The following is a 230,686-nucleotide window of genomic DNA, read 5'->3' as shown; positions in this document are numbered from 1 at the left end:
CACTTCATTCCTTTGTTCTTTTTCTGTCGAAGCGCCAAGCGGCCATGTCGTTCCATACCTATGACATTTTCCCGGAACCTGCTTCGATAATCCACTATTTATCCCCCCGCACACCCTTGAACGCCGGATGCCGAAGGCGCTGGTCTGCCGTGGTCACCCCACGATACTCCACCTCGACCACCACCTTCGGCTCGGTCCAGATGATCCCCTTCTCCCGCAGACCCTTGATCACCGGCTTGCGATCGCGATCTTGTCCAGGCGCGCCTTCAGGCCCTTCGATAGACGTTCCGACAAACCGCTGCCGACACCGCCGGCATAGTGCATTGGATCGCATCAGGGACCATGGGTGTTCCGGTCGCCGACGCTACTGAATGGTTAAAAAGCATCCGCGGCTGAGATGTGACGGTGAGGTTTATCGTGAGGATAAACTGATGACTGGAGACTGGACGGGAACTTATGAGTCCTTGACCGTTGGGGACTGGGAATCCAGTAGCTAGGTCATTGACGGGGAGTCAATCGACGCCTTTGCCCACGCCATCCAAAGTTTCAATCCGCTCCATTTGGACGGGGACTGGGCGCGGGCCAACACCCATTATCCGGATCGGATCGCGCATGGTGTCATGACGTCAGCGTTGATGTCGAAGCCCATCGTGCAATTCTGCGAGCGGTTTAGGGTACGCACTGCCTTACTGTCGACATCGGCCAAATACCTGAGGGCTGTTGTCATCGGCGATACAGTGACGACAGTGGTTCGTCTCGCAGCGAAGGACGACGAAAAGCGGCGAATTCGTTTCGAGGTGCAAGCCAGGAACCAGCGCGGCGAGCTAGTGCAGACGGGGGAAGCCATCGAAAGGGCGCTGTGATGACAGCGCTGCGCAGATAAGCTTCGTGGATATGCACTAGTTGGAGCTGCCGTTCTGCCTCCCCAGACGCGAACTCAAGATTTTGCTGCTTCCCTAAGGAGCAATCCCCCTACAGGCCCACGCGACGCTGGCAAAAGAACGGGGGCCATCAGGTCGGCCAGCTTCATAGGCATCTCGCACGGCAGCCTCGATACGAGGCCTTTCTTGAGCGTCAAACGCGGCAACACACTTGCCAAGTGGACCTTCGCCAGCTGCGACAGGCGCCCAATAATCATCAAAGCTTTGGAAGTCCATTCGGATCATCGGCTGTCTCTCTGAGACATCCAGTAGACCCTGATCAATAAAGGCTCGTTTCATCTCGCCCGGCTGCATCATCGGCTGGAAGAAATATCTGGTGCGCAACTCGCGACCCTGAGGGGTTAGCGCTGCTATTGTATCAACGGCCATCCGGGTGCTTGGCATAGCACCGAGATGGTCCCATACGGCCGCAGCGACCACGCCCCCTGTCCGAACGACGCGTCGCATCTCAGCAATTGCCCTCTTGGCTTCTGGCACGAAGTGCAGCACGAGCAGAGCCAAAGCACGATCAAATGTCCCGGATTCGAATGGCAAAGCGCAGGCATCCGCCTGCTGGACCGTGATATTTGAGTTTGTCTTGGCTCGCCGGGTCAATTCTTCGACAAAGACAGGTGAATAGTCGATGGCTTTGATTTCGCGAAGTTCAGCTGAGTTTGCGAGCGCGAAGGTCAGGCTTCCAGTTCCGCACCCGACATCGAGAATCTTCTCTCCATTCGCGATACCCGCAAATTCAATGAACAGAGGAGCGAGTCTTTTGCTCCATCGCCCCATAAGCTGTTCGTATCCCGCCGCATCGTGAACATTGAAGCTTGAGGCCATCGGGTTCTCCGTACTCTAGCCGCTCGCCGAATGGTTTTGGCGCCGGCGGAGTTGCGGTAAGCTTAGGCCCACCCGGACTCCGCCGGCCTGATGCCAGAACCTCCCTAGCATCAGTGCAAGGCTAATCCCATTTCGGATGGCCCACAATTTCGGATGGCCCACAATAATGAGAACGGTTGCGCTCGGCCGCCGGAGACGAAGGTCATGGCCTCATCCATCAACCGGAGATTAGGACGATGAATATAGCCCAAATTGCCAAGGAGGGGATGAGTGCGTTTATAAGGATGCTCCTGCTCAGGACCGCACCCAATTTCTGGATAGGCTGAACGCTCTCCGGTCTGGAGATGGCGCGTTCGGCTGGGGACTGTAGAAGGTTACGATGCGGCATCTGCACAACTGATTCGAACTTTGGAGTCAGAAACGTAGTTGCGGGCGAAAAGTTCGATGCTGCAATAAGGCTTTACCTGACGCACCCGATCTTCGTGATCAGATGCAAGATTTACTTGTTTGTTCCAAAATTTACGTAGAATAAAAGGCTTAATTTGACGACCTAACCCTCCTGCTTTCCTGCGTGAGAGAAAATGTAAATGGAGCTTATGACTTTCTAAAGAGAGCCTTGTGAACAGAGATTACTCTTTTGAAGGCTCGAAATCATATGTGGCTTGCGCAGAGGGGCGCGTGTTGATGCTCTCAGAGAGGACGCATATCCTTCTTAGATGGATTAATGGCTGGCACTTCTCCCGTTCTTGAGCGCCAAAGATGAATCCGCTCAGTTTGTGTGAACTGAATCCGCGGGTTTATCTGGACAGCCATTAGATGCACCTCGATTTGGTGGCGCATTTAAACGCAATTGAAGATCCGTATCGCTTCGGATTTACCTGACAGACCTGCGCAAAAGCGCACTGGCTCTTAATAAAAATGTTGCGGATTGATATTCTTGCAGCTCAATCGTGAAGCCTGAGCCAATACTAAAGCCACTGCGAGTCATCATGAAGCTAAAAATTTTAAACGCCTCAAGGAGGTGTTGAACGTCTGTTTCATTTTGCCGGCTTCCAGGATCACGCCGCTCCCGTGAAATAGGTTCCGATAAGCAGTCTTCGGAATGTACTAGGCCGGAGTGTCTTGAAAGCGCAGACGCCGTAGAGTTGCGGCAGCGACCGCATTCCTGCTGATGGGCGTCTCCGGATCAGCCCTTTGTGATCATGCTCCATAAGGCAAATGTCGGCCAGCTCTGTGCGTGCATGGACCCTCGCATCGGGTACCTGCAGCCCACAATTGACGCCTAGATCTGAAAAGCCAGTTGCGGACTTCTGGGGCTTTCTTGCCACGCAGGCAATACCGATTTGTCTGGAACATTGGAGACCCAGATTCCACAGGCTTTTCTGATCAACCTGACGAGACACACTCAACTGAGTGGCCTATTCCTAAATCAGGCGCATGCTTGAAACTGAACGGACATTCCGAACAACAGTGGAAAAAAGAAGTTCAAAATTCTGGATCACGCGATCCTATTTAGCTGATCTACTTTTTTCTTCGCATCCGGAGCGGTTGATCGCCTTTGGGCGCCTTGTTTTTGCCAGCATCGCTATTGTCGCTGTCTATCTCGACCCAACCCACCCTTCTCGAAACATAGAGGTGACTTTTCTTATTCTCGCGGCTTACCTAGCTTTCGCGCTTGGGTCGGCGGGCTCATCTCTTATTCGTCCCCCAGGTGAGACCAGCCAAATCGTCACCCATGCCCTTGACATCAGCACCCTGTGCATCCTGGTCCACTTCACCGACGGGCTGCAGAGTCCATTTTTTGCATTTCTTACATTTGCATTGTTGACCGGCACGATGCGTTGGAGCTGGCGCGGCGGGCTTGCGACAGTGATCGTCCTGGAAGTATCCCTCATCGGTTTGAGTTGGCCTGATCTGGACATGTCGATGAGCAGAGATTCAGATCTAAATGTATTGATTATGCGCAGTGCAAACCTGCTGGTTACGGCGGCTATGCTAGGATACTTCTGCGCCTATCGAGAACGCAGCCAATATCGTTTGGCGAAGCTTGCATCTTGGCCGACGACGACAGCCGCTCAGCTAGATCACCCTCCCCTGGCAAGCTCCTTGAGCCATGCTGGCGAAGTTCTTGGGGCTTCTCGAGTGGTCGTGATCTGGCAGGACAAAGATGAGCCCAAAGTTCGTATCGCAGATTGGAATGGCTTGAATTGTAGCTTTTCCATTTTGCTGCACCCGCTGTCGTCCTCGTTCGACCTGGCAAGCATCCCGGATCTAAAGAATTCCTCTGAACATCAGCGATCTGTAATTTGTCTCTCCCAGTTCAGCAGTTTGCATTTCCAGGGTGCCGTCTTCGTCTTTGGTGCTCGGGACCAAAGTGTGGATAGCCGTTTGCTTACAGAGATCATTGCCGCCCACATAGCCGCGGAGCTGGAGCGCTTTGCTCTCGCAAACGAAATCGCTTCTACGGCGCGGGCGACAGAACGAATTCGCCTAGCACGAGACATGCACGACACCGTCCTGCAAAATTTAACCGCCGCCAATTTGCAGATAAAGAATCTGGCATCCCTTGTGCCTCATGAAGTTCGAGCAAAGCTTGACGATGTCTCTTACCTTCTTTTGAGCCAGCAGCAAAGAATCCGTCACTTCGTCGAAGGTGCAGAGCGACTAAAGGAGCCGTCCGAGCCAATTATGATTGCTGATCAGGTTCGAAGATTTTCTTCGATATTGGCAAAGCAGTGGGAATGTCAGATTGAAACAACGATTAAACCTGAAGACTTCATCGTTGATCAGATTTTTTGTTCACAGATCCTCCTTCTCATTTCGGAAGCTACCGCAAATGCAGTCCGTCACGGACGAGCGAAGTTCGTTGATTTGCGCATAGAGAAGGATGGCACGAACCTTCATCTCTGCGTGCGCGATAATGGCCGAGGTTTGATAGACACACCGAGCAAACCGATTGAGTTTGAGCCACAATCTCTAAAATCGCGGGTTCGTGACCTCGGCGGCCGTCTCACATTTTCACCGCGCGATTATGGCATCGAGCTTACAATTGCGTTGCCGCTATGATTTCACCAGCAGGAAGACCTGTTTCCGTCGTGATAGCAGACGATCATCCTCTGGTTTTGACGGCGCTTCGCGACCTCATCGCCGTTCAATCAGCCTTTGAAGTTTCTGGCGTAGCTTCAACCGGAACCGAGGCGTTGGACCTCATCCTGAGGACGGAAGCGAACCTCGCCATACTCGATATTACGATGCCGGGGATGAGTGGCATTGAGGTGCTGCAAGCTCTCAATCGCTCGCCATCACCAGCCCGCATTATCTTCCTTACCGCGACGATTACGGACGCGCAGATCGTCGACGCAATCGTCGCTGGCGTATGGGGTATTCTCCGAAAGGAGAGTGCGCCAGACACTTTGTTGGACTGCCTTCACACCGTTTCGGAAATGCGGAAGTGGCTACCGCCTGATCTAATACAGCCCGCTTTAGCCCGGCGAGCGGAGCGGGATCGGGTCCAAGGCTCTCTAACTTCCCGAGAGATTCAAATCGCGGAGCTGATTGCAGAGGGGCATCCCAACAAAGTCATTGCACGAAAACTTCAGGTTTCCGAAGGAACCGTGAAGATCCACCTGCACAATATCTATCAGAAGCTTCATATGGACAATCGCACAACCCTTGCGGCCAAGGCGCTGAGTTGGCGCGATCGCTAACTGGCTTAGGGCATATCCGGTATATCTTCTGATATATAGATTCCCTCTTAAAGCTAAAGTATCTTTTTTATTGAAGTGATCGGACCCGTCTTTGGGTCTTCGCTAATAATCCCCGCGTTATTTTTATTGGGAGCTGGACATTGGCGAATACGATTTACGATTTTACGCCATTTGAATCTGGTCGGTTGTCTACGTCTTACGCAACCGCTTCTCTTGGGAGACGCATCAAACGAATCTCCAACGCGATTGCGGCTGACAGCTTTCTCGTTTCTTACCCAAAGTCAGGCCGAACATGGCTGCGCTTCATTCTAGCCAACTATTTTGCCTTGGGATCCGCCTTCCAAGAGAGGGTTGATCTCAGCAACATGTTCTCCTTTGTCCCAAACTTCGATTTCGACCCTATCAGAGGCGTGCAGGCATTCCGGACCAGGGCGCATAGCGCTAGAATTCCGCTAATCCTTGCAACGCATCAACCCTATGCAACGGCCATCTTCCTCAGGAAGCCCGTAATTTTCCTGGTTCGCGATCCGCGTGATCTTATGGTGTCGGCCTACTTTCATGCGCAGCGGCAGAAGCACAGGTTTGCGGGCTCACTTGAGGAATTTCTAACCCATAGAGATCTCGGGCTGCCAGCCTTCATCAAATATCTTAACGGATGGGCAGAGCGCCTGAAATATCACCGGCACATCATTGTCAGCTATGAGCAACTGTCATCCAATTCAGAATTCTCCATAGCGAGAATACTTGAGTTTCTTGAATGCCCGTACAACGCGCGCCGGCTCGTTGCTGCGCTCGATTGTTCCAGTTTCGACAGGATGCAGGCCCAGGAGCGCCGCGAAGGCATTCCAGGCCATCATTACGACCGCGGCGACACTGAAGCCTTGCGTATGCGGAAGGGAAAAGTGGGTGGATTTTCCGACTATCTAAGCCCTTCACTCATCGACTTTGTGGAAAGCACTTGTCACCGCGACCTGAACATCCAAGCTCAGGAGCTCTTGGTATGCACGGGCTGGCAAGCCAACCGGTTGCGATAGGCCTTCCAGTCGCGGTGCCCCCTCCGGATAATCTCGAAGGAGGTCCTCACCCGGGCCGTGTACTACATTGCATCACCGACCTTGATATTGGGGGTGCGGAATGCATGTTAACTCAACTCCTCACGAGCGGCTCTTCTGCGGTCCGCGACAGCACGGTGCTTTCGCTAATGAAGCCAGGCCGGCTGAAGGCGGCGATTACCCAAGCTGGAATTTCAGTGCACAGTTTGGATGTTCCACGCGGACGTTTGCAGCTGGGAAAGTTGGCGCCCCTGACGCGACTCATCCAAAGGACCCATCCTCGTCTTATTCACGGGTGGATGTATCATGGGAACGTTGCCGGTACTTTAGGGGCGATGGTGGGATCCTGCTCTGCCCCCGTCATCTGGAGCATCCATCACTCACTGTATGATCTTCGTACTGAAAAATCACTGACGAGGCGGACTGTCCAGCTGTCTGCCCTTTTGTCGAGCCGAACCTCAGCCATAGTCTACTGCTCGCGAGTTGCCGCCAAACAGCATGAAGCGGCCGGCTTCGATCCTGCCCGCAGCGTGATCATCTACAATGGTGTCGACTGCTCTAACTTCAGGCCGGATTGGGAAGCGAAAGGCCGGCTAGCGCAAAGCTTAAACATACCTCCAGAGCGGATGATCATCGGAAGCGTGGGCCGATGTCATCCTATGAAAAGCCAGTGCGATCTTGTTCGATCACTCGCCATTCTTCTCAAGCAAGGTTACGACGTTCACGGCTTATTTGTTGGACCCGGTCAACCGAACGGGGCAGCCATGAAAATGGCATGCAGCATTGGCCTCGAAAGCAGGGTCAGTTTTAGAGGTGAAGACGCTATCATCGCTGACATTATGCCGGGCCTTGATATCCACGCTATCAGTTCGACGTGGGGAGAGGCTTTCTCGTGTGCCACGGCTGAAGCGATGGCCAGTGGGGTCGCCTCCGTTGTTACCAACATTGGAGACTGTCCACATGTTGTCGGGCTCACCGGAATAATAACATCTCCAGGACAGCCAGAGGCCTTAGCCAGTGCATTGGCCTCGTTGCTTGACCTTAGCAATGATGATCGCCGCCAGCTTGGTTTAAAAGCACGTGAGCGCGTCGTCGATAATTTCTCACTCGCGCAATATATCAACCAACATACTGCTCTTTATAAAAGAATTTTTCAGGACGAGCTTTCCACAAAGCACCGGTGAAGCTAACGGCAGCAGCAGCCAGTACTATGACCGGCAGGAGAGAGCGGGCAAGGTCCCAAAAATCATGTTCTTCTGGGCACAGCATCTCGACCGTTTGTGCCCCTTCATTGGCAGTAAGCCGTACAAACGGCACCTCTTTATCACCTAGGGTAAACTGCAGTCTAACTAACTTTCTGCGCAACAACGCTGGTTTTCACGATCGACTTTGGTCAAAAGCGACCATGCTACGGTGGCGCGTAAAGCCGACAGGCAGCCGCCTCCCTAAGCAGATTACCATGTACGGCAAAGGGACCCGTAGGAGTCCCATGGATGTTTGCCGGGTGCCCCCGCGTGGGGGGTTCATCGGCCTCAGCTGACCAATAGGGACGCTCACAGCTGACGATAGTTCTAGAAACCACCGCCAGGTTGTCGTGTCACTCTCGCTTTTAAGGCTGCTTTAGGGCCTCTTTGCTGGCGACAGATCCAGGTCGTTCCCTCCATAGATTTCTTTTAGCAGAAATTTTGGAAACGCGATGTGCGGGATGTACATTGAACGGGTCTCGTTCATGTGCATAAGGAAGTCGATGTCGATCAATAGGGGGCGTCGGGAATGCGCAAAACCCCCTCCAGCGAAAAATGAGCGAATTACTAGCGTCAAGTGGCCGGTCATGTACCAATGTCTGTCACGCGGAATTCTTTAAGCCGAGTACTTAATGAGCTTCAGATGGTCCGCGCTTGCTTTGGGTTTGACTGGATTGATGATCAACAAAATTGCCAAGGGAGTTCTTGTCTGAGAAAGCTGACTGGAACCTGAAGTGACTGTCTCGTAACCGACAAGCCCCTGGCCGCAGATTACATGGGAAATAATATCCTTTCATCTGACAGGCAGAACGGGCAGATGCTGCTTCCACACCGGCCGAAATAGTTGCAAGCCATTAACTGCTCGACGAGCGGAGACTAATTATACTGTTGCGTCTAGCAGCAAGGGGTACCGGTAAGATATTCTGAAGAAGGGAATCAATAGTGAAATCAGTCATCGTAACTCTCCTTTAATTGAGCTACGGTTACTTTACCAGATGAATTTTCCCCTCTTTTGGACTGCTTTTAGCCTCTAATATCGTCTGTTTTGGTCTCACAAGGCTGGTTTAATCTGCCTTCCTCGTCCGCTTGGCCGCCCTCCTTCATAAGGTAGATATCCACGACCTTCTGCGGCCTTAATGGCGGCCTTCAAGATCCGTAAGCCTCCGTTTGACCCAAAGCATAATTCCGGCTTTGTGTAATCAGACTGAAAGGCAAGCATCATAAGCCGGTGCTTTTTCGTCAACGGCTCCCGGTAGTGCCATCTTTGAAGGCCCCCAACCTTGTTCGCTTTAATGTTTGTGGCATATCTGCATGGGGTATCCTTCGCCATATAGGCCAAAGCACCATTAAGGTCGTAGACCAGTTTCGCCTTACCACCAGGAGCATCACCAAAGCCCGGGAACAATCCCTCTAATCGCGAAGCTATCTCTGCCTTATGCCCCCAAACGATTCCAGTGGTAGGGGGGACTAAAGAACGCGTCCCGAGCCGTGGGCATACGGTGTATCGCAAAGTCTAACTGAATGAGGTAGTCGAGTTTTCGGAAATGGCGCCGGATGTCATTCAACCACTGCGGATGAAAAACCGAATAGGCCGGCCAAGGGCAACGAGGCTTGGTAGACTGAGCTCAGCCGATCCGGTAGACAAATTTAGTGGTTCCAGCGAGAGGTGGGCCTTAGACCACCGGCTCAAGACCACCCGTTCGCTGCTGCACGCCAAGTTCCCCCTCGCGCCAAGCCTAGTCAGGTGGATAGAGCCCTATTTAATCAGTGCGTACCAGCCTGAAGCAGGGAATGCTGACCCCGTCGGGCCGGTCGTCCCACACCACCTCCACCGGGCATCCGATCTCCAGCGCATCCAGCGGCGCGCCGACGATGTTCGTGATCAGCCGCACCCCGCCGGCATCGGGCAGCTCGACCAGCGCCGGCACATAGGGCAGATGGGCCGCCATCTCCGGGATGATGGCACGGGCCACGATCGTATAGCTGTAGAGGACACCATGTCCCGACAGCTCCGGCCACTCCAGCGCCTGCGACAGGCAGTTCGGGCAGAACGGCGTCGGCGGCATGCGGAAGGTGCTGCAACATCCGCATTTCGGCGCCACCAGGCGATGGGCGGCGGCAGCCTCCCAGAACGGCTTGGTCCACTGGTCCGTGGTCAAAGTGAACAGCTCGGGGGGCGGTGCTTTGGAAATCTCGCTCATGTCGGTCACTTCGCCAGGATGAGGCCGGAGACCGGCAGCGAGGAGGGCCCGCCGGTGACCAGCACCAGCTCCGCGTCGGCCACCTGGCTGACCGCCGTGCCGCGCAACTGCTCGACGCCTTCGCGGACATGGGACATGCCCCAGATATATCCCGCCGAGAGCTGGCCCCCATCCGTGTTCACCGGCAGTGAGCCGCCATCGTAGCGAATGGCTCCGCTGGCCACGAAGGGACCACCCTCGCCCTTTCCGCAGAAGCCGTAATCCTCCAGCTGGGTGATCACCATCGGGCTGAAATGGTCGTAGATCTGCGCGCAGTCGATGTCGCCGGGCGTGACGCCGGCCTGCGCATACAGGCCTCGCGCCACCGGCGCGTGCCCCCCCGAGGCGAAGGCCTCGTCCGGCATGTTCATCCAGTACAGGGCCCGGCCCCAGTCGCGGCCGCCGCCATGGGTGCTGGCCAGGATCCGCACCGGATCGCGCCTGAGATCGCGGGCCCGCTCCGTGCTCGTCACCACCACCGCGATCGCCCCATCCGTCTCCAGGCAGAAATCGAACAGGCAGCACGGATCCGCGATCATCGGCGCGTTGAAGTAGTCGTCCCGGCTCATGGGCTTGCGCATCACGGCGCCCGGGTTGCGCATGGCGTTGAGGCGTGTCGAGATCGCGACCTCGGCAAAATGCTCCCGCGTCGTGCCATAGAGATGCATGTGCCGGCGCGCCAGCAGAGCGAACATATGCCCCGGCCCGACCAATCCGGCCGATGAGAAGAACGCGTTTTCCGGTGTCTGCGGATAGGCCGACATGAGTGAGCCGAAACGCTGTTCGGCCATCTGCGTGCCTCCCACCACGACCACCGTCTCCGCCATGCCGCTGACGATCGCCGAGGCCGCCAGTCCCACGGCCCCCGCCGACCCGCCGCCGCTCCCCGTCAGCGTTGCCGTATAGCGGATCTCGGGAATGCCCAGGGTCTCCATGAGATAGGGCGTATCGAAGCCTTCCGAATAATAGGCGAACCCGTCGATGTCCTTGACGGTCAGTCCGGCATCGTCCACCGCGGCGATGATCGCTTTGCAGACAAGCTCGGGCAGCGTCTGCGGCAGGGACGTGCCGCGCTTGTAATAGGGCGTTGATCCCAGCCCGGCGATGGCGGTCTTGTCGCGGATGGTCATGGCCGCTCGCTCAGCAGCGAGCGCCCGATCACCAGCTTCTGCACCTCGCTCGCACCCTCATAGATCCGGCTCGCCCTCACCTCGCGATACAATTGCTCGACGATGGAGCCGCGCGTGACGCCGAGGCCGCCGAAGATCTGGACCGCACCGTCGATGACCCGGCTCGCGGCCTCCGTTCCCACATATTTGGCCATCGAGGCCTCCCGCGTGCAGCGGCCGCCGATCGTGTCCTTGGCCCAGGCCGCTCGATAGACGCTGAGCGCCGCCAGCTCCAGGTCGATGGACATGTCCGCAAGCTTCATCTGCACGCCGGCGATGTCGGCCATGGGGCTGCCGAACAGATGCCGCTCCTTCACCCGCGCCAGCGTTTCGTCCATGGCCCGCCGTGCCATCCCGAGCGTCGCTGCCCCCACCGATGTCCGGAAGATGTCGAACGTCTCCATGGCGATCTTGAAGCCGCGGCCGGCCTCTCCGATCAGCCGCGAAGCCGGCACCCGGCAATCGCTGAATGTCAGGCTCGACAGGGGATGGGCCGCCATCAGTTCCATGGGCGGACCGTAGCTCAGCCCGGGCGCATCCTTGTCCACCAGGAAGGCGGAGAGACCGCGCGCGCCCGGCGCCTCGCCGGTCCGCGCCACCACCACGTAATGGTCGGCGAAGCCGCCATTGGAGATGAACGCCTTCTCTCCATTGATCACGTAATCGCCGCCCGATGCCTCGGCCCTGGTCGTGATATTGGCGACGTCCGAACCCGAGCCCGGCTCCGTCAGGGCAAAGCCGGTGATCGCCTCGCCCGACCGGGCGCGATCCAGCACCAGCGCCTGCTGCTCCTCGGACCCGTGCATCCACAGCGCCGCGGTGCCGATCCCCTGCATGGCCAGGACGGCATCTGCCAGTCCGCTCTCATAGGCGACCGCCTCGCGCGCGATGCACAGCGCCCGCACATCGATCTTTCGGCCTCCTTGGGCGTCGCGCCGGGGCACCAGGATCTCGAGAATGTCCTTCTCGGCCAGGGACAGTGCCAGGGCCCGGCACGCATCGGCCAGCTCCTCGGCCCGCGGCTCGTCATGCGACGGAGCCCGCCAGCTCGCCACACGCTCGGCCAGTTTTTGGTGATGCGCCTCGAAGAAAGGCAGGGTCCAGAGTTGCCACCCGCTCAAAGATCGTCTCCTCCATGCCGGCGACTGAAGCGCCCGAGATGACCCGGCCAGGCCGTCGATCACCCATTTTGATCAAGTCTATCTCATCTGCGAATAGCATTCTACATAAAGAATTTCACTTGAAAGCCGTTTCGTCGCTTGCTACGGATAGGGCCAATGAAGATCCGCCATCCCCAACGGATGAGCGGTCACCAGCCGGACACCGGCCAAGGATAAGCAATTCGAGGGCCTTTGGCGGCCCGCCCAGGAGGACGCTGACATGCACGCTCGCGCACAGATGTCGCTGCACGCGGCCCCCCTTCCGGTCCCCGGCTTGGTCCGCTGAGCCGTCTCGTCGAACCCAGGGCGCCCATGCTGACATATCCTCACTTCGAGCCGCATTTCCCCAAGGACATGTGGGCGCTTCCAAAGATCCTTGAGCATCAGGCTGAGGTTCGGGCCGATCGGCCCTGTCTGTCCTGGACCGATGCCGGAACGCCGCTGAGCTTTGCCGAAGCCAATGCCGAGGTGAACCGTCTTGCTCACGGCTTGCTCGCCCAAGGCCTGAAGAAGGGCGACAGGGTTGTCCTGTATCTGCCCAACAGCCTGGAATTCGTGCTCACCTGGTGGGCTCTTCAGAAGATCGGCGCCGTTGAGGTGCCCGTGGGCGACCTGCAGAAGGGCGCCTTCCTCCAGCATCAAGTCAATCTGAGCCGGGCGCGCATCATCGTCACCACCCCGGAGCTCACCGAGCGCCTGGCCGAAGTCGAGGATGGCCTCGTCGATGTCGAGCGCTGCTTCCTGATTGGCGCCGGCGCGGCGCATCCGCTGAAGCGCATCAAATCCGCCCCCTGGACCGACCTCAAGACCGACAACAGGGAGAATCCGGGGATCGAAGTCGGACCCCGTGATGTGGCCGCCGTTCTCTATACCTCCGGCACCACCGGCCTCTCCAAGGGCGTGGTCATGTCCCACTCCCATTTTTACTTCTTTGCCGAAGAAGATGTGCAGCTGGTCGGGCTGACGGATCAGGACGTCTACATGACGGCCTTCCCCTTCTTTCATGGCAACGCCCAGTTTCTGACGATCTATCCCTGCCTGATCGCCGGCGCTCATTGCGTGCTCTACCAGAAGTTCAGCGCCTCCGATTACTTCGGCCGCGCCAAGCGGTCCGGCGCCACGGTTGCCAACCTGCTCGGCGCCACCATGTCGTTCATCTGCGCCACGCCGCCGTCGGCAAATGATCGCGGCCATAGGCTCCGCACCATTTACGCAGCCCCCCTCGCTCTCGGTCTTGCGAAGACCTTCACCGACCGTTTCGGGGACATCGAGTTCGTCGACGGCTTCGGCCAGACCGAGATTTCCAATGTCTTCATGACCCCGCGCGGCGCCAAGCGTCCCGATGGCGCATCCGGGGTGCTGGTGGACCAATGGTTCGAGATCCGTCTCGCCGATCCCGAGACCGACGAGGAGGTCCCGGAGGGCGAGATCGGCGAGCTGCTCGTGCGCCACAAGGCGCCCGGCATCATGTGCAGCGAATATTTGGGCATGCCCGAGAAGACGGTCGAAACCTGGCGGAATCTTTGGTTCCACACCGGTGACGCCCTGCGGCGGGACGCGGAAGGCTGGTATTACTTCGTCGACCGCGTGAAGGACGCCCTGCGCCGGCGCGGCGAGAACATCTCCTCCTTCGAGGTCGAATCCGTCGTCCGCACCCATCCCGCCATCGCCGAATGCGCCGTCATCGGCGTCAAGGCCGACGAGCAGGCCGGCGAGGATGAGGTGAAGGCCTGCGTCGTGCTGAAAGAGGGCCAGGCGGGCCTGGACTATGCCGATGTCATCGCCTGGTGCGATGCCCGCATGCCCGGCTTCATGGTGCCTCGTTATATCGAGGTCATGGCCAGCCTGCCGCAGACCCCCTCCGAGAAGGTCAAGAAAAAGGAGCTGCGCGAGGCGGGAGTGACACCTGCCACCTGGGACCGGATCCGCGAGAAGGTGATGCTGAAGACCGAGAGGACACCGCCCAAACCGGCGGTTGCGTGAGGCGGCGGCGGGGGACCCGCCGTCTGAGAGCTTGGACGCCGGCAGAGACTGGCAAGGGAGGAATAAGATGAAGACGATGAAGAAACTGGGCGTCGCCATGGCCGCCATGGTTGCGGTGGCGAGCAGTGCACTATCCGCATCCGCCGAGACGACCCTCCGGGTGGCGGATTATCTCCCCCTCACTCACTACCTGACCGTCGTCGGCTTGGCCCCCTTGATGGAGGCCGTCACGAAGGACACCAATGGTGAAGTTAAGTTTCAGCACTTCCCCGCTCAGCAGCTGGGCAAATCCACGGACTTCCTGCGCCTGGTGAATTCCAACGTGGCCCAGATCGCCGTCGTCGGCGTGTCCTTTCTCGGCGACAAGATGGAACTGTCCAACGTCGCGCAGATGCCGGGCGCCTTCGACAAGGCCTGTAACGGCCTCGTCGCCTATGACAAGCTGGCAGAAGGCGGAGCCCTGGGCGAGCGCGATTTCACCGCCAATGGCGTGACGCTGCTCTATCCGATCGTTTTGCCGCCCTTCGAGCTGGTCACGAGCAATACGCCGATCAATACGGTCGACGACATGAAGGGCAAGAAGATCATGGTGGCGACCCGCGCCACCGAGTCGCTGATGAACAAGATCGGCGCTGCTCCGATGATGACCGGATCCGGCGCCGCCGCTTATGAGGCGGTCACGCGCGGCACCATCGACGGGCTCATTTTCGCCCCCGACAGCATCCTGACCTACAAGCTCGACACGGTCACGAAATACGGCACCCAGAATGCCAATCTCGGCGGCCAGGTCGTTGCCGTCATCATGAACACGAAGGCGTTCGAGGCGCTCGATCCCAAGGCTCAGGAGGCCATCAAGGCTGAGTCCAAGAAGGCGGCTCAGCGGGTCTGTGAATATGTCGACCGGAAGAAGTCGGAAGCCATCACCAAGATCCTCGCCAACGGCGTCGATCTCAAGAAGTTCTCCGACGCGGATCTCGAGAAGCTGGATGGCTACGCGCAGGCAGTTCAGACCGATTGGGCCAAGGAGCTGGACTCCCGCAACCTGCCCGGCACTGAAACCTTGAAGGCATTCAAGGCCGCGCTGCCGGCCAACTGAGCCTCGATCGGAGACCATGATGATGGCTGCAAAGGCCGACGGGGTTCTCACGGCTGTGGAGGGTGTCACTGACACGCTCGCAGCCTTGGCGATGTTCACCGTGATGATCGTGGTCTCCATCGACGTATTCTGCCGCTACGCCCTGAATTCGCCTCTGCCCTGGTCCCTGGACCTCCTCGTCCTCTACATCCTCCCGGCCCTGTTCTTCTTTGGCCTGCCAGGCTCCTATGCCAAGGGCGCCCATGTGGCGGTCGACATCATCTGCAACTATATCGGCGCTCGTCCCCGCCTTGTTCTCGTCGTTCTCGGCCGCATGGCCGCCATCGCGGTGTTCTTCGCCTTGTTCTACTATGGAATGCTTCGCTTCCTGGATGCGGTCGAGACCGGCGAGGTCCTCCCGAGCCCGGTGGTCAACTGGCCGATCTGGCCCTCGGCAGTGCTCGTGCCGCTGGGATGCGGTCTGGCCCTCGTGCGTTCAGTCGAGCGCTTCGTCGTCGAAGCCTTGACCCTCTCGGCCCCGAAGGACGAGGTCGAGCAGCTCCTGGCCCTCGAACCCAAGCAGGAAGGGCTCGCGGAATGATCACCACATTTCCCATTGTCGCCCTGTTCATCCTTCTCGGACTGGCCATCCCCGTCGGCTTGGTCATGGCCCTTGTCGGCATGGCGGGCCTCCACTCCATTGGCGGCTGGGACATGGTGAGTGGGATCGTGCAGAGCACACCGCTCAGCACGGCTGGCTCCTATGAACTCCTCACTTTGCCGATGTTCCTGCTCATGGCGGAATTCGTCCTGATCAGCGGCGTCGCCGATGATCTCTTCCGGGCGGGCGCGGCCTGGACGGGCCGGGTGCGGGGCGGCCTCGGCATGGCGACGGCCCTGGCGGGCGCGGGCTTCGGCGCGATCTGCGGCACCAGCACCGCCGCCGCCGCGACCTTGTCGGCGACCACCCTTCCCGCCATGATCAAGCAGGGCTACAGGCCCGACGTGGCCGCCGGCGTGGTGGCGATCTCCGGCACGCTGTCCATGCTCATTCCGCCGTCCGTGGCCCTGATCATCTACGGCCTCATCGCCGAAGTGAACATCGGCAAGCTTCTCGTCGCCGGCATCGTCCCGGCGATGATCGTCACCTTCACCATCATCGCCACGATCTACGTCCTGGTCTTGCGTGACCCGAGCGTGGCACCGGCGGGACCGGCAGTTCCCTGGGCGGAGAAGTTCCGCCTGCTCAAGGTCACCGGTCCGGTCCTCCTTCTCTTTGCCTTCGTGACCGGCACCATCTATTCCGGCATCGCAACGCCCACGGAGGCCTCCGCCCTCGGTGCGCTCGCCGGCTTCGGTCTCGCTCTGTCGAGCGGCAAGTTGAACCTCGGCACCTTCCGCAAGGCCTTGGTCAGGGCCACCTACGGCACCTGCATGATCATGCTGATCATCCTCGGCGCCACCATCTTCGGCTATTACTTTGCGCTCACCCAGATCACGCAGGACCTGATCATCTGGGTTCAGGGTCTCGGCATCTCGCCGTGGATCGTCATGGTCATGATCGTGGCATTCTATCTGGTCCTGGGCTGCTTCATGGATCAGACCGCAATCCTCATTCTCACCGTTCCCGTGATCGTGCCCCTGGTCGTCGCGCTCGGCTTCGACCCGATCTGGTTCGGCGTAGTGATGATCGTCACCGCCGAGGTGGGCCTCCTGACACCGCCCGTCGGCCTCAATTGCTTCGTCGTCTCCCGCTATTCCGGCATTCCTCTGAGCGAGGTGTTCAAGGGCGTCTTGCCCCACATTCTGGCGCATCTCCTCGCTTTGGCGCTGATTGTCGGCATTCCCGAAATCACCCTCTGGCTGCCGAGCCATATGAACTGATGAACCATTTGCACAAGGATAGTGCCGGGATGAGCATTGACCCCCAGCCCGCCCTTCTCGTCGAGACCCGGGGCGCGGTGGCCGTCATCACGCTCAACCGCCCCGACAGCATCAACGCCATCAATGACGCGATCCGCAATGGCTTGCCCGCAGCCCTCAGGCAGGCTGATGAGGACCCGGACATCCGCGTCATCCTCATCCATGGGGCCGGCCCCCGTGGCTTCTGCGCCGGGGCCGACATTAAGGAAAAACGCGACGCCGAAACGCCGGTCGCCGCCCGGCGCCGGCTCACCCGCGATCCCTGGATCCAGGCTTTCGACCGCACCACCAAGCCGATCATCGCCGCGATTCACGGCGCCTGCATGGGCGGCGGCCTCGAAATGGCCCTGGCCTGCGACATCCGCATCGCCGCCCCCGACGCGAAATTCAGCCTGCCGGAAACCGGCCTCGGCCTCATTCCCGGCGCCGGCGGAACCCAGCGTCTGCCCCGGGTCATCGGCTTGGGTCCGGCCCTGGACATGCTCCTCACCGGCGATCGGATCGATGCTGCCGAAGCCCTGCGCCTCGGCCTCGTGTCGCGCCTCGTTGAGAATGTCGAATCTCTCCTTCCCGAAGCGCTGGCGCTGGCGCTGAAGATTGCCGCCCGCGCGCCCTTGGCCACGCTCTACGTGAAGGAGGCGACCGTGAAGGGCGCCGGCATGGCTCTGGCAGACGGCATGGCACTGGAGGCCAACCTCTTCAGCCTGCTTCTGTCCACGCAGGACAAGATCGAAGCCGCGCGCGCCTTCGTCGAGAAGCGCGCGCCTCAATTCACCGGCGAGTGACGCCGCTCACCATCATCGAGACAGGACACAGGACGTGCCAGAGAAACAGAAAGTTGTCGTCATTGGAGCGGGCCAGATGGGGCTCGGCATCGCCCACGCTTTCGCTCTGGCCGGACCGGAAGTCGTCATGGTCGATGTCAGCCAGCCCGTGCTCGACAAGGCGGTCGCTGCGATCGAAGCCATCATCCAGGGCGGCGTGAAGCTGGGCAAGGTCCCTGCCGATAAGGCCGCTGCCGCCATAGCGGCGCTCGCGACCTCGACCAGCGCCGCCGAGGCGGCCAAGGGAGCCACTCTCGTCATCGAAACGGCGACCGAGAAGCTCGACGTCAAGCTGAAGATCATGCGCGAGATCGATGCAGTCGTCGGCACCGACACTGTACTCGCCACCAACACCTCGGCCCTCAGCATCACCGAGATCGCGGCCGCCTCGGCGCATCCCGAGCGGGTCGTCGGCATGCATTTCTTCAATCCCGTCCACAAGATGAAGCTCGTCGAGATCATCCGTGGGCTCCAGACCAGCGAGGCGACCGTCGAGCGCCTGAAGGAATGGTCCACCGCCATCGGCAAGACCTTCATCGTCGTCAACGAGGCCCCCGGCTTCACCACCAGCCGCATGTCGGCCATGCTCGGCAATGAGGCCATGTGGATGCTGTCCGAGGGCGTGGCGACCGCAGAGGACATCGACACCGCGTTGCGCCTGGCCTTCAATCACCCCATGGGTCCCCTCGAGCTCGGCGACCTCACGGGCTGGGACACGCGCTACGCCGTGCTTCAGCATCTTCATCAGACCCTGGGCGAGAAGTTCCGCCCCTGCCCGCTCATCGGCAAGATGGTCAAGGCCGGCCGCTACGGCCGCAAGGTGGGCCACGGCGTCTACAAATATGAGAATGGCGAGAAGGTGCCGGGCTCCGGCTTGAGGGCCCATCTATGAACGACCCGGTCATCATCGATGCCGTCCGCACCCCCATCGGGCGCTTCCGTGGCGCTCTGAGCCAGGTCCGCGGCGACCATCTCGGCGCTTTGGTCCTGAATGCGCTCCTCGAGCGCAACGGCCTCCAGCCCTCCGCCATTGATGACGTGATCTTCGGCTGCGTCACCCAGATCGGCGAGCAGAGCGCCAACGTGGCACGCACCTCTCTATTGGGCGCCGGCTGGCCCGAAACCATCCCCGGCGTGACCATCGACCGCAAATGCGGCTCCTCCGAGGCCGCCCTTCACATGGCCGCAGGCGAGATCGCCTCTGGCATGGTCGACATGGTCGTGGCCGGCGGCGTCGAATCCATGAGCCGCGTTCCCATGGGCAGCAACCGGGAAATCCATGGCGAGCCTTTCGGCCACAAGCTCCTGGACCGCTTCGAGATGACCTCTCAAGGCGAGGCGGCCGAGCGCATCGCCGACCAGTGGACCATGACCCGCGACGACCTCGACGCCTATGCCATGGAGAGCCATAGACGTGCGGCCCAGGCGGACGATGAAGGTCGCTTCGAGGGCCAGAAGATCCCCGTCGAAGTGAACGCCTGGCAGGAACCCGGCGCCGAACCGGCGAACATTGTCCTGACCGCCGACGAGACCATCCGCCGTGGCACGACCCTGGAGAAGCTCGCGACCCTGAAGACGAGCTTCCGCCCCGACGGCCGCGTCACGGCGGGCAATGCCTCCCAGATCTCGGATGGTGCAGCTGCCCTGCTGGTCGCATCCCGTGAAGCGGCGGAGAAGCACGGCCTGAAGCCCCGCGCCCGCATCGCCGCCATGACCACGGTGGGCTCCGACCCGACCCTCATGCTCACCGGACCCCTCGCCGCCACGCGCCGGGTGCTGGACCGCGCCGGCCTGTCCATCGACGAGATCGACCTCTTCGAGGTGAACGAGGCCTTCGCCCCGGTGCCGCTCATGTGGATGAAGGAATTCGGCGTCGGCCACGACCGGTTGAACGTCAATGGCGGCGCCATCGCCCTGGGCCACCCCCTCGGCGCGAGCGGCGCCCGCTTGCTGACCACCCTGCTTCACGAAATGGATCGTCGCGGCGCCCGCTACGGCCTTCAGACCATGTGCTGCGCCGGCGGTCTCGGCACCGCCACCATCATCGAACGTCTGGATTGACGCCGGCTCCATCGTCGGCAGGAGGAAGAACATGCGCCAGGTACGGCTTGGAAAATCGGGACTGCTCAGCTCGGCCCTGGGGCTCGGCTGCATGGGCATGTCCGAATTCTACGGTCCCCAGGACGACGCCCAGTCGCTCAAGACCCTCGACCGCACCATCGAACTCGGCATCACCATGCTCGACACCTCTGACATCTATGGCCGCGGCCATAACGAGGAGCTCGTCGGCAAGGCCATCGCGGGCCGCCGCGAACGGGTGCTGGTAGCCTCGAAATTCGGGATCGTGCGGGATCCGACCGGCCCCTCCGGCAGTCTCTACGACCGCGACCTGAACAACCGCCCCGACTATATGCGCGCCTGTTGCGAAGCCTCCCTCAAGCGCCTCGGCACCGATTACATCGATCTTTATTACGTCCACCGCATGGACCCGAACATCCCCATCGAAGACACCGTGGGCGCACTCGGCCAGCTGATGAACGAAGGCAAGATCCGTGGCATCGGTCTCTCCGAGGTCGGCGCCGACATCCTGAAGCGCGCCAGCGCGGTCCATCCCATTGCCGCCCTGCAGTCGGAATATTCCCTCTGGGAACGCGCCGTCGAGGCCGAGACCCTGCCGGCCTGCCGTGCCCTCGACATCGCCTTCGTGCCGTACAGTCCCCTCGGCCGCGGCTTCCTGACCGGCGCCATCACCTCCACGTCCGTCTTGAACGACAACGACATCCGCCAGAACTCGCCGCGCTTCCAGGAAGGCAACATCGATCGCAATCTCGAGCTCCTGCAGAATGTGAAGGCCCTGGCGGCCAAGCGTGGCTGCACCCTGGGCCAGATCGCGCTCGCCTGGCTGTTCGGCCAGGGCAACGACATCGTGCCCATCCCGGGGACGAAGCGGATCAAATATCTCGAGGAGAATGCCGGCGCCGTCGATATTCTGCTGACGAAGGAGGAGCTGGCCTCCATCGACCTCTCCTCCACGGAATTCGCAGGCTCGCGCCACTGGGTGCCGACGCCGGCGGTCTCCTGACGATCAGCCGGCGAGATGCTTGCACCGCAGGGCGAACTCCTGCAGGTCGGCGACGACCGAGGCGGCCCGCTCCTTGTCGTATTGCCCGGCGAACATCGTGGCCGTGACCGCCATGGTCGCGGTTCCCGCATCATTCAGGATCGGCACGGCGACGGAGACGGTTCCGGCGGCGAAATTTCCATCGTCGATCGACCATCCCTGCTCGGCGGTCTCCCGCACCTGCTGCAGGAAATCTTCGAAGCTGATCGGCCGATCCCAGCGGATCTCGTCGAAACGCTTGCGGATGTCCGCCCTGGAAAGGGTCGAGAAGGCGGCCATGACCCGTCCGGTGGCACCGATGAGGATGGGCAGCCTTTGCCCGACCGACATCTGGATCCGCATCGCATTGCGCGTATGCGCGCTCAGGATCAGGACCTTGCGGTTCTGCGAGATGGGCTGCCACAGGGTCACCGTCACCCCGTGATCGAGAGCGATGCGCTCCATCACCGGCTGCACCGAACTGATGTCCCCGCGCAAGGCTGTCGCGCCTCGGGCCAGATCCATGACGCCCCAGCTGATCACATAGGTTTTTGCCGCCGGATCGAAGGCGACGAAATCGTCCCCGGCCAGCGTCCGCAGGATGTTGAAGCAGGTCGACGGGTTGAGTTTGAGGTCCTTGGCGATGCGGGTGACGCCGACCGGGTCCGGGCTGCGGCTGAGATAGCGCAGGATCTTCACCGCGCTCGAAACGGCGCCGACGACCTTTGCGGCTGGCGAGGCCTCGCCGTCGACCCGAGCGGCCGGTCTTTCGGTCCCCGCAGATTGTGCATCTTTGGAGCGTTTCGCCATGAGGACGGCATCGGCCATGAAGGTTCCCGGTTGGTCGCTATTCGCTATCGAGAATTATAACAGAGTGCTGCACTGCGATAAATTATATTCTTCCAGAAGAAAATCATTCGTGATGGAGAAGGCACTATTCCAAAGAACTGCAGAGACTTTTTCGGCGACCGTCTGACCCGGGGAGCAGGAGCATGAATCGTTTCAAGGACAAGATCGTAGTGGTGGTCGGCGCCGGCTCCATCGGGCCCGGCTGGGGCAATGGCAAGGCGGCCGCCGTGCTCTATGCGCGCGAAGGGGCCCGCGTCTTCGCCGCCGATGTCAATCTCGAAGCCGCACGCGAGACTCAGGAGATCATCCGCGGCGAAGGCGGCGCCTGCGAGGTCGGGACCGTCGACGTGACCTCCGAGGACAGCATCCTGGCACTGTTCGATCAGGTCTTCGCCGCCACCGACCGCATCGATGTCCTCCACAACAATGTCGGTCTCACCCGCCCCGGCGCCACGGTGGATGTCTCGGCCAAGGACTGGGACGACATCTTCGCCATCAACCTGCGCAGCATGTTCCTGACCTGCCGCACCGTGCTTCCCGCCATGATCGAAGCCGGCAGCGGCGCCATCGTCAACATTTCCTCCATATCCTCCATGCGCTGGCTCGGCTCGCCCATGGCCAGCTACGAAGCGTCGAAGGCGGGTGTCACCCAATTCACCCGGGCGATCGCCCTCGAGCATGCCTCCCGCGGCATCCGCGCCAATGTGGTCACCCCGGGCCTCATGGACACGCCGACCATCGTCGCCCCCTACAGCGCCATCGCGGGCGCCGCGCAGATGGATGAGGTCCGGCGTCGCCGGGCCGAGGCGGTCCCCATGGGCCGCATGGGCGATGCCTGGGATATCGCCCACGCCGCCCTGTTCCTCGCTTCCGACCATGCCCGCTACATCACCGGCCAGGAGTTGATCGTCGATGGCGGCATCACCCGCATGGTCGGCTTCAAGCCACGGTGATCCCATGAGCCATCTCTTCACACCTCTCACTCTCGACGGCCTGACGCTCGCCAACCGCATCGCCGTCTCGCCCATGTGCATGTACAGCGCCGCGGCCGACGGCCTGCTCACCTCCTGGCATAGATTCCATCTGGGCGGGCTCAGCCTGTCCGGCGCCGGCCTGATGATCGTCGAATGCACCGCCGTCGAGGCCCGGGGCCGCATTTCGCTGCGGGACCTCGGCCTCTACAACGACCAGCAGGAGGAAGCCTTCGCCCGGCTCATCGAGGACATCCGGCAGAATTCGGACATCGCGATCGGCATCCAGCTCGGCCATGCCGGCCGCAAGGGCGCACGCACCGTGCCCGGCGATGGCGAGCGCGCGCGCCCCTTGCTGGCCGAGGAAGGCGGCTGGCCCGGCATCGCGCCCTCGGCCGTGTCCTATAGCGACGGCTGGGCCGAACCCGAGGCCCTTGATGCCCGCGGCCTGGTGGAGGTGCGCGAAGCCTTCGCCGACGCCGCCCGCCGCGCCGACCGCTGCGGCTTCGACCTGGTCGAGATCCACGGCGCCCACGGCTATCTGCTCCACGCCTTTCGCGCACCGAACTCGAACCACCGCCAGGACGATTATGGCGGCTCGCGGGAGAACCGGCACCGTTTCCCCCTGGAGGTGATCGCCGGCGTGCGCGCGGCTCTGTCCCCCACAAAGCCCCTCGGCGTCCGCGCCAATGGCGAGGATTGGCACGATGACGGCGTTACCCTGGACGACACCATCGCCTATGCGAAGGCCCTCAAGGACCTGGGCGTCGCCTACATGACCACCTCGGGCGGGGCCGGCTCGCCCCACATCAAGCCACCGCCGGTGACGCCGGGCTACATGGTGCCCTTCGCCCGTGCGGTGCGTCGCGAGGCCGGGATCCAGGCCATGGCGGTCGGGATGATCGTGACGGCGCAGCAGGCCGACCAGGTGATCGCTTCGGGCGATGCCGACCTCGTGGCCGTGGGACGCGGCTTCCTCGATGATCCCCGTTGGGCCTGGCACGCGGCCGCCGCCTTGGGCGAGACGGTCCCCTATCCCGTCCCCTACCGCAAAGCTTTGCCCGGTGCCTGGAAGGGCTATCCGCTCGCCCACGCCCTGCCGCCGGCCTAGAGCGTCCGGGCGATGATCTCCTTCATCACTTCCGAGCTGCCGCCATAGATGCGCATCACCCGCGCATCGACCCAGGCGCGGCCAATGCCATACTCGCTCATATAGCCATAGCCGCCATGGAGCTGCAGGAACTCGTCCAGCAAGCGGTTCTGCATTTCGGTGGCGACCAGTTTCACCTGGGCGGCATCGACCGACTCCAGCATCCCCTCCAGATGCAGCCCGAGGCACTGGTCTACATAGGCCCGCAGCATCGCCGCCTGTGCCTTCGCCTCCGCCAGCTTGAACCGTGTGTTCTGGAACTCCGCCACCGCTTTCCCGAAGATCTTCCGGTCGCGCGTATAGGCGATTGTTACGTCCAGCAGGCTCTCGATCGACGCCGCTGCCCGTAGCGCGATGATGAGACGTTCCTGCGGCAGGTTGTGCATCAGATAGGGAAAACCTGAATTCTCCTCCCCCAGGCGGCAGGCGGCCGACACCCGGACCTCGTCGAAGAACAGCTCCGAAGTGTCCTGCGCCAGCAACCCGATCTTCTTGAGCTTGCGACCCTTTGCGAAGCCCGGTGTCCCCTCCTCGACCCCGAACAGCGAGATCCCCTTGGCCCCCAGCGCCGGATCGGTTTTGGCGACGACGATCACCAGCCCCGCATTCTGCCCATTGGTGATGAACGTCTTCTGCCCGTTCAGGACGTAGTCGTCTCCGTCGCGCCGCGCCGAGGTCCGCACCGCCTTCAGGTCGCTGCCCGCTCCGGGCTCGGTCATGGCGATGGCACCGATCATCTCGCCCTTCGCCATGCGCGGCAGCCAGCGCGCCTTCATCTCCTCCGAGGCATAGGCCTGCAGATAGGGCGCGACGATGTCCGAATGCAGCGGGAAGCCGATGCCGCTCGCATTCACCCGGGCCAGTTCCTCGATGACCACCGCCGAATGACCGAAATCGCCGCCCCCGCCGCCATACTCCTCGGGGATCGCACAGAGCAGCAGGCCCGCCTCGCCGGCCGCCAGCCACACATCCCGGGGGACGATCCCTTCCTCCTCCCAGCGCGCATGATGCGGAGCGATTTCGCTCTCGACGAAATGCCGGACGGTCTGTCGGAAAATCTCGTGTTCGCTGCTCAGCACCCTACGCATTCGATCTCCGGGATTACCTGTGAATCTCGGGACATTTCCTATCATGGATTTCGGGCTGAGCTGAAGAACTGGTGTGGCGGGCGCCGGTTGTCCTTTACTCCGCCCGTCGCAGACTGCTGACCAGGAGGAACGCCGCCAGCCCCACCATGGAGATGATCGTGGACGCGGCCATGACCGAGGGATCGCTGGACAGCGCCAGGGAGTCCAGCATGGTCTTCGGCACCGTGGCGACGGTCGCCCCACCGAGGAAGATCGGCATGATCACGTCGTCGAAGGAGGTCATGAAGGCCAGCACCGCTCCCGCGAGAATGCCCGGGGTGAGCAGGGGCAGCACCACATAGCGAAACGCTTTCAAGGGCGTGGCCCCCAGGGTGCGCGCGGCCGCCTCCAGGGTCTGGTCCCGGCGACGGATGGTGGAGATCACGGTGATGACCACGAAGGGGATGGAAATCACCGCTTGGGCAAGAGCGACGCCGGGATAGGTCCCGATCAGCCGATACCACGCGAAGACGGGGTAGACGGCCATCCCGAAGGACACATAGGGCACGACCAGCGGAGCCAGGAAGACGACCAGCACAGCGTTGCGGATGAAAGGCTGCCGGATGCGGCTGATGCCATAGGCCGAAAGGGTCCCCACCGTGGTCGCGATCAAGGTGCAGAGCGCGCCGATCACCACGGTGTCGAACAGCGACCCGCGCCACTTCGAATCGCTCATGATCACGCCATACCAGCGCCAGGAGAACCCTTCGGGCGGAAAGGTCATGAAGCGGCTTGCCGTGAAGGACACGCTCGCCGAGACGAAGATCGGAGCGACCAGGAAAAAGAGCACCAGGATGAGGAAGGCTGGTAGGATGATCTGTGCAGGCTTTGCCATGGATCTCCTCAATCTCGCCGGGTGACGTCGCTCAGGCCGGTCACCCGCACATAGAGCGAGGCGCCCAGCATGGAGACGATGATGACGACGGCTGACAAGGCCGCGCCCATGCCCCAGATCCCCGATTTCATGGCGAGGCTCTCGATCTGCATGACGACGGTGGTCTGGGATGCGCCGCCGAGAACCGCCGGGACGAGGTAGAATCCCAGGGAATAGACGAAGACGAGCATGCCGCCGGCAATGACGCCCGGAGCCGTCAGCGGCAGGAAGATCCGATAGAAGGCCCGGGTCGGGCTTGCCCCCAATGTGCGCGCCGCCGGCACGAGGCGCGGGCCGACCCGCATCATCGAACCGAGCAGGATGAGCACCATATAGGGCAGCATGACATGGATCATGCCCACGATGACGCCGATCTGGTTGTACAGGAGCTGGATCGGCACGGTGGCGCCCGTGAGCCAGAAATAGGATTTGTTGATCAGGCCCTGGTCACCCAGGATGACGAGCCACGAAAAGGTCCGTGGCACGGTTCCCACGGCGAAGGCGAAGAGCAGGATCCCGAGCGCCATCCGGCGTCGTCGTGGCGAGGCCTGGAAGATGGCATAGGCGGCCGGATAGCCGATCAGGATGCAGCCGATCGTGGTCTGCAGGCTCGATCGCACCGAGTTCCAGAACACCCGTATGTAGAGCGGCTCGTTGAACAAGGCGCGGAAATTGCCGAGCGTCGGGCCTGGATCGTAGATCGCATCGCGAAAGATCAGGATGATGGGGACGATGAACAACGCGATCATCATGGCAATGCCCGGCACGAGCCAGACATAGGCCGCGAGTTCCCCCCGCAGGGCTCTGAGCGCAGGCTTCGAGGCGCCCTGCCCGCTGGGCGGGCTTCCTCGGCCGCCCGACACATGGCCTTTCACGCCGTGGAATTCGACGGGCGCCACATTCATCAGCGCAGGCTTTCGCCGTCGTCCAGAACGATGACGGAGCGTTCGATCCTCAGCCCGACATCGACCTGGTCGCCGGGAGCGAAGGCGCCCATCTGATGCTGGCCGCAGCGCGCCGCCAGGACCAGGGGCGCCTCGACGCCGGACAGGCTGTAGATCGTATTGGCGCCATTATAGAGCATCTCGTCGATCCGGCAGCGCAGCCTGATGAGGCCCGTCATGGTGTCGGGCGGCCCGACCACGATGTTCTCCGGCCGCACCACCAGCCTGATCTTGTCATGCGGCATTGCCGCCTCGAGGCGCACTTGCGACCGGGGCAGTTCGACGGAGCCGATGGGACAGTCGATCACCGCCGTCTCCGCGTCGATCGAACGGATCCTGCCGTCGATGAGATTGGCATCGCCGATGAAGCTGGCGAGGTAGGATGAGGAGGGCACGCTGTACAGGCGGTTGGGTTCGTCGATATCGAGGATGCTGCCGTCTCGCATCACGATGATCCGGTCGGAGAGGGCGAGCGCCTCGGACTGGTCGTGGGTCACATACATCACCGTGACGCCCGTGCGCCGATGCAGCGATTTGATCTCCGCCTTCATGTGCTCGCGCAAATTCTTATCGAGCGCGGACAAGGGCTCGTCCAGCAGCAGCAGCTTCGGCTTGAACACCAATGCCCGCGCCAGCGCGACACGTTGCTGCTGGCCGCCCGAGAGCTGGCTCGGCTTGCGGTCGGCAAGCTGCGATGCTCCCACCAAGGCGAGGATGGTCTCCACCTCCGCGGCGATGTCCGACTTCCTGCGCCCCCGCATTTGCAGCGGAAAGCCGATATTCTCCCGCACACTCATATGCGGGAACAGCGCATAGTCCTGAAACACCAGGCCGATGTCGCGCGCCTCCGGCGGCAATTCGGTCGCGTCCTTCCCGTCGATCAGGATATGCCCGCCACTGGGATCCTCGAGCCCTGCTATCATCCGCAGCACGGTGGTCTTGCCGCTGCCCGAAGCGCCGAGCACGGAGATGAATTCACCGCGTGAGATGTCGACGCTGAAATTACGGACGGCATTGACGTGACCGAACCTCTTTTCGAGGTTGCTGATCTGAATGGAAGCGCCGGCCATTGCGGTGGCCTCCGGCACGGGAGCCGCTTCAGGCATCACTATGCTCCGAGATCATTTCGGGACGGGGCAGATGCACTGTGCACCCTGCCCCGATCCGGATCGAGCCCTAAAGAATACGCCAGCTGTCGTATTTCTGCTGTAGCCGAGCACGATGCTCGGAATAGTACGCGACGTTGAAATTGATCATCTTGTCGAGATGCCCCGTCGCCACGGCCTGCTTCTGCTCCGGCGTCATCAACTCCAGCACGGCGGTATTGGCCGGCGATGTGGGCCAGGCATTGATGAAGGCGAGTTCCTTTTTCGGATCGAAGAAGCTGTCCAGGTATTGGTGACACTCCTTCACATATTTCGAGCCTTTGGCGATGCCTACCAGCGGACTGAAATAGAAGCCCTCATCATAGACGACGTCGATCGGCCGGCCGTCCATATGCGCCATGACGGTGTCGCTGCCCCAGGTCAGGACCATCACCACTTCGCCCTGCTCCAGCATCTGCTGCACGGCGTCATTGGCCTGGGTGTCGTGGAAGACGCGGATATGCGGCTTGATCTTGTCCAGCATCTTGAACGCCCGGTCCTCATCGAGCGGATAGAGCTTGTCCGGGGCGACCCCGTCGGCCATGAGCGCGGCTTCCAGCACGCCACAGACCCAGGTCCCCAGCGAGCGCGGGCCCTTAAAGCCCTCGATGTCCCAGAAGTCTTTCCATCCCGTCGGCGCCTTGCCGCCGAACGCCTTCGTATTGTAGCTCATGGGGTAGATCGTCACATAGGGCGCCGCGCCGAATTTCTGGCGCGCGCCGGCGATGGCGTTCTTGGCATTGGGCATCTGGCTGTAGTCGAGTTCCTCGAGCATGCCCTGGGCGCCCATCAGGGCGGGGTCCACTTCGTCGTTGAACCAGGCGAGGTCATAGCCTTCCGGATTGCCGTGGCGCATCGCCGTCTGGAATTTCCCCAGGTTGAACGGCGTGATGTCCTTGATCTCGAAGCCGGTCTCCTTCTGGAAGGGCTCGGAGAAGGCGACGCGGATGCCTTTACCGAAATTTCCGCCCCAGGTCATGAAGTTGATGGGTCCTTTCGCCTCCTGCGCCAGGACCGGCAGCGCACCGAACGCGCTCCCCAATGCCATGGCCGGAATCGAGGCGCCAATTCCCTGCAGCGCCGCCCGCCGTGACAGTAAAAACTCGGTTTTCCCCTTATCCTTTGTCATATGACCACCCCATCTTTGTTTGTTCAGGAATGAACCCGTTTGTTGAAGTTTATGGCTCCACGCGCTTCTTGTTTCCTCCACTTCCCGAGGTGCGGTGTTTTAGTGAAGCGCATGGAGAAAACGCCTTTTCCACTTGGCGTTACAGCCTCCGGAACACAGTCTAGGAACCCATCCCCTCCATTGAAAACGATGAATTTTTATCGTCATGATGGAAGAATTCGATCCATGCCTCTGCTGATTTCTCGGCCGGGCGTAATTGGAGCGCCTCGAGCTCAGGCGCGACGCCGGCGGCGGCACACCGTTCCTCGGAAGCCGTGCCGTAGAGAGTGGTGCGTTGCCAGGCGCGGCGCCCGAGACTGGCGGCGATGTGCTGGAGGGCTGCGGGGGTCATTTCCTGGCCGTGGGAGGCGCCGGCGGCGCGCGATATGGTCTCGTTCATAAGCGTTCCGCCGAGGTCGTTGGCGCCGGCCTGGAGGCAGGCTCGGGCACCCTCTACGCCCATCTTGACCCAGGACACCTGGATGTTGGCGATCGACCGGTGCAGGGCGAGCCGGGCCACGGCATGCATGAGGATGGCTTCGCGCAGCGTGGCCCCGCGCCGCGAGCGCCCCTTCAGGTAGATCGGCGTTTCCATGGGCACGAAGGGCAGCGGCACGAACTCCGTGAAGCCGCCGGTCTCGTCCTGCAAACTCCGCAGCCTCAGCAGATGCCGAGCCCAGTGCTCGTGGCGGTCCACATGGCCGAACATGATGGTGGAGGTCGAACGCAGGCCCAGGGCATGGGCCTCCCTCATCACCGCGAGCCATTCCTCCGTTGTGATCTTGTCCGGGCAGATGACGGCGCGCACCGAATCGTCCAGGATTTCCGCAGCGGTTCCGGGCAGGCTGCCGAGGCCCTCATCTTTCAACCGCTTCAGGAACTCCCGGACCGGAACTCCCAGCGTGGCGGCGCCCTGGAAGACCTCCAGCGGCGAGAAGGCATGGACATGCATGTCCGGTGCGGCGTCCTTCACCGCCCGCAAGATCGCCAGATAGGTCTCGCCCGTATAGGCCGGATGGATGCCGCCTTGGAGACAGACCTCGGTGGCGCCTCGGCTCCAGGCCTCCACGACCCGCCGCTGGATCTCGTCGAGCCCCAGATCATAGGGACGTCCGCGCAGGTTCTCGCTGAGCTTGCCCTTCGAGAAGGCGCAGAACTGGCATTTGAAGGAGCAGATGTTCGTGTAGTTGATGTTGCGGGTGACGACATAGGTGACGTCGTCGCCGCAGGCCGCACGCCTCAGGCCGTCCGCCGCGGCGCAGACGCGATGGAAGTCCTCCCCGCGCGCGCCGAACAAGGCGACGAGTTCGGGCTCATCGAGAACGGCCCCCTGTTCGGCGCGCGAGATCGCGCGATCGATCTGCCGCCTGGCTGGCGTGGCGACATGGCGGACAGCCCAGTCCGGTTCCATGCCGTCATGTTCGGTCAGGCTCCCGGGCGTCCACTGCCCGAGCCGGGCGAAGCCTTGAGCATCCGAATGCTCGAGAAGCGGCCGCCTGAGCCTCCCATCGACCCAGGCCTCGGCCTCATGGACGTAAGCCGGATAGAGCGCGAGCCGCTCCGTCAGGACCTTGCCGGCCTCGGCGGTCTGCCGCGCCAGCGCGTCGAGATGGGGCCAGGGCGCTTCCGGATTGACATGATCGATGGTCACCGGCGAAACGCCGCCCCAGTCGTTGATGCCGGCATCGATCAGGTCGGCCAGGCTGCCCGTGCTGAGGTTCGGCGGCGCCTGGATGGTCATGGCGGGCTCGAAGATCATCCGCGCCGCGGCCACGGTCCACAGATGCTCCTCGGCGCTCGGCTCCGGCGCATCGGCCATTCGGGTCCCGGGCTTGGCCCGGAAGTTCTGGATGATGATCTCCTGGAGATGGCCATGGGCCTCGTGGCTCGCCCGCAGCGCCAGCAGCGCCTCGATCCGCTCCGCTCGCGTCTCGCCGATGCCTATGAGGATCCCCGAGGTGAAGGGAATCCGTGCCCGGCCCGCATCGTCGATCGTCCGCAGGCGCACCAGGGGCTGCTTGTCCGGGGACCCGTGATGCGGCCCGCCGCGCCGGCCCAGGCGCTCCGCGCTGGCCTCCAGCATGAGTCCCATGGAGATCGACACCGGCCTCAGCCGGGCGAGATCCGTCGGCGTCATGATGCCGGGATTGAGATGCGGCAGCAGCCCGGTCTCCTGCAGAACCAGCTCCGCCATTGCGGCGAGATAGGACAGCGTATCGGCATGCCCGAGCCGGGCGAGTTCGTCGCGGGCGAGGCGATAGCGGAGTTCCGGCTTGTCGCCCAGCGTGAACAGGGCCTCCTTGCAGCCGGCCGCCGCGCCGGCCCGGGCGATCGCAAGCACTTGCTCCGGTGTAAGGAAGGCCTCCTGCCCCTTCTGCGGCGGTTGTGCGAAGGTGCAGTAATGGCAGACATCCCGGCAGAGATGGGTGAGCGGGATGAAGACCTTACGCGAGTAGGAGACGATGTCTCCATGGCCGGCATCGCGCCGCTCGGCAGCCGCACGCATCATCGCCCGCAAGTCGCCATGATCCGCCAGAGAGCGCGCCTCGGCATCGGACAGTCGCGGGAAGCAGGTGCGCGTCATGATGCGGTCCGCTGGGCTCGTGCGCCCAGATCGAGGCGCGACTGCTGAAGCAGATCGAGCGTGCGGCCGGGCGGCAGCATCGCCAGCAAAGCGTGGCAGTCCTCCGCTGTGTCCAGGTCGCGGCCGATGCCGGACAGGATCGCGATCCGGGGGTCCAGGCCCGCCTGCCGCGCCAGGGCGAGATGGCGGAGGAAGCTGTCGGGGCCGAAACTGAAGGGCACGCCAGCAGGGGGCGTCACCAGGATCGCGTTCGTTCCCCGCCTGTCATGGGCGGGCACGATGGAATATCCCGGCCCCTCCGGATGGCCCGCCAGCAGGCGCGTCACCTCGGCGGCGGTGGCCGCCGGCACGTCGGCGGGGAGGCAGAGGAGGCCGTCGCTGTTCTGTGTCGCCAGATGCTGTGCCGCTTCGGTCACGGCACCGGCATAGTCTTGGCCGGGACTGTCCTCGATCACGGCGGCACCATGACCATGGGCGATGTCGGCCGCCGCCCGGTCCGGCGTGGCCACCATCACCCCGGCCAGTCCAGGCACCCCGCGCAGCATCGTCAGGACATCCTCCAGCATGGCGCGGGACAGCGCCTCCCGGAAGCGGCTTGAGAAGACGGGAGACAGCCGCTGCTTGGCGGTAGCGAAGCCCTTGAAGGCGACAACGGCCCAGATCGTGCGGTTCGAGACCATGGCGGTGCCCGCTCCTCGGCTATCCGAAGGCTTTCCGGAGCTTGGGGAACACCTGCTCCGAATAGAGCTTGATGAATCGGGCCTGGTCCGGTCCGGGTGCATGGAACACGAGATGCCGGAAGCCGAGTTCCACATAGGGGCGGATCTTCTCGACATGCTCGTCGGGATCGTTCGAGACGATCCAGCGGCGTGCAGCTCTTTCCACGGGCAGCGCGTCGGCCAGCCGCTCCATCTCGAGGGGATCTTCCACCGACATCTTCTCTTCCTGCGACAGCGCCAGGGCCGCCCAGAACTTCGTGTCCTCCATGGCCTTCTGGCGATCGGTGTCGAAGGAGACCTTCATCTCGATCATGCGGTCGATCGCGTCATGGGGACGTCCTGCAGCATCGAGGCCGGCCTCCACATTGGGCAGGAGCGTATCGCGATAGAGCTCCATCGCCTTGCCGCTGGTGCAGATGAAGCCATCCGCCACCCGGCCGGAATATTTGGCGATCATCGGCCCGGCCCCGGCGATGTAGATCGGCACCAGACGGTCCGGGCGGTCGTAGATCGTCGCCTTCTCGGTCTTGTAGTATTCGCCTTCGAAGGTGAGCCGATCCTCGGTCCAGAGCCGGCGGATGAGGTCGATCGACTCTCGCAGGCGGGCGAAGCGCTCCTTCAGCTCGGGCCACTCCATGCGAGTCGCCGGCACCTCGTTGAGGGATTCACCCGTCCCGACCCCGAGGATGACCCGCCCCGGAAACATCGCCCCCAATGTGCCGAAGCAATGGGCGACGATGGAGGGATGATAGCGGAAGGTGGGCGTCATGACGCTGGTGCCCATGACGATCCGCGAGGTCTTCGCCCCAAGAGCCCCCAGCCAGGCAAAGGAGAAGGGGGCATGTCCGCCTGTATGGCGCCAGGGCTGGAAATGGTCGCTGATGAACACCGACTCAAATCCCGCTTGTTCCGCCAGCACTGCATAATCCAGCAGCTCCGTCGGTCCGAACTGTTCGGCCGACGCCTTGTATCCGAGTTTGATCGACACGCCTCTGTCTCCCGGCCTGTTCAGTCCAATCTCACTTCAGCGCGGAATAGGCCGCCGGCTTCAGGAACACGCTGTTGCTCTTGGCCACGATCGGCCCGCCGAACTTGGCGGCGAGCTCGGCCCGTCCCTTCGTCCATTCCGGATCGACCCAGAAGCTGTCCCAGGCCTTCTGGCGAGCCCCCATGTCGGGATAGGCGAGAAGATACATGAGCGCGTTCTCGTCATCGCCCACCGCCGGGTTCCAACAGCCGACCACGGTCATGCCGAGACGTTTGAACACCGGGATCGCCAGGGTCTCCATCAGCTCGTGCAAGTTTGCCATCTTGCCCGGAAAGGCATCGTAGCGGCGCATTTCATAGATCATCGCGAAAGTCCTTCATCAGGTTGGGAATGGGGGCCTCATGCCATTTTCGGCATGATCTCTTCGGAGAATGTCTGCAGCAGCTCCTTGCGCGCCGCGATGGTATCGCCGGGGACATGCAGAATGTTGAAATGCTCGATCCCGGCCTCCTTCACCCGCATCATCCCCTCCAGCACGTCGTCCACCGTGCCGACGAAATTGTGGGCGAGGAAGGCCTCCAGCGGCTGCCGCTTGAGGCGGAACTGCCCGTGGCGGGTGGTCTGGTAGCGGGCGATGGCGTCTTCCCGGGTCTTGCCGAAGAAGACCTCGGCCTCCGCGATGGCATCGACGTCGGCGCGGCTGCGGCCGTATTTCTCCAGATGCGGCTCGAGGGCCTTGAGCCGATCCGGCAGGATGGCGAAGGGGGCGGTCACGCCCAGGCCGAAGCGGGCGATGCGGTCGAGCGCGCCCTCCGCCCGCAACGGGACGTAGATCGGCATCGGCTTCTGTACGGGTTTCGGATAGAGGCTCACGCCCTTGACGGCATAATACTCGCCCTCATGCGTGACGCTCGGCTCGTCGCTGAAGAAGCGCTGAAGGAGCTCGATGGACTCCTCCATCATGTTGCCTCGATGCGCCTTGGGCCGCCGCGGGTTCAGCGCCTCGAATTCGTCCCGGCACATGCCGAGCCCGAGTCCCAGCAGCATCCGCCCCTTGCTGAATTGATCGATGGCGGCCACCTGCTTGGCCAGGATCACCGGCTCGCGGAAGGGCGCCAGGATGAGGCCCGTTCCGAGCTTGATCCGGGAGGTATGCGCCGCGCAGAAGGCGATGGAGATCAGCGGTTCGTACCAGTCGGGCTTCTCGCCCTCGGGGATCCCGTACATGGGTGTCGGGGTGATGAAATCCGTGCCCCACAGGGCGTTGTATCCCATGTCTTCGCAGAACTTGACGATGTCGATCATCTCGTCCGGTGTCGCAAAGCCCGGCGGCACGAAGACGCCCTCCCGGGCATTGGGAAATTCTGTGTCAATCAGCATCGACTCACCTCGATCGACTGCGTATTTCTGCTGCGAGCCGGCAAGCCTCTCCCGTCGGCCGCGGTCCATGCTCCGCAACCCTATTCGGCTGGCCGGCTCTGGCTGTGTCTGAAGTCCTCAGGAAAGGACGATGCAGGACGCCTTCAGTGCGGTATATTTCTCCATCGCATGCAGCGACTTGTCGCGACCCTGGCCCGACTGCTTGAAGCCGCCGAAGGGCGTGGTGATGTCGCCGCCGGAATAGGTGTTCACGTTCACGGCCCCCGCCCTGACGCCGCGCACCACCTTGAAGGCCTTGTTGATGTCCTTGGTCCAGACCGCCGCATAGAGCCCGTAGACCGTGTCATTGGCGATCCGGATGGCCTCGTCCGTATCCTTGAACGAGATCGTCGACATGACCGGGCCGAAGATCTCTTCCTGGGCGATGCGCATGCCATTGTCGACGCCGTCGAAGACGGTGGGCGCGATGTAGAAGCCGCCCGACTCCTCCCGCCGCCTCTCGCCGCCAAGCACGATCTTGGCGCCCGCGGCCTTGCCGTCATCGATATAGCCGAGGATGCGGTTCATCTGCGTGTCGTCCACGACCGCGCCCATCTGGCTGGCCGGATCGAGCGGATCGCCGACGGTGATCGACTGGCCGATCGAGACGATCTTTTCGAGCACCTGGTCCTTGACCGAGGCCTCCACCAGCAACCTCGTGCCGGCATTGCAGGCCTGGCCCTGGTTGAAGAACACGGCCCATGCCGCTGCCGTCGCTGCGGCGTTCACATCCGGCGCGTCACTCATGATGATATGCGGGCTCTTGCCGCCACATTCGAGATTGACGGCCTTCATGTTGGACTCGGCCGAATACTTCATGAACAGCTTGCCGACTTCGGTCGAACCCGTGAAGGCGATGCAGTCGACGTCCGGGTGGCGTCCCAGCGCTTGCCCGGTCGTGGGGCCGTAGCCGGGCAGGACGTTGAACACACCCTCTGGAATGCCCGCCTCCGCGGCAAGCTCCGCGATGCGGATCGCGCTCAACGGCGACTGCTCGGCGGGCTTCAGGATGATGGAGTTGCCGGTGATCAGGGCCGGCGCGACCTTCCAGGACGTCATCATCATGGGAAAGTTCCACGGCACGACGCAGGCGACGACGCCCAGCGGCTCCCGCATCACCAGCACCATGCGGCCCGGATCGCTCGGACAGATCTCGTCATAGATCTTGTCGATGGCTTCCGCATACCAGCGGTAGCAGTTGACGGAACCGGGCAGGTCGATGGTCAGCGCGTCCTTGATCGGTTTTCCCATGTCGAGCACATCGAGCAGGGCGAGCTCACGGGCATTTTTCTCCATGAGATCGGCCCATTTCAACATGATGGCCTTGCGTCGGGCCGGGGCCATGTTGCGCCACACCCCCGTGTCGAAGGCCTTGCGCGCAGCCGCGACCGCGAGATCGACATCCTCTTTGTCGGTCTCCGCTACGCTGGCGATCACCTTGCCGGAAATAGGAGAAACCGTCTCGAATGTCTTGCCCGAGAGCGAATTGACGAACTTGCCGCCGATAAAAGCTTGGGTCCCAAAGCGCAGTGACTTTGAATACGCAAGATTGTCTTCGTATGTTGTCAATGAATTCATCAATCTTGCCCGTCCTAAGGGTTAGAGACAAGAAGATCACCAGATCAGGCGACCGATATTGTGTCCAATTCCTTGCACGGGCCGAACGCGTGCGTACAATGAAAAGATGTCATCAACGCGATCGGAAAAGCCAATAAGTCGCGAACTCAGGCGTGGATCGCCTGTCGGAAGCTGTCATGCTGCAGCTGGATGCCGTCCCGGTGGCGCAAGAGGCTGTCCATGGCTTCCGCGAACCAGTCCTGCTGATGCAGCGCCTCCGTATGGGCGATATAGATCCGGCGGGTCATGAAGCCTGCGTCCTCGACGACGAAGAGCTTTTCCTCATCCAGCAATTCGCGGATCTGTCGCAGCGGGAAATATCCCGACCCACCCCGGGCGAGAATGAAGTCGAGGGCGATCCTGCCATCGGTGAAGCTCACCGGCGGGGTGATTTCATTCGGCATGATGGCTCTGTGTTGATGCTGGAAGTCCTCCCCCCACTGCACATAGACATAATGGGGGTTCCAGCGCTCGGCCCGCCGCGGATAGGTGGACACGAGAATGAAATCCTCATCCATCAGCTCGTGGATGACGATGTCCTTGCGGGGATTGGGTTCATAGAGCAGGGCGGCATCGAGGAAACCCTGCGCGAGCTTTTCCAGCAGCCCCGATGAGGCGCCCACATCCACGTTCAGCGCCACATTGGGCTGCGCCTTCTGCAACTCCAGGAGCCACGGTCCGGCAAAGCCCTCCCACAAGGCGCTGTTGATCCCCACTGAGAACATCACCGACTGGCTGTCGGAAAGCGCCAACTCCTGGCGGGCATGCTGCCAGGTCTGCAACAGGAGCTCCGCGTAAGGCTGGAACTTTCGCCCCGCGACCGTCAGCTCGACGCCCGATTTGTCACGCGTGAAGAGCTGCTGTCCGAGTTGCTCCTCCAGGGCGGCGATCCTGACGGTTACCGTGGATTGCGTGACGCAAAGTCGGTCCGCCGCCTTGTTGAAGTTGCGGGCGTTCAGCAGTTCGAGGAACGTCTTGGCAAGGACGATGTTCATGAGGGCTCCTCCCCGCGGCCCCATCAGACTAGACCCAGCGGCACGATCTTGGAAAGATATCGAAATCCGATCCTCTGGCTCCCTCCAGACTTGTACCCTTGGAATGCCGGGCCCCTTCGCAACGGCGAGATGGATCGCAATAGATCTCCTGAAACAGCTCCCCTGCCCCTCCGTTCCCTTTGCCTTTCAGCGCCGTCCTCGACGATTCACCATCGCCTTTACTTGCGGGGCACCGCACGATGGCAGACATGACTTGGTTGACAAGCAGAGCGGCGCCGTTGCTCTCTTGGCTCTTGCCTCACCCCACGATGCGAAGCACGGACCTGACTGCGGGAGCCTCAATGACGGATACGCTCTTTATTGTTTCCCTGGGTGAACTCAGCACCCATGTTCTTGAAGCGACGGGCCGCAGCGGGATCTTCGATCGGATCGTCGTCGGCAGCCGGTCGCCGGAGAAGGCTCTTGCGAAGATCAACAATGCCTTGGTGGGGTGTGGCATTGACGGCTTCTTCCCCCGTTTCGAAGCCATCGCCTTCGATCTGAACGATCCTGGCAGTGCCCGACAGCTGCGGGCGCTCGATCCGGACATCATCTTCTCCGCCCCCTCCTTGCTGCCGTGGTGGAAACTCGCCGATTGCGGTCCGGTCGCAACGGACGTCCCCTTCGCAGGCTTTGCCAGCATGCATCTGGCCCCGACGGCACAATTGCGCGATCGCATCGGCGAAGCCGGGATCGGAGCGGTCTGGGTGGCGGCCTCGTTTCCCGACGTCGTGAATCCCTGTCTTGCCCGCACAGGCCTGGGCCCCACCTGCGGCATAGGCAACATCCAGGAGCCGATCGCGAAGATCCAGGCCCTGGTTGCCCGGAAGCTTGCCCAACCGCCCAGTGCTCTTGAGATCCGCCTCGTCGCCCAGCACGCCTTTGAATATTGGGTGTTCTCGGAGGCACCTCCCGACGAGCTGCCCCCCTACCTCCTCGATGTCCGGGCGGGCGGTCAGGACCACACAGCCCTCGGCCATTCAGCCCTTCGCGAGCCGTTCCCCTTTCCCTATGATCTTCACTTCAACAGGGTGACGGCGTCTGCGGCGGTGGCCGGATTTCGCGCCCTCACCGCGTCGAGCCCCACGAAGATCCATCTGCCTGGCATTTTCGATCTCGTGGGCGGCTATCCCGTGATCGTCGACAAGGGGCGGATCACGCTCGATCCCCATCCCTGGACTCGAGAACAGGCCGTGGCCACCAACGAGGCGTCGCTGCCTTGGGACGGTATCGAGGGGATGGATGCCGACGGCACGATCTGGTTTACGGAGTGCACCATCGCGGCACTTCGGGCGCTGACGCATGCGACCATCGAGAATGTCGGTGCCGCCTCTGCGCAAGCCCAGGCCGAACGGATCCTCTCGGCACTCAGCTAGTGCTTACAGCGCATGGCGGAATGCAGCAGGCGATGCTACATCGGAATACACTGCCCGAGTTTGCGGCTGCACACACTGAGGATCTCCATGGAAGGCAATTGGGACAGCACCGTCGATCGGACCTACGGCCTGCTCAAATCCATGGCCATAGGCTTTGAGTTCAAGCCGGGCGAGCGGTTGAACGAGGTGACGATCGCGCGCAAGCTCGGGGTCAGCCGTACCCCCTTGCGTGAGGCGCTGAACCGGCTGGCCACCGAAGGCTTTCTTCGTTTCAACCCCGGCAAGGGCTTTTTCTGCCGCGAGCTCGATGCCCGCGAGATCTTTGATCTCTACGAGTTCCGCAAGGCGATCGAGGTGGCGGCAATCAAGCTCGCTCTGCATCGCGCCTCTAAGGCCGACATCACCGACCTCATCGCCTTCCTCGACGAGACGGGCCCCGATGCCGGCGGCCGCTCGATCGTCGAATTGGTCGAGTTGGACGAGATCTTCCACGAGCGCCTGATGGCCATGTCCGAGAACGTCGAAATGCTCCGTGTTCTGCAGAATATCAATGCGCGCATTCGCTTCGTCCGGTGGATCGACATGGACCGCGGCGACCGGCGAAAGACCCAGGCGGAGCATCGCAAGATCCTCACCGCCCTCCTGGCGCGTAAGGAGACGGTCTGCGTCGCCACCCTCGAAAAGCATATCGATCGCCGCCTCGACGAGATCACCTCTGCCATCAAAGAGGGCTATGCCCAGATCTATATGGCCTCCGCCCCCGAAAGGCCCAGCACGGCGGATCTGCTGGGCTCGACCCGCTAGCATCCTCAATCCGGCCCTTTTCAGAGCAGCGTTCCACCGAGCTTTCCGGCGCCACCTGGGACTCGTTGTCGCGGCGTGCACCACCGTCCCGGCCCTTTTCACCCGGATTCCAGCTCCTTTGCATTCGGATGCATCACGACGATGCGGAACGCGGCATGCCGTGCATAAATTGTATGCAGATCGGTACCCAGGGCGATCTTCAGGATTGTTGCACCCTCTCCGAGGCTCCGCTACGAATCGAGCGATGCTGTTCCTGCTGCTCTGGAGGAAGTAATGAACAAGTTCTCGCGTCGAGAGATCATGAAGTTGTTCGGAATGACATCAGCAACCATTGCGCTGATGGAAGCGGGAAGATTGACCCCGGCTCATGCCGCGAGGGACTTTGTCTGGGCAACGACTGGTGGCTCCTGGGGCGAGCATCAGGAAGAGATCTTCGTCAAGGGCGGTGACTTCGCCAAGCTGGCGAATGTGACCCCGACCCATGCGTTTCAGCTGGAGACGATCACCGCCTCCAAGATCATCGCAGCCAATGGCAACACCCCCTATGACGTGAGCAATCACGGCGAGGCGGAAGTGGTCATGCTCAAAGAGGCGGGGCTCGTTCTTCCCTACAACCCGTCTCTCATGCCGAACTATGCGGATGTCTACGACAACGCGAAGATGGGCAATGAGTATGCGTCTACGAATTTCCTTCTGTTCGGACTGGTCTGGAACTCCAAGGAGATCGCCGCGGAGCCGGGCAGCTTCGAAGATCTGATGAAGCCCGAATACAGCGGCCGGGTCGGCATTCCCGCCTATGGCTGGTACGGGATGTACTGGTTGCACGGGGTGAACAAGGCTCTCGGCGGCAACGAGGACAATATCGACCCGGGCATGAAGTTCGTGGCCGACGTCGTCAAGAAGAACAAGGCCATCATCGTCGAGAATGCCGATCACGGTAGAAAGCTGTTCAGCCAGGGTGAGATTGTGATCAATCCCTTCTGGAACGGCATCTCGGCGCAGCTCGCTAAGTCCGGCGTGCCCACGAAATTTGCCACCGTGCCCGGCACCTTGGCACTCGGCACGGGCTTCCTGATCCTCAAGGGCACGCCCTATGAAGAGGCCGCCAACCGCTTCGTCAACCTCTCCCTCGATCCAAAGCTCCAAGTCGAGTTCTCGACCTGGAACCTGTATCCGCCAACCAACAGCAAGGCTGTGCTGCCCCCTGAGCTCGACAGCATCAAGGTGACCGAGGCCCAGCTTGCCAAGACGGTCAAGCTGGACTGGCCCAAGGTCGTGCAGCACAAGGCTGAATATCTGAAGCGGTGGAACGAGGAGGTCCTCGGCTGATCAGATCAATCTCTCCGAGGCCGGGATGGGCAGAACCGGAGGCCGGGCCGCTCACGCCAGGGCCCGTGATGTGAGGAGCGCGCCGATGCTCACCCAGCAGGCGGCCTCGCACAGCGAGCCTGGTGTGGCGCCGGGGACGCCACGGCTCGAAGTCACTGGTCTGGTCCGCCAATACACCAAGGACGTGGCGGTTGGGCCTCTGTCCTTCTCCATCATGGACGGTGAGTTCCTGTCCTTTCTCGGTCCCAGCGGCTGTGGCAAGACCACGGCCCTGAGATGCATCGCCGGTTTTGAGACTGTGGACGCCGGATCGATCGTCCTCGGCGGACGCAGGATCGAGCGCGTGCCGCCGCATAAGCGCGGTGTTGGCCTGGTCTTCCAGACACCGGCCCTGTTTCCCCATTTGACCGTGGCCGAGAACGTGGCCTTCGGCCTTGAGCTGCAGCGGGTCGCGAAACTGGAAATCAAGCGGCGGACCAAGGCGGCGCTGGATCTCGTGGGCCTGACGAGTTTCGGCGACCGGATGCCGAACCAGCTGTCCGGGGGCCAGCAGCAGCGGATCGCGCTGGCACGGTCTCTGATCATGGAGCCGCCGCTCCTACTGCTCGATGAGCCGCTTTCCGCCCTCGATCTGAAGCTCAGGGTTCAGATGCGCGAGGAGCTGCGCAGCCTGCAAAGGCGTCTGAAGAAGACCACGCTCTTCGTCACCCACGACCAGACCGAGGCCCTGGCTTTGTCCGACCGCATCGCGGTTCTGTCGCAGGGCCGCATCGAGCAGGTGGGCACGCCGGAAGAGATCTATCTGAAGCCCGCCTCTCGCTTCGTCGCCGAATTCATCGGCGCTTCCAATCTCATTGAGGCTCGCGTCACGGGCTTCGCCGACGGCATGGCGGAGCTGACGACGCGGACCGGTCTGATCGTCCAGGCTGCGGCCCCGGTCGCACCCGCGAGGGAGAGCGTCACCCTGCTGATCCGACCGGAACGGATCAAGCTGGCTCCGCGGACCGCGAGCGAGCCCCGCCAGGAAAATCTGTTTCCAGCGGAAGTCCGCGACCTGACCTATCTGGGCGAGGATATTCAGCTGCGCGTTCTGATCGGCGGCAACGAATCTCTTTTGGTGGTCCGGAAGTCCGGTGATGAATTCAGCCCCCTGTTGGGCCAGTCCATCAACGTGAGCATAGAGCCCGCGAATGTCTATCTCCTCGCAAGCTGATGCGCCCGGCGCTCTCGCGCGTGTGCCCGCTTGGCTGTGGCTCATCGGCCCCTATGCGCTGTTGCTGATGGTCTTCGTGGCGGCGCCTTTGGCGAACGTGGTGCTGCTGAGCGTCTACACCTATTCGCCGGTGCGGATCTGGACCCCCGACTTCACTTTGGACAACTACCGGCAGATCTTCACGCCCTATTTCGGCGGCATCGCCATCCGCACCCTGCGCATCGGTGCGACCGCGACCTTGGGCTGCGTCCTGCTCGGCTATCCGATCGCCTATTACCTGGCCCGCTGTTCGCGGCGTGCACTGGCCGTCGGCATGTTCATCCTCATCATGCCGCTGATGGTCAGCGCGGTCGTCGGCTCCTTCGGCTGGATCGTCATTCTCGGCCGCAACGGATTGCTCAACGGCGCCCTCGCCGCACTCGGCATCGAGAGTAATGTCACAATCCTCTACACCGAAGCCGCAGTCGTCATTGCCTTGGTGCACTTTCTTCTGCCGTTGATGGTGCTGCCCCTGATGGCCTCCATCGAGAAGATCTCGGTCCGCCTCGAAGAGGCCTCGATCAATCTCGGAGCCTCGCCCGTCTCGACCTTCTTCCGTGTCATCGTTCCCTTAAGTCGCACAGGCCTGACATCCGGCCTGATCCTCTGCTTTTCCATCGCCATCAGCGTCGTAGTGACCGCGGCACTGGTCGGAGGCCGCGCCGGCCGCATGATCGGCAACGAGATCTACGATCAGGTCATCACCGCCTACAACTGGCCCTTCGCCTCCAGCCTCTCCATCGCCCTCATCATCCTCATCGTGATCTCCATGTCGCTTCTGCTGACGATCATGCGCGGGAGGCGAACGGTCCAATGATGGCGCGCAGCTGGCTGCTCAAATCCTTCGTCTACCTGATCTTCCTTCTCATCGTCCTGCCCCTGCTGGTGGTCATCGGCGTCTCGTTCAATCCGACCAGCCGCTTCATCATCACGCCGCTCACCCCGTCCCTGACCTGGTATCGCGAATTCTTCTCGCGGGCGGAATATGTGAACGCCCTGTTCCTGGTGACCTTGCCCCTCGCCACCATCTCGGCCGTGCTGGCGACCGTGATCGGCACGCTGACGGCGATTGCCCTGTCGCGCCTGACCCTCATGGGCAAGTCCCTTCTGGAATCGATCTTCATGATCCCGGTGCTGATCCCGGGGATCCTGCTGGGCGCCGCCCTCTATCTCTTCTTCGCCCGGCTGGAGTCGAACGGCTCCCTGTTTCCCCTGATCATCGGTCACACGCTCATCGGCATCCCCTTCGTCATCAGGATCGTGGTCGCGGGCCTTTCGGGCATCAATCCGTCGATCGAGGAGGCAGCGGTCAATCTGGGCTGCAATCGCGTCCAGGCATTCTGGAAGGTGTCGCTTCCCCTCATCCGATCGAGCCTGGTCTCGGGAGGCGTGTTCGCCTTCATCCTGTCCTTCAGCGACATCAACGTGGCCCTGTTCCTCTCCGGCCCCAGCACGAACACCCTGCCCTTGCACATCTTCTCCGACATCCAGTGGCAGGGAGACCCGACGATCGCCGCCGCCTCGACCATTCAGATCGTCGTGGTGACCTCCCTGATCATCATCGCCAACCGCCTCTCGCGGTCGCGATTGGTGTTATAGGCCGCGGGGCCCCATGGATCTCGCGACAGCACCCTTGAGAGCCATCGCCGAAGCCTTGGAGACTGGCCGGCTCACAACCGCCGACCTCGCCGAGGCCGCCATTGCGGCGCGAGCCTCGTCCCGCTTGGAGGCTTATCTCTCCTGGGCTCCCGATCTCGCCCGTGAAATGGCGCGCGCAGCCGATGACGCCTTTTCGCGCGGAGACCGGCACGGGCTCCTGCAGGGCATTCCGGTCTCGATCAAGGACCTCTTCGGCGTCACCGGTCTGCCGACCTATGGCGGCTCGCCGAAACGGCTGCCGGCCAAGTTCGAGCAGGACGGCCCGATCATAGCCTCCCTGCGATCGCAAATTGCCCTGTTCATGGGTAAGACGCTCACCTCGGAGCTCGGCTTCGGTGTCTGCGGCCACAACATTCATTGGGGCACCCCGCGAAGTCCCTGGGACCCCCACGTGCCGCGTCCGGCCGGCGGATCATCCACGGGCGCCGCCATCAGCGTGATCGAAGGCTCCGCGATGCTGGGCCTCGGCAGCGACACCGGCGGCTCCGCACGCGAGCCGGCCAACATGACCGGCATCGTCGGAGTGAAGCTGACCCATGGCCGATGGTCGGGCGCGGGCCTCGTGCCCCCGGGCCCTCATCTCCATGGACCGGGACTTCTGGCGCGCACCGCCCAAGACGCGGCATTCGCCTTCGCAGCCCTTGATCCGCATCTCGAGGCCTCGCGCTTTGCAGCCCGTAGCGCCGACGCCGAACTCGCCGCCTTCCGCATCGGCGTCCTCGACGACTTTTTCTGGAACGACTGTGATCCGGGGATCGCGGAGGCGGCCGGGACGGCCCTGGATGAGTTGCGTGAAGCGGGCGCGCAGCTCGAAGCATGTTCGCTTCCGGAGGTGGCGGCGCTGCGGGACATCTCTCCGGATTGGGACTGGGGGATCTCCGGTGTGGAGTTCAGCGAATTCCTTCAATCGGAGCTGCCGGAATGGGTCGAGACCCTGCATCCCGGCGCCCGCGCGCAGCTGAGGCTGAGCGAGGACATGAGCGCGATCACCTATCTGAAACGATGCCGGCAGCTCGCTCAGTTGCGTCGGTCCGCCGACCATACGCTGGCTCCCTTCGATGTCGTCGTCTGTCCGACGTCGCCCATGAGCTCGCCTGCCATCGACGCCCTGCTCGATCCCGAGACCTACAAGCGCATCAACCGGATGGCGGTGCGTAACATGAGCCCCGCCAATCTTCTCGATCTGTGCGCCCTGACCATGCCCGTCGGCCTGGACGCAACGGGCATGCCTGTCGGCCTCCACCTCATGGCTCGCAACGGCGAAGATGAAACCTTGCTCATCGTCGCATGCGCCCTCGAGCGCGTGCTCGGCACGGGCCGTCAGAGGCTGGGCGTCCCCCCGCTCTGCGTCAAGCAGCGCCCGTCGCCATAGACCGCCGCTTTCTGCATGAGCAGGTGGCAGTCTTGGGTGGTTGCGGCGGCCTCCCGCAGGATCCAGCGCTGGAATTTCCGGATCGACACCTGCCCGGACCGCGATCGCGGATAGGTCAGGTAGTAATTGAAATCAGACTGGACGGTTCGCGACGAGGGGATGACCAGCCGGCCGGCCGCCAGATCGTCTGCGATCAGAAAGGGATGGACGAGCAGGATCCCCAGGCCGGCAATGGCGGACTGGATGCCGAGCGCGAAATACTCGTAGCGGGAGACGGGCGTACCGCTCAGCTCCGGTCGGCCCGCCGAGCTGAACAGCTTTCGCCAGGCATCCGGAATGGCGAGTTCGAGGAGCGGATAGGTCGCCAGCCTCGCAAGATCGTCGGACCCTGTCCCGGGTTCGATCAGTGTGGGGCTGCAGACCGGCACCAATTCGTCCCCGATCAGCAGGTCGAAGACGGTGTGGGGTGCCGTCGGCTGGCCGAAGAAGATCGCCGCATCGAAATCCGTCGCGGGAAGTCCGACCAGATCCGTCCTGACGCTCAGCCTGAGGTCGATCTCCGGATGATCGCGCGCAAATTCCGACAGGCGGGGCGCGAGCCATCGTGAGCCGAAGGTCGGGAGCGTGACCAATGTCAGGACGCCGTCCTTCTTCTCGCGCGCGCGGAGCCGTGCGGTCGAGGCTTCGATCGCGTCCAGGCTGCCGGTGATTCCGTCGAGATACTGGCGTCCGGCCTCCGTGAGCGAGACACGTTGCTTCGAGCGGTGGAAGAGCAGGCAACCCAGCTCCTCCTCCAAGGCCCGCACATGGCGGCTCACCGCGCTTTGCGTGAGGTTGAGCTCCCCCGATGCGCGGGTGAAGCTCGAGAGGCGGGCAGCACTCTCGAAGGCCTGCAGGGCGCTCAGCGACGGGATGTTTCGTCTCATAGGCTCACACAGGCACCCCTTCTAGAGAGGTCATGAGCATAACTCATGATGTCGGGAGAATATATCGCTATCCCATCCTCTGCTGCGCCGCAACAATCGGCGCACACGCTTGAGAGCCGGCCGACGCAACGCTTGAGGAAGGTCCATGACGGATTACAGGGTGGGAATCGATATCGGCGGAACCTTCACGGACTTCTACGTTCTGGATGATGCGACGGGCGAGATCAGCAATCTGAAGACGTCGTCGACGCCGGCAAAGCCCGAAGAGGCGATTTTCAACGGTATCCGCGAGGTCTCCGAGAAGTTCGGGGTCGACCCCGCCAATGTCAAATACTTCATCCACGGAACCACGCTTGCGGTGAACACCATCATCCAGCGCAATGGCTTGAAGACCGCGCTCCTCGTCACGGAGGGATTTCGCGACATCTTGAATATCGGCAGACATCGCATCCCGGATGTCTTCAACTTCTTCACCGATGTCTCCCCGCCCTTGGTGCCGCGGTCGGAGACCTACGAGATCCCGGAGCGTTCCTTGAGCGATGGGACGATCTTCAAGCCGGTGGATGAGGAGGCGGTGCGGGCTGCGGCGCGCGCGATCCTGGCCGGCGGCGTCGAGGCGGTCGCCATCTGCTTTCTTCACAGCTATCGAAACGGCGCCAACGAAGAGGTCGCCCGGGCCATTCTCGAGGCCGAGGCGCCCGGCGTCTACATCTCTGTCTCCTCCGACATCTGGCCTCAGATGCGCGAATATGAGCGCGCCCTTGCGGCCGTCATGAACGCCTATGTCGGACAGCGCATGCGGCGCTATTTTCGCGACCTTGAGACGGGTGTGCGCAGCCTGGGCATCGCCGCACCGGTTCTGTCCACCAAATCCAATGGCGGGATCATGCCCGCCTCGGAGGCGGGAGCGCGACCGGTTGAAACCCTTCTGTCGGGCCCCGCATCCGGCGTGATCGGCGCGGCCTTTGTCGGCGCCACCAGCGGCCACGACCACCTCATCACCTTCGACATGGGCGGCACCAGCGCCGATGTCGCCGTCATCGAGGGAACCCCCCGCTACTCGACCGAGAGCGAGGTGGGCGGGCTGCCGGTGATCCTGCCCGCCGTCGACGTGACCTCCATCGGTGCGGGCGGCGGATCGATCGCCTGGACGGATGCGAGCGGTGTCCTGAAGGTCGGCCCGCGCAGCGCAGGAGCAGCCCCCGGTCCCGTGTGCTACGGCCGCGGCGGCAAGGAGCCCACGGTCACCGACGCCTATGTCTGCCTCGGGCTCATCGATCCGAAAGCCTTTCTCGGCGGCACGGTGGCGCTGGAGCAGTCCTTGGCCGAAGCCGCGCTGACCGAGTTGGGCAAGCGCCTCGGCCTCGGCATGCGCGAAAGTGCCGAGGCGGTGCTTCGGGTGGCCACGTCGCAGATGTACTCGGCTCTGGTGCCCCTGCTGGCGCGCAAGGGCATCGACTATGAGGATTACACCCTCCTCGCCTTTGGCGGGGGCGGTCCCTGCCATGCCTTCATGCTGGCGCAGGATGTCGGCATCAGCCGGGTGATGATCCCCCTCTATCCCGGCACCCTATGCGCGGCCGGATCCCTGGCGGCCGACGTCCGCAAGGACCTGGTACAGACCATCCATCGGCAGCTCAAATCGCCCGAAAGCGTGCTCGCGCAGATCGAGGAGGCCATGGAGAGACTGTCGCACGAGGGCGGTTCCTGGCTCGATACGCTGGGCCTCGCATTCCTGGAGCGCCGGATCGAATGCACCGCCGAAATGCGCTATGTCGGCCAATCCTTCGAACTCGCCGTGACCATCACCCCCACGATCGTCGCCGACCGGAGCGGGGCCGCCTTGCGCGAGAAATTCCACGAGCTCTATCGGCAGGTCTACAGCTACACCGATGAGACCGCGGAGGTCGAGATTCTCGACATTCGCGTCACCGTGATCGGCGTCAATCCGAAGCCGCGCATGGCTCACTTCTCCGTCTCGACCGACACGCCGCCCTCCATGAGCGAGCGCGACATCTATTTCGATGGAACGACCTGGAAAGCGAAAGTCTACCAGCGCGGAGAGCTGCCTCCGGGCTTCGCCTTCGATGGTCCGGCCATCGTCGAGCAATATGACACGACCGTCTTCGTGACGCCCGGCTTCCGGGTGAATGTCGATCGTTACGGAAATCTCGTCGGGGAGGCCACCCATGTCGACTGACAAGGTCCAGCTGGAAATCTTCAACAATCATTTCAACGGCATCGTCGAAGAGATGGGCTATGTCATCCATCGCGCCGCCTATACTGTCTTCGTGAAGGAAACCTGGGATTTCGACACCTCTCTGATCACCAAGGAGGGCGAGATCTTCTGCCATCCCCGCAACATCGGGGTCGGCAACATGATCGGCATCGACATGGGGCCGGCGATCGCCTGTATCGACACCTATGAGCCCGGCGACATCATCGTCACCAACGACCCCAAGACGACCCAGGGCATGTGCACGCATATGCCCGACATCATGCTGTTCAAGCCGCTCTTCTACGAAGACAGGCTCCTCTGTTTCGCCTGGTGCTTCGTGCACTCCTCCGACGTGGGCGGCCTCGTCCCTGGCAGCATCTCGCCGGCGGCCTTCGACCGTTATCAGGAAGGGATCTGCATCCCGCCCACGAAGCTTTACAGCCGCGGCGTGCTCAACGAGGGCCTGCGCGACCTGATCCTCGCGAACTGCCGCATTCCGGAGCAGAACTGGGGCGACATGCGCGCCCTCCTCGCCTCCCTGACGATCTGCGAGCGCCGCATGGGCCATCTCGTCTCCCGTTACGGCTTCGATGCGGTGGATGACGGCATCTATTCGCTGCTCGATTACGGCGAGAGCCGCGCCCGCGAAATTCTCTCGAAGATCCCCGACGGCGAATACGACTTCCATGATTATGTCGAGGTCGACTACGTCTCGCCCTACCATGTGCGGCTCAACGTCAAGCTGATCGTCGCCGGCGACAGCGTCACTCTGGATTTCAGCGGCACAGATCCGCAAGTCCGGGCGGCTCTGAACATCCCGAGCTTCGGCAGGCCCAACCAGTGGCTGGTGCTCGCCATTGTGAACTTTCTGCGGACCACCGATCCGAGCCTGCCGCTGAACCGCGGCATCTTGCGGTCGACCTCCGTCAAGGCCCCGCCGGGCAGCGTCCTCAATCCGACCGCCACCGCGGCGACCGGCGTCCGCCACACCACGGGTTACCGGGTTGCCGACGCGGTGCTCGGCGCGCTCAGCCAGGCCGTGCCGGATGCCATACCGGCAGCCGGCGCCGGCCAGGTTGCGATCGTCTTGTTCTCCCATCTCGATCCGTCCACGGGCAATTACATGGTCAGCGTTCTGCAGCCCATGCAGGGCGGCTCGGGCGCCCGGCCGATCAAGGATGGAATCGACGGCGTGAACTTCTCGGCCGGCACGCTGCGCAATGTTCCGACCGAATCCATCGAGCTCGAGGCCCCGGTATTCGTCACCAAATACATGCTCATGGATGAGGCCGCCGCAGGCCAGTATCGTGGCGGAACCGGGGTCGTGCTGGAGTTCAAATGCCTGGCCTCGGAGGCCATCGTCACGGCCCGCGGCATGGATCGCTTCAAGCTGCGCCCCTATGGCCGCAAAGGGGCGGAGGCGGGGACGCTCGGCTCCTGCATCCTGGATCCCGGAACGCCGAAGGAGCGCCAGATCTCCAAGATCGAGGTCCTGAAGCTCGAACGCGGCGACGTTGTGCGCATCTATTCTCCCGGCGGCGGAGGCTATGGCGAGCCTCGCGATCGCGAACCCGCCAAGGTCCTCCACGACGTGGTCAACAGCTTCGTCACCCCCGCTGCCGCCGAGGAGATCTATGGCGTGGTCCTATCCGATGGGGCGGTTGACGACACCCGCACGGAAGCGGCCCGACACCGCCTGAATGAGGCGCCCCGGGGGGCGGAATTCTCCTTTGGCAAGGAACGGATCGCCTATGAGCAGGTGCTGACCCCAGCGTTCCAGGATCTGGTCGCAGCCCTTCTCGCGGATCGGCCTGCCTCGGTTCGTCAATATGCGCGGGGGAGGCTCTACGGCATGATCGAGCGTGACCCCGATATTCTCCGCTTGTCGGATGGCGACCTGAAGTCGCGGGTGCAGGGCGAACTGGAGCGTGTCTTGTCCACGGGCGCTGCGGCAGTGGCCTTCACCTGAAACTGGCAACGCGGGCTTTTCCTGTATACAGGTCGTAATTCTTCTTTGAACTTCGTATTGCGCCGCGATATCCTCAGCTCCGCTTCGAGGGGAAGTTGTCCGTCTGTTTGCGCGAGGTGATCTTGCTACGTGTAGTGTTTGTGGATGCCAATGAAACTCTCGCGGCGGTCGCCGAACGGGTCGTTCAGTTGGAGGGGCTTGAGTTCTCCATCAATCGCGATCCCGGAATAAAGCCCGATTCTCTGCCGGAGCTGCTGAAGGGTGCGTCGGTCGCGATCATCGATCACACCGCCCTCTCCCGGGAGATCGCGGAGAAATGCACCGACCTGCGCCATGTGGTGTTCCTCGGCACCGGCGCGCGCAGCTACATGAACCCCGAGGAACTGCAGGCGATCGGCATCACCGTTCACACCATCAAAGGCTACGGCGACACGGCCGTCGCCGAATTCGCCATCTCTCTGATGTGGGCGGCGGCCAAAGGTCTGGCCACTATGGATCGCGGGATCCGGGAAGGCCGGTGGCTGCGCACCAACGGCCTGCAATTGACCGGCAAGACCCTGGGCCTGGTCGGCTTCGGCGGCATTGCCACTGAGTGTTCTCGCTTGGCTTTGGGCATCGGCATGAAGGTCGTGGCCTGGAACCGCACCCCCAGGTCTCATCCCGGCGTGGACTTTCTGGACGTGCCGGACCTGCTTGCTCAGAGCGATGTCGTCTCGCTCCATCTGCTCCTCACCGACGAGACGCGGGGCTTCATGTCCCGCGAGCGCCTGAAGGCTATGAAGCCCGGCGCCATTCTCGTGAACACGGCGCGCGGCGCCTTGATCGACGATGAGGCCTTGATCGAGGCGCTGACGCACGGCCCCCTCGCTCATGCCGCCATGGATGTCTTCGACACCGAGCCTCTGCCGGCCGGCCATCCGTTCACGCGGCTTGAGAACGTGACCCTTTCGGCCCATTCTGCCTTCCGCACGCCGGAAGCCAGCGACAATCTTCTCGCGGCGGCGCGCGACCACTGTCGCCGCATCATGGCCGCGTCGTAATCGCAACCGAGCCTGCCTCAGATCCCGGAGCAAAATTGTGCCTGACATCCAACGATTCGATCAGAATACGCGCCGCAGCCGCGCCGTGGTCCATGGCGATACGATCTACCTTGCCGGCCAGGTCGCCGACGACAAGACAGCCGATATCGCAGAGCAGACCCGGCAGACGTTGGCCAAGGTGGACGCGTTGCTGGCATCGACCGGCTCCGACAAATCCCGCCTGCTGAGCGCCCAGATCTGGCTCAGCACCATGGACCATTTCGCCGCCATGAACGCGGTCTGGGATGCTTGGGTTGTGCCGGGCGCGACGCCCACCCGCTGCTGCGGCAAGGTCGAGCTCGCTGATCCCGACCTTCTGGTCGAGATCGTCGTGGTCGCGGCCCGCTGAGCTCGCACCAAGCCTCGACCGGATCCGAGTGTGACCGGTCTCAGCGATGAGGGGAGCAAGATGTCAGACCACCACGCCGGATCCTCGCTCACCTCCATGGCTCGGGGCGGCAAGGCCGTCTATGGAGCCCCGTTGGGCATTCTCATGCTGGATGCCCGCTTTCCGCGCATCCCCGGCGATATGGGCAACGCGCAGACCTGGCCGTTTCCCGTCTTGTACAGCGTGGTCCGCGGTGCCAGCCCTGAAAAAGTGGTTCTCCGCCAAGGCCATGGCCTCCTCCCGGACTTCTTGGAGGCCGCGGAGGGCCTGGTCGCCCTGGGCGCCGAGGCCATCACCACCAATTGCGGCTTCCTGTCTCTGTTCCAGCGGGAGATTTCCGCCCATGTCCGGGTCCCCGTGGCGACCTCCGCATTGATGCAGGTCCCCTGGATTCAGGCGACCCTCCCCCCGGGCCAGCGCGTGGGCATCATCACCATAAGCGCGGCGACCCTCACGCCCGATCATCTGGCAGCCGCGGGCGTACCGTCGGACACGCCGATCGCCGGCACCGAGCAGGGCCGCGAGTTCTTTCGCGTCCTCATCAAGGCCGAGAAGACGGATCTGGACATCGATCTGGCGCGCCAGGACATTCTCGACGCCGGCCGCGCGCTCGTGTCGCGGGACCCGACGATCGGTGCGATCGTGCTGGAATGCACCAACATGCCGCCTTATGCGGCTGCTCTTCGCGAAGATCTCGGGCTGCCGATTTACGACATCTATTCCATGATCACCTGGTTTCACGCCGGCCTGCGCCCCCGCGCCTGGCCGCGCGGGATCTGATCTCCTGCGTCACGGCGTCGGGCGCACGGGGATCTTCCTCGCCTCGAACGGCGGCTCCTGCGCGACGAACCACTCCGCCACCTCGGTCCCCTCGGCGAAGTGAACATCCGGAAACCTCCGGGCGTGCTGGATGAAGCGGCGCAGCAGCTCGAGCCGCGAGGGTCGTCCCGTGACCTGCGGATGCATCACCAGATTGACGATCCCGCCCCACCGGTAGATCGCATCGAACTCGTCGCTCCAGACCTTCAGGATATGATCATTGGTGAAGATCGGCCGCGGATTCTTGATGCTGAACAACGCATAGGGCGCATCGTCGAGCGACCAGCTCCACGGGATCTCCACGACACCCGGAATGCCGCCGCGCAGCGTCATCCGATAGGGAAAGACATCGTCCAGCATGGAGCTGTCATAGAGGAAGCCCTTCTCCTTCAGGAGTTCCGCCACGTGATAGCCGGTCTCGCCCGCCGGTGATCGGTATCCCTTGGGAACCACACCCACCATCCGCTTCAGTGCCTCGAGCCCCTTCTCGATCGCTTCCCGTTCCCGGTCGGGCTCCGAGGGATCGATCCACTCATGCAGATAGCCGTGATGTCCGACCTCATGGCCCGCGGCGACGATCGCCTCCACCTTCTCCTGGTGGAATTCCGCGACCCAGCCGGGAACGAAGAACGTGGCCGGCAGGTCCTCCTCCTTCAGCAGCTCGAGGATCCGCGGCACGCCCACCCTTGCCCCATAGGCACCTTGCGAGAGGACGCCCGGCCGATCCCAATTGGTGGCATCGCGGCCCAGCCAAAGCGTTTCGGCATCGAAATCGAAGGTCAGCATGACCACGCATTTCGCACCATTCATCCAGCTCATCTGCGTTATCCTTGCCTGCCCCGCGACCGGCGCTCCTGAAAGATCTGTTCATTCACGGAAATTGAAATACGCTACCATCGTCCTGGTGACCAGCGAGGTGTCCTGCGTTGACTGAGAAGCAATTAGCCATCGTGACGGGTGGGGCGGGGGGCATCGGGTTTGCCACGGCCGCAAGACTGACCGCCCGGAACGTGGATGTCCTCATTGTCGACCGCGACTCCGATGCTCTGGAAACCGCGGGCCGGAAGCTCGCCGGCGGGCCGGGCGAGATCATGACGCAGCTCGTGGATGTGACGCGGCCGGCCGATGTCACGGCCTGCGTCGACGCTGTGCTGGCGAAGTTCGGCCGCATCGACATCCTGGTGAATATTGCGGGCGGCGCGGGCCCCCGCAAAGCCTATCAGATCGACGACATCGACATCGATGTCTGGGATCATGTGATCGAGCTCAACCTCAAGAGCACCTTCCTGTTCTGCCGCGCCGTCATGCCGACCATGCGCGAGCGCAATTACGGTCGGATCGTCAACCTGTCCTCCGTCATCGCCTATGGTGAGAAGGGTGTGCCCACCACCGTCACCGCCCGCCTGCCCTATGCGACGGCCAAGGCCGCGCTCATCGGCTTCACGGCGCAGCTTGCCAAGGACGTGGCTGCCCATGGCATCACGGTGAACACCCTCTCCCCCGGACTGATCCTGGGCGATCCGGGCACCCGCATCCGCGATCGGTTCGATACCCTGCCCGAAACCGAGCGGGCCCGCATGCTCGCCGCCTATCCCATTGCCCGCCCGGGCTCTCCCGACGAGGTGGCGGCGGCCATCGAGTTCCTGGTCTCGGAAGCCGCCAGCTATGTGTCCGGCGTGGATCTCCCGATCGACGGAGCCTATTCCTGACCTCACCGCCCGTACCTCCATACGGTATCCTCGGTCAGCGCTGACCGGACTTCACCAGCGAGAAGGCAGCGCACAGGGCGGTGATGACGCCCATGGCGATGAACCCCGCCCGCTGCGTGTCTGCGGCCGCGGCGATGGCGGTGAACAGGAGCGGGCCCACCACCACTCCGGCATAATTGGCGCTCATCACGCCGCTTGTCAGCCGGCCGATTTGCCCCGGCGGAGCCAATCGCGCCACCTCGGCCAGGAGCACCCCGTTCCACCCCATGGCGGTGGCTCCATAGAGGAAGGCCACCGCGAGGACCGCGGCCATCGGCCAGTCCGCCGTAAAGCTCGCGACGCCCAGTGCGGTCGCCGCCATGGCGAAGCCGAGAAACGCCATGACGGCCCGCGGCGAGAAGAACCGGTCCGCCACATAGCCCCAGAACAATCGCCCGACGATGCTGGCGGCTTGGCTCACGCCGAAGATGAAACCGGCCGAGGCGAGATCGAGCTCGACCGCATGCACCAGATAGACCGTGAGGAAGGCGCCCAGGCACAGCTGCATCGCGCCATAGGAGGACGACATGATCACCAGGCGCCGGAGCGGGGGAAGCGCGGTGACCGCCTTGATGGGTCCCAGCATGCCGGCGGAGCGGATCGGCACGGCATCGCGGTCGAGCCACGGAACCGAAGACCCGAGCAAGAGCAGCAGGACGGCACAGCTGACTGAGACGATGCTGACCGTGCTCCACCACCCCCCGGTCAGCCCCACCAGAAGCGGAAGGGAGAGCCCGGCAAGGGCGCCCCCGAGCGGAGCCCCCGACTGCTTCAGGGAGAAGATCAGGTTCGCATAGCGGCTCGGCGTCCGCGCCGACAGGATCTGTGAGGTCGCCGGCACGACGGGACCATAGCCGACCCCGATCAGGACGGCCGCCACCATGAAGATGGGCAGGCTCGCCCCCAGCAGCAGGGCGAACCCCACGGTGCTGACGGCGACGCAGATCAGGCTGCGCAACATCGGCCGCGCCCGTGACAGCAGCGGATCGCCGATGATGCAGATCGCCAGGGCAGCGGAATACATGAGGGCGGGATAATAGCCGATGCTGTCTGGATCGATGGCCAGGTCTGCGGCGATCGCCGGAGCGAGCACCGGAACCCCGAGAGCGAGGAAGGAGCTCAACACCTGCACGGCCGTCGTCAGCCCCAGAGTGGTGAGAACGGCGGACCGCGCCATCATCTGCGGCTCCGCCGCCTTTGCCGTCATGCTGTACCGTGGAAAATCAAGCTCGAGTCCCGCAGCGTTAGTGGAAGCTTCGCCCTCCGTCGACGGCAAGCGCCGTGCCGGTGATATAGGACGACTCCGCACTGGAGAGAAACACCACCGCCGCGGCGATCTCGTCGGGTCGCGCCGCCCGTTTGATCACATAGCGGTCCTTGATCCGGGCCAGCTCGGCGTGTGGGTCGGCCGCCTGTTCGAACGAGGCGTGGAACAGGGGAGTATCGACGATCCCCGGGCAGATGACATTCGCGCGGATATCATCGCCGGCGAGGTCGGCCGCCAGGGTCTTGGTGAACATCACCAGGCCCGCCTTCGACGCGCAATAGGCCGTCCTGTGTTCGAGAGGACGCAATCCCGCCGCCGACGAGATGTTGACGATCGTCCCCGCTCCCGCCTGCTTCAGATGCGGCAGCGCGGCCTTGCACACATGAAACGGCCCGTTGAGGTTGACCGCCATGATCCGGTGCCAATCGGCCGACGCCATCTCGGAGAACTGCCGGATGAAATCGATGCCTGCCGAGTTGACGACGCCGTCCAGCCCGCCGAGACCCTTGGCGAGGATCTCGACCGCGTCCATGACGTCATCCTCTCGGCTCACATCGGCCACCGCGGCAATGCTTCCCGCCGTCATCTCCATGGGCTTCAGATCGATCGCGCCGACGCGCGCACCTTCCCGCTGCAGCATGTGCATCGCGGCGAGCCCGATCCCCGAACCGGCTCCCGTGATCAGGATACGTCGCCCTTCAAGTCTCACGCGGATCTCCTCAAGCTTGATCTCGGGCCATGGCTCACGCGCGGGTATTCGGCCAGGGATAGACGCGCCGCCCCAGAAAGGGGGTGATCTCCGACAAGGCCCCGGGAAGCTGCTGCGGCAGACGGTCGAACAGCGATGCCTCCGAGGACGGACGCTCCGGCCATTCCGCCATCAGCATGTAGTGGGGTCGGTGGGTGGTGTAGACCGGATGGTCTCGGCTGCGCTCGGCAAAGCGCACGCCCGTGGCGCCATCCGCGGCGAGCCGTGACGCCTCGGCTTGTAGGGCCGCCTGCATGTCCTCGGCATCGAGGCTCGAGTTGAAACGCAGCACGGACACCCAATCCGCATCGGCCAGCACCTCGGTGGTCGCGCCCTCGGGCGCCAGCTGCCGGTGCTGGTACAGCGTATGGGCCTTGTCGCGGCGCTTGGCCAGGACCTCGCCCGCATAGACGTCCTTCTCGGCCATGCGCGCATACGGCCTGCCGGTGAAGATCTCCCATTCGGGGATTTCATAGATGTCGAGAAAGGTCATGTCCCCGATCACGGCCTGGTAGCAGGTGCAGACCTGGAACCCGATGGGAAACAGATCCGGCGCATGCCGATAGGCATACCACTGCAGGAACGGTTCTCGGTCTTCCTGATCCAGGAGAAGCTCGGCGGTGTAAATCAGCGACGGCACGGGAATGCGCCCTCCTCGGAAGATGGTGTGAAGGGACGCATCCTGTTGGCCTGGATGCGTCCCGAGGTTCAAGAGCGGCCGTCTGCGCGGCCAAGCCTTGTGGGCTTCAAGAGCAGTCGGCTCTTTCCTGGATGTTGGCTTCGCCACGCTCGCTCGGAATGACGGTCACCACGGCATTGGCGTCATAAAGGAAATGCGAGGTCGCGGACGGGGTGTAGACACCGGTCACACCTTTGACGGAGCCGGCATTCTTCTCGATCCACGCGGCGATCGCCGGTCCTTCCCACTTGTTTCCTGTCCCCTCGACGGCAGCCTTCATCAGATAGGTCGCGTCATAGAACAGCGCCACGAAGGTCATGGAGGCCCGCGCCGCCCGATCGGGTGCGAATGTCTTGGCCTTCGCCACGAGATCGAGGAAGGCCGTCGGCTGCTCGCCGCCCTTGCAATAGGTGAACCCGCGGTAATTCGCGCCGGTCACGTTCTTCATCGCCTCTTTTCCGGCGATCTGCTCGACGATCTCCGCAAACGCACCGATGCTCCAATTGCCGGTCACATGGATGTCCCATCCCAGCTCGCTGAGGCTCTTGAGGGCGTGACCGCCATCCTCGCCGCTGGAGGTGAAGAACAGGAGCTCTTCGGGTTCGCTCCGGCGCAGCGCCAGAAACTGCGGGGTCATGTCCGTAGCCCGGTATTGATATTCTTGCGTACCCGTCAGTTCGACGCCGCGCGCCTCCAGTTCCTTTTTCACCGCGGCCACGAAATCCTTGGCCTGGGCACCGGTATCCGAGAGGATCGCGACCTTCTTGGCCTTGCGAACATCGACGGCCTGCGAGACCATCTTCTTTGCCTGGACCTCGGCATTGATGAGGGTGCTGAAATAATAGGGCGCGAAGGTCGGAGTGATGGCCATCGATCCCGTGGAGCCGATGGAACTGACCTTCGCCTCATTGACGACCGGGGCGGCGGCCATGAACACTTGGCTGATCACCGGCCCGAAGACGAAATCCACTTCGTCCTGGAGGACGAGCCGCTTCATTTCGCCGACGCCCACGGTTGCATCCGTCTGCGTGTCGGCGACCACCATTTGCAGCTTGCGGCCCCCGATCCCTCCCGCGGCGTTGATTTCCGAGATGGCGAGCTCGACGCCCAACTGGCTCGCTTCCGACGTCGTCGACGCCGATCCCCCCGTGAGTTCCAGGAACAGCCCGATCTTGGCGGGCGCCTCCTGTGCGATGGCCGGTGCCATTGGCAGGCTCGCCGCCAGGATTGCGGCGGCAAGCACCCGCCGCTGCGATGTGAATCGAATAGCGTTCATTGACCACTCCTCCTTCATTATTCCCACTCCAGATGGTTCGTTCTCGTCTTGGTAAGCTGTACGTGCACGCGCCATTCAGCGTGCTACGGACAAGGTGCAGCCCAAGAGCCGGCTGCTGATGCGAATGGCGGATCGATGGGCGCCCGTCCGTTCGGTGCGCCGTCGTGCTTGGGCTCCCGGATCGGATTCGATGGTCCTTTGAGCGGCTCCGGCCTGCTCGATGCTGGTCCAGTTCAAAATCAGGACCCGCGCCGGCAGGTCGTGGCCATGCACGATCTCGAAGCTGCCGATCACTGTGGCCCCGGCATCCTGCCAGGCGGCGAGATCTGCCGCGATGAGCGTTCGCGCCGCCGATCCGGCGCCATTGTTCACTCGGATGCGCTGGATCTCGAAACCCGCGCCGTCCGTGGCCTCCAGGCGCACCTCGCCATCGGCATAGGCCAGCACGCAGGGCATGTCGATCGGCCCCGGCCTTTCGGCATCGAAGGCCTCCCAGCTCGGCCACCGCCTGATGTGGATGGCCCTGCCCGCCACGCCGATGCGAAAGACCTCCCTCATGCGGCGATGCCCGGATCGATCAGCTCGCAGAACAGCCGCGACCCCGGATCGTCGCTGGGCGTCTCGACCGCCGCAACCAGCGAGGAATGGGCAATGATCCAGACATCCGAGATGTCGTTTCCGCAAAGCGGCGAGAACGACGCGACCACGCCCTCGGGTGCCCTCCCCGACGTCGCCCGCGCAAATTCATAGATCTGCCCCGCCGTCATCGGGCGAGGCTTTTCGCCGACGAGCAGCAGATCGTCCAAGCGGTCCACGATCTCCTGGCCGCCATTGCTCCGGGCACGCTCCTCCTGCCACGCCGGATCCACATAGAAGCTCTCGAACGCGGCGGCCCTGGCCGCCACGCTCGGCCATTCATACACGAACACCACGCAGGGCAGATTCGGCCCGCTGATTGCTCTCCACATGCCGACCGGAGCCGGGATGCCATAGCGCGCGAAAAGCCCCAGCCCCCCTTTTTCCGGCGGCAGGATGCAGGTCAGGGCGCGATCGATCTCCTCCTGCATCCGCCCGTCGGCGACCCTGTATTGCCGGAGCTCGAAGAGCGACTGCGCCACTATCGGAGCTCCATCAGCAGGCCCGCCAGCAGCTTGGCCCTCAGGGTGAGGCTGGAGATGGTGATATACTCCTCCAGCGTGTGGTAGCCGTCGCCCATGCAGCCGAGCCCGTCCAGGGTCGCGATCCCCATGGATCCCGTGAAGTTCCCGTCGGATCCGCCGCCGACGCTGCGGTCGCTCAGCTCCACCCCCAGGGATCGCCCGACCCCGCGCGCGATCTCCAAGAGCTCGACTGTATTGGGCGCTGGCTCCCACACCGGCCGGGTCACGCCTCGGGTCACGGTGAAATCCACCCCGTCATGCCGCCCCGAAAGACCCATGATCTTCGCCACGCCCGCATCGAGATGGCTCTGGCGCTTCGCCATGCTGAGCACCTCGCCTGTACAGACAGTCGGCACGCAATTGACCCATTTGCCACCATGCACGACGCCGACGCTGAAGGTGCAGTCTTCCGTCGTCATGTCGCCGATGGCCAGGATCTGCTTGGCCATCTCGCGAATGGCGGAACGTCCCTCCGCCAGCCGGGCGCCCGCATGGCTCGGCTTGCCGACCGCCTCGAGATTGTACCGGGCGATCGCATAGCGGCCCGAGACGACGCCGCCATCCGCCATGCCCGGTTCCGGCACCAGGACGAATTTGTGCTTGCTGGCCTCTTGTTCGATCAGCTCCCGGGTGCTGGGGCTGCCCACTTCCTCGTCGCTGGTGAGCAGGATCGTCACCGGGAGCGGCGTGTCCAGACCGGCCCGCCGCAGCTGGCGCACTGCCTCCAGAGCGATGAAGTTGCCGCCCTTCATGTCCAGGATCCCCGGACCGAAGCATTTCTCTTCCTCACGGCGCCACGGCAACTGCTGGAGCGTCCCGATGGGATGAACCGTATCCATGTGGCCCATGATGAGGACGCCGGGTGCATCGCTCCGGCTCGGAAACGCCGCCCGGACGCAATCCCCGAAGCCCTGGCGCCCCGGAAAGCGCGTGAGCTCGGCGCCCGCCTCGGCGAGGTCCTTCGATGCCAGGTCCATCATCCGGTTGACCGCCGACGCATCCCAGGTCGGGCTCTCGCACTCGATCCAGGGTCGCAGCCCCGCCAGCATCGTTTCCGTATCGAACGGCAGTGCCCTGAAATCCATTCTCTTCCTCGCTGATCGGCCGCTTATTGTGAGGCCTTGGCCTTGGGTTGGGGGGCGCTCGCCGACGGGTCGAGCCGCAATTGCTCGGCACGGCGTTCGAGCCACCATCCATAGCGTTTCGGCCAGGCTGCATAGCCCTCGGCCTCGCCCATCAGGTCGACCGCGGCGCGGAACGGCCAGAACGGGTCGTTCAGGCTCTCCCGGCCGATCGCGACGAAATCAGCCGATCCCTCCGCCACAACCGCCTCCGCGAAACTGGGGTTGCGGATCAGCCCCACGGCCATGGTGGCGATGTCCGCGCCATCGCGCACGGCGGCGGCGAGCGGCACCTGGTAGCCTTCCGGGCGGGGCACCGCCGCTGTCGTCGACCGCGCGGTGAGGCCGCCCGAAGAACAGTCCATCACATCGATCCCGCGCGTTTTCAGCGCGCGAGCGAGGGCGATGGAATCCTCAATCTCCCAGCCGCCCGGCAGACCGTCGATGGCCGAGATCCTGAAAAAGATCGGCAGCGTGCCCGGCCAATTCGCGCGGACGGCCTCTGCCACCTCCAGGGCAAACCGCATCCGCCCGGCCCGATCGCCGCCATAGGCATCGCTCCGTTGGTTGCTCAGCGGTGAGAGGAAGCTATGGATGAGATAGCCATGGGCGCCATGAATGTTGAGGGCCTGGAATCCGGCCGCCAATGCACGTCGCGTCGCGCTGGCGAACTGATCGACGAGCACCTTGATCTGGTCGAGCGTGAGTTCGGCGGGAACCGGCCATCCCGGATTCGACGCGATCGCCGACGGTCCGACCACCGGCCACGGCGCCTCCCCCCGCGCCGCATCCGCTTCCGTCAGCGGCCCGAACCCGTCCCAGGGACGTTGGATCGAAGCCTTGCGGCCGCAATGTCCGATCTGGATGCCCGGAATGCTCGTCGCTGCCATCTCCTCGGTCAGCCGCGACCAGCCGTCGATCTGGTCATCGGACCACAATCCCGTATCCGCATACGTGTTCCGCCCCTCGGGGCTGACCGCCGTTACCTCGGCGAAGACGAGGCCGGCGCCCCCCGCCGCCAGGCGGCCGAGATGCGCGCGATGCCAGGGCCCGACCTTGCCATCGACCGTCGCCGCATATTGTTGCATCGGCGAGATCACGATCCGGTTCTTGAACACCGTGTCGCGGATCTGCAGGGGGCTGAGCAGCGCGCTCTGGCGTTTACCGTGCATCGGACTGGATACCCATATAGATGTCTTGGACCCGGGGGTTGTTGCGGATTTCGTCCGCCGTCCCGGTCAGCTTGACCTCGCCGCGCTCGATGACGATGGCCCGGTCGGCCACATGCAGCGCCACCCCGATCTGCTGCTCCACGATGATGATCCCGGTGCCCGACCTCGCCCAATTGCTCAGGAATTCGAGGATCGGCGGCAGCAGCGCCTGCGCGAGGCCGAGCGAGGGCTCGTCGCACAACAGGACCTTCGGCTTTGCCGCAAACGCCTGGGCGAGCGCGACCATCTGCTGCTGCCCGCCGCTGAGTTCGCGCGCCGGCTGGTGCAGCTTCTCGCGCAGGATCGGGAACATCTCGAGCGCCGGTCCGGCCAGATCCTCGAAGGAATGCTTGCCGCCATGCATCACGGCACCGAGCCGGATATTGTCGGCAACCGAGATGTTCGGGAACACGCGGTGTCCGTCGAGCACGAGGCGAAGTCCCGCCCGCGCCGATTCTTCCGGTCGCCGACCGGTAATGTCGACGCCCTCATAGAGGACCGAGCCGGATGTGGGCTTGATGAAACCGGAAATGGTCCTGAGCAGCGTTGATTTTCCCGCACCATTCGCCCCCAGCACGAGCACGATCTCCCCGGCCTTCAGGCTGAGATTGATCCCATGCAGCACGGGGACGCGGCCATAGCCTGCGTGAAGGTCGCGCACCTCAAGCATCGGCACCGGCCTTCTGCACTGTCCCTGCGAAAAGGCTGCGGACTCGGGCCTCGTTGAGAATGTCCTTGGGCGCCCCGTCGGCCACGACCTCCCCGGCATCGAGCACCGTGATCTGATCGGCGACGTCCCAGACGAGATGCAGGTCGTGTTCGATGAGCACCACCGTCTTCCCCATCCTGTCCCGCACCAGGCGGAGCAGGGACGACAGCTTCAGCCGCTCCGCCGACGACAGGCCCGCCGCCGGTTCGTCCAGGAGGATGATTTCCGAATCCATGGCCAGCACCCGCAGGATCTCCAGCAGGCGCCGTTGCGCATGCGGCAGGATGTCGGGCATCTGCCCGCTCCACGCCTGTCGATGCGGCTCCAGGGAGTCCAGCAGCCAGGATTCCCCGGGGGTGGTCCTCGCATCGGCGCCGATCATGATGTTGTCCCAGATCGACATCTCTTCGAAGACTCTCGGCGTCTGGAACGTCCGGCCGAGCCCGAGGCGCGCGGTGCTGTAGCTCGCCTTGTGGGTCGTATCGACGCCGCCGATGAGGACATGGCCCTCATCGACCCGGGCCAGTCCGGAGATCACGTTGAGCAGCGTGGTCTTGCCCGAACCGTTGGGACCGACGATCGCGTGGATGGTGCCCGGCACGATGGTGACGTCGACCGCGTTGAGCGCGACCATCTTGCCATAGGCCTTGGTGGCGCCTTTGACCTCGATCCCCCGGGTGTTCTTCTGCACCCCGGCCGTCGGCGTCAGGCTGGTGCTGAGGACGGCATCGAAATCGATCTCGCCGGTCCTGCTGCGCAGCCGATGCCGCTGGATCGCCTTCTGCACCGTGCCCACGATCCCGTCGGGAAAGGCCAGCATGATCACCAGCGCGATGATGCCGTAGGCCAGCAGGCGATAGACGGCCAGGTCCGCCAGGATCACGTTTGGAATGAGATAGAGCACCCAGACGCCGATCACCGGCCCGATGAGCTTGCCCTGTCCGCCGACGATGACGGAGAAGAAGAAGAAGATCGAAAGCTCGACGCGGAAGGCATAGGGACTGACGAAGCCGATCACCGGCAGATAGAGCGCCCCGGCGATTCCCGTGCCGACGGCCGCGATCGTGAAGGCGATGAAGCGCAGCTGGCCCGGGCTCCAGCCCATGGTCACCGCGGCTTCTGGGCTGTGGGCCGCCACCCGCATCCGTCGCCCCAGCGCTGTGCGGCGGAACCAGGCATGCCCGATCAGGCTGGCACTGGCCAATCCCATGATGATGAAGGACAGCCAGCTCAAGCCGCCGACCAGCGGCGCCGTGAGATCCGGGACCGCGCGGGCGATGCCGTTGATGCCATTGGTCACGTCGCTGAACGCCACCAGCATTTCAGGAAAGACCAGGGCGGCGCTCAGCGTCACGAACCCCAGATAGAAACTCTGCACGCGCAGGGCGGGAGCGGCGAACAGCAGACCCATCACGGTTGCCGCAGCGACCCCGCCGAGAAAGCCCACGGGATAGCTGAAGCCCCACAGACCCGACACGATGCCGGTCATATAGGCACCGATGCCGAACACCGCGCCCTGGCCGAAGGACAGCTGGCCGGCATCCGACAAGAGCAGGTTCTGCAGCACGGCCACGGTGACAAACAGGTTCACCACGAGGAAATTATGCGCCCAATAGGCCTGCCCGGTCAGCGCCGGCACGGCGATGCTCGAGACGACGAGCACGATCCCGAGGACCACTTGCAGGGTGCTTCCCCCATGGGCGTCTCCGAACAGGGCGGACCATCCCGAGCGCTCGGTGACCGGCGGCTCACGCTGTTCGGTGATCGAAGAGGACTGTGTCATCTCAGACTTTCCGTGCCGCTGGAGTGCCGAAAAGCCCTTCTGGCCGAACCATCAGAACCAGGACGAGAAGCCCGAGGGTGACGACGTTCTGGAACTCGCCGCCATATTCGAAGGCGGCATACATCGAGATGACGCCGACCAGGGCCCCGCCCACCAGCGCGCCCGTGTCGCTGCCGATGCCGCCGACGACGGCGGCGACGAAGCCGTTGGTCACATAGGCAAGCCCGCTGTCATTGGCCAGCGCGACGATCGGCGCGGCGATGAAGCCAGCCGAACCGACGATGAGCCCGCTGATGCCGAAGGCCAGCACCTGCAGCCGGCGGACCCGCAACCCCGCGGCGCTGGCCGCATCGAGGTCCTGGGCGATGGCGCTGATCGACAGGCCGGTCAGGGTTTTGGTGTGGAACCAGCGCAAGGCGGCCCACCAGAGCAGGGCAGCCGCGATCGCCAGCACATAGGGCGCCGGCGTCCGCGTGCCGAAGACCGGAAAGCTGGGGAACTGGCTGGTGGTCAGGATCTGGTTGTTGCCCTGGATCAGCAGGATGATGGCCCCGATCAGGACCGACACGGCCAGCGTCGAAACGAGCCAGGAATGCTGCTCGACCGAGGAGCGGAGCGGCAGCAGGGTGATGTAGCCTTGCACGGCCATCGCAGCAGCCAGAGCCACGGCGGCCAAGGGAAGGAGCGCGAGCCAGAGATACGGATTGGGCGTCGAGGGCATGGTCAGCGCCGCCAGGATGCCGGCGACGACGAACAGCATTCCCTGGGCGAAATTGAAGATGCCGGTGGCGCGGTGGATGGCGTTCAGGCTGATCGCGATCAGCGCATAGATGGCACCGAGCCCCAATCCCCGGACCAGAATGATCGTCAGTTCTTCCATGCCGTCCCCGAGCGCAATGGCCGTCCGTTTCGTATCTCCTAGAGATACGATCGAACCGTTGGAATTCTAGGGCTCCTTCTTCCCGTGAGTCAAGCGCGTCCCGTAAGGCAAGCGCCTCGCGGGTTCGAACACCGCGTGTTGCTCAAGGAGCGCGCAGGCCATTCGCCGCTGCGGTGACCAGAGGCCCCACGCGCTGCACGAAATCTTGCGGAGCCCATTCGGCGAGAGAGCCGACCACATGCAGGGCGGCGATGGGAAACCCATTCGCGTCGAGAATCGCGGCCCCGACGGCGACCTCGCCCACGACGACCTCTTCCAGCGCCAGCGAATATCCGGTCTCGCGGATCTCTGCGATGCGCTGCAGGATGTCCTTTACCTCGGTGGTCGTGCGCGGCGTCAACTTGCTGCGGTCAGAGCGCTCGATGATGTCCATCGCATGCTCCGGCGTCAGGTGGCTGAGCACCGCTCTCCCGCCCGACGTGCAGTAGGTCGGAACGCGAGCCCCGATGAGATGGGCATAGAAAGTGTCGCGTTTGCTCTGCATCCTGACGATGTAGATCATGGAGGTGTCGTCGAAGAGGCTGAGATCCACGCGCTCGTTCACGGTCCTGCGCAGGTCGGCCAGGATCGGGACGGCACGGCTGACGAGAGGGTGCGCCCTTAGATAGTCGAAGGATCGCTCCAGGATCCGCCGCCCCGGTACGACCCCGCCCGCGGTCTTCTCCAGATAGCCCAGGCCCACCAAGGTCCGCGTCAGGCGCTGCGCCGCGCTCTTGTCGAATCCGGCCGCCTTTGCCAGTTCCGAGAGCGACATGGGCCTCGGCGTCGCGGAAAAGGCTTCGAGCAGGCGCATGCCGCGCACCACGGCGTCCACGAACTGCCCGTTCTCCCCCGATTTGGAGGACGTCACAGCCTCCTTCTTCGCCGACTTTGCAGACTGCTTGCCCATGAAAGATCCTGAATGTCCAACATCTGGAGCCGCCCGGGAAGACAGGCGCGCGCCCACCGGCAGGGGAAATATCCGGATGATGCGACTATATCGTAGCGCGATACGGGATCAAGGAGGCTCGTTGAACCCTCCTCAAATGGATCGCTTCTCTCCTTCGTCAGTTATGGGCTTCTGCGCAGTGCGATTTGCTACGAGGGCAACCCATGACGTCACGTCGCCTGAAGACCGACGCGGCCAGCTCCCATAACGGAGAGATGGCGCCGGAACCCGTCGCCTCCGTTGCCCTGCGGCTTCTGCTGCAGGGCGAGGCCACGCCAGGACTCCTCGTCCACATCCCGGAAGACAGCCGCTCCGCGCACCTCTTGCGGGAGGCTCTGCTGGCATTGGCGCCCGATCTTCGTCTGGCCTGGTTTCCCAGCTGGGATTGCGCCCCCGATGACCGTTCTCCCCCGTCTCGGGCGGTCATGGGAGCGCGAATGGCCGCGCTGCGCTGGCTGCGGGACGAGGCAAATCCTCCGCGACTGGTGCTGACCACGCCACCGGCGCTCATCCGGCGCGTGCCGCCGCGGTCCGTCATCGACGCGAACCATCTCGCCTTTCGTGTGGGAGAGGTGATCGACATCGAGACCCTCCCCTCCTCGCTGGGCGCCATCGGCTACATCCTGGACGATCGCGTCGATGAGCCCGGCGAGTTTGCGCTGCGTGGCCGGGTCATCGATCTCTTCCCGGCCGCAGCACCCCTCCCCTGCCGCATCGAGCACGAGAGCGGCCGCATCATCTCCATACGCTCCTATGATCCGATCTCGCAGAGATCGGAAGCGGAAACCGAACTCCTTCTCCTCGAACCGGCCTCGGAGATCGCCCTCACGCCGGCGGAATACAGCGAGCGCGGAACGTTTCCGCACGGTGAGATCCATGCCTTGGGAGCGTTCTATCCGCGGCTGGAGACCCTGTTCGACTATGCCCCCTCCGCCCGCGTGATCCTGAGCGCCGGAGCGCAGCGCCGGGCCGCGACCTTCTTCGAGGAGATCGCCGAGGCCCGGGAGGCCCGGGTCAAGCTGCGCGCCTTGGTCCGGCAACCGCACCCGACCGAATCTGCGCAGACCGCATTCATGAGCCCCGAGGCGTGGACACGGGCGATGGAAGACCATGCCCTCGTTGGATGCGAATGGCCTCCCGCCTCGCCCCTGACGCGCTTTTCGGAAACCGGGAATCCCGCAGCAGCGTTTGGCGCCGTCATCGCGGACCAGATCGAGCGCGCCTGCGTGATCCTGGCAAGCCCGGACGAGAAGGCGCTGCGTAAACTCGCCCGGCAGGCTGAACAGGCTGCAGGGTGCAGCCCCTCCCCTCTGAGATCCGGGTCTGCCTGGCGCGATGTGCAGCCCGGGACGCTGCTGACCCTCGTGGCGCCCCTCGATGCGGGCTTTTCCATGCGGGATCCGGCCATCGTTCTGGTCACGGCGCGAGATGTGCTCGGTGATCGCCTGTCGTCCCCTCGCGCCGAGCGGCGGCACTTCCCTGTGGGAGAGGTGACCCTGCGGATTGGCGATGTTGTGATTCACACCGATCACGGCCTCGGCCGCTTGGAGGGCATCGAGGAAATCGTGGTCGGCGAGGAACGAGTCAGCGAGATGCTTCGCCTGCGTTACGCCGACGATGCCATCCTGATGGTCCCGGTGGACGAGATCGGCGCAGTGCATCGCTATGGCGGAGATCCCGATGCCGTATCTTTGGATCGCCTGAAGGGCGAGGCCTGGATCAAGCGCCGCGATGAGGCGACGGTGGAGATTGCCCGCGCCGCGGACAAGATGGTCGCACTCGCCGATCGGCGACGCCGCTCGAGCGCCCCCAGGCTGAAGGCTCCGGCGAGCGATATGGCCCGGTTTCGTGCACGCTTTCCGCACCCGCTGACCAGGGACCAGGCCGCAGCCGTCGAGGCCGTGCTGGGTGACCTTGCGTCAGGCCGCCCCATGGATCGCCTGATCTGCGGCGATGTGGGATTCGGCAAGACCGAAATTGCCTTGCAGGCAGCGGCGGCAGTGGCCTTTGCCGGGCGGCAAGTGGCGATTTTCGCGCCCACCACCGTCTTGACGCAGCAGCATTACCGCAGCATCCACCGCCGTTTTGCCCCCTTTGGCATCGAGGTCGCCTACCTGTCGCGCCTCACGCCGGCAGCCGAAGCGAGACAGGTCAAGGTCGGCCTCGCCGACGGCAGGATCCGCGTCGTTGTGGGCACGCATATGCTGGCCGGGAAGGGTGTCGAATTCGCCGATCTGGCGCTCGTGGTGATCGACGAGGAGCAGCGCTTCGGCACGGCCCAGAAGCAGAAAATGCGGGCCCTCGCCGCGGATCTCCATGTCCTCACGCTGACGGCCACGCCCATTCCGCGCACCCTGCAGGCAAGCCTCGCCGGCCTCCAGGAGCTCAGCATCATCGCCACGCCCCCCACGACGCGTCGGCCCGTGCGGATGCTGCTCGCCCCCCTCGACGCCTCCGCCCTGCGCGACGTCCTGTTGCGCGAGCGCAGGCTGGACGGGCAGAGCTTCGTCGTCTGCCCCCGCATCGAGGACATGCCTTCCATGGCGGATCGTCTCGGCGATCTGGTGCCGGAACTGACCGTCCTGACCGCCCATGGCAAGATGGCGCCCGCGGAGATCGATGATGTGATGCTCGCCTTTGCGGAAGGCGAAGGCGATGTTCTGCTGGCCACCAACATCGTCGAAAGCGGTCTCGACGTGCCCCGCGCCAACACCATGCTGGTCTGGCGCCCGGAACAGTTTGGCCTCGCCCAATTGCATCAGTTGCGCGGCCGGGTCGGGCGCGGCAGCCGCCGCGGAACCGTATATCTGATGACGGATCCTGCACATCCGCCCGGCGCCGCCGCCCTCAAGCGTCTCCGCACCCTGGAGGCTCTCGATCGTCTCGGAGCCGGCTTCGAGGTCAGTGCCCGCGATCTCGACACCCGCGGCTCAGGCGATCTCTTCGGCGAGGCTCAGGCGGGCCATGTGAAGAAGATCGGCCTGAGCCTCTATCAGCGCTTGCTAGAGGATGCGTTGCGGGCCGTCCGCAATGAGCCGCGGCGCCTGCAGTCGGCACCCGACCTCCATCTCGAAGTCTCGGGCGTCATCCCGTCGGACTACGTGCCGGAGCCGGACATGCGGATCAGTCTCTATGCGCAAGCCGAGGAGATCGACGGCACGGCCGGTGTCGAGGCCTTTGCGGCTGAGCTGGCCGACCGTTTCGGCCCGCTGCCTGCCAGCGTCCATGACCTCCTGGCGGTCGCCGGAGTGCGGGCGCTCTGCCGCCGGTTGCAGATCACCCGTCTCGACGCTGGCCCCAAGGCCATTGCCGCAACCTTCACCGCCGAGGGTCGCGAGCGGGTCCCGCCGCGCCTGGCGGAGACGGGCTGGAGCGGGGACCGGGCCGTGCTGAAGCGAGCGGTCGCGGATCCGCGGGAGCGCCTGCAGGCGGTGATCCAATGGCTGGACGCCCTTGGCGATGCTTCCGACGTGTAGGGAGGCGGATCGTGAATCTTCCGCTTCGACCGAGAGCACAAAATCGGCAAAGACTATTGAACATTAGGATAGCATGCGCGACCATACCGCCTCACAGCCAGGGGCAGTGAGATGGCAAAGACTTTTTTCATCAAGGACGGAGACGGTTGGAAGTTTGAAGTGGACGGCCAGCCCTCCGAGAAATTCACCAGCTGGATCGAGGCCTGCGGGGCAGCGATCGAGGCGGCGAAGGCCGCCACGCGCGAGGGTGAAGACGCCCATGTGATGTCGCCGAATGATCGCGGCGGCTGGTACTCTCTCTGGGCCTCGCCCAGCTGACCGCTGCGACGCGCAAGGCCGAGCGGCTCGACGAACGCTGATCTCTGGAGACGGGCGGAGACCCTTGGTGCCGGCGACGATTCGCGTGGCGCCCCCTCTCGCACAGGTTTTAAATCTCATGTCCACAAGCGACGCTTTTGGCTATCGTCGGCGCGCGATCGGAGACATGCATGTCGGAACCTCACCACAATATTCCCGCCTCCTTCCGCGGTCATCTGTTTGGAATGATCCGGCAGGGTTCATGGGCCCTCATCCTCGCCAATGCGGGTGTCCTTCTCACCTCCGCCTATGTCCTCTCGGAAGTCTACGAGAAACCCAAGCTCTTCTCCTTGATCGGAAGAATGGTGGTCCTCGCCAATTATGGCCTGCTCTGCTCGACCATCGCCTATTTCTGCATCCTCTTCGTGGACTGGCATCATCGCTTGCACATGCATGAGGAAAAGGACCGTCAAACGGCCATGCCCTACAGTGTGGCGATCTCGATGTTCGGCGCTCTGCTCGGCCTGCTCATCAGCATCGTCTGCCTCGGCATCGGCCTGAACATCTATCACCGCTTCTGGGGAGCGGATCTGACCTGGTAAGCCCGAGCGGACGCCAGGCGCGCAGCCGACACAATCCTGCCCGCAGCACTGTATCCCCATATCTCGCGCCGGATCCCTGCCGAGGGATTGCGGTCACTGCAATTCACATGGATTGACCAAATAAAATTTATGTTGATAATAGGGTGTCTGAAAGTAAACGGACCTCCGGTATTGCGTTGCGTCATAACTTCTTCAAGTTCATGCGCCTTCCCATCAAGCATGCAATTCCATAAATTTTTCTAATCGTCTTGTGTCAAGAACATTCATCTCTGGAGAATGGACAATGGCTACAGATGTGAAGTTGAACAACGGCAGTCACCAGGACTGGGTCACTATAGAAGCCGTCGTTTTGGAGACCAAGGCATCTGATTTTATGCTGCACGCCGATGCCCGCCGCTCCAGTCACGGCGGTCGGTTTAGGAGAGCTCTCGTTCACGGAGAAGATGACAGCCTGATCGTCAACTTTGCCCATGATTATCCAGGCGGCACGAAGATCAATAGCGGAGTTGTCAATCTGAAGCTTGAGAAGCAGTCCTCGGGCGATGCGATGTTGCCAAAATCGGCACAGATCGGGGACCTCAAATTGATCCAGACGACCATATCGGGTCCGGTCCCCGGCACCACCTTCATGGACACCCGGCCGGGTCCGGTGAATCTCTGGCTGTGCGTAGGCCAGACGGAAATCGGCGGTGAAGCGCAATGGTCCCAGGTCATGTTGGGAGACCCCGTGGTAGGGACCCGCTGAAGCAGAAGTCGAGGTCGCAGGTAACGCTCGGAGCAGTAGAATGAGAAGCCTGTCCGAAGTTCTCGCCAAGGCCAGTCCCGGCAGCAAATCCCTTCACGCGCTGACTGCGAAATACAACACCGGATCGATGACCCGCTGTATTGCGGAATATGAGATTCGCGATCTCCATCGCAGGACCGGAGGGAAGTTCGGCCCTCTCGGTCCCCTGACGAACCCCATACAGCCTCACGGTGACGGCGGCTACATGGCGGACACGCAGCTCGGCACGATAACCCTGTCCGACGTGTCCAGCCCCTGTGCCGCCCTGCAGAATTACTCCACGACCGTCACTCTTTCAGGCATCAGATGCTTTGCTGCTCAGGACGTGGAAACGGACGAGTTGTTCGCAATTGTCTCCCTCACCTGCGTGAATCCCAATGCATCCGGCATTGACCAGACCGTCTGCACGATGAACACGCCCATCACCGACACGAAATCGGGGGACACGGTGTTCAGGAACATGACCATCGGCAATGTCCCGGTGGTGGGGAGCGGCATCTCGATCCATGTGTCCCTGTGGGACCATGAATCCGGCGATGTCGATGAGATCCGCCAGAAGGTGGCGGCCGCGATCGAACAGGCCACCAAGGCGGCGCAACAGGCGATCGCCGGCGGCGCCTTGGGCTCGGATCCCGCCGTCACCGCCGGCGCTGTCGGCGACGTCACGGAGTTCGAGATCGCCGGCGTGAAGCCGTTCCGGGTCGTCACCCTCGAATTGGCGGGTGTGATAGCGGAAGCGCTGGCGGATGACTTGCTGGGCAGCAAGTCCTTTTATGTTCCGGCCGCCAATCTGATCGAATTCGCCGATCAGGCCTTCTATGAAAACTCGATCCGCTCGGACCCTGCATTGCCTTTTGATGTGCAGATCAACTGGCCGCCCCGAGCCGGCCAGGAAGAGCCCTTCACCGGCAAGGGCGCCTTCTACAAAGCCTATTTCAAGATCAAGACGGAGTTGAGCCCGATCCCCTGCGACCCGGCACTGCGCTGAAACGCAAGTGCGCAAGGCCGCTGTGCCGCGTTCAGGCCGTCGACTTCCGCGTGCCGAGCTGCGGCAGGAAGTGCGCGCACCGGAGTTCGGTGAAGTCGCGGAACAGCTGAGCGGTGGGTGACAGCTCGCGATCCGTCCGGTGGACCACATACCATTGCCGGATGATCGGCAGGCCGACAATGTCGAGGCAGGCGAGACGGCCATCCGCGACCTCGGCGGCGATCGTGTGGGCCGAGATGAAGGCCACCCCCAGGCCCGCCATGACAGCCTGTTTGATGGTCTCGTTGGACCCCAGCTCGATGCCGAGCTGGGACCGTTGGACGGCGATGTCTCCGACGAAATAGTCGAACAGCGATCGCGAGCCGGACCCTTCCTCGCGGAACAGGAAGGTCTCACCCGCAAGCTCGGTCTTCTCGATCGCCCGCCTTTCCACCAGCGGATGCGCCGGCGCTGCGATCATCACATAGGGGTGCGGGCCGATGGCGATTTGCGACACGCGCAGATCCGCCGGTGGTCGTCCCATCAGCGCCACGTCGACATCGCTATTGCGCAGCGAAGCCATGGTCTCCGTTCGGTTGCCGATCAGGAAGCGCAGCTCGATCCCGGGATACTGCTGCACGAAGGCCGCGATCAGCCGAGGCGTGAAATATTTGGCGGTGGAGACGGCCGCCACGGCCAGGCGCCCCCCGCGGCCGGTGCGCACCGCCTCCATCGTATCGCCGAAGTCGCGCACGGCGCGCTCGATCTTCTCCGCTGCCGCCAGGGCGATTTCGCCGGCTGAACTGACGCGCAATCCATTCGAGGTCCGGTCGAACAGGAGCAGGCCGAGACTGTCCTCCAGCCCCTTGACCCGCGCCGTCATGGCCGCGGGCGTCATATTCAGGATCTGTGCAGCGCCCACGAGGCTTCCCGCTCGCGCGATCGCTTGCAGGGCCTCGATCTGTTTCAAGGAGAAAATGCGCGGCGCCATCGACCGTTTCAATTTTTTCTAATGATATCAAAAAATATGTCAGTTTTCTTTTTTTCGCAACCAGCCATGGTGAAGTTCGAAGAGCAGCGGATGCGAAGAAATCCCCGCTCCATGGGAGAACGCAATGACGTCCGGCGCCGGGCTTGGTCTATCTCTGCGGGACTACCTCGCTGACACGGCGGAGCCCGGCATCGCCGCCCTTGTCTCTGCCATCGCAGACGCCTCCCGCCCGCTCATCGCCATGATCCGCCGCGGTCCCATCCTCGGATCTCTGGGCGCCGGGAGTGGGGGCTCCAACAAGGACGGCGATGTTCAGAAGGCCCTGGACGTCCTGGCCGATCGCCAGTTTCTGCACGGGCTTCAGGTCGCCGGTGTGCGCGCCATCGCCTCCGAGGAAGCCGATGAGCCCCATTCGGTCTCCGCCGACGGCGAGTTTCTGGTGGCGATCGACCCTCTCGACGGGTCGTCGAATATCGAGACCAACGTCTCCATCGGCACGATCTTCTCGATCCTGCCTGCCGCACCCGGCCGGTCGGCTGAACCCGGCGACTTCCTGATCCAGGGACACCGGCAGAAGGCCGCCGGGTTCCTCATCTACGGGCCCCAGGCCTCCATCGTCTTCACGACCGGGACGGGGACCCACGCAGCCACCCACGATCCGGAATCTGATGACTTTGTGATGACGGCCCTGTCCTTGTCGATCCCCGAGGACGTGCCCGAATTCGCCATCAACGCCTCGAACTACCGCTTCTGGCATCCTCCGGTTCAGGCCTATGTCAACGACTGCGTGAGCGGCACCGACGGCCCCATGAGCCGCAATTTCAACATGCGCTGGATCGCCTCCCTCGTGGCCGACGCCTATCGGATCCTCATGCGCGGGGGAGCCTTCCTCTATCCGGCCGACAGCCGCCATGGCTATGAGCGTGGCCGTCTGCGTCATGTCTATGAGGCCAGCCCCATCGCCTTCCTGATCGAGCAGGCCGACGGCGCCGCCACCGACGGCGTGAACCGCATCCTCGACCATCAGCCCGCTTCGTTACATGCGCGTGTCCCCCTGGTGTTCGGCTCCATGCAGACCGTCGCCCGCATCAGGCGCTACCACCTCGAAACCGAGGACTCGGCCGATCTGTCGCCCTTGTTCGGCAGGCGCGGCCTGATGCGCCGCTGATGGATCAGATGAGGTCTCTCCGATGTCAGTGAAGCATCCCATCATCGCCATCACCGGCTCGTCCGGGGCGGGTACGACGTCGGTGCGGCGGATCTTCGAGCAGATCTTCCGGCGCGAGAAGGTCGATGCCGTCTATATCGAGGGCGATGCCTTCCATCGGTTCAACCGGGCCGAGATGCGCGAGAAGATGGCCTCCGCGGCCACGACCGGAAATCACCATTACAGCCATTTCGGCCCCTACTCCAACCTCTTCGAGGAACTGGAGAAGACCTTCGCCGACTATGCCGCCAATGGCGGCGGTCTGACCCGCCACTACGTCCATGACGACGTCGAAGCCGAGATGCATGGCGCCCCGCCCGGCACCTTTACGGACTGGTATGCCTTCCCGCCGGGCTCCGACGTTCTCTTCTACGAGGGTCTGCATGGCGCCGTCGTGACGGAGACCGTCAACATCGCCCAGCATGTCGATCTCAAGATCGGCGTCGTCCCGGTGATCAATCTGGAGTGGATCCAGAAGCTGCACCGCGACCGCTCCCTGCGCGGCTATTCCACCGAGGCGGTCACCGACACCGTTCTCAGGCGCATGCCCGATTACATCAACTATATCTGCCCGCAATTCAGCGAGACCGACATCAACTTCCAGCGGGTGCCCACGGTCGACACCTCGAACCCATTCATCGCCCGCTGGATCCCCACGCCCGACGAATCCATGGTGGTCATCCGCTTCCGCAACCCGCGCGGCCTGGATTTCCCCTACCTGCTCTCCATGATCCAGAACAGCTTCATGAGCCGCGCGAATTCCATCGTGATCCCTGGCGGCAAGCTGGACATCGCCATGCAGCTCATCCTGACGCCCATGATCCTCAAACTCGTCGAACGGCGGCGGCGCTCGCTGTGACCGCGCCAGAAAGGCTCTCCCCATGACCGAAACCGCGACCATCGAACGGCCTGACGCCGGCCCCGCAGTCACCGATCGCGACAGGGCCAATGCGATCCGTGCTTTGGCCATGGACAGCGTCGAAAAGGCCAAGTCCGGCCATCCCGGCATGCCCATGGGGATGGCCGACGTCGCTGCCATCCTCTTTACCGAGGTGATCAAGCTCGATCCGGCCGCCCCCCACTGGCCCGATCGCGACCGCTTCGTGCTCTCGGCCGGTCACGGGTCCATGCTGCAATACGCGCTTCATTATCTGCTCGGCTATCCGGACATGCCCATCGACGAGTTGATGCGCTTCCGGCAACTGGGGGCGCGCACGGCGGGCCATCCGGAATATGGTCACGCCCTGGGCATCGAGACCACCACCGGCCCGCTGGGTCAGGGCCTCGCCACCGCCGTCGGCATGGCGATCGCCGAGCGCGCCTTGGCCGCCCGTTTCGGATCTGAGCTCGTCGACCATTTCACCTATGTGATCGCCGGCGATGGCTGCCTGATGGAAGGCATCAGCCACGAGGCCATCGACCTTGCCGGCCATCTGGGACTCGGCCGCCTGGTCGTGCTCTGGGACGACAACCGCATCTCCATCGACGGTCCCACCTCCCTCTCGACCAGCATGGACCAGACGCTGCGCTTCGAGGCCGCCGGCTGGCACGTGATCGCCATTGACGGCCACGACCCCGCAGCCATCCGGCAGGCCCTCGCCGCAGCCAGGACGGATCCTCGCCCCTCCATGATCGCCTGCCGCACCATCATCGGCTACGGCGCCCCCAACAAGCAGGGCTCGGAATCGACCCATGGCGCCCCGCTCGGCGAAGCGGAGATCGCAGCGGCGCGCCAGACCCTCGGCTGGACCTCGCCACCCTTCGAAATCCCCGCCGCCTGTCTGTCCGCCTGGCGTGATGCGGGGCGCCGCTCTGCGCCACTGCGCCAGGACTGGGAGAGGCGGCTCGCCGCCAGCCCGCGCGCTGCATCCTTCAAGGCGGCCTTGTCCGGCCACCTGCCCCCGCAGCTCGGGACGCACATGGCCGCCTTCAAGCGAGACCTCATCGCGAAGGACATGAAGGTCGCCACCCGCAAGGCCTCCGAGATGGCCCTCGAAGTCATCAATGACCTGGTGCCGACGACCCTTGGCGGCTCGGCCGACCTCACTCATTCCAACCTGACCATTTCCAAGGGGATGGTCTCCCTCGCGAAAGGTGACTTCTCCGGCCGCTACATCCGCTACGGCATTCGCGAACATGGCATGGCCGCCGCCATGAACGGCATCGCCCTCCATGGTGGTTTCATCCCCTATGGCGGCACCTTCCTGGTCTTCGCCGACTATGCCCGCGGCGCCATGCGCCTCTCCGCCCTCATGGGCCAGCGCGTCATCTACGTCATGACCCACGATTCCATCGGGCTTGGCGAGGACGGCCCCACCCACCAGCCCATTGAGCATCTGGCCATGCTTCGGGCCACGCCGAACCTTCATGTCTACCGCCCCTGCGATGCCGTGGAGACGGCCGAATGCTGGGAACTCGCCCTTGCTGCCGAAGCCACGCCCTCGGTCCTCTGCCTGTCCCGGCAGAACCTGCCTCTGCTGCGCATCTCCGCCGATGAGAACCGCAGCGCTCTGGGGGCTTACCTGCTGCGGGACGCCGGCACCGGTCGCGATCTGACCCTTCTGGCCACCGGGTCCGAGGTCGAGATCGCCATTGCCGCAGCCGACGCCCTCCAGGAGCGGGGTGTGAAGGTTGCCGTCGTCTCCATGCCCTGCTGGGAACGCTTCGAGCAGCAGACGCCGGACTATCGTCGCGCCATCTTGGGCGCAGCACCGCGGATCGCCATCGAGGCGGCCGGCCGCCTTGGATGGGACCGCTGGATCGGTGAGAACGGTGTTTTCATCGGCATGACCGGCTTCGGTGCCAGCGCGCCGGCGAGCGACCTCTACCCTCATTTCGGGATCACCCGGGACGCGATCCTGACAGCGGCCAGCAGCCTGCTGGCCGGCAGCCCCCACGAAGGAGCCTGAGATGGCCCGCATCACCCTGCGCCAGCTTCTGGACCACGCCGCCGAGCGCCAATACGGCGTTCCCGCCTTCAACATCAACAATATGGAGCAGGTCCTGGCCATCATGGCGGCGGCGCGCGAGGTCGACGCCCCGGTGATCCTGCAGGCCTCCCGCGGCGCCCGCTCCTATGCCAATGACATCATGCTCGCCGCAATGGTCGATGCCGCCGAGCGGATCTATCCGGAGATCCCCATCTGCCTGCATCTCGACCATGGCAATGAGGAGGCCACCTGCGCCACCGCCCTCCAGCATGGCTTCACCTCCGTCATGATGGACGGTTCCCTCGAGGCCGACGGCAAGACGGCGGCGGACTATGATTACAATCTCGCCATCACCCGGCGTGTGGTCGACATGGCGCATTGGGTCGGCGCCTCCGTCGAGGGTGAGCTTGGCGTCCTGGGCAGCCTCGAGCATGGCGGCGGCGAACAGGAGGATGGTCACGGCGTCGAAGGCGCTCTCGATCAGGCCCAGCTCCTCACCGATCCCGACCAGGCGGTGGATTTCGTCAATCGCACCAAGGTGGATGCCCTGGCCATCGCCATGGGGACCAGCCACGGCGCCTATAAATTTTCCCGCCGGCCCGATGGGGCCATCCTGGCCATGAATATCGTCCGCGAGATCCACGCGCGCCTGCCGGACACCCATCTGGTGATGCATGGCTCCTCTTCGGTGCCGCAGGAGCTGCAGGAGATCTTCAATGAGTTCGGCGGCGCCATGCCCCAGACCTGGGGCGTGCCGGTGGAGGAGATCCAGGCCGGCATCCGCCACGGTGTTCGCAAAGTGAACATCGACACCGACTGCCGGCTCGCAATGGCGGCGCAATTCAGAAAAGTCGCCCAGCAGAACCGGTCCGAATTCGATCCGCGTAAATTCCTGAAACCCGCCATGGACGCCATGAAGGCCCTGTGCCGCGAGCGTTACGAAGCCTTCGGCACCGCGGGCAATGCCTCCCGCATCAAGGTCCTGCCCCTCGCCGAGATGGCCAGGCGCTACCGCAATGGCAGTCTTGACCCGCAGATTGGCGCCTCCGTCCAGGCGGCGCAATGACCCTCACCCCTCGGAATCCCGCAAAAGGAGTCTCGTCGTGAACGAACAAGCGACCAACCTGACCGCCAAGCAGCGCTATTCCGCCGGCGTGCTGAAATATGCCCAGATGGGCTATTGGGATCCCGATTACGAGCCGAAGGAAACCGACATCATCGCCCTGTTCCGGATCACCCCCCAGGATGGGGTCGATCCGATCGAGGCCGCCGCCGCCGTGGCGGGCGAAAGCTCCACCGCCACATGGACGGTGGTCTGGACCGACCGCTTGACCGCCTGCGACAAATACCGCGCCAAGGCCCACCGGGTGGACCCCGTGCCCGGCTCTGAGGGCCAGTTCTTCGCCTATATCGCCTATGATCTCGACCTCTTCGAGCCGGGCTCCATCGCCAACCTCACCGCCTCGATCATCGGCAATGTCTTCGGCTTCAAGCCGCTCAAGGCTCTGCGTCTTGAGGACATGCGCTTTCCCGTCGCCTATCTGAAGACCTTCCAGGGCCCCGCGACCGGCATCGTCGTCGAGCGCGAACGCCTGCAGTGCTGGGGCCGCCCTCTGCTCGGCGCCACGGTCAAGCCGAAGCTGGGCCTCTCGGGCCGCAATTACGGTCGCGTCGTCTACGAGGCGCTGAAGGGCGGCCTCGACTTCACCAAGGATGACGAGAACATCAACAGCCAGCCCTTCATGCATTGGCGCGACCGCTTCCTCTATTGCATGGAGGCGGTGAACCGGGCCTCGGCGGCGACCGGAGAGGTCAAGGGCACCTATCTCAACGTCACCGCCGGGACCATGGAGGACATGTATGAGCGCGCCGAATTCGCGCGCGATCTCGGCTCAGTGATCATCATGATCGACCTCGTGATCGGCTATACGGCCATCCAGTCCATGGCCAAATGGGCCCGCCGCAACGACATGATCCTGCATCTCCACCGCGCCGGCCACTCGACCTACACCCGCCGGCGCGAACATGGCGTCAGCTTCCGGGTCATCGCCAAATGGATGCGCATGGCGGGCGTCGACCACATCCACGCCGGCACCGTCGTCGGCAAGCTCGAAGGCGATCCCGCCACCACCCGCGGCTACTACGACATCTGCCGCGAGGAGCATAACCCCATGCAGCTCGAGCACGGCCTGTTCTTCGACCAGCCCTGGGCCTCCTTGAACAAGCTGATGCCGGTCGCCTCAGGCGGCATCCATGCCGGCCAGATGCACCAGCTGATCCACCACCTCGGCGAAGACGTCGTGCTTCAGTTCGGCGGCGGCACCATCGGCCATCCCATGGGCATCGAACAGGGCGCCACCGCCAACCGCGTGGCCCTCGAAGCCATGGTCTATGCCCGCAATGCCGGCCGCGACTATTTGGGCGAAGGCCCGGAAATTCTGGCTGAGGCCGCCCGCACCTGTACGCCTCTGCGTCAGGCCCTCGATTTGTGGAAGGACGTCACCTTCGACTACACCTCCACCGACGCGCCTGACTATGCCCCCACCGCCACCGTCTCCTGAGAGGAAAGATCATGCGCATCACCCATGGAGCCTTCTCCTTCCTGCCGGATTTCACCGACGACCAGATCGCCACCCAGGTGCAATACTGCATCGACAAGGGCTGGGCGGTGAGCCTCGAATGGACCGACGATCCCCATCCTCGCAACAGCTATTGGGAGATGTGGGGCCATCCCATGTTCGACAATCCCGACGCCGCCGCCCTGGTCTTCGAGCTCAATGAATGCCGCAAGGCCCATGGCAACACCTATATCCGCGTCATGGCCTTTGATGCGACGCCGGGCTGGGAATCCGTCCGGCTCGCCTTCATCGTCAACCGCCCCAGGGAAGAGCCTGGCTTCCGCCTCGTGCGGGCCGAGGGCAAGGGCCGCCAGGTCGGCTACACCATCCAGGCCTATGCGACGGACCGGCCGGAAGGCCACCGTTACTGATGCGCAGCCCGGCGTCGGCAGGTGAACATGAGCGAAGCGATAGAGTCCAAAGCGAAGCGGTAGTGGCCATGAGCGAAGCGATCGATCTGCACGCCGACTTCGTCAGCTCCGGCATCGCCGACGTCCTGGCGAAGCTCGACGATGAGCTCATCGGCCTGAAGCCGGTCAAGACCCGCATCCGCGAGACGGCAGCCCTTCTGCTCGTCGACCGGGCGCGCCAGCAGCTCGGTCTCGTCAGCGAGACCCCCACCCTGCATATGAGCTTCACCGGCAATCCCGGCACCGGCAAGACTACCGTCGCCCTGCGCATGGCCGAAATCCTCCACAAGCTCGGCTATATCAGGCGCGGTCATCTGGTCTCCGTCACCCGCGACGACCTCGTCGGCCAGTATATCGGCCACACGGCGCCCAAGACCAAGGAGGTGCTGAAGAAGTCCATGGGCGGCGTCCTGTTCATCGACGAGGCCTATTATCTCTACCGCCCTGAGAACGAGCGCGACTATGGCCAGGAGGCGATCGAGATCCTGCTCCAGGTCATGGAAAGCAATCGCGACGACCTGGTCGTCATCTTCGCGGGCTATGCCGACCGCATGGACAAGTTCTTCAGGGCCAATCCTGGCTTCCGCTCCCGCATCGCCCACCACATTGATTTCCCCGACTATGCCGACGCCGAGCTCCTGAAGATCGCGGATCTGATGCTGGAGAAGCAGGCCTACCGCTTCGACGCCGCCGCCCGCCAGGCCTTTGCGGACTATGTCGGCATCCGCCGGACTCAGCCGCATTTTGCCAATGCCCGCTCCATCCGCAACGCCCTCGATCGCATGCGCCTGCGATTGGCCAGCCGCGTCTTCGAGGTCAACCGGCCCGTCACCGCCGAGGACTTGACCACCATCCGTGAATCCGACGTTCGGGCGAGCCGCGTCTTCTCCGGCGGCTCCGATCATCTGGAAAGCCCTCCATGACCACCCTCATCGCGCCGTCCATCCTGTCTGCCGATTTTTCCCGGCTGGGCGAAGAGATCCACGCCGTCATGGCCGCCGGCGCCGATTGGGTCCATCTCGACGTCATGGACGGCCACTTCGTGCCCAACATCACCTTCGGGCCGCCGGTCATCAAGTCATTGCGCGGCCTCACCTCCAAGACCTTCGACTGTCACCTCATGATCGCGCCCGCCGATCCCTATCTTGCAGCCTTTGCCGAGGCCGGCTGCGACGTCATCACGGTGCATGCCGAGGCGGGCCCCCATCTCGATCGTTCGCTCCAGGCGATCCGCGCCTTGGGCAAGAAGGCCGGCGTATCCCTCAATCCCTCGACGCCCGAAAGCGTCCTCGACTATGTGCTCGACCGTCTCGACCTGATCCTGCTCATGACCGTCAACCCGGGCTTTGGCGGCCAGGCCTTCATCCCCTCCATCGTCCACAAGGTGCGACGGGTGAAGGAGATGATCGGCCGCCGCCCGATCCTTATCGAGGTCGATGGTGGAGTGACCCCTCTGACCGCCCCCTGGGTCGTGGAGGCGGGAGCCGACATCCTCGTTGCCGGCTCGGCGATCTTCCAGGAGGGCCCCTCCGCCTATGCCTCCAACATCGCCGCGATCCGCCGCTCCATTGAGACGGTGTCGTGAGCAGTCGCGGGCGTGCCGCCCCAGCGGTCGAGGCCCTGATCTTCGACGTTGATGGCACTCTGGCGGAAACCGAGGATCATCATCGCCAGGCCTTCAATCTGGCGTTTTCGGACGCGGGGATCGGCTGGTCCTGGGATGTCGACCTCTACCGGCAGCTGCTGGCCGTGACCGGCGGGATCGAGCGGATGCGCCACTATGCAAACCTGGTGGGCATGCCGGCCACTGATGCGGAGCTCAAGCATCTCCACCGGGCCAAGAACGCGGCCTATGCGGCCTTTGTGGAAGCCGGGGCGGTCGTGCTCAGGCCTGGCATCGCCGCACTCGTCGAAGCGGCCCGGGCGGCCTCCCTGCGGCTCGCGATCGCCACCACCACCAGCCTGGAGAATGTCGAGGTTCTCATCGAGGCGACCTTCGGCTGCAAGGCTCGGCGTCTGTTCCCGGTCATCGTGGCCGGAGGCATGGTGGCCCGCAAGAAGCCGGCTCCCGATGCCTACCTCCTGGCCTGCCAGCGCCTTGACCTGCCGCCGGCCCGTTGCCTGGCGATCGAGGACTCCCGCAACGGCGTGCTTGCGGCAAAGGCCGCACGCCTTCGCGTCGTGGTCGTTCCGAGCCTGTATTGTCGAGGCGAGGACGTCACCATGGCCGATCTGATCCTCGACCGCAGCGACGCTCTGACCCTCGACCGTCTGGTGCAGCTGGGCTCAACCGGGGCCGGAGCCGCCTATGTCCACCGTCCCTAGAGCCTAACGCCGTCGGGAGCCCGCACGATCTTCCGGTAGAGATGCCAGGTTGCATGTCCGAGCACCGGCATGACGACCGCGAGCCCCACGAACAGCGGCAGCGATCCCAGCACGAGCCCGACCGCCACGATCAGACCCCACAGCATCACCGGAACCGGATTGGCCATCATCGCCCGCAACGAGGTCTGTATCGCCGTGACCGGACCGGCTTGGCGGTCGAGAATCAACGGAAACGCCACCACCGTCGTGCTCAGAACCACGAACGCATAGAGGAGGCCGATCAGGTTCCCCAGCACGATCAATGTCCAGCCGCGCTGCGTGGTGAAGACATCTGCAAGAAATCCCGACGCCGTTTCCGGTGCGATCGGACCGTACAGCCACTCATACAGCAGCTGTGCAGAGAACAGCCAGGCGACGAACACGACCAGCAGCATCAGGCCGACCAGCCCCAGCGCGGGCAGCGCCGGCGACCTCCACAGGTCGATGAGCTCTCCCCAGCTTGTATCCATCTTCAGTTCGGCGCGACGGCTGATCTCGTAGAGCAGGATCGCAGCGAGAGGCCCGAGCAACGCGAATCCGGAGATCAGCGGATAGATGAACTGCAGCGCGTTGCCACCCGATGCCCACGTGGCCAGGATCAATCCCAGCAGGGGATAGATCAGGCCGAGGAAAATCAGATGGGATGGCTTCTTGAGAAAATCCCGCCACCCGAGACGGAGGGCGTCGAACACGTCCGCGGTCGTGATCTGTCTGACTTCAGGTCTAATGGACGCTGCAAGAGAATGTGTGAGAACGTGAGACTTTGACATGGCTGAAGTCCTTGCTTGTTTGAGCAAGAATTCTCCCGTTGCCTCAAGCAACGGAGATGTCGAGTCGTGTCGATCTGGTAAGATCGCCTCTGACGTTTATTATATGGTGTCGCGCGTCAACATGACCATCGTGGAAATTCCGCTACGTATAAAACGCCTACGGCATCATCTCTTCGGAAAATCACTGAAAGCGGAAGGCTGAACCTTGGTCGGGCTAGCGGCTGAGCCGGGACCAGCTGTCGGCGATATGCGCCGCAAATCCCAGGCTCAGCCAGATCGCGATGGCGATGGCGCCCGATCCGACGAGCGCGGCCCGAAGCGCCAGGATCAGGAACAGCCCGGCGCACAGATTGGCCACGAAGGGCACCAGGACCTTTCGGCCCCCGTTCCTCCCCTTCAGCAGGCTGAGGACCAGGGCGGCCTCGAGCCCGAGCACGACGATGGCGACGATGCAGATCCAACCGCTCAGCACCAGGGACTCGATCACCGGAGACGTCCCTGGTTACTGTGAGGCCAGCCGGAAGATCTGGCGAAGATCCTTGAAGAACACGCGGATATGGCCGAGCGGATCGCTCCAGACCAGCCGCTTGTTGAGGTAGGACTCCCAGGTCAGCCGCTGCACGTCCGGATCGGCGCAGATGGCGACGAAGCGCTCCCGCCGCTTGTCGTTCCGATACCAGAAGGCTTGCATGAAGCCGAGGATCAGGAACACGCGTCCATGCTCGCGCATGAACCGCTTTCGAGCGCTGGCGAGCGCCCTCGGATTTCCGCTCTCCAGGAACTCGGTCGCCGATTGGGCCGCCAGGCGCCCGCACAGCATGGCGTAATAGATCCCCTCCCCCGACGACGGCGCGACCACCCCGGCGGCATCTCCGGCCAGCAGGATATCCTTTCCATTGTCCCATCGCCGCAAGGGCTTCAGCGGCAGGGGCGCTCCCTCCTCGCGGATCAGGCTGGAGCTGCCGAGCCCGGCGGTCTCGCGCAGCAGCCGGGTCGCCTCCTTGAGGTCGAAGCCCTTGACGGCGCTTCCGACCCCGACGCTCGTCGTCTCGCCATGCGGGAACACCCACCCATAGAAATCCGGAGAGATCCGTCCCTGGTAGTAGACGTCGCAGCGCTGCGGATCGAACCCTTCGCTCTTCGCCTCGGGCGAGCGGATGATCTCATGATAGGCAAAGACGTAAGGCGGCTTCACATCCTTGCCGAAACAGGCCCTCCGGACCGCGGAATTCGCCCCGTCCGCCCCGATGATCATGCCCGCGGTCACGGTGCGGCTGGTCCGTTCCGCCCCCTTCTCCACGAACGACACGGTCAGCTCGCCCTTTGCGCCACGGCCCGAGCTGGAGAAGGTCGCCGCCCGCACCTCGGCGCCCGTCGCGCCGGCGCGCTGCCGCAGCCAGCCATCGAACACGTCGCGGTCGACCATCCCCACGAACCCGTCATCGATCTTCATGTCGACGCTCATGGCCGACGGAGCGACGATCCGCGCCGATCGGATGCGGGCGGTGATCATCTGCGGTGGGATGTCGAAATCGGTGATCGCCCGCGTCGGGATGGCTCCGCCACAGGGCTTGGTCCGCCCCTCCCGGTCCAGCAGCAGGACCCGCCGGCCAGCGGTCGCGAGATCCGTGGCCGCAGTGGCCCCCGCGGGACCTCCGCCAACGATGACGACGTCGTAATCGGGTCTTTCGCTCCGTGTGCTGATCATTGTGCGCCCTCGATTGTCGCCGCATAGGCAATGCGCTTGTGTCCCGGGCTCGGCGTGGTCGCGTTCATGATGCCGATGCGATGGGCGAGTCCGGCCGCAGCGAGGAAGATCGCGCCCTCCAGGAGGAACACCGATCCATAGGCCAGCGGGATCGCACCGCCCAGCACGCGCACCATGTCCACGGCGACTGTTCCCGCGAAGCCTCCGAGCCCGAAGGCGATCGCCTGCGCGGCCCCCCAGAGGCCCATGCGCAGACCGACCCGTGACGGTCCGGCGGCACCCGCCAGCGCCATCATCGACGCGATCGCCGCCACGGCGAACACCCCATTGGCAAAGCCCAGCGCGAACACATTCGCCGTGAGCGGCCAGGACGAAGGGGCCCAGGCTGACGCGGCGAGCATCGCGAGAGCCAGGCCCGAGGCGACGCAGCCACCCACGGTAAAGGCCCGGAGCAGCCATGGATGGGACTTCGCCAGCAGGCTGCCGGCGATGCCCACCAGCCCCATCCCCATGAACACGCCGCCATTCTGGATGCCGGACAGGGTGGTCGTCTGGCCCGGCGTCATGGCGAAGACGAGGCCGGCGAACGGCTCCAGGATGAGGTCCTGCATGCTGTATCCCAGCATCGAGACGAACACGAAGATCGTGAACAGCCGCGCCGCCGGATCGGCCCAGGCATCCTCCAGGCTCTCGCGGAACGTCGCGGCGGGCGGGGCGCGGCCCTCCTTCGGCACAGCGGCCTCAGGCGCCGGCCCCTCGACGCCGGCCACGGCGATCCAGGTCACCGCAAGCGCCAGCAGGCCCGTGACGGCCGTCACTTCGATGAGCCGCTCCATGGAGAAGGGATCGAGGAACCGCCCGGACACGATCGCGGTGACGGCGATCCCGAAGATCATCATCACCCACACGACGGTCGCCGCCGCCGGCCGGCGTTCGGGCGCCACTTTGGAGGCGAGAAGTGCGAGGAGCGAGGTGCCGGCCGCACCCACCCCGAAGCCGATCAGCATGAAGTCGAGGATGGCCAGCGTGAGCCCGAGCGCGAAATGCTCCGCCATGACCGCGGTGGCAACGGCAGCTCCGGTCCCCGCAAACGCCAGCAGGGCGACGCCGCCGATGATCCACGGCGTCCGCCGCCCCCCTCTGTCCGAGCCATGGCCCCACAAGGGCCGGGCGATCTGCACCCCGTAATGGAGCCCCACCAGAGCCCCGGGAATGGTCGCCGCCAGCCCGAGCTCGACCACCATGATCCGGTTGAGCGTCGATGTCGTCAGTACCACGATCGATCCGAGCGAGGCCTGAACCAGGGCCAGCCGCAGGATGCCGATCCAACCGAGAGGCGTCGCCCCCATCTCTAGCCTCCCTGCAGCGAGCGGATGGCGAAGGCGCAGGCCAGCATGCCGGACACATACATCGTCGTCCCCGTGGCATTGTACCAGGACGCAAACCGCAGCGGATCCCGCAACATGCGCGCCATGCACCCGATCTGCCCGGCGACCAGGACGGCGACGATCAGAGCGTGCAGCGGATAGCCCCAGCCGACCAGCAGCGCGATGACCGCCAGTTGGGGCACGGCCATGATGATGCAGGCGAGCCGGGCCGCCCGGTCGACGCCGAGCACTGCCGGCAGGCTCGCCAGTCCCATCTGCCGGTCGCCCTCCACGGATTTGAAATCGTTGAGGGTCATGATCCCATGGGCGCCGATGCTGTAGAGCAGGGCCACCCAGACCACGGCGGTGCCGGGAAATCCGCCCGAGGCCGCTGCCGCCGCGGTGAACCAGGGCAGGCCCTCGTAGCACAGCCCCACCGCGCCCGGCCCATACCAGCCGCTGCGCTTCAGCCGGAGCGGCGGCGCGCTATAGGCCCAGGCCAGCGCCAGCCCGATGATCGCCGCGCCGAACACCCACGGCCCCAGCCAATAGGCGACGAACAGCGACAGGATCGTGTTGGCGACCGCCACATGGAAGCCCCATCGCCCCGGCATGCGGCCTGAGGGGATGACCCGGTGCGGCTCGTTGATCGCGTCGACGTCCCGGTCATACCAGTCATTGACCGCTTGGCTCGTGCCGCACACCAGCGGCCCGGCCAGCAGGATGCCGCCCACCACATAGGGCCACCGGTCGGTGACGGAAATTCCCGACGAGACGACACCGCAACCAAAGGCCCACATGGGCGCGAACCATGTCAGCGGCTTCAGCAGCTCGAGCGTCGCAGCGAGGCTGGGAACCGTGATGCGGCGCTGTACGGCGACAGGATCGGTCATGCATAAACGCTAATATTTACAGTCCAGATCGTCAACTTCAATTGACACTTCTGCGGAGGAGTTCGCGATGCTGTGAACTTACTCGCCGGCATCGTCCATTTGCAGGATGCCATATCGTTTGAGCTTGTTGTACAGGCTCTGGCGGCTCAGGCCGAGCATGTCGGCGGCGGAGGCCCGATTGTCGTCGGTCAGGCTGAGCGCAGTCTCGATACAGAGCTTTTCGATGATCTCCGCAGTGTCCCGGACCAGGTCCTTCAGGGGCACCCGGCCCACCAGGTCGGTGAGCTTCGTCGATCCCCCCGGCTCGCCCCCCAGTTCCGGCGGCTGGGTGCTCTGCGGCGGCATCTCCCGGATCACCAGCCCGAAGACGACGCCGTCCCGGCCCGCCACGCGCACCGCGGAGATCTCAACGGATTCCGTGCCGCCCCCCTCGTTGCGGATGACCGATGAAAATCGGCGCACCGCGCCATGCTCGCGCAGATTGGCCATGAGGACCTGCAGGTCGACGCTCGATCCGCCCAGCCATTTGTCCAAGCCCCGGTCCTCGATCAGATCCAGCGTCACCACCCGGATCAGGTCGAGAAAGGCCGGGTTCGCCTCGATGATGATGCCGCTCGAATCGATGATCACCACGCCCAGCGGCAGGTTCTCGACGACCTCGGCAATATTCGCCTTGGAGGCGGCCCCCTCCGCCGGGATGCCCTCGTCGGTGGTGAGCGACACCAGGAGATTGGTCCGTCCCGTCTCCCGGAACGGGGTCACGGTGACCACCATCGAGTCGGTCTCGGAGGCGGGATACGCGTGGAACACCTCGGAACTGGACCGGCCGGTCATCGCCGACAATCTCTCCACCGCCAGCGTCTGGTCGCCTTTGGCGAAGACGAAGGCGGCGGGCAGCCCGAGCAGCTTCTTGATGGGCTTGTTCAGGAGCCGGGCGAGCCCCTCATTGGCGTCGAGGATCTTCAGTGTCTGCGCATCCACCACGAACAGCGGCTCGGCGGCGATGTGGAACAGGATCCGATAGCGCTGCTCGATGTCCCGCAGCTTCCGGTAATCCTTCTCCATGTCGATCTGCGCGCGCACCAGTCGCTGCTGCATCTGCGCCATGACGCGCAGGTCCGTCCCCAGCGCGATTCGATAGGGAGACTCGAAGAACGACACGACGAGGTAACCCACGGGAAGGTCGTGCCGGCCTTTCGCGGGATGGTTGACCTGCCGCGACCGGGTCAGCGACCGGACCTCCGCCTCCAGCAGCAGATTGTCGATTTTGTCCCGGCTCTCAGTGGTGACGGTTTCGCTCCAGGAGCGTCCGACCCACTCCTCGAGGTCCCAGGCCTTCAGGCTCCGGTCGCGATACGCGATGTCGAGGACCAGTCCGTCGGGCGACAGCACGACGGCGACATCCGAAGTGGCGGTCGTGATTCTGGCAAACGCATCGGCGTCGAGCCCGGAGAAGAGCTCCCCCGGGTTTTGCAATGTGCGAGCCGCCTCAACGGAAGTGAGTTTTTCCATAGGCCTCTGTTGACACCCTCATGCTATTCGGCCGCCATCGATGGGAAGTCGATGCGGGCCCGTGCGCTCACGATCCGGCGCGCGGTCTTCACCGCCGAGATCGCATCCGCCGCGACCAGATCGAAGCCGGCATCGATGGCCGATTGTGGGCTTCCGATGACCCAGCTTCCCCCCGCCATGAGCACGACCGACTTGTTGCGCGAAGTGCATCGGAGCCTGCCGACGATGGAGGAGATGTCGGGCGCCACCCGGTCCGTGCTGATCGAGAGCCCGATCACCCGGTACTCATTCGCCGCGGCGAGGCTGAACATGGCCGCCTCTTCCTCGCATCCGCAGCAATCCACATCCCAACCAGCCCGTCGAAAGGCGTCATCGACCACGGAGAGCCCGAACATGTGCTGTTCGCCCGGGGCCGGCGCCAGCAGGGCGCAGCGCACGGGCTCGATATCGGCGGCAGGCGGGTGCAGCGACGTCAGCCGCCGGAACACCCTCTGCATTCGGTACATCGCCGCCGTGATCTTCAGGAAATCCCTCTCGTCGTTGCGCCAGGCGTGATCGATGATCTGCGCGGTGGGCTCGAAGAGCACCTCGACCACCCTCTGCGGGTCTCCGACCTCGTCCATGGCCGAATCGACGATGCACTCGCACTCCTCGACCTCACCTTCGAACAGCGCCTCCACGAACCGGTCGACTCGGTGGCGCTCCGCCGCGGTCCTGGTCTGGGCAAGCAGCCGCTTTCGCACAAAGCTCTCGGCCACCCAGAGGTCGGTGATGTCGGGAAGCACGCCGGAGACGATGGCTTCGGTCACCTTGGGGGGCGGTTTGCTGCCGTGCAGCGCCTGCTCCGCTTGATCGAATCGCTGCGCCATCTCCGGCCCGCCGGAGCCGGAATATGGATGATCTGACTGTTCCGAAAAGCAGCTGCGGCCGTGTCCCATGATTGGCGATCCCGCGCGTTTTGCCAGAACGGAGATGCCGCGATCTTGCCTGTCGCGCCCCCTCTTGCCGTGCTCCCTCGAGCCTGTGGCAAGCGGTGCATCCCCACACCCGGCCCCATCCCTAGCGAAAAAACCGTACTCGCGGACGGGCGCCGTTTCCAGCGGGAAATGTAACCGTCAACAAAAAATCTGTAAAATATTTTTTACGTAACTCCAGATTGACACTCCGAATTGATGGCGTACAGTTGGTCCGGCAATCAGCGGACTGTCACGTTAAGGGGTATCGATGAAATCCGGTGAGCGAGCCAATGATGGCGGCCCGAAGCCTCTCTATACCAGAGACCAGCGGATTCGCCGCGATGCGTCTCACTGGACCCTGGTCCAGGGCATCCTGGCGCCGCTTCAGTTCCTCGTCTTCCTGGTCAGTCTGGCTCTGATCTTCCGCTACCTCTGGACCGGCGACGGTCTGTGGCTCGCGAACCTCTCGATCATCGTCAAGACCCTGGTCCTCTATACCATCATGATCACCGGTTCGATCTGGGAGAAGGACGTCTTCGGCAAGTGGCTGTTCGCTGAGCCCTTCTACTGGGAAGACATGGTCAGCATGCTGGTGCTCGCCCTGCACACGGCCTATCTGATCTGCCTTCTGGAGGGACTGCTCGACCATCGGTCGCTCATGGTTTTGGCCCTCGCCGCCTATGTCACTTACGTGATCAACGCGGGGCAATTCATCCTGAAGCTTCGCGCCGCCCGCCTTGGCAGGACCGAGTTTTCGGGAGCCCGGCCTCTGGGCAGCGGCCGATGAACGCGCCCGTGTCTCTGCCGCCCTTGGGCAGCGCCGCCAAGCCGCTCCGCGAGCGCGGTCAGCATGAGGTCTTTTGCGGCCTGACATCCATCATGTGGCTGCACCGCAAGATGCAGGACGCCTTCTTCCTGGTGGTCGGCTCGCGCACCTGCGCCCATCTCATGCAGTCGGCGGCCGGCGTCATGATCTTTGCTGAGCCCCGCTTCGCCACCGCCATCATCGACGAGCGCGATCTGGCGGGGCTGGCCGACATCCATGAAGAGCTCGACAAGGTCGTCGACAAGCTCCTGGCGCGTCGCCCGGAGATTCGTCTGCTGGTTCTCGTCGGCTCCTGCCCCTCGGAGGTCATCAAGCTCGATTTGGCGAAGGCCGCCGACCGGCTGGGCGGCATTCATGGTCCCGCCGTGCGCTTCCTGCATTACTCGGGCAGTGGCATCGAGACCACCTTCACCCAGGGCGAGGACAATTTCCTTGCCGCGCTGGTCCATGAGCTTCCAAGCGAACCGGCCGGGGCGGCGAAATCCCTGATCGTCGCCGGTGCGCTTGCAGACGTCGTCGAGGATCAGTTTCGCCGGATCTTCGATGCGCTCGGCATCGGGCCTGTGACGTTTCTCCCGCCGCGCAATTCGGCGGCCCTCCCCCATATCGGCCCGCAGACGCGCCTGCTCCTGGCGCAGCCCTTTCTCGGCGAGGCCACCAAGGCGATGGAGAGGCGGGGCGCCAGGCATCTTGCCGCCCCCTTCCCGCTCGGCGAGGAAGGCACGACGGCGTGGCTCCTCGCGGCTGCGACAGAGTTCGGCGTCGATCCCGAGCGGTTCGCCGCTATCACCGGACCCGGCCGGACGCGGGCGCGGATGGCGGTCGAGAAGCACCGCTCCGTCCTTGATGGCAAACGGATCTTCTTCTTTCCCGACAGCCAGCTGGAGCCATCCATGGCGCGGTTCCTCTATCGCGAGGCCGGCTGCGAGATCCTCGAGATCGGCACGCCCTTCCTCCACCGCCATCATGTGGCGGACGAATTCGCGCTCCTCCCCCCCGATGTCTTCGTCAGCGAGGGCCAGGACGTCGACCGGCAGCTCGATCGCTGCCGCGCCGCCAGGCCCGATCTCGTCGTCTGCGGCATGGGATTGGCAAATCCGCTGGAGGCCGAGGGCATGGCGACCAAATGGTCGATCGAGCTCGTGTTCACGCCCGTCCAGGGCTACGAGCAGGCGGGCGACCTCGCCGAGCTTTTTGTCCGCCCCTTTGCGCGCCGCGAGAAACTGAGGGTGAGGGTCTGATGCAGCTCACCGTCTGGACCTACGAAGGACCGCCCCATGTCGGAGCCATGCGCATCGCGGCCTCCATGCGCGGCGTGCATTATGTCCTGCATGCGCCCCAGGGCGATACCTATGCCGATCTGCTCTTCACCATGATCGAGCGGCGCGACACGCGCCCTCCCGTGACCTACACCACCTTCCAGGCCCGCGACCTTGGATCCGATACCGCCGAGATCTTCAAGACCGCATGCCGCGAGGCCGTCGAGCGGTTCCGGCCCGATGCGGTCCTCGTTGGCGCCTCCTGCACCGCCGAGCTGATTCAGGACAATCCGGGTGGCCTCGCCAAGGCGCTCGATCTCGACATTCCGGTGATCCCGCTCGAACTTCCCTCCTATCAGAAGAAGGAGAACTGGGGCGCCTCCGAGACCTTCTACCGCCTCGTGCGCACCTTCGCGCCAGCGCCCGCCGCACGTGCTGAGACGCGGGCCCCCGGCCGCATCTGCAATATCCTCGGCCCCACCGCGCTGGGCTTTCGCCACCGCGACGACATCGTCGAGATCACCCGCCTGGTCGAGAGCTTAGGGATCGCCGTGAACGTGGTGGCCCCGCTGGGGGCCGACATCGCCGATCTGGCGCTGCTGCCGGAGGCGGCCTTCAATATCGTCCTCTATCCGGAGATCGCCGGCGTCGCTGCGGACTGGCTTGCCCGCAACCACGGCCAGCCCTCGGTGACCATCACTCCCATCGGCGTCGGCGCCACGGAAACCTTCATCGCCGCTGTCGCCACCCACGCGGGACTGGCGCCCCAAGACCGACCCGGAGCCGGCTCTCGGCTGCCCTGGTATTCGCGCTCCATCGATTCGACCTACCTCACCGGCAAGCGGGTCTTCATCTTCGGCGACGCGACCCACGCCATCGCCGCCGCCCGCATCGCCGCCAAGGAGCTCGGCTTCACGGTGTGCGGTCTCGGGACTTACTCGCGCGAATTCGCCCGGGAGCTCCGCAGCGCCGCTGCAGAATGCGGCGTCGAGCCCCTGATCACCGACGACCATCTCGAGGTCGAGGAGGCGATCATCGCCGCCCAGCCCGAGCTGGTGCTCGGAACCCAGATGGAACGGCACGTGGCCAAGCGCCTGCGCATTCCCTGCGCGGTGATTTCCTCGCCCGTCCATGTCCAGGATTTCCCGGCTCGCTACTCGCCCCAGATGGGCTACGAGGGCACTAACGTGATCTTCGACAGCTGGGTCCATCCCCTCATGATGGGCCTCGAGGAACATCTGCTTGGCATGTTCCGCGATGATTTCGAGTTCAACGATGGTGCGGCCCCCTCCCATCTCGCGCCGGTCTCGCCGCCGGTCGAGCGGGAGCCCGTCCTGCAGCAGGCCACGACGCTCCCTGCCTCCCCGAGCGTGACGATCGAGCCCCCCTGGGCCGATGAGGCCGAGCGCGAATTGAAGAAGATCCCGTTCTTTGTCCGCGGCAAGGCGCGGCGCAACACCGAGAAATACGCACTTGAGCAAGGGCTCAGCATCATCACCGTCGAGGATCTGTACGATGCCAAGGCTCACTACAGCCGCTGACGCGACACCGATTCGCGTGATCATCGTGACGATGGACACCCATCTCGCGAGTGCGACTCAGCGGGCGCGCGCCACGCTCATGCGTGAGCTGCCGGGGCTGTCCATCACCCTTCACGCGGCCACCGAATGGGCCGGCGACGAAGCCAAGCTTGCCGCCTGCCGGCGCGACATAGCCAGCGCCGACATCATTATCTGCGCCATGCTGTTCCTGGAGAGCCATTTCACCGAGATCATGCCGGACCTCGCGGCCCGCGCGCCCCATTGCGACGCCATCGTCAGCATCCTGTCCGACTCCGTGGTGATGAAGCTGACCCGGATCGGCCGCTTCCGCATGGATTCCCCTCAGGGCGGGGCATTGTCCTTCCTCAAGCGGCTCAAGGGCAGCGGCAAGGATCGCAAGGCCAGCGCCGGCGCGCGCCAGATGAAGATGCTGAAGCGGCTGCCCAGCATCCTGCGTTTCATCCCCGGCACGGCCCAGGACGTGCGGGCGTATTTCCTGACCCTCCAATATTGGCTGGCCGGATCGGACGAGAACATCGCCAACATGATCCGTGCGCTGATCGACCGCTTCGCCGACGGCGAGCGCAAGGGTCTGCGTGGTGTCCTCAAAGTCGCCGCTCCCGTCGCCTACCCCGAGATCGGCGTCTATCATCCGCGCATGAAGGGCCGCATCTCCGACCGCGCCGACGCCCTCCCCCGCGACGGCCGCAAGGGCACGGTGGGCATTCTCGGCCTGCGCTCCTACATGCTGGCCGGAAACGCCGCCCATTATGATGGCGTGATTTCGACGCTCGAGGCCCGCGGCCTGAACGTGGTCCCCGCCTTCTCCTGCGGCCTCGATGCCCGTCCTGCCATTGAGAAGTTCTTCCTCAAGGATGGCCGCCCCACCGTCGACGCCCTGGTCTCGCTCACCGGCTTCTCCCTGGTCGGCGGACCCGCTTACAATGACGCCCGCGGCGCCGAGGAGATCCTGGCCAGCCTCGACGTGCCCTACATCGCCGGCCATCCCGCCGAGTTGCAGACGCTGGAGCAGTGGGGGGCCTCCGATCGCGGCCTGCTGCCGGTGGAATCCACCATCATGGTCGCCATCCCGGAACTCGACGGCGCCACCGGACCGATCCTGTTCGGCGGCCGCTCCGATCATGCCGGCAAGCCCTGCACCGGGTGCCACCGTGGCTGTACCTTCTCGGCCGGACAGAACGACCGCGACATGCATGCCTGTGTCGAGCGCGCCGAGATGCTGGCCTCCCGCGTCGAGAAGCTCGTGCGCCTGCGCACCACAGAGCGCGCCAAGCGCAAAGTCGCCATCGTGCTGTTCAACTTTCCTCCGAATGCCGGGAACACGGGGACGGCGGCCTATCTTTCGGTCTTCGCCTCCCTTCATGCGACCCTCGTCGCGATGCAAAGCGAGGGCTACGACGTCGAGGTTCCCGCCACCGTCCACGACCTGCGCCAGGCCCTGATCGACGGCAATCGCGAGCGCTTCGGCACCCATGCCAATGTGCATGCGCGCATCTCGGCCGAAACCCATATGCGCCGCGAGCGCTGGCTCTACGAGATCGAGGCGCAGTGGGGGCCCGCCCCCGGCCGGCAGCAGAGCGACGGCACCTCGATCTTCGTCCTCGGCGCCCAGTTCGGGAACGTCTTCGTCGGCATCCAGCCCGCCTTCGGCTATGAAGGCGATCCCATGCGCCTTCTGTTTGAGAAGGGCTTCGCGCCGACCCACGCCTTCTCCGCCTTCTACCGCTATATCAGCGAAGATTTCGGCGCCGAGGCGGTGCTGCATTTCGGCACTCATGGATCCCTCGAATTCATGCCCGGAAAGCAATCCGGCCTGTCGGCCCGGGATTGGCCCGATCGGCTCATCGGCGACCTTCCGAACCTGTATCTCTACGCCGCGAACAATCCGTCCGAGGGCGCCATCGCCAAGCGACGGTCGGCCGCGACCCTCATCAGCTATCTCACCCCGCCCATTGCCCATGCCGGCCTTTACCGCGGCCTCCTCGATCTGAAGGCCACCATCGCCCGCTGGCGCGAACTGGCTCCCGATGCAGCCTCCGAACGGGCCGAGATCGCCACCCTTATCCAGGCCCAGGCCGCCTCCGTCGATCTGACCCCGGCCGAACCGGCCTGGAGCGAGGCCATCGACGCGCGCATCCAGGCGCTCGGCCGCGAGATCCTGGAGCTCGAATACACCCTGATCCCCCATGGTCTTCATGTGGTCGGCACCCCGCCCTCGCGGCAGGAGCGGATCGACATGCTGCTGGCAGTCGCCGAGGCCAGCCACGGGACACGGCTCGATCGCGGCGTCGCCGAGGCCATTGTCGACGGCGCGACGCCCCAAGCCGCCATGGCCGCGGCCGGACTGACGCCCGACCCCGCCATGATCGAAGCGTTGCACACGCTCTCCGAGGCCGACCGCCTCATGGCCGACGACCACGAGATTGCAGCCATCCTGCGGGCCCTGGACGGCCGTTTCATCCGCCCGGCTCCCGGCGGCGATGTCCTGCGCACCCCGGCGATCCTGCCGACCGGGCGCAATCTGCACGGCTTCGACCCGTTCCGCATTCCCAGCGCCTTCGCCATGGCCGATGGCGCCCGCCAGGCCCAGCGGATCCTTGAGCGGCATATGGCCGATGGCGCCCCCCTGCCCGAGACCGTCGCCATCGTGTTGTGGGGCACCGACAATTTGAAGAACGAGGGCGGTCCCATCGCCCAGGCTCTGGCGCTGATCGGCGCCCAGCCCCGCTTCGACAGCTATGGCCGCATCGCCGGCGCGACCTTGACTTCCCTCGAGGTCCTTGGCCGTCCCCGCATCGACGTGGTCGCGACCCTGTCGGGCATCTTCCGGGACCTGCTTCCCCTTCAGGTCAAGCTCCTGGCCGAGGCGACCTACATGGCCGCGGCGGCCGACGAGCCGGTCGACCGCAATTTCATCCGCAAGCACGTCTTGAAGCATCAGGCCGACACTGGCTGCGACCTGGAGACGGCCGCCCTCAGGGTCTTCGGCAATGCCGAGGGCGCCTATGGCTCCAATGTGAACCACCTGATCGAGAACAGCGGCTGGGACGATGAGGACGAGCTTGCCGAGACCTATGCGCGCCGCAAGAGCTTCGCCTATGGCCGCAAGGGCTTGGCCGAGCAGCAGACTGCGCTGCTTCACTCCGTGCTCGCCGGCGTCGACCTCGCCTATCAGAACCTCGACTCCGTCGAGCTCGGCGTGACCACCATAGACCATTATTTCGACACGCTGGGCGGCATCAGCCGCGCCGTGCGCCGCGCCAAGGGCGGCACGGCGGCCCCCGTCTATATCGGCGACCAGACCCGCGGCGAGGGCGTCGTCAGGTCGCTCTCCGAACAGGTGGCGATCGAGACCCGGACCCGGATGCTCAATCCGAAATGGTATGAGGGCATGCTGAGCCACGGCTATGAGGGCGTGCGCCAGATCGAGGAGCATGTCCGCAACACCATGGGCTGGTCGGCCACGACCGGCGAGGTGGCCCCCTGGGTCTATCAGCAGCTCACCCAGACATTCGTCCTCGATCCCGCCATGCGCGAGCGGCTGTCGGCCTTGAACCCGACGGCCTCCGCCAAGATGGCCAACCGGCTGATCGAAGCGCATGAGCGCCAGTATTGGACCCCGGATCCGGAAATGCTCGACGCCCTGCGCCTCGCCGGGGAAGAGCTCGAAGACCGCGTCGAAGGCATCGGTATGGAGGTCGCAGCATGAACATCTTCACCCACCCCAGAGTCGCCCGCGACGAGGCCCTCCGGGCCAAGAAGCTGGATGGCGAGGGCAGCGTCCAGGTCCTCCTCGACCCCGCGGTGGAGATCGGCACCGCGAAGGTCTTCGCCGTCTATGGCAAGGGCGGCATCGGCAAGTCGACCACCTCCTCCAACCTCTCGGTCGCTTTCTCGAAGCTGGGCAAGCGCGTCCTGCAGATCGGCTGCGATCCCAAGCATGATTCGACCTTCACCCTGACCAAGTCCCTGATCCCCACGGTCATCGACATCCTCGAGGGCGTCGACTTTCACACCGAGGAGCTGCGCGCCGAGGATTTCGTCTTCGAGGGCTATAACGGCGTGCGCTGCGTCGAGGCCGGCGGGCCTCCTGCGGGCACCGGCTGCGGTGGCTATGTTGTCGGCCAGACAGTCAAGCTGCTGAAGGAGCATCATCTGCTGGAAGACACCGACGTGGTGATCTTCGACGTGCTCGGCGACGTCGTCTGCGGCGGCTTCGCCTCACCCCTTCAGCATGCCGAGCGTGCCGTGATCGTGGCAGCCAACGACTTCGACTCGATCTTCGCCATGAACCGCATCGTCGCCGCGATCCAGGCCAAGGCCAAGAACTACAATGTCCGCCTCGGCGGCGTGATCGCCAACCGCAGCCGCGAGACCGATCAGATCGACCGCTACAACGCGGCGATCGGCCTGAAGCGGCTCGCCCATATCCGCGATCTCGATGCGGTCCGCCGCAGCCGGCTGAAGAAATCGACATTATTCGAGATGGAGCGCTCGCCCGAGGTGATCGAGGTCATCGCCGAATACATGCAGCTCGCCGAGACCCTCTGGGCGGGGACCGATGAACTTCTCGCCAAGCCCATGAAGGACCGCGAGATTTTTGATTTTCTGGGGTTCGACTGATGCTCGATGCCAGCTACGATCGGCGCCGCGGGGAGATCCAGACCTATTTCGACCGGACCGCGGTCGAGGCTTGGAAGCGCTTTGCGACCGAGGCTCCCTTGGGCCGCATTCGGGCCACCGTGCGTGAGGGCCGCGCCATGATGCGCGCGTCCATGTTGCGCTCTCTGCCCCTCGATCTCTCCGCCTGGCGTGTGCTGGATGCCGGCTGCGGCACCGGTGCCATGGCCCTCGAACTGTCTCGCCGCGGAGCCGATGTGGTCGGCATCGATCTCGCGCCCGAGATCATCCGCTTTGCCCGGGAGACCCTGCCGGCGGATCATGGCCCGGGCCGCATCGAGTTTCACTCCGGCGACATGCTGAGCCCCTCGCTGGGCACATTCGACGCCGTGGTGGCCATGGACTCCCTCATCCATTACCAGGAGGCCGATGCAGCCGCGGCCGTGGCCGCCCTGGCGGCGCGCACGAAACGGCTGATCGTCTTCACCTTCGCCCCCCGCACCCCCGCTCTGGCCACCATGCACGCCATGGGCAGGTTGTTTCCCCGGGCCGATCGCGCGCCCTCCATCGTGCCTGTCCGTCCCGAGGACATGGCGCGCCGGATTGCCGCCATGCCCGAACTGTCGGCCTGGCGCACCGGGCGGACAGAACGCGTCAATCACGGCTTTTACAAGTCCCAGATGATGGAGGTCGCCAGGTCATGATGATCGGCGGCAAGCGACTGGCCAGAGCCTGGATCAAGGTCGGGACCCGCTTCCTGCCCTTCGCCGATGCCGCGAGCGACGGCCTGCCTCTGGGCCGGTTGATCCGCCTCTCGCTGTTCCAGGTCTCCGTCGGCATGGCCATGGTCCTGCTGACCGGCACCTTGAACCGCGTGATGATTGTCGAGCTGGGCGTTCCGGCCTCTGTTGTCGCCTTCATGGTGGCGCTGCCCATCGTCTTTGCGCCCATCCGCGCCCTCATCGGTCACCGCTCCGACACCTATCGCTCCTTCCTCGGATGGCGTCGCGTGCCCTTCATCTGGATGGGCACCATGCTGCAGTTCGGCGGCTTCGCCATCATGCCCTTCGCGCTCCTGGTCCTGACCGGCCAGGGCGAGGCATCGACGCCCTATGCCGGCGAAATCGGCGCCGCCCTGGCTTTCCTCCTGGTCGGTGCCGGTGTGCACATCACGCAGACGGCGGGCCTCGCCCTCGCCTGCGATCTGGCACCGGAGGAGACCCGCCCCCGCGTCGTCGCCATGCTCTATGTCATGCTGCTCGTCGGCATGCTGGTCTCGGCCCTGCTCTTCTCCGCTTTGCTGGCCGATTTCAGCCATCTCAGGCTGATCCAGGTGGTCCAGGGCGCCGCCACCATCACGGTGGTCCTGAACATGATCGCGCTGTGGAAACAGGAGGGCCGCAATCCTTCCCGCACCGATCCCAACCGGGAGCGCGCTTCCTTCCGCGGCGCCTGGTCCGTCTTTGCCGCCTCGTCGCGGGCCAAGCGCCTGCTCGTCACCGTAGCACTGGGAACGGCCGCCTTCTCCATGCAGGACGTCCTGCTCGAGCCCTATGGCGGCCAGGTTCTCAATTTGGGCGTGGGCGCCACAACCATGCTGACCGCCCTCCTGGCGGGTGGTACCATCGCCGGCCTGGCACTGGCGGCCCGGGCACTGAGCGCGGGCTTCGATCCCTGTCGGCTGGCGGCCTTCGGGGCGCTGGCCGGACTGCCGGCCTTCGCCTGCGTCATCCTCTCCGCCCCCCTGGACTCCGTCGCGATCTTTCGCGCCGGCACGGTGATGATCGGCTTTGGCGGCGGCCTGTTCGGCGTCGGCATGCTCACCGCCGCCATGGATCTCGCACGCAAGAGCGACAGCGGCATCGCCTTGGGAGCCTGGGGCGCGGTGCAGGCGACAGCCATGGGGCTCGCCGTCGCGGCCGGTGGCGCCATCCGCGATCTGGTCCAGGCCATGGCTGACCGCAACGTCCTGGGCCCCGCCTTTGCGGATCGCAGCGCGTCCTACGGCGTGGTCTATCACATTGAAATCGTTTTGCTGTTTGCAACACTGGTCGCTGTCGGGCCGCTCGTTCGCTATGCGCAGGCGGAGCCGTCCGACGGCAATAGACAATTCGGTTTGGCAGAGTTTCCGGGCTGAACCGTACTAGGGAGGCGGAGATGGAGAACGGCGAAATCACGAGCTACCTCGATGTGGCGCAAGTGACGCTTTACGTGTTCTGGGCGTTCTTTTTCGGCCTGGTCTTCTGGCTGCGAAAGGAGGACCGGCGCGAGGGCTATCCGCTGGAGTCGGACCCCACCGGCAGGGTCAAGGACCGCGGCTTCCTGCTGCTCCCGAAGCCGAAGACGTTTCTCACCCGCGATGGCCGCTCGGTGACGGCACCGAACTTCCGTCGGGATGAACGGCCCGTTGCGGCCCGCCGCGCCGGCAATTGGCCGGGCGCTCCTCTCGTCCCCACCGGCAATGCCATGGTGGATGGTGTCGGACCCGCGGCCTGGGCCGAACGCGCCGACCGGCCCGACCAGACATGGGACGGCAAGAACAAGATCGTGCCGACCCGCATTGATCCTCATTATGTCGTGGCAACCGGTGATCCCGATCCCCGGGGCCTCAAGGTCTTCGGCGCCGATCACAAGCCTGCCGGGACGGTCACGGATCTCTGGATCGACCGCGCCGAGCACGTGATCCGTTACCTCGAGGTCGAGCCCCTCGACGGAGGTCCGACCCTGCTCCTGCCCATGAACCTGTCCAAGATCGATTACCTCCGCGTCTCGGTCAAATCGATCCTGTCGTCCCAGTTTGCCCAGGTGCCGCGCCTCGCATCTCCCGACTCCGTGACCTTCTTGGAGGAGGACAAGATCTGCGCCTATTTCGCCGGCGGCCATCTCTATGCAACGCCTATGCGGTCGGAGCCGCTCGTGTGATGGAAAATCATGATGACTTCGCCTTCGAGCCCCTTCCGGGACTGCCCGAAAAGCTTCCCGAGGGCGAAAGAATGCTCTGGCAAGGCTCGCCGGATTGGTTCGCCCTGGCCGTGTCGGTCTTTCATATCCGCAAGATCGCCGCATATTTCGGCATTATCCTGATCTGGCAATGCGCCCGGGAGTGGAATGACGGCGCGACCGTTGCGGGCCTTCTCGCGACCTCCGGCATCCTCGCCGGGATCGGCGCGGCCGCCATCGGCATCCTGTGTCTGCTGGCCTTTTTCTACGCCCGCGGCACGATCTATACCCTGACCACCAAGCGCGTCGTCATGCGCTCCGGCTTGGCCCTGCCGGTGACTTTGAACCTGCCGCTGGCGCTCATCGATTCGGCCTCCCTGGCCAGGCAGGGTGGTGACATCGGCACCGTCGCCATGCAGGTCACGAAGCCCAATCGGATCGCCTATCTCGTGGTCTGGCCGAATGTGCGCCCATGGACGCTGACCAACCCGCAGCCCGCCTTGCGCTGTATCAGGCAGGCCGAAACCGTGGCCTCTCTGGTCACCTCCGCTTTGGAGGCCGACGCCGGTGGCGCTCGCCTGCGGACACCCCTCCGCACCGGGCTGACCGGTCAGGCCGGTCCTGATAACGCGCCGGCCGGCGCTGTCGCGGCCTAGGGGAGTGACCGACATGAGCGACAGCCCGAAAAACAGGGACCCCCAGCGAAAGGCGATCATGGCCTGTGGAGGTCTCATCGTCATCGCCATCGGCCTCGTCCTGTTCGGCCGCCAGGGACCGCGCGAGCTGGTGATCGATCCGGCCGCTGTGACCCGCCAGGTCGAGCTTCACTTCACGGATCTCTCCGACGGAACCGTGATCGCGTCCGATGCCCTGACCGGTGCCGAGATCGAGCGTCTCGGCCCGGGCGTCGGCGGATTCATCCGGGTGACCATGCGGAGTTTCGCCAGCGCCCGGAAGCAGCGCGGCATGACCGCCGAGGAGCCCTTCACCCTTCTGCGCCTGAAGGATGGCGACCTCATTCTGACCGACAGGCTGACTGGACGCCGCATGCTGCTGAATGCCTTCGGTCCATCCAACGAACGCGTTTTCGCAGAGCTGCTCGACCATGGGAGGATGACGCAATGATGCAGGGCCTGAGACTGGCAAAGACCGTGCTGCAGGTGCCGTGCACGATCGAGATCGAGAACACCTGGGAGAGCCTTCACGCCCACGTCCAGCTGGAGGGTGACGTCACCGTCGAGCCCGGCGACGAGGTCCACGTCCAGGGTGGCGAGATCGTCGTGCCCTATGGCGAGCGCTGCATCCTCCACCGGGTGGCGACGGTCACCAAGGCGAGCTCGCCCGAGCGCCTTTGGGTCAAGATGACGGGCGATTTGGAATTCATGGAACTTCTGGAGTTCAGCTTCTCCTCGGGAGAAAAGCTATGACCATCGAGAAAATGTCACTGAGGGCGACCGACACGGACGGCATGGCCCGCGAAAGCACGCTTCTGTCACCACGCTTCTACACCACCGATTTCGCCGCTCTCGACCGCATGGACGTCTCCAGCGTGCGTACGGAATGGGACGCGCTGCTGGCCGAGATGGAGAGCGACCCGAACAAGGGCCACTTCAAGCGCAACGAGAACTGGGATCATATCGACTTCGACGCTCTCCCGGAGGGTCTCCGCAACGAGTTCACCGACTTCATGGTCTCCTCCCTGACGGCCGAATTCTCCGGCTGCGTGCTCTACAAGGAGATGAAGAAGCGCGGGACCAATCCGGAGATCGTCCGGCTGTTCTCCTATATGAGCCGCGACGAGGCCCGCCATGCCGGCTTCATCAACGACGCCCTCAAGGAGTTCGGGATCGGCGTCAATCTGAGCTTCCTGACGAAGGCCAAGAAATACACCTACTTCCGGCCGAAATTCATCTTCTACGCGACCTACCTCTCCGAGAAGATCGGCTATGCCCGCTACATCACCATCTTCCGCCATTTGGAGCGGCACCCGGAAAACCGCTTCCATCCGATTTTCAAGTGGTTCCAGGAATGGTGCAATGACGAGTTTCGTCATGGCGAGGCCTTCGCTCTGCTGATGCGGGCGAACCCCGAATATTTGCAGGGTTTGAACAAGCTCTGGGTGCGCTTCTTCCTGCTTGCGGTCTATGCCACCATGTATGTCCGCGACCATGCCCGCCCGGAGTTCCACAAGGCGCTCGGCATCGACCCCACCGACTACGACTACCGGGTCTTTCATCTCACCAACGAAATCTCCCGCCAGGTCTTTCCCTTGGTCCTCGACATCGACAATCCGAAGTTCCGCAGGGGCCTGGAGAAGCTGCGCGTGATCAATGAGAAGGCCGCTGCCATTGCCAAGGACACCGGCCTCATCGCTCGCGCCAGGCGCTTGGCCCTGGGAGCCTCGGCATTCAGGATCTTCGCCGGCCTGTTCATCCTTCCCGCCAAGGGAAACCAGTTGCCCGTAACGAGCCGGATGGAGCCGGTCTGGTAGCAAGGGGGGGGACCCAGTCGATGACCGCCTACCTCTGCCCCATCCTGTTCGCGCTGTTTGTCTGGTGGTTCTCGACCGGTGCCATCATCTATCTCGATGGGCTGCCCACCAGGACGTTCAAATGGAGCATGATGGGCGCGACGGCGCTGTTCGCCGCGGCGCTCTACGGGCTTTGGGTGAGCGCGGATGACACCACGGTCAACGGCGCCTACATCGCCTTTGCCTCGGCGCTCCTCGCCTGGGGCTGGCATGAGATCAGCTTCTACATGGGCTATGTGACGGGTCCCCGCAAACATGCCTGCCGGGACGGCTGCAAGGGATGGGCCCATTTCGGCCATGCCCTCATGGCCAGCCTGTGGCACGAGCTGGCCATCATCGTCTCTTTTGTCGTCATCCTGGCGCTCACCCAGGGCGGCGCAAACCAGATCGGCGTCTGGACTTTCGTGATCCTGTGGTGGATGCACGAAAGCGCGCGGCTGAATGTCTTCCTCGGCGTTCGCAACCTGAATGCTCAGTTTCTCCCCGAGCATCTTGCCTATCTGAAGAGCTTCCTGAACAATAAGCCCATGAATCTGCTCTTCCCATTCTCCGTTTCGATTTCCACGGTGATCTGTTCGGTGCTCGCCACCGAGGCGGTCCTCGCGGAAACGGCCTTCGAAACGGCAGGCTTTACGTTTTTGGCCACCATGATGGCGCTGGCGATCCTCGAGCACTGGTTCCTCGTTCTGCCGATTCCGGCGGAGACCATGTGGAACTGGAGCATGAAGTCGCGGGAGACGACGCCCAAGCACGACCCGATGCGGGCGGGCCATTCTGACATGCCCGCTCTGAAGACCGTTCCACCGCGGCGATTACCAGTTTGAGATCTATGCATTGAACACCGCCGCTCAACAGGGCAAACGTGAACCAGCCGCTTTGCCGGTTGTCCAGGGAGTTGAAAAAAATGGATTTCGAAGCTTTCTTCTCCAGCCGGTTGGACGGCCTTCACAAGGAAGGACGCTACCGCGTATTCGCCGAGCTGGAGCGTCAGGCCGGGTCGTTTCCGCGCGCCAGGCGTCATCTGGGCGGATCCACGAGTGATGTCACGGTCTGGTGCTCGAACGATTATCTCGGCATGGGACAGCACCCGAAAGTCATCGCGGCCATGCACGAAGCGCTCGATCGCTGCGGCGCCGGCGCCGGCGGCACCCGTAACATTTCCGGCACCACCCACGACCATGTCCTCCTGGAACGCGAGCTGGCCGACCTTCATCGCAAGGAGGCCGCGTTGCTGTTCACCTCGGGCTATGTCTCCAACTGGGCGGCTCTGTCGACCCTTGGCGCGAATATCCCCGGCTGCGTGATCTTCTCCGACGAGGGCAACCACGCCTCCATGATCGAAGGCATCCGCCATTCTCGCGCCGAGAAGCGGCTCTGGAAGCACAATGATCCGGCCGATCTGGACCGGATCCTCTCCGAATACGACGCCGACGTCCCCAAGCTGGTCGCCTTCGAATCGGTCTATTCCATGGATGGCGACATCGCGCCCATCAAGGCGATCTGCGACGTCGCCGACAAGCACGGCGCCATGACCTATCTCGACGAGGTTCACGCGGTCGGCCTCTATGGCCCGCGCGGCGGCGGCATCGCCGAGCGTGACGGCGTCATGGACCGCCTGACCCTCATCGAGGGAACCCTGGGCAAGGCATTCGGCGTGGTCGGCGGTTATATCGCGGGCTCTGCCGCCATGTGCGACTTCATCCGCAGCTTCGCCTCGGGCTTCATCTTTACCACGGCGCTGCCGCCCGCCGTGGCCGCCGGCGCCCGGGCCTCCATCATGCATCTCAAGCAGAGCGGCCTGGAGCGCGCCCGCCACCAGGAGCGCGTCAGGAAAGTACGCTCCCGGCTCGACGGCCTGGGGATCCCGACAATGCCGAACCCGAGCCACATCGTGCCCGTCATGGTCTGCGATGCGGTCAAGTGCAAATGGATCAGCGATCTGCTGCTCGACAATTACGGCATCTATGTGCAGCCGATCAATTATCCGACTGTGCCGCGGAAGACCGAGCGGCTCCGCATCACGCCGTCTCCGTTGCATACGGATGCCGACATCGATCACCTCATCGGAGCCTTGTCCGATCTTTGGTCGCAATGCGCGATTGCCCGCGCTGTCGCTTGACCCGGAAGGGGGCCCTTCGATGACCGTCATGATCCGGAGCGCTGAACCACGCCGATCCGCGACCGGCGACGAAGCCGTGATCCCCGCGATCGCCGAGGACGGGACCTTGTTTCCCATCGGCAAGCTCGACGCCCATCGCGTGGGCCAGAAGCACCTTGCAGTCTCCGTCTTCGTCTTCGCCGGCGATCGGCTGCTGATCCAGCGCCGCGCGCTCGGCAAGTACCATTGCGGCGGCTTATGGGCCAACACCTGCTGCACGCATCCCCACTGGGGCGAAAGCCCGTCGGACTGTGCGCCGCGTCGCCTGCTGGAGGAGGTGGGCCTGAGCCTTCCCTTGCAATCGCGCTCAGTCGTGGAATATCGCGCCGACGTGGGCAACGGGCTCATCGAGCACGAGCGGGTCCACGTCTTCCGCGGCGACGTCGATGTCCCCTTCGATGTGTCGTCCTATAATTGCGATGAAGTCCAGGAGGTGGCCTGGGTCACCCAGGAGGCTTTGCGCTCCGAGGTGGCAGCCGCCCCTGAACGCTTCACTCCCTGGCTGAAGATCTATCTCGGCCGCTGGAGCGAGCTCGCCTTGCAGGACGCAGCCTAACCCGTCCCGTCCTCCGCCGAACCCCCGATATCCCTGCCGTTGTGAGACCGCCCCGGTGTCGTTCCGCCGGGCCGCATTCACGCGTCTTCCGTGCCGCCTGCGGACTCCTCGGATCGAGGAAGTGCGACGCCATGGCCACAAAAAAGGCCCGGCTCATTGGGACGAAGAGCCGGGCAAGTTCGCGCTTTGCTCTGGCTGAACAAGGCGCTTGCAGATCTCACATCGGTGCGAGGCCGTGCTTCTGTCCCCATTCGAACCAGTTGTCGACCACGGTCCCGCTCAGCAGGATGCCGATGCCCCCGGTGAGCGGGCACAGGATTGCAAACCACCACGCCCAGCGATGGATCGATTCCATCGTGGCGTTGAAGCCCATGGTCCATCTCCAGAACAGCGCGGCCCGTTCGGCCGCGGTGCCCCTGTCGACGATCTGTTCGATTTCCCGCTCCCCGCCCAGTCGGCTCACCGCCAGGATCGTCGCTCCATGCATGGCGAACAGCACAGCCGATCCGTAGAGGAAGGCGATGGAGAGCATGTGGAACGGGTTGTAGAAGAGATTGCCGTGGTTCAGCGAGAAATTGTTGGTCCAGTCGAGATGCGGAAAGATGCCGAACGGCACCCCTTCGCTCCACGACCCCATCAGCAGCGGCCGGATGAACCCGAGCACCAGATAGAGCCAGATGGCGGATGCGAAGGCCCAGGGCACATGCGTCCCCATCCCCAGGGCGCGTGCCCGCCGATACATCCGCGCCCACCAGAGCAGGATCGACGTTGTCAGGAAGAAGCCGGCCATCAGCCACCAGCCCCCCTCCTTGAGCGGCGGGATGATTTTCAGCCCGTGCTCAGGAAGCGGTGGATCCAGCGACAGCCAGAAGAAGGTGCGCAGGAACTCCTGCGGGCTCCAATTGACCTTCGCCAGCATGTTGAGGCCGATGATCTCGATGGCGACGAAGCCGCACATCAGCGAGGCGACCCCCAGCGTGCCGAGATAGAGCGGCCCGATCTGCGCATCGCCGATCTTACCCATCCAATAGGAGAAGGCGGGCTTGCCCTGACGCTGCCAGATGCCCGGCTCCATCGGCACGCCCATATCGGCCGCACCCCGGATTTGAACGCGTGTGAAGATGTTTTGATATTCTGCCATGTGATCCTCCCCTCGCTCAGCTCCAGACCGGAATGCGCTGCCACCAGTCCCACCATTCCGGCCATCCCTGCACCCAGAGGGGGCCAGAGATGACGATGCAGACGGCACTCCAGAAGGACGCCGATACGGCGAGGAACAGGCCGAGGCGGTGAATGCCGAGCGTGCCGATCGAATAGCCGATCGTGTCGCGGAAATAGGTGTTCTCGTGTTCCGCCGTCTTGACCGCGAGTCCCTTGGGCGGATTGGTCGCCGACAGGATCAGGCCGCCATGCAGCGCCAGCGCCAGGCAGGTCGTGAAGAAGAACGTGACCGCCACCATATGGGCCGGGTTGTAGTGGAAATTGCCGTATTGGTAGCCCGTGTTCGACACCCAATCGAGATGGGTGATGATGCCATAGGGAAAGCCGTTGGCCCATGAGCCCAGCAGCACCGGGCGCACGACCACGAGTGTGACATACGCCAGAATCGCGAAGCCGTAGGCATAGGGGATATGCATGCCCATGCCCAGCTTGCGGGCGATCTCGGCCTGCCGGAGCGCCCATGAGATGAACGCGCCAATCGCGCAGATGGTGATCACCTGCCAGAGCCCGCCCTCCTTGAGCGGCGCAAATCCCAGGCCGTATTCCTCGGCGGGTGGGTTGATGCTGATCTGCCAGATGTTCCAGGTCGGTCCCAGCGCCGCCCCATAGACGATGAGGGCCACTCCGAGAGCGGTGAAAAAGATGGTCGTGATCCCGAAGAAGCCGACATAGAAGGGACCGACCCAGAAGTCGAATAGATCTCCACCCATTAGGGTGCCGCCTCTGACGCGGTATTTGCGTTCGAAACTGAGCATCGCCAAGGCTTGACCTCCCCTAGCAGGGTTGCAAGGGAGCGCAATGCGCTCCTGGGTATCACAGAGCGCAACTGCGCTCCTGGGTATTACGGAGCGCAGCGGCGCTCCTGGGTGTAGGGTTGCGGGCGGCAGGCCATGCAGTCCGCAACCTGTCTTCTCGACCGTGTCCGGGCTGAGGCCGCGGTCAGCCGAACTGTGTCGGTTGTTCGATGACGAGAGAGGCCGCGGGCGTGGGCGCCCTGGGTCCTTCCAGCCAATTGAACCGATTGGTGCTGAGCAGGATGAAGTGAATCACCAATGCCAGCACGAACAGGAACGTGAACAGCGCGATCAGCGTCCTGCGTGGATCGAAGAGAAGCCACATTCTCCACATCTCGTTCTCTCCTATGTCAGCATGGACATGAGAGCGCTGACGGTGGCGACGCCATCATCCAGCGATGCATAGCCATTGGGCCCGGGCAACCAGGGGCGCCACATCCAGGCAAGGATGTGAGCGACCGCGGCGATCACCACGAACACAATGAAGCTAGTCATGAAAACGGAGTGAAATTCCCTGGCTTCCGCTTCCGAGAGGCCCGAGAGGGACCCTTCATTCACAGCCATTTCTATCTCCTTCCTTCGGCCTTTCGGCCATTGTCCGCATCAGACGATGCGGGTCGATGCTGCGGGGTCTTGCAGTGCCGCAGCCTTTTCCGCGCAGTTGCCCGCTCGGAAACTCAGCCGTTCACCAGAACACGAACGGAATGCAGCTCGCTGCGGCCGTCTTGGCCTCCTTGAAGATCGACGGCCGGGCAGCCCAAGGCTGCAGGGCCGCCGGTCCCCGCCGTCGGAACAGACGGCCGCCGATCGAGGCGACGAGGCAGAACGGATAGAGGAGGCAGAAGATGTACATCGCTTCCCGTCGCTCGCCGCGATGCCGGGCATCGGTATAGTGATGCTTCTGGCTGTCTGTGCTTGCCATCAGGGCCTCCTCGTAGAAATCCCCATCCCTCGCATGCGGTCGCCCTAAGCCGGGTGCAGTTCCGCCTTGAGGGCCCGCTTCATCAGTGTCACCGTGACCCGCTCCTCGCCGGCCGCCCGGGCGATCTCCTCCGCCCGGTCCCGCAACCGCTTCGCCGCCGAGATCCTCACCAGGACCGGCTGCGCCCCTACCGTCGCGTCCAGCAGCGCCTGCGCCGCCGCATCCCATTCCAGTTCCCGATGCAGGCGCGTCGGCGTCGGCTCGACCTTGTCCAGCTCCGAGCCGAGCGGCAGGATCCTGAACAGCGCATCGAACAGCGCGTTGCAGACCTCCTGGACGATGTATGTGGCGCCCGCATAGCCCATGAACGGCGTGCCCGTGTGGCGCCGGATGATCGCCCCGGGAAACGAGGCCGGGATGTAGGAGGAGCGCCCTCCGGCCTCGGCCGAATACATCCGCTCGTTGAAGGAGCCGAACAGGATCAGCGGCTGTTTCTCGTGGATGGCCGTCCGGATCTCGTCATTGGTCGTCTTCTCGCCGGCGCGTCGCGCATAGGAGAAGGCGCAAGGGAACCCCATATCCGTCTCGAGGAAGTGGCGGATGCCCCGCGCATAGGTCTCCGACGCCACGACGCCGAAGCTGGCGGTGGCATAGAAGTCCTGGGTCACCGAGCGCCACAGGTCCCACAGGGGCTTGATGGTGGTCATCTTCTCGGCCGCGATGAACGGCTCCGGATCGAGCCCTGTCAGCGTGCCCAGGCTCCTCAGGAAGGCTGTCGTCGAATGCAACCCGATCGGCGCCTGCAGATAGGGCTTGTCCAGCACCTCGCAGAGCTTGCGGCCGAACTCGCGATACAGGCAGATATTGACATCCGCATCCGCCAGCTTCGGCACGTCGGCAAGATCGGTGCCGAGCGGGAACACCAAATTGACCTCGCATCCGATCCCTTCCACCAGGCGGCGGATCTCATGCAGGTCCGACGGCATGTTGAAGGTGCCGTAGATGGGACCGATCAGATTGACCCGCGGTTTGGCGCCCTCGGCCTTCGCCGCGGCAGCCTTGGCCTTCTTGCCCTTGGGGCCGAACTCCTTCCACAGCCAGGCCAGGGCCCGGTCTGCGCTCTGCCACTGGTCCTCGTCGATCGTGCGCGGCAGGAAGCGCATGATCCTCGTGCCCTCCGGCGTGACGCCGCCGCCGATCATCTCAGCGATTGATCCCGTCACCACGACGCTCGGAACGGTCGGATCGAGCGTTCCATGAGCGCGCTTCATCGCCTGCTCGGTCCCGGTCTGCCCGAGTTCCTCCTCTCCGAGCCCCGTGACCACGATCGGCAGTTCATGGGGTGGCAGCGCGTCCGTATAATGGAGCACCGATGTGATCGGCAGGTTCTCGCAGCCGACCGGGCCGTCGATGATGACCTGCAGGCCCTTGAGCGCCGAGAAGACATAGACGGCGCCCCAATAGCCGCCGGCACGATCATGATCGAGCACGAGCATCAGAAGTCCTCCATCGTCACGGAGGCCTTGGCGGCCAGCAAGGTCTTGGCGGCCTTGGCGGTCTTCTTCGGCAGGCGGCGGGGATCGTGCCAGATGCCCGCGGTATGGTCCTTGCCGACACCCTCGAAGAAGGCCGACATCGTATCGAAGCGCGCTTTGTTGCCGGCAGCGGCATTGATGACGGCCGCCAGCGAGCCGGGTCCCGCCGGGCCCATCAGGGGCCGCGCCGAGATCAGGTTCGTGAAGTAGAGCCCCGGGATCGACTTCTGCTTGGCATGCTGCACCACCGGCGTCGTGCCGATGGCGAGGTCCGGCTCGAAACTGTCCACGGCGGCGATGTCGGTCTCCAGTGCGGCCCTGAACTCCACATGGACGCCATGCGCGCCGAGCCATTCGGCATCGGCCTCGTTCCACTTCGTCTTGGGGCAGGCGGTGCCCACATAGCGCAGATCGGCACCGGATTCCTTCAACAGGCGCCCCACGATCAGCTCCGAGCCCTCATAGCCCGACAATGTGATCCGCGCCGGGATGCCGGCAGCCTCGAGGGCGGCCTTCGTCGCCGCCAGGATCGGGGCCTTCGCCGCGTCGACCTTGCGCACCGCGATCCCGCAGGCATCGCCGATCGCATCGAGCCAGGCCGCCGTCCCCTCGACCCCGACCGGTGCGGAGCCGACGACGGAGCGTCCGGCCGAATTGAACTCGCGAATGCTTGCCGTATAGAACGGATGGATCGCGGCCACCGCTGCGCAATCGAGGGCGGCATAGAGCTCGCGCCATTCCCGCGTCGGCACCACCGGCCCCGCCGCCAGTCCCAGCGGCTCCAGCATCCGCCCGATGGTCACCGGATCCACGGGAAACATCTCGCCCAGAAGCGTGATCGTCGGCCGACCCGACCGGCCGCCCTTCGGCGCCTGGACCGGCCCGGCCAGGGCCTCCAGCCGCGCATAATTCAACATCGCCCCGGCCAGCACGTCCTTGGCTTCCGCGTGCGTCGGCACGCCGAAGCCCGGAACATCGATGCCGACGATGCGGACGCCGTTGATCTCCTTCGGCAGGGCTCTCAGCGGCACGCCGGACGCCGTCGGCACGCAGAGATTGGTCACGATGACCGTGTCGTAGAGCGCGGGATCGGCGAGTTTGTAGACCGCCTCGCGGATATCCTCGTAGAGCTTGCCGGTGACCAGCGTCTCCGAGTTGAACGGCACATAGCCCACCGTCCGCTTGGCCCCGTAGAAATGCGAGGTGAATGTCAGCCCATAGACGCAGCAGGCCGACCCCGACAGGATCGTCGCGGTGCGGCGCATCCTCAGGCCGACGCGCAGCGATCCGAAGGCCGGGCACATGGATTGCGGCTGGTCGTGCGGCCCCTGCGGATAATCGGTCCGCAGCTTTTGCAGGAGCTCGCCATTGCCCGCGGCCTCCGCGGCGCGGCTGAGTTCGGCCTTGCCGCCGTGACACCCCGAACCTCCGGTGCCGGAGGTCGAACCGGCAACGACAGGACTCTCGTCCCCCTCTGTCGGCCTGTCCGGCCTGTCCGGATTGTCGAGGACGGCCTTTGCGGCCGAATCATAGATGACCTCTCCCGGCTCGCTGCGCGGCAATTCCGTAATGTCGAGCCCGTCAGTCATCACAGCCTACCCATCAAACCGCGTCGTAGACCACTTCCAGGGACGGCTTCGAGACCACCACCCCGCCACGCATATCCGCCTGGCTCGCCGGTTCGAGCACCACGTTCCCCCCGGTCTGGTCGCAGGCGAACAGCGCCAGCAGCTGGTCCTGGGTCAGCGGCGTCGGCCGTTGCGGCGTGGAGGCGGTGACATTCCGCGACAATTCCTCGAACAGCGGCCCCCAAGGGCCTTCGGGATAGCCGATGATCTGGTAGTTCGCGCTTTTCTTGCGGATGTCGTCATCGGCCGGAATGGCCGCGAGGATGGGGATGCCCACGGCCTCGGCAAAGGCTGCCGCCTCGCCCGTGCCATCATCCTTGTTGATGACCATGCCGGCCACCCCGACATTGCCGCCGAGCTTGCGGAAATAATCGACGGCCGAGCACACATTGTTGGCGACATACAGCGATTGCAGGTCGTTGGACCCGACGACGATCACCTTCTGGCACATGTCCCGGGCGATCGGCAGCCCGAAGCCGCCGCAGACCACGTCGCCGAGGAAGTCTAGCAGCACATAGTCGAAGCCCCAGTCGTGAAACCCCAGCTTCTCCAGCAGTTCGAATCCATGGATGATGCCTCGCCCGCCGCAGCCCCGACCCACTTCGGGCCCCCCGAGCTCCATGGCGAACACGCCGCCCTTCTTGAAGCACACATCGCCGATCTCGACATCCTCGCCCGCGGCCTTCTTCCGCGCCGAGGTTTCGATGATCGTCGGGCACGCCCGGCCGCTGAACAGAAGCGAGGTCGTGTCGCTCTTGGGATCGCAGCCGATGAGCAGGACCCGTTTCCCCTGTTGCGCCATCATGTGCGACAGGTTGGCGAGCGTGAAGCTCTTGCCGATGCCGCCTTTGCCGTAGATGGCGATGATCTGGGTGTCCTTCTTCGCCTCGCCCACATGCACGGGGTCCGGCTCGATCGCCGCTTCGGCGCGGACATTGTCGAGCAATGTTACGAGACCGCCCTTCGGCGTCTTCATCGGCGCATTCATGCAGCGGTTCTCCAGTCGAGCACCATTTTCAGACAGGCCGGATCGGTGAATGCCGTCACATAGGCATCCTCGAACTGGCCGGGTCTGCGGGTGTGGGTGATGAGCCCGTCGAGCCTGAGCCGGCCCTCGGTGATCAGCCGTGTCACGGCGTCCATGTCCTGGGGTCGCCATTCGGCAGCGATCCGGATGCGGGCTTCGCGCATGAAGGCCGCCGGAAAGGCGAAGGACACGCGCTGGTCGTAGAAGCCGGCCAGGGTGATCTCGCCGCCATGGGCAAGCCGCATGACCAGGCTGTCAATGATCTCCGAATCACCGCTGACGTCGCAGATCGAGCGGTAATCGCGCCGCGGATCGGCCTCGGGCGGGAGCACGGCATAGTCGGTCGCACCGGCCTGGCGGATGGGGTTCGTTTCCCACACGGTCGGAGTGCCGCCGAGTGCCGCGACGATGCGCGCGATGAGGCGGCCGAGGACGCCATGTCCGATGATCAGCTCCGGCAGCACCCTGGCGTCTTGGGCCACCGCATGATGCGCGGTCGCTGCAAGCGCGAGGAGGATCCCCGTCTCGCCGAGATCTTCGGCGACCGGCGTCGCCTTCTTCCCCGCGATCACGAGTCGTGAGGCGGCGCCGCCGAACAGCCCGCGGGCCTCGCGATAGCAATTGGCGCCGGGGACGAACACGCGCTCGCCCACGGCCCGCCCCGAGCTGTGCCCCGCCTCGACCACCCGGCCGATGGATTCATAGCCGGGCACCAGGGGATAGCCCATTCCCGGAAACGGCGGCATGCGCCCCGACCAGAGCAGTTTTTCGGTGCCCGTGGAGATCCCGCTCCATTCGACGTCGACCACGACGTCGTCTGCGGTCGGCTCCGTCAAGCTGAGTGGACACAAGGCCAGCTTGAGGGGTTCTTGAAGAACGATGGCCTGCGACTTCATGCGTCCCTCCCCTCGACTGCTTGGCGAAATCCTTGTCCGTTCCCTCGAAGATGAAACCGACTCTCCATGATGTCAATTAATTTATACATAAGTGAACGTAAAACAAATTATACATATTCCTCAGCCGTCCATGGGTCTGGCCGAGAGCAGCCGGGCGATCAGGGGCGTGTTGGTGCCGATCGACCGCATGCCGTCGAAACCGGCCTGGTCCAGCAGCCCCCCGATGTCCTCTGCGGTCCTCGGCCGTCCCTGACCCATGGCCAGCAGGTAGAATCCGAAATAGGCATCCCCGCTGGCCTGTGCGCCGGGCGTGCCGGCCATGGGTTCTGCGATGAGCAGCGTTCCCTGGGGCGCGATTGCCTTGCGGACGGCCCTCAGGATGGCGAGCGCGGCATCGTCGTCGTGATCGTGCAGCACGCGGTTCAGGAGCACCAGGTCGGCGCCCTCGGGAAGATCATCCGTGAAGAAGTCGCCGCCCACGGCCTTTGCCCGCGCCGCCAGTCCGGCGGCCTGAAGGCGAATCTGGGCGGTGGCCGCAACCGGCGGCAGGTCGAACAGGACGAGCTTCAGCTGGGGCGCCATGCGCGCGGCGGCGATCAGGAAGGTCCCGTCACCGCCGCCCACATCCATCAGCCGCCGATGCCGTCCGATCGGATAGGCATTCAGGATCTCCTCCTTCACCATCGCCTGGGACGCGGCCATCAATGCTGTGTAATCCGCATGCCGCCGCGGCGTCGCCCCGTTGCCGGACCGATCATCCGCATAGGCCCAATAGTGCCTCAGCCCCGATTTCACCTCCCCCTGCAGCAGCGGGAGCGGATCGGCCAGATCGCCGTAGAGAATGTCGTGATGGCGGATCAGCGCGCAGACGCCGGGATTCCCGACCAGGGCCGCACCCAGTGACCCGAGCCCGTAGAGCCCTCCGCGCCGGGCCTCGACGAGGTCGAGCGCGGCGGCCGCCTTGAGCAACCTCTCGGCACCCTCCCGGGGAAGCCGGGTGAGCACGGCGATGAGATCGAGATCCCGTGGCCCCCGCGCCAGGATGTCGAACAACCCCACCTGCACGCAGCTGCTCAAGATCTGCGAATAGACGAAGCCCGCGGTGAGGTCGAACAGTGCTTTCGCCTGCCGTCGCGCGATGGGTCGGGTCAGGGGAAACCGCGCAGCCCACCGCCGAAAATCGGGATCGGAGACTTTGCGGTTCCGAAAATCCCGCAGCTTTTCGAGCCAGGCCGACAGCATCTGCGCCTCACGCGATCAACGAGCCCCCGCTCCCGGTCGAATCCCGCTCAGGCCGCGTGCTGGGCCGCTTCCTTGGGCAGGAACCGGCTCGCATGGCCCCGGATCTGAGCCTTCAGGGCGACGGCGCCCGGACAATCCGGCACCGATTCGGCCGCATCCTCCACCAGCGCGATCAGCTTCTGGGTGGCGCCCCGGATCCCGAATTCATGCACGGCGTTCGGTCGCCCCAGGGCATTGTCTTGGCCGACGGGCTTTCCGATGTCCTGGGCGCTGCACATCACGTCGCGGATGTCGTCCGCCACCTGATAGGCCTCTCCCAGCCGGTAGCCGAGCGTGCTCCAGGCCTCGGCGGGATGGCCGGCTGCGGCGGCGCCCGCCATCGAGGCCCCCGCGAACAGCGAGCCGGTCTTGGCGCGCTGATACATCTCGATCTCCGGGGCCGCCTCGCTTTCCCAGCCCTGTCCCGCCACGATGCCGTTGGGCATGCCGATCGCCCGGGCGATGATGAGCGCCAGGCTCGCCGAGCGCACCGGGTCGATCATTGCCGTGAGCGCCGCCGTCTCGAAGGCGAGCACGATGAGCCCGTCCCCGGCCAGCAATGCCAGCGGTTCGCCGAAGGCCGCATGCACGGACGGCTTGCCGCGTCTTATCCCGGCATTGTCGAAGCAGGGCATGTCGTCATGCACCAGCGAGGCGCAATGCAGGAGTTCGATCGCCGTCGCCGCAGCGCTCGCGATGACCGGCTGGTCGTCACCGCAGGCCATCGCCACGGAGAGCGTGAGCCGCGGCCGGATCCTCTGGCCCGACGGGAACACCGAATGGAACAGCGCTTGCGCCAGCAGCGGCGGCGCCGACGGCCCCGTTGCCCGCAGCAGGGATTTGCTTAGCCCGTCCTCGATCCTGTGTGAGAGATCCTCGCCAGCCATGGTCATCCTCCATGTGTCATTCTGCCTGGACGAGCTTGCATGTAAATGTTAATTGACACAAGAGTATGTTGAACAAAATTGACAGACGCTCTTTTCGCCCCCTCCCGTCCCAGGCTCGAATCATCGTCATCGGAGCCGGGATCGGCGGTCTCGTGGCAGCCCTCCTGCTCGCGACCCGCGGCTTCGCGGTCACTCTTGTGGAGAAGTCGAAGCACCCCGGCGGCAAGCTCCGCGAGGTCGAGATCGGCGGCCACGCCATAGATTCGGGCCCGACCGTTTTCACCATGCGCCCGGTGTTCGAGGCGATCTTCCAAGTGGCCGGCGCTCGGCTTGATGATTACATCACCCTGCGGAGGGCCGAGATCCTGGCGCGCCATTCCTGGGAGGACGGCAGCCGCTTCGATCTCCATGCCGACCGCGAGGCGACCGCGCAGGCCGTGGAGGCACTGGCCGGCGCCAGAGAAGCCCAAGGCTACCGCGACTTCTGCCACCGGACTGCGGAGGTCTTTGCAGCCCTCGATGGTCCCTTCATGGAGAATGCCGCCCCGACCCCTCTGAGCCTTGCCCGCTCCGCCGGACTTGCGGGCCTTCCGGCCCTGACCAGGATCCAGCCCTTCACCTCGCTCTGGAACGTCGTCGGCCGGTATTTCGCCGACCCCCGCTTGCAGCAGCTTTTTGGGCGGTATGCCACCTATTGCGGCTCGTCCCCCTTTTCGGCACCGGGTCCCTTGATGCTCATCGCCCATGTCGAGCAGATGGGCGTCTGGCTGGTCGAGGGCGGCATGATCCGCCTTGCCGAAGCCCTCGAGACACTGGCCGCGGCCAGCGGCGTCGGCATCCATTATGGCGAGGACGTCGCCGAGGTGATCATCCGCAATGGCCGCGCCGCTGGCGTGAGGTTGGCATCCGGGGAGACCCTTTATGCCGATGCGGTGATCTTCAACGGCGATCCGTCGGCCCTGGCCTCTGGCCTCCTGGGAAACGCGGTGCACGGTGCCGTGACCGGCTGGACACCGCGGCAGCGGTCTCTTTCGGCGCTCACCTGGTCGATCAGCGGCACGGCCACGGGCTTTCCCCTCTCGCGTCACACGGTCTTTTTCTCCCGCGACTACCGTCGGGAGTTCGACGAGATTGCGGCCGGCAGCCTCCCGTCCGAGCCCACCATCTACGTCTGCGCCCAGGATCGCGGCGCCGATGACAGCCCGCTGGGCGACGGGCCGGAGCGCCTGTTCCTCTTGGTCAACGCACCGGCCCACGCCGATTTCAAACCTTTGAGTGAGATGGAGATGGCCTCATGCGAGACACGGGTGATGGAACGGCTGCTGCGGGCCGGACTGACGATTTCAGCGCCCCCCGAGCGGATGGTTCGGACCGGGCCGGCGGACTTCGCGACGCTGTTCCCGGGGACGGGGGGAGCCCTCTACGGCCGGGCGTCCCACGGTTGGGCAGCCTCGTTTCAGCGGCCCGGGGCGCGGTCGCGGATCGCGGGCCTGTATCTGGCGGGCGGGGCGGTGCATCCGGGCCCGGGCATTCCGATGGCGGCTCTGTCCGGGCGTCACTCGGCCTCGGCCGTAATGCAGGATTTGGCTTCGACCGCATCATTCCATCCGGTGGCTACATCTGGTGGTATGTCGATGCCATAAGCGAGGATGGCCGCAACGCCCTCACGGTCATCGCCTTCATCGGCAGCGTCTTCTCGCCCTATTATGCCATGGCGAGGCGCGGCGGTGACGCCGATCCGCACAACCACGTGACCGTCAATGCCATCCTCTACACCCCTCGCGGCAAATACTGGGCCATGACCGAGCGCGGCCGTGCCAGCCTGGAGCGTTCCCGGAGCCATGTCGCGATCGGCCCCAGCCAATATTCCTGGACCGGCGACCGCCTCGTCATCGACATCGACGAGAAGACCATGCCGATCCCCCGGAGGATCAACGGCCGGATCACGGTCGATCCTGGGCCGGTCTTCAGCCGCACTTGGAACCTCGATGCCGCTGGCCGCCACGAATGGCGTCCGATCGCCCCATGCGCCAAGGTCGACGTGCAGTTCGAAAGGCCCAGCCTCAACTGGAAGGGCCACGCCTATGTCGACACCAATGCCGGCACGGAATCGCTCGAGGCGGGCTTCAGGAGCTGGACCTGGTCGCGCCAGGATCGCCGCGGCACGACGCGCATCCATTATGACGTCATCCAGAGAAACGGCGTCCCACGCGGTCTGGCCTTGGATTATAACGCTGACGGCACGGTCGTGCCCTTCGAGCCGGCCCCCATACAGGATCTGCCGCTCACCGGCTGGAGGGTCTCGCGCCACACCCGGGCTCACCCCTCGAACCCCGCCAGGGTCCTGAAGGGGCTGGAGGACACCCCCTTTTACAGCCGCTCCGTTCTGGGCTTCGACGGCGAGGGCAAGGAGTTCAAATCGGTCCATGAGAGCGTCGACCTCGACCGCTTCCGATCCCCGATCGTCCAGATGATGCTGCCCTTCAAGATGCCGCGCTGGACCCGCCGGCGCTAGTGCGGCGAGCCGCCCGCACCGGGGTCACTCGCCGTCGCTCGTCATGGCTTGGATATGGGTGAACTGCCGATCTGCGCCATAGAGGCAGCGCAGGCCCTTGATGCCTTCCGCTCCCTTGTCGACCGTCCCGTCGATCCTGAAGCCGCCATCCTCGCCTTCGGTGACCGGGCCGGCCACCGAGACGTTGCGAGGGTTCACCCCGTAGAGCGGTGCCGCTGAGGCCTTGCAGATGTCGATCATCGACTGGTCGGAGACACCGGCACTGGCACCGCCCGGAGCCCCCGTGATCTCGATCGAGAGCTCAAAGCGGCAGACCTCGTTTCGGCGCGCCGCATTGCGCATCAGATAGACCTGCGCCGTGTAGGTGCCGGCCTCTGTCGGATTGATGCCGAATTCGTTCCCGGACGTTGATCCGATGAACGCCGCTTCATCCGTCCCGATCTCTTTGCCCGGTGCATAGACGTTGAAGTAGCAGGAGCGGTTGGACGGAGCGAACAGGATCTGCATGACTTGCCCTGCGGCGGTCGCGATGCTGTAGGTCACGCCGTCATAGCCGCGGATGGAACTGCGAACCGTGTCCGCCGTCTTTCCTGGCGCGAATTTAATGACCTCGGTACGATCTGCGGCCAAGGCTGACCCGCCGGCCAGACTCGTTGCCAGCGCGATTGCGATCAAAAACCTCAAATTTCCCTCCCGCTCTATCGGCCTCCCGGGTCGTTGATCTCGGTCAAATCGAGCTCTCGACCCGTGGAAGCACCACGTCCATCATATCTGGACTGCCCGCGCTACCCCGGCATCAACCCTGATGCCGGTCGTGAATGCCGTCCTAAGGCTGCTCCCGCTCTGCTTCGGCCTTTGCCCGCGCCGCCCGGTCCCGGTCGAATCGGCGCAGGGCGAGCAGTTCGCGCACTCCGAAACCCACCGCTACTCCCAAGACCAGCAGGATTTCGAGCAGGACGATCAGCCCTGAGCTCACCGGTGCGAACGCGTATCCGGCCGCGGTCGCAGGACGAGCGGGCTCGAACGCCCGGACGCCTCGGCCGCCGGCGCTCGAGTGGAAAAACCCATGAGCAGCGCGATCATGTGTTCGGACCGGCCCATGACGTTCCACCATGGCGGAATGGCCGGCAAGGCCCTCCCCGGCGGCGCCATGGCGATCGCGGCGATCAGGGAGACGGCACTGTGAATGGCAGGCTCGGGCAGCGCCGCGAGATCGGAGATCCGCCCGCCCGCGGCCTCGGCCAGCAGACGCATCTTCTGCCTCCGTGAGGTCACGGCCCGATCTTTCACCGGATCGACACCGCGCCCGATCTCGCGCCCGATCTCCCGATAGAGCAGTCGCGCCAGGTTGATGCCCAGCCGGCAGCTGGCCGGCAGTGCCGCCACCCCCGACAGGGATCGGTCATAGAGCAGCTCGGCATCGGCCAGCAGCCTGGCCACGACGGCCTGGATCTCTGGACCGTAGCGGGGCGCCGCCAGCCACCCCTCGGGGTCGACACCGCCGTCCCGCAGCCAGCTCAGGGGCATGTAGATCCGCCCGTTTCCGGCGTCCTCGCCGATGTCGCGGGCGATGTTGGTGAGCTGCATGGCTACCCCGAGGTCGCAGGCGCGCGCCAGCACGTTCGGCTCGCGCCGCCCCATCACCAGGGTCATCATGAAGCCGACGGTCCCCGCGACCCGCACGGCATAGGCCACCAGATCCTCCAGCGTCTCGTAGCGCCGGCCCTCCGCGTCCCAGGCCAGCCCCTCGATGAGCGCTTCTGGAATCTCCCGCGGAAGTGCGAAGCGCTCCACGACGTCGGCGAAGACCCTCTCGACGAAATGCGGCCCGGGCCGGTTGCGGTAGATGCGATCGAGCATTTGTCCGAGGATCCGGATGCCCTCGATGCCGCCTTCGTCGCGATCGATGAGGTCGTCGGCCATCCTGCAGAAGGCGTAGACCGCGTAGGCCGGCTCGCGGATCGCCACCGGCAGCATCAGCGAGGCCATGTAGAAGGATTGCGATCCCTGCCGGATCGATTCGCGGCAGGCGGCGCAATTCGCCGGAGTGGAGAAGCCGCTAGGCTGCGAGAGCGGAGGCATGAGGCACCACCTTGTCGAGGATCTTGGCCGAGGACAGGACGCCAGGAAGCCCGGCGCCCGGATGGGTTCCGGCGCCCACCAGATAAAGACCGCGAATGGTCTCGCTGCGATTGTTCGGTCGGAACCAGGCGCTCTGGGTGAGAACCGGCTCGAAGCCGAAGCCCGCACCCCTTTCCGACAGCAGGACGTCGCGGAAATGCAGCGGCGTCACGAAGGATGACGTCACGATCTCGTGCTCGAGCCCAGGCAGCAGCGTCTCCGACAGCCTGCTCATGAGAGCCAGCCGGAGCCTCTCCCCCTCCACCGCCCAGTCGGTCCCGGAATCGAGATTGGGCACGGGGCTCAAGGCGTAGAAGGCGTCGCACCCGGCCGGCGCCACGCTGTCGTCGGTCGCGCTCGGCCGGTGCAGATACACGGAGAAATCCTCGCTCAGCCGCTTGTGCTCGAAAATATCTGTGAGCAGCGCCTTGTAGCGCGGACCGAGCAGGATGGTGTGATGGCCGACCTCGTCATAGCGGCGCCACGTTCCGAAATACCAGACGAACAGGCCCATGGAATAGCGGGCGCGGCCGAGCTTCCTCTGCGTCCACCGCGTGCGCGTCTTGCCGCCCACCAGGGTGCCATAGGTAAAGGCCGCATCGGCATTGGAGACGACGATATCGGCGGGGATCACTTCGCCATCCGCCAGGGCGACCCCGCGGGCATGCCCTCCCTCCACCAGGATTCGCGTCACATCGGCACCGTAGCGCACGCTGTTGCCCTGCCCTCCGATCAGGCTGACCAGGCCGTCCACGAGCCTGCCCACGCCGCCCATCGGATAATGGACGCCCCAGCGGCGCTCCAGCGCGGGGATCAGGCAATAGATGGCCGGCGCGCGGAACGGATTCCCGCCGATGAGCAGCGGATGGAAGCTCAGCATGACCCTGAGCTTGGGGTGTCGGACGAAGCGCGACACGAGCCCGTGGACGCTGCGATAGCCTTCCAGCCGCAACAGGTCGGGCGCGATCTTGACCATGTCGAGGGGTGACCCGAAAGGCTGCGTGCCGAGCCCCTCGAAGCCGACCCTGCAGATCTCTGCGGACTTTCTCAGGAACGCCTCATAGCCTTCGAGGTCGGACGGCGCGATCCGCAGCACCTCCCGCCGCATCGCCGCATCGTCGGCCGAACAGGCAATCTCGTCGCCATCATCGAAGCGGATGCGATAGAAGGGCGTCATCGCCTGCAGATCCACATGCTCGGACCGCGTTTTGCCGCAAAGCGCCCAGAGCTCGTCGAAGAGGAAGGGCGCCGTCACGATGGTCGGGCCCCGGTCGAATGTGAAGCCGTCCTGCCGCAGCACGCCAGCCCGGCCTCCGGGGCGATCCAGCCTCTCCAGCACCGTGACCCGATAGCCGCGCGCTCCGAGCCTGATGGCCGCGGCCAGCCCGCCGAAGCCGCTGCCGATCACCACCGCATGCGGCATGACCGAAGCCACGGGAGCCAAACCGTTTCGCTGGTCCAGTCTCGTCAACATTAAATGACACTAAAACAGTAAAATACTTTTTACAAACGCCTAATGAACGCCCGCCTCTTGGGCTTGCTCCCCGATCATGTCGGCGATGAGTTGGGGCCGCTCCTCATGGAGCAGATGCCCGCCATGGTCGATGGCGATCACCCGCACCGTCTTGAAACGCCGCGCCAGGAACTTGGCGTCGAAGGGCGGGATGGCCCTGTCATTGGCGGCCGTGACGAGAATGAGGGGCACCCGCAGCGCACCGATCGATTGCTCCAGGGATTCGAGGTCCCAATGCGCCATCATGCCCAGTGTCGCCGCCACATGGCCGGCACGCTGGAAGAGTGAGGCATAGAGATCGACCCCACGGTCATCGAGCCGGGATCCCGTCCCCTCCAGGAGCCGCCGCGTGGCATCCCCGCTCGTCGCGCGCCACGCGAACAGCCGGGGCATCACGGGATTGAGGAACAGCAACTTCGCCAGCGGCGAAAACAGCGCGGCCCGCCGCATCGGTCGCAACGCCCCGTTGAGGGCGATGATCGCCTTGGGGCGGATCAGGCCCTCCAGGGTCATCTGGACCAAAATGGCGGCTCCTGCCGAATGGCCCACGGCGATCGCCGGAGTGAAGGCGAGCGTCCTGACCAGTTCGCCCACCGCCCGCGCCATGCCTGGCAGCGACAGCCGTGCAGGGTCGGGCATCTCCGTGAATCCATGCCCGGGCAGATCCAGAGCCAGGCTGCGGAATTGCGTGGCGAGCGCCGGTTGCAGGCTCCGGAAGGAATGGGTCGCAGCCCCCGTCCCGTGCACCAGAAGCAGGTCGGGCCCCTCCCCCCATTCCTGCACATGCCATGACAATCCGCCCGATGTGACGAAGCGGCTATGCTCCCGGTTGGGCCAGTGGCGCCCCTCGATCGCCCATGACGGACTGTCGTGACCGCGCGCCATGCGTCCTCAGCCTTCCATGCGGGCACTGATCTCATGCGCCAGCACATGCGACCCGCCCCGTGGCAACGCCAGATATTCCGATCCGAGGTCGCGCGCCAATGCCTCCGCCCGCGCCTGCGGCCGCTGCGCCGTGTCGATCACCATGGACCGGATATTGCCGGCCCTGAACCGAGAGGCGCATTTCAACGTATCGTCCGCCACGCGGTCCCGCACGGTCGTGCCGTCGAGCCCGACATTGCCGCGCCCGTCCGTGAGGAAAATGGCGACGACGCTCTGCCCCTTCCGCGACGACGCCTCCGCCATGGACAGGGCGGCCAGGATTCCACCCGCCAGCGGGGTACCTCCGCCGCCCGGCAGGGCGGACAGGCACCGCTTGGCCCGCAACAGCGACCGGGTCGGCTCCAGCAGCACCTCGGCCTGCCGGCCGCGAAAGGCGATGAGCGCCACGCTGTCACGTCGCACATAGCATTGGCCGAGCAGGAGTTCGACGGCCCCCTTCGTCTCCGCCAGGCGCTCGACGGCCGCCGAGCCCGAGGCATCGACCGCGAAGATCGCCGTGGTGCCCGTCTTCTCCCGGTATCGGATGTAACGGAAATCCTGCCGCCTGATGAGCAGCCGCGGCGCGACCACAACCCCTTCGGCGGCCCGGGCCCGCGCCCGCATCCTTTGCCACGGCGCGGCTTGCCGAAGCGTGGACAACACGTCGAGACGCGCGCCGGGCGTGGGCGGTGTGGTCGCAACGCCCGCGCGCCGCCCTCTTGTGCCTCGGTTGCGCATCGCCCCCGCTTTGCCAGCCGATGCTTGCGATCCGCGGGCAGCTTTTGCGAGGTCGAGACCCGCCAGCAGCCGCTCCGGCAAACGCGCCTCTGCCGCCGCCACGATGCTCTCCTCGAGCCCCTCTGCGGTCGATCTCTCCCGCTCGCCGGCCGACGCCCCGCCATCCGCGGCGTCCGGTTCGCCCTCGGGCCGATCCTCCTCTGCGAGGTCCTCCTTCACATCCTCCGGCAGGGACGCCGAGGCCGTGAGGCCCAGCACGAGGCGGATCGCCGCCGCAGCATCCTCGATCTCGACGGCGATGCTCCCCCTCAAGGCCGCCGCAGCCCGCGCAGCCTTCGCCAGATGCAGGGACGTCCTCATAGATCCGCGCCCGCCGGCCATGGCGACGCTGCACAGGGCCTCCATCATCTCCTCGGCAAGGCCGACCGACGGCAGCAGCGCCTTGGCGCGCGCGATCGGCGGCACATCCCTCACGCCGTCGCAATCGCGCCAGCCGATGCCATTCAGATCGACCTGCAGACCGAGGCGGTCCGCCAGCACGGGCGACAGCGCTTCGTCGGCCTCGACGCCCTCATCCATGGCCACCAGCGCGAATCGCGCCCCTTGCAGAGCGGAGAGCCCGTCGCGCTCGATGGCGATCCTGCCCGAATCCAGCGCCATGCCGATGATCCCGGCTGCATTTGGCGTCAGCCGTTCTGCCATGGCGACTAGGACCACCCCTCCATCCGCTGCGGCCAGGACCCCGGTCTCGATCACCGGCCGTCCTCCTTCGAGCGTGGCGCCGATGTCGAGCCCTCCCGTCAGCCTCGCTTCCGCGACGCCCGAGGCGATTCTCCGCAACGGCGCGTCCGCCGGAAGCATCGCGGCCATTTCGGCCAGCCAGCGGTCGCGCACCGGCGAGGCTCGAGCGCGAAGATGGATCCCGCCAAGCCCCACGGGATCGATCACCATCAGGGCGGCTGCGAGCAGGGCATCCTCCCACGGCGTCGGGCCGGTCTTGCGCGCGCTCGTCATGCCGGCTCGACCTCCGCCATCGCCCGCTCGACCCTCAGCCCCGATCCCGCCTCGTCCATGGGATCCCGCCGCAGGCGGTGGCGCAGGGCCGACACGGCCACCGCATGGAGCTGCTCGCGCCCCACTTGGCGCCTGCCCTCCACGGCCGTCAGTGCACGGGCAGCCCGCATCAGCGTGAGTTCGCCGCGAAGCCCGTCCACCCCCAGCTTCAGGCAAAGGCCCGATGCCGCCTCCAGCACCGCATCCGGGACCTCGACGCCGTCGAGTGCCTCCCGTGCCTTGCGAATCGTCGAGCGCAACGCTTGGTCCTTCCGCTTCCACGCTTCCACGAAGCCTGCCGGATCGCGGTCATAGGCGTCGCGCCGCTTCACCACCTCGACGCGCGAGGCAATGTCCTTCGGCGAGGCGACCTCCACCGACAGCCCGAATCGGTCCAGCAGCTGCGGGCGCAGCTCCCCCTCTTCCGGATTGCCGCTGCCGACCAGCACGAATCGCGCGGGGTGGCGGATGCTCAAGCCCTCTCTTTCGATGATGTTGACGCCGGAGGCGGCGACGTCGAGCAGCAGGTCCACCAGATGGTCCTCGAGCAGATTGACCTCGTCGATATAGAGGAACCCGCGATGGGCGCTGGCCAGCAGGCCGGGCTCGAACGCCTTCTCCCCCGACACCAGGGCCTTCTCCAGATCGAGCGCTCCGGCCACCCGGTCCTCGGTCGCACCGAGCGGCAGGTCGATGACCGGCACCGGCACCTTGCGCGCCTTCAGCCTGCCATGCCGCGCATCCTCCCGGCATTGGGCGCAATACTGCGACACCTGCCTCGGATCGCAATTATACCGGCAGGTACCCGCCACCAGCATCGGCGGCAGCAGGCCGGCGAGCGCCCGCACCGCTGTCGATTTTCCAGTGCCGCGATCGCCGAACACCAGGATCCCGCCGATCGAAGGATCGACCGCGGCCAGGATCAGGGCGCGCTTCATCTCCGCCTGCCCGACGATCGCAGAAAAAGGATAATTCACGCTCATCCCGTCCGGCCTCCCGAGCCGATCCGTCATTGCCCCTGCGGCAACAGCTCGCCATGATTTGTCGCGCTGACAGCTCGATGTGTCCAATGAATTTTACACCAATCGACTTGACACACCTCCCCCATGACCATAGCGTTCCTGCCGATCAGAGTCGCCAGGAGGAGCGCTTTATGTCTCGCGTAACCCGTTTTTTTCTAGCAGCGGCGTTTCTGGCCGGTGCGTCGGTGCCGGCCGCAGCCCTCGATGGCAACGCCGATGCCGGCAAGAAAGTCTTCGCCAAATGCCAGGTCTGCCACACCATCGGCGACACCAAGCGCACAATCGGGCCCAACCTGAATGACGTCATCGGCCGGACCGCGGGCACTCAGGCGGAATTTCTGGCGAAAGGAGCCGGCGGCTATTCCAAGGCGATGATCGCCGCAGGAAAGGCAGGTCAGGTCTGGACGCCCGAGGAGATCGCGATCTACGTCGCCGACCCGAAGAAGAAGATCCCCGGCAACAAGATGATCTTCCCCGGCCTGAAGAACCCGCAGGACGCAGCCGACGTGGTGGCCTACGTCGCGACATTCTCCAAGACCCAGTAGCCCCCGCATCGATCGCGCAAAATCCAAGGTGGAATGTGGCTATCCGCATCGGAACCCGTGCGAGCCGGCTAGCCCTGGTTCAAGCGCATGAAACCCGGCAGCGCCTCATCGAAGCCCATGGCCTGGCGCCCGATGAGGTCGAGATCCTGCCCATCTCCACCGCCGGCGATCGCATCAAGGACCGGTCGCTGGCCGAGATCGGCGGCAAGGGCCTCTTCACGAAGGAGATCGAGACCGCATTGATGGAGGGGCGCATCGACCTTGCGGTCCACTCCATGAAGGACATGCCCTCGGCTCTCCCGGACGGCCTCGTGATGGGCGCCATGCTGCCCCGCGAGGACCCGCGCGATGCCTTCCTGAGCCTCGTTGCACCCGACATTGCCGGCCTGCCTCGCAATGCCGTCATGGGCACCTCCTCGGTCAGGCGGCGGGCGCAGATCAAGCGGTTGCGACCGGACATCGGCACGGTCGAGTTCCGCGGCAATGTTGACACCCGCCTCGCCAAGCTGAGTGCGGGGCTGGTCCACGCCACCTTGCTCGCCAGCGCCGGGCTGCGTCGCATGGGCATGGCTGACAGGATCACCGCCCTCATCGAACCTGAGGAGATGTTGCCCGCGGTCGCCCAGGGGGCCATCGGCATCGAGCACCGCGAAGACGATGCGCGCACGGCCCGCCTCCTGGAGCCGCTCGATCATCGTCCGACTTCCATAGCCGTCCAGTGCGAGCGGGCATTTCTCGCCGTCCTCGACGGCTCGTGCCGGACCCCCATCGCGGGCCTGTGCCTCATCGACGGAGAGGATCTGTGGTTCCGCGGCATGGTCCTGGCCTTGGACGGCGACAGCGCCCACGAGATCGAGAAGCGCGGCGGACTGGCGGATGCGGAGCGGCTGGGCCGCGCGGCCGGCGAAGAAATGCTCGGGAAGGCCGATCTGCAATATCTCACGGCGGCGGCCCCCGCCTGATCGGCCTTCAGGCGGGCGCGACGTTCATGCGCCAGACGGTCCAGTTCAGGGCCCCGGCGATGGTCACCCAGATCAGATAGGGCACGAAGAGCAAAGCCGCCACTGTCGAAACGCTCGCCGCTGCGATGACGAAGCACAGGACGGACAGCCACAACACGACGATATCCGCAAAGGCCAGATCCATGCGGCGCTGCCCGAAGAACAACGCCGACCACAGCGTATTCACGCCCAGTTGCAGGATCCAGAACCACATGGCGGGGCTGGAGGGCTCCTGCCGCCACACCAGCCACCCCGCGATGGCGATCATGATGTAGAGCACCGACCAAACAGGACCGAACACCCAGCTCGGCGGCGTCCAGGACGGCTTGCGGAGCGCCGTGTACCACTCGCCCGGGCGGAAAAACGCGCCGCTGGAGGCGGCTGTGACCACCAATATGAAGAACACCACAAGCGACCAGTCGAACGACATTCGCAACTCCTCTGATTCGATCATCGCCGCAGCCGGCCGAACCGTCAACGCATCAGGCCCGCGACAGGCTCCCGATCGCCGCTAACCTTCATTAGGAGGCGAGGATCGGAAACGTCACCGAGATCGCCCAGGCGAAGAGGATGGCATTGGTGACCGCTCCGACCAGGGGATGGCCGGTTCGCTTGTAGATCCACGAGCTGATGAGCCCGAAGATGATGAAGAACGCCAGGATGACCGGCGTGATGATGATGAGGAAGAACAGCCTGCTGGGACTGAGGGCGATCGCAGCCGCCAGCGACGCGACGAAACAGAACTTCGTGAACAGATAGGCCCCGCGCGGTGCCGTCTCGCCGCGGGTCAGCCATTCATCCGCCAAGAAATACGGCAGCAGGCACAGCGTCAGCACCACCACCAGCGGCAATCGCAGCGGCGTCGGCACGAACGAGGTGATGAACAGGTCGACCGGCAGATAGATCGCGATCAGGCAGAAGCCCGTGGCTGCCGCGATGCTGCCGACCGCCTTGCCCCACGCCACCGGCAGCACATCGAACCGCCGGCCGCTTCCCACCAGGAACAGGCCGATCCCCGTAAGCAGGCCGAACACCAGAAAATGCACGGACAGATAATCGGCCACCGGCACCGGCAGGAAATCGACCGGCGCCTTCCACAAGAGCAAGGGTGTGGCGATCGCCGCGCCGACCCCCACCGCCGCCAGCCGCGTCCATGCAAGCCCGCAGCCCACGGGCCGCTCCGCCAGGCGCGGCAGGAGCTCCGAGGCGAAGCGCGCGATGACGATGACCCCGAGGAAGAACAGGGCCAGCGCGAGTCCGCGGGCCTCCACCGGACCCGTCTGCGTCTGGCCGAAAGCCTGGATGAGCCAGTCCCGCGCTTCGGCCAGGCTCTCGCGGGCATAGAGGACGCTGATATGCTCCACGCCATCGGAGAACACCGCGCGCCGGGCGGAACCGTCGGCGAAGGAGCCATAGGTCACCCCGTCTTGCGCAGGGCCTCCGGCCCCCAACCCGACGGCGCGCAAGGCCTCGTCCCGCAGACCCGCCTCCAGCGAACCGACGATCACCAGGAGGTTTCGGGGCGCATCGGCCGTGACCACCGGCGAGAACATCGAGACGGCGACGGTCGCCCCCACTTCCGGATGGGCGATCGCATAGCGCACCGCGATGTCCGAGGCCATGGAATGGCCCAGCACCGCCAGCCGTCCGTCCGATCCCGGCAGGCCGCGCGCGAAATCCGCGACGCGCCCGAGCTCCGCCACCAGATTGGCGGTTGCCCCGTCTTCGCGCATCACATTGCCCGCCAGGGCTTCGGGGTTGCGGCCATGCCCCAGCAGATCATAGGTGACTGCCACGAAGCCGCTCCGCGCCAGGGTGATCGCGAAGGGCTGCATGAGCTGCTGCGAGCCGGCAAATCCATGGGCGATCACCACCACCGGTGCCCTCGCCCCACCCTCCGGCGCGAAGACGGTAACCGGCGTGCCGGCCACCTCCGAGTGGCTGATGGTCAAGCCTGCCGTCGCGGTCGCAAGCCGCCAGGCTCCGAGGCCGGCGGCGAGACAGGCAGCCACGAAGATCAGCCAACGCAGCTTGCTGAAGCCCGTCACGCCATGGTCCCTATTTCAGTGATCTGACAGCTCGGATCGTAAAGTAAACTTTACGGTGAGCCTCTCGCCTTGGCAATGACGACCGCGCCAGCCTGCACCCTGATTGAGGCGCCGCCTCCCGGGTCGGCCTCGCGGCCTCAGTCGTTGCCCGCGATCCCGAACCGGTTCATTTTGAGGTAGAGCGCCTGCCGGCTCAGTCCCAGCACCTTGGCCGCCGACGCGCGGTTGTTGTCGGTGAGTTTCAGAGCCGCCTCGATGCACATGCGTTCGATGACGTCCGTGGTGTCTCGCACGAGATCCTTCATCGGCACCCGGCCGATCATTTCGATCAGGCTTTCCGCCGTCCGCGACAGGTCGCTATTGCCGCGCCCCTGCCGCTTGTCCTGTGCACCGACACTGCGCATCACGAACCCGAAGCCGGGCGGTGACCCGTCGGGCATGGAGATGGCCGACAATTCCACATCCGTGGTCTGGCCGACGGCTCCCCTCACGGTGCCTCCAAACGACTGCACGCGCCCATGCCGCTCCACATTGGCCAGCAGCATATCCAGCGTCAGTCCGGACCATTGGAAGAAATCGTCCAGCGACTTCCCATGGGCACGGGCGGCCACCGGGATCTGCGCCAGGGCCAGGAACGCCTCGTTCGTCCACAGCACCAGCCCGGAGACGTCGGTGAGCACCACCGCTTCTGCCGCGTTGCGCACCAGGCTGGCGAGGTTGGCGTCCGGCAGCACGGCCGTATCGTCCCCATTCCGGCGCGACGTCACCTTGATCATGACCAGCTTGAGGTCGCCCGCGCGGAACAGTTCCGCACCGAGCACGATGTCCTCCTTGTCGTCGGTCCTCCGCACGACCAGGGTTTCCGGCGCCCCCATGGCGTGCACGCGCGCCAGCAGCGTCTGGATCTCCCCCTGCTCGGGCTTGGCGAACAGCGACACCAGCTTCTTTCCGCTCATCTCGGAACTCGAGGCCCCGAAGATCCGCGACACCCGCGGATTGGCCTCCCGGATCCGCCCGCTCTCGGCATCGACGATGATCAGCGCATCCGAGGTCGTCTCGAACAACAGCCGGTAATGCGCTTCGATCTGCTTTTGGCGCTGCGTGTTCTGTTCCAGCGACTGCCGGTTCGACAGCAGCCGCGACTGCAGGTCGGTGACCAGGCTCATGTCGCGGCCCAGCAGCACGATCTGGCTCTCGCCGCCCACCTGCAGCGCCGAATATTGGATCGGAAGGTCTTGCCGTCCGGGAATCGGATGGCTGATGTCGAAGCGCTCGAGAGGGCTGCCGTTCCGCGCCGAGCGCAGCATCTTGCGCAGCACGGATTTGCTGTTGCTGTGCACGACGTCTTCCACCGGCCTGCCGCGCCAGGACTGGATATGCGGCGTGGGCAGTGCACCGAGACTGTGCGTCAGGTCCGTGATGATGTCGTCCGCGCCGATCACCAGCGTCAGATCTGAGGATGCCGCAATCAGGCTCGCCGCGATTTTGGATTCCGATTGGAGGAGGGAAAGATCCTGGCGCGCCGCGTTCGAGATCATGGACTTCATAATCCTATTCTGAGGACGTTTCGGCGATCCGGACTGCTGTCTCTTCGTCAGTCTGGATACCGGGAACGCCCTTCACGAACCATAAGATGGATTGCGCCGCACCCGGTGACCTTCTTCTGTCCTTCGGTTTGTTTTGTCCAGCGCTGGATTGCCGCACATGTCATGATGGAGTTACACTGCCCTGTGTCGCTGAAGATGGTCAACCTTGGGGATGGCCACAAGGGCTGAAGAGCCGGCGGATGGGGAGGAACAGGTGACCACCATGCACAGATCGAAGGAGGAGGGATTCCGCTTCGTCCTTCGCCGGGAGACGCGCTCCGATCATGAGGCTCTGGACGATCATCCGGCATTCCGGGCCCTTCTCGACGGCACATTGAGCCCCGAGGCCTATCTGCAGTTGATGACTGTGCTCTACGAGCTCTATCATGCCCTTGATGATGCGCTGGGTGAGGCCTGCGAGCGGTTCTCCTCGGCGACCGAAGGGTTCGCCTATGCACCCAGGACGCCGGTTCTGAGCAGCGATTTGCGGGCTCTGGGCCTTGATCCTGAGGACTGGGACGGACAGGGCCAGGTCACCCATCCCGCTCTCCCGACGGCTGCGTCCTTGGCCGGAATGCTCTATGTTGTCGAGGGCTCTCTCCTGGGGGGCGCGGTGTTGCACCGGGCGACCGAAGCATTGCCGAACCAGGTTCATTCCGGTGGCAATTCCTACTGGCGCTGGTGCGGGGAAGTCGGAGGCAAGCGCTGGGCCATGACCTGCCGCCTGCTCGAACATTTGGCATCGGACCCGGAAAGGCGCAGCGAGATGATCGGATCGGCAGTTTCGGGCTTTCAGCTGTTTTCACGAAATTTTGCGCGATGCGCTGTCGGCCGGACCATGGGAACAGAGGCATCGTGCTGAATCGCCCGGTTGATCTGACATCCTGCGACACCGAGCCGATCCACATGATCGGCGCAATCCAGCCCAATGGCGTCCTGGTCTCGGCTGACAGCGCCACCCTCATCATCGAGTTTGCCAGCAGCAACACGGAGGAGTTCTTCGGCCAGCCGGTCGGGCGCGTCTTGGGCCAGCCCCTGTCGCTGCTCCTGGGTGAGGCAGGCTGCGCGGAGCTGTTGACGCGCCAGTTGACGCCGACCTCCCCCGATGTGCTGCGGCCGTGGTTCGTCACCATCCCCAGGCTCGGCGCGTCTCCACTTGAGCTCGAATGCTTCCCCCATGAGTATGAAGGCCAGCTGATCCTGGAATTCGTCCATCGCGAGGAGGGTCCCGCCGCGATCTGGGAGGAGGATCTTGTTCGCCAGCGTATCATTTCCGACCTGATCAAGCGGGAGACCCTCACGGGACTGGCGCAGGTGAGCGCCCAGATCATCCGGGACGTGACCGGCTTCGACCGCGTCATGATCTACCGTTTCGCCGAGGACAAGCATGGCGAGGTCATTGCCGAAAGCACCGTCCGCCATGACAGCTTCCTCGGCCTGCATTATCCCGCCTCCGACATTCCCGACCCCGCGCGGCGTCATTTCGTGCTCAACATCATCCGCTCGATTCCCGATATCGAGGCGGTGCCGGTGCCGATCTTCACCTGGTCGGGGGGCATCGCGGATGCCTCCTCTGCCCATCCGCTCGATCTGACCTTCTCGAAGCTGCGCGCCGTCGCTCCCGTTCACATCGAATATCTGAGCAACATGGGCGTCGGCGGCAGCATGTCGATCTCGCTCACCGCCAACAACGAGCTCTGGGGCTTGGTCGCCTGTCATCATTACGGCCCCCTGCATCTCTCCTGGAGTCGCTTTCGCTTCTGCGAGCTCCTCGGCGGCACGATTTCGTCCCTGCTTCAGAGCCTCGAAAACACCATTCAGTTGCGGCGGAGCATTCGCGCCGAAAAGACCGCCTTCGAGATCGAGCGCGCAGCCAACCATGAGGCGCCTCTGTTCGAGGTGATCCGGATGCACGCATCCGAGCTGATGGACCAGTGCGGGTCTCATGGCATGATGCTGAAGCTCGGCGACGAGAGTTTGGAGATCGGCTCCGTGCCTCCCCCCGGGCAGGACTATACCGCCCTGAACGAATCCCTGGTCGACGGCATCGCCACCTCCGACTACATGCCGGCCATCGTCCCCAATGCCGAGGCCTTCGGCAGCGAGATCGCGGGCGTCGCCCTCGTGCAGCTCTCGGACGATGGACGCGATGTCCTGATCCTCTTCCGGGAGCCCTTCGAGCAGACGATCCGCTGGGCGGGCAAGCCGGAGAAGATAGAGACGAGCCTGGATGACGGGACCGTCCGCCTCTCGCCCCGCGGCTCCTTTGCCTTGTGGCGGGAGGAGCGGCGCGGACGCAGCAAGCCCTACACTTACATCGACCGGGAGGTCCTCCGGATCATCCGCCGCGCGCTCTTTGCCCTGAACAGCCTGCAGCGGGAGCGATCGGCGCTGGCGGCGCAGCGACAGGCGGAGACCGAACAGGCGCGCATGCGCTTGATCTTGCTCGACGCCTCCCGCAACCGCTCCATGGGCGAGTTGTCGTCGGCCCTGGCCCATGAGCTGATCCAGCCCTTGAGCGCGGTCACCAATTATGTGAATGCCTGCCGTCAGGAGCTGCGCAATTACGGCATCGCCATTCCCCCTCCCATCATCCGCCTCATAGACAATGCGGTCGATGAATCCTCCCGGGCGGCGGATCTCGTCCGGCGCATGCGCAACTTCATCGGCCAGGGCGAGATCGCCGTGGAGGAGATGGACCTGCACGCCGTCATCCGCCAGGCGGTGGAACTGGCGCTGGTCTCCACCGCCGACGCGCCCCCCCGCATCGACTTCCGCCTCGAGGATGCGCTTCAGCCCATCCCGGCCGATCCTGTCCAGCTGGGCCAGGTCATTCTCAACCTGGTGCGCAACAGCCTCTCGGCGATGGAGGCCTCGCCCACGCGGGTCTTGACCATCTCCACCCGGGCAGCGCTCCCCTATCTCGAAGTGAGCATCCGCGACACCGGCCGCGGGATTTCCAAGGAGGTCGAGAAGACGCTGTTCGAACCCTTCCACAGCTCGACCACCAGCGGAATGGGCATCGGCCTGTCCCTGTGCCGCTCCATTGTCGAGGCCCATGGCGGCCGGATATCGACGCGGCCAGTCTCGGACGGCGCGGAGTTCGTTTTCACCCTGCGGGTCGCGGGGCAGAGCGATGGTTGAAGCCGTGGAACGCCGCCTGATCTACGTGGTCGATGACGATATCTCTGTCAGGAACTCCCTCTGTGCGTTCCTGACGGCTCACGGCTTTCAGACGGCCGCCTTTTCGTCGGCGGAGGATTTCCTCGCCGAAGGGAATTTCGAGAAATGTCTCTGCGTCTTCCTCGATCTGCGCATCGGCGGCATGGGCGGAATGGAAGTGCAGAAGCTGCTCACGAAGAAACAGATCGCCATCCCCGTGATCATTCTGACGGCCCATGGCGACGTGCCCTTGGCCGTGGAGGCGATGAAGGCCGGCGCCGTCGACTTCATCGAGAAGCCCGGCTCGGCAGCGCAGTTCCTCGAGGCCATCAAGGCCGCCGCCAACCTCCTGGCCGACCGGCCGCAGCCGGCCGTGCCGAAGGCCGTTGTCGCCGAGCGCCTCGCGCGGCTGACGAGCCGTGAGCGCGTCGTTCTCGACCATCTCGTGCTCGGCATGACCAACAAGCAGATCGCCGATGATCTGGGCATCAGCCAGCGCACGGTCGAAATTCATCGGGCCCGCATCCGTGAAAAAATGGAGGCCCGCGGCCTCTTCGACTTGATCCGTTTGATGAAGTGAAACGGAAGTCGGCCGCCCTATCTCGGTAATAAGCATTTTATACGTAGCGGTATTTCCGAAATAGCAGGACCTGGAAAGGACCATGTAAGCTTCACTTGCGAGGAAATGGATCAGTCGCGCAGCGGTGAAAACATCGCGCTGTACTGAAGGAAACAGGGGGCTGTCATGACGTCGATCGAGACACCCGACCAGGAAGATCTTCACGCGAAGAAAATGGGGGAGCGCGATCCCAGGCGTCACCATCTCCTTGTGACGCTCACCGACGAGAATCTGGAAGCCTTCGAGGGCTGGCGGCAGGCGAATGGTTTCGACGATCCATCCGAAGGGCTCCGCGAAATTGTTCGCCTCGGGCTGCTGAGCGAAATAGCGAAAGTATATCGATCATTCTCCGATGATCGAAGATGATTGACAGTCTTTTCTGTCAATATGCGGCGTGCCTCAGCTGTAGCGACGCTGTCGAACCTCTAAAAATCGACAACTTGTGTTGCGAATGACTGAGGTGTTGGGAACGATGATGGGACATCGGGGCTTATGGCGATGTGGAGTGTTTGGAAACATTCGTCAGAGGAGCTCTTCAATGTTTTATAGAGGCTTGTTGATCCTGACCGTTGGCATGGGCCTTTTGGCGTCCCCGGCCTGGTCCCAGTCCCAGACGGATTCTTCCATTCCCACCATTCCAGACTCGCAGCTTGAACCGAGAAAGGTCTCCTCGCCTTACGAGTTTCTGTCTGCGGCGACCTCCGTGGATGATTTCCAGATCAAGGCGGGCACCCTGGCCCTGCAGCGCGCGCAGTCGCCTGAGGTGAAGGACTTCGCGGCGAAAGCCGTCGCCGATCACCAGGCTCGGATGAAGGAGGTGATCGCGGCAGGCAAGGCCGACAAGGTGGAGATCGCGGCTCCGTCCCCGGATGGCGAGCAGCAGGGATTGCTGAACAAGCTTGAGGCGGCTACGGCGACGGGTTTCGACCGGCTTTACATGCAGACTCAGATCTTCGTCCATCAACGGGCGATGGCCCTGCACGCCGGCTATGCGAAGGGTGAGAGCAACCTGAACAAGTTTGCGGCAGAGGCTCTATCTCGCTTGAAAGCCAGCTTTGCGACTGCTGAGCAGCTGGAGAAAGAACTCACGGCCAAATCCAGTGTCCAATAGGAGTTTCGCAGTCTCTGAGAATTTTCGATCGCGTAAACCGCCTGCCCCTCCCCTTGCTGCTGCCCCGCTCGGCGTCCGCCGAGCGGCGAGACCCATGAATTTCTGACGTGTTCCCTCTCGCCACTCCATGTCGAGGCGCAAACTGCTGCTGCGCGCCAAGCTGGTCCCTCCGCCTCACACGGACGTAAAATGACGGTTTTGATTTTCGCGACCTTCGCGCTTGCCCTCTTGCCCGCCATCCTTACGCTCCGGAACCTCAAGGCCCTTGTCACGCCGCCTTTGCCCGCAGGGGTTCCGAGCATCTCCATCCTGGTGCCCGCCCGTGACGAGGAGGCCACCATAGCCGCCTGCGTCGAGGCGGCGCTGGCCAGCGTCGGAGCCGACATCGAGGTCGTGGTTCTCGACGACGGCTCCACCGACCGCACCGGCGAGATCGTCCGCGAGCTGGCATCCCGCGATCCTCGCGTCAGGCTGGAGACCGCACCTCTGCTGCCGCCAGGATGGGCCGGCAAGCAGCACGCCTGCCACATCCTGTCGACGCTGGCGAACAATCCCGTCATGCTCTTCATCGATGCCGATGTCCGCCTCGATCGGGAGGGCGCCGCGCGGCTCACGACAGCCTTGGAGACGGCGGATCTCGTCAGTGGTGTTCCCCATCAAGAGATGCTGACATTTTCCGAGCGGCTCGTGATCCCGATGATCAACGCGGTTCTGCTCGGCTACCTTCCCGTCGACAGGATGCGGGAGGACCCCAATCCGGCACTGGCCGTCGCCTGCGGCCAGTTGATCGCCGTCCGGCGCGAGGCCTATCGCGCCTGCGGCGGTCATGGCGCCATCCGCACCACGCTGCATGACGGCTTGAAACTGCCGCGCCTGTTCCGGCAGTCGGGACTGAGGACGGATCTCGTGGACGGCACCAATTTGGCGACCTGTCGGATGTATGACGGCGGGCCGGCCATCCTTCGCGGCTTTCTCAGAAATGCGACCGAAGGCATGGCTCGGCCGGTCGCCTTGCCGATCTGGACCATCCTCCTGTTCGGAGGCCACATACTCCCCTGGATCCTTCTGGCCTGGGAGATCTCGACGTCCCGGTCCTACCTTCTCCCGGTCGTCTTCATTGCGTGCTTTGCGCCCATCGTCGCACGCCTGCTTCAAGCGCTGCGCTGTAGGGAGCCCATTGCGTCGACCTTCCTTCATCCGCTCGGAGTGGGCGTCACCCTCGCCATCCAATGGGCCGCCCTCATCCGCCGCTTCCTCGGCTCGGAGACAGCATGGCGCGGGCGAGCATACCGCGCCCAGACCTGATCCACGCTCCACGGCTCGCGATCGCTTTCGTCGACATGCATCCAATAAACCGCTCACGCGTTGGAACCTTTTGAACTCCGGCACGCGAGGTGATGTGGAAGTGAGCGATGAGGAGCAGGAACCGACGACCTTGAGTGAGGTGCTCGATCAGCTGGAGCAACTGGTCGACGGCGACACGGTCACGATCGACCAGATGGTGCAGCAGATGGGCTCGCACTCCTTCGCGTCCCTGATGCTGATTTTCGCTCTGATTTCCACCTCCCCTGCGAGTGCCATTCCCGGCATCACCACACTCGTCGCACTCATCGAGTTTGTGCTGGTGGCTCAGATCATCCTGGGGCGCGAGGTTGCCTGGTTGCCGAGCTTCATTTCCCGCAAGGGCCTGTCCTCGGAAAAATTATGTGAAGGCATCAGGTGGCTGCGCAGACCCGTAAGGTTCATCGAAAAATTCCTCAAGCCTCGCCTGCACATCTTGCTGGTCCGCCCCTGGATTTACCTGCCGCTCTCGCTCATTCTCGCGCTCACCCTCTTCATGCCGCTCATGGAGGTGATCCCACTGTCCGGCTCCATCGCGTCCGCTGTCATCGCCGCCTTCGCAGCCGGCATGCTGACCAGGGATGGTTTGCTTGTCGCGCTCTCCCTATTGCTGCTCGCTGCGGTTCCCGTCGCCGCCGGGTACTTCGGCTTCAGCGCCCATGGGCGGTAAGCCGACCCGCCCTGCACATGATCCAGAACCAAGCGGCCAGACCGGCTGGGAATTGCCGGTCTGGCCTGTTTGCTATTCGCCACTCAGACTGAGAGCTAGTCGATGACCCTCAGCTCGGCTGTTGCATTGGCGTTCAACCGACGGAACTGATCGATCTGGTTCCGGTAGTTTTCCATTCCTTCGATGTCCTCATCGGTCACATTGCTGATGACCAGCCGATCTCCCTGCATGGAGAAGCGGCTCAGGGGAAAGGCTACCTTGTCTTCGCCAATTCCAAGGAACCCGCCATGGGCGAGCACCAGCATGTTGCGTCCGCCGTCTGCATCTCGGATGATGCGATCGACCTCGCCAAGACGCTCGCCGCGCATGTTGTAGACATCCATCTGGGTGATCTCGGAGACCGACAGCGAATCCCTCTGGGCATCGGCAGTGTCGTTCATCGCCTGCGTGTTGACGGGGCCCAGTCGCTCCCGGGCTCTGCGACGATCGTCATCGGTAAGCCGGTAAGGCGAATTGCTATTGTCTTCCGCCACGGTCGAGGAGCGACGCTGATTGGCCAAGTCTTGCCCCTCCTCGCCGGCCTGTGCACGGTCGGAGTCTCGGGTCTGATCCTCATCGGTGATCTTCTCGAAGCGCACCGTCGGCTGTCCCTGGGCCCGGTTGACCACCACTCGCGGCTCCTCACGCTCGAATCGGACCTGCGGCTGTCCCTGGCGCTGCGTCTGCACCCGGGGTTCGCCCTCAGCCCTTGAGATGTCCACCTCCGGCTGCGAGTCCGACATCTCGACCTGCGGACGGTTCTCGGATCGGAGGAGCTGCACTTCCGGGTCCGGCTGATTGACTTCGACCTGCGGCCGGGCCATGGCGACATTCACATCCGGCTCCGGCATGCGCACGGTGATCTGCGGCTGGGGAATGTCGACGGTCACCGTCGGGCTTGGCTGCCTGACCAGGATTTCCGGCTGCGCTTGGCTGACCGTCACATCCGGCTGAGGCTGCCGAACGGTGATCCGCGGAGCGATCTGCGACAGGCGAATGGACGGAGCCCGTTGCTGCACGATGATGCTGCCATCTTCGGCTTGGCGGTTCTCCGCACTCCGCTCGCGATACTGGCCCAGCGCAACCTGCTGCTCATCGCTTGCGTCGCGAACGCCTTGCTGATTTTCGTCATAGGCAGCAAGATTTCTGATCTGGTTCGGCTCTGTGCGGAACATGTAGACATAGTCGTTCTGCAGGCCGTTGACGATGACGCCGTCGATCCGTCCGATTGTCTCGCCATCGGGATCATAGACCATCTGGCCTCTCAGATCCGAAACGCGGGCCTGTCGCGCCCAGCTGGCGGTGTTGTTATTGTTGGCGTTTGCGTTCTGCTCCGTGCGCTGAGCCTGGCTCGTGTCATTGGCCGTCTGTGCCATGGCCCCGACGGGAAGCAGCATTGTCGAGGTTAGAAGAAGGACTGGAAAGATCTTCATTGAGATGACTCCCGTTAGATTTATGTATTTTGAAGCGTTTCGATGAACGCCTCGCGGGGATCAGCGGTCGATCGCTGTATCCATTCTTCAGCATCCGCTCAGTTGGCGGCGCTGGCAGAGTGAGCTATGGGCAAAAGCTGCCGGCATGCTCGTTGTCATTGTGGTAGTCGATAGAGTGAATAGGCACCATCACATGGTCTTTTTTCTCTCCTGTTGATTGGGGTTTTTTTGAGCCTTATTTCGGGCGGCTCCATGGCTCAACAGGAGAAATCCCCGTCCGTTCCAGTTACAGGAGAAAATTTATGTTTCAAAGAAACGTTACTTCTCAGTCTTGCGTATTTAATTAATCTCATACACTCTAATTTTATTGCTATTCAATATTCTATAGTGAACTACATAATATTATAATCCTTATCTCGAGAATATTAGTCACTTTGTATTTGATGAACCCGCCGTCGATATTTGCGCACGAAAGATGCGGCGACGCCGCCAGGCCAGATCAGAATGCCGCCTATGTCCCGCTCACGCCTGATATTTCAGCGACCGGATACCTTCCGCTCCATGCCGCACCGATGCTCAATATTCAGTCGTCTTCCGGTTATACTTTGAAGTCCTTCGCTTCGACCTGGAACCAGCATCGGCAAAGTCTCTTCTGTCTATGACTGGGGTGACGGAAACCAAAACTGAAAGAAGGAATGAGGATGACGGCGCGAAGAATTCTCTTACCCTCGCTGCTGACCGGACTGGCTTTGCTGGCGCCGATCCCTGCGCAGGCGAACTCGTGTGGCGCTCAGACGAAGGCCGCCGCAGGTGAAACAATGCAGGCGATTGCACTGCGCTGCGACGTGGCGCTGGACGACCTGCAAGGCGCCAATCCGAATCTGCAGAGTGGCCCATTGGCAGCGGGCATGGTCGTGGACATGCCGGGGTTCCTCGGCGGCTCCCTGTCCGAGAACGCGCGCAACGCGGTGCGCGACGCCGGCGATCAAATCAAGGATGCGGCAGGCCGCGCGGGAAAGTCGGTGTCGGATTTCCTGCGCGATGAGCCCGATCTCAACCGTGACATTCTGGAGTTCGGCGAGAGCCTGGGCTTGCCTGGCGTGAAGGCGCCCCCTCCGGAGACGGGGGCCGAGGCAATGGTCACCCCCCAGGCAGGACGGCCTGGCGATCAGGTCGAGATCCGCGCGTCCGGATTTCGCGGCGACGTGGCGGTGAAGATCTACGCGACCGCCGCCACGGGGCAACAGGAGCTCCTCGGCAGCGCCGTTGCCGATGCCGCAGGCCGCGTGGATCAGAAGGTGACGGTTCCCAACCGCCCGGCCGGTGAGAAGCTTGTGTTTGCAGTCGAAACGGAACGCATGCGACTGTCTACGGAGCCTTTCGCCGTCACCGGAGCGCCTTGAGGAAGAAGCCTGCCTCCGCACGCAGCCCCTTTGGAGAAGATCCGGGAGGCGATCCGTTGTCCGGAGGCCGGCGCTCTGGAGTAAAGCAAGGAGTCGCCGCGATCTGACTGCCCTGGCAGGGAGTGATGAAGGGGTCGAGCTCTTCGGCGACGCTGCCCGACGAGCTGAAATCATCAGGCACGTTCACTTTTGTGCGGGCAATTCTCCGGGCCGGATGACCGGCATCGCGCCGACCTCGGGAGGCTCGGTGACGAGTTCCGCATCCCCCACCCGAGGCGGTTCGATGACGCCTTCGCACTCCGCCAGTCCCGCCTGAGGCCCGGCGGCGCCCGCAGGGGGAGACTCGCTCAGCGTCGCGGTGCAATCCTTGTCCGTTCGGAGTTGGTCCTCATTCGCGGCCTCGGCCGTCGACGCGAACGCTGCCATGAGGATCACCAGGATCGGACCGGTCATCTTTCGGGGCATCATTTCCTCCTGCATGAGTGTGGGCCGCACGGCCATGACGAGTGATTGGGCGGACAGGGCCGGCGCATCGGACATCGCCAAGCCAAAGATGCGGGAGCATCGTGATGTCCACGGAGCCGCCAGCCCCCTGGAGCGAACGGAACTGCAGGTCTTCGGTTCCCTATGTCCAGATGATCCCTTTGTGAGCGGCCGAGCGGTCTCCCCGCCGGAACCCTGGCCGGGATCTGCCATTCCTTCCAGAGCAGGCGCGCAAACCATGCCCTCCGGAGGGGGCGCGAACCATCGTGCCCGCCATCATTTTTCGAAAGGAAGACTGCGATGAAAATGATCCTTGCGACCGCCATCCTGGCTGCCTCGACCAATCTGGGCCTGGCGCAGGAGGTGAACCCCCCGGCGGCTGATGCGAAGGCGGAGTTTATCAACGCCGAGGGCAAGATGATCGGCTCGGCCACTTTGGCGAAAACCCCTCGTGGCGTTCTCATCCGGGCGAGCTTCTCCGACCTGGAGCCGGGCATGCACGGGTTTCACATTCATGAGATCGGCGAATGCGATCCCGCGACGGAATTCTCCTCCGCCGGTGGCCATTATGCGCCCCGGGGGAACGAGCACGGGTACATGAGTGAGAAGGGTCCTCATGCCGGTGACATGCCGAACCAGTGGGCAGCTGCGGATCGCTCGATGACGGTCGAGGTCTTCAACGACCAGCTGAGCCTTGAAGGCGGTGAGGCTCCCATATTCGATGCCGACGGCTCGGCCATTGTCGTTCACTCCAAGACGGACGACTACATCTCGCAACCGTCCGGTGCTGCTGGCGACCGGATCGCCTGTGGTGTCATTCAAAAGCCCTGAGCAAAGAAATGATCGGGAGGGCCATGGTCGGCACTCGGCGCCATGGGTCCCCTCGCCAGGTCAGGCCGCCGGTCCCTGCAGGCCGGGGGGCGGAATGGCGTCGTCGGCATCCGGATCGCGCCCTCGCGACCGGTCGAGCTGCCGCATGATCGGCGTGACCGTGAGCCCATGCAGCAGGATGGACAGCAGCACGACGAGCCCGACAATTGCCCAGAGCCGCTCGCCGTCCGCCACCTCCATGTGGTTGAGCCCATAGGCGAGGTAGTAGAAGGAGCCGACCCCGCGGATGCCGAAAAAGGCAAGCGTCAGCTTCTCGGTCCATGTCGCCTCCAGCCCGATCAGGCCGACAAGCCCGGCCAACGGCCGCACGACCAGCAGGATGACGACGGCGGCCAGGACCTCGACCCAGGTGAGCGGGGTGAGCAGTCCGCTCACCAGTGAGCCGCCGAACAGCAGCAGCAGGACCATCATCGCCAGCCGCTCGATCTGTTCGGTGACCTCGTGCATCTCGCGATGAAAATCATGGTTGCGATGTGCATGCCGCAGCGTCAGCGCCGTCACGAAGACGGCAAGGAAGCCGTAGCACTGGATCATCTCGGTGAGGCCGTAGGAGATGAAGGTTGCCGCGATCGCGATCAGCCCGTCACCCGTCTGCGAGAGTTTGGTGTCGGCAGGGACGTGGAAGGTCAGCCAGCCGAAGGCCCGGCCGACCAGCCAGCCGCCGGCGATGCCGGCGCCGATCTCCCACAGGACATTATGGGTGAACCACTCCAGCGCCCAGGGTTCGCCGGTGGAGGCGGCAAGGCCGAGCGCAATGGCGAGGTTCACGAACGGAAAGGCCAGCCCGTCATTCAACCCAGCCTCGGAGGTAAGGCCGAACCTCACCTCGTCCTCCTCGCCGGTCTTTGGTGGTCCGACTTGCACGTCAGCGGCAAGGACGGGATCCGTCGGAGCCAGGCTCGCCCCCAGCAGCAGGGCGATGATCCAGGGCAGCCCGATCCACCCTGCGCCGATGAGGGTGATGGCGCCGATGCTGAGGGGCATTGTGATGGCGAGCAGGCGCCACGTCACCGACCAGTGCCGGACACTGAACACCCGGTCGAGCTTGAGCCCGGCCCCCATCAGCGCGATGATCACGACGAACTCGGTCACACGCTCTGTGATGTCCGGGAAGGCCACCGGCAGCGGCTTGTCGGGGACCCTCGGAATCAGGAACAGCGCTGCACCCAGCGCGATGCAGACGATGGGCAGCGACAGCGGTAGGCGCTTGAGCGCCAGCGGCAGCCACGCGACCAGCGCGACAAGGAAACCCATCCCGGTGAGAACAACGATATAGGTGTCGGGATACCAGTCTTGCGGATCGAACATCTCACCTCAACGCCGGGGGATCGATCCCGATCCCAAAAAATAGGGGTGAGGTCGTGTCCGTCGGATCCAGCCTCATCTTCCACTGTCAACCAGCGACACCAGGCGCGAGACGGCCGCGCCGAACTCTGTCCCACCCCCAGGCGTCAAAGACGGTTCGGACCCTCGTCCCAATAAGCGCCCTGGGCCGCCAACTGCTGGAATTCCTTCGACACGCGCTGAACCGCTTCCGTGCCCCCGCCGGCGACGAGGAAATAGATCAATGTCTCCAGCACCGCCATGGTCGGGATGGAAGACTGGTAGAACGAGACGCTGACCCGGGGCGTCACCAGCACATGCTCGGCACCGGACGCGACGGGTGACAGGGTGCTGTCCGTCAATGCGATGACCTTTGCCCCGGCCTCCTTGGCGAACATCGACGCCTTCACCGCATCCAGGGCATAGGGTTCGTAGCTCATCACCAGGGCGCAATCGCCCGGCTCGATGGCGCTGAGCTCATCGATGAGCATGCCGTGGCTGCCCTCGACCAGGATGATCCCCTTCCTGAGGAGGCGCGCGACGTAGAAAAAGAAGAAGGCCGCCGCATGATTGTTGCGGAAGGCGATCAGATAGACGGTCTTTGCATCCAGGATGCACTGAGCCGCCTTCTCGATTTTCCCGATCAGATCCGGACCGAACTGTTCGGCGGTCGATGCCAGCATGGTGGTGATGGCACTGCGCGCCTTTTCGGTGAGAGGATCCTCGCCGCGGGACGCGACCAGCTGCTCGGCGTCGGCCGCGTAACGGCCGGGGCCGGGTGCCCGGGAGATCTCCTGCCGGAACAGGTCGCGGAAATCATTATAGCTGTCGAACCCGAGCTGGGTGGCGAGGCGGACGAGTGCCGAGGGGCTGACCTTGGCGCTCTGCGCGATCGTCCGCATCGGATAAAGCGCGATCTCGGTGGGCGCCGAGAGGACGTATTTTGCAGCACGCCTGATCTGCGGTGTCAGGCTTGGATAACTCTGCTCGATCAGTTCCTGGAGCGATTCTCGATTCATGCCCGTCCTCCTCTGCGCTCTCTCTACAGGAGAGTTGACGCGTCAGGCCATGGGGTTCCTGACGGCGGCGCGTCCCGGCTTTTCGCCGGAGAACCATAATTTCCTAAAATTACCTTCTTGACAAATTTGTTTCGCAACGCTGCAATGAGACCGCTGAGCACGAGTCTGTCGAGGCGGCTCGGCACGCAGGCGGCAAGCCGGCGGCAGATCGACAGGGGACCGTCCGGTCTGGCGTCGCGGCCAGGACTGAGCGCGGGCGATGAAGCGGGTGGGCATGAAGAGACGAGACATCCTTGCGCAGAGCGTGACGCCGGTCGAAGAGCGGATCAGGCTCATCGAATCCGCGCCTTTGCCGCCGAACGTGCCCACGATCCTGGAGGACGCGGCCGCTGCTGTTCCCGACACCGTGGCGCTGAACTTCTTCGAGGAGGGCGTGTCCCTCACCTATGCCGAGCTGCTGCGATCCGTCCATGGGCTGGCCCGTGGATTTTCGGCCCTTGGAATCGGCCCGGGAACGCGCGTGGGCGTCATGCTTCCGAACATCGTGGCCTTCCCGATCACCTGGCTCGCCCTGGGACGGCTGGGTGCGGTCATGATCCCCCTCAACATCGGGTATACGAGTCGCGAAGTGGCCTATGTCCTCGGCGACGCCGGGGCGGAGTGGCTGTGCCTCCATGAGGATGCGGTCGCCGTCATCGAGCAGATCCCGGTTGGCCAGGGGCGGCCCGCGGATGATCGAACGATCGTCGTGGGAAAGGCGGCAGGTGGCCGGCATTCCTGGGACCAAATATCCGAAGCGGGCACGAAATCCTCTGCCGATCTGCCCGCGCTCGCGACGATCGAGCCCGACCGGCTGCTCAATATTCAATACACCTCCGGCACCACCGGCATGCCGAAGGGATGTCTGCTGACGCATCGCTATTGGGTGACCAGCGGAACGGTGAACGCCTTCCGCGACGGACGTAAATACAAGCACATCCTCGCCGCCGTGCCGTTCTTCTACATGGATCCCCAGTGGCTTCTGCTCATGACGCTTCTCCATCGTGGCACGCTGTTTACCGCTCGCCGGCAAAGCGCCAGCCGGTTCATGCACTGGGTCCGGGACTTTCGCATCCACTTCACCCTGTTTCCGGAGATCGTGTTCAAGCGGCCGCCGGAGCCGGAGGATGCCGACAACGAGATCATCCGCGTCAATGTTTATGGCTTGAGCCGCGAGACGCACCAGGCCCTCGAGGAGCGATACGACGTCATCGCGCGCGAAGCCTTCGGCATGACCGAGATCGGCTCCGGCATGTTCATGCCGATGGAAGCCACGCAGATGGTGGGATCGGGGTCCTGCGGCCGACCCAGCCCGTTCCGGGAGGCACGGATCGTTGGCCCCGACGGCCGGGTGCTGGCAGCAGGCGAAGCGGGCGAGTTGCAGATCCGCGGACCCGGCATCCTGCTCGGCTATCACAACAAGCCGGAAGCCACGACTGCAGCCTTCGACGACGGGTGGTTCCGCACCGGTGATCTGGCGCGCCAGGACGAGGAGGGCTTCTATTATATCGTGGGACGGCTCAAGGACATGATCCGGCGGGCCGGCGAGAACATCGCGGCCAGCGAGGTTGAGTCGGTCCTACGATCGGCGCCCCAGATCGTCGAGGCCGCAGCCGTTCCGGTCCCCGACGAGATGCGCGGCGAAGAGGTGAAGGCGTTCATCGTCCTCGGCGACGGCTTTACCGCCGACACCGTCCCGCCCAAGGAGATCTTCGATTTCTGCGCGCAGAAGCTCGCCAGGTTCAAGGTGCCCAGATACCTCGCCTATCGGGGCCCGCTGCCCAAGACGCCGTCGGAGAAGATCGCCAAGCAGGTCCTGCTGCGGGAAGAGGAGGCAAGCCCGAGCGCGACCTATGATTTCGTGGAGAACCGCTGGACCTGATGCCCCTGCATCTGCAGGGCGGAGGCCAGGGTCAAAGTGCCATTTTGCCGGATCTGGACCGGCACGGGGAGGGAATGCCGAACGAGCTGCTCAGACTGTCAGGCGTGAATGCCGGCTACATCCGCAGCGATGTGCTGGTCGGCGTCGACCTGACGATCAACGAGGGGGAAGTCGTCTGTCTCCTGGGCAGCAACGGTGCGGGCAAGACGACGACCATCCGCACGATTTCGGGGGAGCTGAAGGCGAGGCAGGGGAAGGTGATCTTTGCCGGTCAGGAGATTCAAGGCCAGTCGCCGGCAGCCGTGGTCCGGGCGGGGATCGCCACGGTGCCGGAAGGGCGCAGCATCTTCCCTCAGCTGACGGTGAAGGAAAATCTGCTCATGGGCGCCTATTCGCGGAAGCGGAGCTTCCAGCGCTCGGAAATCGAGCGCGCCTTCGAGATGTTTCCGCGATTGAAGGAGCGCCAGAACCAGGCAGGCGGCACCTTGTCCGGAGGCGAGCAGCAGATGTTGGCGATCAGCCGGGCCCTGATGGCCAAGCCGAAGCTCCTGCTGCTGGACGAACCATCCATGGGGCTCGCACCCATCCTGGTTGAAATGGTGTTCGAGACGGTCACGAAGCTGGCGGCCGAGCAGGTGACCATTCTTCTCGTCGAGCAGAATGCCGAGGCTGCATTGGAAGTGTCGCAGCGCGCCTACGTCATGGAGCGGGGGCGCATCGTGATGCAGGGCACATCTGCCGAGCTTCGCGACAGCGAGGGAATTCGCGCCGCCTATCTCGGCGGCGTGTCGAAGTGAGGGTCGGGCAGGATCGCTGCCCGGAAAACGAGGAGGGAGAACAATGACCAAGTCGAAGTTCTACCGTTTGCTGCTGACGGCAAGCGTTGCATCGTTTCTGGGCCTTCCGCTCGGAGCCCAGGCGGAAGACATCAAGATCGGGTTCGTCGGCCCCTTGTCGGGTCCTGTGGCGGTCTATGGTTCGGAGCCGTTGCAGGCCTCCCGGGTCGCCGTCGAGGAAATCAATGCCAGCGGCGTCCTTGGCGACGACAAGCTCGTGCTGATCCCCGCGGATTCCACGGCCAATCCGGCCCAGGCCGCCCAGGCTGCGCGGCGCATGGCGCTCAGCGACGAGGTGATGGTGATCGTCGGCGGCCATACCAGCGCCGAGACCCAAGCGGTGACGGAGGCCACCCGGCCCCTGAAGGTTCCGGTGCTCTCGTCCTTGGCTCAGGATTCGAAACTGACGAGTGTCGGCAATGAATGGTTCGCCCGCATCTGTCTCAGCACCGACCTCTGGGGCAACGCCATTGCCCGCTGGCTGAAGGAGAAGCACGCGCCTAAGACGGTCTACATGCTGTCGCGCAATGATGGCTACGGCCAATCCCTGGGCAATTCGATCGCCGCCGGGCTGAAGTCTGAAGGCATCGAGATCCTCGCCAATGTGGCCTACGATCCGCAGACGAAGGAATTCAAGCCGATGCTGGCGGAGGTCCAGAAGGCCAATCCGGATTTCATCGTGATCAGCGGCTTCTACACCGATACCGGGCTCATGGTGAAGCAGATGGCCGAACTCGGCATCGACAAGCCCTATTTCAACAATACCGCACCGGCGATCCCGCAATTCAAGGAGATCGCAGGGCCGGCGTCGGAGGGCGCCTATGGGGCGACCTACTATCTGCCGGGCTCCATCGACAGTCCAAAGGCGGCCGCATTCGTGGAAGCCTGGACCAAGCGGGCGGGCAAGGCGCCGAGCCAGTATGAGGGCATGGGCTACGACGCCATCTATGTGGTCGCCGATGCGATCCGCCGGGCCAAGGAAAAGGGCGAGGTGACCCGCGAAACGGTGCGCGACGCGATCTACGCGACCAAGGACTTCGACGGCGTCACCGGCAAGATCACGATCACCGAGAATGGCGACGTGAAGCGTCCCTTGCCCTTCATCCAGCTGAAGGACGGCAAGCCCGTTCTCGACACGCTGGTCGAGTAGGCCTGCATACGGGGACCCTCCATGTCGTTCGTCGCTCAGATCTTCAGCGGCATCGCGATCGGCTGCATCTACGGGCTCGTGGCCATTGGATTCAGCATGATCTACCGGGCCATGGGTCTCGTGAACTTCGCGCAAGCCGAGTTCATGATGATCGGCGCGTTCTTCGGCTATTCCGTGCTGACGGCATTTCCGGAGATGCCGTTCCTGGCGGTGCTGGCGATCGCCTGCGCGGGGACGGCGGTCTTGGGCGTCGTTCTGGAGCGGATCGCTTTCCGCCCTGCCATCCGGCGGGGCGCGAGCGACATCTATCTCGTGCTGCTCACGCTCGGCATCGGCATGGTGCTCAGCAACGGGGCGCGTCTGATCTGGGGGGCGAACCCCGTCGTCTACCAGATCCCCCTCGCCCACGACATCACGCGCCTCGCCGGCTATCCGCTGCCGACGATGTATTTCTACATCCTGGCCTTCATGGTGCTGCTGCTCGTCATCCTGCAGTGGTTCTTCACCAAATCATGGACCGGCCTCGCCTTGCGGGCCGTCGCCGAGGATAGGAAGACCGCGCAGCTCATGGGCGTCGACGCCGGCTTTGCCTCCTCCTTTTCCTTTGCCATCGCCTCCGCAATCGGCGCCGCGGCCGGCGTCCTCTACGCGCCCATCATCTATGTGTCCTTCGACATGGGGGCCGTGGGCATCAAGGCCTTCGCAGCGGCGGTCATGGGCGGCTTCGGCAGCATCGCGGGAGCCGTGGTCGGCGGCGTCGGCCTCGGCGTCGTCGAGATGGTCGGCGGGCAGCTTCTGGCGCCGGAATACCAGGACAGCGTGGCCTTTGCGGTAATGATCCTCGTGCTGCTGCTGCGTCCCAACGGCCTCATCGGGAAGGGAATTGCCAAATGAGCACGCCCACTCCGATCCCACCCGATGAGCGGCCCCGGCAGCAATGGCTTGTCGCGGCGCTGGTCCTTGGCTGCATCTGGATCCTCCCCTTCGTCCTCGGGGGGTTCTGGCTCTATCTCGGCGCGATCATCGCCTGCTATGCGGTGGCCTCGCTGGGCCTGCAGCTCATGGTCGGCCTGGCCGGGCAGCTGTCCCTGGGCCACATCGCCTTTGTCGGGATCGGCGCCTATACGGGGGTGCTGCTGGAGAAGGAGCTGGGGGTTCCGTTCATTGTCGCCTCCATCGGGGCGGCGCTGCTTGCAGGATTCTTCGGCCTGCTTATGGCCCAGCTCATCCGCCTGTCGGGCGTCTATTTCAAGATCGCGACCTTCGGCTTCGGCATCATCTGCTATCAGCTGTTGCACAATCTGAAAGGGCTGACCGGTGGATCCTTTGGGATCAGCGGCATCCCGCCCCTGGAGATTCTGGGCGTCGATTTCAGTACGCCGGCGGGTGTCTTCACCGTGTCGGCGGTCTTCCTGACGGTCACCTATGTCCTGTTCCTGCGAATGACCAACAGCCGCGTCGGCCGGGCGTTCCAGGCGCTCGGACAGAACGAGCCGGCGGCGCGCAGCATCGGCATTCCGGTCGAGCGCTACAAGATGGCGGTGATCACGGTCGGATGCATCGCGGCCGGATGGGCGGGCGCCTTGATCCCGCATATCTATCAATATCTCAGCCCGGAGAATTTCACCTGGCATGAGAGCCTGGTGCTGCTGATCATGATCACGATCGGCGGTCATGGGAGCCTCGCCGGAGCGGTGATCGGCACGGCCTTGCTGATCATCATCCCGGAATATATGCGCGACCTCGCCGAGTATAAGATGCTCGTCTACGGTCTGCTGCTGATCGTCTCGATGACGCTTCTGCCCAAGGGCATTGCCGGCGGCGTTGACGCCATCGTCGGCCGCCTGCGCGCCAGGAGCAGCAAGCCCGTGCAGGAGGTCGCGTGAGCCCGCTGCTCGAAATCCGCGATCTGCACCATAATTTCGGCGGCGTCACCGCTGCGGATGGCTTGAACCTGAGCGTGACGCGGGGAACCGCCCATGGGCTGATCGGCCCCAATGGCGCGGGCAAGACCACGGCCTTCAACCTGATCACCGGCCTCTACACTCCGGCAGCCGGGCAGATCCTGTTCGAGGGCCAGGATGTGAGCCGGCTTCCCTCCCATAAGCGGGCACGGCTCGGCATCGCTCGCACCTTTCAGACGCCGCGGCTGTTCGAAGACATGACGGCACTGGAGACGGTGCTGGCGGGCCGCTTCGTGCATGGCGAGATCGGCTTGCTCGGAAGCATGTTCCGCGGCCCCGCCAAATGGCGGGAGGACCGGCGCAACCGGGAGGTCGCATGGGCCATTCTCGATCGCGTGGGTCTGCAGGCGCAGGCGGGCACGCTCGCGCGCAATCTCTCCTACGGCCATCGCCGCCAGTTGGAGATCGGCCGCGCCTTGGCGCTGGAGCCGAAGCTGCTGTTGCTGGACGAGGTGGCGGCCGGCATCAATCCGGTCGAGACCAAGCAGATCGAAACCTTGATCCACGAGATCGTCGCCTCCGGCGTCACGGTATTGCTGGTGGAACACGACATGCCCTTCGTCATGGGCCTGTGCCGGGAGCTCACGGTCATGAACTTCGGCAAGACCATCGCGGAAGGCTCACCCCAGGACATTCAGCGGAACGAGACGGTGATCGAGGCCTATCTCGGCAAATCCGCCCGAAAAGAGCTCAAAGAAGGTTCTCTCTGACATGGCAAGCTATCTCAGTGTCGACATCGGCGGCACCCATACCGATTTGATCTTTATCGACGAGGCGGCCCGGCGTGTCGCCGTCGCCAAAGTGCCGACCACGCCCGAAAACCAGGCCGACGGGCTGTTCAACGGAACCCAGGAGCTGGGCATCGACCTTGCCGATGTGGACCTCGTCATCCATGGGACGACGGTCGCGACCAATGCGGTCATCGAGCGTAAGGGTGCGCGCTGCGGCCTCATCACCACGGAAGGCTTCCGCGACGTGCTTGAGCTCCGGCGTCGCGACCGGCCGCATACATTCGGCCTCACCGGCACCTTCAAGCCGCTGATCGAGCGGAGCCTGCGGCGAGAGGTCCGCGAGCGGGTGAGCGCGGAGGGAGAGATCCTGGAGGGCATCGATGCGGATCAGGTGCGGACGGTGGCCCAGGGGCTGCTGGCGGATGGCGCCGAGGTTCTGGTGATCTGCTTCATGAACTCCTATGCCAATCCGGCCAACGAACGCGCAGCCCTGGAGGCCGTGAAGTCGATCTGGCCGAACGACTACATTGCGGTGTCGTCGCAAATCCTGCCGGCCATCCGCGAATTCGAACGCACCAGCACCGCGGTTGTCAGCGGCTATGTGCAGCCCTTGCTGTCGCGTTATTTCCGGCGGCTGACCGATCGGCTGCAGCAGCACGGCTATAAGCGCGACTTGCTCATCGTTCAGTCCAATGGCGGGCTGATGAGCGCCGAGGTCGCGCCTCGTCTCGCGGCCAATACGATCCTGTCGGGTCCGGCCGGAGGTGCGACGGCGGCGGCGGCCATCGCGGAGGAGATGGGATTTGCCGACGTGGTCTCCGCCGATATCGGCGGCACGAGTCTGGATATCTGCCTGATCCGGGGCGGACAACCGTCCCTCACCCAACAGAAGGCGCTCGAATTCGGCATCCCCCTGGCCACCCCCATGCTCGATATCGATGCGGTGGGTGCGGGCGGGGGCAGCCTCGCCTGGATCGACAAGACGGGCATTCTGCAGATCGGCCCGGAAAGCGCGGGCTCCGATCCGGGTCCCGCCTGCTATGGACGCGGCACCCAGCCGACCATCACGGATGCGGCCCTGGTCACCGGGCTGCTCGATCCTCAAGGCGGCATCGGCCAGAAGCATGGTCGACAGATGAACCCGGACCTGTCGCGGCGGGCTGTGGACGAAACCGTGGGCGGCCCCCTGAACTTGGACACGCTGGCCGCGGCGGAAGCGATCCTGACGGTCGCGGCCCACAAGGTCTCAGGCCACCTGCGTCGACGGCTGGTCGAGCGTGGCCACGATCCCAGGGGGTTTTCCCTGGTCGCCTTTGGCGGTGCCGGGCCGCTCTTTGCGAACCGGATCCTCCGACAGGTGGGACTGGCGCGCGCGATCATTCCCTATTTCCCCGGGATCACTTCGGCGCTCGGCTGCCTTCTCGGCCAGCTCCGGCACGATTTCGTCCGCACCGTGAACATCAACCTGGCGGAGCTCGACCCCGAGAGCCTGCGCGCCATCTATGACACCTACGAGCAGGAAGGGCGCCGGCTGCTCCTGGAGGAAGGGGTCGCGGACGCGGATGTTCGGGTGCAACTCGGTGCCGACATGGCCTATCGCGGTCAGACCCATACGATCCAGGTTGCCTTTCCCGCGGACATGCCGCTGACGCCGGAGGCGATCCGCAAAGCCTTCGATGCCGCCTATCGCGAGCGCTTCAGCGTGCTGCTGGATCGCTCCGGCATCATCCTGGCGAATGTGCGGCTCACGGTGTCGAGCAGCCATCGCCCGCCGCGCCTGTCGGAGCTGATCATTGCGCCGGATCCATCGATTGCCGTCCAACCATTGAAGTCTCAACAGGTCTTCTTCGATGGCCGCTGGCATGCGAGCACAGTCTTCGATCGGCTCGCACTGCCGCGCGGCGCCACTGTCTTAGGACCGGCGATCCTCTCCCAACCCGACGCCACCACCTTCGTCGAGCCCGGCTTCAAGGCCGTCGTGCATGAGAGCTTGAACATCGTCATCGAGGCAGCGTGATGAGCACCATTGATCCCGTAACCTTGACCGTCATCAAGGGTGGACTTGACCAGATCGCCGAGGAAATGGACGCGGTGATCGCCGCCTCCGCCATCTCGCCCGTCATCGCGGACGCCTGGGACCGTGCCAGCGGCATCTATGACGGGGTGACCGGAGAGGTGATCGTGCAGGGCACGACCGGCATCCTGCTGTTCACGACGGTGATGCAGCACACGGTGCAGGAGGTCATCAAGCGGCATGATCCGGCAGGCATGAAGCCGGGCGACGTCTACGTGATCAACGACCCCTATATGGGGGGAACGCACACCATGGACGTCAAGTTCGTCCGCCCCTATTTCCATGACGGCAAGGTGGTGCTGTTCGTGGCAAACACCGGCCATTGGCCCGATGTGGGCGGCATGACCCCCGGCGGCTTCACGCCGGTCGCCACCGAGATCTACCAGGAGGGTCTGAGGCTGCCGCCGGTCAAGATCTATGACGGGGGCGTCCTGAACCAGGGCCTGCTCGAAGTCATGCTGCTGAACATGCGGGTCAGCGAGGACCGCTACGGCGACATGGCAGCGCAGATCAACGCGCTGGAGATCGGCGTCAAGCGGCTGGACGAGCTCATCGCGGTGCACGGCAAGGACGTGCTGCTGCGGGCGACGGCGGAGCTGAAGCAGCGCTCCGAAGCCCTGATGCGCTCTCATATCGAGAGCATTCCCGACGGCAACTATCAATTTTCCGATGTCCTCGACAGCGACGGCGTCGAGGAGGGCCAATTGCTCATCGACCTGGTGATGACCGTCAAGGGCTCGGAGATCACCTTCGATCTCTCGGGCAGCGCGCCGGCCTGCCGGGGCCCGTTCAACAGCCCGATCAGCTGCACGGTGACCGGATTGATGATCGCCATGAACCATGTGTTCTGGGACGTGCCCGTCAATTCCGGCTGCTTCGTGCCCTTCCACATCATCGTGCCCAAGGGCTCGATGCTCAATCCGGAGCCGCCGAGCCCCTGCAGCGGCTGCACCACCGAGACCACCCAGAGGCTGATCGGCGTCGTCATGGGCGCGCTGTCCAAGGCGATCCCGGACAAGGTCCCCGCCAGCGCCTTCGGCACCGGCACGAATATCGGCATCGGCGGGCTTTCGCCGAGCAAGGGCCGCTATGCGACGGTGTTCTTCTTCGGTGGCGGCTATGGCGGGCATGGCGATGGCGACGGGCTGACCAACGGCTCGACGATCGTGTCGTCCTCCCGGAACAGCTCGCTGGAGGTCCTGGAGCAAGCGGTGCCGATCCTGTTCAGCCGCTACAGCGTGCGCGAAGGGTCTGCCGGCGACGGACAGTTCCGCGGCGGGCTCGGGGTCGAGGCCGCCTTCACCCTGCGCGACGGCGAGGGCACCATCACGCTGCTCGGCGATCGCGGCACGCGCGGCGCTTACGGGTTGCAAGGCGGGGCTGCCGGCGAGCCGGCGCGCCATAGTTTTCATGCGGGAGGGACGGAAACCACGCCGCCCCATCTCACGAAGATCGACCGCTTCAGGGTCAAGGCCGGCGACGGGGCGCATCTGCGCACCCCCGGCGGCGGGGGCTGGGGCAGTCCGGAGAAGCGGGAAGCAAAGGCCCGCGAAGACGACAAGCGCAATGGCTATAGCTGAGGAGGACGAGAGTGACCCCGGATCTGACCGCCTACGAAACCAGCATCGAAATTCGCGTCGACAGCCATTATTCGAACCATGTCGTGTCCCTCGGGACGATCGTCGAGCTGTTCGGCATGGCCGGCACGAAGCTCGCCTATCTGCTCGATGGCGATGGCGGGTTCATGCGCGCCATGGACAAGGTCGAGTTCCTGGCACCGGCCTATGAGGGCGACTTTCTGAAGGTGACGGCCAAGCTGCTCTCCGTGGGGCGAACCTCGCGCAAGCGGCAATACGAGTGCTGGTGCGTGGCGCGCACCTTCGGCATCGGGACGGAGCCCTCACACGGCGAGGTGCTCGAGCAGCCGATCCTCATCGCCAGGGCCGAGGCTGTGACCGTCACGCCGCTCGAGTTTCAGCGAACGACCCCGACCGCCTTGCGCGCCGAGATCGAACCGTGAGTGCACCGGGAATCGTCGAGCAGCAGATCATCGGCCGCGCCTTGCATGCGGTCGCCGAGGAGATGGGGATCAACCTCCTCCGCAATGCCTTCTCCTCCATCGTCCGCGAAGCGAAGGACATGTCGACGGCCCTGTTCGATGCCGACGGCGTGCTCATCGCCCAGCCCGACCACATTCCCATTCTTCTGAGTGCCATGACCACCGCCATCGGCGCTTGCCTTGAACAATTCGATCCCGATGAGATGACCGAGGACACGATCCTGGTCACGAATGACCCTTATCGTGGCTGCCATCACCTGAACGACATCGCGCTGTTCATGCCCGTCTTCGCCGAGGGGCGGCGGATCGCCTTTGTCGGCTCCATTGCGCACCACATCGATGTGGGGGGCGCCGCACCGGGAATTCTTCCCCGTGCTTCGGAGATCTATGAGGAAGGCAAGATCATCCCGCCTCTGCGCATGAGGCTCGATAATGGTCGTTTCCCGGCCTTGTTCGAGCAGCTGATCACGGCAAACGTCCGCGTTCCCGATGAGACCACGGGTGACCTCAACGCCCAGCTCGTCGCCCTGTTTTCGGGTCGCAGCCGGCTGCAGGCCCTGGCCAGGCGCTACGGCAGCGACACCATCTGCGCCACCATGACGGCGCTCGTCGCAGCCTCCGAGAGCGTCATGCGGGCAACGCTCGAATCTCTCGATGATTTCGACGTGGAAGGCAGCGCCTGGCTGGATGATGACGGCATCGGCGGCCCCGAAATGGTGGTGCGCACGCGTCTGACCAAGACCGGCGGCACGCTGGTCATCGACTTTGCCGGCACCGATGCCCAGCGCCCGTGCATGATGAACGCCAACCTCTCCTCCACCTTGGGCGCGGTCTGGACCATCGTCCGGCAGGTCCTGGGGGCTGGCATCGAGATGTGGCACAATGCCGGCGCCGTGCGTCCGATCGAGGTGCGGGTCCCGGAAGGATCTTTCCTCAACCCGCTTCCGCCGGCCAGCGTCCATGGCCGGATCATCACCGCCTATCGGGTCTATGACGCCGTCATGGATGCGCTGCAGAAGGCGATTCCCGACCGCGTGATGGCCACGGGCTTCAATTCCTCCATTTGCTTGGCGCTCAGCCGCATGCGGGACGGCCGCTTCGACATCTTCGTCGAGGTGCTGTCCGGAGGCTGGGGCGCGCGCAACGGGAGCGACGGGCCGAACGCGCTGCCCTTCCCCCTGAGCAACTGCTCCAACGCGCCCACCGAATATGTGGAGCGCCAATTTCCGTTCCTGCGGATTCGCCGCTACGGGCTGGAGCAGGATTCCTGCGGGCCCGGGCAATGGCGCGGCGGCGCGGGCGAAATCCGCGAATATGACGTCCTCGAGGATGATGTCCTGGTCACGGTCTTCACCGACCGCTTCAAATACGGCGCCCCGGGCGCGGCAGGCGGTGGCGACGGCCTGCCGGGCCGCATCGAGGTGGAGCGGGGCAACGAACTCATCCCCCTCGCATCGAAGACGGGCTTCCTCCTGAAGTCGGGGGACCGCTTGCGCATGGTCGGCGGCGGCGGTGGCGGCTATGGGCCGCCCGGAAACCGGGCTCGGGCGGCCTCCCGCGAGGACCGCATGTCCGGTCTGGTGACAGCAGAATCGGTGATGTGAGGGACCATGCGCGTGGGTATCGAAATCGGTGGAACATTCACCGACCTGATCGCCGTGTCGGACAGCGGACAGATTGAATCCGCCAAGGCATTGAGTACGCCTTCCAACCCGGCGCTCGGTGCCCTCGACGCGTTGCTGCGCTGGCGGCCGGACGCCTCGGGCGTCACCAGCCTCGTCCATGGCTCGACGGTAGCGACCAATGCCGTGATCGAGCGCAAGGGCGCCCCCACCGCCTTGCTGGTCACCGAGGGCCATCGCGACATCCTCGAGATCCAGCGGCACGAGAAATCCGACATCTTCGATATGCACTACACCGCGCCGCAGCCTTTGGTGCCGCGCCAATGGTCCCTCGAAGTGCGGGAAAGACTGGACGCGACCGGCGCAGTGGTCACTCCCCTGAGCTGTGATCTGCGCCTGGAAGCCGAACTCAGGCAATTGGTCGAGCGCGACGGGATCTCTTCGGTCGCCGTCTGCCTGCTGCACTCCTACCTCGATCCGCGCCACGAACGGGAGCTCGAGGACTGGCTTCGCGAGCGTTTCCCCTCCCTCCAGGTGAGCCTGTCCTCCGTGGTCAATCCGGAATACCGCGAATATGAACGCGCCAGCACGACGGTCATGAGTGCCTATTTGCGGCCGGTGGTCGCCGGCTATATGGGCGAGATCGAACGGCTGATGCAGGACAACGGCCTGCAGGGCAACATCCAGATCATGCAATCCTCCGGCGGGATCATTCCGATCCAGGCTGCCAAGGAGAAGGCGGTCAATGTCGTGCTGTCGGGACCGGCAGCCGGAGTGGTCGGCGCCGTCTTCATGGGCGGACTGTCCGGTGTCCGCGATTTCATCACGCTCGACATGGGCGGCACCAGCACCGATGTCTGCCTGGTACGCGACCTGCAGGCGACGCTCTCCTATGACAACAAGGTCGATGGCCTGCCCGTGCGCGCGCCCACATTCGACATCCAGGTCGTCGGCGCCGGCGGCGGATCGATCGCCGCCGTTGACGCGGCGGGATATCTGCGGGTCGGACCGCGCAGTGCGGGCGCCGATCCGGGTCCCTGCTGCTACGGGAGGGGCGGAACGGAGCCGACCACCACCGATGCCACCGCACTCATGGGCATCCTGCGACCGCACCGCTTCTTCGGCGGCGCCCTGGAGCTTCGCCTCGACTTGGCCGCCGCGGCCATTGGCAGGCTGTCGCAGACGCTGCAGCTCTCAGCCCTGGAGGTGGCCGAGGGGATTCGGCGCATCGCGAACTCCAACATGACCGAGACCATCCGGCTGATCTCCATCGAGCGCGGCCATAACCCCCGCGATTTCGCCCTTCTCGCCTTCGGTGGCGCCGGGGCACTGCATGCCTGTGAAGTCGCCGATGACCTCATGATCGACACGGTCGTGGTGCCCGAGCACCAGGGGGTCCTGTCCGCCCTCGGCCTGCTCGCCAGCGACTTCACCGTGGACCTGGTGAAGGCGCATCCGGCGGACGCAGTCGCACTCGACATAGACGCCCTCGCCGCGGCCTTCGACGCCTTGGACCAGGCGGCGCGCACGGAGTTCGCCCGATACGGTCTCGAGACGAAGGAGATCCTCATCGAACGCGCCGTCGACATTCGCTATCGCGGCCAGGCCTCCGAACTCTCCGTGCCGGTCGCGGACTCGGCGATCGGACCCTCGGCGTGCCACGCTTGGATCGCGAATTTCCACGCCCTCTACAAGGAGAGGTTCGGCCACAGCTTCCCGGAAAAGCAGGTACAGATCGTCAATCTCAGGCTTGTGGCGCGAAAGGAGGCCGGCCGCATCACCATGGCCTCCAAGCCCGAAGGCGCGGCGCCCCGAGCCGAGCGGTCCGAGATCTACTTCGGCGGCCAGCTGCGTCAGGCGGAGTTTTTCTGGCGCCCCGATCTCCCCGCGGGCTTCACCTGTGCCGGCCCCGCCATCGTCGAGGATCATTTCGCCACCAGCTTTGTGCCACCCGACTGGAGCCTCACGGTGCACGACACCGGAACATTGATCCTGACGCGATCCGCCAGCGCCGTGGAGGCTGCGCCATGACCCGCGTGAACGGCAGCATCACCGAGCTTCCGCCACGGATGCGCGCGCATCTGGCGGCAGCCTCCCCCGCCGCCACCCAAGCCTGGCCCGCCTGTTTCGCCATCCTCGACTCCGGCGGACAAAGCCTGGCGCAGCAGCAGGACCTGCCGATCTTCTCCACGATGCTGGACGCCGTCGCCCGAACGGCCCTGCTGCGCGATCCCGGCGACACCTGGCGCGACGGCCAGCTTTACCTGAGCAACGATCCCTATCTCGGCGGCGTGGGGCTGGCCACGATCGCCATGGTGGCGCCCGTCTTCGTCCAGGGCCGCCTGCTGGCCTTCGCCGGTGGTGCCCTGCGATTGTCCGATATCGGCGCCATGCGGAAGGACATTTTCACCTTCGGCCGCGAGATCATGCATGAGGGCGTCAGGCTGTCGGGCCTTCGCGTCGACCTCGAGAGAGGACAGCTGCCCGAGATGCTGCAGCACTATCTCGCGGCCAATGTCCGCGACCCGCGCCTCATTCTCCCCGCCCTGAACCGGCTGGCGGCGACCCTGGTGGAGACCACCCTCGACACCGATCCCGCAGCCCTCGAACGCCGGAGCCGGGAGATGCACGACGCCGCCGCCAGCGCCCTGGCCAAGCTCACTCTGGCGCCGACGGGCCGCGCGCAGGAGGGCACGGACGCGGGCCTCGAGCTCCAGTTCGAAAAGACGGATTGCCAGATCCGCGTGACCGGAAATGCCGTGCCCATGGACCCCGATGGCCGCAACGCACCCTTGTCCGCCATACGCGCCGGCGTGGTTTCAGCCCTCGCCGAAGCCGCCGGGGAATGCCCCTCGGTCCTGAACGCGTCCGTGGTCCTCGACATCCCCGCAAGGTCGCGCTTCAACATAGCCTATCCCGCCGCCGCCGCCGGCGCGGGATGGGGCGCATTCCTCTCCTACCAGGCCACCGCCCAAGCCCTGGACCGCACCCCCGCCCTCGACCCGACTCAATTCACCGGCGCCCCCCCTCCTAGCCCGCCCCACCCCACCGCCGAAACACTGCGCGGCGCAAGCCCCCGATGCACAACGGCTGCCGCCAACCCAAGCCGCAGCTGGCCGAAGACCTAACCGACAGCTTTGCGCTTCACTTTAGTCGTCCATGCGGGGTTGGCGATCTCCTGAAAGCTGCAAGTCCGCTCTTGTGACTGGTGGTCTGTAACTGGTGGAGAGCGGAATGGCGGCTCTCAAGCTGGCGGACCAGAAAGCCGCCAGCAGTTGGCGTGAGAGTCCGCCGTAAGCGAGCGAATTTTGCCTCTGACTTTGCGATGGAAATCCGCTGAAAAATCAGCGCCGGCAATTTTGTCGCGAAACTTAGAAAATACGCGACACGCGCTTGCGATCTCCGTTGACCAAATCCAGCAGCTTCTATAGGAGTGAGACAGGTCTGTATCATATAGAGCTCTGCCATGCCGCTTCGCGCCGACGCTGCCGAAAAGCGCCAACACATTGTTGAAACCGCCTATCGCCTTTTCAAACGCAACGGCTTTCACGCCACCGGCATAGACAAGATCATTGTCGAGGCCGAAGTGGCCAAGATGACCATGTATCGGCACTTTCCGAGCAAGGATGGGCTGATTGTCAAGGTTCTGGACTGGCGGGCAGAACGCTTCAAGCGTCAGCTCGACCGGCTCTCCGAAGCGGCGATGACGCCGCATGAGAAGATCACGGCGATTTTCGACTGGCACGAACGGTGGTTCGATAGCCCCGATTTTCACGGCTGCCTGTTCCAGCACGCCCTTGCCGAGTTCGGAGAACCGGCCCATGCCGTGTTCGAGGCGGTCGCGCGGCAAAAGCACGATTTGCAACAACGGCTCCGGGACATTCTAGCACAATCCCTGCCAGGTGATCGCGCCGAGCACGTTGCAACAACGCTGTTTATGCTGATCGAGGGGGCAACGGTGCTTGCCCATATGGGGCAAGGCAAGACGGCGATCGTCAGCGCCCGAGAGGCGGCGGCCGATGTTCTAGCGTCAGTGGAACCGCCTCAATGAGCGCGGTTGTCATTGGCCTTGCCCTGTTCGCCGCGATCCTGCACGCCGCATGGAACGCCTTCCTGCGCAGCGGTGGCGATCGGCTCTGGACCGTGACTGTGATGAGCTTCGCCAGCACGGTTTTCGCGCTTCCGTTCCTGTTTTTCTACCCTCTGCCGGCGTCGGGAGCTTGGCTCTACATCCTTCTTTCGGCGGTCCTTCAGGTCGGATACAGTGTCTTCCTCGTCGCGGCCTATCGTTACGGCGAGTTGGGGCAGGCCTATCCGATCGTGCGCGGAACCGTACCGCTGCTGGTGACGCTCGGCGGGTTCGTCATCACCGGCGATAAGCTCACCTCCTATCAGATCGCCGGCGTCGTCCTTGTCGCCGTAGGCATCATGAGCCTCGCGCTTGGGAAAGGGCGAGCCTCTGCCTCCTCCATTCTGTTCGCACTGGCGACCGGCGCAATCATCGCCGCCTATGCTACCGTCGATTCCATCGGGGTGCGTCAAACCGGGCAGAGCGGAGCTTATATGGCTTGGGTGCTTGTTCTCTATGGAGCATTTCTGCCGGCCGCGTTCCTCGTCATCCGTCGGCGGCTCATAGTCGATTTTCGCGCGCCTGAAACATGGAAGGCGCTCGGCGGCGGGCTGGTCGCAATGATCGCCTATGGCGTCGTGGTCGCGGCCTTCGCCCTCGGGCCGGCCGGCCCGATCACAGCGCTGCGGGAAACAAGCGTTGTGTTCGCTGTTCTGATTGGCTGGATGTTTCTTGGTGAAACCTTGACCGCCCGGCGTATTCTCGCCTGCATCATTGTTGCTGCCGGCGCGATCCTGCTCGGGCATTGAATCCTGTCGCGAAAATCCCGATCAAAGCGACAGTTTTGCGACCGATTTCTGTGGCAAGTGTGGCAGCGGAAAATGGCCATCTCCAAGGTACGCTTTCAGCCTCATCAATTTCCGCCATGGACGGCAGAGTTGAGGTCGTGGGTTGCCGTCAGAGCGCCAGCGATGACAAGGCTGTTTCCGCAGCTTTTTCACAAACCGCCAGCCCGGTCTCAGCCCCAAACTGCCCCCACGACCCCGTCTTCCAACCTGCGTCATCCTCCGAACCCAAGCGCGCGCCTCCGCACCCATCGACCCCCTCCTTCAGCCCTCTCCCAGCAACATCCGATCCAGCATCCGTAAGAACATGTCCGGGGGCCCGAGCTTGCCCGACTTCAGGCAGAGCCCGAGCAAGGGCGCGCTGGCGCTCACCGCCCGGGCCACGCCCGCTTCCTCATAGATCCCGACATGCATCTGGCGCACCCCCAGCCGGTCGAGGATCGTGCCCGAGGTCTCCCCGCCCGCGATCACGAACCGTCGCACGCCCGCCTCTCTCAGCAGCACCGCAAGGGCGTCCAGGATGCGTTCGGCGCGCGCGGCAGACCCCTGCAGTCCGAAGTGAGCCTGGGCCTGCGCGACCCGCTCGGGCGAAGCCGAAGTGGCGATGGCCACGGGCCCTTCGGCCAGAAGCGGCAAGGCCCAGCGGCGGGCGCTGGCGATGAGCGCCTCCTCCTCGCCCGCTGTGATGTCGATCGTCAGAACCGGCCTGTGCGCTGCGAAATGGTCCAATTGCCGTAAAGTGACCTCCGAACAGCTTCCCGCCAGCACGGCTCCATATCCGTCGACCATGGGCAGCACCGGAACGAATGGTTCAGGGGCGATCCAGCCCTTGCGCCGCCAATGCTGGGGAAGATGCTCGGCCACCGACGAGCCTCCGGTCATCAACGGCCATTCTGCGCAAAGAGCAGCGATGCTCGTCAGATCCGCCTCCGACAGGGCATCGGCGATGGCATGCCGGACGCCCGCTTTTTTCAGCGCCTCGATGCGCAGGGCGCCTTGGCCGGCCTGCAGGATCTCCAGCGGCAGCAATCCGACCCGTCTCTGGGTTTGCGCCTGCAGCACCCTGACCAGATCGGGATCCAGCATCGGCGTCACCGGATCATATCGTTTGGGCGACTCCGACACGAGACGGTCCCCCACGAACAGATGACCCTGAAACACGAACCGGCGGGCCTCTGGAAATGTTGGGCAGAAGAGCGTGAACTCGGCACCGGTCTTGTCCATCAGCACATCGGCGCAGGGTCCGATATTTCCCGCCGCAGTGGAGTCGAATGTGGCGCAATATTTGTAGAAGATCTGGCGCGCCGGAGTGAGAGCGTCCCACCCTTGTGCGAAGGCATCCTGCGCCTGATCGCCCGGAATGACCCGTGTCTTTTGCGCCAGGACGATGGCGTCGACCTCGTGCCGAACCCTCTCCACCAGGCGCCAATCCGTCAGGAAGGCGCATCGGACGCCTTGTCGGGCGAGGAGGGCCGCGAGTTCCATGCCGCCGGTAATATCGTCGGCAAGCGCACCGAAAACCAAAGACATGCCGTCCCCATTGGCGTGATGTCGATCACCGCAAGCGAGATTTCACTCCTGACGCATGATATATCATATTGACAAAAATCCCGCGACGCCAGATCGTTTCACTCACACGGGGGGCAAGGAACGATGCCGCAGCAATGGACATTTGGCGCAGTCGGCGACCTGTTCTTTGACTGTGCCGATCCCGCCTCGATCCTGCAGCCGGCACTGGGCGCTCCGCAAGCGGCGAAGACTGGTTCGTGATCGCGGAGGGCTGATGAACACATCTGCACGCCGGAAAATGAGGATTGGCGCTTTCCTGAAGCCCAGCGGCCATCACGTGGCCGCGTGGCGACATCCTTCCTGCCAAGCCGACAGCGGCATGAATTTTGAGCATTACGCCGCGATGGCTCGGACGGCCGAGAACGCGAAGCTCGACATGATCTTCCTTGAGGATAGTTCCGGCATCCGGGGCGGCGACAAGCCGGACTTCATTCGCCATACGAGCTGGTCCGCGGTGTTGGAGCCCTTGACCCTCCTGGCCGCGCTGGCCAGCCGCACCAGTCATCTTGGGCTCGTCGCCACAGCCACCACGACCTATAACGAGCCCTATCACCTTGCCCGCAAATTCGCATCCCTCGACCACATCAGCGGCGGCCGGGCCGGCTGGAATCTGGTGACCTCCAACAATGAGCTCGAAGCCATGAACTTCGGCCGCGACATGCATGTGCTGCACAGTGAACGCTATGAACGGGCCAAGGAGTTTGCTCAGGTCGTGGCGGGGCTTTGGGACAGCTGGGAAGACGACGCCTTTCCTCGCGACCGACAGACGGGGATGTTCTTCGACAAGCAGAAACTGCACACATTGGACCATCGGGGCGACCATTTCACCGTCCGTGGCCCCCTGAACATTGCGCGCCCGCCCCAGGGTTATCCTGTCCGCGTCCAGGCGGGTGCTTCGGGACCCGGGCGGGAGATGTCTGCGCGCTGGGCGGAAGTCATTTTCGTTGCCAGCCCGACGCTGGAGCAGGGTCGCGCCTTCACGCGCGAGATCAAGGAGATGGCCGCAGGCTGCGGACGCAACCCCGATCATGTGAAGATCATGCCGGGCCTGTTCTGCGTGGTGGCGGAGAGCCGCCAGGAAGCACAGGACAAATATGCGGCACTCCAGGACTTGATCTTGCCGGAGGTAGGCCTCGCCGAACTGTCCGCCTCCCTCGGCGGTGTGGACCTGACCGGCTTCGACCCCGACGGTCCGCTGCCACCCTTGCCCGAAACCAACGGCCCCAAGAGCCGCCGCGACTTGCTCATCGACATGGCTGCACGGGAAAACCTGTCGATCCGTGATCTCTATCTGCGTGTGGCCGGTTCCCATGGGCATTTCCTCGTGATCGGCTCCGGCAAGGAGGTTGCCGATATCATGGAGGAATGGTTCGAGGCCGAAGCCGCCGACGGCTTCAACGTCATGCCGCCCATCCTCCCCACGGCGCTCGATGATTTCACCAGGCTCGTCGTCCCGGAACTGCAGCGTCGGGGCTTGTTCCGCACTGAATACGAAGGCCGGACGCTACGCGAGAATCTTGGCCTGCCGAGGCCGGAACATCCGTCCCGTCATGTCCGCTAGCAGTCGGAGCCCGAGATGACCTTTCAAGTCTGCCTGGATATCGGCGGCACCTTCACCGACTGCCTCGTTGCATCAGAAACCGGGGAAGTGTCGATTTTCAAGGCCCCGACGACTCCCGGCGAGTTCCACCGCGGTTTCATCGATGCGCTATATGAGGCGGCCAAGGGCTTTGAGCTGGAGCCTCGCGATTTCATCGCTCGGATAGATCTCGCGCTGCATGGATCCACAGTCTCGACCAATGCCCTGGTTGAACGTCGCGTGGCGAAGACCGGGCTCATTCTCAATGAAGGACACCAGGACATTCTGGTCTTGCGCGAAGGCCCGCGGAAGCGCGCTTTCGAGTGGCGCTTGGATTATCCGGACCCCTACATTCCCCGCGGCCGCACGCGAACGGTTCGCGGCCGCATCAATTCGCGCGGCGAGGAAATCTTCCCCCTTTCGGAGGACGACATCCGCGATGCACTGCAAGACTTCCGCCGGATCGGTATCGAAGCCATTGCCGTCGGCCTCTTGTGGTCCGTCGCCAATCCAGCGCACGAACTGGCTGTCCGCGACCATATCCACGCCGCCTGGCCCGAGATCCCGATCACCTTGAGTCACGAGATCAACCCCATGATGCGCGAGTACAAACGCATCATCGCGGCCGCTATCGATGCCTCCATCAGTCCGATCATCAAGGCCTATGTTCAAGATCTTGAGCAGGCGCTCGCGCAGGAAGGGTTTGCAGGCAAGTTACTTCTTGCGAATTGCCTGGGCGGAATGATGCCCGTCGCGGACATGCTGCGAAAGCCCATCTACAGCGTGATGTCGGGCCCGACCTTGGCACCCATGGCCGCTTTGGCCCTCAGCGAGGAGCCGGACATCATCGTGGGTGACATGGGGGGCACCACTTTCGATGTTTCGGCCCTGCGCAACCATCAGCTCATCGTCACGCCGGACTCCATGATCCATCAGGACTCCTTGGGGATTCCGAAGGTTGACGTGCGCTCGGTCGGCGCCGGCGGCGGCTCGATTGCCATGGTCGACGAGGGCGGCTTCCTGCATGTCGGTCCGCGCAGCGCCGGAGCCAGGCCGGGCCCGGCCTGCTATGGCCTCGGCGGCACTGAGGCGACGGTCACCGACGCGAACGTCGTGCTCGGTCTGATTGATCCGCACTACTTCCTCGGGGGGCGAATGGTGCTCCGTCGCGACCTGGCGGAAGCGGCCATCGCGAGGATCGCTGCACAGATGAACACCAGCCTCGAACAGGCCGCGCACGCGATCTACACGACGAGCAACCACAACATGGTCACGGCCATTGAGGAGATCACCATCCGCGAAGGCTTGAACCCGCGCGACAGCTATTTTGTCTGCGGGGGTGGTGGCACCGCGGCCCATATCGCCGAGATGGCCGACATTCTCGGCCTAAAGCGCTACATGATCCCACGGTTCACCGCCGGTCTGAGCGCCTTTGGCGGCTTGATTTCCGACATTCGCTGGGAGCAGAACGGCGTGCTCCAAACCGATGGCGCGCAGTTTGATTTGGCTGGGGTCAATGCCCTCCTGCGCCGTCTTCGCGACGCCGGTGAGGACTTTCTCGCCTCAGCCCAGATACCCTCTGAACGCCGGAGCTTCGAATACGCCGTCATGGGGCGCTACGAATACCAGTCCTGGGAGATCGAGGTTCCGGTGAATTTGAGGGAAGGCGAACTGACGCCGGCCGACATTCCGATGCTGTTGGAAGGCTTTCACCAGATGCATGAGAGGATCTATTCGATCCGTGCCGACGCCGATCTGATCGAATTCACGGCGTGGAAAGTCCGCGCCAAGGGCCATCGCTTGCGACAGAACGCCTGGCGCGACTTCACCATCACACAGCAGGACGGCGAGCCCCGGGCCAAGGGATCTCGCGCGGTCTATCTCCATGAAGAGGGCGGCTCCGTCCAGCTCCCCATTTATGACGCCCCGTCCCTCGGGGCAGGAGCCAGGCTGGCCGGACCATGCATCCTCGAGGCGCCGACATTCACGGCCGTGCTCAAGCGCGGCAATGACGCGGCTGTGGATCTCCATGGCAATGTCCACGTCACCGTGGCGTCCCTCTCTTCCGTCGAGGCACAGCGATGACATCGGGAAGCGACACGTCGAAACTGGACCCTTTTCTCCTGTCGGTGCTCAAGAGCAGGCTGGAGGCCATCGTCCGTGAGATGACTCTGGTGGTGCTGAAGGCAAGCCGTTCGGCCGTCATCAAGAACGCGCGGGATTTTTCCTGCGCGCTTCTCACCTATGACTGCCGGCTTGTGTCCATCGAAGACGCTTTGGCCATCCATGTCATGTCCATGGAGACCGCGATTTCTCATATCGTCGAGCTCTTCGACGATATCGAGGAAGGAGACCTCTTTCTCAACAATTGTCCCTATACCGGCGGCACTCACCATGCCGATCTGATCCTCGCGCAACCCGTCTTTGTCGATGGCAGGCCGCTGTTCTGGGCTGTGGCGCTGTCCCACCATGCCGACATCGGCGCACCCGTCGCCAGCACCTACCTTCCTTACGCGAAGACCATCTATGAGGAGGGCATGCATTTCCCCTGCGTGCGGATCGGGCGGAACCACAAGCCGCACCAGGATATCCTGCGCATGGGCCTCTACAAGATCCGCGCATCCGACATCTGGCTCGGAGATCTGCGTGCGCAAATCGGTGCCTGCCGCACTGCGGAGACGCGGCTCCGCGACGTCGTTGGTCGTTACGGTCGGGAAGTGATCGCCGATTTTGTCGAAGAATGGTTTGCCTATGGCGAGCGCCGCGCCATCGCCGAGATCCGCAAGCTCCCTGCCGGCACTTTCGAATATGAAACGCGTCACGACCCTGTTCCGGGCGTCGCCGACGATGGGATCCCTGTGCGGGTGAAGATGACGGTGCTGCCGGATGAGGGGCGGATTGTCATCGATCTCAGGGACAATATCGACAACGTTCCCGGTGGCCTCAATCTTTCAGAGAACACCTGTCGCGGCGCCAGCCGCATCGGGGTCTTCAATAATCTCGACGCCTCGGTCCCGCACAATCACGGCAGTCTCAGCCGCGTCGAGGTTCTGATGCGCGAGGGAAGCGTCGTCGGAAGACCGAAATATCCGGTCGGCACGTCTGTAGCGACCACGAACGTCAACGACCGTTTGATCATGGCCGCGAACTGCGTCTTCGCGGAGATGGGCGAGCCCTATGGACAGGCGGAGGGAGGTCCGCATCTCCCTGTCGGGATCGCTGTCATCTCCGGTGCCGATCCCTTCAAGGAAGGCCGCACCTACGTCAATCAGGTCTTTATTGGATACGCCGGCGGGGGCGCGCTCCACGGCCATGACGGCTGGTTGACCTATTGTGGTGCCGCGAATGGGGGAATGATCTTTCTCGATTCTGTGGAAGTCGACGAATCCATGTATCCCATCATCATAGAGTCGCGGGGCGTGGCGCCGGACAGCCAAGGCTTCGGGCAGTTCGAGGGGGCGCCTGGCGTCTCGGGCGTCTTCTATCCCGTGGATCACACGATGACGGTGATCTACGCCGCCGATGCCACCACGAACCCCGCGAAGGGTGTGCTGTCGGGCGCAGCGGCGCGCCCCGTCCGCAGTGAGAAGCAATTACCCGGCGGCGAGCGCGTCACCTTGCCGGCCTTCAATGAGGAGCTTTGCCGAGCCGGCGAGAAGATGGTCTTCCAGACGTCGGGTGGAGGCGGCTACGGTGATCCGTCTCGCCGCAATCCAGCCCGCGTCCTGGCCTCGATAAATCGTCGTTGGTTGTCGCCGGAAATGGCTGAACGGGCATATGGTCTTTCGGTCACCTTGGATGCGGCCACTGGAGACTACGTCTTGGCAGAGCGCTGAGCCCGATCGCTCCGACCAAAAAACTGACACATGCTCTCTCGACAAATCAAATGTATGATATATCATAAATCGAGATCCTTTTGCGAGGCGTCATGAACTACGAGATCGGCGTCGATATCGGCGGCACCTTTACCGACATCGTCTGCCGCAGCAGCGATGGCACGAACCATTCCGCCAAGGTCATGAGCTCGCGCGCCGATCCAAGCCTTGCGGTCGCCGACGCGATCACGTTGCTGCGCAAAGAGCTCGACATCGACCCCAGCGATATATCCCAGTTTCTCCACGGAACCACCGTGGCGACAAACGCGATCCTCGAGCGGTCGGGGGCCCGCCTCGGCGTGCTTTCCACCTCCGGCTTCGAGGACACACTGGAAATCGGCCGGCAATGGCGCCTCTCGCGCGACATTCTCTATGCGTCCATTCTGACCCCTCAGACGCCGATCTTTCTGGCAACCGGCGAATACCGCCGTGGCATTCGGGAGCGGATCTCAGCCTCCGGAGAAGTTCTCACCCCCCTCGATGAGGACCAGCTCCGCATCGAGCTTCGCGATCTTGTGGCCCGCGGCGTTCAGGCCGTAGCGGTCTGCTACCTGTTCTCCTTTCGCAATCCCGTGCACGAGCTTCGCACGAAGGAGATCATCGAAGCCGAGTTTCCGGAGCTGAAGCTCTCCGTCTCCCATGAGGTTGATCCGATCTTCCGGGAGTATGAACGCACCGTCGTCACGTCCTTCGACGCCTACATGAAATCGGTCGTCGATACCTATCTCTCGCGAGTGGAGAACCAGATCCGTGACAATGGCCTTCATTGCGAGCTGAAGATCATGCAGTCGCGCGGCGGTCTCGCATCTTCTCGCGTGGCGCGCCATCGGCCGGTCCGCCTGTTTCTCTCAGGACCTGCAGCTGGCGTCGCGGGGGCATCCTCCATTGGTGCTGCTTCGGGCGTCAGGAACATCATCACCGTCGACATCGGCGGCACCAGCTGTGACATCGCCCTCATCCGGGATGGTGAGCCCGAGATCAAGCAGGAAAGCCTGATTGACGGCTTTACCGTCCGCGTTCCCTCCGTCGATGTGAACGCCATAGGCGCTGGCGGCGGATCCATTGCCTGGTTGGACCAGGCGGGCGGCCTTCATGTGGGGCCGCAAAGCGCAGGCGCCGATCCCGGTCCGGCTTGCTATGGTAAGGGTGGCCAACTGCCGGCCGTGACGGATGCCTCCATCGTTCTCGGCTTTTTGGACCCTGCATACTTCGCCGGCGGCACCATCCCCCTCCAGCCGGAGCTCTCGGAAAAGGCCATTCGTGAGCATGTCGCCAAGCCGCTGGGTCTTTCCCTCGAGGAGGCGGCCCTCGGAATCCACCGGGTGCTCAATGCGCAGATGGCGGAAGGGATCAAACTGGTGTCCGTGAAGCGCGGCTATGATGTCCGCGACTTCAGCCTGATGCCGTTTGGCGGCGGCGGCGCGGTCCATGCCACGGCGTTGGCCTCCGAGCTTCACATTGGATCGGTGGTCGTGCCACGGCGCCCGGGGGTTCTGGCTGCGCAAGGCCTGCTTACAGCAAACATGCAGCAGGAAACCGCGGCGACGGTCTCGGAGCGTCTGTCGGCTTTGTCGGATGAGCAGTTCCAGGAGATTCTCGCCGCCATTGACAAGACGGGCGCCGAGCAGTTGCGGCGCGAGACCGATGGCCGCGCGATCACGTCGACGACCTTCTGCTTTGACATGTGCTTCGAGGGTCAGTCCTACTACGTGGAGGTCCGCATCCCCGGCGGCCCCGGCAAGGACATTGATCGATCGGTTCTGCGCAACCGCTTCCTTGAGGAGCATACGCGCATTTATGGCTATGCCGCCCGACACGAGGTGAAGCTCATCAACATTCGATGCATTCACGAAAGTCCCTCCAGCGAAATCGATGCCGATGATGTCTACATGCCCAATGGCAAGGACCCGGTGAAATCCGAGCGCCAAGTCCGTTTCATCGGCCATGGGGAGCGCCTGCCGACGCTGATTTACGACCGTCTGGCGCTGCCCGTGGGGTTCACCTTCAAGGGTCCGGCGATCGTCGAGCAGCCGGACACCACCACCATCGTCGAGCCCGGCTGGAAAGGTCGGGTGAATACCGAAGGGCTGCTGATACTGGAGAGGATCTGATCAATGGAAGCTGCTCTCGCGATACGTCCTCCTGTGCCGGCTTCGACGCTCGACACATTGGATCCCATCACCCGCGAGGTGATCCGTCACAAAGTGGATGGGATCGCCGAAGAGATGGAGATCACGCTGATCCGCAGCGCCTTCTCGACCATCGTGAAGGAAGGCCTGGACGCGTCGGCCAGCATCTTCACGGTGACCGGCGAGACACTGGCACAGTCCGTGGCGAATCCGACCCATCTGGGCACGCTGATGCCCATGATGAAGGCCTTCATGCGCGACGTTCCCCTGGAGGACATGAAGGAAGGTGACATCTATCTGACGAACGATCCGGATTATGGCAGCAGCCACTTGCCGGACTTCTCGCTCTTCGCGCCGATCATGGCTCATGGCAGGCTGATCGCCGTGGCGGCGGTCCTCACGCATCATCAGGATATCGGCGGCATGGCCCCCGGCTCAACGCCGACGAATGCCACGGAGATCTTTCAGGAAGGCATCAGGATTCCCTTGATCAAGCTGGCTGAGAACGGCGAGGTCAAGACCGACATTCTGAAGCTGCTGCGCAGCAACAGTCGCGTCCCCTCCTTGTTTGAGGGCGACATCTGGGCCCAGATCGCAGCCTGCGAGATCTGCAAGCGTCGGCTTCATGAGCTTGCTGAGCGATACGACTCCGAAACTCTCCGCCTCTACTTTGAGAGCCTTCTTGATCACTCCGAGAGGATGATGACGGCCGCCATCGCCAAGATCCCGGAAGGGATCTACGAGAATGTCGACTTCATGGACAATGACGGCGTCGACCTCGACAAGCGCATCAAGATCGCGACCCGTGTTCACGTGAGCAATGGCCGCTTGACCCTCAATTTTGATGGGTCCAGCCCTCAGGTCCGCGGCCCGTTCAACTGCGTCCCTGCCGGCGTTCACGCCGCCGCCTGCTTTGCCCTGAAGTCCTTCACGGACCCGAAGGGCGAGATCCCGATCAATGGCGGCTGCTTCCGCAATTTCGAGCTGGAGTTGCCGGCCGATACAGTGGTGAACCCGGGCCGCGGTGCTGCGATCGGGTGCCGGGCCTCGACCATCAAGCGCATCGCGACCTGCATTCTGGGTGCGCTTCGGAAGGCGGCGCCGGAACGTGTGCCGGCTGATCATGCCAGCGTCGAGCTCCTCATCCATTTCGGCGGTCGGAATGCCGACGGCAAGACCTTCGTCACCTCCCAGATCCTTGTGGGGGGCGGCGGCGCCGCCTCCGACCGCGACGGTGTGGACGCCATCGAGAGCGACACCACGAACTGCATGAACATCCCGACCGAGGCCTTTGAGATGGACGCGCCCATTCGGGTGAACCGTGCAGGTCTTTGGACAGGCTCTGGTGGCGCCGGGGAGCATCGCGGAGGCCTGGGACTGGACGTCGAATACGAGTTCCTCGCTGACGGGATCACCGTCACCTTTCGGGGCGAGCGCCATTTCACCCCGGCCAAGGGTCAGCTCGAAGGAGGCGACGGCAAGATGTCCGAGGCCTATCTTCAAAGGCCCGATGGCAGTCGTGATGTGATCAAGTCAAAATCGGTTCTGCATGTCGGACGGGGAGATCGCCTCGTCGTCAAGACGGCGGGCGGAGGTGGATTTGGCGCCGTCGCCAAGCGTTCTGGAGCTCTCCTCGATCGTGATTTCGCTGATCGCAAGACGGGTGCGCCAGCAAACGGCTGATGACAAGGCTCGGCAGAGAGCGTTAACAACGCGGAGTGACGTCAATGGCTAACCGCCGCGAGGGCAATGTTGTGAAGATCGAACCACTTGCCGCTGTCAGCCGGGACAACCTCACGCAACGTGTCTATGCCCAGCTGCGCACCGCACTGATGGAGGGACAGTTCAAGCCCGGTCACCGCTTCAAGATCCGGGATCTGGCAGAAAGCATGGGGGTCTCCGAAACACCCATCCGCGAAGCGCTGATGCAGCTGGTCTGCGAGCGTGGTCTGGACATGCAGGCATCGAGGTCGATCACGGTCGCGACCCTCACCTATCGTCAATACGTGGAACTGCGCGAGATCCGGATGCAGCTCGAAGGGCTTGCTGCCGAACGCGCAGTGGCCAATATCACCGAGGATGATATCGCAGAGCTGGAGGCCGCCCATAAGCGCCTCGTTGCCGCCGAAGCGAGCGGTGAATGGCGCGAGGCCGTCCGGGCGAACTGGCACTTCCACTTCATGTTGTTCCGGAAGGCCGAGATGCCGGAGTTGCTTGCCATCCTCGAGGGCATCTGGCTCCGCAACGGCCCGCTGATGAATTTCCTCTATCCGCATGCGAAGCCGACTTACGCGAAGCGCCATCAGCACCTCAATGTCATAGACGGGCTGCGGAAGCGAAGTGCAGCCCGTGTCCGCGCCGCGATCCAGGCGGATCTCGATGAGGGAGGCAAGTCCCTGATGCTCTATCTTCAACGGCTTGAAGAGGAGCAGCTTGCGGCTGCCCAGGCATAACCATTCAATGAACTGGAGGTTCGAGTGATTAAACGCAGCGGCCCGATGAAGATCGGCCACAAGGGTGTTGAATATGGAAAGACGGTCTATGTCGGCGGCGTGATAGCCAACGATCTGACCTTGGACATGAAGGGTCAGACGAAGCAGATCGCTGAGAAGATCGATGCGGTCCTGGCAGAGCATGGCACCTCCAAGGATCGCCTCCTGTCGGCGACCATCTTTGTGACCGACCTCAATCAGCGTCCTTTGATGAATGAGGCATGGGCCGAATGGCTTGACCCGGCACAGCTGCCTGCACGGGCCACGATCGGCGTTAACGATCTCGGCCCGAATGTCCTGATTGAGATCACTGCTGTAGCTGCGATCTGATCGCGCCGCTGCGGAGTCCTCACATGAAATCGCCCCCAAGCTCCTCAGCGCCCGTTGTCATTATTGGCGCCGGCATCTTGGGGGTGTGCTGTGCTGCCTATCTCGTTCGGGAAGGAGTGCCCGTGGTCATCCTCGACCGGCGGGGTCCAGGCGAGATGACGTCATTCGGCAATCTCGGCGGCATCCAGAACTTGGCGACGCTCCCGATTGCCATGCCGGGCATGCTTAAGGATGTTCCGCGCTGGTTGACCGAGCCGGACGCGCCTTTGCATGTTCGACCATCATATGCAGCAAAAGCGGCACCGTGGCTCTACAGGTTCTGGCGCCAGTCAACGCCGGAAAGAGCGATCCGGAACGCTAAAGCGTTGGATGCACTGAACCGCAATTCCGTTGATTGCCATCGTGATTTGGCGAAATGGGCCGGTCTCGAACATCTCCTGCACATTCCTGGACAATTCTACCTCTGGACCGACCGGACATATTATGACCGCAGCACGTTCTCGCGCAGCCTCCTGGACGCGACGGGCCAGTCCTTTCGCGAGGTGTCCGCAGCCGAAATTCACGAGCGCGAACCTGCACTCTCGAAAGCCTTCGAAATCGGTCCCGAGATCCCGGGCAACGGTTATTGCAGCGATCCCTATGCCCTGACCAAGGGCCTGCTGGCGAAGGCGACATCGGAAGGCGCGACCTACGTGAATGCCGACGTCAGTCGATTGCATCATGATGGCGGCACCATTACCGGCATCGAGACGGATCGCGGCATCATCAAGCCCTCCGCGGTCGTCCTCGCCGCGGGCATGTGGTCTCGACACCTTGCCGAGTCCCTCGGCTTTCGCATCCCTCTCGAGAGCCATCGCGGATATCACGTGACCATACCGGAAGCACGCATTCAGCTGAGCACCATGTGCCTCGTCATCGACAGGAAGGTCGCCATAACGCCCATGTCTCAAGGCCTGAGAATTGGCGGCATGGTCGAATTCGCCGGGCTGGATGCGATGCCGGACTACCGCCGCGCCCAGCAATTCTTGAAGTTGGGCCGTGAGCTGATCCCTGGTCTCGCCACCGCCGCGCACACGGAGTGGATGGGCCACCGTCCCTGTCTGCCCGACAGTCTTCCCGTGATCGGCAGAACCGCAAGTCACCGAAATCTGTACTGCGCTTTCGGCCACGGACATATGGGTCTGATCGGCTCGGCTCCGACCGCGAGGATCATTGCCGACCAGATCGCGAACAGGCCCGCCGGCATCGATCTCGCACCTTACGCCATCGAGCGGTTTGCATCGGGAGCACACTGATCATGCCGCTCAACGGACACGTCCTGCACTCCTTTAGAATATATCAAGCATCATATGCGGGAGCGAAGTATGCGCCATAACTCCCTGGACCAGCAGATCAGACAGCGGGCGGCTCGAGCCATCCCTGGCGGCATGTGGGGGCATATGAGTGCTCGTCTCTTGCCAGAAAGCTATCCGCAATTCTTCGCCCGCGGCGAGGGCTGTCATTTGTGGGACGTCGACGGCAATGAATATATCGACCTGATGTGCAGTTGGGGGCCCATGGTTCTGGGCCACCGGCACCCCGTCGTCCAGGCGGCTGCCATGAAGCAGCTCGCCGAGGGCGACTGCATGAACGGCCCCTCCCCGTTGGTCGTCGATTTGGCGGAACGGATGATCGAACTGATCCCGCATGCGGATTGGGCCATGTTCCAGAAGAACGGTTCCGATGCCACGACATCCTGCGTGACCATCGCGCGCGCCGGCACCGGGCGCCGTAAGATCCTTGCGGCCCGCGGCTCCTATCACGGCGCCGTCCCCTGGTGCAGCCCGTCTTTGGTGGGCGTGACCTCCGAAGATCGCGCCCATGTGATTCAGTTCGAATACAATGACATCCCGAGCCTGGAAGCCGCCGTGCAACAGGCCGGAAATGATCTGGCCGGCATCATCGTGACCGCCTTTCGCCACGATCTTGGTCGCGACCAACAGCTTCCGACACAGGCCTTCGCGGAAAAGCTGCGGGCGGTCTGCGACAGGTCGGATGCCGCGCTCATCCTCGATGACGTCCGCGCCGGCTGCCGTATTGATCTCGGCGGGAGCTGGGAACCCCTGGGCGTCCGCCCGGATCTGGCGGCATGGTCGAAGGCCATAGCCAATGGCTTCCCGCTCGCCTCGGTCACCGGCAATGATCGGTTCCGCGAGGCGGCCGCGTCCATATATGTCACCGGCTCCTTCTGGTACGGCGCAACTTCCATGGCCGCGGCGCTGGCGACATTGTCGGTGCTGGAGGAAGACGGCGTCATCGGCCACATGGTCAAGATGGGCGAGCGGCTGCGCAACGGCTTCGAAGCCCTGTCGAGATCCCATGGAATTGGTATTCGTCAGACGGGTCCGGTTCAGATGCCCATGGTTCTTTTCGAAGATGACCCCGATTTCAGAAAAGGCTTCCTCTTCTGCGATGCGGCTCTCTCTCGGGGCGCTTACCTGCACCCAAAGCATAATATGTTTCTGTCGGGCGCTCACACGGAGCAGGACATCGACCGCGTCCTTGATGCTGCTGATTTCGCCATGCAGCAACTGGTGAAATCTTTGCAGAACGAAGAAGTTTTTCAAGAGAATTAAGCATTGACATTATATGATATATCAAAATACGCTTTGATCAGGTGAGGGTTTGTACGACGCGCACAGATCGTCGAAAACGGACCACGAAAACAAGGATCACGGCGATGCTGCGCCTGGCGGGGGCATGGCACGGTTCAGTGCTGCCCAATCTCGGCAGGATGCGAGCTATTGGCCCGACACCCAAGGAAGCCTTTTTAAGGACAGGAGTTTGACCATGCTTCGCAGACTTGCACTCACTCTTACGGGGATGGCTATTCTTTGCACCGCTCTGCCATTCGCAACAGCTCGCGCCCAGTCTCCGCAATTCGTGGCCAAGATCGTCAAGGCCGCGGGAAACGCTGAATCTCTCGAGAACGCGACGCTGCTTCGGATGGCGCAGCTCGTGAAGGAGCGCACCAAGGGCGCAGTGGAGATTGAGCCTCTGTTCGGCTCCCAGTTTGGCAGCGAACCGGAAATGCTCGAAAATGTCCGCCTTGGCTCCATACAGGCCGCCTATGTGACGACTGCGGGCAGCGGAAGCCTCATTCCTCAGGTCCTCGTCCTCGACCTCCCCTTCCTGATGACCAGCTCGGATCAGGCCTTGGCTGCCACCAATGGCAAGGCCTTCGATATGCTGAGCAAATATTATGACGAGGCCGACCTTCATCTTGCGGCCTTGTGGGACTATGGATTTCGCAATCCCGTGGGCACCTTTCCCATCGCCACCATGGATGACGTGAAGGGCAAGAAGATCCGGGTGAAGGAGAGCAAGCTTTCCGTCGCCATGTGGGAAGCCATTGGCGCCAATCCGACCCCCATGGCATGGGGCGAGGTCCAGAATGCCCTCCTGACCAAGACGATCGACGGCTATGACACGACCGGCTCCGCCTATTGGGATCTGAAACTCTACGAAGCGGCACCTTATTACACCAAGCTTCCCATGACTTACGTCGTCTACACGATTGCATTCTCGAAGGCGTGGTGGGATCAGCTGCCGGCTGAGTATCAGAAGATCATCGATGAGACGGCACGTGAAATGGCCCCCGTCACCCATCATCTGATGGAACTTGAAGCGGTCAAAGGACCCTTGCGGGCCGCATCACAGGGCGGCGCCAAGATCGGTGAGATTGCCGACCTGACCCCCTATGTGGAGAAGATGAAGCCGCTTTGGACAAGCTGGGCTGCCGAAGTGTCTGGTGGTCAGGAGCTCATCGACGCAGTCGTCGCCGCCGGCAAATAATCTGGTTCGTCCAAGGTGGGGCAGCCGGGGAGGCTGCTCCCATCTCGCCTGCAGGGGACACAGCGTGAGCATGGCAGAAGCCGCACATTCCCAAAGCACGTTGAGGCGCGCACTCTTCCGCATGGATGCCGCTCTTGAGCAAGGGGTCTCGGCTCTCGCCGTCACTTTGATGGCCGCCATAGTGGTCGACGTGGTGCTGGGCGTCGTCTTCCGATATCTGCTCAACACGTCGATACAGTGGACGGAAGCCGCAGGCCGGTGGCTTCTGTTGTACCTGATCTTTGTGGGCGCCTGTCTTGCCGAGCGTCACGGACGTCACATTGCTCTGGAGATTGCGGCCACCCTCTCCCCCCCGCCGCTGCGCCGCGTGCTCAATTTCGTCATCGAGGCGATCACGGCTGCAGTCCTGTGCGCCCTGATCGTGTTCGGCTACAAACTGACATTCTTCGTCCGGGGCAACGAGGCCCTGATCGAACTGCCCCTGTGGCTGAAGATCGGCGTCATTCCGGTCACCATGGCGATTGCGCTGTTTTTCCAGTTCACCCGTTGCCTCGAGGCGGGCCGCTCACCCCTCTTGACGCTCCTCGCCATTCTCACCGGCGCAGCCACCATCGTCCTGATGTTTCCGACGGTGCCCAGACTGTTCCCGGGGATCGACCCCAGCCTTCTTATGTCGCTGGTCTTCGCGACAACCCTATTGCTCGGCGTTCCGGTCGTTTACTCCATGCTCGCTGCGGCCCTCGTCGCAAATTTCGCTGGCATGGTTCTGCCGCCGGCGGCAATCGTCCAGAACATTGTTTCTGGCACCGGCAGCTTCCTCCTGCTGGCCATTCCATTGTTCATCTTCGCCGGCGTCGTGATGGTGGAGGGCGGTCTCGCAAAGCGGCTCCTGGACATCGCCCAGCTTCTTGTTGGCCGGGCGCGCGGTGGCCTGGCCCAGGTCAACGTTCTGCTCAGCTTCATGTTCGGCGGCATTTCTGGCTCGGCCAGCGCTGACGTGGCCCTGGATTCGAAGATCCTGGTGCCGGAGATGATCAAGCGCGGCTACCCGAAGGAATTCTGCTGCGCCGTCACCAGCGCGTCCTCGATCCTGACCAACGTGGTCCCGCCGTCCACCGCCATGCTGATATTTGCCGAGATCACGGGAGTATCGGTGATCGACCTGTTCATTGGCGGAATCGGACCCGGCATCCTTCTGACCGCCTTGATGATGATAACGGTTTACGCAATTTGCGTCCGCAAAGGCTATGGCGATCTCGATATGCCGACCGTGCGCGTCGGCTTTCTCCGGGCGCTGATGAGCGCGATCCCCATCCTCGGCCTGGCCGTAGCCATCATCGTCGGCATCCGGTCCGGCGTCTTCACGCCCGTCGAGGCCGGTGGCGTCGCCGTCGTCTACGCTCTCGCGCTGTCGATTTTCCCGCACCGGAAGCTCTCATGGACCACGTTGGTCGGCTTCCTCAAGACCGCCGCCATGGATGCTGCGATCATCGGCCTCCTGATCAGTGCTGCGCGGCCCTTCATCAATATTCTCTACGCGCAGTCGGTGCCGCAAAAGATCATCGGCATGGTCTTGAGCGATGCCGCCTCGCCCATGGCGGTCCTTTTTTCGGTCATCGGTGTGGGGCTTGCCCTCGGCACGATCCTTGACCTCTCCGTATCGATCCTTGTCCTGGTTCCGCTCGTGATGCCGCTCCTATTGCATCTGGGGTTCGATCCGACCCATGTCGGCGTCATTATCGTGGTCACGCTTCTGGTCGGCTCCATCACGCCGCCCGTCGGCCTCATGGTCTATATGAGCGCATCCATGACGGGCGCGAAGGTCTCCGCTGTGTTCCGCGCCGTGACGCCGTTCACGATCGCCATCCTGTTCGGCATTCTGCTGATGGTGTTCTTTCCGTGGATCGTGACCGGCCTGGTCCACGCCATGCATTAGGTTCATTTCACGGCGGGGAGAGGCCAAACCCGTCTTCATTTGCGCTCAACATTATGATATAACATATATCGTAAAACTCCGGAGGCTGAGGTGGCGTCGCCGCAAACTGATCTGACACCGTCGAGCCAGGAGCTCGAATTCCTGACCGACCGCGCCTTGTTCGTGCGCCTGGAGACGGTGCGGCTGATCTCGATCGCCAAGGTCGGCCACTACGCCTCGGTCTTCTCCTGTGCCGAGATTTTCGCCGCCCTCTATTACGACACCATGCGTCTCCGCCGCGGAGAGCCGGACTGGCCCGATCGGGATCGCTTTCTCATGGGCAAGGGACATGCGGCCGTCGGCCTCTTTCCGATCCTTGCGGACTTGGATTTCTTTCCGAAGGATTTGCTGGATAATTACACGCGGCTCGGCAGTCCGTTGGGCGATCATCCCGATATGCGGCTGGTGAAAGGCGTCGACTTCAGCTCGGGATCGATTGGCCATGCTCTCTCCGCCGGCCTGGGAATGGCGCTCGGCGCCCGCATGACCGGTAGGAACTTTGACACCTTCGTCCTGCTCGGCGACGGCGAGATGCAGGAGGGCCAGGTCTGGGCCGCGGCGATGGCGGCCAGCCATCATCGCGCCGGCAATCTCGTCGCCATCGTGGATCGCAACGTCGTGCAACTGGACGGCACTGTGGACGACATTCTGGCCATCGAGCCCTTGCCTGAGAAATGGCGGGCCTTCGGTTGGGACGTGGTGGAAGTGGAGGGCCACGACATCGCCTCCGTCGTGTCCACCTTTCGCGAAATCAAGGCAAATCGCGATCGTCTCCGACCGGTCTGCGTCATTGCACATACGGTAAAGGGCAAGGGCATCAGCTACATGGAAACCGAGCCTGGCTGGCACCTCGGCTTCTTGGGTCCGAAGGACGAAGCCTTGGCGATGGAAGAACTGAGGAAGGGCCTGTCCCGATGAAGGGTCCGATCGATCCCGGCTCCTGGCACTACCGTCAGATCAACGAACGCGCCCCCACCCTGCGCGTGCTCGCCGACACGCTGAATGAGCTGGCCGCCGAGGGGTACCCGGTCGCGGCTTGCACCGCCGATCTTCAATATTCCAACGGCCTGGTGGAGTTTGCCCGCGCGAACCCCGAGCGGTTTCTCCAATTCGGCATTTCCGAACAGAATATGGTCTCGGCCGCCGCAGGGTTGGCGACCACGGGCATCATGCCCTTCGTTGCCACCTTTGCGTCCTTCCTCTCCCTGCTCTGCTGCGAACAGATCCGCACCGATATCGCCTACTCCGCCCTGCCCGTCCGCCTTGTCGGCCACCACACCGGCATTGCCATGGGTTTCTATGGCACCTCGCATCACGCGACCGAGGACCTTGCCATCATGCGCTCGATTGCGGATCTGACCGTGGTCGCACCGGCAGACGGCGTTCAGTTTGCGGCCGCCATTCGCGCCTCGATGACGCATCCCCAGCCGATTTATTTCCGCATCGGCCGCGGGCACGACCCCCAGGTCTATGACACCATGGAGGAATTCCGCTTCGGCAAGGCAGTGACGCATTTCCAGGGCAAGGACCTCACCATCATTGCCACCGGGTCCACGGTGCATCCTGCCTTGACGGCCACGAAGAGCTTGCGCAGCCAGGGTCTGGAGATCGGCTTCATCGACATGCATACGGTCAAGCCGCTTGACCGCGATGCCGTCGTCTCTGCCATGAGATCGAGAATGATCCTGACCGTCGAGGAGCACAACATCCTGGGCGGCCTGGGCGGAGCGGTGGCCGAAGTCATGAGCGAATTTGGCGGTCAGGCACGCCTGCTTCGCCACGGGATCAAGGATGAGTACAGCCTCATCGCCCCCCCGAGCCACCTCTACGCGCACTATCGTCTCGATGCTCCCGGCATCGAAACAGTCGCGAGAGAAATGCTGAGCTCATAGCCAGAATTGTACCTTGCGGCTGATCAGGAGTGCGCACGCCACGACGTCACGCAAGCCGAAACAGACCCAACACGAACCTCAGCAACATCCAGCCGATGAACGCGACCACGAAGGCCGTGGCCCAGAACCTGACTTTGTAAAACATATCCGGCCTTTGTTGCCTGTGCAGCTCCCCAATACGGGATGGCCGTCACTCTCGTCAGCAACACGTTCATGCTCCACGACGTGTCGAAGTTCCCCATCATGGCAAGTGCAGCCACGGTTCAAGCCGCAATACTGGCATCCCACGCGATGAGCTGCCAAGCCTGCAAGAGGCAAGCCAGGCAGGATGGTGACTGCACTCAGCTCGAGTTTTCCCTCGTCACTCTCCCAGAACGGCAGTGCCAGGCAGCCGTTCCGTCGAAATGACCGAGCGGCAATAGGCTTCGAAGACCCGAGCCGATTGGGTTTTGCGCAAGCCTTTCAGGCTCGCGATCCCAAGCACCATGGGGTTGTAGTCTCCTTCCAAGGCGACATAGGCGAGCGGCTTTCCATCGAGGGCGGCCTTGTTGGCGGGTCGTGCCGTCAACAGGGAAAACCCGAACCCACTGGCCACATAACTGCGCACCGTCTCTGGATAATCCGACCGGGCGGCGATGGTGGGGGTCAGGCCCTCGCGCTGGAACAATGACAGGAAATATTCTCGGCTCAGCGGCATATCCAGGAGAATAAAGGGCTCATGCATGAGATCGCGCAGAGCAATCGAACGATGCTGGGCGAAGGGATGATCGGCGGACAGGAGGATGTAGGTCGGCAGCTCCGCCAGCGGTTCGAATTCAACTTCGTCGGTAATGTTGAGCACGTAAGTCAACGCGAGTGAAATCTCGGCGCGCCGCAGCCGAACCAGCAACTCGGCCTCGTCGCCTTCCATGACGCTGAGCTTCACCCGCGGATAGAGGTCCAGAAATCCCCGCGCGAGCCCGGGCACAAGAAGCGGCGACAATGTTCGAAACGAGCCGATCTGCAGCGGCCCCGCCACTGCGCCCGCAACCTCGTCGGCAAGGTCGTGCAGCTCCTCGGCCTGATGAAGCAGCGCCTTGGCCGCTTGGAGGAAACGCTCGCCGGAGGCCGTCAGGGAGAGCCCCTGTGCGTGGTGTCGCACGAAGAGCTGCAGCCCGAACTCGGCCTCCAACTGCGCAATAGCAGCAGAGATCGAGGGCTGCGAGATGTTCACCCGCTCGGAAGCCAGTGTGACGCTTCCTGTCTCTCCCGCCGCAACGAAATAGGCGAGCTGCCTGAGCGTGAACCGCATCGATGCCGATCTCCCTGATACAAGGGCGGCAGTCTATGCGATTTTTTTCAGAGATCCCGCGTCAAAGATCTCCAGGCACGCCATAAGTGGGTGCCGTCCCCGGATCGAGGGCGCGCGTGATGTAATCTCGCATCTGCGGCTTCCAGAGATGCCACAGCTCGGCCAGAGATCCGATGGGGTCGGTCTCGTGCCAATCCAGCCGCAGATCCGCAACCGGCCACTCGACCTTGTCGACCAGGAGCATGCCGGCCGAGTGAACCGTTCCTTCCTCGCCACCGGCGTCGAGTCCGGCCTGCATGGCCGCAATCAGCCGGTCGCCGAGATCATCCGCCGCGGAAGCCTCGAAGGCCGCCACCATGGCCTGGGGTACGGCCGTAACCGCCAGCAGATTGCCGGCCGCGATAACATCCGTGCCCTTGGCCACCGCGTGAAGCCCCAGGGTCTTGTCGCCCGAATAGCCCGCGCTCTGGCCTCTGGAATCGATCAGGGCCAGCTGGCGATAGGCGATATGCGGCGCATCGGCCGTGATCTTCTCCAAAGCTTCAGCCGCCGACAGCCCGGACTGCATCAGGTCCAACCCCCGGCGTCCGAGCGTCGGATCCGTGATGTTCTGCGTCGCGACTGCGCCGACACCCGCCCGGGCATGCGCGCAACGCGCCGCAACGCAGGGCGAGGATGACGACACCGCAATCCCGAACATTCCCGTGCGCGCACAGCGCCCGGATACCGAAAACGTCATGACCTCTCCCTCACACCTTGGAAAATGGATGGCATCGCCGCCGTCTTAGTCAGGAATGACGGCTGTCACCTCGATTTCGACGACCCATTCCGGCCGCGCCAGCGCCGGCACGACGAGGCCGGTCGAGCACGGGAACACACCCTTCAGCCATTTGCCCATTTCCTGATAGACGGCCTCGCGATAGCGGATGTCCGTCAGATAGACGACGATCCGACAGATATGCCCCATTTCGCTGCCGGATTCCTCCAGCAGCATCTTGATGTTGGCCATGGCCTTCGCGGTCTGGCGGGCCGCGTCGCCGACATGCAGGCTCTGCCGGCTGTCGAGATCCTGCGCCACCTGTCCGCGCAGGAACACCATGGTTCCCCGGGCGACCACGGCCTGGCACAGATCATTGTCGAGCTTCTGCTCGGGATAGGTTTCCTTGGTGTTGAAAGGCCGGATACGCTTGTGTGTCATGGTCCCCTGATCTCTTTCTTCTGCACTTACTCAGCCGCCATGGCCTTGTGTCCATAAATACGATCCGAAAGACCCGCAGCTTCCTTGGTGAATCGGAGCGAATCGTCCCAATCGAAATTGCGGTAGACAGCGGCGAGATGGGCGAAGGGCGGTGACTGCGCAAACAGTTGGAATGTGAGCCTGTGGCCAGCATAATCCGAATTCAGCAGATCGCGTGCAAAGGCCAGCAACTTGCGACGGTCATCCGACTGCCAATTGTCGTTGAGCGTGTAGAACTTGTCGAGCCACTTGCCCGCCTCCGGATCCCGAAAGCTTGCAGCATCCGGCGTGATGCAGATCTGGCCTCCGCAGAGCTCGCGGGCGAGGTGCATCATCAGATGGAGTTGCGAGCAGGCAAACACGCGGCCCGTCATCAGCAGAGACTGGTTCGGCATGGTGAGGCCCGCGGGGCTGGTCTCCGCCGTCGCGATCGAGGCCGTCAGATGGGCGTTGATCCCTTCCCGATAGCAGGCGAGCTGGGCAAGCTTCTCCTGCACCGCCTGCTGCTTTTCAAGTCCGGTCTGCTTCACGTTCCAAAGCGCGGCGCCGATCATCATGTCTGCCAGCTTCAGGTTGCGCTGCACGAAGGCAAAGGCCGAGTAGCGATGCAGAGTGGCCCGGATGAACGCCGCGGCACGCGTGTGCTGATAGAACAGAACGTTCTCCCATGGGATCAGCACATTGTCGTAGACGACGAGCGAGTCGACCTCGTCGAACCGGTTCGACAGCGGATAGTCCTCGATCGGCGCGCGGCCCGCGAACCCGGTCCGGGCGATGAATTTGAGATCGGGCGATGAGAAGTCGCAGATGAAGCCGACTGCATATTCGGAGAGCTTATCGTCGCCCCAATTCGCGATGGTCGGCTTGGTAAAGGCCTGATTGGCATAGGCGGCCGCGGTTTCGTATTTCGCTCCACGGACCACGATCCCCGCATCGGTCTCCTTGACAACATGCAGCAGCATGTCGGGGTCCTGATCCTGAGGTCGCTTGGAGCGGTCGCCCTTGGGATCGGTGTTGGCGGAGACATGGAACGGATCGTTCTTGATCGACAGGTCGATATGCCGCCGGATGTTTTCGGAGAAGCGTGGATCGACCTCGTTCAACACGTCCTGACCGTCGAAAAGCGACCACATCTCGCCGACAGTCTCGTCGCCGACGCGGGTCACCACACCTTTGACCTCTTCGAGGACCGTGTCCGTCGCCAGCCGCTTGGCGTGCCAATCCGCCTGGCTGTAGGGCAGCTTGAGGCCGATGGCGAAGCGCTCGCCATCTTCCTCATAGGTCATGGTCTCACGGTAGCGCTCCTCATGCGCCATGTCGTAGATACGGGCACGAATATCCACCAGCGGCTTGAACATATGATGCGTGGTGACATCATTCACCCGCTCGCCATTGATCCAGATCCGACGGCCGTCGCGCAGCGAGTCGCGGTATTCCTGTCCTGTCCTGATCATTTCCCTGAACCCTTGTCCTCAGCGATCCGTCGGGATCTGTGATGTCGTGCAGTAAGCGCGGCGCGAATGGGCCAGCGGCGCATGGTCGGCCGCCGTCGCATCGACGACGCGCCCCACGAAAATGATATGCGACCCGGCATCGCGTGCCATGAAGACCTCGCAGTCGAAGCTCGCGACCGCATCGGGCAGCCGCGACGACCCCGTCGGTGTGCGGTGCCAGTCCGCGCATGAAAAATCAAACGGCTCACCCTCTGCGGGACGCCCCGCGAAAGTATTGGAGAGCTCCCAATGATGCTGTGCCAGCATGTTGACGCAGAACACGCCATTATCGTTGATGGCAGCGGCGGCCGGGCTCCTGCGGTTGACGCAGGTCAGTACCATCGGCGGATCGGCGGAGACTGAGGCGACGGCGCTCACCGTTAAGCCAAACTGTCCGGCCGGGCCGTCGGTCGTGACCACCGTCACCCCGGTCACCGCTCCGCTCATCGCTTCGACAAAAGCGTTTCGATCAACCGAAGGCAAGGGCTGCATGAAGTCTCCGGCCATCCCATCCCGGTCGTGCACCGCATATACGTTCATCGACATGATATAGCCTTTTCAGCTCAATTTCGCTTCGACAGCATACGGAGCGCACTGAATTGGTAAAATAAAACCATACGAACTTTTGGTTCAGTTTTTTCTATCCAGGCGAGAGGTGCGGGAAGACAAGGCATGAAACGGCAGCGTGCGGCTGCCGTTTCGATCTATGGACCCGATCCGAATGGCCGGACCGGCTCAGCGATCCGTCCAGGCTCCGCCTTTGACCTCCTTGATCTGGATTTCGACAGGCACCTGGGTCTGACCATTCTCGTCGAAGGTCGTGACACCCAGCACGCCATCATACTTGATGGCCCGGATGGCCTCGGCAATGGCGGCCTTGTCCTCGATGCCTTTTTCCTTGATGGCCTGAAGCAGGATGTTCGTCGCGTCGAAGGCGTATTTCGTATAGGGGCTTGTGGGTTCGGCAAATTTCCGCTCCTCATAAGCCTTATACATTGCCTCCTGCTTCGGGTTGGTCGCGGCCTTGGGATAGCTGACCAAGGTGCCGTTGGCGGCATCCCCAGCGATCTTGATGAATTCGGGATCGTAGAAGCCGGAAATTCCGACCAGTGGGATATCGAGCCCGAGCTCGCTCATCTGTTTGCGCAGAATTCCCGCCTCGGTGATGACGCCTCCGAAATAGATGGCCTCAGGCGACAATCCTTTGATCCGGGTGAGGATGGCACGGAAGTCGGTCGTTCCGACCGGCACCGCCTCGGAGGCAAGAATTTCGCCGCCGTCGTTCTTGAAGAATTCGCTGAAGCTATCGGTGTTCGCCTTACCATAGTCGTTGGTATCGGAGACGATGGCGATCTTGGTTGCCTTGAGGTCCTTTGCCACCCAAGTCGCCAAGGGCATGTTCTCGTTGACCAGTGTGGGTGTCACCCGCGTCACGACGGGAAGGTTCTGCTCGGTGATCTTCGGGCTGATGGCACCCCAGACGATGAAGGGCATCTGATAGCGATTGAAGACAGGGATCGTGGCAAGGGCGACCGGGCTGTTCCAATGGCCGATGGCGCCGACGACGCCCGGATCATTCACCAGCTTCAGCGCGGCGGATACGCCGGTCTGCGGATCGGAGGCATCATCAAGAGCAACCGGCTCGATTTTATACGGATAGCCCCCGGCATTGGCCTGCTCGACCGCGAGGAGGAAACCATTGCGCGCGCCCAATCCCTGCTGTGCATTGCCACCGCTGACCGGTCCGATGAAGCCGATCTTTATGGTCTCCTGGGCGGTGGCCGATCCGAATGATGCTGCGCCCATGACGGCAGCCGTCGCCAGTGCGGTAAAGAAGCGTCTCGTCATCGGCTTGAAAGTCTTAGGATTCCCCATTGTACCCCTCCATTTTGGATCTTGCGCCGGATAGCGTGAAGGACGAGCCTGCAATGACGTAAAGACGCAGGAAAATCGGATTTTAAGAACCAGCACCCCGGAATTTCCACATCAATAGGATCTGGAGTTTCTTCGGGAAAATGACCACACTCGCCGACTTGCAAAAAACAGCGGGTGGGGAATGGCAGGCGAACTGCTGCAGCAAGGCCTGAACTGGCTGACCTTGGGGGCAACCTATGCGCTGATCGCCCTTGGTTTCAGCCTGTTGTTCGGCGTTTTGAAGGTCATCCATTTCTCGCATGGCGACGTCTCGCTGGTCGCCCCGTTCATCGCTCTGGCGACGATACAGGGGGTCATTGGTGCGACCTCGGCTGAGCTGGGCGCGGGAAGCTTGCTGCTCGGTTGCGCCGTCGCCATCATCATGACCGGGTTCATCGGCGTGCTGCTGGACGTTCTGGTCATCCAGAGGTTTCGGACGGCGCCCGCCATGATGGCGCTCGTGGCGACGGTCGCTCTCGGCATCGTCTTGCGCGAGCTGATCCGGCATCTCTTCCCCAATGGGAGCAATCCGCACGCTTTTCCTCAACTCGTGCAATCCCAGGTGACATTGGGAGACGGCATTCAGGTCCCCGCCTTCAGCCTTCTTGCCATTGCGATTTCGGTTGCCGCGGTCGCCATCCTGTTCTTCGTTCTCCACAGGACCCGCCTGGGCATGCGGATCCGCGCGGTGTCGCAGGATCGGGACGCGGCGCGGCTCATGGCGATCGATCCACGGCGGATCTTCTTTGCCACCTTCTTCATCGCATCCGCCGTGGGCGGCATCGGCGGCCTGTTCTTCGCCAGCTATGCCGGCGTGGTCCGGTTCGATTTCGGCATTCAAGCCGGGCTGATCGGCTTTTCTGCGGCCGTCGTCGGCGGGCTTGGAAGCATGAGCGGGGCGATCGTCGGCAGCCTGCTGATCGCCGGCCTCGATACCGTCATCCAGGCGACCATCCCCAACGGCGCCGCCTATCGTCTGGTCTTCGCCTTCGTTCTGGTCATCATGGTCCTGGTGTTCAGGCCGGCGGGTCTCTTCGGCCGCACCGTGGTCGAAAAGGTCTGACGGCCATGGCACCCCTCTTCATCGTCATTGCCGTCGAGTTCATTGCAGCCGCAGCGCTGCGGCAGTTTCTTCTGGCCGAGGACTGGCGCGTCGTTGTCGGAATTCTGGTGCTGTTCGGCGCCCTGTTCGGGCTGATGCAGCTTCGTCCCGCGATCGAGCAGAAGATCGCCGACGCCTTCAGGGAGCATCGCCGGCTTGCCGTGATCATCGGCGTCGTCCTCGCCATCGGGTTTCCTGCCGCCTTGGGGGGCAACAGCTACGCCATCCACCTCCTGATCCTGGCGCTCATCTATTCGGTCCTGGCGCTGGCGCTGAACTTCCAGCTGGGCAGCGCCAATATCCCCAACTTCGCCACGGGCGCATCCTACGGCATCGGCGCCTATGCCTCGGCCCTGCTGGCCATCAATTACGGCGTCAGCTTCTGGGTGGCCCTCCCCTTCTCCGCGCTGGTGGCAACGCTTTTCGGTTTCGCGCTCGGCCTTCCTTCGATGCGTACGCGGGAGAGCTATCTCGCGCTCGTCACCATCGCCTTCGGGGTCGTAGTCCATCAACTGCTGAACAATTTCGAGTGGACCGGCGGACCCAACGGTGTGGTGGGCATTCCGGCACCGAGCCTGTTCGGGCACTCCTTCTCTTCTCCGATCAAGCTCTTCGGGCTTTCGCTGCCAAGCCAGGCCAATTTCTACTTTTTGTCAGCCCTGTTGTTGGTGATCGCGATCGTCACCGCAAACCGGCTCCATTCCTCTCGCATCGGCCTTGCCTGGAACGCTTTGCGCGCCGACGAGCTCGCCGCCCGGTGCCAAGGCATCAACGTCGTCTGGTACAAGGTCCTCGCGTTTGCCGTGGACGCCTTTCTCGCCGGGTTCGCAGGCACGATCTACGCCTTCTACGTGAGCTTCATCTCGCCCGACAATTTCACCTTCCTGGTCTCGGTGACCATCATGACGATGGTCATCGTCGGCGGCATGGACAATATCCTCGGCGTCATCGTCGGCGCCTTCCTGCTGACGCTCCTGCCCGAAAAGCTGCGAGCGTTCTCGGATTACCGCATCCTGTTCTTCGGGGTCGTCGTGATCCTGTTCCTGATCATCCGCCCGCAGGGGCTGTTTCCCCAGCGCCTTCGCCGCTATGGCGGTGATTCATGAGCACCGAGGCGATCCTTTCCGGCGAGGGTCTCTCCATGCGCTTCGGCGGGCTCGTCGCCATTGATTCCGTCGATTTCACACTCTCCAAAGGGGAGATCCTCGGCATCATCGGCCCGAATGGGGCGGGAAAGTCCACTCTGTTCAACATGATCACCGGCCTCTACCGCGCCAGTGCCGGCAGCGTGGTCCTGAACTCGAAGAGCCTGATCGGCGTGTCGGCGCACCGCATCGTGAGGCTCGGCATCGCCCGTACGTTTCAGTCGAGCCGCCTGTTCACGGATCTGAGCGTGCTCGATAATGTCGTCATCGGGATGCATACCCAGACCCGCTGCGGTGTCTTCGACGCCCTGCTGCGGCCCAGCAAATCCCGTCGCGAACTCGATCGGGCGGCTGAGCGGGCCGGTGAATTGCTCCGATCCGTTTCAAGCGATCTCCACGACCAGCGCCATAAGCCCGCCGGCGAGCTGGCCCAGGCCGATCGCCGGCGCCTGGAAATCGCCCGGGCGCTGGCCTCCAAGCCGCAGGTCCTGCTGCTGGACGAACCCTCATCGGGCATGGACGATCGGGATACGGACGCGCTGATCGACGATATCCGGACCGTGACTGCGCTCAACCCCGAGCTTGCCGTCATGATCATCGAGCATGACATGCGTCTGGTCGCCGAACTGCCGCACCGGGTCATGGTCATCGACTACGGAAAGAAGATCGCCGAGGGGAAGTTCGAGGAGGTGCGGCTCCTACCGCGCGTGCAGGAAGCCTATCTTGGCCGAAAAGCCTCCACCCATGGGTGAAACGAAATTCATGCTCAAGCTGGACTCCGTCAGCACCAATTACGGTGTCGTCGCGATGTTGCGCGACGTGTCATTGACGCTTCAGCAGGGCGAATTGACGTGCCTCCTTGGTCCAAACGGAGCGGGAAAGACAACCACCTTTCGAGCCATTGCCGGGCTGCTTCCGCTTGTCGGAGGAAAAATTCACGTCATGGGCGCCGATATCTCGACGCTGCGCACCGAGGCTCTGGCCCCACGGGGCATTGGCTTCGTCCCGGAGGGTCGGCGGCTTTTTCCGGACCTCAGCGTCGTCGAAAACATCCGCCTTGGCTTCGATGCCTCCGGCAGCATGGATGTTTTCAGCACAAGGCTCATGGCCGTGTCGGAATTGTTTCCTCACATCAAGGGAAAGCTTCGGCAACAAGCCGGCACCCTCTCCGGCGGTGAACAAGCCATGGTCGCCCTCGCCCGTGCCGTGATCGGAACTCCAAAGCTGCTGATCATGGACGAGCCCTCTTTGGGACTATCGCCCAAGCTCATCGACGAGTACTTCGAGATTGTCGCCGAGATAAACCGTGGCGGAACCAGCATCCTGTTGATCGAGCAGAATGCCGAGACCGCTCTCTCGATTGCCCACAGCGGCTACCTCATCATAAAGGGGAGCATCGTCGCCAAAGGGTCCTCGGCTGAGCTGATCGAGAATGATCTGGTCCGCAAGCTCTACCTCTAGACCGACCCGCCACTGGCGGCCGTTGTTTCGCGGGAGCGAGTATCGTTTCTTGCCTAACGCGGGGCGGCACAAGTCGGGATCTCTCCCTTGGTGAAGTCGAGCGAAACGGACCGGACCGCCCGCGACTGACGCGTCCCATAGGCGACGCCATCATAGAGCAGGAGCCCTTCGAAGCGTCCCGGAACGTCCGACAGCGGGACCAGTGCCTCAGGCTTCACCGTGGCCACTCTGTCGTCGAGGGCGAGCAGCGTCGGTTGCCCATCCTCCGTCAGGGAGAAGACGGCGTAGTCCGCGGTCACCGCGTCCTTGGCCGGGTCGTTGACGGGCCCCGCTATGCCGTAGACCGTAGTCCCAACCGCGGCAAGGTCCCGAATCCCGCGCGGCCTCCCCTGACTGTCGGGACCGAGGCACAGCCGCCTCACCGTGCCGTGCCTGCCCGCTCCCTCGAAGAGATGCGAGAGCGGTATCTCCAGGAGCAGTGCGTCACTCCCCTCGATAGGCGCCCTGAAGCCGATCAGGCCGTCCGTGCCGCGTATGGCGAAGGCCTCCACTGTCATGCCGTTGTCGTCGAGCGGAATGCCCGCCTGCTGCTGGAGAATTGAGCCGACTGGAAGGAACCCGGACAGCGCGGCGGAGTCCTCGATCACCGGCGGCGTCCGGACGGAACCCGTCGCAATGTCGACGGCGCCCCTCTCGAATTGGATACGGAAGATGTGGCTGCTCGCCGACTGGCGTGCGAGATTCTTCTCCTCGTCGCCCTTCTTCTCGTGACGGGGACGACCATGCGAGCCGATCACATAAAAGGCTCCCCCTCCATAGGCGGCGCCCTCTGCGTCGAGTTCCACGGGTTCCGTCGAACTCGTCCTGAATCAGGGGAATGTAATCGCCTGGCGAAAGGGTCCGTGCGGCCCGATCAAGAACCACCACCTGCACCCCCTGCGTCTCGTCGTCCACAAGCAGACAAAGACGCCTGCCACCCTCCTCCGGCGCGCAAGCCATGCCGCTGACGTCCTTGGCCGGTTTGATCTCCCCGCCCTTCGTCTTGCCGTGCAGGGTGGACACGAAATTCCACCCCGCAGGCTTCGCCGTCAGATCGGCAACGCCGCAACCGACTGCGGCGAAACCCAGCGCGATCAGCGCCCTCGCAACACGCATAGGGTCCATCCCCCTTTTATGATCCACGCAAGGTGCGCCCGCCGGCATTCTCAGACCGCCTCGGCGAATGTGATCTGACATCCGATGACTCACTTTTCTTTCGAAGATTATATTTTTTTATGTGGCTCCCCATAATTGCTCTCTCAAGTGACGGGTCTGGTGGATCTGCGGTTCACCTCACATGCAGCCAGTCCCTCTCCCGCCCCGCATCAAATCTTGCAGTGTTTGGTATACTAGGTGTATAGCTTAAAAGGTGGATAGCTTTGCGGGCGGGACCTCCTGAGAGCCCTATGGAGCAACCCACGCGGCTGATCATCGGCAGGGGAGAGGCACATGTTTCGAAGGTATCTTCTAGCGAGCTGTCTGACGCCACTTATAACACTGGGTGTGATTGGCGCGGCCTGGGCACAGAGCCCCACGGATATTGCCCTTACGGAAGCAAAGAAATTTTCCGGAACAACACTGAACTATACCTCGGAAGCGGGACTTCAAGCCCTCGACCCCATTGATTTTTCGGGCCCCCTTTTTGAGAAGCTGACGGGCATCAAGATCAATGTAATCGAACTGCCCCACACTGAAATGTTCACCAAGGTCATGGCTGAACACCAGGCTGGCACTGGCGCCTACGACCTGATCAATTTAGTGCCGGCTTGGCTCACTGATATGGCGAGCGCGGGCGCGCTCGAGCCTCTGGATGCCTTCATCGACAAGTTTGGCTATCGGCAGGAAATTCAGGACATTGCTCCGGCATTCCGCGACAGCTGGATGACTTATCAGGGCAAGATTTACGGACTCCCCGATGATGGCGACGTCCATCTTCTCTATTACCGCACAGACCTCTTCGGCGACGCTGCCAATAAGGAAGCGTATAAGGCTAAGTATAATGCAGACCTAGCCCCGCCCAAGACCTGGGAAGAGTTCAACAACATCTGTGAGTTTTTCACAGAAAAGCTCGGCCCGAAGGTCTATGGCGCGGGCATGATCCTGAGTCGCGGTCAGGTCGAGTATGGCTTCATGTCGCGCTTTAGAGTCGAAGGCGGAAAGTTTTTCGACCCCAACACGATGAAGGCCACGATCAACAGCGAGCAGGGCATCAAGGCTCTGACCGATCTGGTGAAGGAAACCAAGTGCCAACCTCCCGGTGTCCAGGACTGGGGCTACACTGAGGTCCTCAGCGCATGGCTTGCCGGCGATCTCGCCATGACGATGTCCTGGCCTCCTTATGGCCGCTGGTCGGCAGGCTATGGCCTGGACCGCAAGGAGCTGAACTGGGTTCCCAAGACGCAGATTGCTGGAAAGGTGGGGTATGCGCTGCCGCCGGGGGATGCACCCGAACTTGCAGCCGGCATGATTCTAGCCGTTCCCTCCACCAGCAAGAACAAGGAAGCGGCCTATCTGTTTGCCCAATGGATGAACAGCATGCAAACCAGTCTGGAGCGCGTCCAGCTGCCCTATGCTCAGCGTGATCCTTTCAGGACTTCCCATTACGCGAGTGCCGAATACCGGTCCCGCTGGCCACAGGCCGGCCAGTATCTCGACATGCTGAAGGAGGGTGGCACCAAAGGTCTGCTTGATCTCTCCATCAAAGGTACCTTCCAGTACCAGGATGCCCTCGCGCGGGCCATTCAGTCGGGGCTGTCCGGGACCGACCCAAAGGAGGCATTGGATCTGGCAGCCAAGGAATGGGATGAGATCACCGAGTCGATCGGCCTGGAAGCTCAGACCGCCGCCTACAAGGATTGGTCGTCGAAGCCGAACGCCTATCCAAAGTAAATGATCGCTGCGGCGCCGGAACAAACCTTTGTTCCGGCGCCTGCGATCTTTTAATCTGGTGTTGATTGAGGCCCTCACACATGAGCACGCGATGGCAGGGTCGACCTCTGAGGTGAGCTGGACCATAGGCAAGGGAAACCGATGGGCCTTCGTGCTTCCAGCAACCCTGGTGCTCTTGGCCATCGGCTTGTTTCCCCTGATCTACAGCCTAGTCGTCAGCTTTCAGAACATCACGATGACCTCGGGCCAGACGAGCTTTGTCGGTCTCAGGAATTACTCCCGGATGCTGGGCGATACTCGTCTCTGGGCTGCCTTTGGGCATACCCTCTTCATCACCGCCATCGCACTGCCTGTGGAGACAATCCTTGGTCTTGCGGGAGCGCTCCTTTTCCAGCGGCCTATGTTCGGCCGCCCCATACTGCTCGGCCTGTTGATCATGCCGACGGTCATCGCTCCCATCGTCGCCGGTGCGATGTGGCGCCTGATGTTCAATGACCGCTTCGGTCCCGTGAACCAGATCCTCACTTTCCTTGCTGGTGAGCCGGTAAACATTCTCTGGACGGTGAAGCCTGAATGGATCTATCCCGCGATCCTGATCGCCGAAGTGTGGCAGTGGACGCCATTCATGCTTCTCCTCTCGATCGCCGCCTTGAGCACCGTCGATCAAAGCCTGCTGGAAGCGGCCCGTGTTGACGGCGCCTCTGCTTGGCGGATCTTCCGGCGCGTAGTGATCCCGTCGATTGCACCAATTCTGGCTGTGGCTGTCCTTATTCGGGGCCTGGACCTCATCCGGCTCTTCGACATCGTCTGGGTCATGACCCGGGGCGGTCCCGGCTCAATGAGCGAGACCATTTCGATCTATGTCTACCTTCAGGGGTTCAGTGCCTTCTCCACCAGCTATACCGGCGCCTTGACGATCCTCATGGCCGTCCTGTTCTCGATCGGCGTGATCATTGCGATCAAGCGCCTCAGGATCGCCTCATGACCCACGGCGACGGCAGCCTCATTGGCAAGCTTCTGAACACGTTCCTCGCCTTGGCGGTGACGGTTGTCTTTCTGTTTCCGATCTATTGGCTCTTTGCAGTCTCTTTCAAGACTCCGGACGAGATCTTCTCTTATCCGCCGACATGGCTTCCTTCGAGTCTGAGCTTCGACAATTTCATTCAGCTTTTCAGAGGCGGAGATGTGCGCGCCATCGGCAATAGCATCGTCATCGCCGGCGTGAGCACCATCCTTGCCATGGTCATGGGCACGATTGCCGCCTACAGCATCGCCCGGTTCAAAACGGGCGGCGAGAACCTGTCGACCTGGATCATCAGTCAGCGTCTCCTGCCCCCGGTCGCAATCGCCTTTCCCATATTCCTGCTCTACTCGGCGCTTCGAATATCCGACACATATTTCGGCCTGATCCTGATCTACACCGCGTTTAATCTTCCCTATGTAATCTGGATGATGCGCGGCTACATTAAGGATGTCCCCCTGGACCTGGAGGACAGCGCGCTTGTGGATGGTCTGAACCATTGGCAGATCTTGGCAAAGGTCGTCATCCCGATGACCACCGGAGGTCTGTTCGCGACCGCCATGTTCACCTTTATCTTCGCCTGGAACGAGTTCCTGTTCGCCCTTATTCTCACGCGGTCGAACGTGATCACCTTCCCCGTTCAAGTCACACAGTATTTCGGCGCCCAGTCCACCTTCTGGGCGAAGATCTCCGCCATGTCGGTACTAGGAGTCCTGCCCGCGTTCCTTGCCGTGGCGACCCTGCAACGATTCATCGTTCGCGGGATTAGCATGGGTGCCGTCAAAGGCTGAAGATCACTTCCGCCGCGTTGACTGCCAATAGAGCTCCGAAACGCTCAGCAAATGGTCTCGCATAGCCTGTTCGGCGCGGTCCGGCGCCCGATCGGCGACGGCACGATATATTTGCTGATGGTAACGGTTTGCAACATGAGAGGCCCCCGGGACCATCAGGGATACCGTCCGTTGCTTGGTCAGCCACGTCTCGAGACCATCGTGTATGGCTTTGAAGATCGGGTTACGGGGAATCATCGCGAGGTGCCTGTGAAAATCGACGTCGGTACGCTGGAAGGTCTCGATGTCATCGAGCGCCGCCTCGTTGGCATCGAGAGCGGCCTTTAGGCCCTCGACATCGCTTTCGCTGGCGAACTGCGCCGCATGCCGCGCAAGTCCCACCTCGAAGAACAATCGGGCGTCCTGAAATGCCCGCTCGCCTTCGCCTGTAGACAGCATATGCGCAGCCGCACCCGACAGCTCATGAATGAGCCGATCCGCCGAGGGAACGGTGACCCGAGCGCGCGCTCCGCTCGTCAGCGCGACCAGTCCCATCCTCTGCAGGGAGAAAAGCGCCTCCCGGATTGCGGGCCGCCCCACTCCGAAACGCTCCATCAATTCACGTTCAGACGGCAGGATGTCTCCCGCAGCATATTCACCCGAAGCGATCATTTTCTGAAAGCGTTCGCGGACCTCGTCAGAAAGGCGCCGACGCTCGATCTGCTCTGAAGGACGAGTGATTTCCTGGGTCATTGAACTTCCATGATTTTGCCAGCGACGAAGGCTGCTTCGTTGACTTTGGACCAATAGGTCGATACCTTAATGGTATGCCTGTTATACCACTTGCCACTCTCTGAACGTTCTGTCCATGCCGTCCTCCGGCGTCGACTGCTCGCCAAGCGGAATGTACTCATGTCGGACTTCGTAGTGATTGTTCAATTCACGGTTCACGACGGCATGATAGAGGCGTTTTCAAAACTGGTGACAGAGAACGCCAGGGATTCTTTGCGACTTGAAGAGGGCTGCCATCGATTCGACGTGGTTCGAACAGTCGATAACGAGTCTATGTTTTTGCTGTACGAAGTGTATTCCGACGAATCCGCCTTTAAATTGCACCTTGAAACTCAGCATTTCGTGAGTTTCGACCTTGCCACGTCCGACATGGTCAAGGTGAAAGAAGTCACAATCGGTTCTCTGGTGCAATAACCAGTTTTCAGAGGTCACGGCCTTAAATCTATTGGCCGATCTGACCATGCTCCCGCGCATTACGGTCGCGACACGAATCCCTCCGAAAAGTCCTCCGCTGTGGATGCAGTCTCTCTGTCGCTCGGCAGGCCGTAGCCGCCGCCGCCTGGTGTGGTGATCTGAATTCGATCGCCGCGATGCGCGGTCAGGTTGGCGAACTTGCTTGAAGACACCTTGTTGAACACTTGCGTGACCGGCTTCCAGCCCTGCGTGCCCGCCTCTTCGAAGAGGAATGAGCCGGGCTGGCCCTCTTCCCCATCATTGAGGCCCCAGGAACCCCGCTTGTGGCGATCGCCCATATGGCTGAAGGTGATTTCGTCGGCATCGCACCGCACAACTTTCCTGACGCCGAGCCCACCACGAAACTGTCCCGCTCCCCCGGAATCCGGCACCAGGGAGTACTCTTCCACAATCCATGGAAATCGCGTTTCATAAACTTCGATGGGCACCATGGGACAATTCCCGTTGATGCTGCCGACAGCGCTGTTCCCATCTCCCGAGGCCGATCCACCCCAGCCGACGATATGCACGTCGTAGCAGCAGTAATATTCTCCGGTTCTCGGGTCGGTTCCGCCGAACAGGAAGTTCGACCAAGTAGAACCATCCGCAGCAGGCACCCTGCCCGGCAGGCACGTGGCCAATGCACCCAACACCGTATAGGCAATCCTCGGATGACATTCGGTGTTTCCCCCGACTTCGGGGGCGGGATAGTTCACGTTCAGCAACGAACCGGGCGGCGCGATGATCTTGATCGGACGGAAGCAGCCCGAATTTTTCGGAATCGAACCGTCGGTCAACTGAAGGATTGCGTTTTGGGTGGCCGCCGTGGGAATGCTCAAGGGCGTGTTGATGGGCCCTTTCGCCTGCGGTGAGCTCTTGCTGAAATCGGCAACGATCTCGTCTCCCTGGACGAACAGGTCTACATGGATGCGCAGTTCTTGGTCGACCAGACCATCATCCTCCATGAAATCTTGAAATGAATAGTGCCCGTCTGGAATGTCGCTGATCTCCGCGCGCATCCTCTCTTCGGCATAGTCCATCAGACTGGAGGTGATCTGCGTGAAATGTTCTTTGCCATACTTCTGCAGCAGTTCGATTGTGCGCCGCTCGCCCAGATCGACCGCCGCGATCAACGCGCGGTAATCTCCATGATTCGTCCGCGGTGTGCGCACATTGGCGAGGAGGATCTTCCAGACGTCGATATTGTCCTCGCCGCGCCGTTTGATCTTGACCGGCGGGACGCGCAGACCTTCCGCAAAGATGTCGCGCGCTTCAGCGTAGAAGCTCCCCGGAGCCACGCCTCCGATCTCGGCGACATGGCCGATCGCCCCTGAAAAGCCGACCAGCTCACCCTCGAAGAAGATCGGCTTGAAGAACAGATGCTCCGGCGTATGCATGCCGCCCCGATACGGATCGTTGTGGAGCAGGATGTCGCCCTCCTCCATCTCCCCGGGCTCGATCTCCTGGATGACGGTCTTGATGATCATCGGCATACCCGAGATCATCGACGGGCAGAATTCGCCCACAGCAATCATGTCGCCATTGGCCGCGAAGAGGCCGCAGGTGAAGTCGAGCGACTCACTGAAGATCGTCGAATAGGCCGTCTTCATCAACGTGATGCCCATGTCTCGGCAGATCGAGACCAGATTGCCCTCGAGAATTTTCATGGCCACCATGTCGCGGCCCTGAAGGCTTGGCTCGCGTGCCTCACGCGGCAATGGCAGCCGCGGTTCTGCATCGCTTGCAGCCCGCGCGGCCTTCCAGTCGACACACCAGTCCGAACAGAATACGTCCCCGCTTCCATCCCGCGCCGCGATGGACGGCCCGTAGATCAGCACACCGCAATTGGCGCATTTGACGTACTTTTCGATATACAGCTTGTTCGCGGAGAACTTCATGGGAGCCTCTCCTATGACTGCGAAAAGGAAATGATGAGATTGCCGTAGGCATCCACACGGGCCGTCTGTCCTGGAGGCAAGGGCGTGACCGATGCGCTCTCCTCGATGATCGCGGGGCCGATGATGTGATGTCCTGCCCTCAGCGAAGACCGGTTAAAGATCCGCGTCTCCAGCCGGCTGTCGAAGGTCACCCACCGCGTCCCTACCGGTTCCGGTGGCCCGTCCGCCTCCGGGAGTCTTGGAATGTCGGGCTTGTCCGTCTGGGCGATGGCGGTGGATTTGAAATTCACGACCTCGATCATCTCTCCAGGAATCCGATAGCCGTAGCGGCTCTCATGGATTCGGTGGAAGGCCTCCCAGAGCCCGTCGATGGTGTCGGGACCGAAAGTCTGCGTCCCGATCTCGACGTCAAGCTCGTGGTTCTGCCCGAAGTAACGCATTTCCAGGGCATTGGACACGGTGATACCGGCACCATAACCCTGCCCCGCAAGATCGTCGCTGCAATCATCGGAAAGCTGCCGCAGCACGGCGTTCGCCCGCTCCGTGTCGAATGTCCGGGACAGCATCGGCACAGAACGATGACGATCCACTCGGCCGTCAGTCAGGGTAAATCCATAGGCCGAGAACTGCCCGGGAAAATTCGGCACGATGCCGGTCGGGATGTTCGCCTCCCGCATCAAATCGGCGATGTGGACAGGACCTGCCCCGCCAAAGGCTGCAAGCGTGAATTCACGCGGATCCAGCCCCTCTTCGATGAGTGCGGCCCGCAGAGCACCCACCATGTTGTTGTTTGCGATCCGCACGATGGAGAGCGCCGTGTCTTCGAGGCTCAGACCGATCCTGTCGGCGACATTGCTCACCACTTGCGCAGCGGCCTCCGCGTCGAGTCGCATGCCGCCGCCAAGGAAGTTGCTCGGACTGATCCGCCCCAGCACGACATTTGCGTCCGTCACGGTCGCCTCGGTGCCGCCGAACCCGTAGCAGGCCGGCCCCGGATTGGCGCCTGCGCTTTGCGGACCGACGTGAAGCATGCCCGCTTTGTCCATCCAAGCGATGGAGCCTCCGCCGGCGCCGATCGTGCGGATGTCGATCATCGGGATCTGGATCGGCTTGCCATATTCGATCTGGAACTCGGTCGTGAAGCGCTCTCGTCCACCGATCACCGTCGCGACGTCTGTCGACGTTCCTCCCATGTCGAGCGTGACGACATTTTCGATGTCGAGCAGCTTCGCCATGACCCGCGAGGCAATGACGCCGCCCGTGGGCCCGGACAGGGCGAGGTGGACCGGCAGCTTCGATGCGGCATCCGCCGTCATCTCGCCGCCATTGGAGCGAATGACGACGAACCGCCCCGTGAATCCCTCGTCCTTCAGGCGCCTCTCCATCGAAGTCATCTGGCGGGTGATCAAAGGTTTGATGAACGCATCGGCGATCGTCGTCGAGGCCCGCTCATATTCCTTCCATTTCGGCAGGACATCATAGGAGATCGACACCGGGAGGTCGGGAGCAAGATCGGACAATAGGGTCCGCAAAGCGAATTCATGCGCCGGATTTGCATAGGAAAAGAGAAGATTGACGGCAACGGCTTCAATCGTGCCCTGGCTCAACAGATTTTCCAGTGTCAGCCGGGCCGAATCCAGGTCCAACTCCTTGATGACACTGCCGTCGGACGTGATCCGCTCGTCGATCTCGACTGAATTCTGCCGCAGACACAGCGGCTTCGGCTTGCGCCAACCGAGGTCGTAATGGGAGCGACGGCCGCCGCGCTGAATGAACGGAACATCGCGGAACCCCTTGGTGGTGACATAGGCGACCTGCGCGCCCTTGCTTTCCAACAGAGCATTTGTGGCCGCTGTGGTCCCGAGTTTGAGATAGTCGACGCTGGCAAGTGAGCCTAAGCTCGACAGGCCGTTGAGAACGGCAGCGGAAGGATTTTCCGGTGTACTCAAAGTCTTCCAGGCGCGGATTGTGCCCGCTGATCGATCATAAGCGACAAAATCGGTGAATGTCCCACCGATATCGACCCCAACGATATAGCTCATTCTCGATCGCCTTCCTCGAGGGCAGCACAGCCGCAAAAGACCGACACTTTGGCATACCTGTTATACCATTCATATTATACGGTCAACGCTCGCTCACCCTCGAGCCAGTCTGATTGACGCAGTCGAGTTTATGTTGGTATACCTGCATGATAGGTTTTTGCAGAGGGAGGAAAGTTCATGTCGGGCGCCACGATTCGTGAACTGCTGGAGACCAAGGACCTCAAGATCGGCACCTTCTTGGTCGAATTCTCCACCCCTGGAATCGGCCAGATCCTTGCCGCCACGGGCTGCCAGTTCGCCTTCGTCGACCTCGAGCACAGCGGCTTTTCCTTCGAGACGTTGAAATCGATGCTTCGGTATCTTCAGGCGGGCAATGTGCCAAGCATCGTGCGCATCCCGTCCAAACGCTACGATCACGTTGCTCGGGCATGCGACATGGGCGCCGAAGGCATCATGGTGCCAATGGTCGAGACCGTCGAAGAGGCGAAGAGCATTATCGACTCCATGAAATACGTGCCGACGGGCAAGCGGGGCGTTGCTTTGCGCATCGCCCATGATCGCTACTCTGGTGGCCCTGTTCTGGAAAAGCTCGACAAGGCCAATAGGAAGACTGCCTTCTTCCCCCAGATCGAAACGGCCTTGGGCGTCGAGAATGCAGACGCCTTGGCCGCCCTGGAGGGCGTGGATTGTCTCTGGATCGGGCACTTCGATCTGACTTGCTCCATGGGCATTCCCGGTCAGTTCGATCATCCCACCTTCATCGCCGCCGAAAAGCGCGTGGCCGATGCATGCAAGAAGCACGGCAAGTCTTTCGGCTACCTCGTCCAAGACGTTGCTGCCGGCGTTCGGCTCCGTCAGGCTGGCGTCGATTTCCTCTGTTATTCCGGCGACGTATGGCTCCTGCAGAGCGCCTTGACCGATGCGATCCAGCAGGTCCGCGAGAAGACCGGCATATGAGCGTCCCGCATGGCGATGAGCGCTTCGTCGTGGCCCTCAGCGGTGACTTTCTGAACGATGCGGGTGAGTTCGCTTATCCGGATTTTGATCTGTCTCCGCTGAGCGGTGACCCCCGCATCGCGATCCGCTTCCTGCCAATGCGCAATAGGATCGAATCCGCGGACCTTGAGGGCGTGGATGCCCTCATTGTAGATGATCCTCTCGTAACGGCCGAAAGCCTCCCCGATGGCGATCGCTTGGCCCTCGTCGCCCGTTTCGGTGTCGGCTTCGACAGCGTCGACGTGGATGCCCTCACGCGCCGCTCAATTGCCTTGGTCAATACGCCTGATGGCGTTCGCAGGCCGGTTGCAACCTCGATCATTGCCTTGATCCTGGCGCTGACCCTGAAGCTGCTGGAGAAGGACCGTCTCGCGCGACGGGGAGCCCGAGGCTTTGCAGAAAAGGGAAGTTTCGTCGGCACTGGACTTGTTGGAAAGACCTTAGGGTCGATCGGCCTCGGCAACATCGGATCGGAGATGTTCCGGCTGCTGAAGCCCTTCGATCTGCGGATGATCGCCCACGACCCCTATGCGAGCACGGAACAGGCAGCAGCGCTCGGCGTGGACCTTCTCGATTTCGACGATGTCCTCGGACAGGCGGACATTCTCGTCATCAATTGTCCGCTCAATGCCGCCACCGAGAAGCTCATCAATCGCCGTGCGATAGGTCTCATGAAGCCCACGGCCCTGCTCATCAACACTGCGCGCGGGCGCATCGTGGACCAGGTCGCCCTGACCGAGGCACTGCAGCAAGGAGCAATCGCAGGCGCCGGCCTCGACGTCTTTGCCCAGGAACCTCCAGCCGATGACGACCCCATCCTGAAGCTCGACAATGTCGTGCTCAGCCCTCACGCGCTCTGCTGGACCAACGAATGCATCGCCGGTAATGGCGCAGCGGATGTGAGGGCGGTGCTTGAGGCGCTCGGCGGTCGCCTTCCTTCCTCAATTGTGAACAGGTCGGTGGTTGATGATCCGCAATGGCGGTTGAAGCTGCAGCGCAATGCCGAGCGGTTCGGGGCGGGTGCTGATGAACCTAAGTCGGTTGATCTCTAAACAAGTCAGGCGCACCGGTTATGGGGACAGTCAGGCTGAGCGGCATCCGTAAGAGCTTCGGCGATCTTCGTGTCGTCGATGATGTGGATCTTGAGGTAGGCGATGGCGAGTTCGTGGTCATTGTCGGACCTTCGGGATGCGGCAAGAGCACGCTACTCCGATCCATTGCCGGCCTGGAACCGATCGATGCGGGGACCATTGAGATCGACGGCAAGGCGGTCAACCGCCTCAGTCCGCGTGACCGCGACGTCGCTATGGTCTTTCAGAGCTACGCCCTCTACCCGTTCTTGAACGTTTATGAGAACATTGCATTCGGCCTTCGAGCCCGTAAATTCCCCAAAGATCAGCTCGACTCCCGGGTAAGGGAGGCGGCCGCGTTGCTTGCACTCACCCCTTATCTGGACCGCCTTCCCAAGCAGCTCTCCGGCGGCCAGCGCCAGCGCGTTGCCATTGGTCGCGCAATCGTCCGCCATGCCCGGGTATTCCTTTTCGACGAGCCCTTGTCGAATTTGGATGCCCAGCTGCGCGAGGAGATGAGGACAGAGATCAAGCGACTGCACGGCGAACTGCGCCAGACGATGATCTATGTGACTCACGACCAGGTGGAAGCAATGACCTTGGCGGACCGCATCCTGCTGATGCGCGCGGGTCGAATTGAGCAGATTGGAACGCCGCTCGAGCTCTACAACAAGCCGCGAACGAAGTTCGTAGCAAGCTTCCTTGGCACCCCAACGATCAATTTTCTGAGCGGAACCCTGTCGCACGGACCAGCTCCGGATGACATCACGATCCGCATGACCGACGGCGACATCTTTCCCCTGCCCAGGGCCAAAACGAGAGACTTGGGTTTAGCGGAGGGCGCAGCTGTGCAGATTGGGATCCGGCCTGATCATATGTCCCGATCCTCATCGACGCCACCGTCCGAGGGTGTGGTGCGCCGTACGATCGTAATCGACATCCTCCAGCCGACCGGCTCCCGCTCATATGCGTCCTTCAAGCTGGGCGGGAGTGTCACGACTGCCGAATTGCCTTCGAACCAACTGGGCGGTGCCAAGACATCCCTCGACATCGACATAGATCTCAACCGTTGCCTGCTGATCGATACGGCCACCGATCTTGTCATTGCCTGACCGAAACGCGGGAACGAGCCAAACTGAGGAAAGCCAATGTCATCCTTGAGTTCGCATGATCACTATCGACGCATAGCCTCATCCCTGACCTTTCACTCCCAGGCCTTCATCGATGGTGATTACACGTCAGGGGGCAGCGACGTGTTCGAGAACGTCAATCCCGCCACCGGCGAAATCCTGGGAACTGTACGCGACTGCAGTATCCAGGACGTTGACCGGGCCGTTGCATCTGCCCGCGCCGTGTTCAAGGCGGGCACGTGGTCGCGTTCGGCTCCCGAATTTCGCAAGGAAGTGCTGCTGAAGCTCGCTGCCTTGGTCCGCGAGAATAAAGAGGAGCTGGCTGTCCTTGAATCCGTGGACAGCGGAAAAACGATCAAGGATTGTCTGCATGAGATCGGCAACGAAGTGCCGACCTTTTTTCAATGGTATGCCGAGGCCATCGACAAGGTTTTCGGCAAGGTCGTTCCCACCGGTGAAACCGTGGCATCCTTCATCGTGAAGGAGCCAGCCGGCGTTGTGGGACTGGTCCTCCCCTGGAATTTCCCGCTCCTGATGTGCGCTTGGAAGCTCGCACCCGCACTCGCCTCTGGCTGCTCGGCAATCGTGAAACCCGCAGAGCAGACGCCCTTGACGGCGCTGCGCCTCGCCGCCCTGGCGACGGAGGCCGGCGTACCGCCCGGCGTGTTAAGCGTGTTGCCAGGCCTAGGGGAGACCACAGGCCAGGCCATCGGTCGCCATTCCGACATCGACATTGTCTCCTTCACCGGATCGACCGAAGTAGGGCGCCACTTTCTGAAATATTCCTCCGAAAGCAATCTCAAGCCAATCGGCCTGGAGATGGGCGGCAAGAGCCCTTTCATCATCCTCGAGGATGCCGACATCACCGACAATCTTGTCGAGAGTGCAGTGAATGCAGCCTTCTGGAACGGCGGCCAGAACTGCTCTGCGAATATGCGCCAGATCGTCCATCGCAAACTGAAGGATGAGTTCCTTCATAAGGTTATTGCGAAGACGAAGACGATGGTGGTGGGCAATCCCCTCGATCCTGACACAGCCATTGGCGCGATGGTCACCCAGGAGCATTTCGAGCGTGTCCGCAACTACATCGAAATCGGCCGTGGTGAAGGCGCCAGTCTCCTGCATGGAGGCCACTCAGAAGGCCACGACCGGGGCTTTTTCATCAATCCTGCCGTCTTCGAGGGTGTTCAAGGCAACATGCGCATTGCCCAGGAGGAAATCTTTGGTCCAGTTCTGGGGGTGATGGAAGTCGCGAGCTTTGAGGAGGCGCTCGAACTCGCCCTCGATACAGACTACGGCCTGCATGCGACGGTCTTCACCAAGAGCATCGACAAGGCCTTCAGGCTCGGCCGTCTGCTTCCCTGCGGGACCATCTCCATCAACGGCTTCAGCGAAGGCGATGTGAAGACGCCCTTTGGCGGCTATAAGAGGTCGGGGTCTCTCGCGCGGGATAAAGGTCTGGAAGCCATGGATCAGTATCTGCAGACGAAGACACTTTGGTTTTCCCTGTCCTGACCTGTGAGGCGGCGACCCAATGCTTCTCGGTTGTATAGCGGATGATTTTACCGGCGCGAGCGACCTGGCGAACACTCTGGCCAAGGGTGGCATGGCGACCACCCAGTTCGTCGGCATCCCGTCGGACGAGGCCGCGATTGGCTGCGAGGCTGGCGTGGTCGCCCTTAAGACGAGGTCGATTGCCCCGTCTGCCGCCGTCGAGCAATCCCTGGCGGCGCTGCACTGGCTACAGCGCCAGGGCTGCACCCAAATTCTGTTCAAATACTGCTCGACCTTCGATTCCACGCCCGAGGGAAACATCGGCCCGGTGGCCGAGGCGCTCGCTGACGCGCTCGGCGCCGAAATCGCCGTGGTCTGCCCTGTCTTTCCCGAGACGGGCCGCACCCTTTACCAGGGTCACCTCTTCATCGGCGACCGGCTGCTGGACCAGTCGGGCATGGAACATCATCCGCTGAATCCCATGACGGACCCGGATATCCGCCGCTGGCTCCGCCGCCAGACCAGAGGCGAGATTGGCCTCGTTCCCTATGAAATTGTGCGCCGCGGGTCCGCAGCCATCGATGCGGCCCTGGCCCAGGAGTCCGCCTCCGGCCGCCGCCTCGTCGTCGTCGATGCGATCACCCCCGCTGACCTGCGCGCCATTGGGGCCGCCATCGCCGGCCACAGGCTGGTCACCGGCGGCTCCGGAATCGCTGTCGGCATCCCGGATAACTTTCGAAAGGAAGCCAGGCTCGGTGCCGGGCGTCGGAGCTTTTCTGGCCTGGCAGGGCCCGGAATCGCCCTCTCCGGCTCCTGCTCGCCAGCCTCCCGCGCCCAGCTCGCCCGCCACCTCGAAGATCATCCGGGACTGGCCGTCGAGCCGACAACCTTGATGGGGGCGACGCTCACGGTGGCCGATGCCCTGCACTTCGTTCGTTCCCATCAGGCGGCAGCCCCCATCGTCTATTCGACTGCCGATCCGCAAACTGTGGCAGAGGCCCAGGCTCGCTATGGCCGAGAAGCGTTGGCCGCGAGGATCGAGGAGTTCTTCGGCACGCTTGCCGTGGAACTCGTTGCCAATGGCGTCGAACGTCTGGCCATCGGCGGCGGCGAGACGTCCGGCGCCGTCGTCACGGCCCTTGGTCTGCGGTCATTGGAGATCGGCCCCGAGATCGATCCCGGCATCCCCGCCTTGGCCGCGAAAGCCGGGGCCCGGGATATCCGTCTGGCTCTGAAGAGCGGCAATTTCGGAGCCCCGGATTTCTACGCCAAAGCACTGCGAGCCCTGGCAGCACCATGAACGAAACCGAACTTCGCGAACGGATCTGCCTATGGGCCGCCTACTATTCGGCCGCGGTTTTACTGTTGGATCCTCCGGAAATATCTCCGTACGCCTGGAGGACGGTTTCCTCGTAACCCCGACCAATGCCTGCCTGGGCCTTTTGGAAGCGCCGGAACTCTCCAAACTCGACGTCGACTGGAACCACATCGCAGGCGCTCCCCCGACAAAGGAACTGCCGCTTCATCGCGGTTTCTACCGGGGCCGCCCTGATACCCGGGCGGTAGTCCATCTTCATTCGACATACGCGACGGCCATATCGTGCCTTGCCGACATCGATCCGGAGAACGCCATTCAGCCCATCACCCCCTACATGGTCATGCGCGTCGGTCGTGTTCCCCTGCTCCCCTACACGATGCCGGGGTCGTCCGAAATAGAACCGCTTGTTCGGGCGAGAGCGCCCACCCATGCCGCTCTGCTCCTCGCCAATCACGGCTCTGTGGTATGCGGCCGGACACTGGACGAGGCGGTATTTGCATCAGAAGAGCTGGAGGAGACCGCCAAGCTTTCAATATTGACGAAGGGCCTTCGAATTCAGCAGCTGACGAACCTCCAAATCAGCGCCCTCGAAGCCAGGTTCGCCTTGAGATGAGGTTCTCACCGTCATGCGATGTCGCCTGCAGGCCACTTCGAACACCCTGAGCTGACCTCCCTCTGCCCCCCTGGCGACCGCGTGCTCCCGCAAGCTGTATCTCGCCGTTCAGAGTTGAAGGGGCGACCTTAAGTGATATGAGCGATTGGTATGGCTGACACACCCCACTTTCGCTGTTTCTCACTCCGTGCTCTTTAAGGTGCGCGTCTCAGCGCCGAAGGTCGGCACGCAAAGAAGCGCCAATCATCTTGGGCATCTTTGTGACGAGCAAAAACAGAGGTTGAGCTGAATGAGAGACACCAAACCGACCGCGGCGCAGAGTCCCCTGCTGACCTGCGACCGTGTTTGGAAGGTTTTCGGCCCCGGAGCGGAGATGCTTTCCAAGGCTGCGGAAACAGACACCCTTACTCTCGCAGCAGCGGTACGCGATGTATCACTGTCGGTTTCGCAAGGTGAGATTTTCTGCATCATGGGCCTGTCGGGCTCCGGAAAGTCGACATTGGTTCGCTGCATGACCGGACTTGTCCCTCCAACCCGCGGCGCTATCGACCTCCTCGGCACCAACATCACGAAGGCAGGCATTGCTGAATTGCGAAATCTTCGTCGTGAAAAAATTTCGATGGTTTTCCAGGATTTTGCACTGCTGCCCCATCTCACCGTGCTGGAGAATGTCGCTTTTCCACTGCGGGTGCGCGGCCATGCGCGGCGACAGCGCGAGGATCGGGCGCGCGAGATGGTGACCCTTGTCGGCCTGGGAGACCGGGAGAGTTATTATCCCCATGAATTGTCGGGCGGTCAGCAGCAGCGCGTTGGCATCGCGCGCAGCCTCACCACTGATCCGCAAGTCTGGTTTCTGGACGAACCATTCTCAGCCCTGGATCCACTCATCCGTCAGGACATGCAGGACGAGCTTCTCCGCCTTCAATCGATCCTTCACAAGACGATCGTGTTCATCACCCACGACTTCGACGAGGCCATTCGTCTGGCCAGCCGCATTGCGATCATGAGAGACGGCGAAGTGGTGCAGGTTGCCACTCCGGAAGATCTCGTGCTCAATCCTGTCGATGATTATGTGGCGCGGTTTACGAGCAAGGTCGCCCTGGCCGACGTCATGACAGTACGCACGGCGATGACAGCGGCAAGTGATGACACCGACGGTGAAATTCTGCACCCGTCCGCGCGGATCCGAGATGTCGCCATCCCTGTGCTCGATGCCGGGCACCCGCTGGCCGTCGCGGACGACGCGGGACGAGTTCTCGGGGAACTCAAGCCGGGCACTGTGATCGATATCCTGGCTGAGCGGCACAAGAGACCATGACCATGGACGCAGGGTCCATAGTCATGCCGGGACGCCAGAATTTTCGTCATGTCGTGCCCCTTGTAGTAATTCTGGTCGCAATACTGGCATCCACCTTCGACTGGGGACGGATCTGGCCAAAGGAATGGGTTCCCGCCGTCGCCCCGGTCATCACGGAATCATTCAAGTGGTTCGCGCGTGACGCAACAATCGGGGGGGTGGAGGTCGGCACCTTGCTGCGCGGTGCCGCAAAGGTCATCGAGTGGCCGATGGTTTTTCTCCAGGGACTTCTCGCCTCCGGGCTCAAGGTGCCGACATGGATCGTTGCCGATGGGATGATGCCACCGCTGTCCTGGTTCGTGACTTTAGGGGCCACGATCACCCTCGCGCAATGGGCGGGTGGATGGCGGCTTGCGAGCTTGCTGGCGGGGACGGGGATATATCTGCTGATGTTCGGTCTGTGGGAGAGCGCCATGATGACCATGGCGCTGGTCACGACCTCCGTGGCGGTGGGAGCGGTGCTTGGCATCGCCCTGGGCGTGCTGGCGTGGCGGAGGCCGGCCATGGGGCGCGTCCTCACACCCGTTTACGATCTGCTGCAGGTCCTGCCGATCTTTTCCTATCTTTTGCCCATCGTCGTCCTGTTCGGGTTTGGTCCGCTGTCGGGCCTCATTGCGACCGTCATCTTCGCCATGCCCCCCATGGCCCGGGTCACCACCCTCGCTTTGCAGAAATTGCCCTGCAGCACCCTTGAGCTCGCAGAGATCAATGGCTGCACCACATGGCAGAAGATCACGATCGTCTGCCTTCCTGCAGCGCGCGCTAATCTGCTTGTCGGTCTCAATCAGGTTGTGAACCTGTCGTTCGCCGTGGCCGCTTTCGCGGCGGTCATCGGTGGAGGAGGCCTCGGGAACGATCTTTTTGCAGCCCTGAAATCATTGCGGTTGGGGCCGGCTCTCGAGGCCGGGCTTGCCCTTACGCTCCTGGCAATAAGCCTGGATCGGCTGTGCCGGGCAGTGGCGCTCAAGCCCACGATCCATGTCGTCGCGAAGCCGTCGGGATTTCACCGGCGGCATCCGCGGATCACTGCGATACTGGGGGTGCTCGCGCTCTCAATCCTGGCAACGGCCATAGATCCGGCGCTCACTCGATTTCCCGCCGACTTTATCATCAAGACCAGCAGCTGGTTCAATATGCTGGTGTCTGCCATCAATGCGGCTGTTGGCGACGAAGTGAGCAGCCTGCGCGACTGGTTGATCATATCCATTCTGCGGCCCTACAAAGATGCCCTCCACGCCATTCCATGGTCGTTGTTTGTCGCTGCAACCATATGCGCTGGCTTTTATGCTGGGGGGGTCCGGCTTGCGGCCAAGCTAGGCATGCTCCTCGCCTTCGTGGTGATTGCCGGCTACTGGTCTCCGGCGATGACGTCGCTCTACCTGGCCTCTCTTGGAGCGTTGATTGCCGCACTGATAGGCTTTCCCCTTGGGATGCTCGGCGCCTTGAACCCGCGCATCGCCATGGTGAATAACCTTGTGGTCGATCTGATCCAGACCCTGCCCACCTTCGTTTATCTTGTTCCGGCCATGATGATCCTCGGCATTGGCGACGTGCCAGCCCTGGCGGCTATTGCCATTTATGCGATTGCCCCCGCCATCCGCTTCACGCAGACGGGCCTGTTGCAAACAGGAAAAAGCATAATGGAGGCGGCGACAATGAGCGGGTGTAGCCGGTGGCAACGGCTGTTCCTGGTTCAGCTGCCGATAGCGCGACGCGACCTGCTGCTTGGGCTGAACCAGACGATGATCATGGCCTTCGGCATGCTTGTCGTCACCGCGATGGTTGGCACCCGCGGCTTGGAGGCGAATACTCTGACCGCACTCGGCAAGATTGATACGGGAGAGGGTCTCCTGGCCGGGCTTTCACTCGTTGCGCTCACCATCGTCTGCGCCCGCTTGTTGGGCGCGCTCGCCGCCCGGTCGCCGCATGCTGAAACCTTGGCACCAAGGGGCGCCGAGGCGCCTTGACATTCTTGCGGAGCTGCCTCTTCTGAGAGGAAGCCAGAAAGAAGCAAAATGGAGGGGAGAATGAAATTTTCTGTAAGCCAAGGACTGACGGCGTCTTTGATCAGTGGCGCCTTGGCGCTGTCATCTCTGTCTGCCTGGGCGGGACAGGCTGAGAGTAAGGACCCAATCAGGCTTCCTCTCATAAACTCGTCGGATTTCGACTTCGTCTCCATGGTCTATGGCGCTGCACTGAAGAAGGCTGGCTACAATGTAGAATTCGCGACGGTTGATTATACCGCTCATTTTCAAGGCGTCGTGACCGGTGACTTCCCCATCACCACTGGGGCATGGGGCACGACGCCGGCCCCGGTGCAGGATGCGCTCTCCTCCGGCAAGGTTGCAGATTTCGGCTCCACGGGGATCGTGGTTCAGGAGGGCTGGTGGTATCCGAAATATATGGAATCGGTGTGCCCAGGCTTGCCCGATTATGAGGCGCTGAAGAAGCCCGATTGCATCAAGGCTCTGGCGACGGCCGAGACCGCCCCAAAAGCCCGTTTCGTCAACGCTCCTGCAGACTGGACGACGGACGTCGACAAACGAGCCGATGCCTTCGGGATTGATATCGAGATTATCTCCGCTGGGTCGCCTGTCGCCCTTGCTGCTGCGATCACCGGTGCTGAGGAAAAAAAGGAGCCTATTCTCGCCTGGGGTTATGCGCCTTATTGGCTGACGACGAAGTATGATGGGGCCTGGGTGGAGTTCCCGAAAGCGGAAGATGCCTGTTTCACGGATCCCGCCTGGGGCACGAATCCTAAAGCAACTTGGGACTGTGGCTACAAGTCCGGCACCATCGGCAAATTGGCGAACAAGGAGTTCATTGCGAAGACCCCCTATGCGGGATCGATCCTGAAGGCACTGACCCTTTCTGCAGACGATGTTGGTCGCGCAACCGAGGAGGTTGATGTGAAGGGACGCGATATGCAGGAGGTCGCCGACGAGTGGGTGGCAAACCACGCCGCTACAGTCGATGCCTGGCTGAAATAGGATCTGCAGTCCCGAGGGAAGGGGCGGAGGCGGACACGACCAGGTGGATATCGAGACCTACAGACGCCTTGACGCCTTGGAGATCGCACGGCGCGTCCGCAGCGGTGAGAGCGATCCGCGCGACATCGCCGCCTGCGCGATCGCCACCGTCAAGGCCCGCAATCCCGACCTCAACGCCGTGGTCTTGCTTGACGAAGATCAGGCCCTCTTGGCGGCTGGGAAGGTGGATCGGACAGCACCCCTCGCCGGCGTTCCCTTCCTCGTGAAGGACAATAATCTCTTTGTGGAAGGGTGGCCGACCACTTTCTCTTGTCGTTTCCTTGAGGATAGCCCGCCGCTGCCTGACAGCGAGTATATCCGCCGTCTGCGGCGAGCGGGGGTGGTCCTGATCGGAAAGACGAGCACGCCCGAATTTGCTTCCGATTGGACGACAGAGCCGACGCTGCGCGGCCCGACGCGCAATCCGTGGAACCTTGACCGCTCGCCGGGCGGCTCCAGCGGGGGATCGGCGGCAGCGGTCGCGGGGGGCATGGTCCCGGTGGCCCATGGCAACGACAATGCGGGTTCGATCCGCGTTCCCGCCGCCCTGTGCGGCCTCTTTGGTCTGAAACCGAGCCGTGGACTTGTGCCCGTCGGACCAGCGTTTCCGGAGCTTGCCGCTGGGCTTAACAGCGAGCACGTGTTGACACGGACGGTAAGGGACAGTGCAGCATTTCTCGACGTGCTGGCTGGCCCTGAACCGGGAGCGCAATATCAAGTCAACCCTGTCGTCGCGTCCTACCTTGCAGTGACAGACGATGCACCCGGACCTCTGCGCATTGGATTTGCGACCGAGAGGCCGGATGGCACCAGGATCGATGCCGAGATAGCGAAAGCAGTCAGGCATGTTGCGGGACTGCTGAGTGCGTCGGGTCATCGCCTTGAAGAGATCGCTCTGCCAAACAAGCCTTGCTTGGGGCTTGCAGCTGAAAAATGTTGGTTTGCGGACATTGTCCTTCTCTTGCGCCAACGATCCAGAGCCCTGGGTCGCGAAGCCAACGCAAATGAGATGGAGGCGATCACCGCCTTTGCCATAGAACGCATGCGCGGGCTGGATGCGGTCGACTATCTCGAGGCGCGCTACAGCCTGCATCGTATCGGCGCCGAAATTCTTGCCGAGTTCTCACCATTCGATGCGGTTCTTACCCCCACGACCGCTCTTCTTGCGCCGCGGATAGGCGAGTTCGACACACGGACTGATGCCTTTGATTACGAAAAATGGTGCAGTCAGGGAGTCCAGTTCGCTCCCTTCACTGACATCTTCAATGCCACAGGCCAGCCAGCCGCATCCGTTCCGGCTGGGCTGTCGCTGGAAGGTCTCCCCATCGGCGTCCAAATCGCTGCACCACCCGGACGGGATGATCTGGTCCTGCGGCTTTCACGGCAGATCGAACGACTGCTCCCACCGAAGCTGTGATCAGGCGGCGTGGACAATTTAGTAAATGTCGGCCTTGGTACATAGCCGCCAGGAGGAACCTGGGAAGGCTGTCCAATAGTGTAAAAGCGTACCATTACAGTATTTTTATAACGGCTATCGTCTCACTATTTCTATCACGGACCACAAGACCCCTAACCAGAAAGCATCTCCCGGGAGATGCTGATCACTATTTCTCTTATGACTTATTCTGAACAGTTTTTCTGCATTTCGAAACGCAATTTTTTCCTTGGTTTCACGCGGCAGATTGACTGCTCGAAACCAGTCGGTTCCGTCTTTCATGTTCACAAACGGGTAGTCGGTTGCAAACATCACCCGATCCACGCTGATGTACTTCAGCAAGAGATGGAGCAGTTCATCCTGGAAGAATGCGCTGGTTGTGAACCAGAAGTTATCATGGAAATACTGCTCAAACGGCTTATTCAGGGTGCTTTTGGTTACTTCACTCATCTTTTCCACGATACGTTCGTAGAAGAACGGAAGGCCCTCTCCCATATGGCCGATAATGATCTGTAGATTGGGAAATCTGTCAAATACCCCTGACGTGATCATTCGAAGGCATTGAGTGACGACTTCTTGGTGCCATCCATAGGCTGAGATGCTGAGAACCTGGTCCTGGAACTCCGTCTGATATTCCGGCCGCATATTGCTGTAGTAGATTTGGAAAACTTCGTCTGGTGGAATGCCTGGATGGATGTATATCGGCACATCAAGGGCTTCGGCACGCGCCAGCACGGGCTCAAAATCGGGATGGTCGAGGAATTTTTTCCCGATGATTCCGTTGGTCAGGGCTCCCACCAAACCATCTTCCCGAACTGCGCGTTCCAGTTCGTCCGCTGAGGCCTCCGGACTCTGCAACGGCAAGGTTGCAAATCCCTGGAATCGCCCCGGATAGGTGGCCATCGGTCCATCGACAAGCATCTTGTTGAGGCGATACGCAAAATCGATGCCCTCCCGACCGGGGACATCCTGCACGCCTGGCGTATTTGCGGAGAGGATTTGAACCTTGATCCCCGCCTCATCCATTGCACCGATGCGGCGCGGGCCGATTTCGGCAAGACCGGTATCCTCGAGGAACAGCCTGTTGTTCAGCACCATCAACTCATGGGTGGAAAAGGTCTCTTCCGTGCCGATAAATGACAGGTCTTGGTCTCGCAACGAGATGTCCGAAATCTCTGTCGCTGCGGCGCGGGAGACACTGGTGGGCGCGGACAATCCGGCACCAACACCAAGTTCAGCCGAGGCATTTAGAAAGCTGCGGCGTCCCAATGCCAGGCTGTTTAGGGGTTTTTCGATCGATTTCATGCCAGTTCCTACTCCGATCTTGCGTAGTGTGGTTTGGGTGCAGCTTTCTCCTGGTAAAGACTTCAATTATTCTAACCTCCCACCATTCGGGACCAGAACCCTATGGGTGGGACTGTTGCATTAATCCAGCACTCTGCAGACCGAGTGTTCTGAGTCTGACGGATATTACCGGCTGCCGCGGATTTCATCGAGAGCGCCGAGAGCCCGACGTTCCCGACGCCATCATCGCCACGCGCAAACGCGTCTTCCAAGCGTTGAATCCAGAAGATCTTCGATTAATCTCTTTAGTATATCCTTGTATATATTACGTATTTCACTTAAATGATAATATATTATTCTTAGCATCCATGACAGATAGGTTTGATTAAATTTCTTTTTTCTTCTTTTATTTAATTTATGAAGTTCCCGATTGGAAGCAGCCCGCGCGCTACCAGCGGTTCGTTCTTGCCGATGACGAGCCCAAGCAGTCCTCGCTCGCCAGGGGCGACCGTCAGGTGGCCAGTGAGAAGCCCATCCTCCTCGCTCACCAGGGTGACATTTGCGCTGTGTCGCAAAGCACCGAGAATCTCGCCGGCATGGAGCACTGTGCCGTGAGCGGAATGGGTCAGATAGGGAGACACGGAATTCCCCATGGTTCCAAGCCGCAATGCGAACCGGAAACGCATTGTCCCGGCCACACCGTCCACGCGTCTTGCCAGTTCGGTCCACGGCAGGCGACCTGCAGAACCGCTATTGAGGGACTCGACGAGGAGGGCCTGGCCCGACTCGGTCGTGAACAGGGTTTCGTGCACATTGCCATCGTGTCGGTAGCGCTGCTGAACCCTGAAGGGCAAGTCGGGCGCGAGACTGAAGAAACCGCCCTCTTCAGGTGATAACAGGCGATCAAACAACGGAGGTGAGTCCATCTCCGGCACGCACCACCAGTCGATGGATCCGTCGGCTCCGCACAGCGCGATAGAGCGACCATCGCCGATCGCCGCGTAGCGTTCCAGCGGAAGGTAACCGTCGTCACGCAAGGCAAGCCGTTGAGGGCAGGATTCTGCCTGAAAATCAGGGCGCTCGTTCATGTCCGCTGACGGATCATTTTTGATATGGCAAGCGCTCCCGCAGTGGCAAGGCCGCCCGCCAGCGCTCCCAACGCGAAATCGCCCAGGGTGCGGTGGCCGCTCGTGAAGATCTGTCCTGGAGCCGAGGTGATGGTCGGCGTCCAGGGACCATCGATCTTGGCTGGCCCGGGGACCGGGTCACATAAATTGCCAGGGCGGTCGTCAGCACGCTCTCCAAGCTGATCTTCCTTGAAGCCGCTCGCTGCACTGTCTGCATAGGCCGGGGCCAGGTCTTGTCCTATTGCGAGACCGAAGGTCCGCCGGCCAACCCATACCTCACGCGTCGGGTTCTGAACGGTTGCAAGCACGGCTTCCGCGCAGACGCGCGGGTCATAGATGGGCTCAGGAGCAATCTGCTCGCGGCCGCTGAGATTGCGGGACCAGGTGAATTGCGGGGTGTTGACCGCCGGCAGATAGACAACAGAGAGGGACACATTGATCTCATCTGCGATCAACTCGGCGCGGAGAGCATCCGTGAAGCCCGACACCGCAAATTTCGCGGCGCAGTAGGGGGCCTGCAGGGGAACGCCGCGGAAGCCGAGTATGGAGGAGATCTGCACGATCAGCCCCTGGTTCCGCGGCTTCATGAAGCGAAGTGCGGCCAGGGTTCCATGAACCTGGCTCAAATACGTCGTAGCCGTGACGCGAGCATAGTCGTCAGCGCTGATTTCATCGGCCGGCGCAATGACCGTCGACATCGCGTTGTTGACCCAAACCCGGATGGGGCCGAGCTCCTGCTCGATTTGGTCGGCGGCTCTGCCGACGCCCGCTGCATCAGCCATGTCGACTGAAAGCGGCAGCACGCGAGCCCCCGTCTCCCGCAACAGTCCCGCCGCCTCGTCCAGCCTCGTCTGATCTCTCGCCAGGATCGCCACTGACCAGCCGTTGCGGGCTAGCCGCTGCGCCGTTGCAAGGCCGATGCCGGCGCTTCCTCCTGTGACGACCGCAATTCCGTCTGACATGCCACCTCCGCGATCACACTCGCGGATGGGTAAGAGCGACAGTGAGTCAAAGTTCCTTCAAGTAAGGTTGATGGGCACGCCTTTGATCACCCTATGGAAAACGACGATGCGGCCACGCGTCAGTACGCCGGCTTATCGGCCAAGGGGTGAGTGCCTCGGCTTACGCCATGCGGAATATGGCTCACGATCGCTTCGACGAACAAAGGCCGCAATGATCTTTTTGTCGATTGCGCCAACGGCACTTTGGCCGTCCGCCGTCCATAAGAGAGTATTTGGTCGTCAATGAGAACTTTACTTTCGTGAACCTTCACATCGGGTTAGTGCGGTATTGGCGTTATGCAATCAGTGCGAGAAGAGGACCGGCAGTCTGAGGTCGTTGAGAACACCCTTGGTCGCACCGCCAAGAATAAAATCACGGATGCGGGAATGACCGAAGCCTCCCATCGCCAGGATTTGTGCCCCCTCCGACAACGCAGTCTCCTGCAACACCTCCCCAATCGCCCTGTCTCCGAGTGCAATGTCGATCGATTTGGCGCGAAATCCCCGCTTCTCTAGGGAGGAGGCAAGAGCTGCAGCAATGTTTGGCCCGCTGAGAGGTTTTTCGTCCTTGACCGTCAGAACCGAGATGCGGCCGCCGTCAACCAGTAGCGGCAGGGCATCACCAAGGGCGCGTGCGGCGACCCGGCTTGCATCCCAGGCTATGGCAAGATGATCGAAAGAAGCGGGACTGGGTATAGCAGGTATCAGGATCGCCGGCCGACCCGATCCGAAGACCACGGCTTCCGCAATATCCTTTGAGCCTACTATTTCGTCGGACCAGGGAAGCAAAGTCAGATCGAAATAACGTGCTTCGGCAGCCGCTGAATTCAGCGCTCCGCCCAGCACGATCTCCCGGCTGGTGCAGTGAACGCCGAGGTGCGGTCTCGAGGCTTCTTCGATTAAGCCTTGCAGCCGATGGCACTCTGCCTTGCTCCTCTCCTCGCTGGCGCGGACAAGTCCAGGAACGTCGATAAGAAATTGGCCTAAAGGTGAATTCAGCTGCGGAATGTGAACGGAGAATGCCGTGACATGAAGCATGCATTTCAGTGCGGAGGCAAACGCAGTGGTGGCCAGAATCGACTCATCCTCAACCGGTTCGGGGTAAGTGACCAAAGGCATGTAGGCGATGCGGACCTGCGGCATTTGTATTTCTCCAGATCAATCAAACTTTATGTTGCCTTCAAGGGGTCTATTCTTGAGGGCATAGTTTGCAAACCACTGGAGAGGAGATTGATCTAAATCATTTTGAGCGAAACCAATCTAAATTCTCAACAAGATGTGAATAGATCTCGGATCGTTTCGCTCGGCCGCCCCCAGGGTTAGAACGGCGGCTGGTCGAACCCTTGACTTTAAGACCGCCCGTGCGAAGCCGACGATCCGGCGGGCGCGCCATGCAGGGGGGTGCCGGTGGCGCATTGGCTCCCGCGCATCTATCTTCTTAAGCCCAGCCTGATCTGCTTTTCGATCTCGATGATCGCGAAGAAGGCCGCCCCGACCGCCAGGATTAGCAGGCCATCGGCCAGTGGCACGGGCCGCGTGCCCAGGAGCATTTGCAGAGGCGTCAGATAGGTGACGGCGAACTGGGCGACGGTGATGGTCACGACCACGATCCAGACGATGCCCGTGCCGCGCGCCGCCGCCCAGGTCAGCGAGGTGCTGTGAATGTTTCGGATGAAGAAGAGATGGAAGATCTCCAGCACCACCAACGTGTTCATGGCCATGGTCTGCGCCAAAGCGAGAGGATAGCCACGGTCCATCGCATAGGAGAAGATGCCGAAGACCGCCGCCAGGAACAACAGGGCGACCAGTGCGACGTGCCAGACGAGCTCCCCGGACAAGAGCGGAGCATTGCGGGGTCTCGGGGGGCGGGCCATAGTGCCGACCTCCGTCGGCTCAAAGGCCAGGGCGATGCCGAGAGTGATGCCTGTGATCAGGTTGATCCACAGGATCTGCACCGCCGTCACGGGAAGGGCCAGGCCCAGCAGCAGGGCCAGAACCACGGTCATCGACTCGCCGGCATTGGTGGGAAGCGTCCAGCTGATGACCTTCTTGAGATTGTCGTAGACGGTCCGCCCCTCTCGCACCGCGGCGGCGAGGGATGCAAAGTTGTCGTCGGCGAGCACCAGATCGGCGGCCTCCTTGGCGGCTTCAGAGCCCTTCTGGCCCATGGCAATGCCGGCATCGGCCCGTTTGAGAGCGGGCGCATCATTCACCCCATCACCGGTCATGGCCACGGAAAGCCCATTGGCCTGAAGGGCGGTGACCAGCCGCAGCTTGTGTTCAGGGCTGGTGCGGGCAAAGATATCCACGCTGGCGACCTCCAGGGCGAGCTGAGCATCGTCGAGCCGGTCGAGATCGGCACCCGTCAGCACCCGATGCGGGTTCTCCAAGCCGATCTGAGCCGCGATGGCGGCGGCAGTTCCAGCATGGTCGCCGGTGATCATCTTGACGCGGATCCCCGCCGCCCGACATTCCGCCACAGCGGCAATGGCTTCCGGGCGCGGCGGGTCGATCAGGCCGACAAGGCCCAGGAAGCTCAGCCCGGTCTCCAGGGCTGCCGGGTCAATCCGTTCATCCGTCTCCGGCCGCTCGGCCAGGGCCAGCACCCGCAGACCGCGGCTCGCCATTTCATCGGCGCGCGCAAGCCATTCTGGCACGTTCACATCGCTGCACATCCGCAGAACCCGCTCGGGGGCGCCCTTCACGTGGGTCAGGCGGCCTTCCGCACCTTCGGTCAGCACAGCCATGAAGCGGTGGCGGGAATCGAACGGGATGGCATCCAACCTGCGCCCATCGCTGCGAAGATCCCCCGCCACCTTGCCCGCGAAGGCGAGAAGGGCCCCTTCCATCGGATCACCCTCAACCACCCAGCTCCCGTCGCGTTGCGACAGGGCTGCATCGTTGCAGAGCGCAGCCGCACGCGCGAGACGCGCGAGGTTTCCCGCAGGCGTGACATTCCCCTCGGGCGCATAGCCTTCGCCCGTGATCTCGAAGATACCCTCCTGGGTCTCGGCCGCGGCGACGACCATCTCATTGCGGGTCAGCGTGCCCGTCTTGTCAGTGCAGATGACGGAAACCGATCCGATCGCCTCGATGGCGGGCAGGCGTCGGACGATGGCGTTGCGGCGGGCCATGGCCTGGACGCCGATGGCGAGCGTGATGGTCATGACCGCCGGCAGGCCTTCGGGGATCGCTGCAACGGCGATCCCGACGACGGCCATGAACATCTCGGAGAAGTCGTGATGGCCGACGAAATAGCCCCAGACCAGCAGGAGTCCGGAGGCCAAGAGGATCAGGAAGGACAACCAACGCGCGAAATGGTCCATCTGCGCGACAAGCGGCGTCGTGAGCTGTTCAACGCCTGCCAAGAGGCCGCCGATGCGCCCGATCTCGGTCGCGGGGCCGGTGGCGACCACCAGCCCGCGGGCGGTGCCTTGGGTGACCAGCGTTCCCGACCACAGCATCGACCGCCGGTCGCCCAAAGATGCATCGGCGGCGACGGCCCCCGGGGTCTTCTCCACGGGCACAGATTCGCCGGTCAGGATCGCCTCCTGTGCCGCCAGGCCGCGCGCTTCGAGGATGCGAAGGTCGGCAGGCACCTTGTCGCCCGCCTCCAAAAGAACGATGTCCCCCGGCACCAGATCGGCGCCGTCCACCGTCATTCGCGCACCATCGCGAAAGACGGCCGCGTGCGGGGCGAGCATCTCCCTGATCGCCGCCATCGCCGCCTCCGCCTTGCCCTCCTGCAGGAAGCCAATGACCGCATTGGCCAGCACCACCGCAAGGATGACCCCGGTGTCGACCCAGTGCTGAAGCGCTCCCGTCACCAGGGCTGCGCCCAGCAGCACGTAGATCAAGACATTATGAAAATGGGAAAGAAACCTCAGCACCGGCCCACGCCCCTGGGCCTCAGGCAACCGGTTCGGCCCATGCTGCGCAAGCCGCCGCGCCGCCTCGGCCCCGGTGAGACCCTGGACGTCCGCCTTGAACGCCGTGAGGCAGGCTTCGGGGGAGTGGCTATGAGGGTCGGTTAGGGGCATGGGGGTGGGCGTCTCCAACATGGCTGCGAAAATTCTCTTGCATCGGCTTCTCGGTGAGACTTGGTGGAGCGCCCGCGTGAGGTGGCGCCGGCCCGCTCAGCTCATCTGTCGGCCCTCAGTCTCGATTTCGGGAATGACCGTCCGACGCTCCTCCCGACTGCCGCACAGCAATTCGACGGCCCGATCGGCAGCATCCTGAAACGGCTCCAGCACGACGTCGGCGCCCGAAGCCAGCAGTGCGCTCGTATCTTTCTCCGTGTGGGAGGCAACGGCGACTCGACCTCGAAACCCCGCAGAGCGCGCCACTTGAAGCAACGTGGTCCGCATGTCCTCATGGGTCAGGCCCGTCATCTGCTGCGGAACGGTCAAGACCAGCCAGGACGCATGCTGCAAAGGAAGTTCGGCCAGGAACTCTGGATCGGTTGCGTCGCCAAACTGCGCGTCAAGGCCAAGCTCCCGCCAGCGGCGTATGGCGGCCGGGTTGAAATCCACGCCGAACACCTTTTTCCCCTGCCTGTTCAGGCGCAGGCCGATGGCAGTGCCAAAGCGTCCCAGCCCGAACAGGATCACCTGGCCGGAACTGTCCCGATGACGACCGGCCTCGCTGACCTCGCGCGGGGTTCCTCGGCGCTCGAAAATGCCCAGCAAGGGCTCACAGAGCGCATAAAGCTGGTGGGACCATGTGATCATGTAGGTCGAGGCCGCGATTGTCACCAGCCCGACCAGGGTCACGAGCCCGAGTGCACCTTCGTCCACATGCCCAAGGCTCACCCCCATGGCGATGAAGATCAAAGAGAACTCGCTGATCTGCGCCACCGTCAAGCCGGCGAGGAACCCGGTCCGCTTGCGGTATCCCATGGCTCCCATGATCACGAGGACGATCAGCGGATTGCCGATGAGGACGAAGAGCGAAAAGATGATGGCGGCGGTGACATGGGTGCCGAGAAGCGAAAGGTCGAGGGTCGCACCCAGGGCGATGAAGAAGAACAGCAGCAGAAAATCGCGCAAGGGTGCCAAGCGCGCGGCAATGGCTTCGCGATAGGGCGTCGAGGCGAGCGAGACCCCGGCCAAGAGACCGCCGACTTCCTTCCCAAGGCCGATGACGTCACAGAGAGCGGCGAACATCGCCGCCTGGGCGATGGCAAAGACCATCAGAAGCTCAGGCGTGCGTGCCAGCCTCTCCGTCAGCGGCGTGGCGATGTAACGGATGAAGGCGACGACCAACACCACCATGGCAAGCCCTGAAGCGAGCACTTTCGGGACAGAACCGGGACCATGCCCGTCCGCCGCCGCTCCGATGCCGATGGCAGAGAGCACGATCATCGCCAGCACGACGACCAGATCCTGAACGATCAGGAAGCCCAGCGCGATCTGACCATGAAGCGAGTCGATCTCACGCTTGTCGGAGAGCAACTTCACGATGATGATCGTCGATGAGAATGTCAGCGCAACGGCGACATACAGGCTCGTCAGATGGTCCAGCCCGAGAGCAAGGCCGATCCCGTAGCCGATGATGGAGGTGAAAGCGACCTGCCCGAGCCCCGTCATCAAGGACACTGTTCCGAGCGAGCGGACCAATTTAATGTCGAGCTTGAGGCCCACGAGAAACAGCAGCACCGCGATTCCGAGCTCGGCCAGAAGGTCGATCTGCGCGTCCGAACGGACCACATCCAGGACCGAAGGGCCGGCAATCAGGCCGACGGCGATGAAGCTCACGATGAGAGGTTGCCGCAGGATCGTGCCGACAAGGCCGATCGCCGTCGCCAAGACGAGAAGCAGCGCCACTTCGGCAAATGGGCTCAGTATCGGAAAGAGCATTAGGTTCCTGCTGTTTCCCTTGATCGTCGCCGTCTCAGAAGGCGAGGTTGGAAGATCTGCGACGCGGCACCGTCGCAGCGCTGTTTGCGGCGATGGGGGAATGACTTGCCCGCATCAGAGGGCCGCAGCATCGGATCGCTCCCTTTGCCCGATCGTGGCCCATACTAGTAGAGGCTGCGCTTTGACAATTGATCGATGTCAAAGCGAAACCCCGACAGCTTTGCGCCACTCTCGTCAATTCTTGTCGTCACAGCAGGGACAGTTCTGAAACGGTGCCGACTACATCTCTCTGCTCCCACTCGTGCTCGTCCCGAAGGATTTGCGCGAGGTCAAGGCGTCGCCTTGGGATCTTTCTATCCTCGGTCCTCAGTGGGCACTGGCTGTCGCGGTGTCGTCAATAAGGGAGTGGGGCTCATGCCTGGACAGACGATCCGATCCTCTGGTTCGAACAAGTCGGTCGCAAGGATATCGCGAGCGTCGGAGGCAAGAACGCCTAGCTGGGCGAGCTCGTACAAGGCCAATCGTTGTTTTGATTTAAATCAATCAAGATTACGGGCGAGAGCGTCGTAAACCAGCCTTTCGCCGCTCACATCAAGAGCCGCGGGCCATTTCCCTCCGCTTTCTCGCGGACTGCAACGTCCAACAAAGCCAAGTCCCGCGACTGATCCATTGCCCGGGAACAGAGCTGGAACCACCGAAGCACCAGCGAGTTGAGCCAAAAACTATGAGGGTCTCATGCGCTTTAAAGATTTCCTCTTGCGAACTTTTACTTGGTGGAATGGGGAAACCTGGGGAACCCATATGCTCGTGTCGAGACATGGGGAGTTCGTAGGAGAGGATGAGCTCGGCAACAAATATTACAAGCAACGGAACGGCGATAGGCGGTGGATAGTCTACAATGGTGAGGCTGATGCTTCCAAGATCGCGCCCGGTTGGCATGGCTGGATGGCTGGACGGACCGATACTCCGCCGTCGGAAGAGCGTTATGAACCGCGATACTGGCAGAAGCCTCACGCGCCGAACACGACCGGCGTGACGCCAATCAACGTTCCGGCGGGAAGTCTCGTGCGGGGCCTGAATGCAAATGCACCTGCCATGGATGCAGAATACGAGGCATGGACGCCGGATTGACCAAGCTCTGGGTAATCAGTCGATTTTATTGAGGCGATGGAAGCCGGACAGCGAGGGAGGCCTGAGCAGTGAGCCCGGCTTTCCGACGGCGGTAAAATCCGGAGATCCGCTGATCATTTCCAGCGTTTGACCAACTGTGCGGCAGTTGCCAGGCGGCTGCTACTCGATGGCTCCTGCAAAGCTGTAAGCCGTTCGGCTGCTGGAATCGATTGCGAACGGCTCTTTCTGGTCCTAGCTTACAGTGGATACTATATCTGCCCGTTCTGCCAGCGTCAGAAGAGCGTCCGATGAGGGCGCCGGTGCAGCCCTCCAGTACCAGCACCTTTGAAACAGTGCATCGTGTTCTATTTTGTATCCCTTTTTGAAACCTTGCCGGCTTGTCTCGAATTCTTCAAGGGCGCTCACCGCATCGGCGCCGGCCGGCAAGGCCGTCTCCATCATTGTCCATGGGTCTTGCCGGCACGCATTTCTACCTGCCTCATCTTATTCTCAGGCTGTTCAAGATCGCTGCCAGCTTGATGAGTAAGAGTGGGAAAGATGCAGAAATTAGCGGCCGTGTTGCGGATCGGTCCTGAAAATTGCATCAGTTAGAGTTGGTGGGCATCAAAACGGTGATAACCTGTGTTCCGCCGAATTTGATGGATGTATCAAAATCAGCGTTCGACTGCGATATGTTGGGAAAGAATGGTAATCGAGGCTGATCAATGATCATCGTCCCTAAGACTGAAATTTCGCGTCGACCCGAGATCACGAAACGCACTGAGGCGGAAACCGGCATTGACGAGCTTATGATTGAACGCTTGGTGCGGGCCTTCTACAGCCGTATAGGCGCCGATCCAATCCTGGGGCCGATTTTTGCCTCCCGCATCACCAGTTGGGAGCCGCACCTTCAACAGATGTGCGCATTCTGGTCATCGGTCGCCTTGATGACCGGACGATACCATGGGCAACCAATGCAGAAGCATCTGCCATTGCCCATCGATGCCCGACATTTCGATCGATGGCTTACGCTATTCGAGGCAACGGCGAAGGAGGTTTGCCCCGGCAAAGCGGCCGATCACTTCGTTGAACGAGCCCGGCGAATCGCAGAAAGTCTTGAGCTGGGCGTTGCTGGTGCTAACGGTGTGATCCTCGGGCGGGGCGTTCGGTTTATTGCCACGTCTCAGTGACACTGATCGGCAGGCGCCCGATAGCGTCAACAACAACCGGCTGACAGCTATGCTTCCCGAACGGATCCCTCGTTTTGAGCAGAATGGTGACATCGATCTGCAGGCCTCTCCCGCTCGGCTTCTATCGCCCCTTCGGGAGCACCCTTGGGGCAGGATTCAGCTCTCATGACCAGCCTCGTCCTGAACGGCGGCGATGGACAATCGCGTAATTGCTGCGTGGAGGTTTGGACCGCTTTCGGACAGCGCGAGGGTTGAAGGGTAATGGCATTTTCCGGCCCCCCTTGCATGCCGAGCGCTACATCCTGGGTTCTGGAGCCGATTGGGTTTGACGGTAGCCCCCTTCAAATCCGCCGACCTCCACTCCGCTCTTCGACGATCGCACCTTCCAGACCACTTCGCGCTTTGATGTGGTCCTATATCGACGCCGAATTCAGTAATGCTTACGTAATAAAGCTGATTGTCGCCTTTAAGGGCCTTAAGTGCAGCTCAGCAGCGCGCTTTCGCCGAAGACAAATCGTTCCCCCTCGCGCACTATTGCCAATGATGAAAAAAAGGGCAGTTGGGCCCTGTAGGTTCGGGCTTTGGTCAGCAATCCCCATTCGCTTCTCGACTGGCTTACCGCCTTCGCACAGCATACCGGGCGGCGGTCGAAGCCGCTGCCGTTACAGAGTTCGGTTTAGGCTGTGATCAGTCCCGACTGCACCAGATGCTCTCTCGACATATGTGTTCTGTATGCGAGCGCACTTTAGCGTCTTCGTGCACTCAATTAGTACGTTTTCCGACCAAGGCTTTATAGGCGATGCGGTGTCGTTTAAATTTTCAGGTCAAAAAACTGCGTTCGCTCGCAACCGTCCACCAAATGATCACAAGGATATAATTTCTTCTGTTTTATTATACTCTGTTCGGTTTCTAGCTTGTTGAGAGTATCAGTGTAGAGGAGATCCAAAGTTGTTTCAGATAGGAGACAAGGTAAGGTTGGTTTCAACCAGTTATGTTCTACTGCCACCTGATGACTTCGAGATTATTGGCAGACGCCCTGATGCTCAGTCGCTTGAGCGATCCTTTGTCCTCAGGAGCTTGAAGGACGGATCTATAAGGGTAGCAGAGGAGAGCAGTTTAGTCATTTCCAGTGACGAAGATCCTGTACCAAAAAAATTGCTATCAAAGGTGAGATCAGATGGACGGTCCCACGGTGCACAAGGGTACGGTCCTGAATACCTCGCCAGAAAGCATCGGTTGCCCACAGCAGTTGCACGCCACCTCATTGATGAGCTAGGCCCAGACAGAGAGGCCCTAAACGAGGCTGCCGCAAAACTTCAATCCGACAACCAGAAGCAGGCGGTTTCGTCACAATGTGAAAGCCGCGAGGGGGTCTTCCCCATGAAACTTGGGTAGGATTCACACAGATCAGCAATCGTTCTCAGCTGTTGGTACGCTGAATGACCTTCTCTAGTTGAGCAAAGTCGTATGGCTTGGGGATGAACTTGCCATCATCGGCGACCTGCTTGGAAGAGATCCGCGACCTTCCCGAAGTCACGACGAGCTGAAGATGTGGCCAACGCCGGTGAGCAAGCTCTACCAGCCTAGCCAATGGACGGCTTTTACTCCGCCCGCACCGCCATCACGTCGGCGCTCCATGGCCTAATTTGTCACCGCCCTGCACACATCATCGGCGACCTGCTTGGAAGAGATCCGCGACCTTCCCGAAGTCACGACGAGCTGAAGATGTGGCCAACGCCGGTGAGCAAGCTCCGTGAGTTCCAACCCATCCATTGGGCCCGGCATGTGAATGTCCGTGAAAAGCACGTGGATCGAGGTGCCGAACTGCTCCAAAGAGCGTATCGTGTGCAGGGCGGTGACAAATTAGGCCATGGAGCGCCGACGTGATGGCGGTGCGGGCGGAGTAAAAGCCGTCCATTGGCTAGGCTGGTCCCTTTGGGGATCGGCCGGGAATGTTTTCCGTGGAAGTCTATGCTGCCGTCCGGCGCTTTGTGTTTGTCGAGGGCAACAGCCGTCGTGAGGCGGCCCGTGTCTTCGGGCTGAGCCGCGAGACGGTTTTGAAGATGTGCCGGTTCTCGTTGCCGCCGGGCTACACGCGCACCAAGCCTGTGACGAAGCCGAAGCTGGGCGCGTTGTTGCCGGTGATCGATGCGATCCTGGAGGCAGACCGAACTGGCCCGATGAAGCAGCGGCATACGGCGAAGCGGATCTTCGAGCGGCTGCGCGACGAGCACGGGTTTGGCGGCGGCTATACGGTGGTGAAGGACTATGTCCGGATCGCCCGAGCCAGAGGGCGCGAGACCTTCGTGCCGCTGTCGCATCCGCCCGGCCATGCGCAGGTGGATTTTGGCGAGGCGGTCGGCGTGATCGCCGGCGTCCGCTGCAAGATCCACTTCTTCTGTATGGACCTGCCGCAGTCGGATGCCCCGTTCGTGAAGGCGTATCCGGCCGAGACGACGGAAGCGTTCCTGGACGGGCATGTGTCGGCCTTCGCCTTCTTCGGCGGCGTGCCGCTGTCGGTGCTCTACGACAATCTGAAGATCGCGGTGGCAAAGATCTGCGGCGACGGCAAGCGGGAGCGGACGCGCGCGTTCACGGAACTGGTGAGCCATTATCTGTTCAGCGACAGGTTCGGCCGACCCGGCAAAGGGAACGACAAGGGCAAGGTCGAGGGGCTGGTGAAGTATGCCCGCTCGAACTTCATGACGCCGATCCCGGTGGCGGCGAGCTTCGACGATCTCAACGCTATGCTGGCCGAGCGGTGCCGGGCGCGGCAGGCGGAACGTGCCGGTCGCAACGCCGCGACCATCGGCGAACGGCTTGGCGCCGATCTCGAGGCCTTCCGGGATATGCCCGCTGTCCCGCTTGAGCCCTGCGAGAAGCGGGCGGCGCGCGTCTCGTCGACGGCGCTGGTGCGCTACCGGTGCAACGACTACTCGGTGCCGACCAGCCACGGCTTCCAGGAGGTGATGGTGAAGGGCTTCGTCGACCAGGTCGTCATCCTGTGTGGCGGCGAAGAGATCGCCCGCCATCAACGTTCGTATGGTTCGGGCACCTTCATCTTCGACCCGCTGCACTATCTGGCGCTGATCGAGACCAAGCCGAACGCGCTCGATCAGGCGGCGCCGCTGAAGGATTGGGGTCTTCCCGAGACGTTCCAGCATCTGCGCCATCTCATGGAGGCGCGCATGGGCAATCGCGGCAAGCGCGAGTTCATCCAGGTCCTGCGGCTGATGGAGGCGATCCCGAAGGAGATCGTGGCCGGCGCCGTCACCGAGGCAATCCGGCTCGGCGCGATCGGCTTCGATGCGGTCAAGCAGATCGCACTGGCTCGTGTCGAGCGTCGTCCCGCGCGGCTCGATCTCGCCGCCTACCCGCACCTGCCGAAGACGGCTGTGAGGACGACATCGGCCGCCGACTACGCGGTGCTCATTCCTGGGAGAGCGGCATGACCGTCAAAGGGACAGGCGATGCGATGCCGGTTGGAACGACGAGCGGCACGCCGCAGGTGCTGCTTGGCCATCACCTCAAGCAGCTGAAGCTGCCGACAGTCTTGCGGGAATACGACAAGGTCGCCCGCGAGTGTGCCCGCGACGGCGTCGATCATCCCCGCTATCTACTGCGCCTGGTCGAGCTGGAGTTGATCGACCGGGAGCGTCGTGTGGTCGAGCGGCGCATCAGGCAGGCCAGGTTCCCGGCGATCAAAAGCCTCGACACCTTCGACTTCACCGCGATCCCCAGCCTCAACAAGATGCTGGTGCTGGAGCTAACCCGCTGCGAATTCATCCTGCGCCGGGAGAACGTGATCGCTCTCGGCAACAGTGGCACCGGCAAGAGCCATGTCGCGCTCGCGCTTGGACTTGCCGCCTGTCAGAAGGGATTCCCCGTCGCCTTCACCACTGCCGCGGCCCTGGTTCATCAGCTCATGGAGGCACGTGACGAGAGACGTCTACTGAAGCTGCAACGCGAACTGCAGGCGGTGAAGCTGCTCGTCGTCGATGAACTCGGCTACGTGCCGTTGTCGCCGACGGGCGCCGAGCTCCTGTTCGAGGTGTTCTCGCAGCGCTACGAGCGCGGCTCCACCATCGTCACTTCGAACTTGCCCTTCGAGGACTGGACGTCGGTCCTGGGGTCCGAGCGGCTCACCGGCGCGCTGCTCGACCGGCTGACCCATCACGTTCATATCCTGACCATGAATGGCGACAGCTATCGTCTCAAGCAATCCGCTGGCCACCGCCGGGCGATCGCCTCGGCGGCCGAGGCGGAGCGAAACCAGGCCAACACCACCAACTCCGAGATCGGCGAGATCAGCAAGCCCTGATCCTCGATCCCGACACGCCGCCGAAGCAGAGAAGGGTCCCGATCGGGACCCTTCTCTGCTTCGGCGCACCCTCACGCAAGTGGCCTGCTTTTACTCCGCCGCAGTGGCCTGGAATTGCTCCGCCGTTGACAGTATCGCCTCAATGGCGTTGCCTGCCTCAAAAACTCGCCACCCGAGATCTTCCAGGAACATGGCCACGGGAATGCGGATCAATGCCTC

Annotated in this window: 200 protein-coding genes and 2 pseudogenes; 120 read left to right on the top strand and 82 right to left on the bottom strand. The window is 63.0% G+C overall.

The genetic code is table 11. The annotated features are described in order from the left end of the window. Positions 1-94: 94 nt before the first annotated feature. The gene (locus FKM97_RS27320; protein WP_144294781.1) at positions 95-334 is read right to left on the bottom strand and encodes an ATP dependent DNA ligase; all 240 of its coding nucleotides are present in this window, start codon (positions 332-334) and stop codon (positions 95-97) included. Between the two features lie 166 nt (positions 335-500). Between FKM97_RS27320 and FKM97_RS22930 the strand changes: the two genes are divergently transcribed. Then, positions 501-863, top strand: coding sequence for a MaoC family dehydratase (locus FKM97_RS22930; protein WP_144294780.1), 363 nt, complete (start codon positions 501-503; stop codon positions 861-863). Between the two features lie 93 nt (positions 864-956). Here FKM97_RS22930 and FKM97_RS22925 read toward each other — a convergent pair whose 3' ends face one another. After that, complete coding sequence (locus FKM97_RS22925) at positions 957-1,760, bottom strand: class I SAM-dependent methyltransferase (RefSeq protein WP_144294779.1); 804 nt, start codon at positions 1,758-1,760, stop codon at positions 957-959. Positions 1,761-3,197: 1,437 nt separating this feature from the next. On the opposite strand from FKM97_RS22925, the gene FKM97_RS22920 reads away from it, so the two are divergent. The 4 genes from FKM97_RS22920 (at position 3,198) to FKM97_RS22905 (ending at position 7,703) form a co-directional block, all read left to right on the top strand. Beyond that, complete coding sequence (locus tag FKM97_RS22920) at positions 3,198-4,826, top strand: sensor histidine kinase (protein ID WP_144294778.1); 1,629 nt, start codon at positions 3,198-3,200, stop codon at positions 4,824-4,826. Continuing rightward, entirely contained in the window at positions 4,823-5,467 is a 645-nt protein-coding gene (locus FKM97_RS22915) for a response regulator (protein WP_144294777.1), read from the top strand. Before FKM97_RS22920 ends, FKM97_RS22915 begins: the two co-directional genes overlap by 4 nt. A 140-nt stretch (positions 5,468-5,607) precedes the next feature. Further along, positions 5,608-6,501, top strand: a complete 894-nt coding sequence (locus FKM97_RS22910; RefSeq protein ID WP_246105226.1) for a sulfotransferase domain-containing protein — start codon at positions 5,608-5,610, stop codon at positions 6,499-6,501. Further along, a complete protein-coding gene (locus FKM97_RS22905; RefSeq protein ID WP_144294776.1) occupies positions 6,468-7,703 on the top strand; it encodes a glycosyltransferase in 1,236 nt (411 codons plus the stop codon). The genes FKM97_RS22910 and FKM97_RS22905 overlap by 34 nt, the downstream gene beginning before the upstream one ends. A gap of 1,820 nt (positions 7,704-9,523) precedes the next feature. Here the strand turns inward: FKM97_RS22905 and FKM97_RS22900 are convergent. From FKM97_RS22900 to FKM97_RS22890, 3 genes are read right to left on the bottom strand one after another with little or no spacing between them, the layout of a single operon-like run. After that, positions 9,524-9,964 carry a Zn-ribbon domain-containing OB-fold protein gene (locus FKM97_RS22900; RefSeq protein ID WP_144294775.1) on the bottom strand — a complete coding sequence of 147 codons (441 nt, stop codon included), beginning with the start codon at positions 9,962-9,964 and terminating at the stop codon, positions 9,524-9,526. A gap of 5 nt (positions 9,965-9,969) precedes the next feature. Further along, positions 9,970-11,133, bottom strand: coding sequence for a thiolase C-terminal domain-containing protein (locus FKM97_RS22895; RefSeq protein WP_144294774.1), 1,164 nt, complete (start codon positions 11,131-11,133; stop codon positions 9,970-9,972). Further along, on the bottom strand, positions 11,130-12,293 hold the full coding sequence (locus tag FKM97_RS22890) for an acyl-CoA dehydrogenase family protein (protein WP_144294773.1): 1,164 nt from the start codon (positions 12,291-12,293) through the stop codon (positions 11,130-11,132). Before FKM97_RS22890 ends, FKM97_RS22895 begins: the two co-directional genes overlap by 4 nt. 351 nt (positions 12,294-12,644) lie before the next feature. On the opposite strand from FKM97_RS22890, the gene FKM97_RS22885 reads away from it, so the two are divergent. The 8 genes from FKM97_RS22885 to FKM97_RS22850 all read left to right on the top strand — a co-directional run bounded on the left by FKM97_RS22885 (position 12,645) and on the right by FKM97_RS22850 (position 21,219). Next, a complete protein-coding gene (locus FKM97_RS22885; protein ID WP_144294772.1) occupies positions 12,645-14,315 on the top strand; it encodes an AMP-binding protein in 1,671 nt (556 codons plus the stop codon). 67 nt (positions 14,316-14,382) lie between these two features. Next, positions 14,383-15,411 carry a TRAP transporter substrate-binding protein gene (locus tag FKM97_RS22880; protein WP_144294771.1) on the top strand — a complete coding sequence of 343 codons (1,029 nt, stop codon included), beginning with the start codon at positions 14,383-14,385 and terminating at the stop codon, positions 15,409-15,411. Positions 15,412-15,427: 16 nt separating this feature from the next. Beyond that, positions 15,428-15,991, top strand: coding sequence for a TRAP transporter small permease (locus tag FKM97_RS22875; RefSeq protein ID WP_144294770.1), 564 nt, complete (start codon positions 15,428-15,430; stop codon positions 15,989-15,991). Then, on the top strand, positions 15,988-17,274 hold the full coding sequence (locus FKM97_RS22870) for a TRAP transporter large permease (RefSeq protein ID WP_144294769.1): 1,287 nt from the start codon (positions 15,988-15,990) through the stop codon (positions 17,272-17,274). The genes FKM97_RS22875 and FKM97_RS22870 overlap by 4 nt, the downstream gene beginning before the upstream one ends. Before the next feature lie 29 nt (positions 17,275-17,303). Further along, on the top strand, positions 17,304-18,098 hold the full coding sequence (locus tag FKM97_RS22865) for an enoyl-CoA hydratase/isomerase family protein (protein WP_144294768.1): 795 nt from the start codon (positions 17,304-17,306) through the stop codon (positions 18,096-18,098). A 34-nt stretch (positions 18,099-18,132) separates the two neighbouring features. Next, positions 18,133-19,029, top strand: coding sequence for a 3-hydroxyacyl-CoA dehydrogenase (locus FKM97_RS22860; protein WP_144294767.1), 897 nt, complete (start codon positions 18,133-18,135; stop codon positions 19,027-19,029). Further along, the gene (locus tag FKM97_RS22855) at positions 19,026-20,198 is read left to right on the top strand and encodes a thiolase family protein (protein WP_144294766.1); all 1,173 of its coding nucleotides are present in this window, start codon (positions 19,026-19,028) and stop codon (positions 20,196-20,198) included. Before FKM97_RS22860 ends, FKM97_RS22855 begins: the two co-directional genes overlap by 4 nt. 31 nt (positions 20,199-20,229) lie before the next feature. After that, on the top strand, positions 20,230-21,219 hold the full coding sequence (locus tag FKM97_RS22850; RefSeq protein ID WP_144294765.1) for an aldo/keto reductase: 990 nt from the start codon (positions 20,230-20,232) through the stop codon (positions 21,217-21,219). A gap of 3 nt (positions 21,220-21,222) precedes the next feature. Here the strand turns inward: FKM97_RS22850 and FKM97_RS22845 are convergent, their stop codons facing one another. Then, positions 21,223-22,065, bottom strand: a complete 843-nt coding sequence (locus tag FKM97_RS22845; RefSeq protein WP_144294764.1) for an IclR family transcriptional regulator — start codon at positions 22,063-22,065, stop codon at positions 21,223-21,225. A 164-nt stretch (positions 22,066-22,229) separates the two neighbouring features. Here FKM97_RS22845 and FKM97_RS22840 point away from each other — a divergent pair, with 164 nt between their 5' ends. Next, positions 22,230-23,039, top strand: a complete 810-nt coding sequence (locus FKM97_RS22840) for an SDR family NAD(P)-dependent oxidoreductase (RefSeq protein ID WP_144294763.1) — start codon at positions 22,230-22,232, stop codon at positions 23,037-23,039. Positions 23,040-23,043: 4 nt separating this feature from the next. Then, positions 23,044-24,168 carry an NADH:flavin oxidoreductase/NADH oxidase gene (locus FKM97_RS22835; protein WP_144294796.1) on the top strand — a complete coding sequence of 375 codons (1,125 nt, stop codon included), beginning with the start codon at positions 23,044-23,046 and terminating at the stop codon, positions 24,166-24,168. On the opposite strand, the gene FKM97_RS22830 is transcribed toward FKM97_RS22835, so the two are convergent. The 12 genes from FKM97_RS22830 to FKM97_RS22775 form a co-directional block, all read right to left on the bottom strand. Next, the gene (locus tag FKM97_RS22830) at positions 24,165-25,295 is read right to left on the bottom strand and encodes an acyl-CoA dehydrogenase family protein (RefSeq protein WP_144294762.1); all 1,131 of its coding nucleotides are present in this window, start codon (positions 25,293-25,295) and stop codon (positions 24,165-24,167) included. The genes FKM97_RS22835 and FKM97_RS22830 overlap by 4 nt on opposite strands. Positions 25,296-25,389: 94 nt before the next feature. Next, positions 25,390-26,169 carry an ABC transporter permease gene (locus tag FKM97_RS22825; protein ID WP_144294761.1) on the bottom strand — a complete coding sequence of 260 codons (780 nt, stop codon included), beginning with the start codon at positions 26,167-26,169 and terminating at the stop codon, positions 25,390-25,392. Between the two features lie 8 nt (positions 26,170-26,177). Further along, positions 26,178-27,113, bottom strand: a complete 936-nt coding sequence (locus FKM97_RS22820) for an ABC transporter permease (protein WP_144294760.1) — start codon at positions 27,111-27,113, stop codon at positions 26,178-26,180. Continuing rightward, the gene (locus FKM97_RS22815) at positions 27,113-28,258 is read right to left on the bottom strand and encodes an ABC transporter ATP-binding protein (protein ID WP_144294759.1); all 1,146 of its coding nucleotides are present in this window, start codon (positions 28,256-28,258) and stop codon (positions 27,113-27,115) included. Before FKM97_RS22815 ends, FKM97_RS22820 begins: the two co-directional genes overlap by 1 nt. A 70-nt stretch (positions 28,259-28,328) precedes the next feature. Further along, positions 28,329-29,426 carry an extracellular solute-binding protein gene (locus FKM97_RS22810; protein ID WP_144294758.1) on the bottom strand — a complete coding sequence of 366 codons (1,098 nt, stop codon included), beginning with the start codon at positions 29,424-29,426 and terminating at the stop codon, positions 28,329-28,331. A gap of 160 nt (positions 29,427-29,586) precedes the next feature. Then, on the bottom strand, positions 29,587-32,049 hold the full coding sequence (gene cofH, locus FKM97_RS22805) for a 5-amino-6-(D-ribitylamino)uracil--L-tyrosine 4-hydroxyphenyl transferase CofH (protein WP_144294757.1): 2,463 nt from the start codon (positions 32,047-32,049) through the stop codon (positions 29,587-29,589). Further along, a complete protein-coding gene (gene cofC, locus FKM97_RS22800) occupies positions 32,046-32,729 on the bottom strand; it encodes a 2-phospho-L-lactate guanylyltransferase (protein WP_170241085.1) in 684 nt (227 codons plus the stop codon). Before cofC ends, cofH begins: the two co-directional genes overlap by 4 nt. Before the next feature lie 19 nt (positions 32,730-32,748). Continuing rightward, positions 32,749-33,756 (bottom strand): glucose-6-phosphate dehydrogenase (coenzyme-F420), encoded by a 1,008-nt coding sequence (gene fgd, locus FKM97_RS22795; protein ID WP_144294755.1) that lies wholly within the window; start codon positions 33,754-33,756, stop codon positions 32,749-32,751. A gap of 31 nt (positions 33,757-33,787) precedes the next feature. Next, positions 33,788-34,120 (bottom strand): NIPSNAP family protein, encoded by a 333-nt coding sequence (locus tag FKM97_RS22790; protein ID WP_144294754.1) that lies wholly within the window; start codon positions 34,118-34,120, stop codon positions 33,788-33,790. Positions 34,121-34,155: 35 nt separating this feature from the next. Next, a complete protein-coding gene (locus FKM97_RS22785) occupies positions 34,156-35,136 on the bottom strand; it encodes an LLM class flavin-dependent oxidoreductase (protein WP_170241084.1) in 981 nt (326 codons plus the stop codon). A gap of 117 nt (positions 35,137-35,253) precedes the next feature. Beyond that, on the bottom strand, positions 35,254-36,753 hold the full coding sequence (locus FKM97_RS22780; RefSeq protein WP_144294752.1) for an aldehyde dehydrogenase: 1,500 nt from the start codon (positions 36,751-36,753) through the stop codon (positions 35,254-35,256). A 146-nt stretch (positions 36,754-36,899) separates the two neighbouring features. Further along, positions 36,900-37,787, bottom strand: coding sequence for a LysR family transcriptional regulator (locus tag FKM97_RS22775; RefSeq protein WP_170241083.1), 888 nt, complete (start codon positions 37,785-37,787; stop codon positions 36,900-36,902). Positions 37,788-38,128: 341 nt separating this feature from the next. Between FKM97_RS22775 and FKM97_RS22770 the strand changes: the two genes are divergently transcribed. The 7 genes from FKM97_RS22770 (at position 38,129) to FKM97_RS22740 (ending at position 45,618) form a co-directional block, all read left to right on the top strand. After that, a complete protein-coding gene (locus FKM97_RS22770; RefSeq protein WP_144294750.1) occupies positions 38,129-39,202 on the top strand; it encodes a hypothetical protein in 1,074 nt (357 codons plus the stop codon). Positions 39,203-39,289: 87 nt separating this feature from the next. After that, positions 39,290-40,006, top strand: coding sequence for a GntR family transcriptional regulator (locus FKM97_RS22765; protein ID WP_246105225.1), 717 nt, complete (start codon positions 39,290-39,292; stop codon positions 40,004-40,006). Between the two features lie 273 nt (positions 40,007-40,279). Next, a complete protein-coding gene (locus FKM97_RS22760) occupies positions 40,280-41,335 on the top strand; it encodes an ABC transporter substrate-binding protein (RefSeq protein ID WP_144294748.1) in 1,056 nt (351 codons plus the stop codon). A gap of 85 nt (positions 41,336-41,420) precedes the next feature. Further along, on the top strand, positions 41,421-42,548 hold the full coding sequence (locus tag FKM97_RS22755) for an ABC transporter ATP-binding protein (RefSeq protein ID WP_170241082.1): 1,128 nt from the start codon (positions 41,421-41,423) through the stop codon (positions 42,546-42,548). Next, positions 42,526-43,404, top strand: a complete 879-nt coding sequence (locus tag FKM97_RS22750) for an ABC transporter permease (RefSeq protein ID WP_144294746.1) — start codon at positions 42,526-42,528, stop codon at positions 43,402-43,404. Before FKM97_RS22755 ends, FKM97_RS22750 begins: the two co-directional genes overlap by 23 nt. Beyond that, a complete protein-coding gene (locus tag FKM97_RS22745; RefSeq protein WP_144294745.1) occupies positions 43,401-44,186 on the top strand; it encodes an ABC transporter permease in 786 nt (261 codons plus the stop codon). The genes FKM97_RS22750 and FKM97_RS22745 overlap by 4 nt, the downstream gene beginning before the upstream one ends. Before the next feature lie 13 nt (positions 44,187-44,199). Next, a complete protein-coding gene (locus FKM97_RS22740) occupies positions 44,200-45,618 on the top strand; it encodes an amidase (protein ID WP_144294744.1) in 1,419 nt (472 codons plus the stop codon). On the opposite strand, the gene FKM97_RS22735 is transcribed toward FKM97_RS22740, so the two are convergent. Then, positions 45,567-46,544: a LysR substrate-binding domain-containing protein gene (locus FKM97_RS22735; RefSeq protein ID WP_144294743.1), complete on the bottom strand. Its 978-nt coding sequence runs from the start codon at positions 46,542-46,544 to the stop codon at positions 45,567-45,569. The two genes, FKM97_RS22740 and FKM97_RS22735, sit on opposite strands and share 52 nt — an antisense overlap. Before the next feature lie 145 nt (positions 46,545-46,689). Between FKM97_RS22735 and FKM97_RS22730 the strand changes: the two genes are divergently transcribed. The 5 genes from FKM97_RS22730 to FKM97_RS22710 all read left to right on the top strand — a co-directional run bounded on the left by FKM97_RS22730 (position 46,690) and on the right by FKM97_RS22710 (position 52,978). Then, the gene (locus tag FKM97_RS22730; RefSeq protein WP_144294742.1) at positions 46,690-48,744 is read left to right on the top strand and encodes a hydantoinase/oxoprolinase family protein; all 2,055 of its coding nucleotides are present in this window, start codon (positions 46,690-46,692) and stop codon (positions 48,742-48,744) included. Beyond that, complete coding sequence (locus FKM97_RS22725; protein ID WP_170241081.1) at positions 48,734-50,731, top strand: hydantoinase B/oxoprolinase family protein; 1,998 nt, start codon at positions 48,734-48,736, stop codon at positions 50,729-50,731. Before FKM97_RS22730 ends, FKM97_RS22725 begins: the two co-directional genes overlap by 11 nt. A gap of 95 nt (positions 50,732-50,826) precedes the next feature. Further along, positions 50,827-51,771, top strand: a complete 945-nt coding sequence (locus FKM97_RS22720; protein ID WP_246105224.1) for an NAD(P)-dependent oxidoreductase — start codon at positions 50,827-50,829, stop codon at positions 51,769-51,771. Positions 51,772-51,808: 37 nt separating this feature from the next. Beyond that, positions 51,809-52,159, top strand: coding sequence for a RidA family protein (locus FKM97_RS22715; protein ID WP_144294740.1), 351 nt, complete (start codon positions 51,809-51,811; stop codon positions 52,157-52,159). Between the two features lie 60 nt (positions 52,160-52,219). Then, positions 52,220-52,978, top strand: a complete 759-nt coding sequence (locus FKM97_RS22710; protein WP_144294739.1) for an aspartate/glutamate racemase family protein — start codon at positions 52,220-52,222, stop codon at positions 52,976-52,978. A gap of 9 nt (positions 52,979-52,987) precedes the next feature. On the opposite strand, the gene FKM97_RS22705 is transcribed toward FKM97_RS22710, so the two are convergent. After that, positions 52,988-53,836, bottom strand: a complete 849-nt coding sequence (locus FKM97_RS22705; RefSeq protein WP_144294738.1) for a polysaccharide deacetylase family protein — start codon at positions 53,834-53,836, stop codon at positions 52,988-52,990. Positions 53,837-53,943: 107 nt separating this feature from the next. On the opposite strand from FKM97_RS22705, the gene FKM97_RS22700 reads away from it, so the two are divergent. Next, positions 53,944-54,726: an SDR family NAD(P)-dependent oxidoreductase gene (locus tag FKM97_RS22700; protein ID WP_144294737.1), complete on the top strand. Its 783-nt coding sequence runs from the start codon at positions 53,944-53,946 to the stop codon at positions 54,724-54,726. A gap of 34 nt (positions 54,727-54,760) precedes the next feature. Here the strand turns inward: FKM97_RS22700 and FKM97_RS22695 are convergent, their stop codons facing one another. The 12 genes from FKM97_RS22695 to FKM97_RS22640 all read right to left on the bottom strand — a co-directional run bounded on the left by FKM97_RS22695 (position 54,761) and on the right by FKM97_RS22640 (position 66,548). After that, complete coding sequence (locus FKM97_RS22695) at positions 54,761-55,945, bottom strand: MFS transporter (protein WP_170241080.1); 1,185 nt, start codon at positions 55,943-55,945, stop codon at positions 54,761-54,763. A gap of 64 nt (positions 55,946-56,009) precedes the next feature. Beyond that, positions 56,010-56,741, bottom strand: coding sequence for an SDR family NAD(P)-dependent oxidoreductase (locus FKM97_RS22690; RefSeq protein WP_246105223.1), 732 nt, complete (start codon positions 56,739-56,741; stop codon positions 56,010-56,012). A gap of 34 nt (positions 56,742-56,775) precedes the next feature. Then, positions 56,776-57,420 carry a hypothetical protein gene (locus tag FKM97_RS22685; RefSeq protein ID WP_144294734.1) on the bottom strand — a complete coding sequence of 215 codons (645 nt, stop codon included), beginning with the start codon at positions 57,418-57,420 and terminating at the stop codon, positions 56,776-56,778. Between the two features lie 106 nt (positions 57,421-57,526). Continuing rightward, entirely contained in the window at positions 57,527-58,735 is a 1,209-nt protein-coding gene (locus FKM97_RS22680; RefSeq protein ID WP_170241079.1) for an ABC transporter substrate-binding protein, read from the bottom strand. A gap of 75 nt (positions 58,736-58,810) precedes the next feature. After that, positions 58,811-59,293: a hypothetical protein gene (locus tag FKM97_RS22675; RefSeq protein WP_144294732.1), complete on the bottom strand. Its 483-nt coding sequence runs from the start codon at positions 59,291-59,293 to the stop codon at positions 58,811-58,813. Continuing rightward, positions 59,290-59,853: an NIPSNAP family protein gene (locus tag FKM97_RS22670; protein WP_144294731.1), complete on the bottom strand. Its 564-nt coding sequence runs from the start codon at positions 59,851-59,853 to the stop codon at positions 59,290-59,292. Before FKM97_RS22670 ends, FKM97_RS22675 begins: the two co-directional genes overlap by 4 nt. Further along, positions 59,853-60,980: a M20/M25/M40 family metallo-hydrolase gene (locus tag FKM97_RS22665; protein ID WP_144294730.1), complete on the bottom strand. Its 1,128-nt coding sequence runs from the start codon at positions 60,978-60,980 to the stop codon at positions 59,853-59,855. The genes FKM97_RS22670 and FKM97_RS22665 overlap by 1 nt, the downstream gene beginning before the upstream one ends. 23 nt (positions 60,981-61,003) lie before the next feature. Beyond that, positions 61,004-62,188 carry an NADH:flavin oxidoreductase/NADH oxidase gene (locus tag FKM97_RS22660; RefSeq protein ID WP_144294729.1) on the bottom strand — a complete coding sequence of 395 codons (1,185 nt, stop codon included), beginning with the start codon at positions 62,186-62,188 and terminating at the stop codon, positions 61,004-61,006. After that, complete coding sequence (locus FKM97_RS22655) at positions 62,178-62,897, bottom strand: ABC transporter ATP-binding protein (protein ID WP_144294728.1); 720 nt, start codon at positions 62,895-62,897, stop codon at positions 62,178-62,180. Before FKM97_RS22655 ends, FKM97_RS22660 begins: the two co-directional genes overlap by 11 nt. Further along, the gene (locus FKM97_RS22650; protein WP_144294727.1) at positions 62,890-64,719 is read right to left on the bottom strand and encodes a branched-chain amino acid ABC transporter ATP-binding protein/permease; all 1,830 of its coding nucleotides are present in this window, start codon (positions 64,717-64,719) and stop codon (positions 62,890-62,892) included. The genes FKM97_RS22655 and FKM97_RS22650 overlap by 8 nt, the downstream gene beginning before the upstream one ends. 1 nt (position 64,720) lies before the next feature. Further along, the gene (locus FKM97_RS22645; protein WP_144294726.1) at positions 64,721-65,599 is read right to left on the bottom strand and encodes a branched-chain amino acid ABC transporter permease; all 879 of its coding nucleotides are present in this window, start codon (positions 65,597-65,599) and stop codon (positions 64,721-64,723) included. A gap of 142 nt (positions 65,600-65,741) precedes the next feature. Beyond that, entirely contained in the window at positions 65,742-66,548 is an 807-nt protein-coding gene (locus FKM97_RS22640) for an IclR family transcriptional regulator (protein ID WP_144294725.1), read from the bottom strand. Positions 66,549-66,751: 203 nt separating this feature from the next. On the opposite strand from FKM97_RS22640, the gene FKM97_RS22635 reads away from it, so the two are divergent. From FKM97_RS22635 to FKM97_RS22615, 5 genes are all read left to right on the top strand, one after another. After that, positions 66,752-70,063: a DEAD/DEAH box helicase gene (locus FKM97_RS22635; protein ID WP_246105222.1), complete on the top strand. Its 3,312-nt coding sequence runs from the start codon at positions 66,752-66,754 to the stop codon at positions 70,061-70,063. A gap of 111 nt (positions 70,064-70,174) precedes the next feature. Then, complete coding sequence (locus FKM97_RS22630; protein WP_144294724.1) at positions 70,175-70,381, top strand: hypothetical protein; 207 nt, start codon at positions 70,175-70,177, stop codon at positions 70,379-70,381. 170 nt (positions 70,382-70,551) lie between these two features. Further along, entirely contained in the window at positions 70,552-70,962 is a 411-nt protein-coding gene (locus tag FKM97_RS22625) for a hypothetical protein (protein ID WP_144294723.1), read from the top strand. 283 nt (positions 70,963-71,245) lie between these two features. Then, positions 71,246-71,707 carry a hypothetical protein gene (locus FKM97_RS22620; RefSeq protein ID WP_144294722.1) on the top strand — a complete coding sequence of 154 codons (462 nt, stop codon included), beginning with the start codon at positions 71,246-71,248 and terminating at the stop codon, positions 71,705-71,707. Positions 71,708-71,747: 40 nt separating this feature from the next. Then, entirely contained in the window at positions 71,748-72,734 is a 987-nt protein-coding gene (locus FKM97_RS22615) for a hypothetical protein (protein WP_144294721.1), read from the top strand. 31 nt (positions 72,735-72,765) lie between these two features. On the opposite strand, the gene FKM97_RS22610 is transcribed toward FKM97_RS22615, so the two are convergent. Continuing rightward, the gene (locus tag FKM97_RS22610) at positions 72,766-73,704 is read right to left on the bottom strand and encodes a LysR family transcriptional regulator (protein ID WP_144294720.1); all 939 of its coding nucleotides are present in this window, start codon (positions 73,702-73,704) and stop codon (positions 72,766-72,768) included. Between the two features lie 124 nt (positions 73,705-73,828). On the opposite strand from FKM97_RS22610, the gene FKM97_RS22605 reads away from it, so the two are divergent. The 9 genes from FKM97_RS22605 (at position 73,829) to FKM97_RS22565 (ending at position 83,194) form a co-directional block, all read left to right on the top strand. Then, on the top strand, positions 73,829-74,872 hold the full coding sequence (locus tag FKM97_RS22605) for a class 1 fructose-bisphosphatase (RefSeq protein WP_144294719.1): 1,044 nt from the start codon (positions 73,829-73,831) through the stop codon (positions 74,870-74,872). Positions 74,873-74,894: 22 nt separating this feature from the next. Beyond that, positions 74,895-75,770, top strand: coding sequence for a phosphoribulokinase (locus FKM97_RS22600; RefSeq protein ID WP_144294718.1), 876 nt, complete (start codon positions 74,895-74,897; stop codon positions 75,768-75,770). A gap of 22 nt (positions 75,771-75,792) precedes the next feature. Beyond that, positions 75,793-77,820 (top strand): transketolase, encoded by a 2,028-nt coding sequence (gene tkt, locus FKM97_RS22595; protein WP_144294717.1) that lies wholly within the window; start codon positions 75,793-75,795, stop codon positions 77,818-77,820. Position 77,821: 1 nt separating this feature from the next. Next, a complete protein-coding gene (gene fba / locus FKM97_RS22590; RefSeq protein ID WP_144294716.1) occupies positions 77,822-78,907 on the top strand; it encodes a class II fructose-bisphosphate aldolase in 1,086 nt (361 codons plus the stop codon). Beyond that, on the top strand, positions 78,858-80,402 hold the full coding sequence (locus tag FKM97_RS22585) for a form I ribulose bisphosphate carboxylase large subunit (protein ID WP_428977933.1): 1,545 nt from the start codon (positions 78,858-78,860) through the stop codon (positions 80,400-80,402). Before fba ends, FKM97_RS22585 begins: the two co-directional genes overlap by 50 nt. Positions 80,403-80,413: 11 nt before the next feature. Continuing rightward, entirely contained in the window at positions 80,414-80,830 is a 417-nt protein-coding gene (locus FKM97_RS22580) for a ribulose bisphosphate carboxylase small subunit (RefSeq protein ID WP_144294714.1), read from the top strand. Between the two features lie 68 nt (positions 80,831-80,898). After that, the gene (gene cbbX, locus FKM97_RS22575) at positions 80,899-81,792 is read left to right on the top strand and encodes a CbbX protein (RefSeq protein ID WP_170241078.1); all 894 of its coding nucleotides are present in this window, start codon (positions 80,899-80,901) and stop codon (positions 81,790-81,792) included. Then, positions 81,789-82,454: a ribulose-phosphate 3-epimerase gene (gene rpe / locus FKM97_RS22570; RefSeq protein ID WP_144294712.1), complete on the top strand. Its 666-nt coding sequence runs from the start codon at positions 81,789-81,791 to the stop codon at positions 82,452-82,454. The genes cbbX and rpe overlap by 4 nt, the downstream gene beginning before the upstream one ends. Next, a complete protein-coding gene (locus FKM97_RS22565; RefSeq protein ID WP_144294711.1) occupies positions 82,451-83,194 on the top strand; it encodes an HAD-IA family hydrolase in 744 nt (247 codons plus the stop codon). Before rpe ends, FKM97_RS22565 begins: the two co-directional genes overlap by 4 nt. Here FKM97_RS22565 and FKM97_RS22560 read toward each other — a convergent pair. From FKM97_RS22560 to FKM97_RS22530, 7 genes are all read right to left on the bottom strand, one after another. Beyond that, positions 83,191-84,003 carry a DUF2189 domain-containing protein gene (locus tag FKM97_RS22560; RefSeq protein WP_144294710.1) on the bottom strand — a complete coding sequence of 271 codons (813 nt, stop codon included), beginning with the start codon at positions 84,001-84,003 and terminating at the stop codon, positions 83,191-83,193. The genes FKM97_RS22565 and FKM97_RS22560 overlap by 4 nt on opposite strands. A gap of 214 nt (positions 84,004-84,217) precedes the next feature. After that, on the bottom strand, positions 84,218-84,490 hold the full coding sequence (locus FKM97_RS22555) for a hypothetical protein (RefSeq protein ID WP_144294709.1): 273 nt from the start codon (positions 84,488-84,490) through the stop codon (positions 84,218-84,220). 15 nt (positions 84,491-84,505) lie between these two features. After that, positions 84,506-85,711 carry a geranylgeranyl diphosphate reductase gene (locus FKM97_RS22550; RefSeq protein ID WP_144294708.1) on the bottom strand — a complete coding sequence of 402 codons (1,206 nt, stop codon included), beginning with the start codon at positions 85,709-85,711 and terminating at the stop codon, positions 84,506-84,508. Beyond that, a complete protein-coding gene (locus FKM97_RS22545) occupies positions 85,708-87,060 on the bottom strand; it encodes a BCD family MFS transporter (protein WP_144294707.1) in 1,353 nt (450 codons plus the stop codon). The genes FKM97_RS22550 and FKM97_RS22545 overlap by 4 nt, the downstream gene beginning before the upstream one ends. A gap of 2 nt (positions 87,061-87,062) precedes the next feature. Continuing rightward, complete coding sequence (gene chlG / locus FKM97_RS22540; RefSeq protein WP_144294706.1) at positions 87,063-87,971, bottom strand: chlorophyll synthase ChlG; 909 nt, start codon at positions 87,969-87,971, stop codon at positions 87,063-87,065. Between the two features lie 78 nt (positions 87,972-88,049). Then, a complete protein-coding gene (gene ppsR, locus FKM97_RS22535; protein ID WP_144294705.1) occupies positions 88,050-89,483 on the bottom strand; it encodes a transcriptional regulator PpsR in 1,434 nt (477 codons plus the stop codon). A 23-nt stretch (positions 89,484-89,506) separates the two neighbouring features. Then, positions 89,507-90,352: a cobalamin B12-binding domain-containing protein gene (locus tag FKM97_RS22530; protein WP_170241077.1), complete on the bottom strand. Its 846-nt coding sequence runs from the start codon at positions 90,350-90,352 to the stop codon at positions 89,507-89,509. Positions 90,353-90,707: 355 nt separating this feature from the next. Here FKM97_RS22530 and bchF point away from each other — a divergent pair, with 355 nt between their 5' ends. The 15 genes from bchF (at position 90,708) to FKM97_RS22455 (ending at position 106,890) form a co-directional block, all read left to right on the top strand. Next, positions 90,708-91,226, top strand: coding sequence for a 2-vinyl bacteriochlorophyllide hydratase (gene bchF / locus FKM97_RS22525; RefSeq protein WP_144294703.1), 519 nt, complete (start codon positions 90,708-90,710; stop codon positions 91,224-91,226). Continuing rightward, a complete protein-coding gene (locus FKM97_RS22520) occupies positions 91,223-92,506 on the top strand; it encodes a ferredoxin:protochlorophyllide reductase (ATP-dependent) subunit N (protein WP_144294702.1) in 1,284 nt (427 codons plus the stop codon). The genes bchF and FKM97_RS22520 overlap by 4 nt, the downstream gene beginning before the upstream one ends. Then, positions 92,506-94,065, top strand: coding sequence for a ferredoxin:protochlorophyllide reductase (ATP-dependent) subunit B (gene bchB / locus FKM97_RS22515; RefSeq protein ID WP_144294701.1), 1,560 nt, complete (start codon positions 92,506-92,508; stop codon positions 94,063-94,065). The genes FKM97_RS22520 and bchB overlap by 1 nt, the downstream gene beginning before the upstream one ends. Beyond that, positions 94,040-97,795 (top strand): magnesium chelatase subunit H, encoded by a 3,756-nt coding sequence (locus FKM97_RS22510; protein ID WP_144294700.1) that lies wholly within the window; start codon positions 94,040-94,042, stop codon positions 97,793-97,795. Before bchB ends, FKM97_RS22510 begins: the two co-directional genes overlap by 26 nt. Next, entirely contained in the window at positions 97,792-98,709 is a 918-nt protein-coding gene (bchL, locus tag FKM97_RS22505) for a ferredoxin:protochlorophyllide reductase (ATP-dependent) iron-sulfur ATP-binding protein (RefSeq protein WP_144294699.1), read from the top strand. The genes FKM97_RS22510 and bchL overlap by 4 nt, the downstream gene beginning before the upstream one ends. Then, positions 98,709-99,410, top strand: a complete 702-nt coding sequence (gene bchM / locus FKM97_RS22500; RefSeq protein ID WP_144294698.1) for a magnesium protoporphyrin IX methyltransferase — start codon at positions 98,709-98,711, stop codon at positions 99,408-99,410. Before bchL ends, bchM begins: the two co-directional genes overlap by 1 nt. Beyond that, positions 99,407-100,843, top strand: a complete 1,437-nt coding sequence (locus FKM97_RS22495; RefSeq protein WP_144294697.1) for a BCD family MFS transporter — start codon at positions 99,407-99,409, stop codon at positions 100,841-100,843. Before bchM ends, FKM97_RS22495 begins: the two co-directional genes overlap by 4 nt. 20 nt (positions 100,844-100,863) lie before the next feature. Next, positions 100,864-101,628, top strand: coding sequence for a photosynthetic reaction center subunit H (gene puhA, locus FKM97_RS22490; protein WP_144294696.1), 765 nt, complete (start codon positions 100,864-100,866; stop codon positions 101,626-101,628). Further along, positions 101,628-102,302 (top strand): photosynthetic complex putative assembly protein PuhB, encoded by a 675-nt coding sequence (gene puhB / locus FKM97_RS22485; RefSeq protein ID WP_144294695.1) that lies wholly within the window; start codon positions 101,628-101,630, stop codon positions 102,300-102,302. Before puhA ends, puhB begins: the two co-directional genes overlap by 1 nt. 13 nt (positions 102,303-102,315) lie before the next feature. Continuing rightward, complete coding sequence (gene puhC, locus FKM97_RS22480; RefSeq protein WP_144294694.1) at positions 102,316-102,771, top strand: photosynthetic complex assembly protein PuhC; 456 nt, start codon at positions 102,316-102,318, stop codon at positions 102,769-102,771. Further along, entirely contained in the window at positions 102,768-103,073 is a 306-nt protein-coding gene (locus FKM97_RS22475; protein WP_246105221.1) for a hypothetical protein, read from the top strand. Before puhC ends, FKM97_RS22475 begins: the two co-directional genes overlap by 4 nt. Continuing rightward, on the top strand, positions 103,070-104,137 hold the full coding sequence (gene acsF / locus FKM97_RS22470; protein WP_144294693.1) for a magnesium-protoporphyrin IX monomethyl ester (oxidative) cyclase: 1,068 nt from the start codon (positions 103,070-103,072) through the stop codon (positions 104,135-104,137). Before FKM97_RS22475 ends, acsF begins: the two co-directional genes overlap by 4 nt. 20 nt (positions 104,138-104,157) lie before the next feature. Further along, on the top strand, positions 104,158-105,000 hold the full coding sequence (gene puhE, locus FKM97_RS22465; RefSeq protein WP_144294692.1) for a putative photosynthetic complex assembly protein PuhE: 843 nt from the start codon (positions 104,158-104,160) through the stop codon (positions 104,998-105,000). An 80-nt stretch (positions 105,001-105,080) separates the two neighbouring features. Beyond that, entirely contained in the window at positions 105,081-106,295 is a 1,215-nt protein-coding gene (gene hemA / locus FKM97_RS22460; RefSeq protein ID WP_144294691.1) for a 5-aminolevulinate synthase, read from the top strand. A 19-nt stretch (positions 106,296-106,314) separates the two neighbouring features. Next, a complete protein-coding gene (locus FKM97_RS22455; RefSeq protein WP_246105220.1) occupies positions 106,315-106,890 on the top strand; it encodes an isopentenyl-diphosphate Delta-isomerase in 576 nt (191 codons plus the stop codon). Positions 106,891-107,107: 217 nt separating this feature from the next. On the opposite strand, the gene pufM is transcribed toward FKM97_RS22455, so the two are convergent. The 11 genes from pufM to FKM97_RS22400 all read right to left on the bottom strand — a co-directional run bounded on the left by pufM (position 107,108) and on the right by FKM97_RS22400 (position 117,081). Then, positions 107,108-108,031 carry a photosynthetic reaction center subunit M gene (gene pufM / locus FKM97_RS22450; protein ID WP_144294690.1) on the bottom strand — a complete coding sequence of 308 codons (924 nt, stop codon included), beginning with the start codon at positions 108,029-108,031 and terminating at the stop codon, positions 107,108-107,110. A gap of 16 nt (positions 108,032-108,047) precedes the next feature. After that, positions 108,048-108,872: a photosynthetic reaction center subunit L gene (gene pufL / locus FKM97_RS22445; protein WP_144294689.1), complete on the bottom strand. Its 825-nt coding sequence runs from the start codon at positions 108,870-108,872 to the stop codon at positions 108,048-108,050. Between the two features lie 178 nt (positions 108,873-109,050). Next, positions 109,051-109,239 carry a light-harvesting antenna LH1, alpha subunit gene (gene pufA / locus FKM97_RS22440; protein ID WP_144294688.1) on the bottom strand — a complete coding sequence of 63 codons (189 nt, stop codon included), beginning with the start codon at positions 109,237-109,239 and terminating at the stop codon, positions 109,051-109,053. Between the two features lie 11 nt (positions 109,240-109,250). Then, positions 109,251-109,469 carry a light-harvesting antenna LH1, beta subunit gene (pufB, locus tag FKM97_RS22435; RefSeq protein WP_144294687.1) on the bottom strand — a complete coding sequence of 73 codons (219 nt, stop codon included), beginning with the start codon at positions 109,467-109,469 and terminating at the stop codon, positions 109,251-109,253. A 121-nt stretch (positions 109,470-109,590) separates the two neighbouring features. After that, positions 109,591-109,827: a hypothetical protein gene (locus tag FKM97_RS22430; protein WP_144294686.1), complete on the bottom strand. Its 237-nt coding sequence runs from the start codon at positions 109,825-109,827 to the stop codon at positions 109,591-109,593. A gap of 44 nt (positions 109,828-109,871) precedes the next feature. Next, entirely contained in the window at positions 109,872-111,323 is a 1,452-nt protein-coding gene (gene bchZ / locus FKM97_RS22425; protein WP_144294685.1) for a chlorophyllide a reductase subunit Z, read from the bottom strand. Continuing rightward, positions 111,323-112,951 (bottom strand): chlorophyllide a reductase subunit Y, encoded by a 1,629-nt coding sequence (gene bchY, locus FKM97_RS22420; RefSeq protein ID WP_144294684.1) that lies wholly within the window; start codon positions 112,949-112,951, stop codon positions 111,323-111,325. Before bchY ends, bchZ begins: the two co-directional genes overlap by 1 nt. Positions 112,952-112,964: 13 nt before the next feature. After that, entirely contained in the window at positions 112,965-113,978 is a 1,014-nt protein-coding gene (locus FKM97_RS22415; RefSeq protein ID WP_205015279.1) for a chlorophyllide a reductase iron protein subunit X, read from the bottom strand. Next, positions 113,975-114,913, bottom strand: coding sequence for a chlorophyll synthesis pathway protein BchC (gene bchC, locus FKM97_RS22410; protein WP_144294683.1), 939 nt, complete (start codon positions 114,911-114,913; stop codon positions 113,975-113,977). The genes FKM97_RS22415 and bchC overlap by 4 nt, the downstream gene beginning before the upstream one ends. 120 nt (positions 114,914-115,033) lie before the next feature. Beyond that, positions 115,034-116,155, bottom strand: coding sequence for a methyltransferase (locus FKM97_RS22405; RefSeq protein WP_144294682.1), 1,122 nt, complete (start codon positions 116,153-116,155; stop codon positions 115,034-115,036). 47 nt (positions 116,156-116,202) lie between these two features. Next, complete coding sequence (locus FKM97_RS22400; protein ID WP_144294681.1) at positions 116,203-117,081, bottom strand: polyprenyl synthetase family protein; 879 nt, start codon at positions 117,079-117,081, stop codon at positions 116,203-116,205. A 65-nt stretch (positions 117,082-117,146) separates the two neighbouring features. Here FKM97_RS22400 and crtD point away from each other — a divergent pair, with 65 nt between their 5' ends. Then, positions 117,147-118,724: a 1-hydroxycarotenoid 3,4-desaturase CrtD gene (gene crtD / locus FKM97_RS22395; RefSeq protein ID WP_144294680.1), complete on the top strand. Its 1,578-nt coding sequence runs from the start codon at positions 117,147-117,149 to the stop codon at positions 118,722-118,724. Next, positions 118,679-119,596, top strand: coding sequence for a carotenoid 1,2-hydratase (locus tag FKM97_RS22390; RefSeq protein WP_246105232.1), 918 nt, complete (start codon positions 118,679-118,681; stop codon positions 119,594-119,596). The genes crtD and FKM97_RS22390 overlap by 46 nt, the downstream gene beginning before the upstream one ends. A gap of 24 nt (positions 119,597-119,620) precedes the next feature. On the opposite strand, the gene FKM97_RS22385 is transcribed toward FKM97_RS22390, so the two are convergent. The 7 genes from FKM97_RS22385 to bchI all read right to left on the bottom strand — a co-directional run bounded on the left by FKM97_RS22385 (position 119,621) and on the right by bchI (position 126,928). Beyond that, complete coding sequence (locus tag FKM97_RS22385) at positions 119,621-120,280, bottom strand: hypothetical protein (RefSeq protein ID WP_144294679.1); 660 nt, start codon at positions 120,278-120,280, stop codon at positions 119,621-119,623. A 142-nt stretch (positions 120,281-120,422) separates the two neighbouring features. Next, entirely contained in the window at positions 120,423-120,572 is a 150-nt protein-coding gene (locus FKM97_RS26420) for a hypothetical protein (RefSeq protein ID WP_170241076.1), read from the bottom strand. Continuing rightward, positions 120,569-121,678 (bottom strand): phytoene/squalene synthase family protein, encoded by a 1,110-nt coding sequence (locus tag FKM97_RS22380; RefSeq protein ID WP_144294678.1) that lies wholly within the window; start codon positions 121,676-121,678, stop codon positions 120,569-120,571. Before FKM97_RS22380 ends, FKM97_RS26420 begins: the two co-directional genes overlap by 4 nt. Beyond that, positions 121,656-123,191, bottom strand: coding sequence for a phytoene desaturase (locus FKM97_RS22375; protein WP_246105219.1), 1,536 nt, complete (start codon positions 123,189-123,191; stop codon positions 121,656-121,658). Before FKM97_RS22375 ends, FKM97_RS22380 begins: the two co-directional genes overlap by 23 nt. Before the next feature lie 39 nt (positions 123,192-123,230). Further along, positions 123,231-124,115, bottom strand: a complete 885-nt coding sequence (bchO, locus tag FKM97_RS22370; protein ID WP_144294677.1) for an alpha/beta fold hydrolase BchO — start codon at positions 124,113-124,115, stop codon at positions 123,231-123,233. Between the two features lie 6 nt (positions 124,116-124,121). Further along, positions 124,122-125,906, bottom strand: coding sequence for a magnesium chelatase subunit D (locus tag FKM97_RS22365; RefSeq protein WP_144294676.1), 1,785 nt, complete (start codon positions 125,904-125,906; stop codon positions 124,122-124,124). Then, positions 125,903-126,928, bottom strand: coding sequence for a magnesium chelatase ATPase subunit I (gene bchI, locus FKM97_RS22360; RefSeq protein WP_144294675.1), 1,026 nt, complete (start codon positions 126,926-126,928; stop codon positions 125,903-125,905). Before bchI ends, FKM97_RS22365 begins: the two co-directional genes overlap by 4 nt. Positions 126,929-127,098: 170 nt before the next feature. On the opposite strand from bchI, the gene FKM97_RS22355 reads away from it, so the two are divergent. Both FKM97_RS22355 and hemC read left to right on the top strand, forming a co-directional pair. Next, on the top strand, positions 127,099-127,512 hold the full coding sequence (locus FKM97_RS22355; RefSeq protein WP_144294674.1) for a c-type cytochrome: 414 nt from the start codon (positions 127,099-127,101) through the stop codon (positions 127,510-127,512). 11 nt (positions 127,513-127,523) lie between these two features. After that, entirely contained in the window at positions 127,524-128,474 is a 951-nt protein-coding gene (gene hemC, locus FKM97_RS22350; protein ID WP_428977935.1) for a hydroxymethylbilane synthase, read from the top strand. Positions 128,475-128,481: 7 nt separating this feature from the next. Here hemC and FKM97_RS22345 read toward each other — a convergent pair whose 3' ends face one another. The 3 genes from FKM97_RS22345 to ppsR (FKM97_RS22335) form a co-directional block, all read right to left on the bottom strand. Beyond that, positions 128,482-128,943, bottom strand: a complete 462-nt coding sequence (locus tag FKM97_RS22345; protein WP_144294673.1) for a TspO/MBR family protein — start codon at positions 128,941-128,943, stop codon at positions 128,482-128,484. Between the two features lie 91 nt (positions 128,944-129,034). After that, positions 129,035-130,561 (bottom strand): dienelactone hydrolase family protein, encoded by a 1,527-nt coding sequence (locus FKM97_RS22340; RefSeq protein WP_246105218.1) that lies wholly within the window; start codon positions 130,559-130,561, stop codon positions 129,035-129,037. A gap of 137 nt (positions 130,562-130,698) precedes the next feature. Next, complete coding sequence (gene ppsR / locus FKM97_RS22335) at positions 130,699-132,108, bottom strand: transcriptional regulator PpsR (RefSeq protein ID WP_144294672.1); 1,410 nt, start codon at positions 132,106-132,108, stop codon at positions 130,699-130,701. A gap of 262 nt (positions 132,109-132,370) precedes the next feature. Between ppsR (FKM97_RS22335) and FKM97_RS22330 the strand changes: the two genes are divergently transcribed. From FKM97_RS22330 to FKM97_RS22300, 7 genes are all read left to right on the top strand, one after another. Further along, positions 132,371-133,009 (top strand): biliverdin-producing heme oxygenase, encoded by a 639-nt coding sequence (locus FKM97_RS22330; RefSeq protein ID WP_246105231.1) that lies wholly within the window; start codon positions 132,371-132,373, stop codon positions 133,007-133,009. Then, complete coding sequence (locus tag FKM97_RS22325) at positions 133,003-135,291, top strand: ATP-binding protein (RefSeq protein WP_170241074.1); 2,289 nt, start codon at positions 133,003-133,005, stop codon at positions 135,289-135,291. The genes FKM97_RS22330 and FKM97_RS22325 overlap by 7 nt, the downstream gene beginning before the upstream one ends. Then, a complete protein-coding gene (locus FKM97_RS22320; protein ID WP_144294669.1) occupies positions 135,284-135,889 on the top strand; it encodes a response regulator transcription factor in 606 nt (201 codons plus the stop codon). Before FKM97_RS22325 ends, FKM97_RS22320 begins: the two co-directional genes overlap by 8 nt. A 165-nt stretch (positions 135,890-136,054) precedes the next feature. Continuing rightward, positions 136,055-136,294, top strand: a complete 240-nt coding sequence (locus tag FKM97_RS22315) for a hypothetical protein (protein ID WP_144294668.1) — start codon at positions 136,055-136,057, stop codon at positions 136,292-136,294. A gap of 172 nt (positions 136,295-136,466) precedes the next feature. After that, positions 136,467-137,039, top strand: a complete 573-nt coding sequence (locus FKM97_RS22310; protein WP_170241073.1) for a DUF4142 domain-containing protein — start codon at positions 136,467-136,469, stop codon at positions 137,037-137,039. 189 nt (positions 137,040-137,228) lie between these two features. Continuing rightward, on the top strand, positions 137,229-138,344 hold the full coding sequence (locus FKM97_RS22305; RefSeq protein WP_144294666.1) for a glycosyltransferase family 2 protein: 1,116 nt from the start codon (positions 137,229-137,231) through the stop codon (positions 138,342-138,344). A 100-nt stretch (positions 138,345-138,444) separates the two neighbouring features. Then, positions 138,445-139,050, top strand: coding sequence for an exopolysaccharide biosynthesis protein (locus tag FKM97_RS22300; protein ID WP_144294665.1), 606 nt, complete (start codon positions 138,445-138,447; stop codon positions 139,048-139,050). 95 nt (positions 139,051-139,145) lie between these two features. On the opposite strand, the gene FKM97_RS22295 is transcribed toward FKM97_RS22300, so the two are convergent. Continuing rightward, a complete protein-coding gene (locus FKM97_RS22295; protein ID WP_144294664.1) occupies positions 139,146-140,522 on the bottom strand; it encodes a PRC-barrel domain-containing protein in 1,377 nt (458 codons plus the stop codon). 701 nt (positions 140,523-141,223) lie between these two features. On the opposite strand from FKM97_RS22295, the gene FKM97_RS22290 reads away from it, so the two are divergent. Beyond that, positions 141,224-141,925 (top strand): lytic transglycosylase domain-containing protein, encoded by a 702-nt coding sequence (locus FKM97_RS22290; protein WP_170241072.1) that lies wholly within the window; start codon positions 141,224-141,226, stop codon positions 141,923-141,925. A gap of 183 nt (positions 141,926-142,108) precedes the next feature. Here the strand turns inward: FKM97_RS22290 and FKM97_RS22285 are convergent, their stop codons facing one another. Continuing rightward, positions 142,109-142,465, bottom strand: coding sequence for a hypothetical protein (locus tag FKM97_RS22285; protein WP_144294662.1), 357 nt, complete (start codon positions 142,463-142,465; stop codon positions 142,109-142,111). A gap of 243 nt (positions 142,466-142,708) precedes the next feature. Between FKM97_RS22285 and FKM97_RS22280 the strand changes: the two genes are divergently transcribed. After that, entirely contained in the window at positions 142,709-143,239 is a 531-nt protein-coding gene (locus tag FKM97_RS22280; RefSeq protein ID WP_144294661.1) for a superoxide dismutase family protein, read from the top strand. Between the two features lie 60 nt (positions 143,240-143,299). Here the strand turns inward: FKM97_RS22280 and FKM97_RS22275 are convergent, their stop codons facing one another. Together FKM97_RS22275 and FKM97_RS22270 are read right to left on the bottom strand one after the other, a co-directional pair. Next, positions 143,300-144,607 carry a cation:proton antiporter gene (locus FKM97_RS22275; protein ID WP_144294660.1) on the bottom strand — a complete coding sequence of 436 codons (1,308 nt, stop codon included), beginning with the start codon at positions 144,605-144,607 and terminating at the stop codon, positions 143,300-143,302. A gap of 143 nt (positions 144,608-144,750) precedes the next feature. Continuing rightward, complete coding sequence (locus tag FKM97_RS22270) at positions 144,751-145,641, bottom strand: MurR/RpiR family transcriptional regulator (RefSeq protein ID WP_144294659.1); 891 nt, start codon at positions 145,639-145,641, stop codon at positions 144,751-144,753. Between the two features lie 274 nt (positions 145,642-145,915). Between FKM97_RS22270 and FKM97_RS22265 the strand changes: the two genes are divergently transcribed. The 14 genes from FKM97_RS22265 to FKM97_RS22200 all read left to right on the top strand — a co-directional run bounded on the left by FKM97_RS22265 (position 145,916) and on the right by FKM97_RS22200 (position 162,876). Continuing rightward, positions 145,916-147,562, top strand: a complete 1,647-nt coding sequence (locus FKM97_RS22265; protein ID WP_205015273.1) for a class I adenylate-forming enzyme family protein — start codon at positions 145,916-145,918, stop codon at positions 147,560-147,562. A 74-nt stretch (positions 147,563-147,636) separates the two neighbouring features. Further along, positions 147,637-148,359 carry an ABC transporter ATP-binding protein gene (locus tag FKM97_RS22260; protein ID WP_144294786.1) on the top strand — a complete coding sequence of 241 codons (723 nt, stop codon included), beginning with the start codon at positions 147,637-147,639 and terminating at the stop codon, positions 148,357-148,359. Positions 148,360-148,402: 43 nt separating this feature from the next. Beyond that, complete coding sequence (locus FKM97_RS22255) at positions 148,403-149,548, top strand: ABC transporter substrate-binding protein (RefSeq protein WP_144294657.1); 1,146 nt, start codon at positions 148,403-148,405, stop codon at positions 149,546-149,548. A 21-nt stretch (positions 149,549-149,569) separates the two neighbouring features. Beyond that, complete coding sequence (locus tag FKM97_RS22250) at positions 149,570-150,442, top strand: branched-chain amino acid ABC transporter permease (RefSeq protein ID WP_144294656.1); 873 nt, start codon at positions 149,570-149,572, stop codon at positions 150,440-150,442. Further along, on the top strand, positions 150,439-151,434 hold the full coding sequence (locus tag FKM97_RS22245; protein ID WP_144294655.1) for a branched-chain amino acid ABC transporter permease: 996 nt from the start codon (positions 150,439-150,441) through the stop codon (positions 151,432-151,434). The genes FKM97_RS22250 and FKM97_RS22245 overlap by 4 nt, the downstream gene beginning before the upstream one ends. Beyond that, the gene (locus tag FKM97_RS22240) at positions 151,431-152,222 is read left to right on the top strand and encodes an ABC transporter ATP-binding protein (protein ID WP_144294654.1); all 792 of its coding nucleotides are present in this window, start codon (positions 151,431-151,433) and stop codon (positions 152,220-152,222) included. Before FKM97_RS22245 ends, FKM97_RS22240 begins: the two co-directional genes overlap by 4 nt. A 1-nt stretch (position 152,223) precedes the next feature. Then, positions 152,224-154,260 carry a hydantoinase/oxoprolinase family protein gene (locus FKM97_RS22235; RefSeq protein WP_144294653.1) on the top strand — a complete coding sequence of 679 codons (2,037 nt, stop codon included), beginning with the start codon at positions 152,224-152,226 and terminating at the stop codon, positions 154,258-154,260. Next, positions 154,260-155,897, top strand: a complete 1,638-nt coding sequence (locus tag FKM97_RS22230; protein WP_144294652.1) for a hydantoinase B/oxoprolinase family protein — start codon at positions 154,260-154,262, stop codon at positions 155,895-155,897. Before FKM97_RS22235 ends, FKM97_RS22230 begins: the two co-directional genes overlap by 1 nt. Positions 155,898-155,908: 11 nt before the next feature. After that, entirely contained in the window at positions 155,909-156,337 is a 429-nt protein-coding gene (locus tag FKM97_RS22225) for a hotdog fold domain-containing protein (RefSeq protein ID WP_144294651.1), read from the top strand. Further along, entirely contained in the window at positions 156,334-157,980 is a 1,647-nt protein-coding gene (locus FKM97_RS22220; protein WP_144294650.1) for a hydantoinase B/oxoprolinase family protein, read from the top strand. Before FKM97_RS22225 ends, FKM97_RS22220 begins: the two co-directional genes overlap by 4 nt. A 12-nt stretch (positions 157,981-157,992) precedes the next feature. Further along, complete coding sequence (locus FKM97_RS22215) at positions 157,993-160,029, top strand: hydantoinase/oxoprolinase family protein (RefSeq protein WP_205015272.1); 2,037 nt, start codon at positions 157,993-157,995, stop codon at positions 160,027-160,029. Further along, positions 160,026-161,126, top strand: a complete 1,101-nt coding sequence (locus tag FKM97_RS22210; RefSeq protein ID WP_144294648.1) for a hydantoinase B/oxoprolinase family protein — start codon at positions 160,026-160,028, stop codon at positions 161,124-161,126. Before FKM97_RS22215 ends, FKM97_RS22210 begins: the two co-directional genes overlap by 4 nt. A 338-nt stretch (positions 161,127-161,464) precedes the next feature. Beyond that, positions 161,465-162,049: a TetR/AcrR family transcriptional regulator gene (locus FKM97_RS22205; protein ID WP_144294647.1), complete on the top strand. Its 585-nt coding sequence runs from the start codon at positions 161,465-161,467 to the stop codon at positions 162,047-162,049. Continuing rightward, entirely contained in the window at positions 162,046-162,876 is an 831-nt protein-coding gene (locus FKM97_RS22200; RefSeq protein ID WP_144294646.1) for a DMT family transporter, read from the top strand. The genes FKM97_RS22205 and FKM97_RS22200 overlap by 4 nt, the downstream gene beginning before the upstream one ends. 300 nt (positions 162,877-163,176) lie before the next feature. On the opposite strand, the gene otnK (FKM97_RS22195) is transcribed toward FKM97_RS22200, so the two are convergent. Beyond that, a complete protein-coding gene (otnK, locus tag FKM97_RS22195; RefSeq protein ID WP_144294645.1) occupies positions 163,177-164,442 on the bottom strand; it encodes a 3-oxo-tetronate kinase in 1,266 nt (421 codons plus the stop codon). A gap of 253 nt (positions 164,443-164,695) precedes the next feature. On the opposite strand from otnK (FKM97_RS22195), the gene FKM97_RS22190 reads away from it, so the two are divergent. From FKM97_RS22190 to FKM97_RS22130, 13 genes are all read left to right on the top strand, one after another. Next, positions 164,696-166,042, top strand: coding sequence for an LLM class flavin-dependent oxidoreductase (locus FKM97_RS22190; protein ID WP_144294644.1), 1,347 nt, complete (start codon positions 164,696-164,698; stop codon positions 166,040-166,042). 15 nt (positions 166,043-166,057) lie between these two features. After that, positions 166,058-168,145, top strand: coding sequence for a hydantoinase/oxoprolinase family protein (locus tag FKM97_RS22185; RefSeq protein WP_144294643.1), 2,088 nt, complete (start codon positions 166,058-166,060; stop codon positions 168,143-168,145). Then, positions 168,142-169,896: a hydantoinase B/oxoprolinase family protein gene (locus tag FKM97_RS22180; RefSeq protein WP_144294642.1), complete on the top strand. Its 1,755-nt coding sequence runs from the start codon at positions 168,142-168,144 to the stop codon at positions 169,894-169,896. The genes FKM97_RS22185 and FKM97_RS22180 overlap by 4 nt, the downstream gene beginning before the upstream one ends. Before the next feature lie 92 nt (positions 169,897-169,988). Beyond that, on the top strand, positions 169,989-172,046 hold the full coding sequence (locus FKM97_RS22175; RefSeq protein ID WP_144294641.1) for a hydantoinase/oxoprolinase family protein: 2,058 nt from the start codon (positions 169,989-169,991) through the stop codon (positions 172,044-172,046). Between the two features lie 3 nt (positions 172,047-172,049). Continuing rightward, entirely contained in the window at positions 172,050-173,747 is a 1,698-nt protein-coding gene (locus tag FKM97_RS22170; protein ID WP_144294640.1) for a hydantoinase B/oxoprolinase family protein, read from the top strand. A 44-nt stretch (positions 173,748-173,791) separates the two neighbouring features. Then, entirely contained in the window at positions 173,792-174,517 is a 726-nt protein-coding gene (locus tag FKM97_RS22165) for a GntR family transcriptional regulator (protein WP_144294639.1), read from the top strand. 24 nt (positions 174,518-174,541) lie between these two features. Continuing rightward, complete coding sequence (locus FKM97_RS22160; RefSeq protein ID WP_246105217.1) at positions 174,542-174,886, top strand: RidA family protein; 345 nt, start codon at positions 174,542-174,544, stop codon at positions 174,884-174,886. Between the two features lie 23 nt (positions 174,887-174,909). Beyond that, positions 174,910-176,181, top strand: coding sequence for an NAD(P)/FAD-dependent oxidoreductase (locus FKM97_RS22155; protein WP_144294638.1), 1,272 nt, complete (start codon positions 174,910-174,912; stop codon positions 176,179-176,181). 54 nt (positions 176,182-176,235) lie between these two features. Next, positions 176,236-177,501 carry an aminotransferase class III-fold pyridoxal phosphate-dependent enzyme gene (locus FKM97_RS22150; RefSeq protein ID WP_205015270.1) on the top strand — a complete coding sequence of 422 codons (1,266 nt, stop codon included), beginning with the start codon at positions 176,236-176,238 and terminating at the stop codon, positions 177,499-177,501. A 214-nt stretch (positions 177,502-177,715) separates the two neighbouring features. Then, positions 177,716-178,720 carry a TRAP transporter substrate-binding protein gene (locus tag FKM97_RS22145; protein WP_170241071.1) on the top strand — a complete coding sequence of 335 codons (1,005 nt, stop codon included), beginning with the start codon at positions 177,716-177,718 and terminating at the stop codon, positions 178,718-178,720. A gap of 70 nt (positions 178,721-178,790) precedes the next feature. After that, positions 178,791-180,656, top strand: coding sequence for a TRAP transporter large permease (locus tag FKM97_RS22140; protein WP_246105230.1), 1,866 nt, complete (start codon positions 178,791-178,793; stop codon positions 180,654-180,656). A 90-nt stretch (positions 180,657-180,746) separates the two neighbouring features. After that, the gene (locus FKM97_RS22135; RefSeq protein WP_144294634.1) at positions 180,747-181,613 is read left to right on the top strand and encodes a transketolase; all 867 of its coding nucleotides are present in this window, start codon (positions 180,747-180,749) and stop codon (positions 181,611-181,613) included. Continuing rightward, positions 181,610-182,587, top strand: coding sequence for a transketolase family protein (locus tag FKM97_RS22130; protein WP_144294633.1), 978 nt, complete (start codon positions 181,610-181,612; stop codon positions 182,585-182,587). The genes FKM97_RS22135 and FKM97_RS22130 overlap by 4 nt, the downstream gene beginning before the upstream one ends. Positions 182,588-182,948: 361 nt before the next feature. On the opposite strand, the gene FKM97_RS22125 is transcribed toward FKM97_RS22130, so the two are convergent. The 6 genes from FKM97_RS22125 to FKM97_RS22100 form a co-directional block, all read right to left on the bottom strand. After that, complete coding sequence (locus tag FKM97_RS22125; protein WP_144294632.1) at positions 182,949-183,878, bottom strand: LysR family transcriptional regulator; 930 nt, start codon at positions 183,876-183,878, stop codon at positions 182,949-182,951. A gap of 61 nt (positions 183,879-183,939) precedes the next feature. After that, complete coding sequence (locus tag FKM97_RS22120; protein WP_144294631.1) at positions 183,940-184,617, bottom strand: DUF1028 domain-containing protein; 678 nt, start codon at positions 184,615-184,617, stop codon at positions 183,940-183,942. Between the two features lie 45 nt (positions 184,618-184,662). Further along, on the bottom strand, positions 184,663-185,076 hold the full coding sequence (locus tag FKM97_RS22115; protein WP_144294630.1) for a RidA family protein: 414 nt from the start codon (positions 185,074-185,076) through the stop codon (positions 184,663-184,665). Positions 185,077-185,102: 26 nt separating this feature from the next. Continuing rightward, positions 185,103-186,569, bottom strand: coding sequence for a 4-hydroxyphenylacetate 3-hydroxylase family protein (locus tag FKM97_RS22110; RefSeq protein ID WP_144294629.1), 1,467 nt, complete (start codon positions 186,567-186,569; stop codon positions 185,103-185,105). Between the two features lie 18 nt (positions 186,570-186,587). Beyond that, complete coding sequence (locus FKM97_RS22105) at positions 186,588-187,154, bottom strand: flavin reductase family protein (protein ID WP_144294628.1); 567 nt, start codon at positions 187,152-187,154, stop codon at positions 186,588-186,590. Positions 187,155-187,343: 189 nt separating this feature from the next. Further along, positions 187,344-188,483 (bottom strand): branched-chain amino acid ABC transporter substrate-binding protein, encoded by a 1,140-nt coding sequence (locus FKM97_RS22100; RefSeq protein WP_144294627.1) that lies wholly within the window; start codon positions 188,481-188,483, stop codon positions 187,344-187,346. Positions 188,484-188,664: 181 nt separating this feature from the next. Here FKM97_RS22100 and FKM97_RS22095 point away from each other — a divergent pair, with 181 nt between their 5' ends. The 4 genes from FKM97_RS22095 to FKM97_RS22080 are packed head-to-tail and all read left to right on the top strand — an operon-like array spanning position 188,665 to position 192,230. Continuing rightward, positions 188,665-189,585: a branched-chain amino acid ABC transporter permease gene (locus FKM97_RS22095; RefSeq protein ID WP_144294626.1), complete on the top strand. Its 921-nt coding sequence runs from the start codon at positions 188,665-188,667 to the stop codon at positions 189,583-189,585. Positions 189,586-189,590: 5 nt separating this feature from the next. Further along, on the top strand, positions 189,591-190,730 hold the full coding sequence (locus FKM97_RS22090; protein WP_144294625.1) for a branched-chain amino acid ABC transporter permease: 1,140 nt from the start codon (positions 189,591-189,593) through the stop codon (positions 190,728-190,730). Next, on the top strand, positions 190,727-191,521 hold the full coding sequence (locus tag FKM97_RS22085) for an ABC transporter ATP-binding protein (protein WP_144294624.1): 795 nt from the start codon (positions 190,727-190,729) through the stop codon (positions 191,519-191,521). The genes FKM97_RS22090 and FKM97_RS22085 overlap by 4 nt, the downstream gene beginning before the upstream one ends. Then, entirely contained in the window at positions 191,493-192,230 is a 738-nt protein-coding gene (locus tag FKM97_RS22080) for an ABC transporter ATP-binding protein (RefSeq protein WP_246105216.1), read from the top strand. The genes FKM97_RS22085 and FKM97_RS22080 overlap by 29 nt, the downstream gene beginning before the upstream one ends. A 53-nt stretch (positions 192,231-192,283) precedes the next feature. Here the strand turns inward: FKM97_RS22080 and FKM97_RS22075 are convergent, their stop codons facing one another. Beyond that, the gene (locus FKM97_RS22075; RefSeq protein WP_144294623.1) at positions 192,284-193,075 is read right to left on the bottom strand and encodes a DUF3616 domain-containing protein; all 792 of its coding nucleotides are present in this window, start codon (positions 193,073-193,075) and stop codon (positions 192,284-192,286) included. Positions 193,076-193,718: 643 nt separating this feature from the next. Between FKM97_RS22075 and FKM97_RS22070 the strand changes: the two genes are divergently transcribed. The 3 genes from FKM97_RS22070 (at position 193,719) to FKM97_RS22060 (ending at position 196,970) form a co-directional block, all read left to right on the top strand. Beyond that, the gene (locus FKM97_RS22070; RefSeq protein WP_144294622.1) at positions 193,719-195,158 is read left to right on the top strand and encodes an ABC transporter substrate-binding protein; all 1,440 of its coding nucleotides are present in this window, start codon (positions 193,719-193,721) and stop codon (positions 195,156-195,158) included. A 91-nt stretch (positions 195,159-195,249) separates the two neighbouring features. Next, a complete protein-coding gene (locus FKM97_RS22065; protein WP_144294621.1) occupies positions 195,250-196,143 on the top strand; it encodes a carbohydrate ABC transporter permease in 894 nt (297 codons plus the stop codon). Beyond that, the gene (locus tag FKM97_RS22060) at positions 196,140-196,970 is read left to right on the top strand and encodes a carbohydrate ABC transporter permease (RefSeq protein WP_144294620.1); all 831 of its coding nucleotides are present in this window, start codon (positions 196,140-196,142) and stop codon (positions 196,968-196,970) included. Before FKM97_RS22065 ends, FKM97_RS22060 begins: the two co-directional genes overlap by 4 nt. 3 nt (positions 196,971-196,973) lie before the next feature. Here the strand turns inward: FKM97_RS22060 and nanR are convergent, their stop codons facing one another. Further along, entirely contained in the window at positions 196,974-197,702 is a 729-nt protein-coding gene (gene nanR / locus FKM97_RS22055; RefSeq protein ID WP_144294619.1) for a transcriptional regulator NanR, read from the bottom strand. Between the two features lie 159 nt (positions 197,703-197,861). Here nanR and FKM97_RS22050 point away from each other — a divergent pair, with 159 nt between their 5' ends. After that, positions 197,862-198,155 (top strand): putative quinol monooxygenase, encoded by a 294-nt coding sequence (locus tag FKM97_RS22050; RefSeq protein ID WP_170241070.1) that lies wholly within the window; start codon positions 197,862-197,864, stop codon positions 198,153-198,155. Between the two features lie 59 nt (positions 198,156-198,214). Here the strand turns inward: FKM97_RS22050 and FKM97_RS22045 are convergent, their stop codons facing one another. Next, a complete protein-coding gene (locus FKM97_RS22045) occupies positions 198,215-200,092 on the bottom strand; it encodes a hydantoinase B/oxoprolinase family protein (RefSeq protein ID WP_144294617.1) in 1,878 nt (625 codons plus the stop codon). Positions 200,093-200,103: 11 nt separating this feature from the next. Then, on the bottom strand, positions 200,104-202,134 hold the full coding sequence (locus FKM97_RS22040; RefSeq protein ID WP_144294616.1) for a hydantoinase/oxoprolinase family protein: 2,031 nt from the start codon (positions 202,132-202,134) through the stop codon (positions 200,104-200,106). A 177-nt stretch (positions 202,135-202,311) separates the two neighbouring features. On the opposite strand from FKM97_RS22040, the gene FKM97_RS22035 reads away from it, so the two are divergent. From FKM97_RS22035 to FKM97_RS21990, 10 genes and pseudogenes are all read left to right on the top strand, one after another. Then, entirely contained in the window at positions 202,312-203,091 is a 780-nt protein-coding gene (locus tag FKM97_RS22035) for an HpcH/HpaI aldolase family protein (RefSeq protein WP_144294615.1), read from the top strand. Continuing rightward, positions 203,088-204,182, top strand: a complete 1,095-nt coding sequence (locus FKM97_RS22030) for an NAD(P)-dependent oxidoreductase (protein WP_144294614.1) — start codon at positions 203,088-203,090, stop codon at positions 204,180-204,182. The genes FKM97_RS22035 and FKM97_RS22030 overlap by 4 nt, the downstream gene beginning before the upstream one ends. 20 nt (positions 204,183-204,202) lie before the next feature. Continuing rightward, on the top strand, positions 204,203-205,312 hold the full coding sequence (locus tag FKM97_RS22025) for an ABC transporter ATP-binding protein (RefSeq protein WP_144294613.1): 1,110 nt from the start codon (positions 204,203-204,205) through the stop codon (positions 205,310-205,312). 36 nt (positions 205,313-205,348) lie between these two features. Continuing rightward, complete coding sequence (locus FKM97_RS22020; protein WP_144294612.1) at positions 205,349-206,845, top strand: aldehyde dehydrogenase; 1,497 nt, start codon at positions 205,349-205,351, stop codon at positions 206,843-206,845. 19 nt (positions 206,846-206,864) lie between these two features. After that, positions 206,865-208,124 (top strand): 3-oxo-tetronate kinase, encoded by a 1,260-nt coding sequence (gene otnK, locus FKM97_RS22015; RefSeq protein ID WP_144294611.1) that lies wholly within the window; start codon positions 206,865-206,867, stop codon positions 208,122-208,124. Beyond that, a pseudogene (gene otnC, locus FKM97_RS22010) lies at positions 208,121-208,755 on the top strand (3-oxo-tetronate 4-phosphate decarboxylase). The gene otnK (FKM97_RS22015) and the pseudogene otnC overlap by 4 nt, the downstream one beginning before the upstream one ends. Positions 208,756-209,044: 289 nt before the next feature. Beyond that, the gene (locus FKM97_RS22005) at positions 209,045-210,073 is read left to right on the top strand and encodes a quaternary amine ABC transporter ATP-binding protein (RefSeq protein ID WP_144294609.1); all 1,029 of its coding nucleotides are present in this window, start codon (positions 209,045-209,047) and stop codon (positions 210,071-210,073) included. Next, positions 210,070-212,079, top strand: coding sequence for an ABC transporter permease (locus tag FKM97_RS22000; RefSeq protein ID WP_144294608.1), 2,010 nt, complete (start codon positions 210,070-210,072; stop codon positions 212,077-212,079). The genes FKM97_RS22005 and FKM97_RS22000 overlap by 4 nt, the downstream gene beginning before the upstream one ends. 60 nt (positions 212,080-212,139) lie before the next feature. Beyond that, the gene (locus FKM97_RS21995) at positions 212,140-213,102 is read left to right on the top strand and encodes an ABC transporter substrate-binding protein (protein ID WP_170241069.1); all 963 of its coding nucleotides are present in this window, start codon (positions 212,140-212,142) and stop codon (positions 213,100-213,102) included. Positions 213,103-213,145: 43 nt separating this feature from the next. Next, entirely contained in the window at positions 213,146-214,558 is a 1,413-nt protein-coding gene (locus FKM97_RS21990) for an amidase (protein WP_170241068.1), read from the top strand. A gap of 114 nt (positions 214,559-214,672) precedes the next feature. Here the strand turns inward: FKM97_RS21990 and FKM97_RS21985 are convergent, their stop codons facing one another. The 6 genes and pseudogenes from FKM97_RS21985 to FKM97_RS21960 form a co-directional block, all read right to left on the bottom strand. Next, entirely contained in the window at positions 214,673-215,881 is a 1,209-nt protein-coding gene (locus FKM97_RS21985) for an amidohydrolase family protein (protein ID WP_144294605.1), read from the bottom strand. Between the two features lie 698 nt (positions 215,882-216,579). Then, positions 216,580-216,948, bottom strand: a pseudogene (locus FKM97_RS27270) (trehalase-like domain-containing protein); the annotation flags it as partial. Next, on the bottom strand, positions 216,945-217,949 hold the full coding sequence (locus FKM97_RS21975; RefSeq protein ID WP_144294603.1) for an SDR family oxidoreductase: 1,005 nt from the start codon (positions 217,947-217,949) through the stop codon (positions 216,945-216,947). The pseudogene FKM97_RS27270 and the gene FKM97_RS21975, both read right to left, overlap by 4 nt. Before the next feature lie 342 nt (positions 217,950-218,291). Continuing rightward, positions 218,292-219,131, bottom strand: a complete 840-nt coding sequence (locus tag FKM97_RS21970) for a universal stress protein (RefSeq protein WP_144294602.1) — start codon at positions 219,129-219,131, stop codon at positions 218,292-218,294. Positions 219,132-219,418: 287 nt separating this feature from the next. Further along, on the bottom strand, positions 219,419-222,049 hold the full coding sequence (locus FKM97_RS21965) for an HAD-IC family P-type ATPase (protein ID WP_144294601.1): 2,631 nt from the start codon (positions 222,047-222,049) through the stop codon (positions 219,419-219,421). Positions 222,050-222,124: 75 nt separating this feature from the next. Further along, positions 222,125-223,846, bottom strand: coding sequence for a cation:proton antiporter (locus FKM97_RS21960; protein WP_144294600.1), 1,722 nt, complete (start codon positions 223,844-223,846; stop codon positions 222,125-222,127). Positions 223,847-224,581: 735 nt separating this feature from the next. Between FKM97_RS21960 and FKM97_RS21955 the strand changes: the two genes are divergently transcribed. From FKM97_RS21955 to istB, 5 genes are all read left to right on the top strand, one after another. After that, a complete protein-coding gene (locus tag FKM97_RS21955) occupies positions 224,582-224,977 on the top strand; it encodes an NADH:ubiquinone oxidoreductase subunit NDUFA12 (RefSeq protein WP_144294599.1) in 396 nt (131 codons plus the stop codon). A gap of 704 nt (positions 224,978-225,681) precedes the next feature. After that, positions 225,682-226,146 (top strand): group III truncated hemoglobin, encoded by a 465-nt coding sequence (locus tag FKM97_RS21950; RefSeq protein ID WP_144294598.1) that lies wholly within the window; start codon positions 225,682-225,684, stop codon positions 226,144-226,146. Between the two features lie 948 nt (positions 226,147-227,094). After that, complete coding sequence (locus tag FKM97_RS21945) at positions 227,095-227,541, top strand: hypothetical protein (protein WP_144294597.1); 447 nt, start codon at positions 227,095-227,097, stop codon at positions 227,539-227,541. A 557-nt stretch (positions 227,542-228,098) separates the two neighbouring features. Continuing rightward, entirely contained in the window at positions 228,099-229,598 is a 1,500-nt protein-coding gene (istA, locus tag FKM97_RS21935; protein ID WP_144293491.1) for an IS21 family transposase, read from the top strand. Beyond that, a complete protein-coding gene (gene istB, locus FKM97_RS21930; protein WP_281290112.1) occupies positions 229,595-230,467 on the top strand; it encodes an IS21-like element helper ATPase IstB in 873 nt (290 codons plus the stop codon). The genes istA and istB overlap by 4 nt, the downstream gene beginning before the upstream one ends. The last annotated feature ends 219 nt before the right edge of the window (positions 230,468-230,686 follow it).

This window comes from Rhodoligotrophos appendicifer, from assembly GCF_007474605.1.
Classification (GTDB): domain Bacteria; phylum Pseudomonadota; class Alphaproteobacteria; order Rhizobiales; family Im1; genus Rhodoligotrophos; species Rhodoligotrophos appendicifer.
The sequence above is the reverse complement of the archived record's forward strand: the minus strand, read 5'-3'. Positions and strand labels throughout refer to the sequence as shown.

Excerpts from the sequence above, each read along its gene's own strand:
- FKM97_RS27320 (WP_144294781.1), bottom strand. The coding sequence starts at position 334 with ATGCGATCCAATGCACTATGCCGGCGGTGTCGGCAGCGGTTTGTCGGA.
- FKM97_RS22925 (WP_144294779.1), bottom strand. The coding sequence starts at position 1,760 with ATGGCCTCAAGCTTCAATGTTCACGATGCGGCGGGATACGAACAGCTT.
- FKM97_RS22920 (WP_144294778.1), top strand. The coding sequence starts at position 3,198 with ATGCTTGAAACTGAACGGACATTCCGAACAACAGTGGAAAAAAGAAGT.
- FKM97_RS22915 (WP_144294777.1), top strand. The coding sequence starts at position 4,823 with ATGATTTCACCAGCAGGAAGACCTGTTTCCGTCGTGATAGCAGACGAT.
- FKM97_RS22905 (WP_144294776.1), top strand. The coding sequence starts at position 6,468 with ATGCACGGGCTGGCAAGCCAACCGGTTGCGATAGGCCTTCCAGTCGCG.
- FKM97_RS22900 (WP_144294775.1), bottom strand. The coding sequence starts at position 9,964 with ATGAGCGAGATTTCCAAAGCACCGCCCCCCGAGCTGTTCACTTTGACC.
- FKM97_RS22895 (WP_144294774.1), bottom strand. The coding sequence starts at position 11,133 with ATGACCATCCGCGACAAGACCGCCATCGCCGGGCTGGGATCAACGCCC.
- FKM97_RS22885 (WP_144294772.1), top strand. The coding sequence starts at position 12,645 with ATGCTGACATATCCTCACTTCGAGCCGCATTTCCCCAAGGACATGTGG.
- FKM97_RS22880 (WP_144294771.1), top strand. The coding sequence starts at position 14,383 with ATGAAGACGATGAAGAAACTGGGCGTCGCCATGGCCGCCATGGTTGCG.
- FKM97_RS22875 (WP_144294770.1), top strand. The coding sequence starts at position 15,428 with ATGATGATGGCTGCAAAGGCCGACGGGGTTCTCACGGCTGTGGAGGGT.
- FKM97_RS22870 (WP_144294769.1), top strand. The coding sequence starts at position 15,988 with ATGATCACCACATTTCCCATTGTCGCCCTGTTCATCCTTCTCGGACTG.
- FKM97_RS22865 (WP_144294768.1), top strand. The coding sequence starts at position 17,304 with ATGAGCATTGACCCCCAGCCCGCCCTTCTCGTCGAGACCCGGGGCGCG.
- FKM97_RS22855 (WP_144294766.1), top strand. The coding sequence starts at position 19,026 with ATGAACGACCCGGTCATCATCGATGCCGTCCGCACCCCCATCGGGCGC.
- FKM97_RS22850 (WP_144294765.1), top strand. The coding sequence starts at position 20,230 with ATGCGCCAGGTACGGCTTGGAAAATCGGGACTGCTCAGCTCGGCCCTG.
- FKM97_RS22845 (WP_144294764.1), bottom strand. The coding sequence starts at position 22,065 with ATGGCCGATGCCGTCCTCATGGCGAAACGCTCCAAAGATGCACAATCT.
- FKM97_RS22840 (WP_144294763.1), top strand. The coding sequence starts at position 22,230 with ATGAATCGTTTCAAGGACAAGATCGTAGTGGTGGTCGGCGCCGGCTCC.
- FKM97_RS22835 (WP_144294796.1), top strand. The coding sequence starts at position 23,044 with ATGAGCCATCTCTTCACACCTCTCACTCTCGACGGCCTGACGCTCGCC.
- FKM97_RS22830 (WP_144294762.1), bottom strand. The coding sequence starts at position 25,295 with ATGCGTAGGGTGCTGAGCAGCGAACACGAGATTTTCCGACAGACCGTC.
- FKM97_RS22825 (WP_144294761.1), bottom strand. The coding sequence starts at position 26,169 with ATGGCAAAGCCTGCACAGATCATCCTACCAGCCTTCCTCATCCTGGTG.
- FKM97_RS22820 (WP_144294760.1), bottom strand. The coding sequence starts at position 27,113 with ATGAATGTGGCGCCCGTCGAATTCCACGGCGTGAAAGGCCATGTGTCG.
- FKM97_RS22815 (WP_144294759.1), bottom strand. The coding sequence starts at position 28,258 with ATGCCTGAAGCGGCTCCCGTGCCGGAGGCCACCGCAATGGCCGGCGCT.
- FKM97_RS22810 (WP_144294758.1), bottom strand. The coding sequence starts at position 29,426 with ATGACAAAGGATAAGGGGAAAACCGAGTTTTTACTGTCACGGCGGGCG.
- cofH (WP_144294757.1), bottom strand. The coding sequence starts at position 32,049 with ATGACGCGCACCTGCTTCCCGCGACTGTCCGATGCCGAGGCGCGCTCT.
- cofC (WP_170241085.1), bottom strand. The coding sequence starts at position 32,729 with ATGGTCTCGAACCGCACGATCTGGGCCGTTGTCGCCTTCAAGGGCTTC.
- FKM97_RS22790 (WP_144294754.1), bottom strand. The coding sequence starts at position 34,120 with ATGATCTATGAAATGCGCCGCTACGATGCCTTTCCGGGCAAGATGGCA.
- FKM97_RS22785 (WP_170241084.1), bottom strand. The coding sequence starts at position 35,136 with ATGCTGATTGACACAGAATTTCCCAATGCCCGGGAGGGCGTCTTCGTG.
- FKM97_RS22780 (WP_144294752.1), bottom strand. The coding sequence starts at position 36,753 with ATGAATTCATTGACAACATACGAAGACAATCTTGCGTATTCAAAGTCA.
- FKM97_RS22775 (WP_170241083.1), bottom strand. The coding sequence starts at position 37,787 with ATGAACATCGTCCTTGCCAAGACGTTCCTCGAACTGCTGAACGCCCGC.
- FKM97_RS22770 (WP_144294750.1), top strand. The coding sequence starts at position 38,129 with ATGACGGATACGCTCTTTATTGTTTCCCTGGGTGAACTCAGCACCCAT.
- FKM97_RS22765 (WP_246105225.1), top strand. The coding sequence starts at position 39,290 with ATGGAAGGCAATTGGGACAGCACCGTCGATCGGACCTACGGCCTGCTC.
- FKM97_RS22760 (WP_144294748.1), top strand. The coding sequence starts at position 40,280 with ATGAACAAGTTCTCGCGTCGAGAGATCATGAAGTTGTTCGGAATGACA.
- FKM97_RS22755 (WP_170241082.1), top strand. The coding sequence starts at position 41,421 with ATGCTCACCCAGCAGGCGGCCTCGCACAGCGAGCCTGGTGTGGCGCCG.
- FKM97_RS22750 (WP_144294746.1), top strand. The coding sequence starts at position 42,526 with ATGTCTATCTCCTCGCAAGCTGATGCGCCCGGCGCTCTCGCGCGTGTG.
- FKM97_RS22745 (WP_144294745.1), top strand. The coding sequence starts at position 43,401 with ATGATGGCGCGCAGCTGGCTGCTCAAATCCTTCGTCTACCTGATCTTC.
- FKM97_RS22740 (WP_144294744.1), top strand. The coding sequence starts at position 44,200 with ATGGATCTCGCGACAGCACCCTTGAGAGCCATCGCCGAAGCCTTGGAG.
- FKM97_RS22735 (WP_144294743.1), bottom strand. The coding sequence starts at position 46,544 with ATGAGACGAAACATCCCGTCGCTGAGCGCCCTGCAGGCCTTCGAGAGT.
- FKM97_RS22730 (WP_144294742.1), top strand. The coding sequence starts at position 46,690 with ATGACGGATTACAGGGTGGGAATCGATATCGGCGGAACCTTCACGGAC.
- FKM97_RS22725 (WP_170241081.1), top strand. The coding sequence starts at position 48,734 with ATGTCGACTGACAAGGTCCAGCTGGAAATCTTCAACAATCATTTCAAC.
- FKM97_RS22710 (WP_144294739.1), top strand. The coding sequence starts at position 52,220 with ATGTCAGACCACCACGCCGGATCCTCGCTCACCTCCATGGCTCGGGGC.
- FKM97_RS22705 (WP_144294738.1), bottom strand. The coding sequence starts at position 53,836 with ATGAGCTGGATGAATGGTGCGAAATGCGTGGTCATGCTGACCTTCGAT.
- FKM97_RS22695 (WP_170241080.1), bottom strand. The coding sequence starts at position 55,945 with ATGATGGCGCGGTCCGCCGTTCTCACCACTCTGGGGCTGACGACGGCC.
- FKM97_RS22680 (WP_170241079.1), bottom strand. The coding sequence starts at position 58,735 with ATGAACGCTATTCGATTCACATCGCAGCGGCGGGTGCTTGCCGCCGCA.
- FKM97_RS22675 (WP_144294732.1), bottom strand. The coding sequence starts at position 59,293 with ATGAGGGAGGTCTTTCGCATCGGCGTGGCGGGCAGGGCCATCCACATC.
- FKM97_RS22665 (WP_144294730.1), bottom strand. The coding sequence starts at position 60,980 with ATGGATTTCAGGGCACTGCCGTTCGATACGGAAACGATGCTGGCGGGG.
- FKM97_RS22660 (WP_144294729.1), bottom strand. The coding sequence starts at position 62,188 with ATGCACGGTAAACGCCAGAGCGCGCTGCTCAGCCCCCTGCAGATCCGC.
- FKM97_RS22655 (WP_144294728.1), bottom strand. The coding sequence starts at position 62,897 with ATGCTTGAGGTGCGCGACCTTCACGCAGGCTATGGCCGCGTCCCCGTG.
- FKM97_RS22650 (WP_144294727.1), bottom strand. The coding sequence starts at position 64,719 with ATGACACAGTCCTCTTCGATCACCGAACAGCGTGAGCCGCCGGTCACC.
- FKM97_RS22645 (WP_144294726.1), bottom strand. The coding sequence starts at position 65,599 with ATGGAAGAACTGACGATCATTCTGGTCCGGGGATTGGGGCTCGGTGCC.
- FKM97_RS22640 (WP_144294725.1), bottom strand. The coding sequence starts at position 66,548 with ATGGGCAAGCAGTCTGCAAAGTCGGCGAAGAAGGAGGCTGTGACGTCC.
- FKM97_RS22635 (WP_246105222.1), top strand. The coding sequence starts at position 66,752 with ATGACGTCACGTCGCCTGAAGACCGACGCGGCCAGCTCCCATAACGGA.
- FKM97_RS22630 (WP_144294724.1), top strand. The coding sequence starts at position 70,175 with ATGGCAAAGACTTTTTTCATCAAGGACGGAGACGGTTGGAAGTTTGAA.
- FKM97_RS22625 (WP_144294723.1), top strand. The coding sequence starts at position 70,552 with ATGTCGGAACCTCACCACAATATTCCCGCCTCCTTCCGCGGTCATCTG.
- FKM97_RS22620 (WP_144294722.1), top strand. The coding sequence starts at position 71,246 with ATGGCTACAGATGTGAAGTTGAACAACGGCAGTCACCAGGACTGGGTC.
- FKM97_RS22615 (WP_144294721.1), top strand. The coding sequence starts at position 71,748 with ATGAGAAGCCTGTCCGAAGTTCTCGCCAAGGCCAGTCCCGGCAGCAAA.
- FKM97_RS22610 (WP_144294720.1), bottom strand. The coding sequence starts at position 73,704 with ATGGCGCCGCGCATTTTCTCCTTGAAACAGATCGAGGCCCTGCAAGCG.
- FKM97_RS22605 (WP_144294719.1), top strand. The coding sequence starts at position 73,829 with ATGACGTCCGGCGCCGGGCTTGGTCTATCTCTGCGGGACTACCTCGCT.
- FKM97_RS22600 (WP_144294718.1), top strand. The coding sequence starts at position 74,895 with ATGTCAGTGAAGCATCCCATCATCGCCATCACCGGCTCGTCCGGGGCG.
- tkt (WP_144294717.1), top strand. The coding sequence starts at position 75,793 with ATGACCGAAACCGCGACCATCGAACGGCCTGACGCCGGCCCCGCAGTC.
- fba (WP_144294716.1), top strand. The coding sequence starts at position 77,822 with ATGGCCCGCATCACCCTGCGCCAGCTTCTGGACCACGCCGCCGAGCGC.
- FKM97_RS22585 (WP_428977933.1), top strand. The coding sequence starts at position 78,858 with ATGGCAGTCTTGACCCGCAGATTGGCGCCTCCGTCCAGGCGGCGCAAT.
- FKM97_RS22580 (WP_144294714.1), top strand. The coding sequence starts at position 80,414 with ATGCGCATCACCCATGGAGCCTTCTCCTTCCTGCCGGATTTCACCGAC.
- cbbX (WP_170241078.1), top strand. The coding sequence starts at position 80,899 with ATGAGCGAAGCGATCGATCTGCACGCCGACTTCGTCAGCTCCGGCATC.
- rpe (WP_144294712.1), top strand. The coding sequence starts at position 81,789 with ATGACCACCCTCATCGCGCCGTCCATCCTGTCTGCCGATTTTTCCCGG.
- FKM97_RS22560 (WP_144294710.1), bottom strand. The coding sequence starts at position 84,003 with ATGTCAAAGTCTCACGTTCTCACACATTCTCTTGCAGCGTCCATTAGA.
- FKM97_RS22550 (WP_144294708.1), bottom strand. The coding sequence starts at position 85,711 with ATGATCAGCACACGGAGCGAAAGACCCGATTACGACGTCGTCATCGTT.
- FKM97_RS22545 (WP_144294707.1), bottom strand. The coding sequence starts at position 87,060 with ATGGGGGCGACGCCTCTCGGTTGGATCGGCATCCTGCGGCTGGCCCTG.
- chlG (WP_144294706.1), bottom strand. The coding sequence starts at position 87,971 with ATGACCGATCCTGTCGCCGTACAGCGCCGCATCACGGTTCCCAGCCTC.
- ppsR (WP_144294705.1), bottom strand. The coding sequence starts at position 89,483 with ATGGAAAAACTCACTTCCGTTGAGGCGGCTCGCACATTGCAAAACCCG.
- FKM97_RS22530 (WP_170241077.1), bottom strand. The coding sequence starts at position 90,352 with ATGGCGCAGCGATTCGATCAAGCGGAGCAGGCGCTGCACGGCAGCAAA.
- bchF (WP_144294703.1), top strand. The coding sequence starts at position 90,708 with ATGAAATCCGGTGAGCGAGCCAATGATGGCGGCCCGAAGCCTCTCTAT.
- FKM97_RS22520 (WP_144294702.1), top strand. The coding sequence starts at position 91,223 with ATGAACGCGCCCGTGTCTCTGCCGCCCTTGGGCAGCGCCGCCAAGCCG.
- bchB (WP_144294701.1), top strand. The coding sequence starts at position 92,506 with ATGCAGCTCACCGTCTGGACCTACGAAGGACCGCCCCATGTCGGAGCC.
- FKM97_RS22510 (WP_144294700.1), top strand. The coding sequence starts at position 94,040 with ATGCCAAGGCTCACTACAGCCGCTGACGCGACACCGATTCGCGTGATC.
- bchL (WP_144294699.1), top strand. The coding sequence starts at position 97,792 with ATGAACATCTTCACCCACCCCAGAGTCGCCCGCGACGAGGCCCTCCGG.
- bchM (WP_144294698.1), top strand. The coding sequence starts at position 98,709 with ATGCTCGATGCCAGCTACGATCGGCGCCGCGGGGAGATCCAGACCTAT.
- FKM97_RS22495 (WP_144294697.1), top strand. The coding sequence starts at position 99,407 with ATGATGATCGGCGGCAAGCGACTGGCCAGAGCCTGGATCAAGGTCGGG.
- puhA (WP_144294696.1), top strand. The coding sequence starts at position 100,864 with ATGGAGAACGGCGAAATCACGAGCTACCTCGATGTGGCGCAAGTGACG.
- puhB (WP_144294695.1), top strand. The coding sequence starts at position 101,628 with ATGGAAAATCATGATGACTTCGCCTTCGAGCCCCTTCCGGGACTGCCC.
- puhC (WP_144294694.1), top strand. The coding sequence starts at position 102,316 with ATGAGCGACAGCCCGAAAAACAGGGACCCCCAGCGAAAGGCGATCATG.
- FKM97_RS22475 (WP_246105221.1), top strand. The coding sequence starts at position 102,768 with ATGATGCAGGGCCTGAGACTGGCAAAGACCGTGCTGCAGGTGCCGTGC.
- acsF (WP_144294693.1), top strand. The coding sequence starts at position 103,070 with ATGACCATCGAGAAAATGTCACTGAGGGCGACCGACACGGACGGCATG.
- puhE (WP_144294692.1), top strand. The coding sequence starts at position 104,158 with ATGACCGCCTACCTCTGCCCCATCCTGTTCGCGCTGTTTGTCTGGTGG.
- hemA (WP_144294691.1), top strand. The coding sequence starts at position 105,081 with ATGGATTTCGAAGCTTTCTTCTCCAGCCGGTTGGACGGCCTTCACAAG.
- FKM97_RS22455 (WP_246105220.1), top strand. The coding sequence starts at position 106,315 with ATGACCGTCATGATCCGGAGCGCTGAACCACGCCGATCCGCGACCGGC.
- pufM (WP_144294690.1), bottom strand. The coding sequence starts at position 108,031 with ATGGCAGAATATCAAAACATCTTCACACGCGTTCAAATCCGGGGTGCG.
- pufA (WP_144294688.1), bottom strand. The coding sequence starts at position 109,239 with ATGTGGAGAATGTGGCTTCTCTTCGATCCACGCAGGACGCTGATCGCG.
- pufB (WP_144294687.1), bottom strand. The coding sequence starts at position 109,469 with ATGGCTGTGAATGAAGGGTCCCTCTCGGGCCTCTCGGAAGCGGAAGCC.
- FKM97_RS22430 (WP_144294686.1), bottom strand. The coding sequence starts at position 109,827 with ATGGCAAGCACAGACAGCCAGAAGCATCACTATACCGATGCCCGGCAT.
- bchZ (WP_144294685.1), bottom strand. The coding sequence starts at position 111,323 with ATGCTCGTGCTCGATCATGATCGTGCCGGCGGCTATTGGGGCGCCGTC.
- bchY (WP_144294684.1), bottom strand. The coding sequence starts at position 112,951 with ATGACTGACGGGCTCGACATTACGGAATTGCCGCGCAGCGAGCCGGGA.
- FKM97_RS22415 (WP_205015279.1), bottom strand. The coding sequence starts at position 113,978 with ATGAATGCGCCGATGAAGACGCCGAAGGGCGGTCTCGTAACATTGCTC.
- bchC (WP_144294683.1), bottom strand. The coding sequence starts at position 114,913 with ATGAAGTCGCAGGCCATCGTTCTTCAAGAACCCCTCAAGCTGGCCTTG.
- FKM97_RS22405 (WP_144294682.1), bottom strand. The coding sequence starts at position 116,155 with ATGCTGTCGGCCTGGCTCGAAAAGCTGCGGGATTTTCGGAACCGCAAA.
- FKM97_RS22400 (WP_144294681.1), bottom strand. The coding sequence starts at position 117,081 with ATGGCTGGCGAGGATCTCTCACACAGGATCGAGGACGGGCTAAGCAAA.
- crtD (WP_144294680.1), top strand. The coding sequence starts at position 117,147 with ATGTTGAACAAAATTGACAGACGCTCTTTTCGCCCCCTCCCGTCCCAG.
- FKM97_RS22380 (WP_144294678.1), bottom strand. The coding sequence starts at position 121,678 with ATGCCTCCGCTCTCGCAGCCTAGCGGCTTCTCCACTCCGGCGAATTGC.
- FKM97_RS22375 (WP_246105219.1), bottom strand. The coding sequence starts at position 123,191 with ATGTTGACGAGACTGGACCAGCGAAACGGTTTGGCTCCCGTGGCTTCG.
- bchO (WP_144294677.1), bottom strand. The coding sequence starts at position 124,115 with ATGGCGCGCGGTCACGACAGTCCGTCATGGGCGATCGAGGGGCGCCAC.
- FKM97_RS22365 (WP_144294676.1), bottom strand. The coding sequence starts at position 125,906 with ATGACGAGCGCGCGCAAGACCGGCCCGACGCCGTGGGAGGATGCCCTG.
- bchI (WP_144294675.1), bottom strand. The coding sequence starts at position 126,928 with ATGAGCGTGAATTATCCTTTTTCTGCGATCGTCGGGCAGGCGGAGATG.
- FKM97_RS22355 (WP_144294674.1), top strand. The coding sequence starts at position 127,099 with ATGTCTCGCGTAACCCGTTTTTTTCTAGCAGCGGCGTTTCTGGCCGGT.
- FKM97_RS22345 (WP_144294673.1), bottom strand. The coding sequence starts at position 128,943 with ATGTCGTTCGACTGGTCGCTTGTGGTGTTCTTCATATTGGTGGTCACA.
- ppsR (WP_144294672.1), bottom strand. The coding sequence starts at position 132,108 with ATGAAGTCCATGATCTCGAACGCGGCGCGCCAGGATCTTTCCCTCCTC.
- FKM97_RS22330 (WP_246105231.1), top strand. The coding sequence starts at position 132,371 with ATGCACAGATCGAAGGAGGAGGGATTCCGCTTCGTCCTTCGCCGGGAG.
- FKM97_RS22320 (WP_144294669.1), top strand. The coding sequence starts at position 135,284 with ATGGTTGAAGCCGTGGAACGCCGCCTGATCTACGTGGTCGATGACGAT.
- FKM97_RS22315 (WP_144294668.1), top strand. The coding sequence starts at position 136,055 with ATGACGTCGATCGAGACACCCGACCAGGAAGATCTTCACGCGAAGAAA.
- FKM97_RS22310 (WP_170241073.1), top strand. The coding sequence starts at position 136,467 with ATGTTTTATAGAGGCTTGTTGATCCTGACCGTTGGCATGGGCCTTTTG.
- FKM97_RS22305 (WP_144294666.1), top strand. The coding sequence starts at position 137,229 with ATGACGGTTTTGATTTTCGCGACCTTCGCGCTTGCCCTCTTGCCCGCC.
- FKM97_RS22295 (WP_144294664.1), bottom strand. The coding sequence starts at position 140,522 with ATGAAGATCTTTCCAGTCCTTCTTCTAACCTCGACAATGCTGCTTCCC.
- FKM97_RS22290 (WP_170241072.1), top strand. The coding sequence starts at position 141,224 with ATGACGGCGCGAAGAATTCTCTTACCCTCGCTGCTGACCGGACTGGCT.
- FKM97_RS22285 (WP_144294662.1), bottom strand. The coding sequence starts at position 142,465 with ATGTCCGATGCGCCGGCCCTGTCCGCCCAATCACTCGTCATGGCCGTG.
- FKM97_RS22280 (WP_144294661.1), top strand. The coding sequence starts at position 142,709 with ATGAAAATGATCCTTGCGACCGCCATCCTGGCTGCCTCGACCAATCTG.
- FKM97_RS22275 (WP_144294660.1), bottom strand. The coding sequence starts at position 144,607 with ATGTTCGATCCGCAAGACTGGTATCCCGACACCTATATCGTTGTTCTC.
- FKM97_RS22270 (WP_144294659.1), bottom strand. The coding sequence starts at position 145,641 with ATGAATCGAGAATCGCTCCAGGAACTGATCGAGCAGAGTTATCCAAGC.
- FKM97_RS22265 (WP_205015273.1), top strand. The coding sequence starts at position 145,916 with ATGAAGAGACGAGACATCCTTGCGCAGAGCGTGACGCCGGTCGAAGAG.
- FKM97_RS22260 (WP_144294786.1), top strand. The coding sequence starts at position 147,637 with ATGCCGAACGAGCTGCTCAGACTGTCAGGCGTGAATGCCGGCTACATC.
- FKM97_RS22255 (WP_144294657.1), top strand. The coding sequence starts at position 148,403 with ATGACCAAGTCGAAGTTCTACCGTTTGCTGCTGACGGCAAGCGTTGCA.
- FKM97_RS22250 (WP_144294656.1), top strand. The coding sequence starts at position 149,570 with ATGTCGTTCGTCGCTCAGATCTTCAGCGGCATCGCGATCGGCTGCATC.
- FKM97_RS22245 (WP_144294655.1), top strand. The coding sequence starts at position 150,439 with ATGAGCACGCCCACTCCGATCCCACCCGATGAGCGGCCCCGGCAGCAA.
- FKM97_RS22235 (WP_144294653.1), top strand. The coding sequence starts at position 152,224 with ATGGCAAGCTATCTCAGTGTCGACATCGGCGGCACCCATACCGATTTG.
- FKM97_RS22230 (WP_144294652.1), top strand. The coding sequence starts at position 154,260 with ATGAGCACCATTGATCCCGTAACCTTGACCGTCATCAAGGGTGGACTT.
- FKM97_RS22210 (WP_144294648.1), top strand. The coding sequence starts at position 160,026 with ATGACCCGCGTGAACGGCAGCATCACCGAGCTTCCGCCACGGATGCGC.
- FKM97_RS22205 (WP_144294647.1), top strand. The coding sequence starts at position 161,465 with ATGCCGCTTCGCGCCGACGCTGCCGAAAAGCGCCAACACATTGTTGAA.
- FKM97_RS22200 (WP_144294646.1), top strand. The coding sequence starts at position 162,046 with ATGAGCGCGGTTGTCATTGGCCTTGCCCTGTTCGCCGCGATCCTGCAC.
- otnK (WP_144294645.1), bottom strand. The coding sequence starts at position 164,442 with ATGTCTTTGGTTTTCGGTGCGCTTGCCGACGATATTACCGGCGGCATG.
- FKM97_RS22190 (WP_144294644.1), top strand. The coding sequence starts at position 164,696 with ATGAACACATCTGCACGCCGGAAAATGAGGATTGGCGCTTTCCTGAAG.
- FKM97_RS22185 (WP_144294643.1), top strand. The coding sequence starts at position 166,058 with ATGACCTTTCAAGTCTGCCTGGATATCGGCGGCACCTTCACCGACTGC.
- FKM97_RS22180 (WP_144294642.1), top strand. The coding sequence starts at position 168,142 with ATGACATCGGGAAGCGACACGTCGAAACTGGACCCTTTTCTCCTGTCG.
- FKM97_RS22175 (WP_144294641.1), top strand. The coding sequence starts at position 169,989 with ATGAACTACGAGATCGGCGTCGATATCGGCGGCACCTTTACCGACATC.
- FKM97_RS22170 (WP_144294640.1), top strand. The coding sequence starts at position 172,050 with ATGGAAGCTGCTCTCGCGATACGTCCTCCTGTGCCGGCTTCGACGCTC.
- FKM97_RS22165 (WP_144294639.1), top strand. The coding sequence starts at position 173,792 with ATGGCTAACCGCCGCGAGGGCAATGTTGTGAAGATCGAACCACTTGCC.
- FKM97_RS22155 (WP_144294638.1), top strand. The coding sequence starts at position 174,910 with ATGAAATCGCCCCCAAGCTCCTCAGCGCCCGTTGTCATTATTGGCGCC.
- FKM97_RS22150 (WP_205015270.1), top strand. The coding sequence starts at position 176,236 with ATGCGGGAGCGAAGTATGCGCCATAACTCCCTGGACCAGCAGATCAGA.
- FKM97_RS22145 (WP_170241071.1), top strand. The coding sequence starts at position 177,716 with ATGCTTCGCAGACTTGCACTCACTCTTACGGGGATGGCTATTCTTTGC.
- FKM97_RS22140 (WP_246105230.1), top strand. The coding sequence starts at position 178,791 with ATGGCAGAAGCCGCACATTCCCAAAGCACGTTGAGGCGCGCACTCTTC.
- FKM97_RS22130 (WP_144294633.1), top strand. The coding sequence starts at position 181,610 with ATGAAGGGTCCGATCGATCCCGGCTCCTGGCACTACCGTCAGATCAAC.
- FKM97_RS22125 (WP_144294632.1), bottom strand. The coding sequence starts at position 183,878 with ATGCGGTTCACGCTCAGGCAGCTCGCCTATTTCGTTGCGGCGGGAGAG.
- FKM97_RS22120 (WP_144294631.1), bottom strand. The coding sequence starts at position 184,617 with ATGACGTTTTCGGTATCCGGGCGCTGTGCGCGCACGGGAATGTTCGGG.
- FKM97_RS22115 (WP_144294630.1), bottom strand. The coding sequence starts at position 185,076 with ATGACACACAAGCGTATCCGGCCTTTCAACACCAAGGAAACCTATCCC.
- FKM97_RS22110 (WP_144294629.1), bottom strand. The coding sequence starts at position 186,569 with ATGATCAGGACAGGACAGGAATACCGCGACTCGCTGCGCGACGGCCGT.
- FKM97_RS22105 (WP_144294628.1), bottom strand. The coding sequence starts at position 187,154 with ATGTCGATGAACGTATATGCGGTGCACGACCGGGATGGGATGGCCGGA.
- FKM97_RS22100 (WP_144294627.1), bottom strand. The coding sequence starts at position 188,483 with ATGGGGAATCCTAAGACTTTCAAGCCGATGACGAGACGCTTCTTTACC.
- FKM97_RS22095 (WP_144294626.1), top strand. The coding sequence starts at position 188,665 with ATGGCAGGCGAACTGCTGCAGCAAGGCCTGAACTGGCTGACCTTGGGG.
- FKM97_RS22090 (WP_144294625.1), top strand. The coding sequence starts at position 189,591 with ATGGCACCCCTCTTCATCGTCATTGCCGTCGAGTTCATTGCAGCCGCA.
- FKM97_RS22085 (WP_144294624.1), top strand. The coding sequence starts at position 190,727 with ATGAGCACCGAGGCGATCCTTTCCGGCGAGGGTCTCTCCATGCGCTTC.
- FKM97_RS22070 (WP_144294622.1), top strand. The coding sequence starts at position 193,719 with ATGTTTCGAAGGTATCTTCTAGCGAGCTGTCTGACGCCACTTATAACA.
- FKM97_RS22065 (WP_144294621.1), top strand. The coding sequence starts at position 195,250 with ATGGCAGGGTCGACCTCTGAGGTGAGCTGGACCATAGGCAAGGGAAAC.
- FKM97_RS22060 (WP_144294620.1), top strand. The coding sequence starts at position 196,140 with ATGACCCACGGCGACGGCAGCCTCATTGGCAAGCTTCTGAACACGTTC.
- nanR (WP_144294619.1), bottom strand. The coding sequence starts at position 197,702 with ATGACCCAGGAAATCACTCGTCCTTCAGAGCAGATCGAGCGTCGGCGC.
- FKM97_RS22050 (WP_170241070.1), top strand. The coding sequence starts at position 197,862 with ATGTCGGACTTCGTAGTGATTGTTCAATTCACGGTTCACGACGGCATG.
- FKM97_RS22045 (WP_144294617.1), bottom strand. The coding sequence starts at position 200,092 with ATGAAGTTCTCCGCGAACAAGCTGTATATCGAAAAGTACGTCAAATGC.
- FKM97_RS22040 (WP_144294616.1), bottom strand. The coding sequence starts at position 202,134 with ATGAGCTATATCGTTGGGGTCGATATCGGTGGGACATTCACCGATTTT.
- FKM97_RS22035 (WP_144294615.1), top strand. The coding sequence starts at position 202,312 with ATGTCGGGCGCCACGATTCGTGAACTGCTGGAGACCAAGGACCTCAAG.
- FKM97_RS22030 (WP_144294614.1), top strand. The coding sequence starts at position 203,088 with ATGAGCGTCCCGCATGGCGATGAGCGCTTCGTCGTGGCCCTCAGCGGT.
- FKM97_RS22025 (WP_144294613.1), top strand. The coding sequence starts at position 204,203 with ATGGGGACAGTCAGGCTGAGCGGCATCCGTAAGAGCTTCGGCGATCTT.
- FKM97_RS22020 (WP_144294612.1), top strand. The coding sequence starts at position 205,349 with ATGTCATCCTTGAGTTCGCATGATCACTATCGACGCATAGCCTCATCC.
- otnK (WP_144294611.1), top strand. The coding sequence starts at position 206,865 with ATGCTTCTCGGTTGTATAGCGGATGATTTTACCGGCGCGAGCGACCTG.
- FKM97_RS22005 (WP_144294609.1), top strand. The coding sequence starts at position 209,045 with ATGAGAGACACCAAACCGACCGCGGCGCAGAGTCCCCTGCTGACCTGC.
- FKM97_RS22000 (WP_144294608.1), top strand. The coding sequence starts at position 210,070 with ATGACCATGGACGCAGGGTCCATAGTCATGCCGGGACGCCAGAATTTT.
- FKM97_RS21995 (WP_170241069.1), top strand. The coding sequence starts at position 212,140 with ATGAAATTTTCTGTAAGCCAAGGACTGACGGCGTCTTTGATCAGTGGC.
- FKM97_RS21985 (WP_144294605.1), bottom strand. The coding sequence starts at position 215,881 with ATGAAATCGATCGAAAAACCCCTAAACAGCCTGGCATTGGGACGCCGC.
- FKM97_RS21975 (WP_144294603.1), bottom strand. The coding sequence starts at position 217,949 with ATGTCAGACGGAATTGCGGTCGTCACAGGAGGAAGCGCCGGCATCGGC.
- FKM97_RS21970 (WP_144294602.1), bottom strand. The coding sequence starts at position 219,131 with ATGCCGCAGGTCCGCATCGCCTACATGCCTTTGGTCACTTACCCCGAA.
- FKM97_RS21965 (WP_144294601.1), bottom strand. The coding sequence starts at position 222,049 with ATGTTGGAGACGCCCACCCCCATGCCCCTAACCGACCCTCATAGCCAC.
- FKM97_RS21960 (WP_144294600.1), bottom strand. The coding sequence starts at position 223,846 with ATGCTCTTTCCGATACTGAGCCCATTTGCCGAAGTGGCGCTGCTTCTC.
- FKM97_RS21955 (WP_144294599.1), top strand. The coding sequence starts at position 224,582 with ATGCGCTTTAAAGATTTCCTCTTGCGAACTTTTACTTGGTGGAATGGG.
- FKM97_RS21950 (WP_144294598.1), top strand. The coding sequence starts at position 225,682 with ATGATCATCGTCCCTAAGACTGAAATTTCGCGTCGACCCGAGATCACG.
- istA (WP_144293491.1), top strand. The coding sequence starts at position 228,099 with ATGTTTTCCGTGGAAGTCTATGCTGCCGTCCGGCGCTTTGTGTTTGTC.
- istB (WP_281290112.1), top strand. The coding sequence starts at position 229,595 with ATGACCGTCAAAGGGACAGGCGATGCGATGCCGGTTGGAACGACGAGC.